This window comes from Dyadobacter sp. OTU695, from assembly GCF_038440355.1.
Lineage (GTDB): Bacteria > Bacteroidota > Bacteroidia > Cytophagales > Spirosomataceae > Dyadobacter.
The window spans coordinates 1-230,686 of sequence record NZ_JASATN010000010.1 but is presented as its reverse complement, the minus strand read 5'-3'; the positions used below and the strand labels follow the sequence as shown (position 1 = coordinate 230,686).

198 protein-coding genes and 1 pseudogene (1 of these 199 cut by a window edge) are annotated in these 230,686 nt (G+C 49.5%); 109 read left to right on the top strand and 90 right to left on the bottom strand.

Annotation, left to right across the window (positions count from 1 at the left end; genetic code table 11):
- The 13 genes from AAHB90_RS19530 to AAHB90_RS19470 form a co-directional block, all read left to right on the top strand.
- Positions 1 to 150, top strand: partial view of a YraN family protein gene (locus AAHB90_RS19530; protein WP_342086879.1) — the 3' end only. 210 nt of this gene lie to the left of the window's left edge; the window shows 150 of its 360 coding nt (coding positions 211-360); the start codon falls outside the window, past its left edge; its stop codon occupies positions 148 to 150.
- A gap of 79 nt (positions 151 to 229) precedes the next feature.
- Positions 230 to 1,114, top strand: a complete 885-nt coding sequence (locus AAHB90_RS19525) for a sugar phosphate isomerase/epimerase family protein (RefSeq protein ID WP_342086878.1) — start codon at positions 230 to 232, stop codon at positions 1,112 to 1,114.
- 144 nt (positions 1,115 to 1,258) lie between these two features.
- The gene (locus tag AAHB90_RS19520; protein ID WP_342086877.1) at positions 1,259 to 4,165 is read left to right on the top strand and encodes a PVC-type heme-binding CxxCH protein; all 2,907 of its coding nucleotides are present in this window, start codon (positions 1,259 to 1,261) and stop codon (positions 4,163 to 4,165) included.
- A gap of 111 nt (positions 4,166 to 4,276) precedes the next feature.
- Positions 4,277 to 4,852, top strand: a complete 576-nt coding sequence (locus tag AAHB90_RS19515) for an RNA polymerase sigma factor (protein WP_342086876.1) — start codon at positions 4,277 to 4,279, stop codon at positions 4,850 to 4,852.
- 181 nt (positions 4,853 to 5,033) lie between these two features.
- Positions 5,034 to 6,086, top strand: a complete 1,053-nt coding sequence (locus AAHB90_RS19510; protein WP_342086875.1) for a FecR family protein — start codon at positions 5,034 to 5,036, stop codon at positions 6,084 to 6,086.
- A gap of 225 nt (positions 6,087 to 6,311) precedes the next feature.
- Positions 6,312 to 9,692, top strand: coding sequence for a TonB-dependent receptor (locus tag AAHB90_RS19505; RefSeq protein ID WP_342086874.1), 3,381 nt, complete (start codon positions 6,312 to 6,314; stop codon positions 9,690 to 9,692).
- Between the two features lie 25 nt (positions 9,693 to 9,717).
- Positions 9,718 to 11,286, top strand: a complete 1,569-nt coding sequence (locus AAHB90_RS19500; RefSeq protein ID WP_342086873.1) for a RagB/SusD family nutrient uptake outer membrane protein — start codon at positions 9,718 to 9,720, stop codon at positions 11,284 to 11,286.
- Positions 11,287 to 11,564: 278 nt separating this feature from the next.
- Positions 11,565 to 14,318 carry a DUF1553 domain-containing protein gene (locus AAHB90_RS19495; RefSeq protein ID WP_342086872.1) on the top strand — a complete coding sequence of 918 codons (2,754 nt, stop codon included), beginning with the start codon at positions 11,565 to 11,567 and terminating at the stop codon, positions 14,316 to 14,318.
- 5 nt (positions 14,319 to 14,323) lie between these two features.
- On the top strand, positions 14,324 to 15,805 hold the full coding sequence (locus AAHB90_RS19490) for a DUF1501 domain-containing protein (protein ID WP_342086871.1): 1,482 nt from the start codon (positions 14,324 to 14,326) through the stop codon (positions 15,803 to 15,805).
- Positions 15,806 to 15,834: 29 nt separating this feature from the next.
- Positions 15,835 to 16,155: an L-rhamnose mutarotase gene (gene rhaM / locus AAHB90_RS19485; protein WP_342086870.1), complete on the top strand. Its 321-nt coding sequence runs from the start codon at positions 15,835 to 15,837 to the stop codon at positions 16,153 to 16,155.
- Positions 16,156 to 16,201: 46 nt separating this feature from the next.
- Entirely contained in the window at positions 16,202 to 17,710 is a 1,509-nt protein-coding gene (locus AAHB90_RS19480; protein ID WP_342086869.1) for a c-type cytochrome domain-containing protein, read from the top strand.
- 216 nt (positions 17,711 to 17,926) lie between these two features.
- Complete coding sequence (locus AAHB90_RS19475) at positions 17,927 to 18,856, top strand: sugar phosphate isomerase/epimerase family protein (RefSeq protein WP_342086868.1); 930 nt, start codon at positions 17,927 to 17,929, stop codon at positions 18,854 to 18,856.
- Between the two features lie 70 nt (positions 18,857 to 18,926).
- The gene (locus tag AAHB90_RS19470) at positions 18,927 to 19,373 is read left to right on the top strand and encodes a barstar family protein (protein WP_342086867.1); all 447 of its coding nucleotides are present in this window, start codon (positions 18,927 to 18,929) and stop codon (positions 19,371 to 19,373) included.
- A 158-nt stretch (positions 19,374 to 19,531) separates the two neighbouring features.
- Here the strand turns inward: AAHB90_RS19470 and pnuC are convergent, their stop codons facing one another.
- Positions 19,532 to 20,140 (bottom strand): nicotinamide riboside transporter PnuC, encoded by a 609-nt coding sequence (pnuC, locus tag AAHB90_RS19465; RefSeq protein WP_342086866.1) that lies wholly within the window; start codon positions 20,138 to 20,140, stop codon positions 19,532 to 19,534.
- A gap of 206 nt (positions 20,141 to 20,346) precedes the next feature.
- On the opposite strand from pnuC, the gene mfd reads away from it, so the two are divergent.
- Positions 20,347 to 23,694 (top strand): transcription-repair coupling factor, encoded by a 3,348-nt coding sequence (gene mfd / locus AAHB90_RS19460; RefSeq protein ID WP_342086865.1) that lies wholly within the window; start codon positions 20,347 to 20,349, stop codon positions 23,692 to 23,694.
- Positions 23,695 to 23,816: 122 nt separating this feature from the next.
- A complete protein-coding gene (locus AAHB90_RS19455) occupies positions 23,817 to 25,079 on the top strand; it encodes an SUMF1/EgtB/PvdO family nonheme iron enzyme (RefSeq protein ID WP_342086864.1) in 1,263 nt (420 codons plus the stop codon).
- Positions 25,080 to 25,137: 58 nt separating this feature from the next.
- Here the strand turns inward: AAHB90_RS19455 and AAHB90_RS19450 are convergent, their stop codons facing one another.
- Positions 25,138 to 25,830: a ComF family protein gene (locus AAHB90_RS19450; protein WP_342086863.1), complete on the bottom strand. Its 693-nt coding sequence runs from the start codon at positions 25,828 to 25,830 to the stop codon at positions 25,138 to 25,140.
- Between the two features lie 74 nt (positions 25,831 to 25,904).
- Here AAHB90_RS19450 and AAHB90_RS19445 point away from each other — a divergent pair, with 74 nt between their 5' ends.
- Positions 25,905 to 27,266: a dihydroorotase gene (locus tag AAHB90_RS19445; protein WP_342086862.1), complete on the top strand. Its 1,362-nt coding sequence runs from the start codon at positions 25,905 to 25,907 to the stop codon at positions 27,264 to 27,266.
- Here AAHB90_RS19445 and AAHB90_RS19440 read toward each other — a convergent pair.
- From AAHB90_RS19440 to AAHB90_RS19430, 3 genes are all read right to left on the bottom strand, one after another.
- Entirely contained in the window at positions 27,249 to 27,674 is a 426-nt protein-coding gene (locus AAHB90_RS19440) for a (deoxy)nucleoside triphosphate pyrophosphohydrolase (RefSeq protein WP_342086861.1), read from the bottom strand. The two genes, AAHB90_RS19445 and AAHB90_RS19440, sit on opposite strands and share 18 nt — an antisense overlap.
- An 88-nt stretch (positions 27,675 to 27,762) precedes the next feature.
- The gene (ruvB, locus tag AAHB90_RS19435; RefSeq protein ID WP_342086860.1) at positions 27,763 to 28,788 is read right to left on the bottom strand and encodes a Holliday junction branch migration DNA helicase RuvB; all 1,026 of its coding nucleotides are present in this window, start codon (positions 28,786 to 28,788) and stop codon (positions 27,763 to 27,765) included.
- 101 nt (positions 28,789 to 28,889) lie between these two features.
- Positions 28,890 to 31,706 carry a PKD domain-containing protein gene (locus AAHB90_RS19430; protein WP_342086859.1) on the bottom strand — a complete coding sequence of 939 codons (2,817 nt, stop codon included), beginning with the start codon at positions 31,704 to 31,706 and terminating at the stop codon, positions 28,890 to 28,892.
- 278 nt (positions 31,707 to 31,984) lie between these two features.
- On the opposite strand from AAHB90_RS19430, the gene AAHB90_RS19425 reads away from it, so the two are divergent.
- The 3 genes from AAHB90_RS19425 to AAHB90_RS19415 all read left to right on the top strand — a co-directional run bounded on the left by AAHB90_RS19425 (position 31,985) and on the right by AAHB90_RS19415 (position 35,013).
- Positions 31,985 to 33,016, top strand: a complete 1,032-nt coding sequence (locus tag AAHB90_RS19425) for a PorP/SprF family type IX secretion system membrane protein (protein WP_342086858.1) — start codon at positions 31,985 to 31,987, stop codon at positions 33,014 to 33,016.
- Positions 33,017 to 33,117: 101 nt separating this feature from the next.
- The gene (locus AAHB90_RS19420) at positions 33,118 to 33,906 is read left to right on the top strand and encodes an NIPSNAP family protein (RefSeq protein WP_342086857.1); all 789 of its coding nucleotides are present in this window, start codon (positions 33,118 to 33,120) and stop codon (positions 33,904 to 33,906) included.
- A gap of 96 nt (positions 33,907 to 34,002) precedes the next feature.
- Positions 34,003 to 35,013: an alcohol dehydrogenase catalytic domain-containing protein gene (locus tag AAHB90_RS19415; protein ID WP_342086856.1), complete on the top strand. Its 1,011-nt coding sequence runs from the start codon at positions 34,003 to 34,005 to the stop codon at positions 35,011 to 35,013.
- A 2-nt stretch (positions 35,014 to 35,015) separates the two neighbouring features.
- Here the strand turns inward: AAHB90_RS19415 and murQ are convergent, their stop codons facing one another.
- Positions 35,016 to 35,816, bottom strand: a complete 801-nt coding sequence (gene murQ, locus AAHB90_RS19410; protein ID WP_342086910.1) for an N-acetylmuramic acid 6-phosphate etherase — start codon at positions 35,814 to 35,816, stop codon at positions 35,016 to 35,018.
- A gap of 330 nt (positions 35,817 to 36,146) precedes the next feature.
- Between murQ and ilvD the strand changes: the two genes are divergently transcribed.
- The 17 genes and pseudogenes from ilvD to AAHB90_RS19330 all read left to right on the top strand — a co-directional run bounded on the left by ilvD (position 36,147) and on the right by AAHB90_RS19330 (position 51,941).
- Entirely contained in the window at positions 36,147 to 37,832 is a 1,686-nt protein-coding gene (gene ilvD, locus AAHB90_RS19405) for a dihydroxy-acid dehydratase (protein ID WP_342086855.1), read from the top strand.
- A 273-nt stretch (positions 37,833 to 38,105) separates the two neighbouring features.
- Complete coding sequence (ilvB, locus tag AAHB90_RS19400; protein WP_342086854.1) at positions 38,106 to 39,866, top strand: biosynthetic-type acetolactate synthase large subunit; 1,761 nt, start codon at positions 38,106 to 38,108, stop codon at positions 39,864 to 39,866.
- Between the two features lie 19 nt (positions 39,867 to 39,885).
- On the top strand, positions 39,886 to 40,419 hold the full coding sequence (ilvN, locus tag AAHB90_RS19395) for an acetolactate synthase small subunit (protein ID WP_106595787.1): 534 nt from the start codon (positions 39,886 to 39,888) through the stop codon (positions 40,417 to 40,419).
- Between the two features lie 64 nt (positions 40,420 to 40,483).
- Positions 40,484 to 41,530, top strand: coding sequence for a ketol-acid reductoisomerase (gene ilvC, locus AAHB90_RS19390; RefSeq protein WP_342086852.1), 1,047 nt, complete (start codon positions 40,484 to 40,486; stop codon positions 41,528 to 41,530).
- 99 nt (positions 41,531 to 41,629) lie between these two features.
- On the top strand, positions 41,630 to 42,886 hold the full coding sequence (ilvA, locus tag AAHB90_RS19385) for a threonine ammonia-lyase IlvA (RefSeq protein WP_342086851.1): 1,257 nt from the start codon (positions 41,630 to 41,632) through the stop codon (positions 42,884 to 42,886).
- A 59-nt stretch (positions 42,887 to 42,945) separates the two neighbouring features.
- The gene (locus AAHB90_RS19380; RefSeq protein ID WP_342086850.1) at positions 42,946 to 43,254 is read left to right on the top strand and encodes a nucleotidyltransferase family protein; all 309 of its coding nucleotides are present in this window, start codon (positions 42,946 to 42,948) and stop codon (positions 43,252 to 43,254) included.
- Complete coding sequence (locus tag AAHB90_RS19375) at positions 43,235 to 43,585, top strand: HepT-like ribonuclease domain-containing protein (RefSeq protein ID WP_342086849.1); 351 nt, start codon at positions 43,235 to 43,237, stop codon at positions 43,583 to 43,585. The genes AAHB90_RS19380 and AAHB90_RS19375 overlap by 20 nt, the downstream gene beginning before the upstream one ends.
- A 3-nt stretch (positions 43,586 to 43,588) precedes the next feature.
- A complete protein-coding gene (locus AAHB90_RS19370; RefSeq protein WP_342086848.1) occupies positions 43,589 to 44,437 on the top strand; it encodes an AraC family transcriptional regulator in 849 nt (282 codons plus the stop codon).
- Positions 44,438 to 44,500: 63 nt separating this feature from the next.
- Positions 44,501 to 44,788: a nucleotidyltransferase family protein gene (locus AAHB90_RS19365; RefSeq protein ID WP_342086847.1), complete on the top strand. Its 288-nt coding sequence runs from the start codon at positions 44,501 to 44,503 to the stop codon at positions 44,786 to 44,788.
- Complete coding sequence (locus AAHB90_RS19360; protein ID WP_342086846.1) at positions 44,781 to 44,957, top strand: HepT-like ribonuclease domain-containing protein; 177 nt, start codon at positions 44,781 to 44,783, stop codon at positions 44,955 to 44,957. The genes AAHB90_RS19365 and AAHB90_RS19360 overlap by 8 nt, the downstream gene beginning before the upstream one ends.
- An 11-nt stretch (positions 44,958 to 44,968) precedes the next feature.
- Positions 44,969 to 45,127: pseudogene (locus AAHB90_RS32825) on the top strand (HepT-like ribonuclease domain-containing protein); the annotation flags it as partial.
- 181 nt (positions 45,128 to 45,308) lie between these two features.
- Positions 45,309 to 46,712, top strand: a complete 1,404-nt coding sequence (leuC, locus tag AAHB90_RS19355; protein ID WP_342086845.1) for a 3-isopropylmalate dehydratase large subunit — start codon at positions 45,309 to 45,311, stop codon at positions 46,710 to 46,712.
- Between the two features lie 58 nt (positions 46,713 to 46,770).
- Positions 46,771 to 47,130 (top strand): four helix bundle protein, encoded by a 360-nt coding sequence (locus AAHB90_RS19350; RefSeq protein WP_342086844.1) that lies wholly within the window; start codon positions 46,771 to 46,773, stop codon positions 47,128 to 47,130.
- Positions 47,131 to 47,163: 33 nt separating this feature from the next.
- Positions 47,164 to 47,760: a 3-isopropylmalate dehydratase small subunit gene (gene leuD / locus AAHB90_RS19345; protein ID WP_342086843.1), complete on the top strand. Its 597-nt coding sequence runs from the start codon at positions 47,164 to 47,166 to the stop codon at positions 47,758 to 47,760.
- A 72-nt stretch (positions 47,761 to 47,832) separates the two neighbouring features.
- Positions 47,833 to 49,401 carry an alpha-isopropylmalate synthase regulatory domain-containing protein gene (locus tag AAHB90_RS19340; RefSeq protein ID WP_342086842.1) on the top strand — a complete coding sequence of 523 codons (1,569 nt, stop codon included), beginning with the start codon at positions 47,833 to 47,835 and terminating at the stop codon, positions 49,399 to 49,401.
- Between the two features lie 52 nt (positions 49,402 to 49,453).
- Entirely contained in the window at positions 49,454 to 50,524 is a 1,071-nt protein-coding gene (leuB, locus tag AAHB90_RS19335) for a 3-isopropylmalate dehydrogenase (protein WP_342086841.1), read from the top strand.
- Positions 50,525 to 50,786: 262 nt separating this feature from the next.
- Positions 50,787 to 51,941, top strand: a complete 1,155-nt coding sequence (locus tag AAHB90_RS19330; protein ID WP_106595775.1) for a 2-isopropylmalate synthase — start codon at positions 50,787 to 50,789, stop codon at positions 51,939 to 51,941.
- A 141-nt stretch (positions 51,942 to 52,082) separates the two neighbouring features.
- Here AAHB90_RS19330 and purU read toward each other — a convergent pair whose 3' ends face one another.
- The gene (gene purU / locus AAHB90_RS19325; RefSeq protein ID WP_342086840.1) at positions 52,083 to 52,916 is read right to left on the bottom strand and encodes a formyltetrahydrofolate deformylase; all 834 of its coding nucleotides are present in this window, start codon (positions 52,914 to 52,916) and stop codon (positions 52,083 to 52,085) included.
- Positions 52,917 to 53,061: 145 nt separating this feature from the next.
- Here purU and AAHB90_RS19320 point away from each other — a divergent pair, with 145 nt between their 5' ends.
- On the top strand, positions 53,062 to 53,547 hold the full coding sequence (locus tag AAHB90_RS19320; RefSeq protein ID WP_342086839.1) for a GAF domain-containing protein: 486 nt from the start codon (positions 53,062 to 53,064) through the stop codon (positions 53,545 to 53,547).
- Positions 53,548 to 53,608: 61 nt separating this feature from the next.
- Here the strand turns inward: AAHB90_RS19320 and AAHB90_RS19315 are convergent, their stop codons facing one another.
- Complete coding sequence (locus AAHB90_RS19315) at positions 53,609 to 53,905, bottom strand: muconolactone Delta-isomerase family protein (protein WP_090149248.1); 297 nt, start codon at positions 53,903 to 53,905, stop codon at positions 53,609 to 53,611.
- Positions 53,906 to 54,151: 246 nt separating this feature from the next.
- Between AAHB90_RS19315 and AAHB90_RS19310 the strand changes: the two genes are divergently transcribed.
- From AAHB90_RS19310 to AAHB90_RS19285, 6 genes are all read left to right on the top strand, one after another.
- Entirely contained in the window at positions 54,152 to 54,721 is a 570-nt protein-coding gene (locus AAHB90_RS19310) for an RNA polymerase sigma factor (RefSeq protein WP_342086838.1), read from the top strand.
- Positions 54,690 to 56,177, top strand: coding sequence for an outer membrane beta-barrel protein (locus AAHB90_RS19305; RefSeq protein WP_342086837.1), 1,488 nt, complete (start codon positions 54,690 to 54,692; stop codon positions 56,175 to 56,177). The genes AAHB90_RS19310 and AAHB90_RS19305 overlap by 32 nt, the downstream gene beginning before the upstream one ends.
- A gap of 98 nt (positions 56,178 to 56,275) precedes the next feature.
- Entirely contained in the window at positions 56,276 to 57,508 is a 1,233-nt protein-coding gene (locus tag AAHB90_RS19300) for a serpin family protein (protein ID WP_342086836.1), read from the top strand.
- Positions 57,509 to 57,700: 192 nt separating this feature from the next.
- Complete coding sequence (locus AAHB90_RS19295) at positions 57,701 to 58,990, top strand: LVIVD repeat-containing protein (RefSeq protein ID WP_342086835.1); 1,290 nt, start codon at positions 57,701 to 57,703, stop codon at positions 58,988 to 58,990.
- Position 58,991: 1 nt separating this feature from the next.
- Positions 58,992 to 59,570, top strand: a complete 579-nt coding sequence (locus AAHB90_RS19290) for a hypothetical protein (protein ID WP_342086834.1) — start codon at positions 58,992 to 58,994, stop codon at positions 59,568 to 59,570.
- 12 nt (positions 59,571 to 59,582) lie between these two features.
- Positions 59,583 to 60,056: a hypothetical protein gene (locus AAHB90_RS19285; RefSeq protein WP_342086833.1), complete on the top strand. Its 474-nt coding sequence runs from the start codon at positions 59,583 to 59,585 to the stop codon at positions 60,054 to 60,056.
- 19 nt (positions 60,057 to 60,075) lie between these two features.
- Here AAHB90_RS19285 and AAHB90_RS19280 read toward each other — a convergent pair whose 3' ends face one another.
- Entirely contained in the window at positions 60,076 to 61,197 is a 1,122-nt protein-coding gene (locus AAHB90_RS19280) for a glycosyltransferase family protein (protein ID WP_342086832.1), read from the bottom strand.
- A gap of 2 nt (positions 61,198 to 61,199) precedes the next feature.
- On the bottom strand, positions 61,200 to 62,066 hold the full coding sequence (locus AAHB90_RS19275) for a UDP-2,3-diacylglucosamine diphosphatase (RefSeq protein ID WP_342086831.1): 867 nt from the start codon (positions 62,064 to 62,066) through the stop codon (positions 61,200 to 61,202).
- Positions 62,067 to 62,239: 173 nt separating this feature from the next.
- Here AAHB90_RS19275 and AAHB90_RS19270 point away from each other — a divergent pair, with 173 nt between their 5' ends.
- The 5 genes from AAHB90_RS19270 (at position 62,240) to AAHB90_RS19250 (ending at position 67,879) form a co-directional block, all read left to right on the top strand.
- Complete coding sequence (locus tag AAHB90_RS19270; protein WP_342086830.1) at positions 62,240 to 63,715, top strand: energy transducer TonB; 1,476 nt, start codon at positions 62,240 to 62,242, stop codon at positions 63,713 to 63,715.
- Positions 63,716 to 63,847: 132 nt separating this feature from the next.
- Positions 63,848 to 64,711: an SPFH domain-containing protein gene (locus AAHB90_RS19265; protein WP_342086829.1), complete on the top strand. Its 864-nt coding sequence runs from the start codon at positions 63,848 to 63,850 to the stop codon at positions 64,709 to 64,711.
- A gap of 1 nt (position 64,712) precedes the next feature.
- On the top strand, positions 64,713 to 64,895 hold the full coding sequence (locus AAHB90_RS19260; RefSeq protein ID WP_342086828.1) for an Arc family DNA-binding protein: 183 nt from the start codon (positions 64,713 to 64,715) through the stop codon (positions 64,893 to 64,895).
- Positions 64,896 to 64,952: 57 nt separating this feature from the next.
- Positions 64,953 to 67,133, top strand: a complete 2,181-nt coding sequence (locus tag AAHB90_RS19255) for a S9 family peptidase (protein WP_342086827.1) — start codon at positions 64,953 to 64,955, stop codon at positions 67,131 to 67,133.
- Complete coding sequence (locus tag AAHB90_RS19250; RefSeq protein WP_342086826.1) at positions 67,133 to 67,879, top strand: hypothetical protein; 747 nt, start codon at positions 67,133 to 67,135, stop codon at positions 67,877 to 67,879. Before AAHB90_RS19255 ends, AAHB90_RS19250 begins: the two co-directional genes overlap by 1 nt.
- A 52-nt stretch (positions 67,880 to 67,931) precedes the next feature.
- On the opposite strand, the gene AAHB90_RS19245 is transcribed toward AAHB90_RS19250, so the two are convergent.
- The 3 genes from AAHB90_RS19245 to AAHB90_RS19235 all read right to left on the bottom strand — a co-directional run bounded on the left by AAHB90_RS19245 (position 67,932) and on the right by AAHB90_RS19235 (position 71,393).
- Positions 67,932 to 69,452, bottom strand: a complete 1,521-nt coding sequence (locus AAHB90_RS19245; RefSeq protein WP_342086825.1) for a M28 family peptidase — start codon at positions 69,450 to 69,452, stop codon at positions 67,932 to 67,934.
- Between the two features lie 89 nt (positions 69,453 to 69,541).
- Positions 69,542 to 70,525 carry a porphobilinogen synthase gene (gene hemB, locus AAHB90_RS19240; protein ID WP_342086824.1) on the bottom strand — a complete coding sequence of 328 codons (984 nt, stop codon included), beginning with the start codon at positions 70,523 to 70,525 and terminating at the stop codon, positions 69,542 to 69,544.
- Between the two features lie 181 nt (positions 70,526 to 70,706).
- Positions 70,707 to 71,393, bottom strand: coding sequence for a response regulator transcription factor (locus AAHB90_RS19235; RefSeq protein WP_342086823.1), 687 nt, complete (start codon positions 71,391 to 71,393; stop codon positions 70,707 to 70,709).
- A 173-nt stretch (positions 71,394 to 71,566) separates the two neighbouring features.
- On the opposite strand from AAHB90_RS19235, the gene AAHB90_RS19230 reads away from it, so the two are divergent.
- The 3 genes from AAHB90_RS19230 to AAHB90_RS19220 all read left to right on the top strand — a co-directional run bounded on the left by AAHB90_RS19230 (position 71,567) and on the right by AAHB90_RS19220 (position 74,484).
- Positions 71,567 to 72,586 carry an alpha/beta hydrolase gene (locus AAHB90_RS19230; RefSeq protein WP_342086822.1) on the top strand — a complete coding sequence of 340 codons (1,020 nt, stop codon included), beginning with the start codon at positions 71,567 to 71,569 and terminating at the stop codon, positions 72,584 to 72,586.
- Between the two features lie 111 nt (positions 72,587 to 72,697).
- The gene (locus AAHB90_RS19225) at positions 72,698 to 73,525 is read left to right on the top strand and encodes an enoyl-ACP reductase FabI (protein ID WP_342086821.1); all 828 of its coding nucleotides are present in this window, start codon (positions 72,698 to 72,700) and stop codon (positions 73,523 to 73,525) included.
- A gap of 143 nt (positions 73,526 to 73,668) precedes the next feature.
- Positions 73,669 to 74,484, top strand: coding sequence for a hypothetical protein (locus AAHB90_RS19220; protein ID WP_342086820.1), 816 nt, complete (start codon positions 73,669 to 73,671; stop codon positions 74,482 to 74,484).
- Positions 74,485 to 74,492: 8 nt separating this feature from the next.
- Here AAHB90_RS19220 and AAHB90_RS19215 read toward each other — a convergent pair whose 3' ends face one another.
- Both AAHB90_RS19215 and AAHB90_RS19210 read right to left on the bottom strand, forming a co-directional pair.
- On the bottom strand, positions 74,493 to 75,167 hold the full coding sequence (locus AAHB90_RS19215) for a Uma2 family endonuclease (RefSeq protein WP_342086819.1): 675 nt from the start codon (positions 75,165 to 75,167) through the stop codon (positions 74,493 to 74,495).
- 41 nt (positions 75,168 to 75,208) lie between these two features.
- Positions 75,209 to 76,750, bottom strand: a complete 1,542-nt coding sequence (locus AAHB90_RS19210; protein ID WP_342086818.1) for a YifB family Mg chelatase-like AAA ATPase — start codon at positions 76,748 to 76,750, stop codon at positions 75,209 to 75,211.
- A 133-nt stretch (positions 76,751 to 76,883) separates the two neighbouring features.
- Here AAHB90_RS19210 and AAHB90_RS19205 point away from each other — a divergent pair, with 133 nt between their 5' ends.
- The 3 genes from AAHB90_RS19205 (at position 76,884) to AAHB90_RS19195 (ending at position 81,003) form a co-directional block, all read left to right on the top strand.
- Positions 76,884 to 77,882: an N-acetylmuramoyl-L-alanine amidase family protein gene (locus AAHB90_RS19205; RefSeq protein ID WP_342086817.1), complete on the top strand. Its 999-nt coding sequence runs from the start codon at positions 76,884 to 76,886 to the stop codon at positions 77,880 to 77,882.
- Between the two features lie 131 nt (positions 77,883 to 78,013).
- The gene (locus AAHB90_RS19200) at positions 78,014 to 78,349 is read left to right on the top strand and encodes a PadR family transcriptional regulator (protein ID WP_342086816.1); all 336 of its coding nucleotides are present in this window, start codon (positions 78,014 to 78,016) and stop codon (positions 78,347 to 78,349) included.
- Positions 78,346 to 81,003 (top strand): ABC transporter permease, encoded by a 2,658-nt coding sequence (locus tag AAHB90_RS19195; protein ID WP_342086815.1) that lies wholly within the window; start codon positions 78,346 to 78,348, stop codon positions 81,001 to 81,003. The genes AAHB90_RS19200 and AAHB90_RS19195 overlap by 4 nt, the downstream gene beginning before the upstream one ends.
- Before the next feature lie 3 nt (positions 81,004 to 81,006).
- Here AAHB90_RS19195 and AAHB90_RS19190 read toward each other — a convergent pair whose 3' ends face one another.
- Together AAHB90_RS19190 and AAHB90_RS19185 are read right to left on the bottom strand one after the other, a co-directional pair.
- Positions 81,007 to 81,855: a TIGR01459 family HAD-type hydrolase gene (locus AAHB90_RS19190; RefSeq protein WP_342086814.1), complete on the bottom strand. Its 849-nt coding sequence runs from the start codon at positions 81,853 to 81,855 to the stop codon at positions 81,007 to 81,009.
- Positions 81,856 to 81,893: 38 nt separating this feature from the next.
- The gene (locus tag AAHB90_RS19185; RefSeq protein ID WP_342086813.1) at positions 81,894 to 82,934 is read right to left on the bottom strand and encodes a hypothetical protein; all 1,041 of its coding nucleotides are present in this window, start codon (positions 82,932 to 82,934) and stop codon (positions 81,894 to 81,896) included.
- A 128-nt stretch (positions 82,935 to 83,062) separates the two neighbouring features.
- Here AAHB90_RS19185 and AAHB90_RS19180 point away from each other — a divergent pair, with 128 nt between their 5' ends.
- Positions 83,063 to 84,043, top strand: coding sequence for a 1-acyl-sn-glycerol-3-phosphate acyltransferase (locus AAHB90_RS19180; protein WP_342086812.1), 981 nt, complete (start codon positions 83,063 to 83,065; stop codon positions 84,041 to 84,043).
- A gap of 83 nt (positions 84,044 to 84,126) precedes the next feature.
- Here AAHB90_RS19180 and AAHB90_RS19175 read toward each other — a convergent pair whose 3' ends face one another.
- A complete protein-coding gene (locus AAHB90_RS19175) occupies positions 84,127 to 85,185 on the bottom strand; it encodes a VOC family protein (RefSeq protein ID WP_342086811.1) in 1,059 nt (352 codons plus the stop codon).
- Between the two features lie 281 nt (positions 85,186 to 85,466).
- On the opposite strand from AAHB90_RS19175, the gene aroB reads away from it, so the two are divergent.
- On the top strand, positions 85,467 to 86,501 hold the full coding sequence (aroB, locus tag AAHB90_RS19170; RefSeq protein ID WP_342086810.1) for a 3-dehydroquinate synthase: 1,035 nt from the start codon (positions 85,467 to 85,469) through the stop codon (positions 86,499 to 86,501).
- An 87-nt stretch (positions 86,502 to 86,588) separates the two neighbouring features.
- The gene (locus AAHB90_RS19165; protein ID WP_342086809.1) at positions 86,589 to 87,164 is read left to right on the top strand and encodes a DUF4136 domain-containing protein; all 576 of its coding nucleotides are present in this window, start codon (positions 86,589 to 86,591) and stop codon (positions 87,162 to 87,164) included.
- Positions 87,165 to 87,236: 72 nt separating this feature from the next.
- On the opposite strand, the gene AAHB90_RS19160 is transcribed toward AAHB90_RS19165, so the two are convergent.
- The 4 genes from AAHB90_RS19160 to AAHB90_RS19145 form a co-directional block, all read right to left on the bottom strand.
- Positions 87,237 to 88,121 carry an NAD(P)-dependent oxidoreductase gene (locus tag AAHB90_RS19160; RefSeq protein ID WP_342086808.1) on the bottom strand — a complete coding sequence of 295 codons (885 nt, stop codon included), beginning with the start codon at positions 88,119 to 88,121 and terminating at the stop codon, positions 87,237 to 87,239.
- A 24-nt stretch (positions 88,122 to 88,145) separates the two neighbouring features.
- Positions 88,146 to 89,759 (bottom strand): acyl-CoA carboxylase subunit beta, encoded by a 1,614-nt coding sequence (locus tag AAHB90_RS19155; protein ID WP_342086807.1) that lies wholly within the window; start codon positions 89,757 to 89,759, stop codon positions 88,146 to 88,148.
- A 105-nt stretch (positions 89,760 to 89,864) separates the two neighbouring features.
- Positions 89,865 to 90,830, bottom strand: coding sequence for an MlaD family protein (locus AAHB90_RS19150; RefSeq protein WP_342086806.1), 966 nt, complete (start codon positions 90,828 to 90,830; stop codon positions 89,865 to 89,867).
- A gap of 138 nt (positions 90,831 to 90,968) precedes the next feature.
- Positions 90,969 to 91,766 carry an N-acetylmuramoyl-L-alanine amidase family protein gene (locus tag AAHB90_RS19145; RefSeq protein WP_342086805.1) on the bottom strand — a complete coding sequence of 266 codons (798 nt, stop codon included), beginning with the start codon at positions 91,764 to 91,766 and terminating at the stop codon, positions 90,969 to 90,971.
- A gap of 75 nt (positions 91,767 to 91,841) precedes the next feature.
- On the opposite strand from AAHB90_RS19145, the gene AAHB90_RS19140 reads away from it, so the two are divergent.
- Positions 91,842 to 94,757, top strand: coding sequence for a putative LPS assembly protein LptD (locus tag AAHB90_RS19140; protein WP_342086804.1), 2,916 nt, complete (start codon positions 91,842 to 91,844; stop codon positions 94,755 to 94,757).
- Positions 94,758 to 94,825: 68 nt separating this feature from the next.
- Here AAHB90_RS19140 and AAHB90_RS19135 read toward each other — a convergent pair whose 3' ends face one another.
- Positions 94,826 to 95,224: a DUF1573 domain-containing protein gene (locus AAHB90_RS19135; protein WP_291035973.1), complete on the bottom strand. Its 399-nt coding sequence runs from the start codon at positions 95,222 to 95,224 to the stop codon at positions 94,826 to 94,828.
- A gap of 207 nt (positions 95,225 to 95,431) precedes the next feature.
- Here AAHB90_RS19135 and AAHB90_RS19130 point away from each other — a divergent pair, with 207 nt between their 5' ends.
- From AAHB90_RS19130 to AAHB90_RS19115, 4 genes are read left to right on the top strand one after another with little or no spacing between them, the layout of a single operon-like run.
- Positions 95,432 to 97,846: an alpha-ketoacid dehydrogenase subunit alpha/beta gene (locus tag AAHB90_RS19130; protein ID WP_342086803.1), complete on the top strand. Its 2,415-nt coding sequence runs from the start codon at positions 95,432 to 95,434 to the stop codon at positions 97,844 to 97,846.
- Positions 97,847 to 97,850: 4 nt separating this feature from the next.
- Positions 97,851 to 98,420, top strand: coding sequence for a sugar transferase (locus AAHB90_RS19125; RefSeq protein ID WP_342086802.1), 570 nt, complete (start codon positions 97,851 to 97,853; stop codon positions 98,418 to 98,420).
- Positions 98,414 to 99,004, top strand: coding sequence for an acetyltransferase (locus AAHB90_RS19120; protein ID WP_342086801.1), 591 nt, complete (start codon positions 98,414 to 98,416; stop codon positions 99,002 to 99,004). The genes AAHB90_RS19125 and AAHB90_RS19120 overlap by 7 nt, the downstream gene beginning before the upstream one ends.
- A gap of 12 nt (positions 99,005 to 99,016) precedes the next feature.
- Entirely contained in the window at positions 99,017 to 100,150 is a 1,134-nt protein-coding gene (locus AAHB90_RS19115) for an aminotransferase class I/II-fold pyridoxal phosphate-dependent enzyme (RefSeq protein WP_446717915.1), read from the top strand.
- A 111-nt stretch (positions 100,151 to 100,261) separates the two neighbouring features.
- Here AAHB90_RS19115 and AAHB90_RS19110 read toward each other — a convergent pair whose 3' ends face one another.
- The 4 genes from AAHB90_RS19110 to AAHB90_RS19095 form a co-directional block, all read right to left on the bottom strand.
- On the bottom strand, positions 100,262 to 101,278 hold the full coding sequence (locus tag AAHB90_RS19110) for a hypothetical protein (protein ID WP_342086799.1): 1,017 nt from the start codon (positions 101,276 to 101,278) through the stop codon (positions 100,262 to 100,264).
- An 829-nt stretch (positions 101,279 to 102,107) separates the two neighbouring features.
- Positions 102,108 to 102,965 (bottom strand): FKBP-type peptidyl-prolyl cis-trans isomerase, encoded by an 858-nt coding sequence (locus AAHB90_RS19105; RefSeq protein WP_342086798.1) that lies wholly within the window; start codon positions 102,963 to 102,965, stop codon positions 102,108 to 102,110.
- A 71-nt stretch (positions 102,966 to 103,036) separates the two neighbouring features.
- Positions 103,037 to 103,699: an endonuclease III gene (gene nth / locus AAHB90_RS19100; protein WP_342086797.1), complete on the bottom strand. Its 663-nt coding sequence runs from the start codon at positions 103,697 to 103,699 to the stop codon at positions 103,037 to 103,039.
- Between the two features lie 387 nt (positions 103,700 to 104,086).
- A complete protein-coding gene (locus AAHB90_RS19095; protein ID WP_015813074.1) occupies positions 104,087 to 104,686 on the bottom strand; it encodes an RNA polymerase sigma factor in 600 nt (199 codons plus the stop codon).
- A gap of 383 nt (positions 104,687 to 105,069) precedes the next feature.
- On the opposite strand from AAHB90_RS19095, the gene AAHB90_RS19090 reads away from it, so the two are divergent.
- Positions 105,070 to 105,765: a YjjG family noncanonical pyrimidine nucleotidase gene (locus AAHB90_RS19090; RefSeq protein WP_342086796.1), complete on the top strand. Its 696-nt coding sequence runs from the start codon at positions 105,070 to 105,072 to the stop codon at positions 105,763 to 105,765.
- A gap of 8 nt (positions 105,766 to 105,773) precedes the next feature.
- Here the strand turns inward: AAHB90_RS19090 and AAHB90_RS19085 are convergent, their stop codons facing one another.
- Genes AAHB90_RS19085 through AAHB90_RS19070 form a run of 4 tightly spaced genes read right to left on the bottom strand, consistent with a single transcriptional unit; the run spans position 105,774 to position 108,929 of the window.
- A complete protein-coding gene (locus AAHB90_RS19085; RefSeq protein ID WP_342086795.1) occupies positions 105,774 to 106,667 on the bottom strand; it encodes a trypsin-like peptidase domain-containing protein in 894 nt (297 codons plus the stop codon).
- A 26-nt stretch (positions 106,668 to 106,693) separates the two neighbouring features.
- Positions 106,694 to 107,236 (bottom strand): DUF2911 domain-containing protein, encoded by a 543-nt coding sequence (locus AAHB90_RS19080; RefSeq protein ID WP_342086794.1) that lies wholly within the window; start codon positions 107,234 to 107,236, stop codon positions 106,694 to 106,696.
- A 3-nt stretch (positions 107,237 to 107,239) separates the two neighbouring features.
- Positions 107,240 to 107,953 carry a type IX secretion system protein PorG gene (gene porG / locus AAHB90_RS19075; protein ID WP_342086793.1) on the bottom strand — a complete coding sequence of 238 codons (714 nt, stop codon included), beginning with the start codon at positions 107,951 to 107,953 and terminating at the stop codon, positions 107,240 to 107,242.
- Between the two features lie 13 nt (positions 107,954 to 107,966).
- The gene (locus tag AAHB90_RS19070; RefSeq protein WP_342086792.1) at positions 107,967 to 108,929 is read right to left on the bottom strand and encodes a hypothetical protein; all 963 of its coding nucleotides are present in this window, start codon (positions 108,927 to 108,929) and stop codon (positions 107,967 to 107,969) included.
- A gap of 218 nt (positions 108,930 to 109,147) precedes the next feature.
- Here AAHB90_RS19070 and AAHB90_RS19065 point away from each other — a divergent pair, with 218 nt between their 5' ends.
- The 3 genes from AAHB90_RS19065 to AAHB90_RS19055 are packed head-to-tail and all read left to right on the top strand — an operon-like array spanning position 109,148 to position 111,541.
- A complete protein-coding gene (locus AAHB90_RS19065) occupies positions 109,148 to 109,774 on the top strand; it encodes an ABC transporter ATP-binding protein (protein ID WP_342086791.1) in 627 nt (208 codons plus the stop codon).
- Between the two features lie 10 nt (positions 109,775 to 109,784).
- Positions 109,785 to 111,029 carry an ABC transporter permease gene (locus AAHB90_RS19060; protein WP_342086790.1) on the top strand — a complete coding sequence of 415 codons (1,245 nt, stop codon included), beginning with the start codon at positions 109,785 to 109,787 and terminating at the stop codon, positions 111,027 to 111,029.
- A 59-nt stretch (positions 111,030 to 111,088) separates the two neighbouring features.
- The gene (locus AAHB90_RS19055; protein WP_106595729.1) at positions 111,089 to 111,541 is read left to right on the top strand and encodes a DUF3299 domain-containing protein; all 453 of its coding nucleotides are present in this window, start codon (positions 111,089 to 111,091) and stop codon (positions 111,539 to 111,541) included.
- Here AAHB90_RS19055 and AAHB90_RS19050 read toward each other — a convergent pair whose 3' ends face one another.
- Together AAHB90_RS19050 and AAHB90_RS19045 are read right to left on the bottom strand one after the other, a co-directional pair.
- A complete protein-coding gene (locus AAHB90_RS19050) occupies positions 111,542 to 112,627 on the bottom strand; it encodes a complex I subunit 1/NuoH family protein (protein ID WP_342086789.1) in 1,086 nt (361 codons plus the stop codon).
- Between the two features lie 46 nt (positions 112,628 to 112,673).
- A complete protein-coding gene (locus tag AAHB90_RS19045) occupies positions 112,674 to 113,684 on the bottom strand; it encodes a gliding motility protein GldB-related protein (protein ID WP_342086788.1) in 1,011 nt (336 codons plus the stop codon).
- 16 nt (positions 113,685 to 113,700) lie between these two features.
- Here AAHB90_RS19045 and AAHB90_RS19040 point away from each other — a divergent pair, with 16 nt between their 5' ends.
- On the top strand, positions 113,701 to 114,576 hold the full coding sequence (locus tag AAHB90_RS19040; protein ID WP_342086787.1) for an NAD-dependent dehydratase: 876 nt from the start codon (positions 113,701 to 113,703) through the stop codon (positions 114,574 to 114,576).
- A 147-nt stretch (positions 114,577 to 114,723) separates the two neighbouring features.
- On the opposite strand, the gene AAHB90_RS19035 is transcribed toward AAHB90_RS19040, so the two are convergent.
- From AAHB90_RS19035 to AAHB90_RS19025, 3 genes are all read right to left on the bottom strand, one after another.
- Positions 114,724 to 115,875 carry a TlpA disulfide reductase family protein gene (locus AAHB90_RS19035; protein WP_342086786.1) on the bottom strand — a complete coding sequence of 384 codons (1,152 nt, stop codon included), beginning with the start codon at positions 115,873 to 115,875 and terminating at the stop codon, positions 114,724 to 114,726.
- A 32-nt stretch (positions 115,876 to 115,907) separates the two neighbouring features.
- The gene (gatB, locus tag AAHB90_RS19030) at positions 115,908 to 117,398 is read right to left on the bottom strand and encodes an Asp-tRNA(Asn)/Glu-tRNA(Gln) amidotransferase subunit GatB (protein ID WP_342086785.1); all 1,491 of its coding nucleotides are present in this window, start codon (positions 117,396 to 117,398) and stop codon (positions 115,908 to 115,910) included.
- Between the two features lie 94 nt (positions 117,399 to 117,492).
- Complete coding sequence (locus tag AAHB90_RS19025) at positions 117,493 to 118,038, bottom strand: c-type cytochrome (protein WP_342086784.1); 546 nt, start codon at positions 118,036 to 118,038, stop codon at positions 117,493 to 117,495.
- A gap of 274 nt (positions 118,039 to 118,312) precedes the next feature.
- Between AAHB90_RS19025 and rpmG the strand changes: the two genes are divergently transcribed.
- The 6 genes from rpmG (at position 118,313) to AAHB90_RS18995 (ending at position 122,569) form a co-directional block, all read left to right on the top strand.
- On the top strand, positions 118,313 to 118,495 hold the full coding sequence (gene rpmG, locus AAHB90_RS19020) for a 50S ribosomal protein L33 (RefSeq protein WP_015813060.1): 183 nt from the start codon (positions 118,313 to 118,315) through the stop codon (positions 118,493 to 118,495).
- Between the two features lie 103 nt (positions 118,496 to 118,598).
- The gene (locus tag AAHB90_RS19015; RefSeq protein ID WP_015813059.1) at positions 118,599 to 118,751 is read left to right on the top strand and encodes a DUF4295 domain-containing protein; all 153 of its coding nucleotides are present in this window, start codon (positions 118,599 to 118,601) and stop codon (positions 118,749 to 118,751) included.
- A gap of 156 nt (positions 118,752 to 118,907) precedes the next feature.
- Positions 118,908 to 119,870 carry a signal recognition particle-docking protein FtsY gene (gene ftsY / locus AAHB90_RS19010; RefSeq protein ID WP_342086783.1) on the top strand — a complete coding sequence of 321 codons (963 nt, stop codon included), beginning with the start codon at positions 118,908 to 118,910 and terminating at the stop codon, positions 119,868 to 119,870.
- Positions 119,871 to 119,971: 101 nt separating this feature from the next.
- The gene (locus AAHB90_RS19005; RefSeq protein WP_342086782.1) at positions 119,972 to 120,586 is read left to right on the top strand and encodes a hypothetical protein; all 615 of its coding nucleotides are present in this window, start codon (positions 119,972 to 119,974) and stop codon (positions 120,584 to 120,586) included.
- Between the two features lie 123 nt (positions 120,587 to 120,709).
- Positions 120,710 to 122,020, top strand: coding sequence for a 30S ribosomal protein S12 methylthiotransferase RimO (gene rimO, locus AAHB90_RS19000; protein ID WP_342086781.1), 1,311 nt, complete (start codon positions 120,710 to 120,712; stop codon positions 122,018 to 122,020).
- A 72-nt stretch (positions 122,021 to 122,092) separates the two neighbouring features.
- A complete protein-coding gene (locus AAHB90_RS18995) occupies positions 122,093 to 122,569 on the top strand; it encodes a DUF4293 domain-containing protein (protein ID WP_342086780.1) in 477 nt (158 codons plus the stop codon).
- A gap of 119 nt (positions 122,570 to 122,688) precedes the next feature.
- On the opposite strand, the gene AAHB90_RS18990 is transcribed toward AAHB90_RS18995, so the two are convergent.
- Positions 122,689 to 123,663 (bottom strand): KpsF/GutQ family sugar-phosphate isomerase, encoded by a 975-nt coding sequence (locus tag AAHB90_RS18990; RefSeq protein WP_342086779.1) that lies wholly within the window; start codon positions 123,661 to 123,663, stop codon positions 122,689 to 122,691.
- Between the two features lie 92 nt (positions 123,664 to 123,755).
- On the opposite strand from AAHB90_RS18990, the gene recQ reads away from it, so the two are divergent.
- From recQ to lhgO, 5 genes are all read left to right on the top strand, one after another.
- A complete protein-coding gene (gene recQ, locus AAHB90_RS18985; protein ID WP_342086778.1) occupies positions 123,756 to 125,969 on the top strand; it encodes a DNA helicase RecQ in 2,214 nt (737 codons plus the stop codon).
- A 54-nt stretch (positions 125,970 to 126,023) separates the two neighbouring features.
- A complete protein-coding gene (gene purD, locus AAHB90_RS18980) occupies positions 126,024 to 127,313 on the top strand; it encodes a phosphoribosylamine--glycine ligase (RefSeq protein WP_342086777.1) in 1,290 nt (429 codons plus the stop codon).
- Between the two features lie 117 nt (positions 127,314 to 127,430).
- Positions 127,431 to 128,891, top strand: coding sequence for a PSP1 domain-containing protein (ricT, locus tag AAHB90_RS18975; protein WP_342086776.1), 1,461 nt, complete (start codon positions 127,431 to 127,433; stop codon positions 128,889 to 128,891).
- 68 nt (positions 128,892 to 128,959) lie between these two features.
- Entirely contained in the window at positions 128,960 to 130,153 is a 1,194-nt protein-coding gene (locus tag AAHB90_RS18970; protein ID WP_342086775.1) for an anhydro-N-acetylmuramic acid kinase, read from the top strand.
- Positions 130,154 to 130,176: 23 nt separating this feature from the next.
- Positions 130,177 to 131,376, top strand: coding sequence for an L-2-hydroxyglutarate oxidase (gene lhgO, locus AAHB90_RS18965; RefSeq protein ID WP_342086774.1), 1,200 nt, complete (start codon positions 130,177 to 130,179; stop codon positions 131,374 to 131,376).
- Positions 131,377 to 131,447: 71 nt separating this feature from the next.
- Here lhgO and AAHB90_RS18960 read toward each other — a convergent pair whose 3' ends face one another.
- From AAHB90_RS18960 to AAHB90_RS18935, 6 genes are all read right to left on the bottom strand, one after another.
- Positions 131,448 to 133,097 (bottom strand): amino acid permease, encoded by a 1,650-nt coding sequence (locus AAHB90_RS18960; protein ID WP_342086773.1) that lies wholly within the window; start codon positions 133,095 to 133,097, stop codon positions 131,448 to 131,450.
- A 124-nt stretch (positions 133,098 to 133,221) separates the two neighbouring features.
- Positions 133,222 to 136,206, bottom strand: a complete 2,985-nt coding sequence (gene secDF, locus AAHB90_RS18955) for a protein translocase subunit SecDF (protein WP_342086772.1) — start codon at positions 136,204 to 136,206, stop codon at positions 133,222 to 133,224.
- Between the two features lie 125 nt (positions 136,207 to 136,331).
- Complete coding sequence (locus AAHB90_RS18950; protein WP_342086771.1) at positions 136,332 to 136,724, bottom strand: hypothetical protein; 393 nt, start codon at positions 136,722 to 136,724, stop codon at positions 136,332 to 136,334.
- A gap of 208 nt (positions 136,725 to 136,932) precedes the next feature.
- On the bottom strand, positions 136,933 to 137,832 hold the full coding sequence (locus AAHB90_RS18945) for a hypothetical protein (RefSeq protein ID WP_342086770.1): 900 nt from the start codon (positions 137,830 to 137,832) through the stop codon (positions 136,933 to 136,935).
- Between the two features lie 57 nt (positions 137,833 to 137,889).
- Complete coding sequence (locus AAHB90_RS18940; protein WP_342086769.1) at positions 137,890 to 139,710, bottom strand: type VI secretion system baseplate subunit TssF; 1,821 nt, start codon at positions 139,708 to 139,710, stop codon at positions 137,890 to 137,892.
- A 1-nt stretch (position 139,711) separates the two neighbouring features.
- A complete protein-coding gene (locus AAHB90_RS18935; protein WP_342086768.1) occupies positions 139,712 to 140,140 on the bottom strand; it encodes a GPW/gp25 family protein in 429 nt (142 codons plus the stop codon).
- 79 nt (positions 140,141 to 140,219) lie between these two features.
- On the opposite strand from AAHB90_RS18935, the gene AAHB90_RS18930 reads away from it, so the two are divergent.
- Positions 140,220 to 140,987 carry a TssN family type VI secretion system protein gene (locus AAHB90_RS18930; protein WP_342086767.1) on the top strand — a complete coding sequence of 256 codons (768 nt, stop codon included), beginning with the start codon at positions 140,220 to 140,222 and terminating at the stop codon, positions 140,985 to 140,987.
- Between the two features lie 110 nt (positions 140,988 to 141,097).
- Here AAHB90_RS18930 and tssD (AAHB90_RS18925) read toward each other — a convergent pair whose 3' ends face one another.
- The 27 genes from tssD (AAHB90_RS18925) to AAHB90_RS18795 form a co-directional block, all read right to left on the bottom strand.
- On the bottom strand, positions 141,098 to 141,514 hold the full coding sequence (gene tssD / locus AAHB90_RS18925) for a type VI secretion system tube protein TssD (protein ID WP_342086766.1): 417 nt from the start codon (positions 141,512 to 141,514) through the stop codon (positions 141,098 to 141,100).
- Positions 141,515 to 141,561: 47 nt separating this feature from the next.
- Entirely contained in the window at positions 141,562 to 143,400 is a 1,839-nt protein-coding gene (locus AAHB90_RS18920) for a type VI secretion system Vgr family protein (protein WP_342086765.1), read from the bottom strand.
- Entirely contained in the window at positions 143,401 to 143,901 is a 501-nt protein-coding gene (gene tssD / locus AAHB90_RS18915) for a type VI secretion system tube protein TssD (RefSeq protein ID WP_342086764.1), read from the bottom strand.
- Between the two features lie 3 nt (positions 143,902 to 143,904).
- Positions 143,905 to 144,312: a type VI secretion system tube protein TssD gene (gene tssD / locus AAHB90_RS18910; protein ID WP_342086763.1), complete on the bottom strand. Its 408-nt coding sequence runs from the start codon at positions 144,310 to 144,312 to the stop codon at positions 143,905 to 143,907.
- 97 nt (positions 144,313 to 144,409) lie between these two features.
- Positions 144,410 to 145,777 carry a DUF5458 family protein gene (locus tag AAHB90_RS18905; protein ID WP_342086762.1) on the bottom strand — a complete coding sequence of 456 codons (1,368 nt, stop codon included), beginning with the start codon at positions 145,775 to 145,777 and terminating at the stop codon, positions 144,410 to 144,412.
- Between the two features lie 201 nt (positions 145,778 to 145,978).
- Positions 145,979 to 146,428: a hypothetical protein gene (locus tag AAHB90_RS18900; protein ID WP_342086761.1), complete on the bottom strand. Its 450-nt coding sequence runs from the start codon at positions 146,426 to 146,428 to the stop codon at positions 145,979 to 145,981.
- 32 nt (positions 146,429 to 146,460) lie between these two features.
- On the bottom strand, positions 146,461 to 146,760 hold the full coding sequence (locus tag AAHB90_RS18895; RefSeq protein ID WP_342086760.1) for a PAAR domain-containing protein: 300 nt from the start codon (positions 146,758 to 146,760) through the stop codon (positions 146,461 to 146,463).
- An 88-nt stretch (positions 146,761 to 146,848) separates the two neighbouring features.
- Positions 146,849 to 147,859 (bottom strand): hypothetical protein, encoded by a 1,011-nt coding sequence (locus AAHB90_RS18890; RefSeq protein ID WP_342086759.1) that lies wholly within the window; start codon positions 147,857 to 147,859, stop codon positions 146,849 to 146,851.
- A gap of 15 nt (positions 147,860 to 147,874) precedes the next feature.
- Positions 147,875 to 149,194 carry an OmpA family protein gene (locus AAHB90_RS18885; RefSeq protein ID WP_342086758.1) on the bottom strand — a complete coding sequence of 440 codons (1,320 nt, stop codon included), beginning with the start codon at positions 149,192 to 149,194 and terminating at the stop codon, positions 147,875 to 147,877.
- A complete protein-coding gene (locus tag AAHB90_RS18880) occupies positions 149,191 to 150,312 on the bottom strand; it encodes a hypothetical protein (protein ID WP_342086757.1) in 1,122 nt (373 codons plus the stop codon). Before AAHB90_RS18880 ends, AAHB90_RS18885 begins: the two co-directional genes overlap by 4 nt.
- 61 nt (positions 150,313 to 150,373) lie before the next feature.
- Positions 150,374 to 151,522 carry a hypothetical protein gene (locus tag AAHB90_RS18875; protein WP_342086756.1) on the bottom strand — a complete coding sequence of 383 codons (1,149 nt, stop codon included), beginning with the start codon at positions 151,520 to 151,522 and terminating at the stop codon, positions 150,374 to 150,376.
- A 42-nt stretch (positions 151,523 to 151,564) separates the two neighbouring features.
- Positions 151,565 to 152,404: a hypothetical protein gene (locus AAHB90_RS18870; protein ID WP_342086755.1), complete on the bottom strand. Its 840-nt coding sequence runs from the start codon at positions 152,402 to 152,404 to the stop codon at positions 151,565 to 151,567.
- A gap of 69 nt (positions 152,405 to 152,473) precedes the next feature.
- A complete protein-coding gene (locus AAHB90_RS18865) occupies positions 152,474 to 152,941 on the bottom strand; it encodes a hypothetical protein (protein ID WP_342086754.1) in 468 nt (155 codons plus the stop codon).
- Between the two features lie 33 nt (positions 152,942 to 152,974).
- Positions 152,975 to 155,443: an ATP-dependent Clp protease ATP-binding subunit gene (locus AAHB90_RS18860; protein WP_342086753.1), complete on the bottom strand. Its 2,469-nt coding sequence runs from the start codon at positions 155,441 to 155,443 to the stop codon at positions 152,975 to 152,977.
- 31 nt (positions 155,444 to 155,474) lie between these two features.
- Entirely contained in the window at positions 155,475 to 156,425 is a 951-nt protein-coding gene (locus tag AAHB90_RS18855; RefSeq protein WP_342086752.1) for a hypothetical protein, read from the bottom strand.
- Positions 156,426 to 156,428: 3 nt separating this feature from the next.
- A complete protein-coding gene (locus tag AAHB90_RS18850) occupies positions 156,429 to 157,592 on the bottom strand; it encodes a hypothetical protein (RefSeq protein WP_342086751.1) in 1,164 nt (387 codons plus the stop codon).
- Between the two features lie 21 nt (positions 157,593 to 157,613).
- On the bottom strand, positions 157,614 to 157,796 hold the full coding sequence (locus AAHB90_RS18845) for a response regulator transcription factor (protein ID WP_090149462.1): 183 nt from the start codon (positions 157,794 to 157,796) through the stop codon (positions 157,614 to 157,616).
- A 145-nt stretch (positions 157,797 to 157,941) separates the two neighbouring features.
- Entirely contained in the window at positions 157,942 to 158,592 is a 651-nt protein-coding gene (locus AAHB90_RS18840) for a response regulator transcription factor (protein WP_342086750.1), read from the bottom strand.
- A gap of 235 nt (positions 158,593 to 158,827) precedes the next feature.
- On the bottom strand, positions 158,828 to 159,946 hold the full coding sequence (locus AAHB90_RS18835) for a DmpA family aminopeptidase (protein WP_342086749.1): 1,119 nt from the start codon (positions 159,944 to 159,946) through the stop codon (positions 158,828 to 158,830).
- Positions 159,947 to 160,035: 89 nt separating this feature from the next.
- Entirely contained in the window at positions 160,036 to 160,959 is a 924-nt protein-coding gene (locus tag AAHB90_RS18830) for a DUF4249 domain-containing protein (protein WP_342086748.1), read from the bottom strand.
- Between the two features lie 41 nt (positions 160,960 to 161,000).
- Positions 161,001 to 163,364 carry a TonB-dependent receptor gene (locus AAHB90_RS18825; protein ID WP_342086747.1) on the bottom strand — a complete coding sequence of 788 codons (2,364 nt, stop codon included), beginning with the start codon at positions 163,362 to 163,364 and terminating at the stop codon, positions 161,001 to 161,003.
- Between the two features lie 279 nt (positions 163,365 to 163,643).
- Positions 163,644 to 164,135 (bottom strand): 2-amino-4-hydroxy-6-hydroxymethyldihydropteridine diphosphokinase, encoded by a 492-nt coding sequence (folK, locus tag AAHB90_RS18820; protein WP_342086746.1) that lies wholly within the window; start codon positions 164,133 to 164,135, stop codon positions 163,644 to 163,646.
- 89 nt (positions 164,136 to 164,224) lie between these two features.
- Positions 164,225 to 164,464 carry a 50S ribosomal protein L28 gene (gene rpmB / locus AAHB90_RS18815; protein WP_015813019.1) on the bottom strand — a complete coding sequence of 80 codons (240 nt, stop codon included), beginning with the start codon at positions 164,462 to 164,464 and terminating at the stop codon, positions 164,225 to 164,227.
- Positions 164,465 to 164,557: 93 nt separating this feature from the next.
- Positions 164,558 to 165,244, bottom strand: coding sequence for a response regulator transcription factor (locus AAHB90_RS18810; protein ID WP_342086745.1), 687 nt, complete (start codon positions 165,242 to 165,244; stop codon positions 164,558 to 164,560).
- Positions 165,244 to 166,494: a sensor histidine kinase gene (locus AAHB90_RS18805; RefSeq protein WP_342086744.1), complete on the bottom strand. Its 1,251-nt coding sequence runs from the start codon at positions 166,492 to 166,494 to the stop codon at positions 165,244 to 165,246. Before AAHB90_RS18805 ends, AAHB90_RS18810 begins: the two co-directional genes overlap by 1 nt.
- Positions 166,495 to 166,598: 104 nt before the next feature.
- Positions 166,599 to 167,468: an N-acetylglucosamine kinase gene (locus AAHB90_RS18800; protein ID WP_342086743.1), complete on the bottom strand. Its 870-nt coding sequence runs from the start codon at positions 167,466 to 167,468 to the stop codon at positions 166,599 to 166,601.
- Between the two features lie 20 nt (positions 167,469 to 167,488).
- Positions 167,489 to 167,725 carry a cytochrome b5 domain-containing protein gene (locus AAHB90_RS18795; RefSeq protein WP_309988340.1) on the bottom strand — a complete coding sequence of 79 codons (237 nt, stop codon included), beginning with the start codon at positions 167,723 to 167,725 and terminating at the stop codon, positions 167,489 to 167,491.
- A gap of 174 nt (positions 167,726 to 167,899) precedes the next feature.
- Here AAHB90_RS18795 and AAHB90_RS18790 point away from each other — a divergent pair, with 174 nt between their 5' ends.
- The 3 genes from AAHB90_RS18790 (at position 167,900) to AAHB90_RS18780 (ending at position 170,417) form a co-directional block, all read left to right on the top strand.
- The gene (locus tag AAHB90_RS18790) at positions 167,900 to 168,319 is read left to right on the top strand and encodes a hypothetical protein (protein ID WP_342086742.1); all 420 of its coding nucleotides are present in this window, start codon (positions 167,900 to 167,902) and stop codon (positions 168,317 to 168,319) included.
- A 79-nt stretch (positions 168,320 to 168,398) separates the two neighbouring features.
- Positions 168,399 to 169,421, top strand: coding sequence for a thiamine-phosphate kinase (thiL, locus tag AAHB90_RS18785; RefSeq protein WP_342086741.1), 1,023 nt, complete (start codon positions 168,399 to 168,401; stop codon positions 169,419 to 169,421).
- Positions 169,422 to 169,562: 141 nt separating this feature from the next.
- Entirely contained in the window at positions 169,563 to 170,417 is an 855-nt protein-coding gene (locus AAHB90_RS18780; RefSeq protein ID WP_342086740.1) for a hypothetical protein, read from the top strand.
- A 75-nt stretch (positions 170,418 to 170,492) separates the two neighbouring features.
- Here the strand turns inward: AAHB90_RS18780 and AAHB90_RS18775 are convergent, their stop codons facing one another.
- Positions 170,493 to 171,323, bottom strand: a complete 831-nt coding sequence (locus tag AAHB90_RS18775) for an aminotransferase class IV (RefSeq protein ID WP_342086739.1) — start codon at positions 171,321 to 171,323, stop codon at positions 170,493 to 170,495.
- A gap of 153 nt (positions 171,324 to 171,476) precedes the next feature.
- Here AAHB90_RS18775 and AAHB90_RS18770 point away from each other — a divergent pair, with 153 nt between their 5' ends.
- Both AAHB90_RS18770 and AAHB90_RS18765 read left to right on the top strand, forming a co-directional pair.
- Positions 171,477 to 172,451, top strand: coding sequence for a polyprenyl synthetase family protein (locus AAHB90_RS18770; RefSeq protein ID WP_342086738.1), 975 nt, complete (start codon positions 171,477 to 171,479; stop codon positions 172,449 to 172,451).
- Positions 172,452 to 172,476: 25 nt separating this feature from the next.
- Positions 172,477 to 173,097 carry a rhomboid family intramembrane serine protease gene (locus tag AAHB90_RS18765; protein ID WP_342086737.1) on the top strand — a complete coding sequence of 207 codons (621 nt, stop codon included), beginning with the start codon at positions 172,477 to 172,479 and terminating at the stop codon, positions 173,095 to 173,097.
- Here the strand turns inward: AAHB90_RS18765 and AAHB90_RS18760 are convergent.
- Together AAHB90_RS18760 and secA are read right to left on the bottom strand one after the other, a co-directional pair.
- Complete coding sequence (locus AAHB90_RS18760; protein ID WP_342086736.1) at positions 173,089 to 173,748, bottom strand: phosphatidylserine decarboxylase family protein; 660 nt, start codon at positions 173,746 to 173,748, stop codon at positions 173,089 to 173,091. The genes AAHB90_RS18765 and AAHB90_RS18760 overlap by 9 nt on opposite strands.
- A 292-nt stretch (positions 173,749 to 174,040) precedes the next feature.
- Positions 174,041 to 177,385, bottom strand: a complete 3,345-nt coding sequence (gene secA, locus AAHB90_RS18755; protein WP_342086735.1) for a preprotein translocase subunit SecA — start codon at positions 177,383 to 177,385, stop codon at positions 174,041 to 174,043.
- Between the two features lie 283 nt (positions 177,386 to 177,668).
- Here secA and AAHB90_RS18750 point away from each other — a divergent pair, with 283 nt between their 5' ends.
- The 7 genes from AAHB90_RS18750 to bshC all read left to right on the top strand — a co-directional run bounded on the left by AAHB90_RS18750 (position 177,669) and on the right by bshC (position 188,135).
- Complete coding sequence (locus AAHB90_RS18750) at positions 177,669 to 177,902, top strand: PspC domain-containing protein (protein WP_090384922.1); 234 nt, start codon at positions 177,669 to 177,671, stop codon at positions 177,900 to 177,902.
- Positions 177,903 to 178,056: 154 nt separating this feature from the next.
- On the top strand, positions 178,057 to 179,235 hold the full coding sequence (locus AAHB90_RS18745; protein ID WP_342086734.1) for an acetyl-CoA C-acyltransferase: 1,179 nt from the start codon (positions 178,057 to 178,059) through the stop codon (positions 179,233 to 179,235).
- Between the two features lie 106 nt (positions 179,236 to 179,341).
- Positions 179,342 to 180,349: a glycosyltransferase family 2 protein gene (locus AAHB90_RS18740; RefSeq protein ID WP_342086733.1), complete on the top strand. Its 1,008-nt coding sequence runs from the start codon at positions 179,342 to 179,344 to the stop codon at positions 180,347 to 180,349.
- Positions 180,346 to 181,461 carry a glycosyltransferase gene (locus AAHB90_RS18735; RefSeq protein WP_342086732.1) on the top strand — a complete coding sequence of 372 codons (1,116 nt, stop codon included), beginning with the start codon at positions 180,346 to 180,348 and terminating at the stop codon, positions 181,459 to 181,461. Before AAHB90_RS18740 ends, AAHB90_RS18735 begins: the two co-directional genes overlap by 4 nt.
- A gap of 1 nt (position 181,462) precedes the next feature.
- Positions 181,463 to 184,351, top strand: coding sequence for a putative Ig domain-containing protein (locus AAHB90_RS18730; protein WP_342086731.1), 2,889 nt, complete (start codon positions 181,463 to 181,465; stop codon positions 184,349 to 184,351).
- A gap of 168 nt (positions 184,352 to 184,519) precedes the next feature.
- Positions 184,520 to 186,334: an acyl-CoA dehydrogenase family protein gene (locus tag AAHB90_RS18725; RefSeq protein ID WP_342086730.1), complete on the top strand. Its 1,815-nt coding sequence runs from the start codon at positions 184,520 to 184,522 to the stop codon at positions 186,332 to 186,334.
- 250 nt (positions 186,335 to 186,584) lie between these two features.
- Complete coding sequence (gene bshC, locus AAHB90_RS18720) at positions 186,585 to 188,135, top strand: bacillithiol biosynthesis cysteine-adding enzyme BshC (protein WP_342086729.1); 1,551 nt, start codon at positions 186,585 to 186,587, stop codon at positions 188,133 to 188,135.
- A gap of 9 nt (positions 188,136 to 188,144) precedes the next feature.
- Here bshC and AAHB90_RS18715 read toward each other — a convergent pair whose 3' ends face one another.
- From AAHB90_RS18715 to AAHB90_RS18705, 3 genes are all read right to left on the bottom strand, one after another.
- Positions 188,145 to 189,209, bottom strand: a complete 1,065-nt coding sequence (locus tag AAHB90_RS18715; RefSeq protein ID WP_342086728.1) for a hypothetical protein — start codon at positions 189,207 to 189,209, stop codon at positions 188,145 to 188,147.
- On the bottom strand, positions 189,169 to 189,777 hold the full coding sequence (locus AAHB90_RS18710) for a hypothetical protein (protein ID WP_342086727.1): 609 nt from the start codon (positions 189,775 to 189,777) through the stop codon (positions 189,169 to 189,171). Before AAHB90_RS18710 ends, AAHB90_RS18715 begins: the two co-directional genes overlap by 41 nt.
- Positions 189,778 to 189,991: 214 nt before the next feature.
- A complete protein-coding gene (locus AAHB90_RS18705) occupies positions 189,992 to 190,555 on the bottom strand; it encodes an RNA polymerase sigma factor (protein ID WP_342086726.1) in 564 nt (187 codons plus the stop codon).
- 180 nt (positions 190,556 to 190,735) lie between these two features.
- Here AAHB90_RS18705 and AAHB90_RS18700 point away from each other — a divergent pair, with 180 nt between their 5' ends.
- Positions 190,736 to 191,959 (top strand): 4-hydroxy-3-methylbut-2-enyl diphosphate reductase, encoded by a 1,224-nt coding sequence (locus AAHB90_RS18700; RefSeq protein ID WP_342086725.1) that lies wholly within the window; start codon positions 190,736 to 190,738, stop codon positions 191,957 to 191,959.
- A gap of 141 nt (positions 191,960 to 192,100) precedes the next feature.
- Positions 192,101 to 197,560: an alpha-2-macroglobulin family protein gene (locus AAHB90_RS18695; RefSeq protein ID WP_342086724.1), complete on the top strand. Its 5,460-nt coding sequence runs from the start codon at positions 192,101 to 192,103 to the stop codon at positions 197,558 to 197,560.
- Between the two features lie 2 nt (positions 197,561 to 197,562).
- Here AAHB90_RS18695 and AAHB90_RS18690 read toward each other — a convergent pair whose 3' ends face one another.
- A complete protein-coding gene (locus AAHB90_RS18690; protein ID WP_342086723.1) occupies positions 197,563 to 198,303 on the bottom strand; it encodes an MIP/aquaporin family protein in 741 nt (246 codons plus the stop codon).
- A gap of 154 nt (positions 198,304 to 198,457) precedes the next feature.
- On the opposite strand from AAHB90_RS18690, the gene purB reads away from it, so the two are divergent.
- On the top strand, positions 198,458 to 199,813 hold the full coding sequence (purB, locus tag AAHB90_RS18685) for an adenylosuccinate lyase (protein ID WP_342086722.1): 1,356 nt from the start codon (positions 198,458 to 198,460) through the stop codon (positions 199,811 to 199,813).
- A gap of 6 nt (positions 199,814 to 199,819) precedes the next feature.
- Here the strand turns inward: purB and AAHB90_RS18680 are convergent, their stop codons facing one another.
- The 7 genes from AAHB90_RS18680 to AAHB90_RS18650 form a co-directional block, all read right to left on the bottom strand.
- Positions 199,820 to 200,050, bottom strand: a complete 231-nt coding sequence (locus tag AAHB90_RS18680) for a helix-turn-helix transcriptional regulator (RefSeq protein WP_342086721.1) — start codon at positions 200,048 to 200,050, stop codon at positions 199,820 to 199,822.
- A gap of 144 nt (positions 200,051 to 200,194) precedes the next feature.
- Positions 200,195 to 202,747, bottom strand: coding sequence for an adenosylcobalamin-dependent ribonucleoside-diphosphate reductase (locus AAHB90_RS18675; protein WP_342086720.1), 2,553 nt, complete (start codon positions 202,745 to 202,747; stop codon positions 200,195 to 200,197).
- A 290-nt stretch (positions 202,748 to 203,037) separates the two neighbouring features.
- The gene (locus AAHB90_RS18670; protein ID WP_342086719.1) at positions 203,038 to 204,084 is read right to left on the bottom strand and encodes a hemin-degrading factor; all 1,047 of its coding nucleotides are present in this window, start codon (positions 204,082 to 204,084) and stop codon (positions 203,038 to 203,040) included.
- A 29-nt stretch (positions 204,085 to 204,113) separates the two neighbouring features.
- Positions 204,114 to 204,908, bottom strand: coding sequence for a heme ABC transporter ATP-binding protein (locus tag AAHB90_RS18665; protein ID WP_342086718.1), 795 nt, complete (start codon positions 204,906 to 204,908; stop codon positions 204,114 to 204,116).
- Positions 204,905 to 206,011: a FecCD family ABC transporter permease gene (locus AAHB90_RS18660; protein ID WP_342086717.1), complete on the bottom strand. Its 1,107-nt coding sequence runs from the start codon at positions 206,009 to 206,011 to the stop codon at positions 204,905 to 204,907. The genes AAHB90_RS18665 and AAHB90_RS18660 overlap by 4 nt, the downstream gene beginning before the upstream one ends.
- A gap of 6 nt (positions 206,012 to 206,017) precedes the next feature.
- The gene (locus tag AAHB90_RS18655; protein ID WP_342086716.1) at positions 206,018 to 206,764 is read right to left on the bottom strand and encodes a heme/hemin ABC transporter substrate-binding protein; all 747 of its coding nucleotides are present in this window, start codon (positions 206,762 to 206,764) and stop codon (positions 206,018 to 206,020) included.
- Positions 206,765 to 206,858: 94 nt separating this feature from the next.
- Positions 206,859 to 207,206: a DUF6686 family protein gene (locus AAHB90_RS18650; RefSeq protein ID WP_342086715.1), complete on the bottom strand. Its 348-nt coding sequence runs from the start codon at positions 207,204 to 207,206 to the stop codon at positions 206,859 to 206,861.
- Between the two features lie 223 nt (positions 207,207 to 207,429).
- On the opposite strand from AAHB90_RS18650, the gene dctA reads away from it, so the two are divergent.
- From dctA to AAHB90_RS18615, 7 genes are all read left to right on the top strand, one after another.
- The gene (gene dctA / locus AAHB90_RS18645) at positions 207,430 to 208,701 is read left to right on the top strand and encodes a C4-dicarboxylate transporter DctA (RefSeq protein WP_342086714.1); all 1,272 of its coding nucleotides are present in this window, start codon (positions 207,430 to 207,432) and stop codon (positions 208,699 to 208,701) included.
- A 42-nt stretch (positions 208,702 to 208,743) separates the two neighbouring features.
- Positions 208,744 to 208,911 carry a DUF433 domain-containing protein gene (locus AAHB90_RS18640; RefSeq protein ID WP_342086713.1) on the top strand — a complete coding sequence of 56 codons (168 nt, stop codon included), beginning with the start codon at positions 208,744 to 208,746 and terminating at the stop codon, positions 208,909 to 208,911.
- Between the two features lie 183 nt (positions 208,912 to 209,094).
- The gene (locus AAHB90_RS18635; RefSeq protein WP_342086712.1) at positions 209,095 to 210,828 is read left to right on the top strand and encodes a M3 family oligoendopeptidase; all 1,734 of its coding nucleotides are present in this window, start codon (positions 209,095 to 209,097) and stop codon (positions 210,826 to 210,828) included.
- Between the two features lie 77 nt (positions 210,829 to 210,905).
- Positions 210,906 to 211,160 (top strand): hypothetical protein, encoded by a 255-nt coding sequence (locus tag AAHB90_RS18630; RefSeq protein WP_342086711.1) that lies wholly within the window; start codon positions 210,906 to 210,908, stop codon positions 211,158 to 211,160.
- A 239-nt stretch (positions 211,161 to 211,399) separates the two neighbouring features.
- Complete coding sequence (locus AAHB90_RS18625; protein ID WP_342086710.1) at positions 211,400 to 212,476, top strand: NAD-dependent epimerase/dehydratase family protein; 1,077 nt, start codon at positions 211,400 to 211,402, stop codon at positions 212,474 to 212,476.
- Positions 212,477 to 212,530: 54 nt separating this feature from the next.
- Complete coding sequence (locus tag AAHB90_RS18620) at positions 212,531 to 213,478, top strand: glycosyltransferase (RefSeq protein ID WP_342086709.1); 948 nt, start codon at positions 212,531 to 212,533, stop codon at positions 213,476 to 213,478.
- Between the two features lie 4 nt (positions 213,479 to 213,482).
- Positions 213,483 to 215,108 (top strand): hypothetical protein, encoded by a 1,626-nt coding sequence (locus AAHB90_RS18615; protein ID WP_342086708.1) that lies wholly within the window; start codon positions 213,483 to 213,485, stop codon positions 215,106 to 215,108.
- Here AAHB90_RS18615 and AAHB90_RS18610 read toward each other — a convergent pair.
- The 4 genes from AAHB90_RS18610 to AAHB90_RS18595 form a co-directional block, all read right to left on the bottom strand.
- Positions 215,100 to 215,543: an RrF2 family transcriptional regulator gene (locus AAHB90_RS18610; RefSeq protein ID WP_342086707.1), complete on the bottom strand. Its 444-nt coding sequence runs from the start codon at positions 215,541 to 215,543 to the stop codon at positions 215,100 to 215,102. The two genes, AAHB90_RS18615 and AAHB90_RS18610, sit on opposite strands and share 9 nt — an antisense overlap.
- Positions 215,544 to 215,615: 72 nt before the next feature.
- Positions 215,616 to 218,021, bottom strand: coding sequence for a 3-hydroxyacyl-CoA dehydrogenase/enoyl-CoA hydratase family protein (locus tag AAHB90_RS18605; RefSeq protein WP_342086706.1), 2,406 nt, complete (start codon positions 218,019 to 218,021; stop codon positions 215,616 to 215,618).
- A gap of 36 nt (positions 218,022 to 218,057) precedes the next feature.
- The gene (locus tag AAHB90_RS18600; protein ID WP_342086705.1) at positions 218,058 to 218,525 is read right to left on the bottom strand and encodes a MarR family winged helix-turn-helix transcriptional regulator; all 468 of its coding nucleotides are present in this window, start codon (positions 218,523 to 218,525) and stop codon (positions 218,058 to 218,060) included.
- Positions 218,526 to 218,655: 130 nt separating this feature from the next.
- Positions 218,656 to 219,903, bottom strand: a complete 1,248-nt coding sequence (locus AAHB90_RS18595) for a peroxiredoxin family protein (protein ID WP_342086704.1) — start codon at positions 219,901 to 219,903, stop codon at positions 218,656 to 218,658.
- 140 nt (positions 219,904 to 220,043) lie between these two features.
- On the opposite strand from AAHB90_RS18595, the gene rsmH reads away from it, so the two are divergent.
- From rsmH to mraY, 5 genes are all read left to right on the top strand, one after another.
- Positions 220,044 to 220,961: a 16S rRNA (cytosine(1402)-N(4))-methyltransferase RsmH gene (gene rsmH, locus AAHB90_RS18590; protein WP_342086703.1), complete on the top strand. Its 918-nt coding sequence runs from the start codon at positions 220,044 to 220,046 to the stop codon at positions 220,959 to 220,961.
- Between the two features lie 222 nt (positions 220,962 to 221,183).
- Positions 221,184 to 221,606, top strand: a complete 423-nt coding sequence (locus AAHB90_RS18585; protein ID WP_342086702.1) for an FtsL-like putative cell division protein — start codon at positions 221,184 to 221,186, stop codon at positions 221,604 to 221,606.
- A 21-nt stretch (positions 221,607 to 221,627) separates the two neighbouring features.
- Positions 221,628 to 223,772 (top strand): penicillin-binding protein, encoded by a 2,145-nt coding sequence (locus AAHB90_RS18580; protein WP_342086701.1) that lies wholly within the window; start codon positions 221,628 to 221,630, stop codon positions 223,770 to 223,772.
- Positions 223,773 to 223,778: 6 nt separating this feature from the next.
- Positions 223,779 to 225,254 (top strand): UDP-N-acetylmuramoyl-L-alanyl-D-glutamate--2,6-diaminopimelate ligase, encoded by a 1,476-nt coding sequence (locus tag AAHB90_RS18575; RefSeq protein WP_342086700.1) that lies wholly within the window; start codon positions 223,779 to 223,781, stop codon positions 225,252 to 225,254.
- 71 nt (positions 225,255 to 225,325) lie between these two features.
- A complete protein-coding gene (gene mraY, locus AAHB90_RS18570; protein WP_342086699.1) occupies positions 225,326 to 226,540 on the top strand; it encodes a phospho-N-acetylmuramoyl-pentapeptide-transferase in 1,215 nt (404 codons plus the stop codon).
- 222 nt (positions 226,541 to 226,762) lie between these two features.
- Here the strand turns inward: mraY and AAHB90_RS18565 are convergent, their stop codons facing one another.
- Complete coding sequence (locus tag AAHB90_RS18565; RefSeq protein ID WP_342086698.1) at positions 226,763 to 227,047, bottom strand: hypothetical protein; 285 nt, start codon at positions 227,045 to 227,047, stop codon at positions 226,763 to 226,765.
- A 101-nt stretch (positions 227,048 to 227,148) separates the two neighbouring features.
- Here AAHB90_RS18565 and AAHB90_RS18560 point away from each other — a divergent pair, with 101 nt between their 5' ends.
- The 3 genes from AAHB90_RS18560 to AAHB90_RS18550 are packed head-to-tail and all read left to right on the top strand — an operon-like array spanning position 227,149 to position 229,683.
- Positions 227,149 to 229,086: an SGNH/GDSL hydrolase family protein gene (locus AAHB90_RS18560; protein WP_342086697.1), complete on the top strand. Its 1,938-nt coding sequence runs from the start codon at positions 227,149 to 227,151 to the stop codon at positions 229,084 to 229,086.
- A 37-nt stretch (positions 229,087 to 229,123) separates the two neighbouring features.
- Positions 229,124 to 229,387 (top strand): DUF4160 domain-containing protein, encoded by a 264-nt coding sequence (locus AAHB90_RS18555; RefSeq protein WP_342086696.1) that lies wholly within the window; start codon positions 229,124 to 229,126, stop codon positions 229,385 to 229,387.
- Positions 229,387 to 229,683, top strand: a complete 297-nt coding sequence (locus AAHB90_RS18550; protein ID WP_342086695.1) for a hypothetical protein — start codon at positions 229,387 to 229,389, stop codon at positions 229,681 to 229,683. Before AAHB90_RS18555 ends, AAHB90_RS18550 begins: the two co-directional genes overlap by 1 nt.
- 3 nt (positions 229,684 to 229,686) lie before the next feature.
- Here the strand turns inward: AAHB90_RS18550 and AAHB90_RS18545 are convergent, their stop codons facing one another.
- Positions 229,687 to 230,613 (bottom strand): DUF1338 domain-containing protein, encoded by a 927-nt coding sequence (locus tag AAHB90_RS18545; protein ID WP_342086694.1) that lies wholly within the window; start codon positions 230,611 to 230,613, stop codon positions 229,687 to 229,689.
- Positions 230,614 to 230,686: the final 73 nt, after the last annotated feature.

Below are 230,686 nucleotides of genomic sequence, written 5' to 3'. Positions count from 1 at the left end.
ACCAAAGCGAAACTGGTCATGCGTGCAGCGGAGCAGTACATTTTCGATGCGGATTGGGAAAATGACGTCCGTTTTGACATAGTTTCCATTCTTATCCTCCCTGACGGCTCCAACGATATCCGGCATATCGAAGACGCATTCAGCCGGTAACGTTCCCAGCGGCATAAGTAGAAACCAAATCACGACATATTTTGAAGATATTCTTTAAGTATTTCAAAATCTGACTGTAATGAATGATGGTTTGGTATTGAACCGACGGGAAATGCTGAAAAGCAGCGCGCTGCTGCTGGCCTCGGCGGCATTTGACGAGGATAATGCTCTGAAAACGGGCCGCGCAGTTGCCCCGAAATATCAGATCGGTGCTTGCGACTGGTCCGTAGGCCGGCAGCTAAGCCCCGAAGCGTTCGAAAGGGCAAAACAGATCGGTTTGGACGGCATCCAGGTGAGCTATAATACCGGGAAGGACGAAAAGGGGCTTTCGGTGCCGGAAACCTTGCAGGCGATTCGCGACGCTTCCGCGCGTACAGGCGTGAAGGTTTCGAGTCTGGCAATCGGCGAATTGAACCGCACACCCTACAAATCGCAACCTAAAACCGAAGAATGGGTCTGGAGCAGCGTGGACGCCGCCAAGGCATTGGGCGTGAAAGTGATCCTGCTCGCGTTCTTCTCCGAGGGCGACTTGCGCAACGACGATGCCGGAAAAAAAGCGGTGATCGGGCGGCTCAAAAAAGTAGCGCCGCACGCCGAGAAACAGGGCATTACACTGGGCATCGAATCGTGGCTGAGCGCAGAGGAACATCTGGATATTATCAACGCAGTAGGCTCCAAAGCGGTGAAAGTCTATTACGATTTCCGCAATTCCACCGACGCCGGTCATGATATCTTCAAAGAAATACCCATGCTGGGCAAAGACATGATCTGCGAAATACATATGAAAGAAAACGGCCAGCGCCTGGGCGAAGGCCCGCTCGACTGGCCGCGGGTGGCGAAAGCCGTTAAAGACATCGGTTACGAAGGCTGGATGCAGATCGAAGGAGCGACGCCGCAAGGCGCGGAAATCGTCCCGACATACCAGCATAATCTTAAATATCTTAAAGGGTTATTTGTGACATAGATAATCAGGGATAAGGGAGGAATGGGAGGAAGGAGGAAAGGGATTTTTCTTTTAAAACTTCTCCCCCCTTCCTCCCTCTCCTCCCTCTCCTCCCGTTCCTCCCCTTAATCCCTTTCTCCCTAAATCCCTTTTATCGTTCAAACAATGAACATTACCAACATCTTACCGCTCCGTAAAACCGGTATTTTCACAGCAAGCATTCTGCTGGCTTCTGTTTTCAGCATTGTTTCAATCCAGAAAGGGCAACCCCCCAGACAATCGTCGGTGCCGGTTACTGTTGCCGACGATTCCTCACGATTGTACGTGCCCGACGATCTTGAAGCTACATTGTGGGCCGAGGCGCCGATGTTTTACAATCCTACCAACATGGATATCGACGCCAAAGGCCGGGTTTGGATCACGGAGGCGGTCAATTACAGGGATTTTAATACAAAACCTGCCGAAAGGCTGAGCCACAGGCAAAAGGGCGATCGGGTGATGATCCTTGAAGACAGGGACGGGGATGGTAAAGCTGAATCTTCCAAGGTTTACGTCGAAGATTCGTTACTGACGGCGCCACTCGGCATTGCGGTTATCGGCAACAAAACGATCGTCTCCTGCGCACCTAACCTGCTCGTATACACCGACACGAATGGCGACGACAAGCCCGATAAACGCGAAGTATTCCTGACCGGTTTCGGCGGTTTCGACCACGACCACTCCCTGCATTCGCTCATTGTCGGGCCGGATGGGAAGTATTATTTCAACACCGGTAATGCAGGCCCGCATAATGTCACAGACAAAAGCGGCTGGACCTTGCGCAGCGGAAGCCTTTACACCGGCGGTACGCCTTACAATAAGAAGAATGAAGGAAATCAGAAGTCAGACGATGGCCGGATCTGGGTCGGCGGGCTTGCATTGCGCATTAATCCCGACGGTACAGGCCTGAAAGTGCTAGGCCATAATTTCCGGAATAGCTACGAAGTGTGCCTCGATAGCTACGGCAATATGTGGCAGAACGACAACGACGACCAGGTGATCACCTGCCGTGTTTCATTTTTGCAGGAAAACGGCAATGCAGGGTACTTCTCAGCCGACGGTACCCGCTACTGGCAGGCCGACCGCCGCCCCGGCCAGGATATTTTCACTACACACTGGCACCAGGAAGACCCGGGCGTAATGCCGGCGGGCGACAATTCGGGCGCGGGCTCGCCGACGGGGATTGTGTTTTATGAGGGAGATGAGTTGGGTAAAAACTATCGCGGCACACTGCTAAGCTGCGAGGCGGGTCGTAATGTGGTGTTTGCATACCAGCCGCAGCCGCAGGGAGCAGGCTTTACATTGAACCGCCGCGACCTGATCAGCTCGTTCCCAAAAGTCTCGGAGCGGTACGAATGGTATGAAACCGACCAGGATTACCGCAAATGGTTCCGGCCGTCGGATGTGGCCGTGGGGCCGGATGGGGCCATTTATGTCGCCGACTGGTACGATCCCGTGGTTGGCGGGCATGCGATGAAGGACAAAAAAGGGTATGGACGCATTTACCGCATTACACCCAAGGGCAAGAAACTGACCACGCCGAAACTGGATTTCACCACGACCGCCGGGCTCATTAGTGCATTGCAAAACCCGGCTATCAATGTTCGTGCGCTAGGTTTTGAAGGATTAAAAGCAAAAGGGGACGCGGTTGTGCCGGATGTGAAGAAGCTGCTGAATGCCGAAAACCCCTACCATCAGGCCAGGGCGATATGGTTGTTGGCACAGTTGGGAGAACCGGGGAATGCAGAGGTAGTGAAGTTGCTGGCGTCGCCCAATGCGGTGCACCGGCTGGCAGCATTCCGGGCGTTGAAATCGACGGGTAAGGCAAATGCCTATTTCGAACAAATGTCCAAAGACACCGATCCCTCCGTGCGGCGGGAAGTGGGGATAGCATTGCGGGATGTTCCTTTTGATGCGGCATTTAACAGTATTTCAAACCTTATTAAAAACTACGACGGCAAAGACCCCTGGATGCTGGAAGCTATCGGAACGGCTGCTGACGGAAAAGAGGAAAAGGTGTACGCTTATGTGCGGGAGGCATTCAAAGCCGATCCGCCTAACTGGAAGCCTCAACGGGCTAACCTGGCCTGGCGCTTGCATCCGCTGACGGCTTTGGAAGAACTAAAAACCAGAGCAGGGTCGGCCAAAGTTACGGAACCTGAACGCCGTAAAGCATTGACAGCCATAGGTTTTATTAAAGACAAAAAGGCTGCCGAAGCGATGATCGTGTTGTCGAAATCCACATTGCCGGATGTTGCCTCGCAGGCTTCCTACTGGATCAATTTCCGGAAAAGCAACGACTGGGCCGACCTGATGAACTGGGAAGAGGCCACCGCGCAGGTAATGACGTCCGCCTACAAACGCATGCTCGACCTGAAAAAGACCGTAGCTGATAAAACGCAACCCATGCCGCAGCGCATTGAAACGGCCCGTCAAATGGCGTCGGATATGAATGGGGGCAACATCCTCGTGGATATGCGTGTGCAGGGCCAGTTACCCGACACGATTGCTAAATCCGTCAGCGAAATCATTTTCAAGAATCCCGATCAAAATGTGCGCGTGGTGGCCAGCCAGTTTTTCCCTAGAAACGGTAAGGTTTTGAAAACGGATTTTATTTCAAGAATGAATGCAGACCCGGCGCACGGCGAGAAAATCTTCTCGACCATCTGCGCGGCCTGTCACAAGCATGGCAAAACCGGAGCGGAAATTGGGCCGGACCTGACGACCATTCATAAAAAGTTCGATAAAGCGGCATTGTTGGATGCAATCGTGAACCCATCGGCCAGCATGGTTTTCGGTTATGAAAGCTACACGATCGTCACCAAGAAGGGCGATACCTATTTTGGATTCCTCATGAGCGACGGCGCAAACGTGGTGCTCAAAGACGCTTCCGGTCAGCAGCACACCATCAAAGCCGATCAGATCAAGACGAGGGAGAAAATGCTCTCTTCGTTAATGCCCGAACCTACCGCATTGGGCCTCAATGAACAGGATCTGGCCGATTTGACGGGTTATCTTTTGAATTTCAAGTGAAAGTACAATGCGGCACTTTTTAAGTGAAAATTCATTCTACTGGATAATAAAAACAAATAATATAACTTTGCCATAATCCCGATACCAGATTCCTAACGAAAACAAGCTGTAATGGTGGATAACGACAAGGCCGGCCACCTTCTCCTCGCATTGCAAAATGGGGATGCGGAAGCATTTACGGCGATTTACAAAGCCTATTGGTACGATATGTTCCTCGTTGCGAACCGCAAACTGCGGAACAAGGAAGCAGCCGAGGAAATCGTGCAGGATATCTTCCTGCGGCTCTGGCGTGAACGCGGCACCCTGCGCATCGGGAATTTGAACTACTACCTCTTTGCGGCCGTGCGCTACGAAGTCATCGACCACATCCGCGCCAAAGGACAGGCGCTCGAATACACGGATTATCACGAATCTTTTAACAGTATCCAGGATTTTAATACCGAAAACCAGCTGGCGCTGGATGAGTTGCTCAGGGTGATCGATGAATGCCTGCATATCCTGCCCGAAAAAACGCGCGAAATTTTCCGTTTGCACAAGTTCGACCACTGGCCGGTTGCCCGGATCGCCGCCCGTTTCGACCTCTCCGAAAAAGCCGTCGAATACCACCTCACCAAATCCGTACGCCTAGTCCGGACGCATTTAAGAGAAGTAATGACACTACTGCTCACCGCCGCAGGATTATTTTAGCTTCCTCTCTTCCCTTTCCTCCCTCCTCCTTTTCCTCCCTTTTATCCTTTTCAAAGGACTTTCACCCCTAAATGCCCCATTAATTGCACAATTCAAATATTTTTTAAATCTATTTAGGGGTTGAGGCCATTTCTACGGCTTATAGGTTAGAAGGACCTGATATACCCCCATTACTACATCAATGAACCATAACGAACGGCAGGCCCTGCTCCTGAAATACCAGGAAGGGAAATGCACGAAGGAGGAAATCCTGAAAATCCACCTGTGGTACGAAGGCCTTAATGCCGACGGGCTTGCGGTGCTGAGTGACCAGGAAAAAGGTGAAATGGAAGAAAGAATGCTGGGCAAACTGGCCGCCGAAACTTCCCCGGTAGAGTATGCCGGGCCGGTTGTGGCGCAGAGCTTGTGGCGAAGGTCGGCGGTATATCTTTCCGCAGCGGCAGCTGTGCTGCTGGTCGTCAGTTTTTGGGTGTTTTTCGGCGACCGTCGTGGCAAGCAGGGCGTAATGCAGGAAAAAATGTTTGTGCAAGCGCCCGACGGCCGACTGATCACAGAAGAGAATACAACCAACGCGCCGAAACGACTGACATTGAGCGACCGCAGTACGGTGACGCTCGAACCGGGGGCGAAAATCGTCTTTCCGGCCTCATTTGCAGGTGATAAGCGCACAGTGCAGCTCACGGGTAATGCATTCTTCGAAATCACCCGCAATCCCGATCAACCTTTTCTCGTGTACAGTGGCAAAATCATCACCCGCGTGCTGGGAACGAGTTTCAGAATTAAAAGCAATGCGAAAGATAAAGCGCTGGAAGTGGAGGTGGTGACGGGAAAAGTATCCGTATTTGAAAACCGGGAGGCATTCAGCGAGAGCGATTCGACTGGTAGCCAGGATAATGGCGTGGTGCTCACTCCGAACCAACGCGTTACCTATTTCTCCGAAAGCCGGCATTTGATGACGGGCCTCGTACCTGAGCCCGTGAAGGCATCTACCGCGACTGCGGAGACTAAAATGAATTTTGACGACGAAAAACTGGCAAAAATAGCGGCCACGTTGCAGGAAACTTATGGCATCGAGATCGTCTTCGCAAACGACCGTCTAGCACATTGCAGTTTCACCGGAGACCTTACCGACATGCAGCTTTACGACAAGCTGGCCCTCATTTGCAAATCCAACGGAGCTGATTACGAAGTGAAAGGTACCCGTATTCTGATCAACGGTCACGGTTGTGACTGAGTCTTACCAAACCCTAAACCCTTAACTATGAACTCATAAACTACTTCCCCGACCCCAAAAACAAAGGAACCGATAGTGTACCACCACTACCGGCTCCGAAAATGCCTGCTTACGTGATCCTGGACAGACGGTAAGCGGGCGGATGTCCTGTTTTTCACAAATAGAACCTTCAAAAATATGCAAAAAACCCAACAGTTAAAATGGTGTGCATCACTGTGCATGGTCATGAAAATAACATTTGCCCAAATCCTTTTTGCAGTGGTTTTCACGACGCTTACCCATGCCGCGAGCGAGGGACGGGCGCAGGAGATCATGGAGAGAATGGTGACGATCCATGCACAGAATGCGGAACTGAGAAATGTCCTGCGGGACATTGAAGAGCAGGCCGATGTGAAGTTTGCATACAGCCAGAAAAACATCCGTGCCGAGCGGACGATTGATGTGCATATCAACCGCCAGAAACTTTCGGCCGCATTAAGCTCGCTGCTCGACCCGTTGCACATTACCTACGAACTGACGGCCGGCCGCATCCTGCTCACCGCCGAAACGGGCGCCCTCGCCGAGCCGCAACAACCGGAACCGACCGTGGCGGCCATCGCAGTGGCCGTCGCGCAGATCAGAGGCAAAGTGATTGACGAGAATAATGCGGGCCTGCCAGGTGTGAGTGTGATTATCAAAGGCACGCAGAAAGGTACTACTACCGACCAGGAAGGCGCATTTGCCCTCGATGTGACTGAACAGAATGCAGTGCTCGTATTCAGTTTTGTGGGTTACAAGCCGCAGGAGGTGACTTTGGGTGGTCAAACGAATATTTCGATAACGATGCAGCCGGACAACCAGGCACTTGAAGAAGTGGTGGTGGTCGGTTACGGATCGGTGCGGAAAAGTGACCTGACGGGCTCAGTAGCGAGCATTAAGGGTGACGCGATTCGTGAAATGCCGGTTACCTCGGTCGACCAGGCGATACAATCGCGGGCGCCGGGCGTACAGGTAACGCAAACTTCGGGTGCTCCTGGTGGCGGCATTTCCATCCGTGTGCGCGGTGCCAATTCGATCAACAGCGGCAGCGAGCCACTTTATGTGATCGATGGTTTTCCGATTTACCCCGACAATGGTGCGTTGGGTACGAGCGGCAACCGCCAGCCCACCAATGCGATGGCGACCATTAACCCCAACGAGATCGAATCCATTGAAATACTCAAAGACGCGTCGGCAACCTCTATTTACGGTTCCCGGGGCGCAAACGGCGTGATCCTGATCACTACCAAGCGAGGCAAGGAAGGCCAAAGCCGTGTGGATTATGACGGTTCCTATTCTTTCCAAACCATCGCACGGGAAGTGGATGTGCTCAATGGTGCCGATTATGCCCGTTACATTAATATGCTCGAACGCAGCCAGGGCGGAAATCCGCGCTATACCGACGCGCAGATCGCGCAAATCGGGGCTGGTACCGACTGGTGGGACGTGATTTCCCGCACCGGCGGACTTTCTAATCACCAGCTTTCATTTACAGGCGGCAATAAGGGGATGCGCTATGCCTTCGTAGGTAATTATCTGAATAACAAAGGGATCATTAAGAACACGGATTTCAACCGCTATGGCTTCCGGATGAACCTTGACAACGATTTCCTGAAAGGTAAGGCGACCTTGACCAATAGCTGGTCGTTCAACCGTTCTGGAAGCAGCAATGTGCCTACCGACCGCGGAGGTCCCGGGGGTATCGTGATTACCGCATTAGGCCTCGATCCTACGGGCCCGGTTTATGACCAGAACGGCGGGTACCAGTATGCGAGCTACGACCAGCGCTTTCTCACAAACCCCTTGGCCGAAGCCGTAGAAGGGTACGACCACGATAACACCAACCGGATTTTCGGTACTTCGGCATTGACAGTCAATATTTTAGAGGGATTGAAATTCCGGACCAGTCTTGGGCTGGACATTGTCAATGCGCGTCGCACGACGTTTTACAACAACTATACTTATCTCGGCCGCCAGAACGGCCGCGAGTTGCAGAAAGCCAACCGTAATTCGAACAACATACTGAATGAGAATATTTTAACTTACAATAAAGAGATCGCCAAAGGGCATTATCTGGACGTAACGCTGGGCTATACTTACCAGAAAGAAGTCAATTTTTTCGAATCGAACGCGACGCGGGGGCTGCCTGCCGACGATGTGGACGCCGTGAATATGCAAAATGGTAGTCGGCCGCTGGTGCCGAATTCCGGTCGTATTGAATGGGAACTGATGTCGATGCTGGGGCGTGTCAACTACAATTTTAAAGACCGCTATCTGCTCACCGTAACGCTACGCCGCGATGGTTCCTCCAAATTCGGGCCCAACAACAAATGGGCCACATTCCCATCGGCGGCGATCGGCTGGCGCGTGGTGAACGAGGATTTTTTCAAGAACTCGGGACTGGCCAACGCATTTGACGATTTCAAAATCCGCGCGAGCTATGGGCTTACGGGTAATTCGCAAATTCCGGTGTACCGTTCGGTAGCTGGTTTGGTACCTTACAATTACGTGTTCGGCGGTGTTCCCACGCTCGTATCAGGTTATGCGCCCAACCGGATCCCCAACCAGGATTTGAAATGGGAAAGCACTTCCATGCTCAATGTAGGGATTGATTTTGCATTGCTGAACAACCGCCTCAGCCTGACGATCGATGCATTTAAAAACAAAACTACCGACCTGCTGCTCGACGTCTCGATTCCGCAGAGCACCGGTTTCAGCACGATTATGCTCAACTCCGGCTCGCTGAGCAACAAGGGGCTCGAATTTTCGGCGAACTATAAGTTGATCAGTACCAATACATTGACTTGGGACGTGAGCGGGAATGTGTCTATTTTGAGAAACAAAATCCTTGATCTTGGAAAAAGCACACCATTCTTTTCCAACAGCACCAGCGGTCACCTCGGTGTGCTGGGCAGCTGGGTGCAGGGCGGCAATCCGATCGGCGTTTGGAGCGGGTACAACTACGTTGGTTTGTTCCAATCCGACGAGGAAGGGAAAAGTTATTCGGCAAGAGCGGGTTATCCCAAATATGAAGACGTAAACGGCGACGGAAAATACACGACCGACGATTTCAAGATCATCGGAGACCCGAACCCGAAACTGACCTGGGGATTTAATACAAGCTTGAAATACAAAGGGTTCGATCTCTCATTATTCTTCCGCGGCGTGCATGGTAACAAAGTCCGCAACCTGCAACAATCGGAGATGGGCGATGGCGTGCAGAAAATCAACCAGATCGCCAACATCCTGACCGATTCGTGGACGCCCGAGAATCCGAATGCTTCCCGTCCGGTAATTGATGGCCGCCGCGACTTCATTTCTTTCCGCCGGTCATCATTCTTCATTCAGGACGGCTCATTCGTACGCCTGCAAAATCTCTCGCTAGGGTACACGCTCCCGGTCAAGAGCACCTACATCCGCACTGCACGCGTGTATGTGAGCGGGCAGAACCTCTTCCTGATCACCAAGTACAAAGGTTTCGACCCCGAAGTGAACAACCAGGGCCAGAATAACCTGAACCGGGGCGACGATTACGACGCTTACCCGCGGTCGCGCATGTTTACAGTGGGCGTTAATCTTGGTATTTAATATTCAAATTGAAAATCAGCTTTTTATGAAAAAGTCATTTTTATATAAAATCAGATTAACGGGCCTTTCGGCGTTGCTGTTCGCGGCTGCGGGATGCTCCGATTTGAAGGAGAAGCCGGATTTTATCAATCCTGATACCTTCTACAAAACGGCAGCTGAACTTGTGCTGGGGGTCAATGCGGTGTACGACGACCTGAACTCGCAATACTCCGGCTACTTCTACGATCGTTATGTGTTTGAATGTCTGATAGGTTACCAGGTGGGATGGGAGAAAGGGCCGCTGCAATACAACCTGGGCAATGTGAACCCGGCCGATGAGTACATCGAGGCCTACTGGGGAATTTGCTACCGTTCGATCAACCGGGCAAATGCGATCATCGAAACTGCCGACGCTATGAAAGATCCAACGAATGAGGCTTTGATCAAGCGTGTCAAGGGCGAAGCGCTGTTTTTACGCGCATTCTACTATTACAGCCTGCTAAGCTACTTCGATAATGTGCCGCTTACGACCAAATCGACGCAGAATATCTCCGAATTGCCATCGAATACAGGCGGCAAAGCGGCTGTCATCGGGCAAATTTATTCCGATACCAAAGCGGCCGCCGAATTGCTGCCGGCCAGCTACACCGGAGCGGATATCGGTCGGGCCACGAAGTGGGCTGCGAAGTCAATTTTAATGAAAACGCAGCTTTGGGACGAAAAATGGGCGGAAGCAAAAGCCACAGGAGAGGACATTATCAATAGTAGTGGCATCGCATTGTTCACCGACTTTTCCCACAATTTTGACCTGAGCCACGAAAACCAGGGTGAAAGGATCTTCGAAGCGCAGGTTTCGGCTTCTGCTAACCCGAACGAATTCAATGTGCATTCTATGCACTTCAATCCGGAAGATTTTCCGAGCGAACTGGGCGGGTCCGGATGGAGCTGGATCAGTGCGACGCAGGAATTCCGTGCTAATTATGACCCAAAGGACAAGCGCATTGCAGGAACGTTCATAGAGAGCTATCCTACGGGCCGTTTCGGCAAGATCAATGGCGCTTATCCGATCGTGCATTGGAGCGAAAAGGCGGACTATAACTTATCCCGTTTCGGTGGCGTGGTAAAATCTGATGCGAATCCGAACGATCCCGCGCAGATGATTTTCGGAAAGGCATGGGCTGCAAAGATCGTGGAGCTGGATAAAAGCAATGCGGCGACGGAGAAAAACACGATTTACATCCGTCTGGCCGACATTCTGCTGGGCCACTCCGAGGCTTGCAACGAGAGCGGACAGGGCGACGCGTTCGCGTCGATCAACAAAGTGCGTACCCGCGCAGGGTTGGCGCCGTTGAAAGGTCTCAGCCAATCGGCATTGCGTGATGCGATCATCCACGAGCGCATGCAGGAGTTTGTCTTTGAGCAGGTTATGTATCCCGAGCTGCGCCGGAAGAGCAAGCTGGACGGAGCGCAGGATTACCTTGGAAAGGAGATCAAACATTTTGCAGAGAAGTACAATCTGGACCGAAAGCCGAAAGAACGCGACTATGTATTGCCATTGCCCCAAAAGGAGCTGCTCGGCAATCCTAATGTAAAGCAGAACGCCATTTGGCAGTAACGGAAATGGCCCGTCGCCGACCGGATTAAGTGGGTAATTTTATTTAAATTCAGTCTTTTACCCATGGAGACAACAGGATAAGTCAAATGTGTTGTTTGTTCATTGGGTCGGGTCGCGACGGGTTATTTCGATTATATTTAGTTGCCTTTCATGCTATATATTTGCTTTTCATGGTTTGTATAAACATTTTGTGAGTTTGTACGAACAATTGTTTCGTATTGATAAGGCTCTTGGTATTTTTGTAATTCTTGTAGAAATAATTATTTAAAATTAAACCAATGCATACCAGATTTTTGATCGGTTTAGTGGTGGTGGCGGTGCCGATAATGTACTTTTCGTGGGCTGGGCTACCGTGGCAGAAGAAGGTGGATTACAATGCCGATGTAAAACCGATCCTCAACAAGCATTGCATGGGCTGCCACGGCGGCGTGAAAAAAGCGGGAGACGTGAGCTTCCTGTTCGAACATGAAATGCTCGAACCCGGTAAATCGGGTAAGATACCGGTGGTACGAGGCGACGCCGATGCCAGCGAAATGATCCGGCGCATTCTTTCGGATGACCCTGATGAAAAAATGCCAAAAAACGGTACGCCGCTCAATGACAAGGAAATAGGTATTCTGAAAGACTGGATCAATGACGGTGCGGAATGGGAGACGCATTGGTCTTACAAAAAAGTAGAAAGGCCCGATGTACCTTCCCTGAATAGTTTTTCCAACCTGTTCGGCTTGCTGAATACCGGTGACAAGGCCTGGGCCAAGAATGAAATCGACCATTTTGTTGCCAAAAAGCTAAAAGAAGAAAGCCTGAAAACGTCACCCGAAGCAGATCGCGCAACACTGTTGCGTCGGGTAAGCCTCGACATTACCGGCCTGCCCCCGACTGAAAAAGAGGTTCTGGATTTTGAGAACGACAAATCACCGGATGCCTACGAAAAAGTAGTGGACAGGTTGCTCAAATCACCCGCATATGGTGAAAAATGGACCTCGATGTGGATGGACCTTGCGCGTTATGCCGATACGAAGGGGTACGAAAGCGACGGCGGGCGCACCATGTGGCGCTACCGCGATTATGTGGTCAAATCTTTTAATGAAGACAAACCGTTCGACCGGTTCACGATCGAACAGCTGGCCGGTGACCTATTGCCGGAAAAGGAAAAGGGCTTCCCCGTTGAGCAAAATGTGATAGCCACTGGTTTTCACAGAAATACAATGACGAACAACGAAGGCGGAACCGACGACGAAGAGTTTCGTACAGCAGCGTTGATCGACCGCGTCAATACTACCTGGGAAGTTTGGCAAGGTACCACATTCGGCTGTATACAATGCCATAGCCATCCTTACGATCCTATTCCGCACGACGAATATTACAAATACGCAGCCTTCTTCAATAACTCGCGCGATGAGGACGTGTGGGATGAATGGCCGAAACTCCGGTTCTACAAAGGGGAAGATTCAGCCCGTTTCGAAAGAGTGAAGGAATGGATCCAAAAGTATGATCCGAACCAGCTGGAAGCAAAAACGCAGTTCATGAAGGTGATGGAGCCGAAGATCAATGCGCACAATTTTGTGAAGGGAGATCAATCTACCGTACTGGTAATTTCCTATTATGGTGTGAAACACAAGGGCAATGCACGCATTCCGCAGGTGAACCTCACCGGTGCCGACAATGTGCTGATGAATACTGGTACAAAGGCAGAAAATGCCGTATTGACCCTGCATTTGGATAAACTCGATGGACCGGTGCTTGCGACTGTTAAGGTGCCAACCCGCGATACGGTGATCGTGGCGCCAATAGCCAAAACCAGCGGGAAACACGATATTTATCTGTCATTAAACAGCCCGAAAGCACCCGAAGAATGGGTACGCATTACCTGGGCTGCATTTCAAAAAGCGTTGCCGGGGACCGGTCAGCCGGGCTATGAGCAGGTCGTGGCCGATTACGCGACTGCATTGACGCGCCCGACAGAAAGTATGCCGGTGCTTTGGGAAGGAAAAGGTGATTTTGCCCGTAAAACCAATGTATTCGTCCGCGGTAACTGGATGGTAAAAGGCCCGGAAGTGAAACCCGATGTGCCAAAACTGCTTGCACCATTGCCGAAAGGTGCTTCCCGTGACCGGCTAGGCCTTGCCAAGTGGATTGTGAGCCGGGATAATGCGTTGACCGGCCGGGTGGTCGTGAACCGTTTCTGGGAGCAGCTTTTCGGAAGAGGTATTGTGGAAACAGTGGAAGATTTTGGCTCGCAGGGAGCCGAACCATCCCATCCCGAGCTGCTCGACTGGCTGGCGGTGTCGTTTATGGAAGATTATAAATGGAGTGTTAAAAAACTGCTGAAAACGATCGTTATGTCGGCTACTTACCGGCAGGACTCCCGTTCCGATGAGCAGAGAAAGGAAAAAGATCCGTACAACGTCTGGCTCTCGCGCGGCCCGCGCGTACGCCTGAGTGCCGAACAGGTACGCGATCAGGCACTCGCATGCAGCGGACTCATTTCAAACAAAATGTACGGCCCGAGCGTCATGCCGCCGCAGCCTGACAAGATCTGGCAGTCGCCATACAGCGGGGAAAGCTGGGTGGTGAGTGCGGGCGAGGACAAATACCGCAGGGGAGTTTATACCTATTGGAAAAGAACGGCACCCTATCCTTCCATGACCACTTTCGATGCCCCGAGCCGCGAGTTCTGCCAGTCGAGAAGGATTATTACCAATACGCCATTGCAGGCACTGGTAACCCTCAACGACCCTGTGTACCTTGAAGCGGCCGAAAAACTGGCCTCCAAAATGAAGACGCGGGGTAAGACACCCGAGCAACAACTCAAAGAAGGGTACCGTCTGCTTACGTTCAAAACCATAGAGCCGAAGAGCCTGAATGTGCTCATGAAAGTATATAAGGATGCGCTTAATGAATACCGGCAAAAGCCCTCGGAGGTCGACAGTATTTTGGTATATGGAAAAGAAAAATCCCCGGAACTGGCCGCATTGACGATTTCAGCGAATGTGCTGCTGAATCTCGACAACGTCGTGACAAAAGAATAATCCACATGGAAAAGCTACTCAAAGAATTACAACACGCGGAACTTCATCGCCAGACGCGCCGGCATTTTTTGCAATCTGCCGGTTTCGGGCTGGGCGCATTGGGTCTGGGCTCACTACTCGGCTCCTGCGGCTCATCGAAAGCCGGTGAAGCAGCAGGTGCTTCGGAATCGCTTGCGGGAGGCGGTATTCCGCAGTTTGCTCCGAAAGCCAAGCGGGTGATTTACATACACATGGCCGGTGCACCGTCGCAGCTTGAACTTTTTGATTACAAGCCCGAGCTCGTTAAATACCACGGAAAAGACTGTCCGGCTGAATTTTTGGAAGGCAAGAAATTCGCATTCATCCAGGGCGTACCCAAAATGCTCGGGCCGCAGGGAAAATTTGCACAATATGGCCAATCCGGAGCGTGGCTATCGGACTATCTGCCCTATCTGCAGACCGTCGCCGATGAGATAACCTTCCTGAAAGCCATGCATACAGACCAGTTCAACCACGCGCCTGCGCAGTTGCTCCTGCATACGGGCAGCCCGCGGCTTGGACGCCCGAGCCTGGGCGCATGGGCGGTGTATGGCCTCGGCTCGGAAAACCGCAATTTGCCCGGGTTTATCGTGCTGGCTTCCGGTGGCCGCCAGCCTGATGCAGGGAAAAGTGTTTACGGGAGCGGCTTTCTGCCGTCGGTATACCAGGGCGTGCAATGCCGCACGGGCGGTGATCCGGTTCTGTATGTGACCGACCCGAACGGAATGAACCGGAATATTCGTAAAAAGACGATCGACGCGATCAACGAAATCAACCGGCAGACTTACGAAGAGGTACAGGATCCCGAGATTTTGACGCGGATCAGCCAATATGAAATGGCTTTCCGGATGCAGATGTCGGTACCAGAGGTAATGGACGTTGCCAAAGAGCCGCAATTTATTCTCGATATGTATGGAGTAAAAGCAGGCGAGGGAAGCTTTGGTATGAATTGTCTCCTGGCACGAAAACTCATCGAAAACGACGTACGTTTTGTGCAGCTTTTCGACTGGGGCTGGGATGGGCACGGTACCAATGCCACCGACAATGTCGAGGGCGGGCTTCGTTCCAAATGCCAGATTTCCGACAAACCCATTGCTGCATTGATCAAGGATCTGAAAATGCGGGGGTTACTCGAAGAAACGCTGGTGGTATTCGGGGCGGAATTTGGCCGGACGCCTATGCAGGAGAACCGTAACGGCGTGGTAATGCCCTACATGGGTCGTGACCATCACCTCGAAGCTTACACGATGTGGATGGCCGGTGGCGGTGTGAAACGTGGACACAGCCATGGCGAAACAGACGAACTGGGTTACTACGGCGTGAAAGACCGGGTGCACGTCCACGATTTGCAGGCCACGATCCTGCATTTGATGGGTTTTGATCATGAAAAATTCACCTACCCATTCCAGGGCAGGAATTTCAGGCTGACGGACACTGAGGGCAAAGTCGTAAAACAGGTAATCGCTTAATGCATCTTAGCAGCATTCAATTCAACCTTATGGAGCAGGAAACAGTAAAGGCCTTCCGGATGCAGCTCAAACCCGGATTTGAAGCAGAATACAAAAAGAGGCACGATGAAATCTGGCCCGAACTGAGCCAGTTGCTCAAAGAAGCCGGGATAACCGAATATTATATCTTTCTCGACGAGGCAACGCTCGCCCTTTTTGCATTTCAGAAAGTGGGAAGCGATGACACGACGGCCAGTCTGCCCGCGCTGCCCATCATGAAAAAATGGTGGAACCACATGGCCGACATTATGGAAGTGAACTCTGACAACTCTCCCGTGGCCATCCCGTGCCCTGAGGTTTTCAGGTTGTAATGCATTGATTTTGAATAATCCTAATCCCTAAATATTAATTTTCGGTATGCTCATTCCTCTTCTTCAGGCGTCGCCCTGGGCACTTTTTATCGGGCGTTTCCACCCGGTATTGGTGCATTTACCCATTGGTTTTTTACTGATTGCAGCCATTATTGAAATAGGCCGGAGGACAGGCAAGATTTCGGTGGGTGAATCTACGGTGGTATTTGTGCTGTTCTGGTCGGCTGTGAGCGCCACTTTTGCCTGCATTGCGGGTTATTTGCTGTCATTGGGTGGGGGGTACGACGAAGATTTGCTGGGTGCACATATGTGGAAGGGCATTGGCGTGGCTGTTTTCGCATGGGTAGCCTGGCTCGTCAAATCGGACAGGCTCGCAGGTAAACTATCATTCGGGAAAGCGATTTATTTACCCGCATTCGCGGTTGCTGTTGTATTGACAATGACGGCAGGCCACGACGGCGGCTCGCTTACGCACGGCGACGGATACCTCACACAATATACACCCGAACCTTTCCGCAGTCTGGCCGGAATGGACCCTATTGAAGAAAAAACAAAGGAAACAAAGCCTATTGCCGACGTACAGCAGGCTATCGTTTATAAGGATATTGTCCAGCCGATCCTCGAAGCACGCTGTACACAATGCCACAATGCCAGCAAGAAAAAGGGCGATTTGCGTATGGACGAGCTCGCATTGCTCATGAAAGGCGGCGAAAACGGCCCTGCATTCGTGCCTGGCAAGGGCGCTGAAAGTGATATGATTAAACGCTGCCTGCTCGACGAGAGCGACGATAACCATATGCCCCCCAAAGGCAAGCCGCAGCTGAGTACAGAGCAAATCGCATTGCTTTCGTGGTGGATCGATCAGGGTGCGCCGGCTGATAAAAAGGTGTCGGAACTGACGGTGCCCGATCAGGTGAAACCGGCCCTGGCATCGCTGGGAGGCGGTTCAGCCGCGGGCGGATCGGGCAATGCCAAGCAGAAAGAATCGGCGATTGCGACATTGAAAGTAGCTCCTGCGAAAGAAGCTGATATCCAGGCATTGCGCAAAGCCGGGCTGATCGTCAATACCTTATCTCAGGATCAGAACCTGCTGGAAGTGAGCGCTGTAAATGCCCCTCAGTTTAGTGATAAGGATATCGCATTGCTTTTGCCCGTTGCCGAGCAGGTAACCTGGTTGAAACTGGGCGGTACTAAAATCACCGACAACGGATTAAAAGAAATCGCCAGATTGAAAAACCTTACAAAACTTCACCTCGAACACACAGGCATCACCGACCAGGGTATTGCGCAAATTAAGGCTTTGCCGCATTTGGAGTACCTGAATATTATCGATACTAAAATCGGCGACGTCGGCCTGAAAAGCATCGCCACCCTGAAAGGCCTTCGTTCGATTTACGTCTGGCAATCCGCCGTTACCGACAGTGCCGTAGCACAAACAGCCCGGCAGAATGCAGGCCTACAAATCGTAAACGGTTTCAGCGAAGCCGAAGTAGCTCAATTCCTGAAAGCCGGCGACACTACCGCCGCTACCAAGCCAGTGGCTACGAAGAAGTAGGCAGGAGTGGTCAGGTATGTTCAGGAGTAGTCAAGTATGGTCAAAGGTAGTCAGGAGTGGTCATTGGTAGTCAAGTATTGCCAGGAATAGTCAGTAAATGCACTACCACAACACCTGACCCCATGACAATTCCTGACTAAATATTCACTCATTCCCCGTTCCACAGCGGCTCATTCAATCATTCAGTCATTCAATCATTCAAAATTCAAACTAAAAATGACCCGCCGGGATTTCATCAACACCGCCACCGTCGCCTCTGCTGCGGGTGCATTAACCACCTTCGAGGCCATCGCCGATTCAAGTCAGGCGCCCGCAAAGTTTGCGGACAAGCTTTCATTGAAAGTACTCGGCACTAACTGGGGTTTTCAGGGAACAACCGATCAGTTTTGTGCAGCGGTAAAAAAAGAGGGGTACGACGGCATTGAAATGTGGTGGCAAGGCTCGAAAGACAAGCAGAAGGAGCTTTTTGACGCATTAAAAAAGTATGACCTCGAAGTCGGGTTTCTCTGCGGATCGGGTGAACGGGATTACAAGACGCATTTGAATGCATTCAAATCCCAGATCGACGCGGCAACTACACAATGGCCGGTTAAGCCGCTTTACATCAATTGTCACAGCGGCCGCGACCATTTTACCTACGAGCAAAACAAGGCATTTATAGACCATACCACCGAGGCTTCGGCCAAAAGCGGTATACCCATTTATCATGAAACCCATCGCGGACGCATGCTTTTTGCTGCGCACATAGCACGGAATTTCATCGAGAAAAACCCGGCATTGCGGCTAACGCTGGATATTTCGCATTGGTGCAATGTGCATGAAAGTCTTTTGCAGGACCAGGAAGAAACTGTTCAACTTGCGCTCGCACGGGTAGGGCACATCCACTCGAGGGTAGGACACGAGGAAGGCCCGCAGGTGAACGATCCGCGTGCGCCGGAATGGGAAGCTGCTGTAAAAGCACATTTGGCATGGTGGGACAAAGTGGTGGAATATAAGGTTAAAAGTGGTGAAACACTGACCGTCCTAACGGAATTTGGGCCGCCGAATTATCAGCCTACCGTGCCGTTTACGCATCAGCCGCTGTCGGATCAGTGGGGGATCAATGTGCATATGATGCATTTGTTAAGAAAACGGTATTTGAAATAAAACACTACTGAAAGGCTGGACTTGCACATCCATTTTTCTCTAAATTGCAGTGTTTTAAATCAACGACTCTATGAAAAACACACACTTCCTGCTCGCCCGGGAAGAATCTGATGTCCGTAAAACATTCCTGGGCGCATTCATAGCCCATATTGACGGAGGCAAAGCTACATCTGTCAAAGATTTCCACGAGGCGATCGCCGCAGCGATGCGTTTCCCCGATTATTCCGGCAAAAACCTGGACGCACTCGACGAAATGCTGAACGACCTCGAATGGATCGACGAGAAGAAAGTAGTGATCTACATTGACCGGTCGGCTGAATGGCTTTCCAAAGAAAAATCGGACGACAAGCTGCTGACTATTATCGACATTTTTGACGCCACGGCCGAAGACTGGAAATGGCTCGACGAGGAGGAAGAGGGTGTGGAGAAAAAAGAACTGCAAATCGTTTTCCAGGATTCGCCTCGCATTCGCACCTTGCTTGAAGATCAGGAAATTCCGTTTGATGCGCTCGACTGAAACGTCATTGGGGTATTCGTCAGGAGTAGTCAAGTATTGTCAAGTATAGACATGAATGGAGGAGATTTAAACTGACCTTGCGACAGTAAATTCCTGACTGTCAATGGGTACACTAGACAATTTAGTGACCACAAATGACTATTCCTGACCACAACTGACTACATTTGACGAACAACGTCTCGCCGCCACTGAATGTACCCAATGACTGCCAGAATGAGGAACACACCGTACAGAATCGCGGTGAGATGCAGGTCTTTGTAGAAATACATGACGACGTACGCTGCGTCGGCGACGATCCAGATGATCCAGTTTTCGAGGTATTTGCGGGCCATCATCCATTGACCGATCAGGCTCGCGATGGTGAGCGCGGAATCTGCATAAGTCAGGCTGGCGTTGGTGAACTTACCGAGTAAAAAGCCCCATGAGAGCGTAATTGCCACAAATATCAAACCAAAAGCCGGGTAGAGCTTAATGGGGGTGCGGGTAACGCGCAGGCCATCATGATTTTGTCCACCGAATTTCCACATCCACCAGCCGTAAATGCTTGTCAGGAAATAATAGCCCTGCAAACCCATATCGGCGTACAATCTTACCTGCCAGAAAACGATTCCATACAAAACCGCATTGACGATACCGAAAAACCAGCCGAGTACGTTTTGGCGGGTGTTGAGGTACACGCAGATCGCGCCGGTGATAAAACCGAGGATTTCGAGCACTGTTGTTGGCAGGCCTGCCAGGGAAACGGGTTGATTGAGCCAGTCGGTCATGAGGGAGAATGGTGTGAAAGGTAAAAATAAAATGATATTCCGGATTTTCGCGCTGGGGCATTTCGGGCTATTTTTGCAATTCGAACAGCGTGGCAACAAAATTGGTACGACTGTTGTTATCTTTTTTGGCCGGTCGGGAAACTCCCCGAAACGGCTTTTTGCGTTTACATTTCACTGCGGCCAGGGCCGCACAGCATTCGATATAATTGGAAGTTAAAGACTTATTGACACTATATGGGGGCGACAGCTATCTGGATGTGCTGAGCACGCAGATCGCCTCCAAAGATGCTGAGGCTGCGCACATACAGATCAAGGGATTGGTAGGAAGCCTCGACGCCGTCGTTGCGGCCTCATTGCAGCATAAAAAGAAATCGCCGGCAGTATACATCCTCAGCGATCGCGAGGAAGCAGCCTATTTCCAGAACGACCTGCAAAACCTGCTGGGTTCCACCGAAGTGCTTTTTTATCCGACATCTTATAAAAGGCCGTACCATTACGAGGAAGTGGATAATGCCAATGTGCTGATGCGCGGCGAAATTCTCAACAAACTCAGCGCTGGCCGTAGCTCGGCGGTGCAGATCGTCACTTACCCGGAGGCATTGTTTGAGAAGGTGATCAACAAGCGTTCGCTGAAAGCCAACACATTCTCCGTCAAAGTTGGGGAGAAACTCGATCCGGCATTTCTGACTGAATTTTTGAATAGTTACGGTTTCGAAATCACCGATTTCGTATTCGAGGCGGGGCAGTTTTCGGTGCGTGGGGGTATTCTTGATGTATTTTCGTTCGCCAACGAGCATCCGTTCCGGATCGAGCTTTTCGGCGATGAAGTGGAAAGTATCCGCTCATTCGACCCGGATACACAGCTTTCGATCGAGAGCGCGAAGCAGATCAATATCGTGCCGGATATTCAGCAAAAGCTCTCTCACGAAACTCGGGAATCTTTCCTCAATTTCTTTGCGGATGAGACCGCTATCTGGTTCAAGGATGCGGAACTGACATTGGAAGTGATAGAAAAGTGCTTCGAAAGAGCGGAAAAGGCTCTCGAAGAAGTGACAGGCGGCGGGGTACAGATCGTTTCCAATCCACAAGACCTTTTTGAAACGCGACGCGGGTTCCTGAACCAGGTGAAGAAGTTCAAAACGGTTGAGTTTGGCAAGAAATCGTATTTCAAGACCGAAATGAAGTTGCCTTACTCTTCCAAACCGCAGCCTTCGTTCAATAAGGATTTTAAAAGGCTTTTGGATGATTTGTCTGATAATCAGAACAAAGGCTATGTCAATATCATCGTTGCCGAGCAGCCCAAGCAGCTCGACCGGTTGGAGCGCATTTTTGAAGACCTCGACCCGTTTGTGAAATTTCGACCAATGCACATTTCGCTGCGGGAAGGTTTCGTGGACGACAATATGAAAGTGGCGTGCTACACGGATCACCAGATTTTCGCCCGTTTTCATAAATACAGGTTGAAAGAGAAGTTCAGCAAATCCAAGGCAATGACCTTGAAAGAGCTGAAATCCTTGCAGGTAGGCGACTTTGTGACGCACGTCGATTACGGGATCGGCCGCTTTGCCGGGATGGAGCGCAAAGACGTGAATGGGAAGGAGCAGGAAGCGGTCCGGCTGATTTATCGCGATAATGATTTATTATACGTGAGTGTTCATAACCTGCACAAAATTGCCAAGTATACCGGCAAAGAAGGTACGCCGCCGGCTATGAGCAAGCTGGGCTCGGGAGAATGGGAGGCTAAAAAATCGAAGGTTAAAAAGCAGCTCAAAGACATTGCCCACGAGCTGATTGCATTGTATGCCAAACGTCGCCAGGCGCCTGGCTTCCCGTTCTCGAAAGACAATTACCTGCAAACCGAGCTGGAATCTTCCTTTATATATGAAGACACGCCCGACCAGGCGACGGCTACGGCCAATGTGAAGGATGATATGGAAAAAGGGCATCCAATGGATCGTCTCGTATGCGGTGACGTGGGCTTTGGCAAAACCGAAATCGCGATCCGGGCTGCATTCAAAGCGGTTTGTGATAGCAAGCAGGTGGCTGTGCTGGTTCCGACGACCATTCTGGCCATGCAGCATTTCAAAACATTCAGCGACCGTCTCGCCGATTTCCCGGCCCGGGTGGGTTATATCAACCGTTTCAAATCGGCGAAGGAGATTAAGGAGACTTTAAAGGACGCTGAGGAAGGCAAGATCGACATTCTGATCGGTACGCACCGGATTTTGAATAAAGACGTGAAATTCAAGGACCTGGGGTTGCTGATCGTCGATGAAGAGCAGAAGTTTGGGGTAAAGGCCAAAGACCGTTTGAAGGAAATGCGCGTCAATGTGGACGTGCTCACGCTTACCGCGACGCCGATTCCGCGGACACTGCATTTCTCGCTCATGGGTGCGCGCGACCTATCGGTTATTGCCACCCCGCCGCCTAACCGCCAGCCTGTTACGACGGAAGTGCATACTTTCAGCGAGGAATTCATCCGCGACGCGATCAGTTTCGAAGTGCAGCGGGGCGGACAGGTTTTCTTCGTGCATAACCGTGTGAATGATATAGAATCCATCGCGAATATCATTCTCCGCCTGGTACCCGACGTCCGCATAGGCGTGGCGCACGGACAAATGGATGGCGACAAGCTGGAAAAAGTGATGCTGAATTTTATTGAAGGCGAGTACGACGTCCTGGTATCGACGAACATCATCGAATCGGGGATCGATATTGCCAATGCGAATACCATTATTATTAATTCCGCGCACATGTTCGGACTCTCGGACCTGCACCAGATGCGCGGCCGCGTAGGGCGCTCGAACCGGAAGGCATTCTGCTACCTGCTCACGCCGTCGGTATCGACGTTGGCCAGCGATTCGCGTAAACGTTTACAGACCCTGGAAGAGTTTTCCGATCTGGGCGACGGATTCAAGGTAGCAATGCGCGACCTGGACATCCGCGGTGCCGGTAACCTGCTGGGTGCGGAGCAAAGCGGTTTTGTGAATGACCTGGGCTACGAATTATACCATAAAATGCTCGATGAAGCTGTTCAGGAGCTGAAAAGCAATGAGTTTAAGGATCTTTTCGAAGGGGTATTCAGCCTGCCGAAAAAACTGGTGCCGGACACGCAGATAGAGACCGATTTCGCGACATTGATACCGGACGATTATGTTAAAAATATTTCCGAGAGGCTGTCGTTATATACCCGCCTCGATAATATTGCGACAGAGGACGAGCTCAGTAAATTTGAAAAGGAAATCCTCGACCGTTTCGGACCGGTGCCCCATGAGGTGCAGGATTTGTTGAAAACGGTGCGTTTGCGCTGGGAAGCAGAGGCTTTGCAGTTTGAAAAACTGACTTTAAAAAGCAATACGATGAAAGGCTACTTCGTTACTTCGCAGAATGACGAATTCTTTCAGTCGGCAAAGTTCGGACAGGTGATCGATTACATTAAAAAACACCCGAAGCAAATTTCGCTTAAAGATCAGAAAGGCAAGCTGATACTGATTTGTGAAGATGTCAAAAGTATTGATCAGGCACGCCACGTGCTCATGGAAATGACCCAGTAGCAAACAGGCCTCCGTTACCTGATAATTGATTTTTAAAAATAATATCGATTGATTTCATACATTTGCGGTTTCGCATACTATAAAATACCAAACACTTAAGTCACTTTAAAGCAATGATTTGCATGCAAAAGATGGGTACCCGGTCGATCGCGCTGATTCTGATTGTGTTATTAGCGGCAACTGCGTGTAGTAAAAAGAAGCCAACCAGCTTGAAACCTGGCAAGACCAGTTCGAAAACAGGTTTGGCTTACAACGGAAAAGACGGGTTTGAAGTAAAGCAATACAAAGCTTTGCCAGCCGGTCCCGACCTTGTCTACATCGAAGGTGGCCGTTTTACGATGGGTTCGCTGGAAGAGGATGTAATGACGCGCCGGGACAACCCGAAAAGAACCGTCAGTATCCAGTCATTTTACATGGACCAGACGGAAGTGGCGAACGTTCACTACCTCGAATACCTGAATGCGGTCCAGAAAGATTCTTCGGAAGAGTTTTATGCGAAAGCACTTCCTGATACTAACGTTTGGTATAATGAACTGTCATTCAACGACTCTTATGTAACTATGTACCTGCGCCACCCTGGCTTCCGCCTCTACCCTGTGGTAGGTGTTTCGTGGGTTCAGGCTAACGACTACTGCGCATGGCGTACCGCTGCAGTGAGCCAGGCTAACAACGTTAAAGGCGCCGCTGCGGCAGGTGGTACTAAAAAGAAAAGAGGATTCTCTTTCGGCAAGAAGAAGAAAGCCGAAGGTGAAGCGGTTGCAGCTACCGATGCTCCGGCACCACAGCTCCGCATTGAAAGCGGCTATGTAATGCCTCCATACCGCCTTCCGACAGAAGCGGAGTTTGAATACGCTGCTATGGCGATGATCGGAACACAATATTCTGACGAGAACCAGGCTAATTCAAGAATTTACCCGTGGGATGGTTCTACCATGCGCCAGCCACGTGGCCGTAAGCAGGGAACAATGCTCGCGAACTTCAAACGCGGTCCTGGTGACTACGCGGGTATCGCAGGCAAATCCAATGATGGAGCGATTATTACACAAGAAATTCGCTCTTATCCGGCTAACGACAACGGTCTTTATGATATGGCAGGTAACGTGAGCGAATGGGTTTACGATGTATACCGTCCGCTTTCCAACTCTGATGTAAACGACTTGAACTCGTTCCGTCGCGACGGCTATCAGGATGAGGCTAAAAACTACGATACCAAGAACAACAACTCAATGGTTGATGATAAGCTGAGAGTTTACAAAGGCGGTTCATGGGCTGATGTAGCTTACTGGCTGTCTCCGGGAACACGCCGCTATATGGACCAGGACTCCGCAACCGCTATGGTAGGTTTCCGTTGCGCGATGATCGCCACCGGAACTCACAAAGAGTAAGGTTCTAAATAATATCAATTCAAAAGCCGCTGTTCTTCCGAATGGCGGCTTTTTGATTTTAATGCTGTGCCAATGCGATGGTTAGGATATAGAAGCGCCGGCAGCCGGTTGACAGGAGGGTTCGCGCACATTCTTCGAGTGTAGCACCGGTGGTAAGCACATCATCTATCAGGATCGCGCTCTCGGGGTGGAATCCCTGTTTGACGGCAAATACGCCCTGTACATTCTCCCGTCTTTCCAATTTGCTTTTGCCGGTTTGCGTAGCCGTATATCTGGTCCGTTCCAGCATCGTTCCCGACCACGGAATGCCGGTAGCTTTGGAAAATCCTTCGGCCAGGAGGTCGCTTTGGTTATAACCCCGTTGCTTCCGCTTTTTATGGTGCAGAGGGATGCTCAGGATGATTTCGGCTTCCGGCAAGTGGCCCGATGCTTTTAGTTCTTGACCGAACATCTGTCCGAGCAATATTCCAACTTCCTTATTCCCTTTATATTTCAATGCGTGCAAAAGCTTTTGCACCTTACTTCTTTTTGTAAACAATAAAAATGAATGCGTAGAAAGCACTTCCGGCAGGTTCACAAACTTGAATTGCAGAAGGTCGCTATTCAGGCCGTCGGAGCCCACCCTTGGCAATGTAATGCGGCATAGCGTGCAGATAGTAGCTTCATTGCCTTGAAGTACCCGATCGCAGCTTTCGCAGCAGCGGGGGAACAGCAAGTCGGCAAAATCGCGGAGGAGTTGTTTCAGGTTCATTTTTGTGTGTTTTGATGAGTGAATTTCAACCTGTCTGAATACCTTTGCACGACAACAATCAATCGCCGCCGCCTATGACAACGCTGATCGTAAATGCCCAGGTCGTAAATGAAAACCAGGTTCAGTATTTAGACGTATTAATTGAAAATGGTCACATTAAAAAAATCGAACGGGATTTACAGCATGTGCAAGCGGACAGGGTGATTGATGCAAAGGGCCTTTTCCTGATGCCGGGCGTGATCGACGACCAGGTACATTTCCGCGAGCCGGGGCTTACGCATAAGGCGAATATTTATACGGAATCGAAAGCTGCTGTTGCCGGAGGGGTTACGTCGTTCATGGAAATGCCGAACACCGTTCCCAACACGTTGACGCAGCAGTTGCTGGAAGACAAATACCAGATCGGCGCCAACACTTCTTTTGCCAATTACTCTTTCTTCATGGGCGCCTCGAACGACAACTATGATGAAGTAATGCGTACCGATCCTACAAAGGTGTGCGGCATCAAGATATTCATGGGCTCTTCGACAGGTAACATGCTCGTAGACGCCCCCGAAGTACTTGAAAGGCTCTTTGCCAATGCGCCCTGCATTATCGCCACGCATTGCGAGGACGAACCAACAGTGAAAGCGAGAATGGCCTACTTTAAGGAGAAGTATGGAGATGATGTTCCCTATGACATTCACGCATTGATCCGGAATGAAGAGGCCTGTTTGATTTCTTCCACTTTTGCGAGCTCATTGGCACATAAGCATGGAACGAGGCTGCATATTTTACATATTTCCACCGGCGACGAGGTACACTTGTTTGAAGTAGGAACCCGTAGCAACGGCAAAATTCTGCTCTCGAATGGCCAGCCTAAGCTCGTAACCGCCGAGGCTTGCGTGCATCATTTGTGGTTTGATTCGGAAGATTACCGGAGACTGGGCAACGAAATTAAATGCAATCCGGCTATCAAGGCGCCGCATCACAAGGAGGCAATCCTGCAAGCCGTGTTGGATAATCGCATTGATGTGATCGCCACGGATCATGCTCCGCATACCATCGAGGAAAAAGCGCAGCATTACTGGCAGGCACCATCAGGTTTGCCGCTCGTGCAGCATACTTTGAATGTAATGCTCGAACTGAGCAAGGCAGGAAAAATTTCGATTGACCGTGTTGCCGAAAAAATGAGCCATGCGGTAGCCGATTGCTTCGATATCCGCGACCGGGGATACATTCGTGAAGGTTACTGGGCAGATTTGATTCTCGTGGATTTAAATGCCAGGACGCAGGTGGAGCCTGCAAATATCTATTCCAAATGTGGCTGGTCGCCGTTTAACGGGACGGAGTTTCATTCACGCATTACCCATACATTCGTGTCGGGGCACCTGGTTTATGAGAACGGCAAGTTTGATGAAACGGTGAAGGGAAAGCGATTAACTTTTAGCCGCTAGGTAATCGTAGTAGTTCTGGATTACGTTCAGATCGGCCTCTGTCCAATCGAGGGTAGGAAGGTCTTCGGGGTCCAGCCAGAGGATTTGCTCGTGCTCGGTCAGAACAAAATCAGTTGTATTTACTTTACAAATGAACGGTACCAGCACAATTTCCCGCCAGCCCTGATCTTTGGAAGTTTCGGGAAGTTTGTCGATGATCTGAACGGCCACGTTCAGTTCTTCCATGATTTCACGGAAAAGAGCTTGCTCATCTGTTTCGCCTTTTTCGAGCTTTCCACCGGGAAATTCCCATTGGAGGGGGAAAGATAAAGCGGCGCTACGCTGCCCGGCAAGTACTTTTCCATCATGTTCAATCACTGCACAGGGCACTCTCACTACCAACTTTTCGGAAACCAGTACTTCGATCATAGGAGGCGGTTACGCTAATTCACCGCAAAATTACCATTTCTAGACTTAACTTGTATCCGATTGTTTAAACTTCTTAAAAAGTTAACCCTCAGAACAGTTCCCCGGATCGGTGGCGCGGCAGAATACCGAGGTGTTTGAATGCTTTTTCGGTCACCTCACGGCCGCGGGATGTTCGTTTAATATATCCCTCCTGGATCAGGAATGGCTCGTATACCTCCTCTATGGTATCGGCCTCTTCCCCGCAGGCGGTAGCAATGGTCGATAAGCCTACCGGCCCTCCTTTGAATTTTTGAATAATGGTGCTCAGAATGCGGTTATCCATCTCATCGAGACCGTTTTGATCCACATCCAATGCTTGCAATGCCATTTCGGCAATGGTCATGTTTATGCGGCCGTCACCCTTTACCTGTGCAAAATCGCGGGTTCGGCGCAATAGGTTATTGGCAATACGCGGTGTACCCCGACTGCGCCGCGCAATTTCAAAAGCCGCGTCTTCTTCCAGCGGAGTTCCGAGGATAAAAGCCGAACGCTTCAGAATGGACGACAACAATTGTGCATCATAATATTCCAGCCTCGCATTGATACCGAACCTCGCCCGCAGGGGAGATGTGAGCATGCCCGCTCGCGTGGTAGCGCCTATGAGTGTGAATGGATTAAGGCCTATCTGAATGCTGCGTGCATTAGGCCCACTGTCGAGCATGATGTCGATCTTGTAGTCCTCCATGGCCGAATAGAGGTATTCTTCCACAACCGGATTCAGGCGGTGGATTTCATCGATAAAAAGAACGTCATGCTCCTGCAAGTTGGTAAGCAGGCCAGCAAGATCGCTGGGCTTATCGAGCACGGGGCCCGAAGTGATTTTTATCCCCGAACCGAGTTCATTGGCGATGATATTCGATAATGTGGTTTTCCCCAAACCCGGAGGGCCGTGCAACAACACGTGGTCTAAGGCATCTCCGCGCTGGCGGGCTGCCTGCACGAAGATTTTCAGGTTTTCAAGAATCTTGTCCTGCCCGGTAAAATCCTCAAAAGACAATGGACGCAATGCGCGTTCGATGTCTTTATCAGTGTTTGAAAGGTTTTCTTTATCTCCGGACAGATAATCCTGGCGCATAGTCGGTTGAACAGATAGTGAAAACCAGCCGTCCGGTTCACTGGCGGCTGGTTTGGCATTATTAAACCAAAAATAACTGTTTTAATCTGCAAAAGGAAGGCTTATCGGATCACCATCACCGATCCGCGCTTTACGATCGGGTTGCGTTCGGGATAATAGAGGGCCTCGTAGGAAAGTACATAAGGATAGCTTCCCGGTTGTACTTTTACGCCCTTGTAAGTTCCGTCCCAGCGTGCTTCGATATCGGTGGTGGCGTAAATAACCTCACCCCAGCGATTGTAGATGCGTATTGAGAAATTGGTATAATAAGCCCCGAATATTTCAAGGATCTCATTGTGGCCTTCGCCGTCGGGCGTGAATGCGTCGGGAATAAAGAACCGCGGTTCGCATTTGTCGACGACCTCTGTCGTTTGTTCGGTCACGCAGCCTTCCTTATTGGTAGCACGCACAACGTATTTGCCTTCCTGGTTAACAGTAATCGTCCGTGTGGTATCACCCGAATGCGGCCAGAGGTATTCATAGGGCTCTCGTCCGTTGGCGTCTAGTATGACAGATTGGCCATCAGGAATACAGATGTAATTTTCAGGCGCCAGACCGAGGATCGGTGAGGGTCGTTCGCCCACCTGAATCGTATCGGAGTTGTAGCAATCGTTCCGGTCTTTCACAATTACGTGATATTGGCCAGGTTGGCTCACGGTAATGTCGGGAGTTGTTTCGCCGGTGCTCCATTTAGACTCGATCCAGCGAGGGCTTCCAACGCTCAAAACAATAGAACTGTCGCGGCATAACGTGGTGTCGGGACCGATGGAGAAAGCCGGTGGCTTACGTAAGGTGATCTCAATCGTATCGGCCGCATAGCAATCGCCCTGTGGTCCGTTGAATGCAATGGCGATATACCGGCCGGTTGAAGTTGCGTTGTAAGTCCTGCCACGGCCGACAACCCTTCCTCGGTTAACCCAGGCATAGACCTCCGCATTTACCTTCATATCCAATGGCACGTAGGCGCCACAGGTATCTTTGTCAGGCCCCAGATCGATGTTTGAAGGTGTTTCATAAATGGTAATCTCCTGCACGATCGTCGTGTCCGTACATTTATTGGTTGCGCGCATGGCTACCATGTATTTGCCGGGCTGGGTATAAGTGTAAGTCGCCTGTTGCTGCTTGGAAGGTGCCGTGAATTGTCCGTTTCCAAGGAAATCCCACGAATAAGAGTCCTCGATCGGGTCACACATCGGGCTGGCCTGGAATGTTGTAGGCTCGTTCGTACAGAATCCGTCCGCCTCAAAGCCTGGGCCTTGCGATTCCTGCGTGAAATCCTGAACCATATTTGGAAGGCCCAACTGGCTTTTTTTGCCTCCAAGGTTCGCTCCGTCGCGCTCATAATCGACGCCGGTTAGTGAATTTCCTTCCGGCTCGCCTATGGTTGCCAGATATTCACTCCCCTCGATGGCCATATAAATGCGCCCATCCGGCCCGAACTGCAACGCGCCGTATTTCTGCGTGGCGGAGCTGTCGATGGTAATGGCGGTTTCTATGACCAGACTGTCCGGAAGCGAAAGATCGTATTGTTTTAAGAGCGATTTTGTTCCGTTTTCTCCCTGGAATGAAACGTACATTTTTTCGCCGCTCGGAGAGAATTCGATACCGTAAGCAATGGGCGGCGCAGGACCGAGGTCCATTGTTTTTTTGTAAGTCAGCACGCCCGTCGAGTCATTGAAACTAAACAGTTCGACATAATTTCGGGCCGGACCCGGGATTACCACCGCTAGCTGTCGTTCACCCGTAGTGCTGTCCGGGGAGGAGAATTTCATATAACCCTCCGCTTTGTTGAGGCTATCGTGCGCCATGCCCAGTTCGGGAGCGCTTACCTCTACGAGCCCACCCGTAGTAGCGTGGAAAATGCGGAATTTATTGGTGCCGTAGTCGTGTGAAACGACCCAGTAGGTACTGTCACGATCATTGCGTACCGCGGCAATGCGCTCGGTGGTGGGGGTTTGAAGCGTTGTATTTTGTTCAATAATCTGGCCCAGACCATTATTGCGGCGCATGTCTACGACGCTTACAGTAAGTAGCTTCTGTCCGTTAATATCCGATGTTGTGAATACATTATATAAGTACTCGCAGCCTCTGCAAGTGGGTTGCGGGACTATCAGAACCGATTGCGTGGAATTCGGGCTACCCTTCATGGGCGCGCACGGCCCGAATGTACAGGTCATTTCGTCACCATTTTTGTTCCAGACCTTGATACCGTCGGAGTAGAAGAGCAATTGCCCTTTGGAATTGGCAATGGACGAAGTTCCCTCGGGCGTATTCAGCTTGCCGTCGGTCAATGGACTGGGTGGTGTATTCGAAAAATCAAGGCCTGCATTACCACCAAAGTACCATTTCGATCCTTCCTGGGCCTGCGGTTCCATACAGATCTTGACATTGATCCGGTTCTGGATTTTGCAGCCATTAGGCATTATCACTTCCACAGAATAACATCCGGAGCTGTCTACGCTTAAAGTCTGGGTGGTGTCGCCTTTGGGATACCAGATATATTTGGCACCATCGGGTGCACCGTTAGGGTATGGATCGAGAATGAGGGTGTCCCCTTTACAAATTGTTGTATCTATTTTCCATTCCTGGAATTCAGGGGGAAGTTCGCCGATTTGCACCGTTTGTGGAACCGTTTCAACTGCGCCATTTTTCAGAGTGCGAACGAGCGTCACCGTGTAAGTACCAGGCGACATATAAGAATGCTGGGGATTGCGCCGTGTATCGGTCGCGCCGTCCCCGAAACTCCATTGCCACTTGGTTGCAACGCTGACCGTATCTCTGAACGAAGTTGAATCCGCTTCGCAATCGGGGTTCTGCATGCATTGTCCTTGTACCAGAAAGGGCGTCTGCGCCATGGCACTTGCCCCAAGGAGGAGCATGAGCAGGCAGAGGACATAAAAAAATCGGTGATATCTATTATAAAATCGCCCCATGTTTCGTTACTTGTTCAAACACCCCTAGCCGCCTCATAAAATATTCAGGTTACCCGACATTACTAACGAAAATAAAATGTTAAAATTTTGTGCGGTAATGTCGTAAAAACCACTCTAATTTGAATATTAATACGCAATTTGAGGATAATTTGTGAAATTAATCAGGTAATTTTTTTGAGCCCGGAACGGGGCCGTTTTTCGGTAAGCGGCAAGCCAACACATCTATGACCAAGCGTTTACTTCTTCTCTTTCTACTGACACTGCTTTGCCTGAAAGGTTGGAGCCAGGATCCGCAATTCTCGCAGTTCTACGCGAACCCATTATACCTGAACCCGGCACTGGCTGGGGGGGCGCTGGCTCCCCGCGCAACGATCAATTACCGTAACCAATGGCCTTCGTTGTCGGCCAACTTTGTGACGACTTCGATAGGCGCAGACATGTTCCTGCCCAATTTCAACAGCGGCATCGGGGTACTTGTAACGATGGACAGCCAGGGACTTGGTAACCTCAAATCGACCGAGGCCGCGTTACAATATTCGTATCAGATCCAGTTCAATGAGCTTACGTCGTTGCGTCTCGGAATCCAGGGAGGTGTAGCTTCCCGGAGCCTCGATTATTTCGGGCTAACCTTCGGTGACCAATATAATAATGGCGGGCTGACAGGCCAGCCTTCGGAAGACCCATTCGCGAAAGGCGGCCCTAATGTGTTCTATGCCGATTTTGGCGCAGGTGCGATGCTCTATTCCGATTGGTACTGGGCTGGCGTTTCTGCACATCATTTGAACCGCCCTAATCAGGCATTTTCGGAACTTACCGAGGCCCGGCTCCCCGTGAAAGCCAGCTTGCAGGCCGGTTTGCGGATCCCATTTGCAGGTTATACATTCCTGGGTGACGAAATCGATAAGGAAAAAACGATTTCTCCGGCCATCATGTATAAAAAACAAGGCAAATACGATCAGTTTGATGCCGGAATGTACGTGACCATAGAGCCGCTGGTAATTGGTGCCTGGTATCGTGGTATTCCCTTCAAAAAGTACGAGCAGAATATTAATAACCACGAATCTTTGATATTCCTGGCAGGGTATCGTCAGGATAAGTTCTCAATCGGTTACAGCTACGACCTTACCATTTCTACATTGGGTGCGGGTAGCGGCGGTGCGCATGAAATCTCCCTGTCTTACGTGTTCGCGCCCCTCGATTCGAAACCGAAGCGGCCGAAAACCCGGAAACGGCAGCTTTCATGTCCGAAGTTCTGATACGCTTCGAAAAAAATTAGTGGGAATGGAAGTAGGGTAAAGTTTGCGGGCAAAAGTCTTTTTTAGTGGTTACTTCACTATTTAAAGTCTTTTTGACGATTATGTCCAACTACCGAAACCTTAATTTCCTTTACACGTTATTGCTGCTTGTTGTTGCATTAAGCGCCGTAGCGGCAGCCCCCAAGAGGGAATTTTACGAAATCAAGATCTACCATCTTAAAAATGCCGAGCAGGAGGCACGCGTAGAAGCTTTTCTGAAAGACGCTTATGTCCCCGCCGCTCACCGGGCCGGTATCAAAAATGTGGGTGTTTTCAAGCCTGTCGCGACTGATACCATGGCCGGAAAGCTCATTTACGTACTAACTCCTTTGAAATCCCTCGATCAGCTTCTGAATTTGCCCAAAACTTTGGACAAAGATGCCGCCTATGCTTCTGCCGGAAAGGATTATATCGAGGCGAATTACAAAACACCACCTTACGCGCGCTTCGAGTCGATCCTGTTGCAAGCTTTTACGACCGCGCCCGTACACATGACGCCTAACCTGACCGGTCCAAAGAGCGAAAGGGTCTACGAGCTACGCAGCTACGAAGGCCATACCGAGAAAATTTACCAGAACAAGGTGAAGATGTTCAATGCAGGAGGCGAAGTTCCTTTGTTCGCGCGCCTGGGTTTCAATGCGGTATTCTATGGCGAGGTGATCGTTGGAAGCCACATGCCGAACCTGATGTACATGACCACTTTCGAAAACAAGGCGTCGCGCGATGCACATTGGAAATCATTCACGGAAGATGCGGAATGGAACAAACTGAAAGTAAATCCGGAGTATCAGAATAACGTCTCAAAAAACACCAGCTTCTTCTTGTATCCCACCGAATATTCGGATATATAGCATCCGAAACGGTTCAAGTCATTTGAAATGATGAACCAGGGCCGTTCCGTTTCGGGAAGGCCGGTTCATCATTTTTTTGTTTAAAAAACTAACATTATGAAAGCCGCTATTTTAAAAAACCTTCATGAGCCGCTAGTCATCGAATCAACCCAGAAACCCAATCCGGGTCCGGGAGAAGTGCTTGTAGAAGTGAAAGCCGCCTCGCTCAACCACCGCGATGTGTGGATACAAAAAGGTCTCTACCCCAGGATCACAACACCCATAATCCCGGGCTCGGACGGTGCAGGCACTGTGACAGAAGTGGGCGATGGGGTTGCTAAAAGCTGGATAGGGAAAGAGGTGATCATTAATCCATCTCAAAACTGGGGCGACAATCCTGATTTTTACGGCGAAGACCACAAAATTCTCGGTCTTCCTGACGACGGGACATTTGCAGAATATGTGAAGACCGAAGCTAAATACCTGGCCGAAAAGCCGGCGCATTTGTCATTTGAAGAAGCGGCGGCATTGCCGATGGGTGGGCTGACTGCCTGGCGCTCGCTCGTGACGCGTTGCCGGTTCAAAGAGGGCGATCGCGTGCTCGTGACGGGCGCAGGCGGGGGTGTGGCGCTTTTTGCTGTTCAGTTAGCCATCGCGGCGGGAGCCGAAGTGTGGGTAACTTCCGGCTCCGACCAGAAAATACAGAAAGCCATTGAAATGGGGGCGAAAGGCGGGATCAATTATAAAAATCCGACCTGGTTCCGTGACCTGCTCGTAAAAGCCCGTGGACCTAAAACGGGTTATTTTAATGTCATTATCGATAGTGCCGGCGGTCCGGGTTTTGCAAAACTGATAGATATCGCTGCGCCTGGGGCCCGCATTTGTTTCTATGGAGGCGGAACGGGCAATATCACAGACATCGTCCCGGCGAAAGTGTTTTTTAAACAGCTCAATATCTATGGCAGCACGATGGGTACCGAGCAGGAATTTGCTGATATGGTGAAGTTCGTAGGCGAAAAGAAGATCGTACCGGTAATAGATAAGGTATTCCCGCTGGAAGAAGCCGAACAGGCACTCCGCTACATGGATTCCGGTCAGCAGTTCGGTAAGATCGTCCTTTCGATATAAGGCTATTTCCTTACGGCATCGATCGCCGCACGGACGCTTCCGTGTTCATCGAGTAGCGATTGTGCCTCGTCGGGGGAGATATTCAGCTCATCAATGATCATGTGCAACGCCCTGTTGACCAGTTTTTCGTTGGTGAGCTGCATATCGACCATTTTATTACCCTTCACCTTGCCAAGGCGGATCATGACCGAAGTTGAAATCATATTCAATGCCAGCTTTTGGGCAGTGCCGGATTTCATTCTTGTGCTTCCTGTCAAAAACTCGGGTCCAACCACGATTTCGACTGGGTAGTCACAGGCTTTGGCCACTGCCGAGCCGTCGTTGCATACCACGCAGCCTGTCAGCAAACCTGCATTACGCGCCTCATTCAAACCGCCGATCACATAAGGAGTACGTCCCGAGGCTGCGATGCCTATTAATGTATCGTTCTGATCGGGATTATAAACAGCGAGGTCTTTCCATGCCTGGTTCCAGTCATCCTCCGCATTTTCGACCGCTTTGCGAATAGCCGTGTCACCACCCGCAATAATTCCGACAACCAGATCGAACGGTACACCGAACGTTGGCGGGCACTCCGAAGCATCCACGACGCCCAATCTACCGCTTGTACCCGCGCCGATGTAGAATAGCCGGCCGCCGTTTTTCATCCTCGGAACGATCTGTTCCACCAGCGCTTCGATCTGCGGAATCGATTTCTGCACAGCGTGAGGTACGGTCTGATCCTCGCGGTTAATGGAAGTCAGTATCTCGTGGACACTCATTTTTTCAAGATCATTATAGTTCGAAGACGATTCGGTAGTCATCATTGTGGTTAGTGGTTTTTGGAATTCAAAAATAAATGTTTTCCCATAACGATGTTGCACCGTCAGGAAATTTGGTATTTATCATAGATTAATAACAAAAAAAGCTTTGAATGTTTGGAAAATAAAAAGATTGGCTCCTAATTTGTAACACCAAGTCAAAAACAGCGAAATTTCGCTAGACTTAAATGTTACGCTAAAATGAAATTGACTCTTATCGTCCCGGTCCTAATTATCGTCACGCCCCAGGCGTGAGTGGGATGATAGCACATATCTGGCACCTCACTCACGCAAGCGAGTGGGGTGTTTTTATTTAAATACAATCATTCACCAATGGCGACAGAATTAAACAGATTTTCGAAGACCCTAACCCAGGAAGTAACCAATCCGGCCGCGCAGGCAATGCTTTATGGAATTGGTTTAAAAGAAGAAGACTTTGTTAAACCGCAGATCGGGATTGCCAGTACAGGTTATGAAGGTAACCCGTGTAACATGCACCTGAACGGCTTGTCGGTGTATGTAAAGCAAGGGGTAACTGCGAATGATATGGTCGGTCTGATCTTCAACACGATCGGTGTTTCGGACGGGATGACCAACGGTAACGACGGTATGCGTTACTCGCTGCCGAGCCGTGACATTATCGCGGATTCGATCGAGACGGTAGTCGCTGCGCAATGGTACGATGGCGTGATCGCGGTGGTGGGTTGTGATAAAAACATGCCAGGCGCCATTATGGCAATGGCGCGCCTTGATCGCCCTTCTATTATGGTGTACGGTGGAACGATCCGCTCGGGACATTATAAGGGACAAAAACTCGATATCGTTTCGGCATTCGAAGCATTAGGCAAGAAGTTCGCCAACAATATTTCTGACGAAGATTATAAAGGAGTAATCCAGAATTCGATTCCTGGCCAGGGTGCTTGCGGCGGTATGTACACTGCCAATACCATGGCGTCTTCGATCGAAGCAATGGGATTGAGCCTTCCATTCAGCAGCTCTTACCCGGCTACGCACGAGGGTAAGCAGGAAGAATGCAAGAAGATCGGAGCGGCAATGAAAAAGTTGCTCGAACTGAATATTACCCCGAAAGATATTATTACCAAAAAGTCGCTTGAAAACGCCTTGACAGTGGTAATGGCGCTGGGCGGTTCTACCAACGCGGCATTGCACTACCTCGCCATCGCACGTGCAGCCGACATTCCGTTGACATTGGACGATATTCAGGCGATTTCGGACCGTACGCCATTTATTGCCGATTTGAAGCCTAGCGGTAAGTATTTTATGGAGGACATTCTTGCAATCGGTGGTGTTCCTGCCGTGACCAAATATTTGTATTCCAAAGGACTGATCCACGGAGATTGTATTACTGTAACCGGCAAAACGGTTGCTGAAAACCTCGCAGAAGCTCCTGATTTGAACTTCGAAACCCAGAAAATGGTGTTTCCGATCGAAACGCCAATCAAGCCGAGCGGTCATATTCAGGTGCTTTATGGTAACCTGGCGCCAAACGGAGCGGTAGCGAAAATCACCGGTAAGGAAGGTCTTACGTTCGACGGCGAAGCGAAAGTGTGCGAGCACGAATCGGAGATTATTGAAATGCTTGCGAAAGGCGAAATTAAGGCAGGTCACGTGGTAGTGATCCGTAATGCAGGTCCGAAAGGTGGTCCGGGCATGTCGGAAATGCTGAAACCAACTTCTGCCGTAATGGGCGCAGGGCTGGGCGACAAGATCGCATTGATCACCGACGGTCGTTTCTCGGGCGGTACCCACGGTTTCGTGGTCGGCCACATTACCCCGGAAGCATTCGACGGCGGGCCGATCGCCCTTGTGAAAGACGGCGACCGCATCAGCATCGATGCCAACACCCGCGTACTGACCCTGCACATTTCTGACGAAGAAATGGCATCTCGCAAAGCAGCCTGGGTACAACCTGCGCCACGCTTTACAAAAGGTATGCTTGGAAGATATATCAGAACCGTGAAGTCAGCCAGCGAAGGTTGCGTGACTGACGAAGCGTAAAATTAAAGCATTATGTCGGAAGGGAAATTCAAACTGGATAGAACAGCCTTCCATGCCGGGACGCATTCGGAGACTGAGAAGTATTATGCCGAAAGCCAACCTAAAGCCTGAAAGAAAGGCTAGAAGTTGCGCAGTACCTCAATAGCATAGCTTTTCAGTTTGATTTGCAAAACCCGCCCAGAATGGATAGAAGTGTTTTTTCAATGAGGAAACACGCGGAATAAATGACATTGAAAATCTTGAAAATTCATCCGACTAAACAATACAGAGGTCATGGGATTTAATGAAAATCAAACTGCAACAATTCAGGCTTCGGAACCGGTGGTTTCGGTAGCCAAGCCGGAGTTGATCAACGGGTCGCATGCGGTGATCCAGTCGCTGATCGCGGAAGGGGTGAAAACCATTTTCGGCTATCCGGGCGGCGCGATTATGCCGGTGTATGATGCGATTTATGACTATCAGGATCAGGTCAACCACATTCTCGTGCGCCACGAACAGGGCGCTGCACATGCGGCAGAAGGGTTTGCGCGCATTACGGGTGAAGTCGGCGTTTGTCTGGTAACTTCCGGACCGGGCGCAACTAACCTCGTTACCGGTATCGCCGACGCGATCATCGATTCTACACCGATGGTCTGCATTATCGGTCAGGTTGCCTCGCATTTGCTGGGTACCGACGCATTCCAGGAAACGGATGTGATGGGTATCACCATTCCTATTACTAAATGGAATTACCAGGTTACCAATGCGGACGAGATTCCTGAGATCATCGCCAAAGCATTTTACATAGCGAAATCAGGTCGTCCGGGGCCGGTTTTGATCGATATTACCAAGGATGCGCAGCAAAAACTGATGACGAAGCCTTTTGTACATAAAAAGGTGGAAACGTTGCTAAGCTATCACCCGCGGATGGCGCCGAAAGAGGACCAACTGGCGGCGGCTGCGAAACTGATCAACCAGGCGAAACGTCCGTTCCTTTTTGTGGGCCACGGCGTGCAGATCGCAGGTGCGGAACAGGAGCTGATCCGGTTCGTTGAAAAAACCGATATTCCTGTTGCTTCTACCTTGCTGGGGCTTTCCTCCATGTCGGTTGACCACCCTAATTATGTAGGCTGGCTTGGAATGCACGGAAACTACGGTACCAATGTGCTCACCAACCAATGCGACCTGATTATCGCCGTCGGAATGCGTTTCGACGACCGTGTAACCGGTGATCTGAGCCGTTATGCGAAGCAGGCAAAGATTGTTCACATTGAAATCGATCCGGCTGAGATTGACAAAATCATGAAGGCGGATGCACCGGTGGTTGGCGACGCAAAAATCGCGCTGGAATTGCTGCTTCCATTGGTGAATGAGAACAATCACGAGGCTTGGAAGGCAGAGTTCAAGAAATACGATGTGATCGAAGACCAGAAAATCACCCAGCCGGAACTCGCGCCTACGACTGAAAAAATCAAAATGGCGGAGGTAATCCGCACACTCTCGGATAAAACCAAGGGCGAAGCGGTGATCGTGGCCGACGTAGGTCAGCATCAGATGATGGCTGCGCGTTACTATCAGTTCAAAAAGCCAAGCTCGTTCATTACGTCGGGCGGTTTGGGAACAATGGGTTACGCATTGCCGGCCTCGTTCGGAGCGAAAGTAGGAGCGCCCGACCGTGAAGTGGTGGCCATTATCGGTGATGGATGTTTCCAGATGACGATCCAGGAGCTTGGTACCATCGCTCAAAGCGGTTTGCCGGTGAAGATCATCATCCTGAACAACAACTTCCTTGGAATGGTACGGCAGTGGCAACAGCTTTTCCACCAGAAACGCTATTCGTTCGTGGAGCTGCAAAACCCTGATTTTATCACCATTGCCAAAGGTTTCGGAATTGATGGCCATACCTGCGGAAAGCGCGAGGACCTGCATGCGTCGCTGGACAAAATGCTGGCTTCCGACAAGCCTTACCTGCTGGAAGTGTTGGTGGAAAAAGAGGAAAACGTATTCCCGATGGTGCCAACAGGCGCTTGCGTAGCGGATATTCGTTTGGAATAATATAAAAGAGGAAGATATTATGACATCATACACCATTTGTGTTTTTACTGAAAACACGATAGGCATTCTTAACAAGATCACGACGATTTTCACGCGGAGACGGATCAATATCGACAGTCTGACCGTTTCGGAAACTGAGCGTAAGGGTATTTCCCGCTTTACGATCGTCATTCGTCACGAGTCGCGCGACGCGGTGGAGAAACTGGTTCGCCAGATCCGGAAGATCATCGAAGTGCTCGCTGTTTTCGGGTATCTCAATGAGGATATCGCGTACAACGAGATCGCATTGTTCAAGGTTTCTACGCCGATCGGCGCTAAGCCGCTCGATATCGAGACGATCAACAAGACTTACAAGGCTTGGGTCGTGTACTGGCACCTGACGTACGTGATCATCCAGAAGACCGGTACGGAAGAGGAGATCTTTGAATTTTTCGACTATATCAAACCCCACGAAATCCTTGAATTTGTGAGATCGGGAAGGGTTGCGGTGAGCAAATCGCCTCAGACTCTGGTAGATTATCTGCCGGAAGCCGAATGGGAGTATTACCAATAGTCTATAAAGTTTTAGTAGTATTGCTGTTTAATTCGTAGTAAATCAATAATCCAATCAATAATCAATGGCAAAATTAAATTTCGGCGGGGTCGAAGAAGAAGTAGTAACCCGTGAAGAATTTCCACTTGAAAAAGCACGTGAAGTACTTTCTACTGAAACTATCGCTGTAATTGGTTACGGCGTACAAGGCCCAGGCCAAAGCTTGAACATGCGTGACAATGGATTCAATGTAATCGTTGGTCAGCGTAAAGGTGGTAAGTCTTGGAACAAAGCCGTTGCTGACGGATGGGTACCAGGCGAGACGCTTTTCGACATCGAAGAAGCGCTTTCAAAAGGAACTATCATTTGCTATCTTCTTTCTGACGCTGCTCAGATCGAACTTTGGCCGACTGTTAAGAAACACCTTACTGCCGGAAAATCATTGTATTTCTCACACGGTTTCGGTGTAACTTATAAAGATCAGACTGGCATCGTTCCTCCTGCTGACGTTGATGTATACCTCGTTGCGCCAAAAGGATCGGGAACATCGCTTCGTCGTCTGTTCGTAGAAGGAAAAGGCTTGAACTCTTCTTTCGCGGTATTCCAGGATGCAACTGGCAAAGCACGTGAAAAATGTATCGCAATGGGTATCGGTGTAGGTTCAGGTTACCTGTTCGAAACTGATTTCTACCGTGAAGTAACCTCTGACCTTACCGGTGAGCGAGGAACTTTGATGGGTGCTATCCAGGGTATTTTCGCCGCACAATACGAAGTGTTGCGTTCAAATGGCCACACGCCGTCAGAAGCATTCAACGAAACGGTTGAAGAATTGACCCAGTCGTTGATGCCATTGGTTGCTGAAAATGGTATGGACTGGATGTACGCTAACTGCTCTACTACTGCGCAGCGTGGTGCTTTGGACTGGTGGAAACCTTTCCGCGACGCTACCAAGCCTGTTTTCGAACAACTTTACAACTCTGTAAAAAGCGGCGAGCAAGCTACAATCTCTATCACCCGCAACTCACAACCTGATTACCGCGTGAAACTGGAAGCTGAATTGGCTGAGCTCCGCGAATCAGAAATGTGGCAAGCTGGTACGACTGTACGTGGTCTGCGTCCAGAGCGTAACTAATTTGCATTACTTTCGACTTCCCGGGTTCTCCAAAACCTGGGAAGTCCGATAAAATACCGGGCTTTACGATCCATCGTAAAGCTCTTTTCTTTCATACTCATGAGCACTTCACATTCCGTTCCGACTCTCGATAACATATTCCTCGCCGCCGAACGCTTGCGCGGCGTTATTAACCACACACCAATCTTTTACAATGCACATCTTTCGGAGCAGTACGGAGCCAATATTTACCTTAAAAGGGAAGATTTGCAAACGGTACGCTCTTACAAGATCCGCGGGGCGTACAACAAAATGGCGAGTATGACGCCGGAGGCCCTCGCGGGTGGGATCGTATGTGCGAGCGCGGGCAACCATGCGCAGGGCGTCGCATATGCATGCCGGAAAATGGAGGTAAAAGGGGCGATTTTCATGCCCACTACCACCCCGGCGCAGAAGGTGAAACAAGTGCGGCTGTTTGGTCAGGAATGGATCGAGATACATTTGGTAGGCGACACTTACGACGATGCTTACCACGCTTCGATGGCCTATCGCGACAGTACTAATGCCGTTTTCGTGCATCCATTTGACGATTTGCAGGTCATTGAAGGCCAGGGAACGGTAGGCCTTGAAATTTTCAAAGATGCCGATTTCAAGATCGACTACCTGCTGATGGCCATTGGCGGAGGCGGATTAGCGTCGGGCATTTCAACGGTTTTTAAACAACTTTCCCCCAAAACCCAGCTCATAGGCGTCGAACCGGAAGGCTCGCCCACGATGCACCGCTCGATCCAGGAAGGGCATGTGGTGACGTTGGATAATATTGATAAATTCGTCGACGGAGCAGCTGTGAGACGTGCGGGCGACATCACATTTGATATTTGCAGTAAAAGCCTGAACCAGATCCTGCTCGTGCCGGAAGGAAAAGTATGCTCGTCGATCCTGCAACTTTACAACGAAGAGGCGATCGTAGCCGAACCGGCTGGTGCATTGACGGTGGCTGCATTGGACCTGATCCGCGAGGACATTAAAGGTAAAAACGTGGTCGTGCTCATCAGCGGAGGCAATAATGACATTACACGCACGGAGGAAATTAAGGAACGGTCGCTCCTTTATGAAGGTTTAAAGCACTATTTTATCATCCGGTTCCCGCAACGCTCGGGCGCATTCCGCGAATTTTTGAATGTACTCGGGCCGAACGACGATATCGCGCGTTTTGAATACGTCAAAAAGACCAACCGCGAGCAGGGACCTGCATTGGTAGGCATTGAGTTGAAAAGCCGTGAGGATTTCGCGCCGCTGATCGAGCGAATGGATGCCAACCGGGTGGTTTATGAGTATCTGAACGATCAGCCGGATTTGTTTCAGTTTATGGTGTAGTCGCGCTGTGCTACATTGACGCAAGATTTTTTTAACTTGGTAAAAAAACGCATGCTATCATGGTTAGGACAAAGGAAGACATCTTTCCACTGATTCAAAGCAATGCTTCATCCATCAAGGCATTGGGCGCCGAGCGGATCGGCCTTTTCGGTTCGTTTGCGCGAGGGGAACAAAAGGAAACCAGTGACATAGATCTTGTGGTCGAGTTTCGCCCTGGAATGAAGACATTCGATAACCTCTTCGACATGATGGACTTGTTGGAAGCATTATTTCAGAAGAAGGTAGACTTGCTTACTTGGGAAGGCATGGCAGGCTTTGTTCAAACAGAAGTGAAAAAAGATATTGAATATGTCTCCTTCGTTGATTGAATTTTTAAGGCATATCCAAAAGGAACTCCATTTTTTGGCAGATCGCTCAGTGGGATTGACATTCGAGCAATTTTCTGCTGATGATCTTTTATCTCGTGCATTTATTCGCAGTTTGGAAATTGTCGGTGAAGCTTGCAAAAAGGTCCCCGATGAAATCCGATATAAGTATCCGGAAGTCGAGTGGCGAAGGCTTGCCGGCTTGCGGGATGTGCTCATACACCAATATTTTCAAGTTGATTATCATATCGTCTGGCAGGTAATTGAATACCATGTGCCCGCTGCAAAAGATTGGCTCGATCATATTATTGAAGCTGAGCAGTCAATTTCTTAACCAATGCTCCGCGTACCATCCGATATCAGCTCCCAGGAATTCGAGTCCCTGAAAATTCAGGATATGACCTTCGTGGCCTATCGGAATGAGGTGTATCCTTCCAAATATGATGTCTTTTTCGAGGAACATGCGGTGATAGTCGTGCTCGAAGGCGAAAAGAAATTCACGAGCCCGACACAGGAAGTGCATGTCGAAAAGGGTGATATCCTGTTCATTCAGAGGGGTTTTTACCTGATGTCGGAATCCATTCATGAAGCTTACAAGAGCCTTGTTTTCTTTTTTGATGAGAAACTGCTGAAAGAATTCGTAGGGCTCCATCCCGAACTTTTCGATGCGCAGAACGAATCCGGAACGGTCGAATACCCGATTTTGCTTTTGAAGTCGGATGAAAATTTCGAGAAATTCATCCAATCCGTATTCCCCTACTTCCGCTCGCGGACGGAGTTGAAGAACCATTTTTTGCGACTGAAATTCCAGGAGCTATTGCTGCATTTAATGGAGCTGGATCATTCAAGCCAGCTGCGGGGTATTTTGTACAGTTTATATAAAGGTGAAAAGGTCGATTTGTCGTTTTTGATGAATAGCTATTACCTGAAACCGCTTACGCTAAATGAACTGGCGCGGCTTTCCGGCCGAAGCCTTTCTGCATTCAAGCGCGATTTTCAGGATGAATTCAATACTTCGCCCGCATTGTGGTTGAAAAACAAGCGACTCGATTACGCAGATTTTTTGTTGAGGAACAGTACCAAAAACGTTTCAGAAATCAGCACGGAGATCGGTTACGAGAGTGTCTCGCATTTTATCAAGACTTATAAGGAGAAGTACGGAACGACGCCGAAGCGGCAGGGGTGATCGAGCATCAGCTAAATGCAGGCAATTCGTTATATTTGTTTACAATAAACTGTTAATCAACAAATGGAAGCGAGCAGCGTATTGAACAAGTTGCAGACTGCGAAACGGCAGCTGTTTGAAAAATATCCGCTGAAATCCATGGCGTTATTTGGGTCTTACGCCCGAAATGAGGCAAGGGGAGATAGTGATATCGATATTCTGGTGGAATTTGCAAAACCGGTTGGTTTCGAATTTGTCGATTTGGCAGTCGAATTGGAAGAAGTGCTTCAACAAAAAGTGGATCTCGTCAGCAAGAGGGGAGTTAAACCACAAATGCTTCCATTTATCGAAAAGGACCTCATTTATGTCTGAAAGGCATTCCAGTATCCTGCTGGCCGACATGCTGGACTCCATTGTTGCCATTTTGCAATATACAAATGGCATGGACTACGAAGCATTTCTTGAAGATCGTAAAACAAGGGATGCGGTTATCAGGAATTTACAGGTTCTGGGAGAGGCTGCCAACCGGGTTCCAAAGTAACCCGTGACGTATATCCCGACATCGAATGGATGAGAATAATCAGATCAAGACATATTCTTGTGCATGACTATGCGGGTATTGATTTCGAGATCGTTTGGCGGATAATTACTGCGCATTTGCCTGCTCTAAAATCAGCGTTGGAAAATATCGCCGACAGGCGATCTGAATGAAGATTTCCGACCAAATATACTCCCCAAACCAAAATCACTATTTTTTGAACCTTTACCGTTATACTTATTCCTTTAAATATGCGGTAATTTGTAATGTCGGTTCTCCTTTTGAGAAAAGCATTGATTATCAGCTCTTTCTTGGAAGCCAGAACGACGAGGCGAAATTCTAATTTTAATCAAAATGAGTAATCAAGCGAGTACCCTTTTCGACAAAGTGTGGGATGCCCACGTTGTCCGTAAAATTGAGGACGGTCCGGATGTTTTCTTCATCGACCGCCATTTTATCCACGAAGTAACAAGCCCTGTTGCTTTCCTAGGACTCGAAACCAGAGGGATTGGTGTAATGTATCCCGAGCGTACTTTCGCAACGGCGGACCACAACACACCGACCATCAACCAGCACCTTCCGGTAGCCGATCCGCTTTCTGCCAACCAGCTGAAAGCCCTCGAATCGAATGCGGCGAAATACGGCATTTCGCACTGGGGTTTGGGACATGCCCGCAATGGTATTGTGCACGTGGTTGGACCAGAAAATGGTATTACGCTCCCGGGTATGACCATCGTTTGCGGTGATTCCCACACTTCTACCCACGGTGCATTCGGCGCTATTGCGTTCGGTATCGGTACTTCAGAGGTGGAAATGGTGCTTTCGTCGCAATGCATTATGCAGCCTAAGCCTAAGAAAATGCGTGTAAATGTAAATGGCACGCTGGGCAAAGGTGTAACCCCGAAAGACGTGACGCTGTACGTTATCTCGAAACTGACAACCGCCGGCGCGACCGGTTACTTTGTTGAGTATGCAGGGGATGTGTTCGAAAATATGTCGATGGAAGGCCGTATGACCGTCTGCAATATGAGTATCGAAATGGGTGCACGCGGCGGTATGATCGCGCCCGACGAAACTACTTTTGCCTATATCAATGGCCGCGAACAAGCTCCAAAAGGTGAGAAATGGGACAAAGCCCTGGCTTATTGGAAAACACTGAAAACGGACGAAGGCGCTGTTTTTGACAAAGAATATAACTTCGATGCAGCCGATATCGAGCCGATGATCACTTACGGTACCAACCCGGGAATGGGGCAAGGTATCAGCAAAGCGATCCCAACTTCGGATCAGGTGGAAGGTGGCAAAGCTACTTACGACAAGTCGCTGAATTACATGGGTTTCCATGAGAATGAGAGCATGCTGGGCAAGAAAATCGACTACGTTTTCATCGGTAGTTGTACCAATGGCCGTATCGAGGACTTCCGTGCATTCGCTTCGATCGTGAAAGGTCGTAAAAAGGCTGATAATGTAACAGCGTGGATCGTTCCGGGCTCACACATTGTGGAGGCTCAGATTAAAGAAGAAGGTATCCTGGATATCCTGACGGAAGCTGGTTTCGAGCTTCGTCAGCCTGGCTGCTCTGCTTGTTTGGCGATGAACGACGACAAGATCCCTGCCGGCAAATACGCGGTAAGTACTTCCAACCGTAACTTCGAAGGTCGCCAGGGCCCGGGCGCACGTACCCTGCTCGCGAGCCCGCTCGTAGCCGCCGCAGCCGCAGTGACGGGCGTTGTGACGGATCCGCGGACGTTGCTTTGAAGGGGCGCTTTAGGCAATAAGCAATAAGCTTTAAGCTATTTTGATCACACACTTGTTTATGAGAGATTTCAGGAAGTATGAAGTATGGCGAATAAGCCATGAATTTGTTCTTGATGTTTACGCCATGACGCGCAAGTTTCCGCAGAATGAAACTTATGGCATTACTTCTCAGATAAGAAGGGCCTCAGTATCAATTCCAACGAACATTGCAGAGGGCTGCGGCAGAACAACAGATTCGGAATTCGCAAGGTTTATACACATTTCGCTAGGCTCCGACCACGAAGTTGAATATCTCTTACAGCTCTCAAAGGATTTGAAATACCTTTCAGAAATTGATTATTCATCATTAAATGAAAGAGTTAATCTAATCAAGAGAATGCTGTATCACCTGGAAAAAAGCATTACAAAAAAGGCCTAAAGCTTAAAGCTTACGGCATAAAGCATTAAAACAATGGCTTACGACAAATTCACCATACTGAAAAGCTCGGCAGTTCCTTTGCCGATTGAAAACGTTGATACCGACCAGATTATCCCTGCGCGCTTTTTGAAAGCGACCAAACGGGAAGGTTTTGGCGACAACCTGTTCCGCGACTGGCGGTACAATGGCGATGATACGCCTAAGCAGGATTTTGTATTGAACAATCCGATCTACTCCGGAAAAATCCTCGTAGGAGGCCACAACTTTGGCAGCGGTTCAAGCCGCGAGCACGCTGCGTGGGCGATCTACGATTATGGTTTCCGTTGCGTGGTTTCCAGCTTCTTTGCCGATATTTTTAAAGGTAACTCATTGAATATTGGTATTTTGCCGGTGCAGGTGAGCCCTGAATTTTTGAATAAAATTTTCGAAGCAATCGAGGTGGACCCTAATGCGGAACTGGAAGTGAACCTGCCTGAGCAGACCATCACGATCGTCGCGACCGGCGAAAAAGAATCCTTTGACATCAACGGTTATAAAAAGCATAACCTGATGAATGGCTTCGACGATATCGATTATCTGCAGGCTATGAAAGGAGAGATCAAGGAATTTGAAGCAGAAAGAATTTTTTAATGGCTTTCGGCTATCGGCTATCGGCTATCGAATTTTTTCAGCCGGTAGCCGACGGCCGACAGCCGATAGCCTATGAACAGCCGCTACATTGAAATAATGGATACGACACTCCGTGATGGTGAGCAAACCAGCGGAGTGTCGTTTTCCGCATCGGAAAAACTGACCATTGCCCAGATCCTTTTGCAGGAGGTGAAAGTCGATCGCATTGAAGTAGCCTCGGCACGGGTGTCGGAAGGTGAATTTCAGGCAGTTAAGAAAATCACGGATTGGGCTGGTAAGAATGGTTTTCTGGATAAAATAGAAGTGCTCACGTTTGTCGACGGCGATGCGTCCATCAACTGGATGGTGCAATCCGGCGCGAAAGTGATGAACCTCCTCACAAAAGGGTCGCTGAACCATTTGACCCACCAGCTGAAAAAATCGCCGCAGGAGCATTTCGAAGACATTCGCAATGTGATTGAATCAGCGGAGCAGAAAGGCATTCAATGCAATGTTTACCTGGAAGATTGGAGCAACGGAATGCGCAGTTCGCATGATTACGTATTCCAATCCCTCGATTTTCTGACCACATTGCCGGTTAGGCGCATATTGCTTCCCGATACGCTGGGGATTCTGACGCCTTTCGAATCGTATACCTTTGTGAAGGAGATCGTTGACCGCTATCCCAACCACCATTTCGAATTCCACGCGCATAACGACTACGATCTGAGCGTTGCGAACGTGATCGAGGCGCTTCGTGCGGGTGCGCACGGGCTGCACCTGACTGTGAACGGCATGGGCGAGCGCACAGGTAATGCGCCGCTCGCGAGTACGATCGCGGTGCTGAATGACCTCGTGCCTGAATGCACGACGTCCGTGAATGAGAAGTCGTTGTACTCGATCAGCAAGCTGGTAGAGACGTTTTCCGGAATCCGCATTCCTTCCAATAAGCCTATTGTAGGGGAAAGTGTTTTTACACAAACAGCTGGTATTCATGCAGATGGTGATAAAAAAAATAACCTCTATTTCAGCAAACTGATGCCCGAGCGTTTCGGTCGTCAGCGTTTGTACGCATTGGGAAAAACTTCCGGGAAAGCGAATATCGAGAACAACCTGCGCGACCTGGGGATCACGCTTTCAGATGCAGATCTTAAAAAGGTGACGCAGCGGATCATCGAGCTTGGCGACCGCAAGGAAGCGGTAACGCCGGAGGATCTTCCTTACATTATCTCCGACATTCTCGACAGCGATGCGATCGAAGAGAAGGTTGTGATCACCAATTATGTACTTACGCATTCCAAAAACCTCAAACCGTCTGCCACATTGCAAATCTGTTTTGGCGAAGAGGTTTTTGAGGAAAATGCACAGGGCGACGGGCAGTATGATGCATTTATGAATGCGTTGAAAAAGATTTATGTAAAAAAGGGAATCGAGCTGCCGATGCTGACCGACTATACCGTTCGGATTCCGCCGGGAGGTAAAACGGACGCATTGTGCGAAACGATTATTACCTGGGAAATCAACGGAAAGGATGTGAAAACGCGCGGTCTCGATTCGGACCAGACATTCTCGGCGATCATGGCCACGCAGAAAATGCTGAACCTGATCGGTGTTCCCGAAAACAAGGTTACTCCCGAACCATTAGCTGACGCATTGTCGTAAGGCAATGCCTCAATTTTATTTATAATTTACTGATTATCAATTAAACCACTTGATGAAAAAGCATATCCTTATCGTTCCGGGCGATGGAATCGGACAAGAAGTTACAGAGGTAGGAAAGGCAGTGTTGGTAAAGATCGCCGAGAAATTCGGTCATGAATTCACTTACGACGAGGCATTGATGGGCCACGTTGCTATCGAAGCAACTGGTAACCCGCTTCCTGACGAAACACTTGAGAAGATGCGGAATTCCGATGCGATCCTGTTCGGTGCGGTAGGTCACCCGAAATACGACAACGATCCTACGGCCAAAGTTCGTCCTGAGCAAGGCCTGCTTAAAATGCGCAGGGAGCTGGGTTTGTATGCTAACCTTCGTCCGATCAAATTGTTCGATGAGCTTTTGGGTGCATCTTCTATCCGTCCCGAGATCCTGAAAGGCTCGGATATCCTTTTCTTCCGTGAGCTGACAGGCGATATTTATTTCGGTGAAAAAGGCCGCAAAAACGACAATAATACCGCTTATGATATTGCTGAATACAGCCGCTATGAAGTAGAGCGCATTGGTCGCAAGGCATTTGAAGCTGCCCGCACCCGTGGAAAGCGGCTTTGCTCAGTGGATAAGGCGAATGTTTTGGAAACGAGCCGCCTGTGGCGCGAGGTGATCCAGGCTTTGGCCCCTGAATATCCTGACATTACGGTTGAGCACCAGTTTGTGGATGCTGCCGCGATGATGCTTATCAAAGATCCTAAGCGTTTCGACGTCGTGGTGACCGCCAACCTGTTCGGGGACATCCTTACCGACGAAGCAAGTCAGATCGCCGGATCAATGGGAATGCTCGCTTCGGCGTCTGTCGGCGACAGCACGGGTGTTTACGAACCGATCCACGGCTCGGCGCACGACATTACAGGCAAAGGTGTTGCAAACCCGTTGGCGTCAGTACTTTCGGCTGCACTGCTCCTCGATATTTCATTTGGTTTGAAAGAAGAATCGGAAGCGATTATTTCGGCAGTTGACAAGTTGTTGAAAGATGGTTTCAGGACCCGCGATATTGCCGATGCAAGCACTCCTGCAGACAAGGTTGTGAATACCCAACAGGCTGGTGAAGAGCTTTTGAAAAGAATCTAAAAAATATCAAAGTTTTGCCAAACAATATTTGTTGCAATCAAAACTTATGCTTTCTTTGCAGAAGAAACTCGCGGCTAGCGAAATTTCGCAACTAGAATATGAACCAACAAAATAACCTCATTCTCATTCTCCAACAGCTACCTTGAGACCGGGAAAGGTTATGTTTTGATAAGTTTCAAGCCCTTTCCCTCACACGGAAAGGGTTTTATATTGCCTGAAATATTGTTAAATTCGTGTCCCATAAAAAAATTAATACCCACCAATGAGTAATCGAGTTCAAATCTTCGACACTACTTTACGAGACGGCGAGCAGGTACCGGGCAGCCAATTGACCACAGAGGAAAAGATTGTTGTTGCCACACAACTCGAAAAACTGGGGGTAGATATTATCGAAGCAGGTTTCCCGGTTTCAAGTCCCGGGGACTTTCGCTCTGTGGTAGAAATTTCCAAAGCAGTGCGTGAGCCCATTATTTGTGCGCTTTCCCGCGCGGTGCAAGGCGATATCGATGCTGCTGCGGATGCACTGCAATATGCGAAGCGGGCACGGATCCACACGGGAATCGGATCCTCGGACATTCATATCCAGCATAAATTCAACACTACCCGCGAAAAAATCATTGAAAGAGCAATTGCGGCTACGAAATATGCTAAAACCAAAGTAGAGGATGTGGAGTTCTACTGCGAAGACGCAGGCCGTGCAGACCTGGTTTTCCTTTCACAATTGGTAGAAGCCGTGATCGGCGCCGGAGCAACGGTGGTAAACATTCCGGATACGACTGGCTATTGCCTTCCAGACGAGTACGGAAACAAAATCAAATACATTTTCGAACACGTTTCGAACATTCATAAAGCCACAATTTCCATCCACTGCCACAACGACCTCGGTCTGGCCACTGCGAATTCCATCGCAGGTATTAACCAGGGTGCACGCCAGGTGGAGGTGACGATCAACGGTATCGGCGAGCGCGCGGGTAACACTTCGCTCGAAGAGGTGGTAATGGCATTGAAAGTGCATCAGGAACTGGGCCTGGAAACAGGTATCAATACCCAGCACATTTACCCTACAAGCCAGTTGGTTTCAAAAATGATGCGTATGCCGGTGCAGGCGAACAAGGCGATTGTTGGTCGCAATGCATTTGCGCATTCATCGGGAATCCACCAGGACGGCTTCCTGAAAAACAATCTGAATTACGAGATCATGAACCCGCAGGATGTGGGTGTGGATAAATCCGATATCGTTCTCACTGCCCGCAGCGGACGCCATGCATTGAAGCATCGCCTTGAATTGCTCGGTTTCAGCTTCGAAAAAGCTGCGCTGGACGAACTGTATACACGGTTCCTGGAAGTAGCCGATATTAAGAAAGAAGTAAACGACGGAGATCTCGTTGAACTGGTGCGTACAGCAGAAGCAGTTTAATTAGAATATCCTTAGAATTAGTTAACAGCTTGAATCTGAATTTGATGTTTTAAAGAATTTTTTGTAAGATTACATATTCAATAACATCCATCAGATTGCAAAAAGCCCTCGGTGATTCTGACTAAGGGCTTTTTCTTTGTTTTACAGTATAATGGTGCGGTTGTGGTGAATGAAAACCCGGTCGTTGAAAACCAGTTTCAACGCCTTTGAGAGCACCGCTTTTTCAGTATCTTTTCCCAGAGTTGCCATATCCGAAGCGGTCAGTTTGTGATCGACTTCCTTCACATCCTGCGCGATGATCGGGCCTTCGTCCAGGTCGTTGTTCACAAAATGCGCGGTTGCTCCAATGATCTTTACGCCTCGTTCGTAAGCCTGCCGGTAAGGGTTTGCCCCGATAAATGCTGGTAAGAATGAATGGTGGATGTTCACGATCCGGTTTGGAAAATGTTCGACAAATTGTGGGGTGATTATGCGCATATATTTGGCCAGTACCACATAGTCGGGCCGGTAAATGTCCAGCGTTCTCAATATTGCCTCCTCGTGCTCTTCACGCGTTTTGTTTTCATGGGAAATAAAATGAAAGGGTATCCCAAACTTGCTTACAAGCGGCTGCAACGTATTATAATTGCTCACGACCGCCAGAATCGTCGCATCCAGCTCATTGAATGCATAGCGAATCAGTAATTCGCCGAGACAATGGTGCTCTTTGGTGACCATTAGCACAATATCCTTGTTCTTTTTAGGATTAATGCGAAGGTTCAAGCCCGCCGGTAATTCAGATTGGAGTGCTTTCAATAACTCGGGAATATCGGTATCGCCTTCGAATTCGGTACGCATAAAGAAATACCGTGAAGGACTCACATATTCATCGTTGCTGATAATGTTCTGATTGTGGGCAAAAAGAATGCGGGTAACGTGGTAGATCAAACCCTTGTGGTCGGGGCCGTCCATTAATAAAATATGTCGTTGATTCATGAAGGGGGCTTGCTTGTAGCACTTTTCGAACCTCAAATATAAACATAAGCGGTGGTATCAGGGCTCGGTCAGCGGGCATTTTAATATTTTTGTAACTATTAAAAACGCATTTGTGTTAAGCAAAAACCGAACTGTATTTCAAGCTATGGCAGAGACATTATTTATACCAACAGATACCAGCAGGAGGGAGATTTATAAAGCGCTTTTTCCGCAAATTGAGGCTCTTATCGCAGACGAAAGCGATGTCACAGCCAACCTTGCGAATATAACCGCAGTTTTAAAGGAGGCATTCGGTTTTTTCTGGGTAGGATTTTATTTGGTGAGGGAAGGACAGCTTGTGCTTGGCCCATTCCAGGGGCCTATCGCATGTACGCGCATACCGTTCCACAAGGGTGTGTGCGGCGCGAGCTACACGCGGGCCGAAACGATTATCGTGCCGGATGTAGAGCAATTCCCGGGCCATATCGCATGCAGTTCGGCATCCCGTTCGGAGATTGTGGTACCTGTTTTCCACAGAAATGGAACGGTAGCAATGGTACTTGACGTAGACAGCGACCAGCTCGACGATTTTAGCGAAACGGACCGTATAGAACTGGAAAAAATCACAGCCCTGATTACACGGAAACTCTGAACAATCATAAAAAAGCCTCGCAGACAACTCTGCGAGGCAACACAATGCATTATAAATGGTGTCAGTTCAATGAGAACATGGGCAAGCGAAGCGCTACCACATTATTGAACATAAGCTTGGTTATTTTGGGATCCATATAATCGATCAGCGGAAATTCCGAGACGAGCGACATGACTTCAAATTCGGTTTCTGCTCTTACCACACACCAGAGCCGGGAGTAATCATCGGATAAAGCATAAGACATTAGCCTTCCTTGCTCCATCAGTTCATTTATCTTTTTTCTCTGAGCAGGTATTTTTGCTGTGAAATCTTCCGACATGACAGCCGGCAGCTGGATTTCAACCATATATTGGCTCATGGGCGATAGATTTTAGGTTGTGCTTATTAAATGATATGCGCCGCGGAATAGTTCCTTGGTGTAAAGTACCCAACATTTGGCAATAGTTTTCCGAATTGTTCCAACCATTTTGATAATGAACGTGTCAGACAATTTACGACGGACCTCAGTAAGCGAGCCGGATCATAACGCAACAGTAATCGGCTATCTTATGGGTAGAGGTGCTGAAATTTTTTACAAACCGAACGAAGCACCCCTAACCTTCGGATGACGTTTAACGAACAGGAACTGGTGAAAGGCTGCAAGCAGCGCAACCGAATCGCCCAGAAACAGCTATATGATGTTTTTGGGGGTAAGTTGTTTGCTATCTGTCTGCGCTACACAAAAAACCGCGCCGATGCGGAGGATGTGTTGCAGGATGCCTTCATCAAGATTTACGAGAATATCGATTCATTCAGGAGCGACAGCCCGCTGGAATATTGGCTCAGGTCGGTGGTGGTGAACACGGCACTGAACCATCTGCGGCAACAGAAGTACCTGAAAGAACTGGATGATATAGATATACACCATAATGGTTTGTCCGACAGAGAGTTTACACTTGGAAATTTCCAGATGCAGCAGTTGATGGAAATGATCCGGGAGTTACCGCCCGGCTGTCAGACGATCTTCAATCTTTATGCGATTGAAGGTTACCAGCACAATGAGATCGCCCAGATGTTGGGTATCTCCGAAGGGACGTCCAAGTCACAGTATTCCCGTGCAAGGATGTTGCTTCAACAAAAGTTGAACAAAGAAAAAAGATTTGATGATGGATCCGTCCAACATAAACAATTTTGAAGAACAGTGGAGAAAGGCCTTGAAAGAGGCTTCCGAAGCTCCCCCGCCGTCTGTGTGGGAGGGTATCGAGGCGCGTCTTGACGGGGAGCAGGAAAAAGTTGTACCCCTTTGGTGGCAGTCTCCGAAAATGTGGTTTGCCGCCGCGTCCATCGCAGCATTATTGCTGGTAGGTAGTGGAATTTGGTATTCAGGTGGTAAGGAAGGCAAGGTTGAGGTTGCCGTGACCACAAAACCGCTTCAAAAAGTAGAGACAGAGCCTGCAAAACCCATGCAGGAGCAGACGAAAATAGGACAGGGTCAGGATAAGGAGCAACTCGCCGCAGCTACTGAAAAGAATGAAGCCGCCGGAACAAATAGTAAGCCGGCTCACATCAAGCCTAATGGTGAAATCTCAGGAGCCGGCAGTACCGGTATCGCGGCGCTTGACCAGGTAAATGCACGTAGTAGACGCAATCAGCCGCGTTCGGAGGATAAGTTGCCAGCGACGAGTGCTATTCAAGAACAGCCTGAAATCAACGATCAGGAAAAGATTGCAAGTAAAGAACCGGTTAGTGTTGCGGAAAATAGCCCTATCGCGACCGCATCGGTGCAAAATCAAGCCGTATCAGCGGAAATGCTCGCTTCTTTGCCATATAGTGATCTTGATGTTTACGTCCAGAAACGACATGTTTTTTTCCGGCCCGAGGTCAAAATAGAAGAACCGGTTAAAGCGGCAAAACCCAAGGAGTATTACGCCGGTATAGGGATCATGCCTGCTTCATTTAATCCGAATGTGAAATTGAGAGAGGCTCCGCAAGCTTTCATGGCGCAGTCGGTGAGCCAGAAACGCTCGGTCTCCGGGACCAGCGAGGCGCGTGCTTCCTATGCGGTTCAGACGCAGGGAGGGTTACGCTTGTCAAAACACTGGTCTGTGGAGACGGGAATAAGCTATCTGCGTGGGAATTCGGCTTACGAAGGTGGTGGATACGTTCTGAATGCGTATAACAGCTTGACAGCTAATGTACTGGAAAATGCATTGGCAGGTAACAGTCCTGCTTTTGCGGATAAGGCGTCCGGCTTCAACAACGGTGCGTTGTACATTGACGTGGCCAAAAAGGTTAGCAATAATTATCAATATCTCCAGTTGCCGGTTCAGGCAGGTTTCACATTGAATCCCGATAAGAAATTCAGCTATTCTGTATTAGGCGGGATGATGGCGAACTTCTTTTTGGTTAATGAACTCGAATCGGCTTCCGGTGAGATTATCAGAACGACTGCCAGCGATGAAATATACCGCGGTACGAATTGGGCTGCGACAACAGGATTGCGGTTGAATTACAAGCTTTCTGCAAAATGGGGCGCAAACCTGACAGGCTCTTACCAAAAAGCAGTTTCATCGGGCTTTAAATCCAATGAAAGCCTCGATTCCCGTCCTTATTTGTACGGCGTATCATGGTCGGTTCGCTATTCTTTTTGAGATAATTTTCAAAAGTTTCCAACCATTGCCGGTTGATTTGAATCTATCGATTTGTGGGTTGATTGTGGAGAAGGAAAATGTCCTTGCATCTGTTAGCCATGAAAATTTTAAAGAAGTCAATTATTATTCCAATGCTGGCAGCGGCGACGCTGTTTGGCTGCACAAACGATAATGTAGATCCTGGTAATGAAGTGAATCCGGTGGTTATACCGGCCTCGGTTTCGAACGGGACTACCTCTTTCGCATTTGACTTTATTCATGCGTTACAGAAAACGCAACCTGCTAATGAAAATTTCTTTGTTTCACCGCTTAGCCTGCATATGGCTTTGGGAATGCTTTTGAATGGAGCAGAAAAAGAAACAGCCGCGGAAATTCAAAAAGCATTAAAAATGGATGCAGTCGCATTAGCTGATTTAAATGCGGCATATAAAACATTGATCAACGATTTGCCGGTTGCTGATTCGAAAGTGAGTTTAGGATTAGCGAATTCGGTTTGGTACAGAAATGACTTTTCCGTTGAGAATGATTTTCAATCTGTTTTGAAAAACTCATTTGAATCAGAAGTCACTGGTTTGCCTTTTGACGATGCCGCGAAAGATCGCATAAACAAGTGGGCGAGCGACAAGACGAACGGAAAGATCAGGCAGGTAATCGACCAAATCAAGCCCGACCATGTGATGTTCCTTTTGAACGCGCTGTATTTCAAAGGCGACTGGAAAACCCGGTTTGATTCGAAGAAAACGCAGGATGTCTCATTCAAGCTCGAAAACGGACAGAGTAAGAATGTCAGAATGATGTATGCAGAATCCGATTTCGAAGTGGGGGCGGGAGTTGGCTACAATGCGGTTCGTCTTCCATATGGAAATGGCCAGTTCAACATGACATTGCTTATTCCAAACGGTTCTAACACGATAGATCAAGTCTTCAAAGACATAACAAGCGATGAGTGGAGCCAGCTCAACACAGTTAGAATGGCTAAACGGGGCATCACAGTTGGTCTGCCAAAATTCACACTCGAATACTCAGCTCAATTGAAAGAGACTTTACAGGCGCTGGGTATACAAACTGTGTTCGCAAAAGGTGCCCAGCTCGGTAAGATCAACAAAGCGGAAAGTCTTATGGTCGATTTCGTCAAACAGGATACCTACCTGGGCATTGATGAGAATGGAACTGAGGCGGCAGCTGTAACATCAATTGGTATGGTTGCGACATCAGCCGGGCCAGAGCCTCCGAGATACATTTGCGATCGTCCGTTTGGCTTGGTGATCAGCGAAAATACTTCCAACAGTATTCTTTTCGTGGGAAGGATTAATAATCCGGAATCTAAATAGTAATGCCAGAAAGCATTTAAAAATATTAAAGATAAAAAATGCCGGTTCGCCGGTATTTTCGGGGTGCGTTATCGTCCGAAGGCCTTGCTTTCGGACGATTTTGTTTTGTATTCCAACTAATTACGAAAAATAGTGTCCTGTACTTACCCAAGTACTAACATCATTTTTACTAGCCTCTAAAAACCTAACCGCATGAAACCTAAACTTTTACTGTTATGTGTTGTGGCGTGGCTATGCTGGTCATGCAACGATCAATGTAAGGAAACACGCGTTGTGCGTCGTTTCAGCAACGTTACGCATTCCCTGATGGAGCTCAGGACACAGGTAAAGGCCGAATCGCCCCGTACTTTGGAGCAGCCTGGGAAGATGTATGTGAAGGGTAAATATTTGTATGTGAATGAAATTAAAAAAGGTATTCACATTATCGACAACGGAAATCCTGCCAGTCCGAAATTTGTAACTTTCATCAATATCCCGGGAAATGGTGATATCGCGGTGCGTGATAATATTCTCTATGCCGATAGCTTCTGCGACCTTGTCTCGATCGACATTGCAGATCCTACGGCACCAAAAGAAGTAGGCCGGGTTAAAAATGTATTCAAAACCGGTCTTTTCGATGGAGGAGGGTGGTCGCTCAACGAATCCGTAGGCTCCATTACCGATCAGAACGTTGAATGGGTGACTGAAACGGTAACGGTTAACTGCGAGGAGAATGTCACACCAAACTGGTGGTGGAACGGTTTTCTGGTATTCGCCGACCGCGCTTTTCTAAGCAGCTCTTCCTCGGCTTCCCCACAATCTTCGGGAGCTACCAATGGACAAGCCGGCTCTATGGCTCGTTTCGCACTGGACCGCAATTTCCTTTATGCAGTCAGCCAGACCCAGCTGCACCTCTTTAATATCGCCAAACCGGCTCAGCCCATCGATTTCACTACCATAAATCTCGGCTGGGGCATCGAAACCATTTTTCCATACGGGAACAAGCTCTTCATCGGTTCTTCAACAGGGATGTTTATCTACGACAACACCAATCCCGCAGAGCCAAAACAACTCTCGAATTTCCAGCACGGCCGCGCCTGCGATCCCGTGGTAGTGCACGAGAACATAGCTTATGTGACGTTACGTACGGGTACCGCGTGCGGGGGCGGGCAAAATCAGCTCGACCTCGTAGATGTAAGTAACCCGTCCTCGCCACAGCTTATCAAAAGTTACCAGATGGAGAACCCTCATGGCCTGAGTATCGATTTTCCGACACTTTTCCTTTGTGAAGGCGAACATGGTTTGAAGGTATTCGATGTGACGGACAAGTTTTCGATTGACCGGAATCAGCTGGCACATTTCAAGGATATGCACGCCTATGATGTGATTTCCCTCGGTAAAACTTTGCTCCTGATCGGTGAAGACGGATTTTACCAATATGATTCGTCGAACCCGAAAGATTTGAAAATGCTGAGTAAAATTCCGGTGGGAAAAGCGAACTGATATGAAAACGATCGCATTTCTGTTGCTATTCCTGGCAACTACCGCGTCTTACGCGCAGATGGGTAAGAGCGTGAGGTTTGTCAACCATACCGAATTTGGTGGATTGTTCGGGAGGGTGAAATACCAGAACCCGTATGCCGGAAATTCAGATCAGGTCGATAGTAAAACCAGTCTGACGATTCAGACATTCAACGGGGTCCAGGTTCATCGGAAGCTATCGGCAGGTGTGACGCTCGGGATGGATTGGTACAAGGCGGCATTGCTTAACCCGGTTGCCGGAGGTCTGAGATATGATTTCCTCGGCCGCAAAAACGTGCAATTGTTCGGTACCGTCGACGCCGGTTATGGATTCTCTTGGTTTCACGACGATCCGGAAGGATTTAGTACAAAGGGAGGGCTTATGGTAAACCCGGGGCTGGGAATGAAAGTGGGAAAGCCGGGAGTGGCTGCATTTACCATTACATTAACCTACAAACGGCAAGAAGCACATATTGAAAAGACGCCTCTGTGGGATCAGAAGCAAAGGTTTGAAGACCGGGTCTACAACAGGCTTGCATTGCGGTTAGGAATCAGTTTTTAAAATCTATAAGTCATGAAAAAGATTGCGTATTTGTTTGCCTGGGCGATTTTGTTCATTTTGACGGCGTTTCAATGCGATAACGGCAAGGATTGTTGCGCCATGCCACCATGCTCGGAAATCGGTTCATTGACCGGTACATGGCGCTTGGATCACTTCCAAAATACCACAACGGGCGCAGTGGACACTGATCCTGAAATCAGTGGTAAAAGTGTCGTTTTCAGTTTTTCGGACGATCAAAAGACCGGAACTATCTCGGGGCATACTTTCGTGAACACGATCAGCGGGGCTTATACGCTAGGCGCGAATTGCACTTTTAAAATAACCAGTTTCGGCGGAAGTAAAGTAGGCGAGCCGGAATGGAGCAGGAAAGCATGGTTTCCATCGGATTCTGCAAACGGCCGGGGAACTTATCAAATATGGTCCGACAAATTGATCCTCAAATTCGATAAAAACCCCGAACAGCTTGTTTTCAAGAAGGATAAGTAAGGTATTCGGGCGGAAAATTTCAAATTTCCGACTGTATTTTCCGCCTGATATCGATTGATTTTTCAAATTCCGCAATTTCCCTCACAAATAGCTGGTGCCCGCGGTGGTACCAGTCCCGAAATTTCTCCGATTGGTCAATATGCTTCGGTAAGTAATCAAAAATTATCGAAAGATCGAACGTTTTGGACATTACTCCTGCTCCGGATATCACCCCGTCGATCGCATTGCATTCCTGCTCGAAATGGTTGGGAACCGGCACCATCATCACAGGTTTTCCCAGGTACATCGCTTCGCAAACCGATTCAAAACCGGCTGTTGTCACCAATGCGCGACAGGTAGCGAGCATCCGCAAATATTTTTCGCTGTTGATCTGGTGAAAAGTAAGTGTACTGTCAAAAACGAACTCCTCCAAAGCATCCGGATTGTCCCAAAAGCAATGTAGCTGCACATCCTTGTGTTTCCGGTGCCACTCGACTACCTGCGTGCTAAGGCTGTGATGCGTCATGTAAACGAGTATGAACGAGCCCTTCTGCGGGATAAGGCGGGTAACTTCCTTGCGGAGCAATGGCGGCACCACCGTGATTTTCAATTCGGGAGCGGAAGGCATTTCGCGAAACGACAATGCAAGCCGGTTGGCTGAAAGCCACGATGTCGATTTCGAGTTGAGGTTGATCAGGAATTGGCTAACCCGACTTTTTTCCGGAAAAATAAATTTCGGGTGAAGCAAAAGATATTGATGCGCAATGCAAACCATCGGGATACCCGAGCGGTAGATCATATTATAGAGCCCGCCATAGGTATCGTAGAAACTTACGATCAGGTCGGGGTTGATTTGCCGGACCGTTTCGTGAATGCGGCGTAGGCTTTTGAGGTATTTGGGCAAATGTGCCAAATGTGTGGCGATCGTGCGGCGTACGTTCATGCCGCCGCCTTGTGCTTTGTAAATGATATTTGGCGCGGCGAAATGATGCACCGGCGCAAAGATCTGCTCCTGGAAAAATGAAGGGATATTCCGGCCAGGAGACGTTCCCACCATCGCGCCCACAACCTTATGTCCCGCACTACGCAAGATCTGGCCGAGCGAAATGGCTTGCGTCAAATGCCCCCGGCCCTCTCCCTGAACCAGAAAAAGGATTCTCATGATTATAGATAGCGCTGATTCCGCCCCGTCAGAAAACCGGTGAACGCCACCTGCTTTTCCATGCCGGGGAAGTTTTCAACGACTTTTTTAGTACTCGTTTTTTTTACCGGCTTCTCGACGATAGACTGCTGGTCGTAATAGAGCAGGCTCCAGTTGCCGTCGAAATCCTCTACCAGCGCACTCAGGGTCTCGACCCAGTCGCCGGAATTCATGTATTTGATGCCATCGATCTCGCGGATCGCCGGGTGGTGAATGTGCCCGCAGATCACCCCGTCGCAGTTGCGCGAGCGGGCGAGTTCGGTAAGCTTCTCTTCAAAATCGGTCATGTAATTGACAGCCATTTTCACCGACTGCTTCACACGTTGCGATAAAGAGTAATAGGAGAGACCGCGCCATGCGCGATATTTATTGTAAAATTTATTGACCCATAGCAGGAACGTATAACCGATGTCGCCGAGGTAAGCCAGCCATTTCAAATGGGTGGTAATGGAGTCGAAAACATCGCCGTGGGTTACGTAGAACCGCTGGGTACCGGAAGTCAATATGTAGTCCTTTCGGATCTGAAAATGCTTACCGAGCCGCAGCGGAATGATTTGATCAAGGAAATCGTCGTGGTTACCGCGGATATAAATCACTTTCGTTTTGTTGTCCTCTATCATTTTCAGGACACGCTTGAAAAACAACGTATGCTTCCGCTTCCAGACACCATACTTTTTCAGTTGCCAGGCATCGATAATGTCTCCATTCAGGATAAGCTTTTTGCAAGAATAGCTTTTCAGAAAATTGGTGACTTCTTCTGCCTTCGAGCCGCCGGCGCCGAGGTGAATGTCGGAAATGATGATCGTGCGAAAGTGAGTTGTATCTCCCATGATACAAATTTTCTCATTTTATATTAACTGGATATTACTGACAGGTTATCAGTAGGTTAAGTTTATCTTAAAAACTACTTCTACAAGTCAATTTTGAAATAATTACGGAGTAACTATGAGTTTCTTTAAAAGAAAAACGTCATTTTTACTGTTAGCATAACTCATCAACCCTAATGAAAAAACTGTTTACGCTTCTGTTGTTTTTGAGTGCGCCTGCGCTGGCGCAGCAGGTTTATCTGCCGCACGAAGTAGAGAATAAGGCCGAACCGGCCGGAGGTCTTGTTGCACTCAACCAATTTATCAGTTCCAACCTTCAGGTTCCATTTTCATCATCGGTAAAGGGTGTAAATGGCCGGGTTTATCTCAAGGGCATTGTGCAGCCCGATGGCAGTATAAGCGACATCGAGGTGACCCGCGGGATCGATACTTTGTGCAATGCGGCGGCTGTGAATGTGCTCCGGATGTATCGCGCATGGAAGCCCGCGACGCTGGGAGGGCAAAAGGTGCGGCAGACGGTGTTTTTTCCGGTCGCATTCAAGGCGGAGGCTAAACCTACATATGACGAAACCCGGCATGCTTTCGTAGACTATTTCAATGAGGCATTTGTTCCGATCGATTCCGCCCGTGCTAAATACCGGCGGACGTTGCCGGTTGATGAACGCGGCTTTGTGGCAGGCAACGTTGCTTACGAGGAGTCAAAAGGAAAGAAATGGAAAAAGCTTGGCGAGGCGAAATTTGCCAAAACGCCTATTCGGTACAAATCACGTTTCGTGAACCCGGATGCGGATTCAATAATAGCCTACCGAATTGCAGCGCGCGATTTCAATGAGGCCAGCCATGCTACCGAAGTAATATTCGATGCAGAAGGGCGGATGTTGTCTTACGTGGAATATGGAGTCGACGCAAAGGCATCGCTGATCAAGGATTATGACTTGAATGGAATGGTCCGGCGCCAGCAGCTACTCACCGACTCCCTCATTACCGACGTTTACTGGGATCCGAGCGGGCAAATCAGGGCTCACAGGGAATTTCCTGTAAATAAGATGGGGGTGAAAGAAGAACCCCTTTTGATGAACGCCTGGGGCCCGGATGGTGTGCAGTATGCGAAAGGTGGGGAAGGTTACTGGCAGGCTGTGGGCGAGACGCCCAATGGCAAGTGGCTGTTCGAGCAAGGCAGAGTCGTGAATGGAATTAAAGATGGCAAATGGATCGGAAAGCTGGCGGACAGCACGCAGTTCTACGAGGAGGTTTATGATTTAGGTCAATTTAAAACTGGTGTATCGTGGGTAAATGGTACGAAAAGGGAATATGATAAGCCGCAGGTTCAGCCCGAATTCAAGGGCGGAATGAAAGAGTTTTATAAATTTCTCGCATCCAATATCCGATATCCGCCTAACGCGGCAAAAAACGGCGTTACCGGGCGGGTAATGCTGTCATTCGTGGTTTGTGAAGATGGTTCGATGTGTGATTATAAAGTTGAAAACCGGGTGGGTTACGGAATCGACGAGGAAGCATTACGGGTAGTTAAACTTATGGACGGGAAATGGCAACCGGGCGTGTTGCGCGGCCAGAAGGTTAGGGTCAAGTATAACCTCCCTGTCAACTTCCAGATGGAAACCCGCACACAGGTGAACATAATCAGATACTAACGAACGTTCAACCGCTTATCACATCCCGGAGCCGATCAAAAGCTCCGGGAATTTTTTGTACTAAATACCTTAGAAAGTACCGGGAAGTTTGATAATATTATGATATCAATTTAATATCAAACTAAACCAATTATGATCGAAAAAGAATTACGCTCCATGTCTGGCTATCTGCTATTTGTGATAGGCCTGCTTCTGCTTTTCGGCGGCTTTTTATATGTGGTCACAACCGGCAGCCCGGTTACTGGGATTATCATTGCCCTGGTCGGTTTTATCATTCTGATCGGTCTCACGGTCATCAACCCGAACGAAGCCGTAGTGACCACTTTTTTTGGGGATTACATGGGTACGATGAAGCAAAATGGTTTACGCTGGGTAAACCCGCTGTTCCGGAGAAAGAAAATCAGTCTCCGCGCCCGTAACCTGAACGGACAGAAATTGAAGGTGAACGACAAGCTTGGTAACCCGATCGAAATCGCAGCCGTAGTTGTGTGGCGTGTGGGCGATACGGCCAAATCCTCTTTTGAAGTGGATGATTACGTGAAATATGTCGAAATCCAGTCGGAAGCAGCCGTACGGCATTTGGCGGGTATCTACGCTTACGATTCGATGGAAGACGAAGAGGCGAGTACCCAGGAGGTAACTTTACGGGACGGCAGCGGAAAGATCAATGAAATGCTCGAGGCCGAGCTTACCGAACGTCTGAGCCGGGCGGGGATCGATGTGCTTGAATCCAGGATCAGTCACCTCGCGTATGCGCCTGAGATTGCGGGCGCGATGCTGCAACGCCAGCAGGCGTCGGCCGTGGTGGCGGCCCGTCGCCAGATCGTGAACGGGGCCGTTGGAATGGTGGATATGGCGTTGGCGATGTTATCCGAGAAGGGCATTGTGCATCTTGACGAGGAGCGCAAGGCCGCAATGGTGAGTAATTTGCTGGTGGTTTTGTGCGGTGAGAAAGCGGCGACGCCCATTCTGAACGCCGGTACTTTGTATCCATGATATGGCGGAGAAAAAAGCATTTGTTTTGCGGATCAATCCTGATATGCTACGGGAACTCGAAGCCTGGGCACAGCAGGATTTCCGTAGTTTGAACGGACAGATCGAGTTTTTACTGAGTGAGGCATTGAAAAAACAAAGGCGCTCAAAATCAAAGGGAAACGACGGGGACGGTGTAAAAGACTAATTAAAATGTTAAAATTGCACTGAGTATATAGTTGTCGTACTAATTTTTAAAGCTCACATGAAGCAATTATTCAGGACACTTTCATTAACAATCCTCTCTTTTCAGCTTTTTGCGCAGATTCCCGACACATTTCAGTGGCTACCCGACGGCAGCGGCTATCGCGATGTAAGCGATGGCCAGATCGTGGAGGTGACATTGCCTGCCAACCAGGAAAAAGTGATCGTTTCAAGCGCACAACTTACGCCCCAGGGCGGTGCAGCCCTCCCGATCCGCAGCTATTCGATCAGCAGTGCGGGTGACAAGGTCCTGATTTATACCAACACCAAACGCGTTTGGCGGTATGATACCCGTGGAGAATACTGGGTAGCCGACCTTACGGGCAAAACCTTAAAGCAACTTGGAAAGGGATTACCGGAAGCCTCGCTGATGTTTGCAAAATTTTCGCCCGACGGCAAAAAGGTAGCGTATGTGAGCAAGCATAACGTGTATGTGGAAGACCTCGCGACCAATGCAGTGAAGCAGCTGACTACCGATGGCACGGATCGCGTGATCAACGGGACTTTCGATTGGGCCTACGAAGAAGAATTCGATTGCCGTGACGGTTTCCGTTGGAGCGGCGACAGTAAATCGATCGCTTACTGGCAGCTCGATGCGCGCAAGATCCGTAACTTTTTGATGATCAATACCACGGATTCGATCTACTCATTCAATGTACCGGTGGAGTATCCGAAAGTAGGAGAAACGCCTTCGCCCTATAAGATCGGTGTGGTGGACGTTGCTTCGGCACAGACGAAATGGATGAATATCCCGGGCGATCCGCAGAATACCTACGTGCCGCGTATGGAATGGTCGGGTATGCCGAACGAACTGGTAATCCAGCAGCTCAACCGAAAGCAGAATGAGAGCACTTTGTTCTACATCAATACGACGGATGGCAGTGCCAAGCCATTTTATACTGAAAAAGACGAAGCATGGATCGATATCAAAAGCCGCTGGGAGAGTGATCCGATGGGCTGGGATTGGATCAATGGCGGGAAGGAGTTTTTGTGGGTAAGCGAAAAGGACGGCTGGCGCCATACTTACCGCGTGAGCCGCGACGGTAAAAAGGAAACCCTCATTACTGCGGGAAATTTTGACATGATCAACCCCGTCCGCATCGACGAAAAGAACAACACATATTATTTTATGGCTTCGCCCGACAATGCGACGCAGAGCTATTTGTATAAAACGTCGCTGGACGGCAAAGGAACGCCGGTCCGCATTACCCCGGCCGATCAGGCGGGAACGCATGCCTACGACATTTCCCCGCTCGGGAAATTCGGCCGCCACCAGTTCTCGAACGCCAAAACATCGCCGCTGGTAGAATGGATTTCGTTTCCGAAACACGCCTCCATTGATCCAAACAACTCGATCGCACAGTCAAAAGACAAGATCAATTCGTCAAAAGCAAATATCGAGTTTTTCAAGGTTAAGACTGACGAAGGTGTCGAAATCGACGCGTGGATGGTGAAACCTACCAATTTCGATGCAAGCAAGAAATATCCGATCGTCTTCATGGTGTATGGCGAAGCTGCTGGAAGTACTGTAAGGGACGTTTGGGGAACCGGCAGAAACCGTTTGTATGCAGGCAGCATGGCTGATGACGGGTACATCTATGCTTCCATCGACAACCGCGGAACACCTTCTCCCAAAGGAGCTAAATGGCGCAAGGCGATTTACCGTAATATAGGCCGCATTAATATCAAAGATATGGATGGTGCTGCTATGGCCATGTTCAAGCAATTTGCATTCATCGACACAAGCCGCGTGGCCGTTCACGGATGGAGCGGTGGTGGTTCGTCGACTTTGAATTTGTTATTTCAATATCCACAGCATTTTAAAACCGGTATTGCCGTAGCTGCCGTGGCCAACCAGCTTACTTACGACAATATTTACCAGGAACGCTACATGGGCATTCCGCAGGAGAACCGTGAGGATTTTGTGAAAGGATCGCCGATCACTTACGCTAAAAATCTGCGTGGAAACCTGCTGTATATTCACGGGACCGGCGATGACAATGTGCATTACCAGAATGCTGAAATGCTCGTCAATGAGCTGATCAGGGCCAATAAGGTGTTCCAGTTTATGCCTTACCCGAACCGCTCGCACAGTATTTCAGAGAGAGAAGGTACTTCGCGGCATTTGCAGTCGCTGTTTACCGACTATTTAAAGAAAAATTGCCCTCCGGGAGCGAAGTAATGCTGGGGAAAATATTATGTGCAATCGGCCTGGCGGGATTGATCCCGCTCGGTTGTCTCGCGCAGGTGAGTGAGGGCACGAAGGTGGGAATTAACACAGGTACGGGCCTTAATGCGCCGAGATCCGGCGTTTTCTGGACCTCGCCAACCGAACAACCGGGCGTGATCGGTGATTTTTATATCGATTCACTGTGGCGTGATGGCGATGTGAAACTGATGAAGCCGATCGCGCAAATTGGCGGGCACGAATCAGACACGATCGCGGGTATCAGCATTCGCTACAATGTGCTTCGGGATGAGCTGGAAGTACTGGCCGACAAAGCGAAGAAAGACATTCGTGTGATCCGGGGGAGTCAGATCAAAAGTTTTAAAACCAATAATGGCCCCGGGGATATCGAATATATAAACCTGGCGGCTTATGATCCGAAAGGTGAGTCAAAGGGTTTAGGGGCTGTACTTGCTGCGGGCAGGGTTATGTTCGTGAAAGTGTATAAGCCGAGGATCATCAAACCGAGCTATAATCCCAGCTTTGGTACGGGCGAAAAGAACACGATTATTCGGCTTTCGGCAGCTTATTACCTGATTTCAGATGCCGCAGTGCAAAAGGTTAATCTGAGCAAGAAGAGCATTCTGCCCCTGATGGCAGATAGGAAGCAGGAAGTGGACCACTATTTAAAGGAACACGACCCGGACCTTAAAGACGAAACACAGGTCGCAAGCCTTATCCAATATTACAATTCCAAATAGAAAAAGCCTTCCGAAACTGCTCCGGAAGGCTTTTTTCTTTTATTAAACTCATTTACTTCCCATACAGCTTTTTAGCGGCCGGCTCATATTTGTCGCCTGCGCTCCATTGTGGGGCCGTTTTGCGGTCGGCGATCAACCGTGTCGCGTAGGTGTATGCCTGGCTGAATTTGAGCAGGTAGTTGAAATCGACGGTTTCAGGGTGGTCGGTTACCTGGTGATAGTTTTTCATAATATCCCCGTTGAACTCTTTGAAACCTGGTGTGAAGGTAGGTGCAGGAATGCCTTCCTTGGCAAAACTCACGTTATCCGACCGGTCAAAAAGGCCTTGCTCCGGTGAAGGATCAGCGAAGACACCCAGGCCGAATGCCTTGCACGCCATTTCGATTTCCGCGCGTGCACCGGTGCGATCGAGGCCCATTACCGAAACGATGGTAGTGTCATTATACCCTGCGCCATCGGAATTCATGTTGAAAATGCATTTGTTTAAAGGCATAATCGGGTGTGAAGCATAGTATTTACTGCCTAGCAAGCCTACTTCCTCGCCGGTCAGCGCTACGAGAACGATCGAACGTTTCGGTGGGTTCTTGGCCAATGCTTCCGCCGCTGTAAGCAATGCTGTTGCACCAAATGCATTGTCTCGCGCACCGTTGAAGATGCTGTCTTCAGGCGTGTAGGCCTGCCCGCCTTGCTTGCCTACCCCTACGTGATCGTAATGCGCGGAAAGGAGAACATACTCTTCTTTCAGTTTAGGATCGGTACCCGGAATATAGCCGGCGACATTATAGCTGACAATAGGCTTGGCAACTCTTCCCGAGGTTTTGAAAGTAACTTCTTTCACGGCGCGCAATGCACGCGCGAACCTGGCTTCCTTGCCGTTCACCCAGGCATGCGGGATCGATTTGGTGGCAGAACCCTCGGCTAATGATATTTTCTCACCTGCAAAAAACTTGCTTGCCACATTCCAGGGGATTGGCGCGTTGAAAAGCTCGATCACCGCGATCGCACCCTTATCGGCAGCGATTTTCCGTTTTTCGGCAGAAGTAGCAAAGATTTCGGAAGGCGTCTGCGTCTCCGGCGTTCCACTTTCTACCAATACAATTTTCCCTTTTACGTCCAGCCCTTTATAATCGTCCCAGCTTTTGGCTGCATTTTCCAGGCCGAAACTTGCATATACGATTGGCGCTTTCAAATCCACCGCGTCGCCGGCCATCAATATCCAGTCGGTACCGCTTTTCATGATTTCGGCATCCGCGGCGATCTCGCCAGCGCCATTAGCCCCCATTTTTTCGAAGGGTACGCGCTGGAAATAGCTGGATGTACCGCTTTCGGTGTTACCCGGAACAGGCACGACTCCCATTTTGCGGAACTGCTCGGCAATGTAGCGGGCGGCTACGAAATTGCCCTGCTCGCCGGTGCGCCTGCCCATAAGCTCGTCACCTGCGAGGAAGCGGATATGTGCCTCGGTTTCGGATTTTTTGATTTGAAATTCAGGTAGTGAAGAAGTCTTTTTCTGCGCATCGGCGGGAAGGGTAAAGGACAGACCGAGCGGTATGAGTAGTAATGATAGTTTCATGACTGTTTTGTGAAGATTTTAAACAGAAAATGTGAAGACGTAAGTTAATCAGACATCTTCACATTGTGTGTTGGAGTAACCGGAATTCGCTACCGTTTATTAAGTATCACAGCTGCTTCCTTCGCGAAGTAGGTAAGGATGCACTTGGCGCCCGCACGACGGATGCTCGTAAGTACCTCCATCATCGCACGCTCGCCATCGAGCCAGCCGTTCTGTGCCGCGGCTTTCACCATGGCATATTCGCCGGAAACGTTATAGGCCGCGATCGGAATGTCAAAGTTCTCGTCCAGCAGGCGGATAATATCGAGGTAGGCTAATGCCGGCTTCACCATCAGCATGTCGGCACCTTCTTCAAAATCCAGTTGCGCTTCGAGCAATGCCTCACGCTTGTTGGCGGGGTTCATCTGATAAGTCTTTTTATCTCCGAATTTCGGTGCAGATTCCAGCGCATCGCGGAACGGCCCATAGAATGCGCTGGCATATTTGGCGGAGTAGGACATAATGCTCACGTCGGTGAAGCCGTGGGAGTCGAGATGTCGTCGGATGTGACCTACTCGGCCGTCCATCATATCGCTTGGCCCGAGAATGTCGGCTCCGGCCTTGGCCTGCGCCAGCGACATATTAGCGAGGATTTCGAGGGTGGCATCATTCAATATCCTGCCATTTTCAACAAGCCCGTCGTGGCCGTCGGAGCTGTATGGGTCCATCGCCACGTCGGTCATGATCACGAGTTCCGGAAATTGTTCCTTAATGGCCGTGATGGCTTTCAGGTAAAAGGTTTCTTCGTGATAGCTTTCCGACGCGAAGCGGTCTTTTTTACTTTCAGGATAATTGGGAAAAAGGTCGATGGCCCTGATCCCGAGGTCGGTCACTTCTTTGAGCTCTTCCAGCAGGTTATCCAGCGAATACCGGTAAATGCCGGGCATCGATTTTACCTCGGATTTCTGCCGCGTTCCATCCACGACAAACATGGGAAAAATGAAATCGGATACCTGCAAATTGGTTTCCTGAACCAGGTCACGCACTCCTGCGGATTTTCTATTGCGTCGGGGACGACGGGATAATTCGGTCATGATATTGGGCAGTCGGCGATCGGCTTTCGGCCGTCGGCTTTTTATAGAAGTTTATTGAGATACTTAGAGGAAAACCACGCAAAGAAACGCAGAGTTTCCCGGACAGCGCCTTTTTCGAAGACCTTAAACCCAAATTCCATCCTCCCTTTTCTCCCTCCTCCCATTCCTCTCTCTTCCTTCTTTACCCCACCATCAACTTAAAACCCTCCCCATGCAAATTCATGATCTGGATCGACGGGTCTTCGCGGAGGTATTTGCGGAGCTTGGTAATGTAAACGTCCATGCTGCGTGCATTGAAATAGGAATCGTCGCCCCAGATGGTTTTCAATGCAAAACTACGACTGATGGGTTGGTTGAGGTTTTGGCAAAAAAGGCGGAGCAGCTCCGATTCTTTGCTCGTAAGGCGTGCGGAATGCTCGCCGATGGATAATTGCTGGTGATTGTAATCGAAGGTATATTGGCCAATCCGAAATACTTTGGGGCCCTCTTGCTGGTCGGATTGCCGGGTATAGCGCCTCAAAATTGCCTGAATGCGCATAAGCAATTCTTCCCGGTCGAACGGCTTGGTGACATAATCGTCCGCCCCGACCCGGAAGCCCTGCATCGTATCTTCCTTCATCGACTTCGCCGTTAGAAAAATAATAGGCACATCACGCCCACTCATCCGTACCTCTTTTGCCAGCGAAAAGCCGTCCTTTTTGGGCATCATCACATCGAAAATGCACAAGTCATATTCTTTATCCACAAAATGCTGCCATCCCTTTTGTCCATCAGTAGCAAGGTCGGTAGGGAAGCCTTTATCGGTCAGATATTCCTGAAGAAGCATTCCGAGGTTGGCGTCATCTTCAACGAGTAAGAGATTGGGCATTTGGTAACAGGTAAATCGGTTAGGTGTGCAAGATACAATATCTGACCAAGGGGTGAGTAGGCCTATGAATAACAGAATTCAGGAAAAATTGCTGAATGGTTACATCCTGTGTAAATTAACCCGATAAAACTAGCGATCTTTCGTATCTATGAAACCTTCTTAATTCATAAAAAATGTTAAAATTCATCCTATGGGTCGCTGCGATCCTCGTGATCCTCGGTGTGGTTTACATTGCCGGCCCGAAAGTGCCGGGAGCACGCCTCACACCGGTTTTGCCTACTGTTACCAGTGACCTTGTGAAGCTGGAAGAAGAGATAAACCGTTCGGAAAAAGCTACGCCTCTCCTGAAACCGGACAATGAAGCACGCATTGTGTGGGCTAACGACAGTTTGAAGCAAAAAACAACTTACAGCATCGTGTACATCCATGGTTTCGGTGCGAGCTGGGCGGAGGGTGATCCGGTCCACAAAGACCTTGCGAAAAGGTACGGAGCCAACCTTTACCTCGCACGTATGTACGATGCCGGTATCGCCGATACCAATGCGTTCGACGACCTCACACCCGCGAATTTCCTGGCCGGAGCAAAAAGGGCACTGGCGATCGGGAAGGTTTTGGGGGATAGCGTCATTGTGATCGGGACTTCCGCGGGGGGCTTGCTTTCTGTTTACCTGGCCGCGACTCATCCGGAAATTAAAGGATTGGTGCTCTATTCACCTTGTATAGCTATTGCAAATCCTGCAATGAAGCTTGTGACGGGCCCGTGGGGTCAGCAGATTTTACATAAAGCGATGGGTACCCACAATATGGGCAAAGATTCCATTCCGGCGCAGGCGCAGTTCTGGTTACAGGGATATCATACCAATGGGTTGATGACTTTGCAGCAGATGATTGACGCTATTGCCCGGCCGGAGGTTTTTGCAGAGGTGAAAATGCCCGTTTTTGTGGGGTATTATTATAAAAATGAAGAGGAGCAGGATAAGGTGGTGTCGGTGAAGGCTATCCGCAAAATGTTCGAAGGGCTGGGAACGCCTGCGGGCCTGAAAGAGGAAAAGGCATTTCCGGAGACTGGCGACCACGTGATCGCTTCCCGGTTGCGATCGAAAGACGTAAAGAGCGTGTACGAGGCCACAGATCGGTTTTTTCAGGAAAAGCTGCATCTGAAACCAGTAGAAATGCCTGTTGCTCAGCCTTGAACGAGTATCCAAAAGGCGTCGCAGAGTGGCATATTGTGGTTTAAGCCGTTAAAAATGCTTTACTTTGCCGCCTTGAACGGACATCCGAATTAATTAACAATAAAAGGAAACATGGCTTACGGTTTATTAAAAGGAAAGAGAGGAATCATATCAGGTGCATTGGACGAGAACTCCATTGCCTGGAAAGTAGCGCTGAAAGCAAAGGAAGAAGGTGCGACATTTGTACTGACCAACGCGCCTATCGCGATGCGCATGGGTGCTATCAACGATCTTGCAAAGCAATGCGATGCCGAGATCATCCCTGCCGATGCTACCTCCCTGGAAGATATCGAGAACCTTTTTACCAAATCGACCGAGATCCTGGGCGGCAAAATCGACTTCGTATTGCACTCGATCGGTATGTCGCTGAACGTGCGCAAGGGCAGATCCTATGGCGACCTGAACTACGAGTGGTTCCAGAAAGGCGTGGATATTTCGGCGCTGTCGTTGCACAAGTTTCTGCAAGTAGCTGAAAAGCTTGACGCGATCAACGATTGGGGATCGGTTGTGGCATTATCCTACATTGCAGCCCAGAGAACGTACTCTTTTTACAACGATATGGCCGAGGCCAAAGCCATGCTCGAAAGCATTGCGCGGAGCTACGGCTACCGCTACGGAAAAGCCAAAAATGTGCGTGTAAACACGATTTCGCAATCGCCTACCAAAACGAAGGCAGGCTCGGGTATCGAAGGTTTCGACGCATTCTATGATTTTGCTGAAAAAATGAGCCCGCTGGGCAATGCTTCGGCAGACGATTGCGCAAACTACGCTATTACATTGTTCTCCGACCTCACCCGCTTTGTGACTATGCAGAACCTGTATCACGACGGCGGCTATTCATCAACCGGTATTTCCGAAGAACTGGTAACGATGATCCAGCAGCAAGCGCAGCAGCAATAACAGTTGGTTAAGCATTTAAGAAAACCCTTCAAGGCACGCGTTTTGAAGGGTTTTCTTTTTGTATTAAAATAAATGCGTATACACACCGTTTCGCGTTGTGTAATATTTGTGAACCAATTAGTTTAGCCAAATAATTTCCATTTATGAATCATCAGACCCATCACCCCTTTTTCAGCAAACTCGGGGCGCAGGTAAGCAGCCTGTTGCTCGCAGCCATGTTCCTTACATTATTCTCATGCGGAGGCGAAAAAGAAGCCACGAAGGAAGCGGCACCCGACGCACCTGTTTATACGCTCGTGTTCCTGGATAAAACCCAAAGCGTGCATGTCGACAAGCGTTATGTCAATGACAAATACCGCCAGGCGCTGACGGACATTATAGAGCAGAACATGAAGAACAAGGGCGATAAGCTGGAAGTCTATTTCATTCACGAAAACACCTCCAAAGCCCGCGCTTTGTCATTAACCGTTCGGAGTGAAAAGGATAATCTGGAAGGAGCGAATGCTACGGACCGTGAAGGCATTGAAACAGCCTTTCAACTCGCATTGCAGAAGGAGAAAAGCATATATCTACGTCAATTGCTTGCGAAGCTTAACCAGCAGAATACCGGCGCATCCAACCTCTCAACCGATATTTGGGCGAGCTTGCCTGTGATCGCTAAGGCGGGCGAAAGTGGTTCCGAGGTAAAAGTGTACTATTTCAGCGATATGGTAGAAAGCGTAAAAGGTGCCGACCGCCGCGATTTCCATATCAATCCGCCAAAAAGCGACGCGGAAGCAGAAACGGATGCCAAAGAAGATACCAAAAAGCTGCAACGTTACGCCATTGGCTCACCGCAGGTGACGATCGTGTCGCCATTCGAGCCCACTGCTTCGAGCAAGGAGAATAACCCGCACGTGACGCATTACTGGCAGACGTTGTTTCAGGAACTGGGCGGGGTAAGTGTAGAGGAACTTTGAGTAGGATATTATAGATTTTGAATGGCTTTCAGATTCTCGGCGTAGTCAAAAATGGCGCGAATGGGAATCTGGAAGCCGTCGATTGCAAAGCTTTTTACGTCAATGCTTGGAGCTTTAAGAATCAACTTATACTCTTCACCGACGAGGTGATACTGTTCGAGCGTTTCGTTCTCCGGATCAATGATCCAGTATTCTTCGATTCCGTGTGCCTGATAATCATCAAACTTTACACCGCGGTCGCGGGCTTCTGTCGATGTTGACAGTATTTCCACAACCAGATCAGGCGCCGGGAAAAGAGTTTGATCAGCTGAAAGCATCACGGCCTTCTCTTTACGAAAAAAGCAAATGTCTGGTTCGTAATCGTTTCTGGTCAATGTTATCATGATCTTTTCTATTCCAACAAAGCCCAGATCGTATTTGCTAACGTAAATGTTCATGAGCTGAGCCAGATTAAGCGAAGCTTGATTGTGCTTCATCTTGACCGGAGAGTGGACCACAATTTTACCATTAATAAATTCTACTTTCTCCTGCTCCGTAATGTCATTATAAAATTTCAACCGACGCTTCCGCTCTTCATCGAGCGCTTTCTGCACGGCGTCCAGCACCAGATATGCATCTGGCACATTCATGATTTCCGAGACAATACGGTTACTCATCTCTTTTGTCAAAAGTTGTGTTTCCAAATTTAATAAAGTTTAAGGTGAAAAGATAGACTAGTGCATGGTCATCCGGCCCAATTCTCCCGATCCAGGCTCCGGTACTGAATCGCCTCGGCTAAATGTTCGATCTTAATATCGTCGCTATCGGCCAGGTCGGCGATGGTGCGGGAGACTTTGAGGATGCGGTCGTAGGCACGCGCGGAGAGGCCGAGGCGCTCCATGGCTGTACGGAGGAGCATTTTGCCGGCTTCGTTGATAACACAGATCTGTTTGACCATTTCAGGCGTCATCATCGCATTGGAGTAGATTTCCTTATGATTTTTGAAACGCTCGGTCTGGCGCTGGCGCGCGTGGATGACCCGCTCACGAATGTCCTTGCTGCTTTCGGACTTCCGGGTTGAAGAGATTTGATCGAAGGATACGGGCGTTACTTCGACGTGCAGGTCGATGCGGTCGAGAAGCGGACCGCTGATTTTGTTGAGGTACTTCTGAACGACACCGGGGCCGCATACGCATTCTTTTTCAGGATGGTTATAATAGCCGCATGGGCAAGGGTTCATGCTGGCGATGAGCATAAAGTTGGCAGGGTACTCAACGGCCATTTTTGCCCGTGAAATACCCACTTTCCGTTCTTCTAATGGTTGCCGCATTACCTCCAGTACCGATCTTTTGAACTCCGGCAGCTCATCCAGAAAGAGTACGCCATTATGCGCCAGAGATATTTCGCCAGGTTGCGGATAACTTCCGCCACCTACCAGCGCAACGTCGCTGATGGAATGGTGGGGCGAACGGAACGGTCGGCGGGAAACTAACGTGGCTTCTTTGCCCAATTTACCTGCTACTGAATGGATTTTAGTCGTTTCCAATGCTTCCGGCAGGCTGAGAGGGGGCAATATGCCCGGAATGCGCTTCGCCAGCATGGTCTTGCCGGCTCCCGGCGGGCCGATCATAATGGCGTTATGTCCGCCTGCCGCACTGATTTCCAGTGCGCGCTTGATATTCTCCTGCCCCTGCACATGCTCAAAATCGGCTTCATAGTCGTTTTGAGAAGAGAAAAAGAGGTCGCGGGTATCTATGACAAGCGGCTCGATATCCACGGTTCCCTTGAAAAAGCCGATGGCATCCGCCAGTGTTCCGACGGCGATCACGTCGAGGTTGTTGACAATGGCGGCTTCGGATGCATTTTCGGCGGGTAGTACGATTCCTTTAAATCCCTGTTTACGGGCTTCGATGGCAATAGGAAGCACGCCCTTAATGGGCCGGAGAATGCCGTCGAGCGAGAGCTCGCCGAGGATGATGTAGTCTTCGGTATTGCGGATGCAAACCAGCTGATCGGAGCATTGCAAGGTACAAATGGCAATGGGCAGGTCGTAGGCTGAACCTTCCTTTCGAATGTCGGCAGGCGCAAGATTGACGACCAGTTTCTGGCGGGGCATTTTGTAGCCGAAATGCTTCAGGGAGGCTTCCACCCGCTGCTGACTTTCCTTGACGGCGCTATCGGCAAGACCGACCATGTAGAATCCCAATCCCTGGCCTACATTGACTTCGATGGTAATGATGGTTGCGTCGACACCGAAAACGGCGCTTCCGTAGGTTTTAGCAAGCATAAGTGTGTGCTTTGAGTAGTAGAAATATTTTAGGCAAAAATAGCAGGAAAAAGGATAAAGCAGGGAAACCGTCGGGAAGGCTTGCGCAACCGCCTGATCATTCCTAATTTATGAATCCAATTTATTGATCCGCATGAACCGTATTCTCCTGACCTTTTTACTGCTTACTGGCATTGCTACGTTGGCCTTTTCGCAAACCAAACGAAAACCTCTGAAAGGAAAGATCATTTGCATTGATCCCGGCCACGGTGGTACCGCTGCCACGGACAGTTACCGAGTGGGCCCAGGGGGTGAACGGGAGGAATGGATCAACCTGCGCGTTGGGCTTTTACTACAAAAAATGCTTGAAAAGAAAGGAGCAAAGGTGGTAATGACGAGGATCGAGGATGTTCAGGTGCCTTTGCCCGATAGGGCGAAGCTTGCCAATGACCGTAAGGCTGATCTTTTTGTGTCGATCCATCACAATGCAACTGCCGATTCGTCGGTTAACTTTCCGATCATCTATTTCCATGGAAATATGTCGGAGAATGTGGCCAGTGTGGATTTCGGCAAAGAGCTCGCCGCCAGATTACTTACGCATTTACATAAACCCGCTACGCCTGTTTCGCTGGTTTCGGATTTTACAATTTTTGCGGATGCCGGGGCATCAGTGCTCAGGAACACTTACGGCATACCGGCGCTTCTGGCAGAAGCATCGTTTTTCACAAATCCTTCCGAAGAGCAGCGGTTGAAACGGCCTGAGCATAACCAGAAAGAGGCAACTGCTTACACCGAAGCCATTATTGCGTTTTTTGCCAAACCTGTTGCCCCGATTGCCGCTAAAAACTCCAAGGTCCCCGTTATCCCGGCATTCAAAGTTTTTCAGGAAGCTGAGCGTATGACGCCGATCGCCAGACGCTGGCGGCAGGATTTTGAAGAGGGAAAAGTGTTCATGACTAAAAAGGATACTGCATTACTGAGGGAATCCTACGAGCTTTTCACACGTTCGGCCCGCTCTTTTCCCGACTCTCCAGTGGCTGGGCAATGCCATCAGAACCGTGCCGTCTTGCTCCGAAAACTCGGCAAGGCCGTCGAGGCGGGCCAGGAAGACCAGCGTTTCAGGGAATATTATGTGCCCGTCCCACCTAAATAGTTGTCCGGTTCTGCGCAATCTATGTCCATTTGCGGACGAAAATTCAAGAAGATAAATATGTAAATAATTGATATATAAGTATCTTTAAGATTGGCATGATTATTTTATCTACAAAAGTGAAATATATAAGTATGAAACGCACATATCTCGGTGAATTTGAGGAATTGGTATTGCTTACCGTGGCCGTACTCAATCAGAAGGCCTATGGTGTAGCGATTGCCGATGAGCTGGAAAGCCAGACGGGTCGTTCCGCCAATATCAGCGCCGTGCATGCGGCATTGCATCGGTTAGAGGAAAAAGGCATGCTTGTGTCGCACCTCGGGGAAGCTACGGCCGAGCGTGGTGGTAGACGCAAGCGCCTCTTCGTAGTGACAGCGCTTGGCGGTGTTACTTTATCTGAAATCAAGGAAATGCGGAACAAGCTCTGGGATGCTATTTTACCAGGCGTTTTAATAACTACCATATGAAAGCGCCCCGTCCTCCCCGCTGGGCCGATGGCCTGCTCAAATTGCTCTGTTCCCCTCATTTGCTGGAAGAGATCCAGGGCGATCTCTATGAGCGTTACGATAACGACCTTACGGCATTTGGCCGGCAGGAAGCCGACCGGCGTTATATCTGGAACGTCATAGGCTTCATTCGCCTCCGGTTTGGTTTCGAGCGGGCAGGATGGTCGAAAGCATTGAAAAATCATACGAAACCAAATACCCGAAACCTCTTTTCCGCTATGTTCACGAGTTACTTCAAAATCGCTTTGCGTAACATTTGGCGCAATCGCACCACCAGCACGGTGGGCATTCTCGGATTGTCTGCCGGCCTGGCAAGCGGGCTGGTGATTTTTCTCCTTGTGGGTTACCTGTTCAGTTTTAACCGGTACCATTCGAAAGCGGACCGTATTTACTGGATCGTTACCGATGTACTGACGGATCAGCCACGGCCAACCGATGTAACACCCAGGCCATTGGGACAAGTTCTCCGGGACGAATACCCTTTCGTGGAAAGTGCCGTGCGGCTCAACAACCTGTTCGGTACCATCGTGGGCATTCCGGATGGGAAGGGACGCATGGCTAAGAAGTTCGAAGAATCGAGGAATATCTGTTTCACGGAGCCTGAGTATTTCAAAGTTTTTGATACGAGATGGGCATCCAATGCTCCTCAAAATGCATTGAGCGAGCCGAATACGGTGGTTTTGTCACGGGAATATGCGGTCAAATATTTTGGTACGGAAAACGCCGTCGGCAAAACCCTCCGATTTGATAACAAAGCCGATCTGACAGTCACAGGGATCATTGAAAACCCGCCGTCCAATACCCAGCTGCGGTACGATGTGCTCGTTTCTTATACAACGTTGCCGGGATTGATGGGCGAGCCGGATATGTTGCAGGCCTGGGGTGCGCCCAATACGATGTGCTGGGTGGCATTGAAGGACGGGGCACACTTGTCGCAGCTTGAAAATAGCTTCGCGGAGATTACGCGCAAGCATTTCAGCGCAAAAGAGGCACGTACCTATCAATTCAGGACAATTGCGCTGAACGAAATGTTCCATATGCCCGGATACGGACCAGCGCCTCGCCCGATATTATACGCGCTGATAGTCGTAGGGTTATTTCTCGTGATTGGTGCCTGTGTGAATTTTATCAACCTTTCGACGGCGCAGGCAATACGGAGGGTGCGCGAGGTGGGGGTTCGCAAGACAATGGGCAGCTCCAAAACGCAGCTGACCGGACAGTTTATGCTGGAAACGGCGCTGTTGTGCGCAGCTGCGTTCGTAATAGCGCTGATATTGGCACAATTGAGCTTTCCTATGCTTAACCGGGCATTGTGGATGCTCCGCGCGGATATTTCAGTACTGCATTTGCTGAAAGGTAACGGCATACTGTGGTTTGGAGGATTGGTTTTGGGCGTCATTTTGCTGGCGGGGTTCTATCCGTCGGTCGTGCTGGCACGTTTTAATCCAGTAACTGCATTGAAAGGAGCAGCGGGGAATCAGAAGGCAGGCCGTTTTTCGGTGAGGAAAAGCCTTGTGGTAGTGCAGTTCTTTATTACCCAGCTTTTTATTATCGGCGTGATTGTCATGTCCGCCCAGGTGAAGCACCTGAAAACCGCCGAAACGGGATTTGATAAGGACCATATCCTGATGGTCAAAATGCCGGGCGATGATCTGGCGCGACAGAGTACCTGGGTCAACGAACTCAGTGCGATGCCGGGGGTAAAGCGGGTCGCATTGGCCGCGGAACCGCCCATGTCGCAAATGAAAACGGACGAGCTGTTCACATTCAACCACAGGGATGAGCAGGAAAAATTTCCGGTCAATGTACGGATTGGCGACAGCCGTTATGTGGAGGTTTTTGGCTTGAAACTACTTGCAGGCCGAAATTTGGGGTCCGACGATACGACCCGTCGGGAAGCATTGGTGAACCAGACTATGCTAAAACAGCTCGGTATTGCCAATCCAAAGGATATCCTCAACAAAAGTATACGGCTTTGGGACCGTGACCGGACGATCGTGGGTGTTGTCGGGAATTTCAGTCTGGACCCGCTGAGCGCCGGCGTGCAGCCCGCCGCGATTGTGAACGAGGCCCCAGCCTACACGATGGCCGCGGTGAAACTGCAACGTGCCGACCTGCATCCAGTGCTGCCGCGCATTGAAAAAGCCTGGAATAAGCTATTCCCCGAAAACGTCTATCAGGCGGGTTTTCTGGACGACAAAATCAACGAATACTATGCTACGGAGCATATCCTGCTGGGGCTGATCCAGGTTTTTTCCGCCATCGCCATCGCAATAGGCTGTCTGGGCCTTTATGGGCTGGTAACGTTCATGGCAGCGTCGCGGTCGAAGGAAATCGGGGTTAGGAAAGTGCTGGGCGCTACGGAAAAGCAGGTGGTTTGGATTTTTGGAAAGGAATTTGGTCGTTTGCTGGCGACGGGGTTTTTACTCGCGGCACCGCTGGGTTGGTTTCTGATGAAAAACTGGCTTCAGAGGTATCCCCGTCAAATCGAACTGGGCTGGTGGGTGTTCGCCGTTACAGCCGGGTCGGTGGTACTGATCACCGCGCTGACAATCTCTTTCCAGTCCCTCCGCGCAGCGCGGAGGAATCCGGTCGTGAGCCTGCGCAGCGAATGAGGGTTATTCCACCACTGCCGACACGCTGATATAAGTGGGGATAATGCCTGTCGCACGGATGCGTACCTCCGCATCTTCCGCCTGCGTGTTGCCGGTGAGGACGAGCGCGGTGTCGAGGCCGAACTTGTTGCCGCCCAGGATGTCGGTATTCAGGGTGTCGCCCACCATCAGAATTTCCGTTTTACTCACATTTGGGTAGTTTTTGATGTGTTGGTATGCAAAAATAAACATCTGCGGATCAGGTTTACCGAAGCGGATAAACTGTCGACCGATGGTATCTTCAATCATTTTGGCCAATGCCCCGATGGCGAATGATACGCGGCTTTTAGATGCCGGGTAGGTCTTGTCAGTATTCGCAACGATCACGGGAATATTACGCTTGCGGAGCAGGTTGAGCGTTTTGGTTAAATCAGTATTCCAATCGAAACCTTCATCGTCCAGAAAAACCAATGCATTGATATCGGAGACATTGGCGAGGTCCAATTCCCGGATTGAGAGCGTTTTGAGGTCGGCGGTTTCGATATAATGGGCAGAGTTTTCGGTTCCGAGGTAGGCAACAGTTCCTTTTCTCACTTTCAATTCCAGGTACTCGCGTGCGAGCATGCCCGAGGAAATGATCCGGTCGGGTGTCACGTCATCAATGCCGAGGTTCACATAACTTTGAGCAAGCTGCTCGGGGCTTCGTGAGGCGTCGTTGGTAACCACATAAAAATCCTTCCCGTGCTCGCGGAGGTAGGCAAATGTGTTTTCGATACCGGGGATCAGCCCGTTATATGTTTTGAGTACGCCAAATGCATCAAAGAAAATGACATCATATTTTGAAATAACAGATTTGAAATTATCGAGTACCATAGGTTGGTGTCTTTGGAGTGAACTGAATTAGGAGGTTGCTAGATTTTAAGGGCTCGGAGGATCTTGTCGGCATCGAAACCGTCTATCGACGGAAAATAAAGCTCATAAGCCTCGCGCTGCAACTTGGTGCAATAGGAGCGGTGGAAAAAGTATTTACCGTATTTGATCACATAATTCAATATAAAAAACCGGTAAGCCTCTTTCATGAAGCGTACTTCATTCTCTGTAAGCGGGTAAACTTTGTGGTATTCCTGCAAAAAAATCATAAAGCGCTCTTCCATCAACGGCCCGATGAGATAGCTGAAAACCGTGCGGTCGCCGACATTGGAGCATACCCGGCTGAAAAAATAGAAATCCATCACCCGCGACGATACCCGGAACCAGTCGTAATCCCAGCGTGAAAACAGCTTCAAATCGTCGGTAACAGAGAAATTTCCGATGTTCCAGTCCACAAAAACAGGCATCAGGTCGAACGAGCTGACGTTGAGGCGCTGGATATTCTTCATGAAAATATCGCATTGCTTTTTGAGGATATTGATATACCCGCGGTGCTCGTACTGGCCGGTATCGGTTTCGAGGATTTCCAGCAGATGCTGAATGTCGGTACGGAGGTTTTTGGATGATTTTGGAATAGACCGGCTCGCGCGGAAACATGCCTGATGGAATTTCGCGGTTTCGGTACCCAGCTTTCGGATATGCTCTTCTTCAAGCCGCCGCGGAAGCCGGTTCATGGCCCGGATCGGGTTATAAAAAACGACCCAGGTATCCACAAAATCCTCCTGGTAACGGTAGGTATAAACCTGGTTATTCTTCACCAGCGACTTCGCAAGCACATTTTCGAAGGGATAAAGCAGGTTATTGGAAAGGGCCTGGATGATCCGGTGGTCCTCCTTAAAATGTTCGTATTTACCGAAATAGGAAAGCTTGGCAACCACCTTGTCGTCGTTGTCGAGCGTGACGCGGAAGACGTGGTTGGTTGAAACTTTGGCACTGATATCTTCTACAAATTTGACCCCGATCGAATTATCAAACCCTGCCCAGGCCTTCCTGATAATTTCGGGATAATCTTTTAAACGCATTCCTGATCTCGCATTAGGCTTTACAGATGGCACCAAAGGTAGCAAACTCGCCGGAGCAGAATACCCTGGCCGTTAGGATTGAATAAAAAAATAATCACATAATTTTGCGAAAACTTACTTTTTAAACTTTGTTTTACTTTTTCTCCCGCTTTCTGGTCCGCCTGGCATTGCCTATTTATCTGAGAAAGCTTTGCGTCGTTAATTTCGATAAATTACCCAAAGGGTCTCCGCTGCTGCTGGCCTCCAACCATCCCGATTCTTTTTTCGATGCGGTGGTGATCGGCTCCGTGCTCGAACAGCCCATCCATACGCTCACCCGTGGGGATGTTTTCCGCAAAAAAGCAGCTGCATTCTGGCTACGTCAAATTAACCTGATCCCGGTTTTCCGTGGATCGGAAGGCAGGCAATATGTTAAAAATCATGATGTTACTGCACAGGAAAGTCACGACGCATTGAAAAAGGGCGATGCCGTGGTGGTATTCTCTGAAGGAATTTGTGTAAACGAATGGCGCTTGCGCCCCCTCGGCAAAGGTACCGCGCGGATGGCCTATAAAATATGGTACGGCGATGATGCACTGCGAAGCATGAAAGTAATCCCTACCGGCCTGAACTATGAAAATTTCCGCGGCCCGGGCAAGCGCGTTTCGCTCAACTTCGGAGAGGCCATTGCCGCCGACGACATTCAAACCAGTCCGCAGGAATATGAAAAATGGCTTCGGGAATTTAACGACATTCTCGACCGCAAAATGAATGCGGAGATCCTCACGATCGCGGACGAAGCACCCAAAGCGGAACGCGAGCGGCAACTGAGCGAATTTTTCGACAAATGCGCGCCCTCAGGGAAAAATAAGAACCCATTACTAGGGGCAATCGGCTGGATCGGCCGCATGATTCACCTGCCGTTATATTCGTTTTTTGAAAATAAGGCCGCAAAACTGACTGCCAGATCGGTTTTTTATGATTCGGTTCTGTTCGGAATGCTGCTGTATCTCTATCCGGTGATCGTTGTGTTGCTTGCGATTATCGCAGCTGTATTTACAGGCTGGCAGGTTGGGCTCGGAGTTTTTGTAGGGTTGCCGTTGCTGGCCTGGGCGGGGAGTAAATATTGAATTAACCATGCAAATTTGCACTTAACTTGCAGATTTACATGGTTAATTCTGACAAATTGTATTTAAAGTAGTTCAGGATTGTACTATTTATCTTTCACCTTCCCCAGCCCCATCGCCTTTAACATCCAATTGGGCAACGGCTTTCTGAGCCCGCGCTTCTGCAAATCCATAAACCAGCCGATCTTTTTCAAAATAGGCACCTTATGCGTTTCTACGAGCTCGATCAATGTGCCGTCCGGGTCTTCGAGGTAGGCGAAACGGCCGGCGGCGTTTTCCATGCCGAACGAGCTCTCACTGTCGACGGTGAATGGGTAACCTTGCGCCTGGAGTTTGGTTTTCAAAGTGTCCATATCCAGTGTGTCGAAACATAAGTGGATGTAGCCGCAATCACCCCAGTAGCGGTTTTCGAATATCTTTTTAGGCGTGCGGTCGAGGGCTTGCACGAGCTCGATCTGCACATCGCCGAGCAGGCGGCTGAATGCGCCGTCGGGTGTGAAGCTTTTGCGCAGGAGCATTCTGCGGAAGCGCTGGCCCGGAATGGAAGTCGGCAAATCCTCGAAAACGTCGGTTTTATCGTACACGATATTAAGCGGTTGCAGCAGGTTCTGGTAAAAAACCACTGCCTTATCGATGTCGGAAACGCCGATCACCACGCCGGCGACGCCGCCTACTGTTTTGCCTTTGGTTTGAAACCAGGTAGCGTCGCTGGTAATCTGGAACGTGTTTCCGTAGGGATCGGTTCCCCAGAAGCCTTCACCTTCGGGCAGTTTCACAAGCGGGCCGGTCGCTTCTTTGGAATGGCTTTTCACCCATTCATGCGCCTTTTTCACATCGGGAGCCTTGAAACGGATAGCATTAATGCCAAGGTCGCCGATTTCGACTTTAAAATTAGCGGGCTGCGATTGGCGGCTTGTGAACGACCATATTTCGAGCCCCCCGCCACCTGCCATATTGATGGCCAGGGCAGCCTGTCGTGAATGGACCTTGCCGCCGGTATAGGGCGTCATGAGCGGGGCTTCCGCTTTTTCGTCGAATACGGGTACATCGAAACCCAGGACCTGCCGGTACCATTTCCAGGTTTCGGGCACGTTCTGGCAACCAATTCCTACCTGTTGAATTCCAGAGATCAGCGGAGCACTCATTTTATTGCGATTGTATGAAGATAAAGGTGGATAATCTTTAAGAAGCGGCAATTTTACGAAATAAAAAGCAAACGAGCCCTGGCACAGGTGTTTGTAGTGGAAATGCGACCTGTGGAAAAATTTCTCAGGATACAAAAAGTAAATGATTATTTGATAAGCATAATAATTGCTATCTTTAAATTGGTTTTCCAAAATTTTATTTCAAAATACTGGAAATCAACGCATCCATTTGGTTGCACTCATCGTATCTGTAGATGAGCCCGTCTCAATGATAGTCTAGAATGAACCAGTCAGTTGTAATTGCACCGATAGGCGAGAGCTTACCGGATTTTTTGAGTTCAAAACAGTATTCAAAAATCGTAGTAATAGCCGATAACAACACCAAAAGGCATTGTTATCCCATTTTAAAGGCGTTTTTACCGAAACATAGTGTTGTAACCGTTCCCAGTGGCGAGGCGCACAAGACATTGGCGACCTGCGAAAAAATCTGGGAGGCCATGACGAAGGAGGAGCTTGACCGGCACGCATTGGTGATCAATGTAGGCGGAGGGGTGATCGGGGACATGGGTGGTTTTTGCGCTGCGGTTTACAAGCGTGGAATAGATTTTATTCAGGTGCCGACGACCTTGCTTTCGCAAGTGGATGCGAGTGTAGGAGGGAAGCTGGGGATTGATTTCCAGGGTTTTAAAAATCATTTGGGCGTTTTCAATATCCCTAAGAGCGTGCTGATCGACCCGGTGTTTTTAAAGACATTGCCGGAGCGTGAAATACGGTCGGGGTTTGGAGAGGTGATCAAGCATTGCCTGATCGCCGACGGGGCTAAATGGGAGGAAATCCGGGCGAAGGATTTTGAACAGCAAAACTGGCCGGACCTGATCGCACATTCCGTCAAGATCAAGCAGCAAGTGGTGGATCAGGACCCGACGGAAAAGGGTTTGCGAAAGATTTTGAATTTTGGGCATACGCTCGGCCACGCGGTGGAGACATACTTTTTGAATAAACCCGCTAATCAGCGGCTTTTCCACGGAGAAGCGATCGCAGTGGGTATGATCATGGAAGCGTACCTGTCGTTCGAGCGGAAAATGATCGACCAGCAGACGCTAACGGACATCGAGGAGTTTCTGTTTGCGACTTATGGAAAGGTGAAGATCAAACCGGAAGATGTGGAGCAGATTATCGCGCTGACGAGGCAGGATAAAAAGAATAAAGGAAAAGAAATCAGGTTTTCATTGCTGAGTGGCGCCGGGCAATGTGCCTTTGATATAGTAGTAACAGCGGCTGAAATGCGCAGATCAATAGCTTATTATTTGGGATAGATTTATAGGTTCGGCATAAGCTATTGGTAGTGAGGAAGTATTGAATACATTCTTGATATATTTTAATTCACAACCTGACAAATTTAAATGCTTATGCTGAGGTCTATTTCTATTTATGTCGCTTTACTGCTCGTAGTCGTGATTGCAGGGTGTTCCAGTGGCCGGAAAGTGTTTGTGGAGCATGATTACAGCTACGAAACCAATTTTAAAGATTACTCTTCATATACGTTTCTGGAATGTGAGAGGGATACCAACAATCTTTGCACCGAAATTTATGAGGCGATCCGTCGCCAGATGCAGGTAAGGGGCTACAAGCTCACTGCCGAAAAGCCGACGCTGCTGGTGAACTATGGTATTTTCTACGATAACCTGCGTTACCAGGGCTATATGCAGCCGGTGATCAAGAACTGGGTGGATACCGAGAATGAGGGCTTCCGCTACGAGCCGATCAAATACGCGCTCGACAAGGGCACGCTGATCGTTTCGCTCATCGACGCGGAAAGTGACCAGGTGGTTTGGAGAGGTTATGCTTCGGGGATATTCAAAGGGACGGAAAGTTCCAATAACCATTACCGGAGCGTAGTAAGGCGCATTTTCGACCAGTATCCGCTATTTGCCAAAGGGTATGACCCGCGGCGGTACAGCGAGCAGGTAGGACGTTAACTACTTTTCATATTTGAATGCCGATTCCGCGCGCTCTTTGTCAGGGACACGCGGAATCGGTATTTTATTTAATCAGGGTTTCAGTCCGGCATCGTCGGACGCTCCCAGTGCCAATGCACCCCAGTCGAGGTTTTCGCGACCTTTGGCCAGACCGGAAATGAACCGGTTTTTGATAATATCGGCAAAAGGCATCGGCGCATTCACATCGGAAGCGGTTTGGAGTATCAGGTTAATGTCTTTCAAACCCAGTGGAAAGCGGAATGCAACGGGCTCGTAGGTGTTGCTGGCGACGAGCTTTCCGTAATTCTGGAAAATCGGTGCGGCAAACAATGTTGATGTGAGCATTTCATAAATGCTTTGTCGTGAAATACCGCTTTTCTCCGCCATGGTGAATGCCTCCCCCATCATTTCGAGGCTGCACGCGATCATGAAGTTACCGGCCAGCTTGATCACGTTCGCTGCGCCCGGATCATCCCCGAAATCAAAAACGCCTCTTACGAAGCTCTGCACGATGGGTTTAATGCGCTCTTTGGCAGCCGCGTTACCTGACAGACAGATGTTCCCTACCTTCGCGCGCACGGCTTCCGGGCGGGCGAATATGGGCGCGGCCACGTAATGCGCGCCATACCACTCGTGTACCTGCGCGAGCTGGCGCGAGGTTTCCGGCGAAATGGTGCTCATCGAAATGTGTACGCCGTCTTTTCCCAGTTTTTCAACGAGTTCCATCGAAAATATTTCCTCCACAGCCGCATCGTCGGCGAGTACCGAAAATACGAGGCCGCCGTTGGTAATGGCATCGATCGGATCTTCCACAACCGTTGCGCCCAGTTTGGTTAATGGCTCGGCCTTGGAGGCAGTCCGGTTCCAGATGACAAGTTCATAACCCGCTTCGAGCAGACTTTCAGCGATAGGAGTTCCAAGGTTCCCGAGTCCGAGAAACGCTATTTTTTCAGACATAATGATAGGTTTAGATAGTGAAAATCAAACTTGAATGACGCCCACATTGAAAGGTTTTTCAATAGGCGCCTGGTCGGCGGCCTTCACGCCTGCCGAAATGATGCGTCGCGTTTCCACGGGATCGATAATGCCATCGACCCAAAGGCGTGCGGCGGCGTAGTAAGGGGATAATTCTTCGTTGTAGCGGTCTGTGATTTGTTTCAACAATTCCTTCTCGGCCTCGGGCGTGATCGTTTCGCCTTTGGCTTTCAAGGTGGCTGTTTGCACTTGCAGCAAGGTCCGGGCTGCCGTAGCGCCGCTCATGACGGCCATTTGGGCAGTAGGCCAGGCGAATATCAGCCGTGGATCGTAGGCTTTGCCGCACATAGCGTAATTGCCGGCACCATAGGAATTGCCGATAATGAATGTAAACTTGGGTACTACCGAATTGGCCACGGCATTCACCATCTTCGCCCCGTCCTTGATAATGCCGCCCTGTTCCGCCCTGCTGCCCACCATAAAGCCGGTAACATCATGGAAAAACACGAGCGGGATCTTTTTCTGGTTGCAATTCATGATAAAACGGGCTGCTTTATCGGCGGCTTCGGCATAGATCACCCCGCCCATCTGCATCTCCCCTTTCCCGGATTTGACCATTTTACGCTGATTGGCAACAATGCCCACGGCCCAGCCGCCCACACGCGCGTAGGCACAGATGAGGGTTTTACCGTAATCGGGTTTGTATTCGTCGAGCTCGGAGTTATCCACAATGCATTCCAGAATGGGCAGCACATCGTAGGGTTTCAGCCGGTCGGTGGGGAGGAGATTGTAGATTTCCTCCGGCTGGCGCAGGGGCTGCTGGGCGGGTTTGTGATCGAAGCCCGCGGATAATGGCTTGCCTATTTTATCGATATGCCTTTTGATGGCGTCGAGGCACGATTTATCGTCGGGAAACTTGTTGTCGGTCACGCCGGAGATTTCGCAATGCATAGCGGCTCCTCCCAGCGATTCCGCGTCGATATCTTCGCCGATGGATGATTTGACCAAATAGGGACCCGCCAGGAAAACAGAACCGGTCCCTTCGACAATGAGCGCCTCGTCGGACATGATCGGTAAATAGGCCCCGCCCGCGACGCACGAGCCCATAATCGCTGAAATCTGCACGATGCCCATGGCTGACATTTGGGCGTTATTCCTGAAAATACGTCCGAAATGTTCCTTATCGGCAAAGACCTCTGCCTGCATCGGCAAATACACGCCGGCGCTGTCGACGAGGTAAATGACGGGCAGCCGGTTTTCCATTGCGATTTCCTGCGCCCGAAGATTTTTCTTGGCCGCAATCGGGAACCAGGCGCCGGCTTTCACCGTGGCGTCGTTCGCGACGATCATGCATTGCTTTCCGGCAACATAGCCAATACCCACTACCACGCCGCCCGACGGGCAGCCGCCTTCATCCTCATACATTCCGTCGCCCACGAATGCGCCTATTTCAAGGAAATCGGAGCCCGTATCGATCAGGTAATCGATCCTTTCCCGGGCGGTAAGTTTGCCTTTCTGGTGCTGTGCTTCGATTTTTTTCTTGCCTCCGCCGAGCTTTACCTGCTCGTATTTCTGGTTCAGGATCTGGATGAGATGTGGTAGGCTTTCCTGGCTGGTCATGATGATGAAGAATGGTGTGAGTAATTGAAATGGGCTTATTTCAAATGTAAAAAGTCGTTCACCGGTAAGCAAACGACTTTCATATTTATTTAAGAATGCGAGGCCCTATTTAATCGTAGTGGCGGTATCCAGCGGCGATTCGGCCGGGCCTTTGTCTTTTTTACCAAATACAGACACATTGATATAACGTTTCGGATGTTCGCGGAAGTTGGTAAGCAGCTTGTTCATGCTTATCATCGTCCGGTTGAGATTATTATACAATGTTTCATCCTTCACCAGTTTTCCGGCCGTTCCTTTGCCGGATTCCACGCTTGCGAGCAATGTGTGCAGCTCCTCAATGGTTTTTCTTGCACTTGTTACCGTCTCACCGAGGCGCAATGCATTCAGGGAATCGGCGAGGCTGCCGGTTTTGGCAAGCAATGGTTTCAATTCCTTTTCAGTTTCAACAAGGGAAGTTGTCAGCTTATTGAGATTTGAGGTCATCGCAAGCAGGTTGGTGCGATTCTCATTCAGCAAGCCTTGCAGGCTGGTGCCCGTCTGGTTATAGTTTTTCAGAACCTGGTTGAGGATCAATCCCGTTTCCTGAAAACCGCCTACGACGAGGTCGAGGTTTTTAATAAGCGAATCGGCGTGAGAAACGAGGGGCAGTGCTTTTTCCTGCAAAACAGCGGAGATGCCCGACTCTTTCTTGGCCATGAGCGTATCACCGTCCTTCATCGGAGCGCCAGTGCCCATGGAGAGGTGAATAACCTTGCCGCCAAGCAAACCACCGTCGGCCAATACCGCGCCTGTTCCCTGGGGAATCACGATGCCTTTTTGCACATCGATGGTCACCAGCAAGTGGTTTTGGCGGTTTTGGAGCAGTTTGATTTCCTGTACACGTCCGACGTTCAAACCATTCAGCAATACGGGATTGGAAGCCGTTAGTCCGTCGATATTGTCGTAAACGATGTAGTACTTATAAGTTCTGGAAAAAACGTCGGAGCCTTTGAGGATGTGAAAGCCGAAATACAACATAATAATGGCGAACAGCGCCATAACCCCGACTTTTGCCTCTTTTGATATTTTCATGGACTAATTGTTTGTCCTGCATGCAGCAGACTAAGCAGTATTAAACTTTCAAATGGCCTTAATTCGAGTGATTTTCAGGTTTAACACCAAAGTATCAAAAATTGTTTTGAGAAATCAAAGCAATATGTGACCGATGAGTTAGCGGTCCATATCTTTTTTGTACGCCATAAATGCCGAGTGAATGCATTTGGCGACTTCCTCTTGTCCGGCTTCGGAGCTCAGGTATTCTTCTTCGTCGGGAGATGAAAGGAAGCCCGTTTCGATAAGCACACTAGGCATTGCACAACGCCACAGGACGAGGAATCCGGCTTGTTTTACACCGCGGCTATCGCGCTCAGAGATGGACTGAAATTTCTTTTCTATCAGATCGGCCAGACGTAAGCTACTGGAAATGAATGCACTTTGGTAATTGGCGAGCATGATGTGCGCCAGGGGCGAATCCGGGTCGAAACCTTTGTATTTTTGCTTGTAATTAGTTTCCTGTAAAATTACCGAGTTCTCGCGTTTGGCTACTTCTAGGTTACCTTCGGTTTTGTGCAAACCCATCACAAAGGTTTCCGTGCCCCTCACACTTCTGGAACGGGGTGTCGCATTGCAATGAATGGAAATGAAAAGATCGGCATTGTTGCGGTTGGCGAAGGCGGAACGCTCGCCCAATTCGATGAAGACGTCGGTTGAGCGTGTAAAGAGCACTTTGACGTCCGGTGTTTCCTCCTTGATCTTCTTGCCTAGCTCAAGGGCGACGGCCAGTGCTACGTCTTTTTCCTTTGTATATTTGCCTCTGGTACCCGGGTCTTTACCGCCGTGGCCGGCGTCGATTACGACCGTATTAACCTTGCTCCCTGACTTCACAGTAACCGGTTCTTGCTGAAAAACAAAGGCGACGCTCGCCAGCAAAAAACTTGTAACAATTACTAATTTAAGAAGTTTTAACATTATTTTTTAGTTGGGGCCTTACGCGAAAGGGGTTTCTCTGCTAATTTTGAAATTCGTTATGCAAAAATACGCTAATTGTTAGAACTGAAAAGAAAGGCGATTATTATATCGTCGGTAGTTGTGGCGTTTCTCCTGTTCAGCACTGTGGCATGTGTGCAGCAACGCTCCAAGGGTTCCGGGAAAAATCAGGGTAAGCTTAAAAGTTCGACTTCTGCAAAGCAATCAGCGGATTCCCTTCTTACAGTGCAAAAGCAAGCAGGTGCGGATACTTCCCGTGCCGGCCAGTCAGGTACGTCCGTTCCAAGAGGCGGTGTAAATGCGGATAGTACGCTCGCTAACAATGCATTAGCGGATTCTACAGTCGCTGATTCCCTCAAAAATCCCGATGACCTCGAGAATACCGTCCAATATACGTCGGAAGATTCTACGATCATGGACGCGGTTTTAAAGCAGGTGCATTTGTATGGAAATGCGGAAGTAACCTATGGGACGATCAATCTGAAAGCCAATTATATCCGTCTCAATTGGGTTACCAACGAGGTTTACGCGATCGGGACTTATGATTCAACGGCCAAGAAAATGGCCGGGGAGCCGATCTTCCAGGATGGGCCGGAAACTTACAATACGAAGGAAATCCGATACAATTTCAAGTCTAAAAAGGCGCTGATCCAGGGTATCGTGACCCAGGAGGGTGATGGTAACATCCGCGGTGAAAAGGTTAAAAAGGATACGGAAGGTAATTTTTATATCCGCCATTCCATGTATACGACCTGTAACCTGACCCACCCGCACTATTACATCAATGCGCCGAAGATCAAGATGGTGAACAAAAAACAGGTGATATCCGGGCCGTTCAACCTGGTGATCAGCGATGTACCATTGCCTATCGCATTGCCTTTCGGTTTTTTTCCGTTTCCTAAAAAGAAAGAGAACGGTACAAGCGGTATCATCATCCCTACTTATGGCGAGGAGCCGAACGGCCGGGGTTTCTACCTGCGTGACGGCGGCTACTATTTTGCGATCAGCGAGTACGTGAATGCGACCGTGCAAGGCCAGATCTACTCCAATGGAAGCTGGGGACTTGGTTTGATGTCGACATATATCAGACGCTACCAATATTCAGGGAACCTGTCTTTGCGCTTCAATAGAAACAAATCCAGCGATGAGCTCGACAAGTTGCTGGGGCGTGGTAATACCAACGATTTCAGCATTCTCTGGTCACACGCTCCGAAACCTCGTGGAAATTCCCAGTTTTCGGCGAACGTAAATGTCAGCAGTAACACTTACAACCAGCAACAGGAATTTAATGTAAACAAATATACGTCCAACGTTGCCAGTTCTTCGGTGCAGTACAACCGTACTTTCGGACAGTATATGCGTGCGGCGGGATCGTTGCGCGTGAACCAAAACTTCGGGCAGATTAACCCGACAACGCAACGACGTGAAAACGGTAAGACCAACGTTTCTACGGATTTTAGCTTTGGCGTAAACCAGATCGCCCCTTTTGCATTGAAAGGTGGTCGCGGACGCTGGTATGAGAGCTTCCGTCTGGGCCTTGATTTTAGCGGTAACTACGCGTTGGCTAATGCATTGACGGCCGTTGATACGTCATATAGCAGTCTTGGCTTTGTGATAACCGATGCCAAGATCGATACCACCCGGCTCAAAAAAACCAAGATTGTGGCATTTAACCTGAGCAATCTGCCGGAAATGCTTAAAGACGCGCAATTTACCGGTCGATACAGCCTGCCCATCTCCCTGCCGAACTTCAAGGTGCTGCGTTTTGTGAATATTACACCCAGCGTGTCGCTGTCGGGGGAAGTGTTCACGAAGCAATACCGTTATACGCAAACCGGCCGCGATTCGATCCGCATCGATACGCTGCGAAAGGTAGGGACAGAATACTCCTACAATTTCGGGGCGGGGATGAACACGCGCTTTTACGGAACATTCTTCTTCGGCGGCAGGCGGCTGGAAGCCATCCGTCATACGGTGATACCTTCGGTGTCGTTTACCTATACGCCGGATTTTACCGGCGAGGCATTCGGTTTTTATGACAGGATACAGGTGACGGACAAGAAAGGCAATGTGCGTGATCTTTCGCTCTCCAAGTTCCGCGGGGTAGGATCGGGCGTGGGTAACGGGCGGGCGTCGAGTGTCATTTCATTCAGTTTGAACAACTCTTTTGAAATGAAGCTAAAAACCAAGAGCGATACGGCCGCCCAGCAGTTCGAGAAGGTGTCGCTGCTTGACAACCTGAGTTTGGGGGGAAGCTACAACCTGCTGGCGGATTCATTGAATTTATCCAACATTACCATCAATGCCAACGCGCGGATCGGCCGGAACCTGAACCTGAACTTTAACATGAACCTCGATCCGTACGCCTACCAGGCCAATCCGAATATCACCGGAAACCAGATGGGCACGAAGATCAACAAATATGCGATTACTCAAGGCCAGGGGCTTGCCAATTTGCAAAACCTCGGGTTTACGCTGGGAACGAGCTTCTCGCCGAAAAACAGTAGTTCCAAAAACAATACTACCACTCCGCAAACCACCAATCCCAACGATCCTGATGCCGAGGCCAAACAGCAGGCCAAGGAGTTTATCGCACAAAACCCCGACTTGTACGTGGATTTCAATATCCCCTGGAGTGTGTCCCTGAACTACAACTTCGGGCTTACTAAACCGGGGTTGTCGAAAGCGCAGATTATCCAGGCCATTCAGGCAACGGGCGACCTCAGCTTGTCCAAAAACCTGAAACTGACCCTCAGTACCGGTTTCGACTTCGTCGCGTTCGAGCCAACCATCACGCAGCTGGGCATTATGCGCGACCTGCATTGCTGGGATATGAGCTTCAACTGGACGCCATTCGCCGGTAGCGCCGCGCGTGCGAGCAATTACAGTTTCACATTGAAAGTGAAGTCGGCGATCCTGCAAGATCTGAAAGTGACCCGCCGCCGGTCATTCTACGACAGATCAGCTTATTAATCAGGATTTTGTATTAACAAAAATGGCCGTCCCACTGGAACGGCCACTGCAATACTTGCGAGAAATGCTTATTTCGAAGATGGTTTGGCAGCTGCCTTTGGAACCACTTCTCCATTCAGATAAAGCGTAATAGACCCGCCTTCGGTATTGCTGAAAACGGTTACAGGCTTGTTGAAAGGACCTGCCGCAGCAGCATTGAAAGTAGCTTTTACCGAACCGGTCTTACCTGGAAGCACAGGATCCTTCGACCACACGGGGGTAGTACATCCGCATGAAACGGTTACATTGGAAAGGATCACGGGATCGGTACCAGTGTTGGTGAATACAAATTCGTGTGTTACAGGAGTGCCTTGTGGTACTTTACCGAATTTGTGTGTTTCTTCTTTAAATTTCAGAACACCTTTCTGTGCAAAACTTACGGTGGTCAGCCCGAGGATTAGAACCAGCGCTGAAAAGAATACTTTCATAGTTGTAACTATACTTTAAGTGGTGAAAAACTTACGGTTAAACAAGATTAACGCTTAAAAAGTTAAATATAATAATCATTAACCAATATTAACAATGGCCTAAAACCAGGCGTTCGGATGCCGGGGTTATTATTTTCCTGCATAATTTTGGCTTGCATTCAAAAAAACGTAATTTAACTTACGGATTAAAACCCGTGATTTTTGCTTATGCTTCAAAATGATAGTTTGACCGGTTCCAGTGTTTTGAGTAAGGAGGATATTATCGATGATTACCGCTTGGCATGCGAAAGTCGTCAGGTAAGTTTGCTGGGGAGGAAGGATACAATGGGTGGTCGTTCTAAATTCGGGATTTTTGGAGATGGTAAAGAAGTAGCACAGATTGCACTTTCCAAAGTTTTTCAACCGGGGGATTTTCGCTCGGGATATTATCGGGATCAGACCATCGAAGCGGCTGTCGGGAATCTTACCTGGCAGCAATTTTTTGCCCAAATGTATGCCCACGCCGATCTCGAACACGAACCTAATACTGGCGGCCGGTCGATGAACGGCCATTTTTCGACACGCTGGGTGGACGAAAATGGTGAATGGTATGATCAGACTAAATTGTACAATTCCGTTTGTGATATTTCTTCTACCGCGGGGCAGATCCCGCGCGCGCTAGGGCTCGGATACGCTTCCAAATTATACCGCGAAAACAACAGCCTGCAAGATATGACGACGTTTTCCCGAGAAGGAAATGAAGTTGTATTTGCCACAATTGGTGATGCTTCCACCTCTCAGGGGATGTTTTGGGAGGCGATGAACGCTGCCGGCGTGTTACAGGTGCCGATGATTGTCTCCGTGTGGGACGATGGCTATGGGATTTCTGTTCCTATCGAATATCAAACCACCAAAGGTAGTATTTCAAAGGCTTTGGCAGGATTGCAGCGCAATGAGGACGGTGACGGCATTGAAATCATGACCGTGCATGGTTGGGATTATCCTGCATTGGTTGAGACTTATCAGCGGGCTGCGAAAATTAGCCGCGAAAAACATGTGCCGGTTCTGGTACACGTTACTGAACTGACTCAGCCTCAGGGACATTCAACGTCGGGCTCGCATGAGCGCTATAAGTCGAAGCAGCGGTTGCTTTGGGAACGTGAGCACGATTGCAATGTGCATTTCCGCGACTGGATCTTGAAAAACGGGTATGCGACCGATGAAGAGCTTGAAGGGATAGAAAGGGAAGCGAAAGAAAAAGCCCTCAATGAGCGTAATGCGGCCTGGCAGGCTTTCCGCAGAGAGCTGGACGCTGAATACCATGAAACGATCCAGCTTTTGCAGGCAGTAGCCGGCGCAAGTGCTTTTTCAACAGAAATAAACAATGTAATCCTCGAATTGCAGAAGACCTATTTGCCGGTTCGCAGAGATATGGTCGGTGCTGTGCGGAAGGTTTTGAGGGTTATCGGAAAAGAAGACAATCCGCAGAAATATACCTTGCAACAGTTTTTGCAGGCCAATTTGAAGGCTAACCAGGAGCGTTTCAATTCGCACCTTTATAGTGAAACACCTTACTCGCCAATGCTCGTAGAGCGTGTCAATCCCGTATATTCGGATAATAGCTCTGTGGTCGACGGCCGCGAGGTGATACGCACCTACTTCGATGCGCTTTTTGAAAAGGATCCGCGTGTGGTCGCATTAGGCGAAGACATTGGCTTTATCGGTGACGTGAACCAGGGTTTCGCCGGCTTACAGGAGAAATACGGCGAGGTTCGTATTACCGACACCGGTATCCGCGAAACGACGATCGTTGGACAAGGAATAGGAATGGCCATGCGCGGTTTACGGCCGATCGTGGAGATCCAGTATTTCGACTATATCTATTATGCACTGGCCACGCTTACCGACGACCTGGCGTCGCTCCGGTATCGAACAGCCGGTGGGCAGCGGGCTCCGCTGATCATCCGTACACGCGGGCATCGCCTGGAAGGCATTTGGCATTCGGGTTCACCCATGGGTACGATGCTCAGTAGCTTGCGCGGCTTGCACGTGATCGTTCCCCGCAATTTCACTCAGGCAGCCGGTTTCTACAATACATTGATCAAAGGCGACGATCCTGCATTGATCGTAGAACCGCTGAATTCCTATCGTCAGAAGGAAATTTTGCCTGATAATGTGGGCGAATACTGCATTCCTTTGGGTCAACCTGAAATTTTAAGGGAAGGAAGTGACCTCACAATTGTTACTTATGGCTCAATGTGTCGTATAGTAATGGAGGCCGCTTCTCAATTGCAGCATTCAGGCATTGAGGTTGAAGTCATCGACGTGCAGACTTTGCTGCCGTTCGATGTGGACAACCGGATAGTGGAGTCCATTAAAAAGACGAACCGGGTTATTTTCGCAGATGAGGATTTACCCGGAAGCGCATCGGGTTTTATGATGCAGCAGGTTTTGGAAAAGCAGCAGGCTTACCGCTGGCTCGATTCGGCGCCGGTAACCATTGCAGCGAAAGATCACCGCCCACCTTACGGGTCGGATGGCGATTATTTCTCAAAACCTAACATGGACGACATTTTCGAAACTGTTTACAACATCATGCGAGAAGCAGCCCCAGATAAATATCCGGAGCTGTTTAACGCATGACACAATGTATCGTTCAAAAGGAAAAAGAATCTTAGACATTTTACTGGCGGCAATGGGGTTGATGACCTCATTGCCGTTTTTTGTTGTGCTGCCTCCTGTTTTGTGGTTGCATTTTAAAGCTAACCCATTCTTCCTGCAAGTCAGGCCCGGAATGAATGGCAGGCTTTTTATGATCCTGAAATTCAGGACAATGCACGTTAATAAGCACACAATCTCCTGGCTTGGTCGATCGCTCAGACGATCATCGGTCGACGAATTGCCACAATTCTGGAATGTGCTGGTGGGTGATATGAGTATCGTCGGGCCACGCCCGTTGTTGCCGGAATACCTGCCCCTTTACAATACGGAACAGCGCTTACGGCACGCGACAAAGCCGGGTATGACGGGCCTGGCGCAGGTCAACGGGAGAAATCAGCTGAGCTGGGAGAAAAAATTTGAATACGACCTACATTATGTCGATAACGTTTCGCTGGCGCTCGATCTTCGGATCATTTTTGCGACGCTAGTTAAAATATTATCGTTCCGCCACACCGCAGGAGAAGCATTACCATTTAAAGGAAACAAGGTATGCTGATATTCGGTGCGGGTGGTCATGCAAAAGTGGTACGCAGCATTCTTTCGGCATGCGGAAAGCAGGTTAACGGAGTATTTGACGACAATTGGCAAACTATAAACTCGCTGGATATGAAGGTTGCCTGTTGCTATGATCCCGAGTTAATGCCCGGCGAAGAACTGATCATCGCGATCGGAAACAATCTTGATCGTCGCAGAGTGGCCGAGAAGATTGTCCACGCATTCGGGGTTGCAATTCACCCCACGGTGATTGTCGATCGTTCGGTACGAATCGGCGAAGGCGTTGTCATTGTCCATCATGCGGTTGTCCAGGCCGAATGCTGCATTGGCGATCATGTAATCATCAATACGGCAGCGACAGTCGATCACGAATGCATTCTTGAAAACTTTACACACATAGGCCCTGGCGCTACGCTATGCGGGGGCGTGCGCGTAGGCGAATGCGCGCTCGTGGGTGCGGGAAGCGTAGTACTGCCAGGCGTAAAGATCGGAAAGGAATGCGTGATCGGTGCCGGATCCGTGGTGGTCCGCGACATTCCGGATTATGCGAAAGTGGCGGGAAATCCTGCCAGGATCATTCATTGACACTAACACACTATGTCGTACAAAATCTACCTCTCGCCTCCGCACATGAGCGGACGTGAAATGAAATACATTCAGGAAGCCTTTGACAGCAACTGGATAGCACCTGCCGGTCCGAATATCGATGCTTTTGAGGAAGAGTTGTGCCGCTATACCGGCAGTAGACATGCATTGGCGGTGTCATCGGGTACGGCGGCGATACATCTGGCATTGCTCGCATTAGGTATTCAGCAGGGCGATATTGTTCTATGTCAGTCGCTGACCTTTGTAGCGACCGTGAATCCGGTTATGTACGTGGGCGCTACGCCGGTTTTCATTGATAGCGAGCCGGTAACGTGGAATATGTGTCCCAATGCGCTGGAAGATGCAATCCTGTATTATTTAAACATTGGGCGAAAGCCAAAGGCGGTGATAGTCGTGCATTTGTACGGAATGCCGGCGATGCTGGATGAGATTTTGTATTTGTGCCGAAAACATGAAATCCCTTTGATTGAGGACGCTGCAGAGGCGCTGGGCTCGGAATATCGCGGCCGGAAAGTAGGGACGTTCGGCGATATTGGAATTTTGTCTTTTAATGGGAATAAGATCATTACCACATCCGGAGGCGGAGCGCTGCTGTCTGCAAACGAAAAGTATATAGAGAGAGCAAGGTTCTTAGCCAAGCAGGCGCGCGAGCCAGCATCTCATTATGAGCACCATGAGGTGGGGTACAACTACCGGATGAGCAATGTGTGCGCCGGCATTGGGCGCGGACAGTTGGAAGTGATAGATGAGAGAGTTGCGCAGCGGCGGGCTAATTTTCATTTTTATTCACAGCACTTGAAAGTGATGCCAGGAGTGAGTTTTCAAATAGAGCAAAGCGAAGTCATTTCTAATAGATGGTTATCAACAATGTTAACTAACAACTCGCCACTTAAACATATCTTCGCAATGAATGCAATCAACACATTAAATAATAAAGGCATTGAATCAAGATCAGTTTGGAAACCTATGCATTTACAATCAATATTTATCGGACAGATGTACTTCGGCGGAAATACATCTCAAATGCTGTTTGAACAGGGAATATGCCTGCCTTCCGGTAGTGATTTATGCAAGCATAACCTAAAATATATTGCTGACAATATTGTTGACCACTCATTACAATAAGATCTGTGACTTATCTGGTGCACTATTAAATGTGATACTTATTCTGAAATTTAATTCAGAGCAAGTATCACATTTTTGAAAATACAGCCGTACTTATGGCGGCTTGATGTTTTAGTTAGTAACTACAAACGTTGTGGTAGAAGTAACACTAGCCCCATTTTTATTGAAATCCATAGCAGTTACTGGAATGTTGAGATTCCGTACATCGCAGGGGTAGCCATCAAAAAGTACACGTGAGAAACTTTGTATTCCACTTTCAGTATAATTTCCTGTGTAAGGGAAATAGGTTCCAAAATTCAATCTGTCGGAAAGTTCGAATGCCCACGTTACACTATACTGCTGTGGTTGCTGTTGTTGATCTGATAAGATACCTCTTTCCCTATAATAATTGCCTTCAATTTCAATTGCCATTTTGCCTATATCCAAACCGGGAAAAATCGGGTTAGGGTTGGGTATCCAGTAATACCGACATCTCAATTTGGATTTTACGTAGTAGGCACCGTCCCAACCAGGCATATCGTAGATTCCATTGCCTTTTTGCTCCTTTTCCCACGGACCCATTTTGGCGCTGTTACGCGGTTTAAAACCTTCCTCAACTGTGGAAAATTTGATATTATTAGCCAAGTAATCTTCTTTTGGAGAGGTTAATAATGTATTTATGGCTGTTTGGTCAGATCCTTTGATACACTTTATTTCTTTTGCTGAAAACTGATAACTCGTGTTATTAATGATAACAACCCCTTTGTCGTTTGTGATTTTTGCATAGTTAGAATTAACACTATTCAGTTCATAAGAATTTGTTTTTTCGTTGAAGAAAATGAGTTTGGGGAGTTTCTTTGACTGTTCTTGTAATGAGACGTTGGGTGAGAGTGCTAGATACGCTGAATATAGAGTTTTAATATGATAGGTTTTTTGCCAATTGGCATATTCCTTATTGCTCATATTTCCTAATCTTTTAGCGGTTGCTTCAAAATCATCTATTGTTTCAAATGCGAACGCACCGTTGATGACCTTTAAAGTATTTTCATTTCGCTCTTGCTGCTCCGGGGAAGTTGTTGTGTTAATTAGCGACGGATTTTCGCACGATAACGCGGATAACGTAAGAATGCTTAAAAATAGTCTTTTCATAGAATTTGCTTGTTTAGAAGTTTTGTATCCAAAAGTATACAATATTTAACCGTGCCACAAGTTATTTCTACAAGTTGCGCATATGTATTCGTTCAGATACGAAATTATGCTACAAATATTGCCCATTGTGTGGTTGAGGTTTAGAGAGAAAAGATTGTGCATTTTTCTGAATTTCAGTAAACTAATAAGGGTATTAGACCGTATTAACAAATGCACAATCTTAGGACCAATTTTTGCAAATGTCTGGCGATTGCCTAATTGGTTTTCTGAGACTAAATGGACGTCTAAGGCAATTTCAAATTCTACCCAAGCAAGCCAAAATGTCGCATATGGAATACTACTTTGCCTTGCTTGGCTGAGTCCTTATCGATAGATTCCGAGAATTGGCTATTGGGAAACTTCGCTCCCGACATTCCAAACTGTTTACGGAGTTGGTTCACAGCACAGCGTATAGCAAGAGTCGGCGTAATCTCTCAGAGAAGGCAGCCCAATTATTGAAGCCGGTCTGCTTAAAATTTTCAGGCCGTGATAGTGACTACGTCATAGACCCAATCCCGGTGCCGATTTGTCAAAAACCTCGAATTGCTCGGCAAAAATGTGCAGCGGACTATGATTAATTTCCCATCAGCTGCTTGGCATGCGAACCACAAAATTTGCTACTTTGGACGGTTCGCCGCTACAATTTAAGATGCACTTGGTAATTTCCTAAAGTGACTTCCCATTGAGCCGGCATGATCACGGCAAGCTCTCAAAATATTTTTGCAGTTAAATAAGTTGGAAAAAAAGACCGCCGCGTGAAATGCGATCTTTTTTTGACGAAAGAAACTTACTATTGAATTTCGACTTCAAATTGGAGCGGAGAGTAAGGAAGTATCGAGTTGTTACCGTTTTTGCCATAGCCCAGCGCAGAAGGAAAAATGATAATCGCTTTTTCTCCCTTTTTCATTTTTCTGATCGCGCGGTCAAAGCCACGGATAGTGTTGGGGCTACCTGTGATAAAGCTACTAGTGTGCTCATCAAACTTGGTGTCGTCTAGCGTTCTGCCGATATATTTAACGTTGACGGACTTGCCTGCGCCGATCGTGTCGCCAGCGACCGTGTTCGCTCTAACAATCACCAGGTTATCGCTGGTTCTCTCCGATACAGTATAGCCCTTTTTAGCAATAAAATCGTCAATTTGCTGAACTTCCGTACGCGTCTTAAGGAATTCGACTTCCAGACGGATCGGGGAATAGCCCGGGATATTAACCCTGTCGACTGCGCCCGAAGCAAGGTAGAATGGAAGGTAGAACGTCGCTGTTTCACCTGTCCGCATCCGGAAAATCCCTATTTCGATACCTCCCCAATACTGATAACCTCCGACCGGGAACGAGAACTCGGTCTTAGTATCGACCGTCGAGGAGATTACCTTGGTTCCATTCAGAAGATAGCCCGTGTATTTGATGGTAGCAGCGTCGCCAATTTGTGCTTTGAGGCCAGCCGGCTTCGGAGTTTTAATGATATAATAAAAGCCGGTAGAGTCTCTCACAGCTTTTGAGCCTAGGCTATCGGCCCGTAAAGCAGCCTGGATAGCAGCTTCGTTTTCAGCGATCTTTTCTTCATCCCTGCTCGACACATCTTTCATACAAGACGACAAGCCGATCACCATTGCCAGTAGTATACACCATACCAGATTAATACGCTTCATTTCTTTTTAAGTAATTAATGGGGACTGTTTTAGTTTCAGGGTAGACGCTGAGGAATGGGAATTGGTTGTAATCACGAGTGAAAAACGTCGATTTTTACATTTTTTTCGAAGTATTTACAAAATGGCGACAGCGGGCATTGGAAGCATTGGGGGTTACGCGCGGTACACACGTAGCGCCCGTGCAGGATCAGCCAATGATGGGCTTTGTGAATTAAATGTTTGGGAATATGGGCCACCAGTTCGCGTTCGACTGCTAGTGGCGTCTTCGCGGTAAGTGGGACCAGGCCAAGTCGGCGGGATACCCTGAAAACGTGCGTGTCGACAGCCATTGCCGGCATACTGAAAATCACCGAAGCGATTACATTAGCGGTTTTGCGCCCAACGCCGGGCATTTTTTGCAATTCCTCAACAGTCGACGGTACTTCCGAGTGGAACTGCTCAACCAGCATGCGTGCCATGCCTACCAGGTGTTTTGCCTTGTTGTTGGGGTAGGAAATGGATCTGATATAGGTAAAAACCTCTTCCGCATTGGAAGCAGCGAGTGACTCGGGATCCGGGAAGCGCTCAAAAAGCTTGGGCGTGACGATGTTCACCCGCTTGTCGGTACATTGCGCCGACAAGATAACGGCCACCAGCAGCTCATACGGGTTGGAGTAATGCAGCTCGGTTTCCGGTTCCGGGAAATTCTGGGTGAAATAATCCAGGAAATGTTTATAACGTTCTTTTTTTAACATAATATAATCATGGTCCTGCGAGGGGTTGAGTATCCGACACAGAAATCTTGGCCGTCCGGCTGTCGGAGAACCGACGGCCTAACTACCGGCTCAAATCTAAAAAGTAATGACAACTTCCAGCCACCGGATCGATAGCTGGAAACAAAAAACCTGCCAAACTCGCCCTAGTAAAGGAGTGCAGCAGGTCTTTTAGAAGAGAATTGTCGCGAATATCTGAAAACTTCTGAAATCACTTTCTCGGAAGGAGTCCGTGTGATCCTGTTCATCTGACTCTGGATTTCCAGAGAGTCGAGATAAAAGTTCATCAAGTTATCGTCAAGTGCGAGTGCCTCAACAATCTGTTCATTTTCATTCTCAGTTGTTTCGGCATATAAATACCTTACAACATCATCGTAGGTAAAGGTTTTTGTCATACTGTGGGGCACGTTGGTTAAATTGCTTACGCAGGTTTATCAACGCGTAACGCATTCTCCCCAATGCCGTATTAATACTCACACCCGTGGCATCCGCAATTTCCTGAAAGCTCATGTCCTCATAGTGGCGCATGATCAGAACCTGCTTCTGCACGTCGGGCAACCGCTGGATCATTTCCCGCAGCTGCTCATGTGTTTCCTGACGAATCTGGATCGACTCAACGGAATCCTCCGAAAAATCCAGCGTGTTGAAAACACTGCTACCATCTTCGAACACTACATTGGGGTAGCGTTTATCGCGTCTGAAATAATCAATGGCGAGGTTGTGTGCGATTCGTATAATCCATGGGAGGAACTTCCCTTCGTCGTTATATCTCCCACCTTTAATCGTGTCAACAGCTTTAATAAATGTATCCTGTAATAGATCTTCGGCTACATATTGGTCCTTGACAATCAAATAAATAGTGGTGTATATTCTCGATTTGTGGCGTTGAACGAGCTTTTCAAAAGCCTTCTCATTGCCCCGGATATACAATGTTACCAACTCACTGTCGCTAACCTGGACTTTCTCCATTTTACTATTCGATTTAGTTAACGTAGAGCAGTTCGTCGATATTGTTTCTCCTTTCTGGTTTGGTGAAAAATTAGATGTGACTTTTCGGCATTTCGAATTATACGAATCAAAGAAATGGATTTGAAAAATAATTTGCAAATGTTTGACTTTCTTTTTGCAGAAAAATTATTTCCCGTTAACAGATGTTAACAAGTTGTGCATGTTTTAGATGCGTTATGTTCGTTGGTGTCTGGGTGTAGACATATTAGAATAAATAATAGTATTTAATGAATAACTTACGATGTGCGTGTCGAGTTAGATCGATTTTAGTGTGCCGACCACTACTTTTTTCGATTACCCACCGTAATTTCACTTTTCTTATAAAAATTGAATTTTTACCAGATATGAAATATAAGCATATCTTCTTCGATTTGGATCATACACTATGGGATTTTGAAAGAAATTCGTCCGAATCTCTGGAAGAGATTTTCCACCATCACAAGCTTACCCGCTACGGGATACCATCATTAGAGGCATTTGTGTACTCTTTCCTTAAAATCAATACTGCATTATGGGACGCATTCGACAGAGGACAGCTGCACCATAGCTATATACGTGAGAACCGTTTTAAAATGGTTTTTGAAGAATTGGGAGCCGAATGCCCACCCGAGCATACGGAAATCGGGGAGCTATACCTTACCTCACTGCCAACCAAAAAGCACTTGCTGGACGGTGCGCTCGATTTGCTGAATTATGTGTCCGCGGCGGGTTATGGAATGCACATTATCACCAACGGATTTAATGAGATACAAGCGAGAAAGATCGCCAGCTCGGAAATCGGCCACTTTTTCGATCACGTCGTGACATTTGAAACCGCCAGCGCCAAAAAGCCTGATCGCCGGATTTTTGAGTTTGCTTTGGAATTGGCGCAAACTTCCGCGGAAGAAAGCCTGATGGTCGGTGACAACTGGGTTGCGGATATTCTGGGCGCAAAACAGGTCGGAATAGATACCGCCTACCTTAATCCGGCCGGGTTGCAGTTCGACGAGACCCCTACCTATGATATTAGAAGATTGGAAGAGCTAATGCTTGTGTTGTGAAGCGGCGGTCAGGAAGGATCGGATTCGTAGTACCGGATGTTCTTTTCCTTTAAAAACTGCTTGATCACGTCCACATGCACGCATTGCCCGACATTCAGGAAAGGGTAGTTGGAAACCTTCTTGCGGTGCCCGTCGATGGTTACCTCGCGGTTGACCTGGTCAAATCCGAGATGCAAATGGCGCGTAGAGCTCTGCATTCCGTAAATAATGCCGTTCTGGTCAAAGAGCGGGCCGCCGCTCTGGCCACGTAGCCCCGGTGTACTCATTTCGATTCCCACCACCTCGCTGTTGTCTCCGATATGCCGGGTAATGATGCCGTCGATCGGGAAACTGGGCGTTTTGATCTTCCCTTCGGTCGTCCATTCGATGTCTCCCGTATGCTTGTTGTACCGGTAATTGGTGAATTCGGGAAATGGATAGCCCAGCCTGCACAGATAGCGGCCTTGCTTCACCAACCGGGAATCTTTCAGGAATTGGGCGTGGGACTGGTATTGCTTCGATTCATAATTGCGGAACTGTACAATCGCCAGATCCTGTGTAGGATGCAGGTGTATTGTGAGCCCTTTGTAGGCCGATACGCAATGGATGAAGTTAAAAAGTATGCGGATCGGACTGTCCGGTGAGATCTTGTACTTTGTTTCCAGCAGGTTTCGCTGTGTGGCAAGGCCTGGATCCTTCTCGAATTTGCGAAGCTCCCCTTTGAATTTCAGGTAGTTTTCGTAAATGCTGTTGGCATAGAGGATTTGCCTGGCCACATGCCTGCACGTAACGGCGAAACCGTCTTCATTTACAAAAAACAATGTAGCCGTACCGGGAACAATGTCGCTCCCTGCGTAATAACGGACGATAAAGTGAACCGGACGGGTAAACTGATCTATTTTTTCAATAGCATCAACAAACATAAAAAACTGGCCGCAGCCACGTCGAACTAAGGGTGGGTAAAGGGAACGAGTGCCTCCGTCTGGTCCCAGCTTAGGACCATGTTGACACCATTGGGGGTTTCTTCAAAATAGATGTGGAAAGTTTCCTGGACCGACGGACGGATCCGGATCGGCACTTCTACATTCATGATATTCTTGCCGTCGTTGTACTCTGTACCCCATTGCCCGGTTTCGGAGTTAAGAATGATTTTCCAGTTGCTTTGTCCCGGCACGGAAAAAAGCGAATAGGTACCGGCCTTCACTGGTTTACCCCCCATGATCACATCTTCTTCCACTTCGATCAGAGTTGCCTCGTTGGCACCGGTGCGCCACACTTTTCCGTACGGCAGCAATGCGTTGTCTTGTTCCCTGCCGAAAATCAACCGGCCTTTTTTACTGGGTTGCCCGTAGGAGATTTTGAGCTTAACTCCATTCTGACTGGTTTCCGCGACTGCCTCGGGACTGAACGATTTGGTATATTTTCTAACTCCCCAAAATCCTGCTAATGCAACTATAATCAAGGCAAAGACAATCAGTAGAATTCTTTTCATAAATCAGGGACAGAAGATTTTGTAGAAGGTATAACTCACAGAAAGACGCACATAAAAATAGGTGTCTTTTACAGAAGGGTCGCCCTGTTGGAGCTTGTCCGTTGATGTTGGATCGCCTCCGAGGTTGTCCATGTAATCTGTAAAAGTTTTACGGGTGCCGTATTCCAGCCCGATGTTCCATGGTCGGCGGATCTGGTATTTGATGCCGACGCCATATGGCAGCACAAGGCCTGAAGTTTTGTACGAGCCCGTCTGGATATTGGGGTTAAATTTGTTAAAGCCCAGGCCGCCAAATACATAAGGGCTCCAATTGACTGCAAACCGGCGTTCCTGGAAATTCAGGAAGTTATATTCCGCGACGGCACTTCCCTCGAATATCGTAGTTCGAAACGACATGTTCCTGGCTTGCTGGAAAGGATCGTCACTATGTTTGTCGTCGGCCCCGATGATTCCTCCCGCAACTTCGGCTCGAAGCGACAAAGCCTGGTTTGGATTAAATCGGAAAAAAAGACTTCCGCCAGGTTTGAAGAACCGGAAACGAAAAGTGGGCGAAATATCCCCCCGGTAGTTAAAACCTCCCACGCCAGCACCAAACTCGATCTTCTGCGCGCGCACTTGTGCGACCGTCAGAAAAAAACAAATACCTGTCAGCAACGTAGCCGACAAGTATTTCAGCCGCGAGGGCCGGTTATTCAAATGTTTGAAAATGTACTTCAATGGGGTTAGTCAATTATTTCAGTGGCGGACATTTGATCTGAGAAGGCAGCATATAGTGAATGCTGATCATACCAAACAGGTAAGCATCCTTTTGAGTAGGGCTATTGCCACGCTCGGTGCCCGGCGCGCCAAATCCCGTGGTAGGCAAAACTTGCAGCGGGTTGGCCCCGTCTGGTAATACACCCGGATAGTTGACATTCAAAAATTTTCCGACGCCTTCCGTCCTGTCTACACCCTTGCGCACCGCAAATTGCTCGGCGGTACGGTTTGCCATATGTGCCGCCAATGGATCATCCGCGAAAAGCGCGGGGTCGGCGTAAGCGCCATGCGCATCGTCGAGATAGTCGGTAAATGTTTTACGGTAGCCCAGTTCCGCCGAAATATCGAATTTGGAATTGATTTTATACCGGACACCAATACCGACTGGAATTGCAAACTGAACCAGCGAATAAGGCTTGGCATAACCTTCATTACCTTGCCCCTCGGTGCCCAATGGCTGCAATTTTACCCAGTCGCCTTTCAATGAATCGAGTGCTTTGGGGTTATGTGCGGTAAGCGCGACGCCAGCGAAGAGGTACCAGCCCAGTTGTGGGCGGCGGTCGTAGCTCCGGTTGTCAGGTGTCAGTTTATAAATACCCTGAACGGAGAATTCTTTAAGGTCATTGCGGAAATGCAGGTTTCGGGCATAAAAAACACTCGCATCATGTTTCGAATCGCGGTTCATAATGTAATCGTCACCGGCGATCCGTGCATAAATGAAACTGGCACGTGCGGCCAGGCGTGGCGTGAAGTGGCGTGTGTAATTTCCGCCAACACTCCAGCGGACCATTTTGAAGGTAGAGGCCAGCGGACGCCGATACGGTGCAAGGTCGCCGTAATAGCTGGAAGTACCGATACCAAAACCTGCCGTAGAATAGGGGACGAAGAAACCTCTGCTCTGTGCTTTTACGTCTTTGCCAGACAGTAATAGCCCCAAGATCAGGGTTAAAGCCAACGCTCCGGATACTCTTCTTAAGTCGAAATTTCTACGCATTTTCAGATCAATTTTTTTGCAAAAATAGAATAGTTGTTGGTTTTCTTCAGGATGCAACACCATTTCAACGATTTTAACAATGTTTTATTTGTGTGGATATGATTTTTTAGAAACGCGGCAAATCTTCCTTATCATTGTGTACTCAAATAGCGCCACAGAAAATGATTTCGAGTAACCAGCTACGGTTTTCTTATTCCGCTCAGAAAAAATTCAGCTTCCCCGATATCCATTGCAACGATAAAGAAACTCTGCTTATCCTCGGTCAGTCGGGCAAGGGCAAAACCACATTACTGCATTTGCTGGCATTGTTGCTGACGCCTGAATCGGGGGACATCGTGATAGCCGGGAAATCAGTCAGAAATCTCACACCGCAGGAAATTACGACCACCCGTGCCCAAAATATCGGCATTATTTATCAGCGCCCGCATTTTGTGAGCTCGCTTTCTGTGATGGATAATATTTTGCTGTCCAACTACCTGGCCGATCGCAAAGAAGACCGTCAGAAAGCCCGCCATCTGGCCGAACAACTGGGTTTCGCGGATCATTTATCTAAAAAAACGAACCAGCTAAGCCAGGGAGAGCAGCAGCGGGTGAGCATTGCGCGGTCATTGATGAATAACCCCAATATTATCCTGGCCGACGAGCCCACGTCTAACCTCGACGACGATAACTGCCAACGGGTGATCGGGCTTTTGAAAAAACAATCTGCACAAATCGGTGCCAGCCTGGTGGTGGTGACACACGATCAGCGCCTTAAAGACGAGTTTTCGAACCAGGTTTTTCTGTAAAATAATCCCAATGAACCTATTCAAGATCAGTATTGCCAATCTCAGGGAGAAAAAGCTCAACAGCTTTTTGAGCGCATTGCTATTGACCCTCGGTATAGGCATGATCTCCCTGCTTTTGCTCCTGAACAAACAGCTTGACGAGCAGTTTAAACGTAATCTGAAAGGCATCGACATGGTAGTAGGCGCCAAAGGGAGCCCTTTGCAGGTGATCCTTTCGAGTATTTACCAGATCGACGCGCCTACCGGCAATATCCCGTTGGCCGAGGTGAATGCGTTACGCAAAAACCCTTTTGTGAAAACGGTGATCCCGCTATCGATGGGCGACAATTACCAGGGATTCCGCATTCTTGGCACAACGCCTAAATACGTCGAGCACTTCAATGCAAAACTGGCCGAGGGGCATTTATATAATGCTTCCATGGAAGTGACGATCGGCAGCAAGGTTGCTCGGAATTCGAAATTGAAAGTCGGCGATCAATTTTCCGGGTCGCATGGACTGGATTCGGAGGGAGAGAAGCATGAGGATAAGAAATACAAGGTCACAGGGATATTCCAGCCAAGCGGGACGGTGATCGACCAACTTATTGTGACGCGGCTTTCGAGCGTATGGGACATTCATGAGCATTCGGATGAAAAAAAAGTACCTATGGCCGCCGAAGTTGCACATAGCGAAAATCAAAAGCACGTAGATCCCGAGCCCGACGAAGAAGGAAAGGACGTGACCAGCGCATTGATCCAGTTTCGTAACCCGATGGGACTAATGACGATCCCGCGTCAGATCAATGAAAATACTTCCATGCAGGCCGCATTACCCAGTATTGAAATCAATCGGTTGTTTTCGCTGTTGGGTGTCGGGATAGAAACATTGCGCACCCTGGCTTTGATTATCATTTCCATAGCAGGTGTCAGTGTTTTTATCTCTCTTTATAACTCATTGAAAGACAGGAAATACGAGATGGCGCTGATGCTTTCCATGGGCGCGACGCGTACGAGGCTGTTTCTGATGCTGCTGATCGAGGGCCTATCGCTGGCGGTTATCGGTTTTTTTGCGGGTATCGTTGCCAGCCGTGTCGGTTTGTGGGTGTTTTCTAAATCGGCAGAACAGGACTTTCACTATTCGCTGGGCAAATTCGCACTGTTACCGGAAGAAATTTACCTGTTTTTCGGTGCGCTCGCGATCGGCGTGGTGGCGGCGGCATTACCCTCGCTGGGTATTTACCGGCTGAATATCTCGCGGACGCTGGCGGAGGAATAATAATGTGTGTAAATTTGTTAAACCGGTACAAATCATTGTAATACAAAATAGGAATACTGATGAAATCTGTCAAAATCAGCATATTGTTCTTCTGCATTGTCTCATTGTTTGCTTTTAAACCGGCAGTGGAACCGGTAAAGCTGACCTGGGAAACCTTGCGGGACGTTACTTTCAAAAAGAAATGGTATGCCGAAGAGTCGATTTACATGCTGCACCCCACATTCGGGCCAAGCGTACAGAAGCTGAAAAACCAACAGGTTTCGATTACCGGTTACATTTTGCCGGTTGATTTGGAAGCGAATTTGTACGTATTGTCGGCATTCCCGTTCAGCGCATGTTTCTTCTGCGGCGGCGCCGGTCCGGAAACGGTAATGACCCTGAATTTTAAGAAAAAGGACGGGAAGAAGTTCAAAACTGATGAGCGCCTCACTTTTACGGGCACATTGAAACTCAATGCCGATGATATTTACCAGATGAACTACATTCTGGATGGCGCGGAAATCGTGAAATGATCAGACGCCGATCAGGCGCCAAACTCCTGAAATAAAGAATAATACGAGTCCCACAGGCGTAAGCACCTTCCAGCCCAGGTACATGAGCTGATCTACACGCAGGCGGGGGAGCGTCCAGCGCGCCCACATTTGAATGAGGATACCGAATAAGGCTTTCGACAGCAGCCAGAAAATACCGGTAACATAGCCAAACCACGTTCCGGGTTCACCACTTGTCCAGTCGGCAAGCTTTACAGGCCCGATATTGGGCAGCGGCGTATTCCAGCTTCCCAGGAAAAGGATAGCGCCCAGCAGCGACACGAGCAGCATCATACCATATTCCGACAGCATGAACAATGCCCAGCGCATTCCGGAATATTCGGTATGGAAACCTGCCACCAGCTCCGATTCGCCTTCGGGAAGGTCAAATGGTGCACGGTTGCATTCGGCGAGCGATGCGATGAAGAAAACGACGTAGGCGATCAATAGAAAAGGATTGCGTACGATATTCCAGGAAAGAAAACCTCCTACGCCCGTCACATCGATTCCCAATTCGCGCATGCCGAAAAGGTAGGTCGTTTCCGGGGCAAAAATGCCTTGCTGATAGCTGATAACCTGCAAATCGAGCGTTTGGGTGAGCATGATCACACATAATATCGAAAGGCCCAGCGGTATTTCGTAGGACACGATCTGTGCCACAGCACGCATGGCGCCATATAATGCAAACTTATTATTGGAACCCCAACCGGCCATCAACAGGCCGATCACATCGACAGATACAATGGTAAGGAGGAAGAAAACGCCCACAGCAGCTCCCGAACCAGCTAGTTCCGGCGCGAGCGGTACGACCGCAAATCCTGCGAAAACTGATATAAAAATGATAAAAGGGGCGATCAGGAACAGTCGCCGGTCGGCAGCTTTTGGAACAATGTCCTCTTTTTGCAATAGCTTGAGTAAGTCCGCAAACAGCTGCAATAATCCCCATTTTCCTACCTCCATGGGTCCCAGACGGTCCTGAATGAAGGCCGAAACCTTTCGTTCCAGGTACACACCGATTACGACAAAACCGGGGACGAGCAGGAGGAAAATGATGAGCGTAAAAGGCATTAAAAGCTATCGGAACAATGGTTTGACGCAAAAGTAAGTAAAAAACTTACTCATCTTCGTCCGTCTGTCCCTTATATCCCGATTCCTGCAAAATTCGACCGGCATTATCGATTTGCATCAATTGGGGAAGCGTGATATCCGGGTTTTCAGTCAGAAACCTGCTCACGATCCGCCAGCCGACCCACCGGCCGATAGCGCCAGGCACTTTGTTTCCGATTTCGGTCGTAAATGGACGGTCGTCGATGAATTTACGCTTTTTTAGTTCGCTTTTTTCATACAATAACTTGCTGGAAATGAAGTATGCCCAGATGTCCGTCTGGCTGTTGTAGGTTTTTCTGAGGTCTTCGTCAGAATAGCCGATAATGAGACTATCGGCTGTTTGTGGCATTATCTGTTTCACAAACTCGTACCCTTTGCCGTAGCCGATCATATCCGAAAGTAATGTCTGGTCGCCGGAGTTCATGATATTAAACTGGTTGGATTCGAAGAACACGATCGACGGCACGATGTACTCTTTCTGATAGCGGCGGAGCTGATAGTCATATACGTTAGGCCGGTAACGCGCAGCCGGACCGCCGAAGTAATCCAGGCCGATGACGATCAGCGAATCGGAAATGTAAAGGTCGTTGCCGGTGAAGCCCGTTACGATAAAATCGACTTCCGGGATTCTGAATTGGGGATAATGGTATTTAATTTGTTTAAATGCATCGGTAAGCGGGTTGAGGATACGCGTTTTGCGGTCGCCTATAATAGAATCCAGCTGCGCCCTGAATGCCTGTAAATCTGCGTTTTGAATGATCGAGAACAAATGCGCGGCCAGTTTGGAGGGCTCTACCGGCGAATCGGTGAAATAGGCTTTCGCGAGGTAGGGGTGGCCATCGAGGAACTTTTGTACATCTTCGGCCGATTTGCAGGAGAACAGCTCCTCGTCGAGATTCCTGGAAACGAGTTCGAACCGGATATTGCTGGTATCGGCTTCTTTGCGCTGGTCGGTTTTACACGAAAATTGGAGGAAAACTACAAACAGAATGCATAATAAGGACCTGAAATAAACCATTTGGCGGAGAGAATATATGTCGGAACAAGTTTCAAAAGTAGAAAAAAAACGCATAAGCATCCTGGGTTGCGGTTGGCTTGGGTTTCCGTTAGCTAAACGGTTACTGGGCAACGGTATTACATCGCAGGTAAAAGGCAGCACGACGTCGGAGCATAAGCTCGATCAATTCGCCGGCGTCGGGATCGATGGTTACCTGCTGCCCTTAAACCCGGAAGCGGGTCTGGATGCGAGCATTTCGGGCTCTTTTTTCGATTCCGACATAATCGTAATATCCGTTCCGCCACGCATGTCGCAGAATGTGCCTGGAAACTACGCAGCGCAAATGCGGATGGTAGCGGAGGCGATCCGGAAGTCTCCGGCCGGCGAAGTCGTATTTGTTAGTTCAACGGGCGTTTACCGGGATTTGAGCCAAACAGCGGTTGAGCGCGATGTACAACTGCCCGAGCATTCGGCCCAGCCCGAAATGGTTGAGGCGGAGAATGCAATAGCCGCGTTACGGCCAGAGAGAATGGTCACTATCCTGAGATTGAGCGGCCTGCTGGGTTATAACCGTATTCCCGGCAAGTATGTAAAAGGTCAGAAGGACATGGCAACCGGAGATATTCCCGTGAACTACATTCACCTCGACGATGCCGTGGGTATCATTCAAGCCATGATCCAGCAAGGCATTCTAAACGAAACCTTCAACATCACTGCGCCATTTCATCCGACACGCAGCGAGGTTTACGTTGATTCCTGCGCGCAGTTCGGATGGGAAGCACCTACGTTCTGCATTCCAGAGCAGCGGCTGCCTTTTAAACTGATTTCGGGCGATAAATTTTCGAAATACTATCGCTACGAATTCAGATATCCCGATCCGCTGCAATTCCACTATCAGCTGGAAGATGTGTAATGAGTTCAGAGTCTATAATGAGTCCAGAGTTTAAAGTCAACGAGTATTTCTATAAACTCATAAACTATCGACTTCTATACCGTCTAAAAGCAAAAAATCCGCAGGATCAACTCTGCGGATTTTATTATTTATAAACCAAAAAGTGTATTACTGAGCCCCTAGCAACTCGGTCAACTTGTTTTCAAGCGCCGCGCCGCGGAGGTTTTTTGCAATGATCTTTCCTTCTTTATCGAGCAGGAACGTAGCAGGTATCGCATTGACGCCGTAAGTCTGCGCTACGCCGGAATTCCATTTCTTCAATTCCGACCCATGTAACCAGCTCAGCTTATCGCGCTCGATGGCTGTTTTCCAGGCTTTTTCATTATCGTCCAGCGACACGCCGAAGATATCGAAACCCTTGTCCTTGAACTTGCCGTACATGCGCACGACATTCGGGTTCTCCATCCGGCAAGGTCCGCACCACGAGGCCCAGAAGTCAATCAGCACATATTTGCCCCGCAATGACGACAATGCGATTTGCTTGCCTTCCGGGCTGTTGAGTGTGAAATCGGGTGCCTGCTCACCCACGGCAAGCCCGGCCATTCTTTTAACGGAACCAATGAAACCTTTCGCAAGCGTAGGCACGGGTTCAACTTTGGAATAATCATCGGCGAGCTTTTTCAGAACGTCCAGGTCGTTTTCGGGCGTCAGGAAATTGTTGGCTGCGAAAAGTGCGATGAGCGATGTGCCCATTTCAGGGATCATCTGGCGCAATGCAGTTATCCTTTCTTTCTCTGCGGCTTGGTAAGCCTGCTGTATCTCCTGGATTTTTTTGGTATCCTTTTTCTCTTCTGCTGCCGCGTATTGCTCGTTCCAGCCGGTCACCTTGGCGGAAAAAGACTGCATCAATTGGTCGACTTTGGCATAATATTCCATGTTTTTGGAACCGGTGACGGACACTTTTCCGCCATTGCCTTTATCGTCGCGTGTTGTGCCGTCGGCTGTGACAACGAATGTTTCGCCACCTTCCACGAGTAGGGGAAACTTCTGCCGGTCGGCGATATTAATGGTAAAAAAGCTGCCACGGTCTTTGTCGACACCTTTCAATGTAAAACTGCCGTCGGCGCCAAGTTGTGCGGAATCGAGTTTAACGGAAGATCCGGCTGCTGTGGATTGCGACAGAATGACTTTTTCGCCTTTGGAACCATTCTTAACCTTTCCGTTCACGGTAAAGCCCTTCGGTTCGATCTGCGCCATGACCTGGAGGCTCAGCAACGCGCCGCCCAAAACCAATGCACTCTGTTTGATAAATTCCTTCATGATCTTCTGTAACTGATTGTCAAATGTGTGATCTATAACTTTTGCGCCAGCAGTTGGTTGACGAGCTTGGGATCGGCGGCTCCGTTCGACTTCTTCATCACTTCGCCAACGAACAATCCCATAAGCCCTTTTTTGCCCTTTTTATAGGCCTCAACTTTGTCGGGCATGGCGCTTATTACCTCATTTATCAACGTTTCGAGCTCGTTTGTATTGCTGTTTTGCAGCCAGTTATTTGACGAAGCGATCTCTGAAGGCTCGCGGTTTGGCTCGGCCAGCATGACCGGGAAAATCTTCTGCGCAGCCACCGAATGGCTCACTGCACCTGACTCATTCAGCTCGATCAGGGCTGCCAGATTTCCGGCGCTGATCGGGAAATGGGCAATGTCGCCGTGATGATCGTTCAAATATGATTTCACGGGCCCCATCAGCCAGTTCGATACGGTTTTGAAATGGGTTGTTTTGGCACAAACGGCTTCGAAATACTCGGCCAGCTCGCGGGTATCCGTCAGTACGGCAGCGTCGTAGGCCGGGATACCGTATTGAGTTACAAATTTCTCGCGCAGCTCATGCGGCAATGCAGGCATGCTCGATTTAATGCTTTCCAGCCATTCGTCCGACACTACTACCGGGCTGAGGTCCGGATCCGGGAAATAGCGGTAATCGTTCATGGTTTCTTTCACCCGCATTCCGTAAGTCTGCCCGCTTTCCACATCGAACATCCGCGTTTCCTGCTGGATTACCTCGCCGTTTTCGAGCATCGCCGCCTGGCGTTTTTCTTCATATGCAATGGCGCGCATCATGTTCCGGATCGAGTTCATGTTTTTGATCTCGACTTTAGTACCATATTCCGCGGCGCCCTTCTTGCGCAGGGATACATTCACGTCTGCGCGCAGGGAGCCTTCTTCCATATTACCATCGCTGATACCCAGGTAGCGGACCAGACGGCGGATTTCGGTCACAAATGCGCCCGTTTCTTCGGCAGAACGTAAATCCGGCTCCGAAACCATTTCTACCAGCGGCGTTCCCGCGCGGTTGTAGTCGAGCATTGTTTCGGTATGGCTGCCGTCGTGCACCGATTTTCCGGCGTCTTCTTCCAAATGGATATGGTGAAAACGGATCGTCTTTTCGGTGAACCTGCCTTCGTGCTTGAAAGATATAGTTACGCCCCCTTGTTCACAGATCGGTTTTTTGTCCTGTGAGATCTGATACCCTTTCGGAAGGTCGGGGTAAAAGTAGTTTTTGCGGTCGAAGATCGTCCTTTTACTGATCGAACATCCGCAGGCAATGCCGAGGCGGATGGCGTATTCGACTGCTTTTTTATTGACTTTGGGCAAAGTTCCCGGCAATGCGATCGTCAGTGGACCGATATTGGTGTTGGGTTCTGTCCCGAAAATGTTGAAATCGCGGGTAAACAGCTTGGATTCCGTCAGAAGCTGACAATGCACTTCCAGGCCGATTACGGTTTCATACGAGGCCAGAAGTTCATCGGTAACGTCAGCGGGGTGAATTGCGGTTTGACTCATATTATATTACTAATGCTTTCGCAAAGATACAAATACGGGCCGTCCATAGCATGAACGACCCGTATTTTATGGATATAGCCGGTTTTGCCCGTGATCAGAGCGAGTTGATCCAGTTGGCGATAACGACGATGTCAGCTTTTGGAACGTGAGCCAGCGGTGCCATTGGAGGATAGCCAGGCCAGTGCTCGGGTTTTGGATTGTGAACGAGTTCTACAATCTGATCCGGAGTGTATTTTTTCTTCGCTACTTCCGAATAAGCAGGTCCGATTACCTTATCGTAAGCCTGGTGGCAGGCGAAACAAGCGTGTTTGTTCAGCAATGCGGAAACGTCGGCCGGAACCGGTTTGCGTTTTGGTGCAGCGGCAGGTGCGTCGGCTGCCGGAGCTGCTGTTGCACTGTCACCTGTTGCAGCCGGGGAGGCTGCCGGAGCGGCCGCTTTTTCAGCTGCAGCTGCCGTAGCTTGCTCAGCCGCTACTTTTCTATCGCTTTGAAGTTTCACCAGGGCCGCTTCTTCGCGTGCTTTGCTTCCTGAACCGTACCATTGGTCATATTTGTCACGGTCTTCTTTGGACGAACAACCGATGAAGAAAGAGACTGCCAGGGCCATCAGGGCCAAAGAAGCGCTTTTTTTGAGTGTCATTGTGTTAATTTTTAAGAATTTTCGCCAGATTAAGGTTGCGATACCAAATCAACCACGAAGAAAGCAAGTTTGCGTTAGATTTCCGTCATGCGCAGGGCAGAAATTCGGACGATCCCTGAAAACACCGGATTCTATCCGCTTGTCCGACAATCGCTTATCCACGGCCGGTATTTATTAAAATCAGGAAAATTTCTTGTTTATTTGTCTGTGACTGTTGCGAGTAAAACAAAATGTCTTTACTTTTGCACTCCTATTTGTAAAACGATGTAAAGCAATGGCTAAGAAAGGCAATAGAGTACAGGTCATACTGGAGTGCACAGAACAAAAAGAAAGCGGTGTTCCAGGCATGTCACGTTACGTGACCACAAAAAATCGGAAAAATACGCCAGGCCGTATGGAATTGAAGAAATTCAACTCTTTCCTGAGACGTTATACACTCCACAAAGAAATTAAGTAAGTTCGTTTTGTTACCCGTTAACTGTCACGTGAAGCTGAACAATAACTGGGTAAGCGCGGAACAGTTAATCATTAACAATATAACTTCTAACTGATATACAGACATGGCAAAGAAAGTAGTTGCTACCCTGAAAAAAGAAGGCGGTAAAGCATTTGCGAAAGTGATCAAGGCCGTAAAATCTCCTAAAACAGGAGCTTATACCTTCAAAGAAGAAATCGTTCCCCTGGACGGTGTACAGGGTGCATTGAAAAACTAAGTCTTCGACGGAGTTCAGACTGTCTTCGACTACGCTCAGACTGACATTGAGCGATACGTTTGTCACCCTGAGCGTAGTCGAAGGGTTGAGTTTTTAAAAAAGTCCCTTTCCGGGACTTTTTTGTTTTATTTTTGAGCCATTAATGTAATCAGCACTATGGGTTTATTTGGCTTTTTTTCAAAAGAGAAAAAAGAAACATTAGATAAGGGACTCGAGAAAACCAAGGATAGCTTCTTTGGCAAGCTCTCGCGTGCGATCGTGGGTAAGACCACAATCGACGAGGACGTTCTGGATGAACTGGAAGATATACTGGTGAGCTCGGATGTGGGCGTGGAAACGACCGTGAAGATCATCAAGCGGATCGAAGAGCGTGTAGCCAAGGATAAATATGCATCGACTGCCGAGCTTGACGGCATTCTGCGCGAGGAAATCGCCGCATTGCTGACAGAGAACAAATCGGTCGATTTTCAGGATAGCTTCGAAACAGAGCATTTGCCGAAACCTTATGTGATTATGGTAGTGGGGGTGAATGGCGTCGGCAAAACGACGACAATCGGTAAGCTTGCCCATCAGTTCCACCAACGCGGTCATAAGGTAGTACTTGGAGCGGCGGATACTTTCCGGGCGGCGGCGGTCGACCAGCTGAAACTCTGGGGCCAGCGCGTGAATGTGCCGGTAATCGACCATGGTATGAACACCGATCCGTCGGCCGTAGCATTCGATGCTTTGAAAAAGGGTGTCGAAACGGGTGCGGATGTGATCATTATCGATACCGCGGGCCGCTTGCATACGAAAGTGAATTTGATGAACGAGCTCTCGAAGATCAAGCGCGTGATGCAAAAAATTATCCCCGACGCGCCGCATGAAGTATTGCTCGTCCTCGACGGCAGCACCGGACAGAACGCCGTCATCCAGGCCCGCGAATTCACGAAAGTGACAGATATTACCGCATTGGCCATCACCAAGCTCGACGGAACGGCGAAAGGCGGCGTCGTAATCGGTATTTCGGATGAATTTAAAATCCCGGTTAAATACATCGGAGTAGGCGAAAAAATGGACGATTTGCAGGTCTTTGATCGCGCGGAATTCGTAGACTCGCTTTTTAAGAAAATAGGATAACAGCCGCTGACAGGGTTAAGTAACCGTTTGGATTACTATCGTTTCAGCGAATATTTAAAAGAGGTATCTTAGAACAAGTTGTTCTCAGGTACCTCTTTTTTATGGAAACACTGATCATTTTTTTAGGCGTATTCTTGCCTGTTGGTTGGGGGATATGGCGGATGGTGCGGCACACCAGGGATACGATAGGCACGAATTCACCGATGAAGGTAAAACGGGTTTATCGAAATGATTGGTGGGGATATTTCGTAACGTTCGATAATGTCATGCTTTGTTTCTTCGGAATCGCGGGCTGCTTTCTGCTCATTGGAGCATTCATATTCCATTTTGTTCCTGAAACGAACGCGTTCATAGGAAGGATATTGGCATTCATATTGGGTGGGTCGATTGTCGGAATGATCCTGAACATGCTTCTGATGGATGCTAATCACTGGAAATACGCGAAGGGTGTAATCATTGAAACGTTCCCGGAAGAGCACGAGCTGGAATTGACTTTCGGTGATTCAAAATTAAGATTGAAAGAAGGCGATATCGAACGAGTGCTGGTCACGAGTAATAATGGCGCTAAAATGCCAGTTACCTATGCGACCTACTACCTCACAAACGGCGACTACTTCATCTTGCCCTACAAAATGCCTGGCGCCTGGGTTGTACAGGAGTATTTCAAGAAAATCCCGACCGAATTCAAGCACAAGCGATTTCCTTTCATTCCATAGTACTTCCTGTCGGTTTTTTTCCGAACTTTGCACCCCATTTCGCCGTTCATTATCAGTCACTTTGATGTGAACCTGGCTCCAAAACATTTAAAGCCGATAGCCGACAGCCGACAGCTCATTACAATGAAAACCAAAGGAATAGTCAAAAATAAAGTCAATATCGTAACGCTGGGTTGCTCCAAAAACCTGGTCGACTCGGAGGTGCTGTACACGCAGCTCAAAGGCAACGGGTTCGCGGTGGATCATGAGTCGAAGAAGGATGATTCGCAGATCGTCGTGATCAATACCTGCGGGTTTATCGACAACGCGAAGGAGGAGTCTATCAACACCATTTTGCGCTATGCCGATGCGAAAGCGGCCGGAATGGTAGATAAAGTGTACGTAACAGGTTGCCTCTCGCACCGGTACAAGGATGAACTGGCGGTTGAAATACCAACGGTAGACGCCTGGTTCGGTACCAACGAGCTTCCCCGGCTGCTCAAAACCCTCAAAGCGGATTACAAGCACGAACTCGTAGGCGAGCGCCTGCTCACCACGCCAGCGCATTATGCCTACCTGAAAATCGCGGAAGGTTGCGACCGTCCGTGCTCGTTCTGCGCGATCCCGCTCATGCGCGGAGGCCACGTTTCAAGGTCGATTGAGGATCTTGTGAAGGAAGCGAAATCGCTCGCCAAACGCGGTACCAAAGAGCTCATTCTCATCGCCCAGGACCTCACCTACTACGGCCTGGATATTTACAAAAAAAGAAATCTTTCCGATCTGCTCCGTAACCTTTCAGATGTGGAAGGCATCGAATGGATCCGCTTGCAATATGCCTATCCGGCGGGCTTCCCGATGGACATTCTCGACGTAATGAACGAGCGCAGCAACATTGCCAGATACCTCGATATGCCGCTGCAATCGGGGTCGACGGAAATGCTCAAACTAATGCGCCGAGGCATTACCCGTGAAAAGACAGAAGCGCTCATCCATTCGATCCGTGACAAAGTGCCTGATATCGCATTGCGCACAACGCTGATCGTCGGCCATCCCGGCGAAACGGAGCCGCTTTTCGATGAAACATACGAGTTCGTTGAAAAAATGCGGTTCGATCGCCTGGGGGCTTTCCAGTATTCCCACGAGGACAATACGCATTCTTTCACAATGCCGGACGATATTGATCCGGAAGTGAAGCAGGAGCGCGCCGATGCCATTATGGAGTTGCAGCAGGGCATTTCAGCCGAATTGAATCAGGAAAAGATCGGCAAGACATTCAAAGTGCTTTTCGATCGCAAGGAAGGCGGCTATTTCATCGGTCGTACCGAGTTCGATTCGCCGGAAGTGGATAATGAAGTACTCGTGCCTGCCAGCCAGTATGTGCGGTTGGGTGATTATGCACAGGTGAAAGTGACGTCGGCCGAAGAATTTGACCTTTACGGCGAGGTGATTTCCTGATGCTATTTCCGGCAAAAGGCGTCTTTGCCTAAATTTGCCGATCATTTGAAAAAGAACAATTTTTAAAAAAGCATGTTACAACGTATTCAAACTATCTTCCTGGCAATGGTCGTCATCGGAATGGGTATTTTTCTCGCCTTCCCGATCTGGTCGAAAGTTGCATTGGCAGGAGGACAAAGCGCCGAACTGACGGCCCTTAAGCTGCATCATCAGATCAACGAAGTGCAATCCAATGTTCAGCCGCTATATTACCTCGTTGGTCTGGCAATCCTGGTAGCGGGTATCGCTGCCTATTCTATCCTGCAGTTCAAAAACCGGGTACTGCAATCGGCACTTTGTGCAGTCAATTCGATATTGCTGACCGTGCTGATGGGGCTCGTGATCTACTTTACCTTCTACAAAACGGCCAAGTTGTTCGACGCGGAACTGCCCGGCAAATATGATATCGGTTTTTACGGATTGGTAGGGGCTATGCTCGCCAATGTTTTTGCGAACCGCTTCATCCGCAAGGACGAACGTGCCGTGCAGCAGTCGAAAAGATTCAGATAATACAATATGTCAGTCTGAGCGAAGTCGAAGACAGTCCGTACGGCACATCGTGCTCACCCTTCGACTTCGCTCAGGATGACATATTGCAAGTCCGCGCTGCCGCGAACGTCTCCTTCCTGCTACACCAACCCCTCCCGCAGCAAATCGTGCAAATGCACAAACCCCAGCGCCTTACCATCTTCCACCACCACCACCTGCGTAATGCTTTTCGATTGCATTACTTCCAGCGCATTCACGGCATATTCATCAGGGGAAACGGTAATCGGTGATGCTGTCATAATATCCCGGGCATGCAGGTCCAGCAGTCCGGCTGCGCCATAGGTTTTCAGCATTCTTCGCAAATCACCATCGGTGATAATGCCCGCCATCAAGCCATTTTCGCTAACTACCGCCGTTGCGCCAAGGCGTTTCGAAGTCATTTCCAGAATTACCTCCTGCAATGTGGCTTGCTCATTTACGGTCGGTAATGCGTTGTGCGGGTAAAGATCGCAGACTTTTAGATAGAGTCGCTTGCCGAGGGAGCCGCCGGGATGGTACCTTGCGAAATCATCGTGCGTGAAGCCGCGTGCTTCGAGCAGGCATATTGCGAGCGCGTCGCCGAGTGCCATCGTTACCGAAGTGCTGGTCGTGGGCGCAAGGTTGAGCGGGTCGGCCTCTGCGGGAGCATATGCATGAAGGGTCAGAATGCAGTTTTTGGCCAGGTAAGAATCCTTGTTGCTCACCATCGCGATCATTTGCACGCCGGTCCGTTTCAACAGCGGCACCAGTACTTTGATCTCAGGCGTATCGCCGCTTTTGGAAATAACGATTACCACGTCGTTGTCCTGGATCATGCCCAGATCGCCGTGGATTGCATCGGCTGCGTGCATAAATAAAGCCGGCGTTCCTGTGGAGTTCAGCGTGGCTACAATCTTCTGTCCTACAATGGCGCTTTTACCCACACCAGAGACAACAACGCGCCCTCCGGAATGTAAAATGGCATATACGCATTTTTCAAATTCATCATCAATCAATTCAATCAGATTACGCAGGGCTTCTGCTTCCTGACGTAATACTTCTTTTGCGGTTGACTGAATATTTTTTATTAATTTCAAATCTGAAACACAGTTTAGAGAGACAAAAAGTCATTATTTATTTCAAAGCGCAAAGATAGGGAAGTTTGGAATAACCATTTTGTGAACAGAGTATGGTACAGCAGGTTGATAAAGTCGTAACAGACACATTGAAAGGGAAGCTTAAAGAAATATTTGGGTACAGCCAATTCCGCGGAGATCAGGAAGTTATCATACAAAATATCCTTCTAGGTAAAAATACGTTTGTGATCATGCCCACGGGCGCGGGGAAGTCTCTCTGCTACCAGCTGCCTGCCCTTGTGAGCGATGGACTGACTATTGTGATCTCCCCGTTGATCGCCTTGATGAAAAACCAGGTCGACCAGCTTACTGCGTTCGGTATCAATGCCCAATTCCTGAATTCCACGCTTACCAAAGCTGAAATGACGCGCGTCAAGACCGACGCGCTTGATGGAAGCCTTAAACTGCTTTACATTGCCCCTGAATCCCTTACCAAGGAAGACAACCTCGATTTTCTGAAAAAAGTACAGATCTCGTTCGTAGCGATCGACGAGGCCCACTGTATTTCGGAGTGGGGCCATGATTTCCGCCCCGAATACCGTCGTATTTACGGGATTATCGAGAATATCGGCAGGCTGCCCATTATTGCGCTCACAGCCACCGCCACGCCGAAAGTACAGCAGGATATTCGGAAAAACCTGCAAATGGAAGAGGCTGAGACGTTTAAGTCTTCATTTAACCGAAAAAACCTCTACTACGAAATCCGTCCGAAGAAGGACGTCAAAAAGCAGCTGATCCGCTATATCCGTAATAACAAAGGCAAGTCGGGCATTGTGTATTGCCTGAGCCGCAAGACGGTGGAAGAGGTAGCAGAGCTTTTGAACGTCAATGACGTACGTGCATTACCGTACCATGCTGGGCTCGATGGCAACACTCGGATGGCTAACCAGGACGCGTTCCTGAACGAAGAGTGCGACGTAATTGTGGCTACAATCGCATTCGGGATGGGGATCGACAAGCCGGATGTGCGTTTTGTAATCCATTACGATGTGCCGAAGTCGCTCGAAGGTTATTATCAGGAAACAGGACGTGCGGGCCGCGACGGGCTGGAAGGTAACTGCCTGATGTTTTACAGCTACGACGACATTCAGAAGCTCGAAAAGTTTAACAAGGACAAAACGGTTACCGAACGCGACAATGCGCGCCATTTGCTGAACGAAATGGTGGCCTATGCAACATTGGGCGTGTGCCGCCGCAGGCAGTTGCTAAGCTATTTCGGGGAGTATCTCGAAAAGGATTGCGGTTTTTGCGACAACTGCAACAAGCCGACAGAGAAACTGAAAGTGCAGGAAGACGTGATCCTGATCCTCAAATCGGTAGCGCTTACCGAGCAACGCTTCGACGCCGACCACATTGCCGATTTACTCACAGCCACCGACAACCAGTACGTAAAAAGCTACGAACACGATCAGCTGGAAGTTTTTGGTAAAGGATTGGAATTGAATGAGTCGCGCGACTACTGGGTGTCGGCAATACGCCAGCTCGTGATCCTGAATTACCTCGAGAAAGACATCGAGAATTACGGAGTTATCAGGTTGGGGGAAAAAGGAGCCAAATACCTGAACGATCCGTACCCGGTCACGCTTCAAAAAGACCACAACTTCGAAGAGGAGGAAGTGAAGTCCGAAGACGACGATAAGGACGCTGTGAACGGAAACGGAAGTGCGCATGCTTACGACGAGGCGCTGCTCGGAATGCTCAAGGCATTGCGAAAAAAGGTGGCGAAGGAGAAAAACCTCCCTCCTTATGTAATCTTCCAGGATCCCTCGATGGAAGAAATGGCCACAACTTACCCTACCACTCAGCAGGAGATGGCGCAGATCAATGGCGTGGGAATGGGGAAGGTACAGAAGTTCGGCCGGCCGTTTATCGAACTCATTTCACGGTATGTGGAGGAGAACGAGATCGAAACGGCGAAAGATGTGGTGATCAAATCCACCGTCAACAAATCCAAGATCAAGATTTTCATTATTCAGCAAGTCGACAGGAAGGTAAGTCTGGACGAGATTGCCGAAGTGAAAGACCTTGCCCTGGCGGATGTGATCGAGGAAGTGGAACACATTTGCTACTCCGGCACGAAGCTCAATCTGGACTATTACATTAACCAGGTGATCGACCGCGAGCGTCAGCAGGATATTTACGATTATTTTATGACCGCCGAGACCGACAACATCGGCGCTGCGCTGAATGAATTCGAAGGCGAGGAAGTCAGTGAAGAAGAATTGCGGCTGATGCGGATCAAGTTTTTGTCGGAACTAGCCAACTAGCACCCCCGGAATACTTGCCGGACAATCAGTATTTTTGAATTTTTAAAACCTGTTATGAACATACTCATCTTGGGATCAGGCGGAAGAGAACACGCTTTTGCCTGGAAAATAGCCCAAAGCCCTCTTTGCGATACCTTGTTTATGGCTCCCGGAAACGCCGGGACTGCGGGCGTAGCAACGAACCTATCCATTTCTTACAACGATTTTGACTCCATTGCCAACGCGGTAATTGAAAATAATATCGAACTCGTGATCGTAGGCCCCGAAGAACCGCTGGTGAACGGGGTGGTCGACTATTTCAATGCGCGGGAAGATCTTTCCAAAGTACGCATTATCGGCCCCGACAAGGCAGGTGCACAGCTCGAAGGCAGCAAAGATTTCTCCAAGCAATTCATGCAGAAATACGGTATCCCAACCGCTGCATCGCGTACATTCACCGCCGAAGAGATGGAAGTAGGTTTGGAATACCTCGAAAACCAGTCGTTACCTATCGTACTGAAAGCCGACGGCCTGGCGGCCGGCAAAGGCGTGATTATTGCCGAGAAGCATTCCGACGCTACACAGGCGCTCCGGGAGATGCTGCTGGATGGTAAATTCGGTAAGGCAGGCAACAAAGTTGTCGTAGAACAATTCCTGAAAGGGATAGAATTATCGGTTTTTGTGCTTACTGATGGAGAGCACTACAAAATTCTGCCCGAAGCGAAAGATTACAAGCGTATCGGCGAGAACGATACGGGCCTCAATACGGGCGGAATGGGCGCGGTGTCCCCGGTCGTGTTTGCGGATGCTAATTTTATCAGAAAGGTAGAGGAGAAGGTCGTTAAACCTACATTGCATGGCCTTCAGAGCGAAGGTATCAAATATGTAGGCTTTATATTTATTGGTTTGATGAATATAAAAGGCGAACCTTACGTGATTGAATACAACGTCCGCATGGGCGATCCCGAAACCGAAGTAGTAATCCCGCGTATCCAGTCTGATTTTGCGATGCTGATGGCCTCGACAGCCAAAGGCACGCTGCAAGACTTTGATTTACAAATCTCACCGCAAGTGGCAGTGACGACGGTAGTGGTATCGGGCGGCTATCCTGAGGATTACGAAAAAGGAAAAGTGATTTCGGGAACAGAAAAAGTGGATGATGTGCATGTGTTCCATGCAGGTACCACTTTTAATGGAAACGCTGAAGTCGTGACAAACGGAGGACGGGTTATGGCATTAACCGGCCTGGCCAATTCCCTCGAAAACGCAGTGCACAAATCACAGCGGGCTGCGCAGGCAGTACAATATGAAGGGAAATATTTCCGGCACGATATTGGCGTGGATTTAATTCGTTATAACGATTGATGAAGCGGAGTAATTATGGGATGTGGATCATGTTCATCCGGGGGCTGCAGTACTAACGGTACCGCCGCAGCCGGGTGTGGAAGTAAAGGAAACTGCGGAACAGGCGGATGCAATAAAATGAATGTTTTCGATTGGCTCAGTCACATGGACGTGCCGTCGGGACAGCGTTTTGATGTAGTCGAAGTCAAGTTCAAAGGAGGCAGGAAGGAATATTTCCGGAATATAAATCAGCTGGAATTCGTCACAGGCGACTACGTGGTTTGTGAAATGGCTTCCGGCCAGCATATTGGAACGGTATCGTTGCAGGGCGAACTCGTGCGTTTACAGATGAAGCGCAAGAATGTCCAGATGAACGACGACCTGCATGTGATCTATCGCATCGCGACGGAGAAGGACCTCGACAAGTACACGCAGGCGATGGCGCGCGAGATGCCTACGCTTTACCGTACGCGTGAGATTATCCGGGATATGAAGCTCAATATGAAGCTTTCGGATGTGGAATACCAGTCGGATAATACCAAAACGACATTCTACTATTCTTCCGAGGAGCGCGTCGATTTTCGGGAGCTCATCAAAATGCTTGCGTCAGAATTTAAGGTACGCATCGAAATGCGGCAGATCAGCCTGCGGCAGGAAGCGAGCCGTTTGGGCGGGTTAGGCTCCTGCGGGCGAGAACTTTGCTGCTCGACCTGGCTCACCGATTTTAAGAATATTTCAACCGCGGCGGCGCGTTATCAGAACCTTTCTTTGAACCCGGCCAAACTTTCCGGCCAATGCGGAAGGCTGAAATGCTGCCTGAACTACGAGCTTGAAACGTACATCGATGCATTGCGGGATATCCCTACGGTGGATGCGCCACTGAAAACCAAAAAGGGCGTTGCTACATTACAGAAGACCGATATTTTCAAGAAGATCATGTGGTTCGGGTTTGATAAGGATACAAACTGGTATCCCGTACCCATAGGAAAGGTCTTGGAAATCATCGAGTTGAATAAAAAGGACATTATCCCCGAATCGCTCGAAATCCTGACACCCGAGCCCGAGAAAGGTGCAGACAGGGCTCCTGGCAAATTGAACAGCGATCTGGAAAACCTGGATAAAAAGTACAGCGACGAGCAGAAGAAAAGGAAAAAGAAAAAGAGCCGGTCAGGCAAAGGCCGCGGAAATGGCGGACCTGAGAATAGCATTGCCGAAAATGCAGGGAATGAGCCCGGAATCGTCAATCCTACCGGAAATGTGCCCTCGAACAAAGGCAACAATCCAAACCAGGGACAGAGAAACAGGGGCGGTAACAACGGCGGAGAGGAACCTCGTAACAAAGGCAACAATCCGAACGAAGGCCAGCGGAACAAGGGCAATAATCCTGGCGGGGAGCCGCGAAATAAAGGTAACAATAATAACCCCGGTGCTGAACCCCGTAATAAGGGTAACAACAACGAGGGGCCCAGGAATAACAACGAAGGGAACAGGAATAACCGTAACAACCGTAACAGGGGACAACAGAAACCTTCCGGTGCTCCTTCGGGAGCCGGACCAAAACCTGAAGGAGCGCCTCCCGAAGGTGAAAACAACGGGTAATACTGTTTCCAACGAATCCAATCGGGCCAGCTCATTCAAAGGCTGGCCCGTTTTTTAGCAATACACTTGTGAAAGAACACGTCGAAAAGCTTTCCGCGCTGAGCCGTAAACCATCGCGCAGGATCATTGGGCTGATGTCGGGCACCTCGCTCGATGGGCTGGATGTGGCGCTTTGCCACGTTGCGGGTAGCGGACCTGAGACGCAGTTGAAGGTGGAGCATTTCAAGACGGTGCCCTATGAGGAAAGTTTCAGGAATGCCGTGCGCGAGATTTTTGCCAGGAGGCAGATCGACTTTCAGCAGCTTTGTTTGCTGAACCCATTCATCGGTCTGCAACACGGGCAGATAATCCTGGAATGCCTTGCCGAGTGGGGAATTAGTGCCTCCGAGGTCGATTTAATCGCAAGTCACGGACAAACTGTTTTCCACGCACCTCAAAAGCAGCATGGAATAGCAGGCTTTCCCAATGCGACCCTGCAAATTGGTGACGGCGATCATATTGCGGTCAAAACGGGAATTATAACCCTCAGCGATTTCAGGCAAAAACACATTGCAGCAGGAGGAGAAGGCGCACCCCTGGCGGTTTACGGTGATTATTTTCTGTTTTCTCAAAAAGGGGAGAACAGGATATTGCTGAACATGGGCGGCATCGCCAATTTTACGTTCCTGCCCGGTAACCTTGATGCGTCGGCCGTTTTCACGACCGATACCGGCCCGGGAAATACATTGATCGACGCATTCACCCGCCAGCATTTCGGAAAGCCGTACGATGAAAATGGCAATATTGCAGCCAGTGGTACGATCGATGACGCATTGCTGAAAGCGCTGAAAAATGCCCCGTTTTTTGAACAGCCATTTCCGAAAACGACGGGTCCAGAAGTGTTCAGCGCCGATTATGTGGTGAATGCCATGCGGCTTTCGGGACGAAATTCGGTCGAACCACAGGATTTGATCGCCACGCTGACCCAATTCAGCGCGGAAACGATCTCAGGAGCTATCCGCAATGCCATGCCGGCAGGAGAAGTATTTGAAGTTTACGCAAGCGGGGGGGGCGCGCATAATCCCACGCTGATGAATGCGATTGGCAGGTTGCTGGGCCAAAATATTCGATTGATCGATGAACTGGGCGTCTCCGGTGATGCCAAGGAAGCGGTATTGTTTGCCGTTTTGGCGAATGAAGCGGTTGCGGGCGAGGCCTTGTACTTCGGTGAAAAGAAAGGTGTACCGGGTGTTTCAATGGGGAAAATCTCCTTCCCCGGTTAAGTAAGGAAAAAGTATTTGAATATATGTACGACATTACTATCATAGGCGGCGGCATCGTGGGCCTGGCGACAGCGCTGAGAATCAAAGAGCAGAAACCCTTGTTAAAAGTGGTTCTGCTTGAAAAGGAAAACGAAGTAGCTAAGCACCAAACCGGCCATAACAGTGGCGTGATCCATTCAGGATTGTATTATAAACCAGGCAGTTTAAAGGCTACAAACTGCATTCGCGGCTACCAGATGCTCATTGACTTCTGCGAGAAGGAAGGTGTTGCCTATGATTTGTGTGGAAAAATAGTAGTAGCGACTACCGAAGAGCAACGTCCATTGCTGCGTAACCTGTTTGACCGTGGAAGTCAGAATGGATTGGTTAACAACCGCATGATTTCCGAGGGTGAAATGAAGGAAATAGAGCCGCATGTAAAAGGGCTTGAAGGCATTTGGGTGCCTTATACCGGCATAATCGATTACAAAACAGTTTGTGAAAAATATGCGGAGAAGTTTCGGTCACTCGGTGGCGAGGTGGTTTTCAGCGAGAAAGTAACAAATGTAAAAAACCGCAATACGTATTCGGAGGTGGTTACGGCTACCGGGAAGGTTTTTGAAACAAAACTGGTCGTGAATTGCGCCGGACTGTATTCCGATAAAGTGGCGCAGCTTACGCAGCCTGAGAATATCAATGTCCGTATCATCCCTTTCCGCGGGGAATATTATAAGATCCGTCCCGAGAAGCATTATCTGGTCAAAAACCTTATTTACCCCGTTCCGGATCCAAACTTTCCGTTCCTGGGCGTGCATTTCACGCGCATGATCGAGGGCGGTATCGAAGCGGGACCGAATGCGGTTTTTGCGTTCAAACGAGAGGGGTACGGCAAGCTGGATATCAATGTGCCGGAGATGCTGGAATCGCTCTCCTGGCCGGGTTTCCAGAAAGTTGCGATAAAATACTGGCGCACCGGTCTGGGCGAATACTACCGCTCATTTTCCAAAGCAGCATTTACGAAAGCATTGCAGGGCCTGATCCCCGAAATCCAGAGCGAAGACCTCATTCCCGGCGGCTCCGGCGTACGCGCACAGGCTTGCGACTACGACGGCGGTTTGCTGGACGATTTCTCCATTATCGAAAACAAAACGGCCATTAACGTATGTAATGCGCCATCTCCCGCGGCTACCTCGTCCCTGTCCATCGGGCAGACGGTTTCGGAAAAGGTGCTGTCACGGTTTTAATAGATATCGTTGATAAACGAAAGGGGCCATTCCGAACGGAATGGCCCCTTTCGTTTATCAACGATATCTGGTTAAGCCTTCTTGGTTTGCGCAACACCGAAGGTTACCAGGTGGATCAGTGCGAAGATCAGGGAGAAATAGTAGATTCCTGTATCTGTACCTTCTGTTTGCAAATGGTGGAAATAGGCGATGACAGCGAGCATTACAGCCAGCACAATACCTACCAAAGCCACAGTTTTGCTGCCTTTCGCAATGGATGCCGGCAACCTGTTCGACAGGAAGCTGTTTTTGATGCCGTAAAACAAATACACATCAAATCCGATGATCATCCACACAAACAGACGAATCCAGGTATCCAACGGCAGGAACGCCATCATAAAGAAACAGGTGAATACACCCAGGATCGGAACGAGCGGTACGAGCGGTGTTTTGAAAGCACGCGGCGCGTCAGGCATTTGCTTGCGCATCACGATGATACCGATACAGACGAGTATAAATGCGAACAATGTACCAATACTCGTCATCTCACCTACCACACGCGCAGGCACGAATGCAGCGAAAAGGCTTACGAATACCAGGAACATGGTGTTGTTTTTAACGGGTGTCTGGTATTTAGGGTGTACCGCCGAGAAAACGCGCGGCAACAAGCCGTCTTTACTCATACTGAAAAATACACGGCTCTGACCTAAAAGCATGACCAGGATCACGGAGGCGTAACCTGCGAGGATCGCAACGATAATCGCGCGGTTCAGCCATGGGTAGTCGGGGTGGATAGCGCCGCTGGCGTCAGGCGTACCCATTGACTCGATCGCCACCGCAACCGGTGCGATACCGTCCTGGCCTTTGAATGAGGTGTATGGCGTTACGCCGGTCATAACGTGGGCAAACAGGATATATAGAATGGTACAGATAACCAGTGACCCGAGGATACCGATCGGCATGTCTTTTCTGGGGTTTTTGGCTTCCTGCGCGGCGGTACTCACGGCGTCGAAACCAATGTAGGCGAAAAAGACGATCGCGGCGGCCCGTATGATCCCGCTGAAACCGTATTCGCCAAATTTACCCGTATTGTCAGGAATGTAAGGTACGTAGTTCGATTCGTTGATGTATTTCCAACCCAGGACAATGAAGATGATCACAACGGCAACTTTCAGGCCCACGATGACACCGTTCACCGTTGCGCTTTCCTGCGTTCCTTTCATCAGCAGCAAACTCATCAGGATAACGATGAAAATAGCGGGGAGGTTGATTATCCCGCCATCCCACGGGCCGACTGTCAGGGCCGTGGGTAAATGCACGTCGAAACCCTCACAGAACTTGACTAAATACCGGCTCCAGCTGATACTTACCGTGGCTGCGCCCACCGCATATTCCAATACAAGGTCCCAGCCAATGATCCAGGCGATAAATTCGCCCATGGTGGCGTAGGAATAGGTGTAAGCACTACCGGCAACGGGAATCATCGATGCAAACTCAGCATAGCAAAGGCCGGCGAATGCACAGCCCAATGCCGCTACGATAAAGGAGATGGTGATAGCAGGGCCAGCCTGGTTCGCGGCTGCTCCCCCCGTGATGGAAAATAGACCTGCACCGATGATAGCCCCAATCCCGAGCGCAATCAGGCTTCCCGGCCCGAGCGTGCGTTTGAGCTGGTTCCCCTCACCGGAGGACTCCTGCATTAGTTTTTCAAGTGGTTTCTTAATCCAGAGTTGACTTGCCATATATTGGGTTCGTTGTTGTAGAAATGATGGTTCTGATAAAGCTAAAAGAAAATTTGCTAACTACGTATAGACGCCAAAGAAAAAGAGGGTAAGTACAAAACTTACCCTCTTTTATTCTTTAAAATTAAGCCTTAACTTTTTTCGTCGCCGCTACCGCCGTAGCATCTGCCGCTACCGCCACCGCCGGTTCATTCTTCTTTGAACGTTGCAGCAGGTCGACCACGATAGGTGCCGCTACAAAAAGGGAAGAATAAGTACCTACGATCACACCGAGCAGCATACAGAAGGTAAATCCGCGGATCACCGCTCCGCCGAAGATCATCAGGACGATCAATACGAGGATTACCGAAATACCGGTTACTGCCGTACGGCTCAAAGTACTGTTCAACGCGTTGTTGATAACGGTCGACAGGTTTTGCCCGCGTGACTTTTCATCGGCCAGGTAATCACGGATACGGTCATAAATTACGACGGTATCGTTCATAGAATAACCAATCATGGTTAGGATCGCACCGATGAATGCCTGGTCGATATCGAGTGACCATGGTAACCAGCCGTTGAACAACGAGAAGATCGCGAGGATAATCACCACGTCGTGTGCAAGGGACATCACGGCACCGTACGAGAATGCTACGCGCTTAAAACGGATGAGGATGTACACGAAGTTAGCTGCCAATGCAAGCAATACCGCGTAAACCGCGCTCCACAAGGTGTCTTTCGCCATGGTAGGACCCACTTTGTTCGAGCTAACGATCTTGGCAGGGTTGTTGGCGATTTTCTTGGTTCCTTCAATAATTTTCAATTCTGCTTTCTGATCGGCTTCCGGAGTCGTGTCTTCAATCAGGTAGGCAGTAGTGATTTTTACCTGATCCTGTCCACCGAAAGTTTTTACCTCCGTAGTAGAGCCAAGCACTTCGTCCATGTTGGTACGGAGCGCATCCGCATCCACATTGTTTTCAAAACGAACCACATAAGAACGCCCGCCTTTGAAGTCGATACCCAGACCGAAACCTTTGAAAATGAACGAACCCACACCGATCGCGATGATGGCCGCGGAAATAACGTAGAAGCGACGACGTTGCGATACGAAGTCGAAGTGGTTATCCTGGAACCAGTTTTTGGTCAGGGTATTCGTGAATGCGAAGGTTTTGCCGTTTTTGAGTTTTTGTTCAAGCAATAAACGGGTAATGAAGATCGCACTGAACAATGAGGTTAAAAGACCCAGTACGAGGGTTGTTGCAAAACCAAGTACCAGACCTGTACCGAATGTGTAGAGGATAATACCTGTCAAAAGCGTCGTTACGTTCGAGTCGATGATCGCCGTGAGAGAGTGCTTGAAACCGTCACGGATCGACTGGGCAAACGGTTTTCCGCCAGCCAATTCGGTTTTAATACTTTCATAAATCAGTACGTTGGCATCCACCGCCATACCGATCGAGAGCACGATACCCGCAATACCCGAAAGCGTCAGTACGGCTCCGAGGGAAGCCATTACCCCCAACAGGAAGAACAAGTTGATCAAAAGCGCAATATCAGCAATCCAGCCAGCCTGGTTGTAATAGGCCACCATGAACACGAGTACGATCAGAAGACCTACTGCCGAAGACCACAAACCGTCGTTGATCGCCTCAGCACCCAGTGAAGAACCTACAACGGCTTCTTCTACAATGTGCGTCGGAGCTGGCAGTTTACCTGCTTTCAGCACGTTCGCCATATCTTTGGTCTCTTCCACTGTGAAGCTACCCGTGATGCTGGAATTACCATTCGGGATTTCACCTTGTACGGTTGGAGCCGTGTAAACCAGGTTATCGATGATGATCGCTACCGGGCGGCCTACGCTGCGTGCAGTAAGCGAACGCCATTTGCGGGCACCTTCTCCATTCATTTGCATCGTTACTTCCGGACGGCCGCGGTCGTCGTAGTCGTGGTTTGCATTCACGATCACGTCGCCTTCCATAGCCGCTTCTCCATTGGTTTTCTTAATGAAATACAACGGCAGGATCAACTGGTTACCACCTGCTTCGGTGCCTTTGCGGTCCCACATAAATACGAGGTCGGCAGGGAAAAGCGAGCGTACTTCGGGGCGGCTCAGGATTTGGCTGGCGCGCGCAGTGTCTTTCAGATATACGCCAAGGCCTTGTGGCATCGGTACGAAAAGGCTGGTTAATGCAGCACTCTGAGCCGCCAATGCAGCGGAGTCAGTCTTAGTAGTATCCGATTTTTGCGCCAATTGGGCAGCCAGGCCACCTTCTGTTGATTTTTTAGTAGTGTCGGTAGAAGCAGTAGCGGCACCAGGTGCAGCGGTTTTCTTGGCCGCTTTTTCAAGCTCAGCCTGCTGGGTCAGGTACCGGCCGAGACCTTCGAGGCCTGCTCCGAGTTCCTGGGTCAGGTATACTTCTGCAAATTCCAGTTTCGCAGCACCGGAAAGCAGGCGGCGAACACGCTCAGGGTTATCCACACCGGGAAGCTCAACCAAAACGCGGTTCTGGCCAGGCAGGCGCTGAATGTTTGGGTTGGTTACACCGAATTTGTCGATACGAGCCTGGGTGATCTGGAACGCGCGATCGATAGAACCGTCGATCTCCGTGTTCAGCATTTTGATCACGTCCGAATCCGACGAGTTGCTGTTGATCTTGCCACGGTTGGCGCTTGTAGCGAACACCGAAGCGAGGCTTGTATTCGGCGCAGCTTCTTTATATGCAGTTACAAAACGGTTGATAAACGTGCTGTTGTTAGCAGATTTATCCTCACCCGCTTTTTTCAACGCATTCTGGAATGCCACGCTGCGTGCGTTGCCGCCAGCCATCCCTTTCAGGATGTCGGCAGGGGCTACTTCCAATACTACGTGCATACCTCCCTGCAAGTCGAGGCCAAGGTTCAGTTCGCGCTCCGTTACTTCTTGCAAAGTGTGGCCGAGGTAAACCTCTTCACGCCACAGGGAGTCGATGTAATGTTGTTTTTTGGTCAAATCCACCTCTCCTTTCGCATCGGTCGCATAGGCTACGGCCTTGCTTTTGAAGTTGCGCGACACAAAAGTGAAGGACAGATTATAGACGCTAATAAGGGCGATGACGATCGTCAACGCGATTATCCCGTTCTTGTTGGTCATTTTGTAATGAAAAATTTAATTGAAATGCTTGAAATACAACTGGAAACAACCCTGCTGGAAAAGTGAAATGGCACAGGCTTTCTGAGAAAATGCGTACTTGCGGACCTGCTCGGCCCGCTCACGCATTACGGAGCGTTGGTGACGATGAATCTGCCGAAAACCCGCTGGAAATGCGAGACCAGGAATACCGGTTCGGTGAATGCGGTCCGGACAACGAGCTTTTTGGCAACGAAATGCCAGACAGGCTGTGGTAAAAAATACAGGTATTGGTAAAAATCGAAGGAAATAGCGGGCGTAATGACCGCATTCAAACTGAGCGCACTTACCTCGGGTTGATCCGACTGGCTGGGCTGGGTATTGGCTTTTTTAGCCAGGTCTTTGGCAATAACCCCCGCTTTGGCACCTTGAAAAGCGCTCCGATCCGTATGATCCGACCATGACCGCGCCCCCGCCACCGTCAATAACATGACGGCTAGCATTAAGCTGATGGCCTGGTTAATCACTCGTACAGTCTTCACTTTCAGATTCGGGATTTCATTGAAACCGCAAATTTGATTCGAAAAAACCAGAATCGCAAGATAAATTTCCGGTGAGACAATGTTACTATTCTGTTAATAACTTGTGTTTTGTGTGTGTTTTAAGCTGAAATGGCACTTTCTGATTACTTTCTATAAGCGAATGATAATCAATTAAATAAAAGATATGGCAGAAATGCGGCCGGGAACGCTAGCCCGCTGCCAGGGTAGCGTAACCTAACGGAACGGAGAAGCCGTCGTCGGAAGCGATGGTCAATGCGGACGTTTCAACGGGCAGTTTTAGTGAAACGGCAAAATCGTATTCTACGGGTATAAACCAGCCCAACAGCCAGTTTACCAGCAGGTCAAAATTTTTGTTGTGCAGGTATTTGGCAAGATCCGCCGGGGTCGGAACTTCTATATCGATATTGATTTGCGGTAAATAGGTGTCCAGTTCGCCCCCAAGCGAGGTATCCGCACCCAGTAAGGCATCGCCCATACCGGCACTGGATTCAAAATGGTATTTCAAACCAAAAACGGTTTGGATGGTAACAGACAGTCGTAATGCAGCCGAGCTGATCTCAGCAGCTTTGTCGAGATTGCCGCGGTTTTGAGCGACCATGGGAAGAAACGGCAGCAATTGCACGAACACGCTTTCGTCGAGCGATGCGGGTGCCTGCCAGAATGCTTTCAGTTCTCCAAGCAAGCCTGAATCCGGGCCAAGCTCCCAGGCACATTGTTCCAGGCGCGCGAGGCTCACCCGGTTGAGGAAAAACTCCTGTTCCAAAGGCAGAAAGAACAGCCTTGATTTCTGCTCCTTCTCGCGTTGCAGGCGGATCTCATCGACTTTCTTTTTGACCGTATTTAAACTGGCCGATGAGGGCAAATGGAAGAGCTGCTCCGGCAAATGGTCGTAAATCCCGCTTCGGTTCGATTCTATCACCCGGCCCTTAAAATTTCCCAATTCCAGTTCGCGTGTGCTTTCGATGTCATGATGGCTGCGCCTTTTGAAGTCGCCAAGCGGCCGGAAAAGGATTTGCCCGGGCGGGATGGCGTCTTCGAGCCAGGCGCTTGCGATGAATTCGGCTTTCAGGTCGGGTCGGGGTTCCATTTGGTTAAATGTCAGAAGTAGTCAGGAGTCAGAATAGTCAGGTGTTGTCGGGAATAGTCAGGAGTTGTTGGGGATTGTGGTTACCTGGATGGGGTACATGCCGGTGGAGAGGCGGGTGACTTTCAGTTGCAGCATTTCGCATTCGCGGGCCCAGTCTTCGCCCGTGCGTATGGCGGCAGGCGTAAGGCCGATCTGCAAACAGCGCACAAAGCCCTGCCCGGGCATTTTTCCTGGCATGAAATGCGGTTTTACCTGCACTTTCCGAAGCCGGTCGCCCAGCTCGGCTGCGCAGAATGCGCGGACATCTTCCAGTGTCACGAGGCGGTTCCGCGTGATGATGTTCTTCCTGAGCTGGTTCACATAATCCGTTTCGTCTGGCCTGGCTTTTCCATCTGCCGACCGCGTAAGCATCGCAATATCCCCCCCGCTTACGCCCGAGGCCGCATACGATTGCAGGCGCGTACCCGCGGGAATGCCATTGGCTTGCTCGGCCAGCGTACTCCAGTATGAAATGAAAAGCACATCGGGGTTCTTGTCACCCCGGATAACCAGGAACGGCTGCGCCGTGGTTTCGCTGGCTTTTTTGACGCCCAGCTTTTGCTCAATGCGCGCCATATTCTGGGCTACTTCGCGGAGAATGGAAGCGAGGAAATCCTCGCCGATCGCGTTGAAGGCGGTCACCTCGTCGCGCAAAAGTTCGAGGAGCTGGTACAGCACCGCACGCGCGTCACGTTTGTCGAACCGGCCGATACCCTGCCTGCGGAGCGTATAGATCCTCGGTGTACCAATGGGCGTAGCGACGCCCGGCGTAGTTTCCTCGTCGGTATACAGGTTTTTTTCGGAGGCAGTGTAAGCCTGATTTTTTTGGTTAATAACACTTTGAATACCCATAAAGGCATCACCGGTGGGTAATGCAATACCATTCAAGCCGGTTTGGAGGCGGTAAGTGATCTTGTTAAGCTGTTTGTTCTGAACCGGGAATGCGTTCAATGCGATATTCATTTGGTCAAATCCTGCCGCCGGAAATATGGCGGGCCATGTTACCCGGATCCATACCAGCGGTTTCTTCAGCGTCTGCAATGTCCGGACGTCGAACATGCCTTCAAATGCCCCGGGGTAAGGTTCGGCTTTCATTTTTCCCTTTTCCCAGGAGTCGTCGCTATGAATGCGCACGAAACTATCCTGATATATAAGGATGGAATCGTCGATCGCTCCGTCCTGCAAGCCATTCAGAACAGGTAACTGCTTGCCATTACCCGACCAGCGGGTTGCCGGCAAAAACTCCCGGTACTGGTATTCCGCAACGTCGCCCGCCCAATCGAAATAGAAGCGGAAGCCATCCCACGACGTAATGCCGGGATCGACTTCCAGTCCGAGCCAGATACTTTGCTCGCCTCCGGGTTGTGGCAACGTTTTGGCAACCAATGTTTTCCCGCCTTTTTCCACAGAAAACAACCCTTGTGGTGTCGCATATTGCACAATAGTCGCATTGACAAGGGGAAAACGTCCGACAGGTGCGAAATGCGCTTCGGTGGTTTCGCCCTTCCGGGCATTTACGCGCTTGCCGGTGAGCTGGTTTTCCGGTTCGATCCAACCCAGCGGTTCCTGCGGGCGCGCCTGTACGATGGCCACGGCTGGCCGCGGGCCGTTATAGGTTTCGGGTGAAAGGATCTCGGCAAGCCGGGTCATGAGACGGAGCTCGGTCTGTTCGATTTCCTGTCCTACCTTTTCAAATTCCACCGAACAAGCCTCCACCAGCAGCTTCACCAGCGGATCAAAGTGATCGGCCTGGGCCTCGTCGATGCCCCAAAGCTCGGCGCAGCGTTTGATCAGCCTGCGCGAGATGTGTTCTTTCGTATAGCTCAGTGTGTCGGGCATGTCATTCCAGGGATAAGGGGGATATGAAAATGCGTTCAAAGAATATGAATGGCTCGTTGGTCCGCCGGATGGTCGCTTTGATCTCAATACCTACCCGCTTACGGACATAGTTGTTCGTCTTGGTCAAAACTTCGAACTCCTCCACTTCCACCCTGATTTTGACATTGCTGAGCCTTGGCTCATAGGAGCCGACGGCCTCTTCGAGCGATTCGCGTATAAGGTCTTTCCATTTAATTTGGGACAAAACCGAAAAGTCATGTTCCCAAAGTGCGCAGCCATAGCGGCTGTCGAAACGGTTTTCATCAAAATGGGTTACCATTAAGAGATACAAATGCTGGTGGATCGCCTCTCTGTCGGGGCATTTAGGATGCGGTAGCCCGGCCACGATGCGGTCCAGCGCGAGCGGCAAAGAATAGTTTTGATCTTCCATCCGGCGTTTAATAAATTGTGGTTGTATTAATGAAAGTCTGGCTTATTTTTGTCTGTTCACCAACTTCCAATCATCCCCGATGAACCTTCCGTTTGTTAAAACTGTCAAGCAGCGTCTTCAACTATTGTATGCAGTCGTTCTGATAGCCGTACTGACATTGGTAGGAGCCTTGGGTTTCTGGGTCATCGATTACCGGGATGCCTACCCGATGGCCATGGGCTGTTACCTGGTATTCGGAATTCTACACGTCTACCTGCTTTCTCAATGGTTTGACGTCCTTTTCGAGAATCGTTCGGCAAGAGCAATCGGTTTTACATTGCTTATTACATTACTGACTGCACTTCTGGTCATCTTTCTTTACCATAAATTGGCCCAGGAACTTTCCAAAGGTTTAGGGATGGCCACTGCGCTGGTTGGTTTTTTATTCCCGGTTTTTGTCGCGAGGGTTTACCAGAATTACCTGGAAATCCCTCTCAGGGACTATAAAAAATGGTATTACCCGATAGGCCAGCCACTTCCCGATATGGACTTGCTTGACCTTTCGCGTGTGCTGGTGATCCAGTTTGAGTTTACCAAAAAGGCCGATGAGGCCGCATTTACGAACTTCCGCGCCAAAGCGCCGCATTCAATGCTTTTCGGCGAACTGTTCTTCATCTTCCTGAACGACTATAACGACCGTAACCCCGCCAGCCAGATTGAATATCTCGCACCCGACGGAACTTCCTACGGATGGCTGTTTTACAAAAAACAACCCTGGTACAAGCGCCGCGTTTACATGGACCCGGACCTTACGTTCCAGGCGAACCACGTTGTCGATAATGAGACGATCGTGGCCGTGCGTGCATAGCGGATCGTCATGTTGAGCGGAGCGGCCGCCGCTGCGGTCGAAACATTCCATACGGTAACATCGTACATATGCTTCGACCGCCCGGCGGTCCCGTACGCTCAGCGTGACATCTACCAGCGGTTGGTATGTGGCGTACCAAACAACTTCACTTCGCGTGCCGACAGCGTGATGCTGGTGGTCATCGGCATAGAGCCGGTTTCGACGAAACTTTCGGCATATTGCACGCAATACACGTCGGTGAGTTCGAGCTCCTTTTGAGTTTGCTCCTCGTCTACATTCTTGAAGGTGATCTTTGCAGTTGCCTTTTTTCCATCAGGGTCTACCATCCATTCCCAGAGGCTCTGGCTATCGCTGGCACTGGAAGAGTCAACTTGTATAAAGACATTTCCACCGTACACTTTGGAAGAAACACGTCCTTTATCGTCGGTGGATTGGGACAGGGAGTAGCTGCATGAGATCACGGCGATGCCGTCGCCCGACGGGCCGCCCTCCCAGGTGAAATAAGCGTCAAAACTTGAAGCTGGCATAGTTGTAAGTATTTAAAAGTGAATGAATTGATTATGGATATATGAACTTAGTTAAGCGTAATGAGCGAGCCCTGGATCACGGTAGTACCGCTGCTTTTCAGTTCGGAGAGCGCATCGCCTTCAAGACTGAGCTGTGCCCCTTTCATTTTCGCGCTCGCGGTACCCTCGGTGTCCAACTCGGTACCCGCCTTAATTTTGGTGTCGGTACCGCTTTCTACTTTGATGCTCTGATCGGCTTTTATAGAGATTTCGCTTGCATGTAAATCGAACTTTCCGCCCGCGCTGACGGTAATGTCCTCCGTCGCCTCGATGGTAATTTCTTTGGCTTTGACTTCGAAAAGCCCGTTTTCGACATGCAGCCGGATCTTGCCGTCGTCTTTGAATGCGAATTCCAGAAAGGTGTCCGTCTTATCCCGGTTGCTGATCTGGATTTTGGCGTCTCCATCCTCGTCCACGAACACGATCATGTTGCCGGAACGCGTCGCTATAACCTTGAGATCATTGTTTTCGGAGGTGTAACTGATATCTCCCTCCGGTTTTGGATAAAGGCAGGTCATGACAAACGGGTTTTCCGCCAGATTACCTTCATAGCCGACCATAACCATCGCCCCCACCTCCGGAACGAAGTTGGCGCCGCGGCCTGTGGCATTGTGAATCGTTCCTACCCGCATCCATATCGACTCCTGGTCCTGCTGGCGGCCTTGACTCCAGAAAAACTTCACACGTACCCGTCCGAGGCTTTCGCTATCGTCGTTGGCGATCACCTCCGCTTGCTCCGTTTCCCCGAGGGGGTTTCGCACGTGAGGGTTATTGGGCGGATGCTGTGCCGACTCCGGTACGGCATGGAATGTATTCTGGTAGCTTCCGGCCGTATTGACCTCGTGCCGGATATGCACGACCCGGTATTTCCCGAAATTTTCTTCATATTCTTCGCCACGCTCGTTCAGTCGCTGACCTTTCACAGCCAGCACAGTGCCGACGCTCATCGTAGGCGCTTCGCCTGAGCCTTTGAAATCGACCATCGAGGTAACTCTTGCCGACCGTTCCATTTTGGTCAGTTCGTCGATCTCGCCCTGGCCGCCCACGATCTCCGGAGATGGAAGGAGGGAGGTTTGTGCAAAAAGGCTGTCCGACTGTTCCAATGCGAACTCGCTGAGGGATGTGAGGCCGTCTACATTCTGTTGGGATGATTGTCCGGTAAATGCCTCGGGAATAGTATAATTATATCCTTCAAAGCTGAATGCCGCCGGTTGCAGTTTTAATGCGACATCAAAATTTTGCAAACCATCCACCAGGAAATCGACTTCCTCCGAGCTATTATTTCCAAGCACCAGCTCCCGCCCATTGTAGTAAAACCACTCGCAACAACGGTCTGCCACGCGGCAGAGGAATTTGTAATTGCTTTCATTGTATTGGGTAAATGGGACCTGCCTGCCGCCATTTTCAGGATTAAGCTGTTTTCGGAGGAGATTTTGCGGATAGGGTTGAAGTACCGTGTTGAAAATATCCTGAACTGTTCCCCGCAGGAATGACCGCCTTTGTACGGAGTCTTCCAGAACGATGGTCGGGCTGTATCCTTTTAGTACAAATGCGCTGCTCATATCGCTCAGGCTTCTGAGGCGGATCTCGGTCACAATGCCTTGAAATACGAAGTCGAAGGAATCGGAGCCGAGGCGCGGGCTGAACGAAAAAGTGATTTTCTTGCCCATTACCGCCCGGTGCGAACGATTGAAAAAGTGCTCGCCCTCGTCTTCCAGCTGATCGAACGGGACCAGCAATTCGAACCAGTGATGCGCGAACAAATCCTGCTCGATCACCAGCCCGAGGTGCCGGGTAATCTCGACGCCACCCTCGATTTCAATACTCGTGTTAACCTGTCGTGCCATTTAGCTGCTTATTTCAACCTGTCCGATTTTGACTTTCTGAGGTAAAATCACAAGCTCGTAAACCAATGCGAGACTGCTATCGCGCAGAAAATAGTCCTTTCCCCGGTGCTGGGGTAAATACCCTTTCGTATCGGGCACATGTGCCAGCTGGTGCCCGCGGATCGTCGACCGTTTCGCCCGGAACGATTCGCGGAAACCGACACAATAAGCTTCTTCAAACTCCATTTTGCGGAGGATCTGCGAGTCGTTGTCGTACTTGAACTCTACCTGCCCACTGAGCTGGCGGTCGTTCTTGAACGCCCAGTCGTAGAGCAGGGCGAAATCGTCGTTCTGCGTCGGGGTGATCGTCATGCGTATCAACCTGGCCTTGGGCGAATCCGTCGGACTTCCACGCTCGTCGGTATTGCGGTTGCAGCCATAGGCGATCTTTCTAACCTTAAATTCCTTCCCGTCGAGGGTAAGGTGTGCTTCTACCCCGATGCTGGCGTCCTGGTCGGCCATATCCTAAAAGTTTTCGAGTTTAGCTTCGTTGATCTCCACGTTACCTGCCGTCACGGTAATGCAGGTGATGAAATTCTGCAAACGGCTGGTAAGCGCCTTATCGAGGTCATCGGTGCCATCGTCAAACATTTCTACAAATTCAATACAAACCGCCTCCTTAAAACTCAGTGTTTTAAAGGAGCCGATCTCGCCGAATTGCTCTACTGTGAGATCGTATTTCTGCGATGGCTTGTTGGCCCACTCAATCAAAAAATCGTCGAGCACCATTTCCAGCTCCATATACAAATGCGCCCACTGGATCGGTGACGTAATGGACATTGCATCATCCACTGTCTGGTGCAGCTCGAATTGCATGAACATAACACTGTACTCATGGTCGCCGTCGATTTTTAGCGTGCTGCTGTAGGGCATCGTTCGGTGTTGAGTTTATGAGTTTATAAGTTTAGGGTCTATGAGTAACAAGAGTATGAATGCTTGACTCATAAACTCTAGACTCATGGACTCACAATCACTGTTGCGCATATTCCGCCGCCCAGGCAGCAGCATCCAGATCGTCTCCTTTTTGTCCCGTCAGGGCTATCATGAAGTTTTTCGCCGGGAAATAGGGCACCATGTGGATGTCGAGGTAGACCTTGTCCTTTTGATTTTTGTCCTGCTCGAACCGCATCACGCTGAACTTCTCGATAAGCTTGCCGGGGCCGGTAACGCTGTCGAGGAACTTGATGATCTGCTTTTTCAGGTCGTTCTTGGTGTTGTAATCAAAGTTTTCGAACGCCCGGCGGTTCAGGAAGTCGATCAGCACTTTGGTGATGTAGTCGAAAACGCGGACTACCGAATAGGTTTGCAGACCGACATTATCGCCGTTGAAAAGCGTTTTGGCCGAGAACGCCATTACCTTGCTGTATTCATTCACCATCGGGATCAGCCCCATTTTTTCCAGATCGGCGATTTCCGATTTTTTAAGCGGGAACCGCACGCCGTCCACCTCGCTGAGCGTACCGTGTTTTTTACCCGCGGCGACCTGCGACATGAGGGTTTTGTACACATTACCGGCCAATGCGGTCGATGGGGGGATGTACAGATCGTCTTCTTCGCCCAGATCATCGTGTTTCGCGCGGCCGACGAGCCAGTTGCAAGTCATCATCACGTTCGACAAATGTGCCGCGCCTCCCGTAAGATTAGCCGATTCGAAAAGCTCCATTACATCCTCCGGTGCATCCAGGTGCATAAAATCGGTTAAGAGCATTACCTTGTTCTTATGTGCCAGTTTCGCCCACTTATCCACCACTTTTCCGGAACCCAGGTAGCCCGGTACATTCAGGATCGAGTAATTTTCCCTCAGGTCCAGCCGGTCGTATTTCGAAGCCAGTTCCTCGCCAACGGCATCGACGAATGTCGTAACGTCCAGGTCTTGCAACTGGTCGGCGGCTGCATTCAGGAATGTGACGTTTTTGACCTTGTCCTGTTCGGTGTTTTTGAAAAACATAGCCACCGAGCGGTAGGACTGTTCGAGCGGCCGTATTTGCTCGATAGCCTTGCCCAGGTTTTCTTTCAGCAGTTCAAATGCAGAGTCCGCCTGTTTCTGGCCCGCTTCGATCATTTCCGGGACACTTTCAGAGCTGCTCAGCAGCTCCGACCATAGTTCGAGGCGCTTTTTCAACTGCTGACGTTCCTTCTTCTTGTCGGCTTCGGTGAGAAATATCTTCTTTCGGGCCTTTTTCTCAGGGTTAATGTTTGCCGCACCCTCAATGATCGTTTCCACGAGGTCGTAGCTGCCATATTTGGCAAGAAGCGGAAGACCGGTTTCGAGCGGAACGGCTACTCGTTCGCGCAGCGCCGGGGTGGCTTCGTCGGATGTTTTTGTGTCGTTTGCCATGTTGAATTTTGAATGACTGAATAATTGAATGGGGAATGAGTGAATTTTGAATGAGTGAATAAGTGAATGTGCGAATTTGGTGTTGCGGAATGGCTTGCGAGTGAATTTTTGACCTAATGACCTCCTGACCCAATGACTTACTGACTAGCAAGGCATTCACTCATTGACTCATCGCACCGGCGACCCGGTCACTCACTATTATCATCCCGCCTCCTCCAACTCGTTGATCAGCGTTTGAAACACACCGAGTAACGCTGCCTTCGCTTCCGGCTTTTCCAATGCGGCTTTCAGTATTTTGTTCACTTTGAGGTGCCTTACTACCTGCTGGTAGGCTTCGTTGCGTGCGTCGAGGTCTTGCAGGAATGCGCTTTGCGCGATAATTCCTTTTTTGCCAAAATCTCCGAGATTTCGGAACCGCAGGTTCTCGTTGATCAGACTGCCGTCGGACGTGATGAATTCTACTTCCGCTTCCGGCTGGTAGTGCGCGAAAACTTCTTCGGTCGTTTTAAGGTCGTAAACCATTTCGGGCCTGGGTGCCGGGTCGCCAGTCAGTTGCGTGGCGAAAAGGGTGCGGTTTTGGGGAATATCAGCAATCCCTTCACTGGACTGGTCAATCTTGCGTTCATTACCGCCTATTCCGTAGTTGAACATAGTTGTATAGGATTAAGTAAATACTATTGATACTAACCGATTAAAACTGTGGGACAACCCACTACGATGCTTCCGCCGTGGGCAGTAGGGTCGCCGAGCCGTGCCGCAGGTTTTCCGCCGATCATGACGGAGGTGGAACCCATGACAATGGAGTCGGGCGGGCCGGTGCATACGCACATATCGCCGGCACAAGCGGCCGGCTGCCCGCCTATGAGCACAGTGGGGGTGCCTGGGGGCAGCACGGGTCCGCCTACATGGGGTACCGGAGGTGTTCCGGGAGTAACCATCGGGCATACGTGCATATCGCCTATTCTTGCTGCTGGCTGGGGCATGGTTTAAGAGCTATCGGCTGTCGGCAATCGGCTTTCGGCCGTGTCGGTCAACCTGGTGAATGTTAGGAGTCCGTACAATGCATTTAAATTACTGCGATAGCTGCTTCGCTCGCTTGAAATCGAAGAGCGAAGTGAGCGATACGCCGAGCCCGACCGCAGCTGCGCCTACCGAGACGTAAATGCCCGGCTTGGCATAACTTGTAAGGCCTTCCGGATTGTCGATCCGTTTTTTGTAATCCTTGTAATCCTTATTGAGCATGCTGTAAGTCACCGCACCGAATGCGAGGGCCGCTACTCCGGCCCCGAGTTTGATGGCTCCCCATTTGCGTGCGTTTGCGGCAGCTGCCTGGTCGGGTTTATTGAGCTCTTTGAAAACCCGCTCACCTTCCTTCGCATCTTCGGGTTTCGCGACGGGCTTGCGGTCGGAGGCCTGGCTTACGACCGGCTCTTTTTTGCGTTGCAGCGAATCATAGGTAGCGGAAGGTTTCGGGGTTACCGGCACCGATTTCGCGATATCTGCGGAATTGAATGCGATGCGGGTCAGGAACACAAACCAGTCGTTCCCCGATTTGTCGGCCCGAAGTTCGGCCACGCGGGCAATGGGCTGGTAGGGAGTATTGTCCTTGTTGCTTTTGCCTTTGAAATGCTGGGTATAAAAGACTTTTACAAATGGGTATTTATCAACTTTTACATCCGACACTACCAGGTTGGTGAATTCGATGGTATTAGTTTCAGATTTGACGTAAAAGAGGTCAAAATTGCTGAGGTACTTTTCGATAGGCGTATCAAGGCCAGGCGCACCGACTTTATGCTTCGGGTCGACATCGTCCTCGACAATCACACCGTCATTAATAAAGATCTGGTCGTTGCTGGGCATGTAGCTGTTCATCATCAGGTAGCGGCGCTCGTAATTGCTGAGGTCTTCGTTGGCGATCGCATTGAGCAGATCGTTGAGGCCTTTTACTTTTTCGCGCGCCAGTACGCGTATTTCGTCCGCGTCCCTTCGTGTGAGCGCCTGCGCACCTGCCGGCAAAGTAGCGCCTATGACGCTCAATATCAGCAAGGCTACCCGCCATTTGAAACTGGTCAAGTTTTTCATTCCCGTTTTCATATTTCAGTTGCTTTTTGAATCTAAATCAATGATCTGCACCTCCACACGCCTATTCAAGCGACGGTTTTCCTCGCTGTCGTTCGGGCGGACGGGAAACCTGCTGCCGACGCCCACCGCTGCAATTGCACCTTCGGGGACGCCTTTGCCGATGAGGTATCTCGAGATCACCCGCACGCGGTATTCCGAAAGCGTGAGGTTAAGGCCCGGGTTACCCACATTGTCGGTATGGCCGGTAATGCGCAGTCCTTTGTTCTTGTTTTCGAGGATATACATCGCCACCGAATCAAGGTAGGTCCGTGATTGTGCCGGCAACTTGTAATCACTTCTGGGGAAGTATAGGGTTTTGTCGGAAGCCGTTATGCCTCTGGCTGCCGGTGTTTCAACCCGGGTAACTACCGGTGCAGGCCGATCGGCGACACGCTCCGCGACACGTAAAGTCTTCACTGTAATGCCTTCTTTGACCGACGCCATGGCCGTTACCAGTTCAGGTTGGCCGGAGGTAGGGGCGATACCAAATTTGTAGCTGCGGCCCGGTACGAGTTCGGCGAAATAATGGCCGTCGTTCACCCGGTTCAGGGCAATGTCGGACTGGCCGTCGCTCCACAGCCTGCATAGCATTCCCTGTTGCGCTTGCAGGATATTCACGGAAAGGATCGTGCGCTGGCGGTTCAGTTTGATGATGTACGTGCGGGGCTCCTGGTCGGTTTTATCGAGGATGAGGTTGCCGTTATAGCTCTGGTAACCGGCAGCTTTAACTTCGATGGCGACAATATCTTTTTCCGTGAAAACTATTTCAGCCCTTGGCCGGTCGGTTGTGAGTGCGAAGCAGTCTTTTTTCTGTTTTTGGGTATAATAAAGACAAATCTCTGCCGGAAGCCGCTGGTCGGACAATGCGTCGCGTGCCTCGATACGCCTTACGATGGAAACCGCTTTCAGCGAATCCTTCAATTCAAAATGTTTCTGCTCCGATTGTGCATACGGCTCGTCGCTGGTTTGTTTGCCCAAGGGCATCATAGCGAGCGTGACGAAGAATGTACCTTCGGTTTTCCCGTCGATATTTACCGGGATATGCTGTGTCTGAAATTGGGGGCATTCGATGGTTAGCTCGACCATATGGCAGGGCATTTCAACATTGAATACGCCGAGGCTGTCTGACTTGCCGAGCCGCTGCTTACCCTGGTCGGTTTTCGCCGAAAGACTTGCTACGAGCGGTGCAGCGCCCGAAATATCGGTGATCTTGCCCGCCAGGTAACCGCATTGCGCATGCAGCGAACCAATGGCCGCCTGAAACAGAAGCAGGATGATGTATAGCCTGGTTTTCATTGTCCCTCGTTGGTTTCGACCCCTATATTTCCCAATAAAACTTCCCAGTTCACCGTGTCTTTGCCGTCGATGGTTTTCTGATACGATTCGAGTTTGACGCGGATATTCTTGCGGGTAATATCTCCGTAAGCTACCTTTCCGTTGGCCGCATAGCCTTCAAAAACCTGTTGGCCGGCGATGATGCCGTAGTAATTTCCGTCGGCCTCCTGTTTCAGTTCGCTCACATATTTGACCTCATTCCAGGTAATGTTGATTTTGGAATAGGGCAGCAGTTTAAGCCGGTTGAGGTATTCTTTGACGGGGTATTTTTTCACGCCTTTCGGTGAGCTGACTGCTACCGTCGCCTGCGGTTCGAAAAGGCTTAGCGCTTGTTGTACAGCCTTGTTTTTCTCTTCCGATTTCAGGGTTTTATCCCCAATGATCCGCAGGTAGGAGGTAAATTCGTCTACCCGTCTAATGCCTTTCGCACTGTACTCCTTGTATTCCGCGTCGGTCAGAACCGGTTTTGTCTGCTCTTTGGGCGGCGGCGGAACGTCCTTTTTGGCAACCGGCTGGGTTTGAGTATTCTCCTGCTCCTTTCTGACAATCTCCCTTTCTTTTTTTTCGATCTCCTTATGGGCCAGGGCCAGCAACGGGGCCACATCCACCACGTCCCGCAGGATTTCATGCCTGCCATCGCGGTAAATAACCGTCGCCACTTCTTCCTTGTTGATGGATGCTGCGTTGCCCTCCATTGTCAGATAGTTGATCACTTCGTCGCTCTCGTAGGAAATATTACCGGTAATCACCGTCAGCGGGACGCTTTTGATGATAATGTCCTGACTTACATTTCGCGGAGGAGCTTTGTAAAATGCTTCGATCTGCGTCTGTGCCTTGTTTGGACTTTCGTTCAATTCCGAGATGACCATAAATTGCCCGCTGGCCCCGAATATGACCAGGAAGCGTTTTCGGTGGTAAATCCGCGGAATGCCGTCCGAAGCGATCCATTCCAGTTTACTGTCCATCGCACGGCTAAGCCTGGCTTGTACCGGATTGCCGTTGTCGAGCCAGATCCGGTCCTGGGCCATTGCCTGGACGGCGAGCAGCGTCATCAAAAATGTAAAGAGTTTCTTCATCATTCCACTGGTTTTCGTAAATGACGGAGCCTGTCGGAATCGCCTTACGGATACATATATACGACTACTGTTTGTCGTAGGTCAGAATGGTCACTTCCATATCTCCTCCACCCGCTGTCCCGGGTATGCGATCTTCGCCGTGCGCATCGATGATCATCTTACCATACCTTCCCTGATTTGTCAGAAACGCAATGACTGTCCCGTTTTCCAGCTGGTTCGCTTTGGCATCGGTGTAACTTCCGTTGATGAAATTCGTTGAGAGGTTAGCCCGCGCCAGGTCGGCGTATTTGACCTGATCGAAATTCAATTTGCCTAACACAGCGAACCGCGCCCCGTTCTTCGGATAAATGCCTGGCTTCTCGTTGTAGGGATACCACGTGCAATCGTCGGAACCCATTTGCGACACCAGTTGGCCTGCATCGAGATCATAAGGATTGGAATAATACATGGTGAATGATTTTTTGGGTGTAAAAACAGAAGGTTCGCCGAGTGTGAACCCTGTGGTGGCATCGCTGTAAATGATACCGCCCAAAGTAATGGCGAACGCCCGGGCATAGTAGGTCGTTCCGGCAGATAATCCGCTTACATTGGCTGTAAAGCTCCCTTTGGTCGCCTTAACGTTCACCGTGGCCCGGCTGTCCTTGGTCGTTGGCTCATCGTTCGCGGACGAATAGCAAACCCCGAACGAGGTGATTTCGGCATTGCCCAACGACAAGATGTTGACGACAACGTCTGCCGACACTTTGGAAGTGGTCGTTATTTTACCAATTGAAAGTTCTGCAAATACATAATCATCTGTTTTAAATGTCGCTACCGGGCCGTATCCCACGCCACCGCCTTCGTTCCGGGCGTAAGTGCGTACGTAATAGGTGGTCAGGACATCGAGGCGGCTTATTTCGCGGACGAATTCAAACGGGGTCGGAGGGTTATCTTCGCCTACTTTGATCACCGTCCCGGCTTCGAGCGTAGGCTCGTTTTGCGTTCCCCAGACGAAGCCGTATTCAAGAATTTTGCCGCTTTTCTTTTCCTGGCGGTCGTTTTTAGGGTCGAGACTCCCGATTTTTCCCCTCACCGTCGCGCCCGATGTCCACACCTGCTCGACACTCACCTCCGATGCCGCCGGCGTGAGCGGGTCTACCGGAGCGAACATATTGCACGATTCGAAAAGAAAGGCAATACCCGTAATGATTAGTAATCTGGTTAGCTTTTGCATGGCTTTAATCGCTGTATCAAGCGGATTTGGTCGTTAAAATTTTCAGGAAGCTGCCGTAGTAGCAGGCCGCCAGTCGTTGTCCCAATATTCGATCAGCTGCGGACTCGCAACTCTTCCGCGGAAGGCAACGGTGGTATCGTAATGCGTTTGAGGGATCAGGTGGTTGCGCAGGCGCCGGATCCACGGCTGTGCGTGACGCGCGGTGAGCAGCCCGCCCATACCCATTTGGTTTTCTCTTTCGGACAATGTCACGCCATAATGGCTGTCGCTGTTGCCGGCCCCGTTAACATGGTCCAGGCCGAGGGTATGTCCGAATTCATGGTTAACAGTAGTTTGCAAAAAAGACACACTGTGCGTTTCTGAGCCTATGCGGGTGCGGCGGTCGTTCCAGTGCGATTCGAGGTCGTGTTGGGTGAATACACCGGTCCGGTCGGCTTCTACTACAAAAGATCGAAATGTATCCTCCTGCGGGTGGATGATCCGGTAGGTCTGGTGCGCCTGCGCTGCGGAGTCGACCAGCTGAATGGATAACCCGCATTGAATGGTGGCCGAATTGCGTGCTGCATTGGTGCGGGGAACATACCAATCCTTGTTCGGATCGAGTATCATTTTATCGCTCCAGTGTCTTTGCACCACAGTCACGAACCTGCGTTTGTAGTCCTCCCACTCGCGGTCTGGCCACCGTTCGAGGTGAAAACGGCCGTAAGTATCGTGCAGAATGCCATTACCTGTTGCGTAAGTTTCACCCATAAAAAATCTTGTCGTAGGCTCCACACGTACCAGATGCACCTTGAATTGCAGGATCATTCCGAATGTAGTATCGTCGATCGGGATAAGGCACGAATCCCACCGTCGCGCAGTTCTGAACAGATGAATGTGCATAATGTTTCAAGTTTTCGGCGTTACCGCTGTGAGCGTTGTGCCGGGATGGATAACTTCTTGTTGGGAGGGTCAGGTGGTTTGTCTCGGCTGTGGCCGGTAATACCACATTTGTCCCGAAACCGTCACGCTTCCGCCGGTCACAGCGCCTGTCTGCAGATAGAGCCGGTTTCGCTGTACATTCCTGCTTCCGCCAACATTGCATTCGAACACATCTACAACGCCCGGACTGATCACCGCCGCTACTATCGACGTATGATGGGGGCGTGTCTCTTCGTTCCAGGAACCATCCGGCCGGTTGAAACGGTAGGTATAGTTACGGAACTGAATAATGTCGCCTACTTCCAGGCTGGTCTTCGTGACGGCGTCACCCCATACATAATTGTCGTTCGGGCCAATGCGTCCCATGATCTCCGTCGATGTTCTGGCCCCAGCGCTTTGTAGGGCCCGTTCGCCCAGGGTCCAGCATTCCCCATTGCCTACCTGGCCTGCCAGGTTGTTTTCGGCGAACTGCGCAACTGCATTTCCAAGTACACTCATTGTTCGATTTGGAAGGTGTTATAAAAATGGGTGCTATTCGAGTATTCCTTCGGCCTGGTGAACATCCCAGACGACCTCCCCATTGTTGTCCGTGCTGAGGTCGATCACCGATCCTTTTCCGGCTTGCCCGGAGATGATCATCCGGCTCACCGGTCTTCGGAGCAGGTTTCTGATGACGCCTTTCAGCGGCCTTACGCCATATCTCGGTGTGAAACCCTGCATCGCGATGCTTTTCCGAGCTTCGGGGGTGAGGTTCAGGCTGATACCCTGTTTGTCGAGCAGGTCAGTAAGGCTGCGCAAATGGATATCAAATATTTTAACCACATTATCCTCTGAAATCGGTGCAAACGGGACGATTTCGGTTAGCCTGGCCAAAAACTCCGGCCGGAAATACTTGGCCATGATCTCCATCAGATCGGACGACTGCGGGATGCCGCCTTTGCTGAATTCCTGAATAATATGTTCCTGCCCGATGTTGGAGGTAAAAAGAATCACTGCATTGGAAAAATCACCTTCTTTCCCCAGCCTGTCGTGCAGCTTGCCCTCGTCGAGGATTTGCAGGAAAAGGTCGAAAACGGAGGGGTGAGCCTTTTCTATTTCGTCAAAAAGAACCACTGAATAGGGTTTCTGACGGATTTTGTTCACCAGTAAACCGCCTTCTTCATACCCAACATAGCCCGGAGGCGCGCCATAGAGCAATGCCGCCGAATGCTCTTCCTTGAATTCCGACATATCGAACCGGATCAGGAATGATTCGTCGTTGAACAGGAAATCCGCGAGCGCCTTGGCGATCTCTGTTTTACCGGTCCCGGTAGGCCCAAGGAGGAAAAACGAACCGATAGGCTGTCCTGCTTTGATCAATCCCGACCGCGATTCGAGAATGGCCTCGCTCAATGCTTTCACCGCCTGATCCTGGCCAACTACTCTTTTCTTGAGCACTTCATCGATCCCCAGCAACTTGTCACGTTCCGAGCTTTGGAGCTTACCCAGCGGTATGCCGGTTTTGTGGGAGATAATGGCGGCTATATCGTTTCTGTCTATTGAATCCGATCGTCGTGTGGCGAGATTCCGCAACGCGGATAGTTTTGTATTTAATTGATTGTGAATGCCTTCGGGTGTCTCGAGATCGGCATCTTCATTTGCGTCGAGCTGGCCGGTAAGCAATGGGCTGAGCCTGTTGGGCAGCTGTCTGGCAAACCATTTTAGCTCGTGGAGCCTTTCTGCCTCGTCGACGGCCATCAGCGTATCGAGGTCGGTTTGCAGGGTTGCCAGCTCATTTTCGGAAACTTCGTCCATGAGCCGCATGGCGGCCATGGTGCGATCGAGCAGGTCGAGGGCGACGTCGGGAAGCCTGCGGTCCTTTACATATCTTTTCGCGAGTTTGACTGCCTCGGCAGCCGTACCCTCGGATACTTTCAGCCCGTGGTGTGCTTCGTAAACCGGCAGCATATGTTCAATCATGCGCGTGGCCGTGGCTTCGTCGGGTTCTTCCACATGTAGTACCTCAAACCTGCGGGAGAATGCTTCGTCTTTTTCGATGTACTTTCTGTACTCTTCCGGGGTAGTAGCGCCGATCAAGGTGAGTTCGCCACGTGCCAGTTCCGGTTTGAGCAACTGAGCGACCCCTGCGCCGATAGAACCTTTCGGATCGAGGAGCATGTGTATTTCGTCGATGAACAAAATAGCTTTATCGAAGCCTTTCAACTCATTTAAAATACCCTTTAACCGCTCTTCGATTTCTCCCTTGTAGGAAGCCCCCGCTACGAGCGCACCGGTATCTAATTCGAGCAAACGGGCGTTTTGTAACAGTTGCGGGACCTTTTTCTCCGCAATGAGCTTGGAAAATCCTTCCACCAATGCCGATTTGCCTACGCCGGGTTCGCCGGTCAGGATCACATTGGGTTTACTACGCCTGCCCAGGATTTCCGCCATCTGACGGATTTCCCGGTCACGGCCAATAATGGGATCTGTCTTGCCTTCGGCGGCCCGCTGCGTTTTATCGGAAGTATATTTTTCCAGGTAACCGGCACCTTTTGCTGCCGGAATTGCCTGTTTTGTACTTTGATTTTCCCCATTTCCGGTAACCGGCGGGGCGTTATGAAGTGCTAATACATCTTTTTGGGTAATTGGAAGGGATTTCAGCTGATCCGATGAAAAACCTACCCCTGGTTTGAGTAAGGCGGCTAATGCACAAAGCGGATCCGTATCGATATTGAACTGCAAGGCAATGAGGTCGGCCAGTTCCAAAGCCGCAGCCGCCTGGTTGTCGGGCTGGGATAGTTCGGGTACCCTTACGGATTTGGCGCACTCTTCCAGACGTACCTCGGCCCAGTCGCGCAGGTACGGGAGGTCTTTGCCTGCCATGACGAGCTCGGAAGCCAGGCCCACATCATTATGCAGCAGGCCCATCAGCAAATGTGCGGGACCAAACCGCTCCTGCCGGTATTCGCGCGCTAGCGACTGTGCGATCGTGATCGCGTATCTGAGTGCTTCGGTTTGCATGGATAAATGGGATGGATAGGGATGCTGCTTCTCAGGGCTGATTTTTTTGTAATGCCAAAAGCCGCTCTGTCGCTTTGGCTTTCATGTCCTTATTAGCGGTCGAAACCTGTAAGCCGTCGAAAATCTGTTTCGCCTGGTCGTAGTATACTTTCCGGTCATTTTTACGCAGGTTACCCTGGGTAAGCAATTGATAATATCCTTCTGCTTCCGAATACCGGAGCCATTCACGATAGGTGACGGCGGTACCGCTTTTGGCTGATAAGCATTCGTCCAGTTGTTTCTGAATAGCTGCAATATCTGCCCCTCCCGATTTGGAACTCCTGCAATTGTCCAGATCGCGTTGCAGTGTAGCTACTTTGGCTTGCAGCTCTTTGTCAGGCCCTCCTCCGCCACCACCACCGCCTCCACCACCACCCCCGCCTGCCACGGCCGCGGTAAGTAGCTGGCGTTCCATGCCTTTGATTTCCAGGTCTTTCATATTGATCTGGTTACGCAGATCGTTCACCATTTGCATGTCTATGCCCTTGCTGTCCAATGTGCGCCGGAGTTCGCCGATGGTCTGGCGGTAGGTAACCAGTGCTTCCGTCAGCTTGGCGATGCCGGTTGATAGTCGCTTGTTCTGTTCATGAGCCGCTGCTGCCGCCAGGATATTAAAATGGCTCATGATGCTGTTGATACGGCTTTCTATATCTACGAGCTGCGTACGGGCTGTGGCTTTGGCCATTTCGTCGGTAGCGCTGCTATACACGCCGTCGAGCTGGATGAGCCTGCGCGAAATCTGACTGAGCGTATCGGTATCGATCAGCATCGGGCCCTGCTCTTCGACGATTTGGCGGTATCTGCGGGTTTCCGAGGCTGCAACGGAGTCGGGAACCCGCATAAGCAGGTACATTGCGGCCAGCGGAAATGTGAGCGACAGTACATACATTCCCACAAACCTTCCGATCGCTGTCTTTCTCTGGGTTTTGTTGAGTGGTTCCATAGGCTAAAGAGGGCTCCAACGGGATTTGGATTTTTCGGGTTGTACGGGCGGCTCGTGAACGGGGCTTTCTATAATGAAAACCTGCTGTCCTTTGCGCTTACCGATAAACTCGAGCTGGCTCAGTTTGAGGAACAGGGCCGTCCACATACTGTAAAAACTGTCGATAATCCGCAAGCAAGGCAATATGTCGTTATGGTTGTAAGGTGCCTGGATCACGGCCAGTAATTGCTTTTCAATGCTTCCCGGCGAGTCGTCCGCCCATTCGGCCAGGTAACCCAGAAGTTCTTCCTTCTCCCGGTCGGTGAGGCATTCCAGCGATACGCGGATGGCTTGGGCTGTTTGGCTCATAGACGTCACCATTTGCACAGGTGGTTCGAAAGGAACCAATCTTTGAAAGCCGATATTGACGATCGTCATGGTGCTCACCAATCTTTCCACCATCATTTGAACACTATCCGAAAGCGTGTTTTTCTGACTTTTGGTCTTGATCTTTTGCAGGATCCTGAACGAATACATTTCTATGTCGTTCAGGTAGCCCGTCCACCGGTTGTACCATTCGCGCAGGTTTTTATGGCTGCGCACCGCGCAACTTGCAGGTATGAAATCGTGCAAAACCCGCAATTCGGAATTACTGTATGCAAGCTTGCCGATCACCAGTCCCGGCCCGCCCCATTGATCGATATTAATCAACTCCGAGGGCACCAGGCTTACACGGTAAAGCGGAAGCGTGTAAGGATGCCGTACAGGGATTTCCGATTCTGATGGCGTGCCGGTGGGTTGCCGCTCAAACATGCCTACGCTGAGTACGATATATATTTCAACATTCTGCGTCATCGGAAGCCGGTATTGTTCCAGGATTCCGGCGAGTGAGGTGTCGAGCTTCAGGTCATCGGTTTCCTCGACGTCAAGCATGCTGCCGTCCGGCGAAATGGCCTGGCAGCGGTTCAGTTTTACCCTGATCTGATTTCCCGCGTCACCCAACACCTGTAATTCCAGCGGATCGCTGCCGTCCTTAGGAAGCAGCAAGCCATAGTTCAGAGGGGTTAACAATGCAGCCCCGGCGCGTCGAACCTGATCGGTGTGGTAGTGATCTGTGTCGATAAAATGCTGCCGCGAGATTTTCATCCCGTCGACCCAGTTGACGGCCATGCGACGAATATCTGCCATACCAATTTGTAATTACGAGTACTACATTTTCATGGCTGCTTTCACCAGCCCTATCACCGAGCGTACACCGAATTTCCTGAACAAACTTCGCCGGTAAGCCTCCACGGTTGAAATGCTCACTTGCAGCCTTTCGGCGATCTCCTTGGAGCTCATTTCATCCATGATCAGATCCAGGATTTCCTTTTCGCGCTTTGTCAGTTCCATAACTAAAATGCTTAGACAAAGTTGTCGCGGTGCAGGCGCTATTTCAATCGGCAGATACCCTGAATTTTCCGGATTTTTACCCTGATTTTACTAATGGTTTTGATCCCCGTTTCTAAGGGTTTCCCACTATAAAAACCAGCAAAAACTACACTACGCCCATGCGGACGGCTATTTTGGTGAGGCCTACCGAGTTTCTGACACCCAGTTTCTGAAAGAGGTTACGGCGGTGGGTTTCGACGGTCTTGTCGCTGATACACAACTCGCTGGCGATCTTATTGGTAGAGTATTCGCTGGCCACGAGCCGGAGGATTTCAACTTCTCTTTTACTTAAAAAATCGCGTGTGGAGGGTGCCGGTTCCTGGATGTATTTATCCATGGAAGTTTCGGCCAGTTTGAGCATTACTTCCTGCCCGTAATACACTTTTCCTTCCGAAACGGCGCGGATTGCGCGTTCCCATTCATCGAGCTCGGCTTCGAAAACAATGTAGCCGCTTACACCCGACCGCACCACTTCGCGGACCGATTCGGCCGACGGACTGGGGGCGAGCAGGAGGAATTTTAATTTGGGGTAGAGTTTTCTGATCTTTAGAATCTGGTCTGCCGTCTTCTCGGCGTGATGTGCGAATACAACTACTATATCAATTTCTTTCAGGTAGGGTAACTGGGTGATTTGTTCAAGATTGTTGCACTTGCCAACCAGCTCGATGTAAGACCTCCTCCTCAGCCATTCTGCAACCGCCTCGCATTCCAATGGGTGCGGATGAACGAGGCACGCGTGTGTAATAGAATGTTCCATACTTTTCGGGGTTGAGTACTAGAATTTGCATGTCAAAATTAATCCTAAGCGACAGGTCCGGCAATACGGTAAAGTACAGGAAAAGCCGGGTAAGATTACCCGGTTTCGTAAGAGGTTGAAAATTAGCCTTTTTTAGTTAAAAATCTAACTAATTGTTTACATCATACCATATATAAGGCATTCCCTTAGGGGTATCCACTGACCATTTACTATATACGTTGGAGTAACTCTACGGTTATTCCTTGATCCGGCCATACTTTCGCATGATTTCCAGCACCTTCTCCTTCGGAAGCTCTTCTACCTTGTGCCCCTGAGTACCTTCGGAAGTCTTCGCCATGAAAAGGGAATTGATAATGGCTTCCTCCGTAGCTTCCATCGCCGCCATGAAGAGCGGCGAGACATAGTCATTGTGCAGGAAGGCCGAACTGAAAACCGGTTCGGCCGTTTCGTGCAGTACTTTGTTGGCAGTCGAGAATGCGATCACATAGTCACCGCTGCCATTTGCGGCAATGCCGCCGGTTTGCGCCATACCGAGCATGACGCGTTTTGCAAGCCGTTTCAAATTCCGGGCGTCCAGAGGTGCGTCCGTGGCGAGTACCATCATGCACGACCCGTCAGAAGACTTGTCGAGCGATTCTTTGAATGCATATTTACCTAATTCCTGGCCTACCGGCACGCCGTTGACCTTTAATACACCACCAAAATTAGTTTGTACCAAAACTCCTACCGTGTAATTGCCCAGCTTCTCCGGCAGTTTCCGCGACGCGGTGCCAATACCGCCTTTCCAACCAAAGCAAACCGTACCCGTTCCCGCGCCTACATTACCTTCGGCCACCGGGCCGTTTTCTGCCTGTGCCAATGCATTCAGGACGTGGTCTTTCCGCACGTGACGTCCCCGGATGTCGTTCAGGAAGCCATCATTCGTTTCTCCGATGACCGGGTTCACCGATCTTACATTCTCATTGCCTTTCTGTCCCAGGGTCCAGTCAATCACCGCGTCGGCTGCCGTGGGTACGCTGAGTGTGTTGGTTAAAACAATGGGAGATTCGATCGTGCCTAGCTCTTCGACCTGTGAGTAGCCCGTCATTTTACCGAAGCCATTGCCGATATACATGGCCGCCTGGACTTTTTGCTGAAAAATGTTGCCGTCGTGCGGAAGGATGGCTGTTGCACCCGTGCGTACGTCTGCGCCTTCCGTGAGCGTTACCTGGCCTACCTTCACACCGGCCACATCGGTGATCGCATTCAATGTACCCGTGGGCAGCACCCCGATTTTGATGCCCAGTTCGCGGGGGCGCTTCTGGGCGGTGAGGGTGAGCGGCAGAATGAGGAGGAATGAAAGGAGACTCTTCATAGGTTAGTTTTTTAAGAGTGAAATATAACAAAAAATCCACTGGGAACCGGAGTCCGCCAGTGGATACATCTGCTGTTGAAGTGTAATTTTTAATCGTTATCGGGACGGGCCTTTTCGGGATCGATCACCGTTTCTTTGCGGCTCACCGCAGATGCACTGAAGAATCCGAGCGCTTTCGGGCTCTTTGGATCGGCATTGACGATATTCGACCGGACATTGGCAATAGGTGTCGCAAATAACCCGCCATTCGCAGCTTGCTCACTCACTTGTTTCAGAAATTCGAATGCCTCGTATGTAATGCTGTGCAGTTCCACACCCACCTGGTCGCCGGCCGAGTACAGCGAGTCGGTGGTGATCGATTCGCGCAATGGGAGGATAAATATTAAGCCATCAGAAGGCGCACCGGCACCAAACGCGGCATCGTATGCAATCGAGATGTTCTCTGCTTTATCTACAACTGCTTTGCCGCGGATCACGGGTTTGATCCAGTAGGTATCACCTGCGCCTTCGGGATCACGGGCATAGAATGAAGCTACAAAGCCTTCGCGAGGACCTTTATCCGGCTCGAACGGCCATTTCTCGTGTCGGTATACCACCGAATCCACTGTCGGCACACGTTTCAGTTCGGATTTAGCCGTGAAAGTATCGGTACCGTTCACAACTTTGAGAGAATAGGTACGGCCCACGTGGCCGAGCGTGTCGGCAGTGGTTTTGCCCCAGGTATACTTCCCGTCGCCGTCTGTGTCTTCGAATTTGTAAACTTTACCCTTGTCATCGGTAACGGTCACTTCCGCGCCCAGCACGGGTTTTGGTGGGGTATTGTTGAAGTAGGCTTGCGACCAGGTCAATGTAATAGCTTGCTCACCGGGCTGATTGTTAAGCCAGCCGTCCACTACGAGCTGTGAAGGGCCGGTAGCAGTATCAAGGTCGATCACATCCTCGCAGCTGGTGAGGGTCATCAATGCGAGCGCGAACAATGCCGGGTATTTGATATATTTTAGTGTTTTCATCATTGCTGTTTTTCAGGCGTTGTAATGATTTCTGTTGGTTGATGTCAGAATTTGAAGTTGTAGGTTACAGAAGGAATGAAGTTCCCGATCACTGAGTAACGTACTGCCTCTGCTTTAAGCGGATTGTCCTCGTTGATACGTGTGTAAACCGAGAACGGATTGCGGCGGTTGTACACGTTGTAGACCGAGAATACCCATTCGCCTTCTCCTGCCTTGAACAGCTTCCTTTTTGCCTTCAAAGTAGCAGCCAGGTCGAGGCGGTGGTAAGCAGGAATGCGGCTGTTGTTGCGTACATCATTGTAGTTGTTTCCAATCGTGAAACCACCGGTATTGTAGCGGTTAGTCGGGAAAGTAGCGGGTGTACCACTCTGAATGGTGAAGTTCGAAGAAAGTGACAACCGTTTGGTTAGTTCATAAATGGCGACCGCAGTAATGTTATGCGGTTTGTCGAAACGGGCAGGGAACCAGTCGTCGTTGTTAACAGATTCAACCTGGCGTTCCGTTCTCGATAACGTGTAGCTTACCCAACCGGTCAGCCTGCCTTTGTTTTTCTTCACATAAAATTCAGCTCCGTAAGCGCGGCCTTTGCCGAACAGCAGGTCGCCGATGAAATACTCATTCAGCAGGAGGTCGGACGCCGGCACGTAATCGATCTGATTGTACATTTTTTTATAATACAACTCTACCGAAGCCTCGTAGGTGTTGTCCTGGAAGTTCTGGAACCAGCCTAATGCGACCTGGTCTGCTTTTTCAGGTTTGATATTGATCCCGCTCAATGTCCACACGTCCAGCGGCGAGCTGGCTGCCGTATTGGAAAGCAAATGCAGGTATTGTGAAGTGCGGTTATAGCTGGCCTTAATGGACGCATTGCTCGTTATGCCAATGTTCAGCGCAGCACGGGGTTCCAGATTGCCGTAGCTTTTGATCACATCGCCTTTTTTATACTCCGTACCGGGGAAAATAGGGTCTTTGCGTACACCTTTGCCGTTATCTGCATATTCGTATTCAGTGGCAGGGCCGAGGCTGCGGAAGTAGGAGTAGCGGACGCCATATTGCAATGAAATGCGGTCGCCGAATTTCAACTCATTACCCACATACAATGCAGATTCGTCGGCGTAGCGCGGTTCGAGGCTGATGTCTTGCATATCGCCTTCCGAAACGAAAGTGGCCTTACCGGGGCGTGTATCATAATAGATGTACTGTCCACCGAATGTGAGCTGGTTGTTGGGCGTTATGTAGAATGTAAAATCAGGCTTGATACTCGAGCTGATGATTTTCGATTTCCAATCGAATTTGTCTTTGGCATCCGGTTTGTTCTGATTTTGGCCCAGGTTATAGTCGTAGTTGCTGTAATACCCGGTCAGGTTCATGAACAGTTTGTTGGAGAAAATGTGGTTCCAGCGCGCTGTGGCCGTTTTGTTACCCCATCCGAAGCCGAAGTCACCTCCTCCGAACACATCCTTTCCGAAATACCCCGACGCATAAAAGGTGTCCTTGTTGCCCAGCTGGTAATTCACTTTTGCCGTCAGATCATAGAAATAGAATTTCGAATCTTTTAAATCCGAGTTCAGGAATGGTTTTGCCAGAATATCGATGTACGAACGACGGCCGGCTACAATGAACGATCCTTTTCCTTTTGCAAAGGGCTGTTCGTAAGTCAGGCGTGAAAATATCGAACCAATACCGCCGTTGATTTCGCGCTTTTTGGCATTGCCTTCCTTCATGCGTACATCGAGGATGGAAGAAATTCTGCCACCGTACTGCGACGGGATACCACCTTTAATCAGTTTCACGTCCTTCACCGCATCCGGATTGAATACCGAAAAGAACCCGAACAAGTGGGATGAGTTATAAACCGGCGCTTCGTCGAGCAATACGAGGTTTTGCGAAACGTCGCCGCCGCGCACGTTGAAGCCCGAGGCCCCTTCACCGACGGTCGTCACGCCGGGGAGCAGCTGAATGCTCCGGATAAGGTCCACCTCACCGAGCAATGCAGGCATTTTGCGAATGGTTTTCATCTCTACCTTGTTGACCGACATTTCAATGCTGCGGACGTTTTCATCCTCTTTCTGCGTCGAAATGGTCACCTCGGAGAGCTGGTTACTTTCGTCAGACATTTCGATGCTCACGGTCTTGTCGCCGTCGAGTACCACTTCACGGGTCACTTTTTGGTAACCGATGTAGGAAAATACCAGGGTGTACTTGCCATCCGGGAGCGTCAGCGAGTAAAAACCATAAGGGTTGGTGACTACGCCCGTTTCGGCCTCACGCACATAGACGGACACACCGATGAGTCCTTCGCCATTGGAGTTGTCTTTGACATAACCGCTCACCGAGTGCCGGTTCTGCGCGAGGGCCGGCAGGCTGATCAAGGCTAATAGAAGGCATTTGAGTATTCTGTTTTTCATGGACTTGATTTGTTTATTATCAAATTGGTTTATGTTGCTGTCAGTGGAGGCAGTCATTCTTACAGACGATCAAATTGAATTTTTCCTTTTCTCCCTGACAACTCAGTGTGGATATACCCCCTTCCAATCGCTGAAAATTATTTCGACAATTTTTTCAAGGGCAGACAAAGCACGTGTTAATCAGCCTAAAAAGACAGCAAAAAATGATGAACTGGTAAAAAACCTGAATAAATGGCTTCATGCAGGAAATGAAGCCACTATAATATCAATAGTACTATTTCAAGGTGTTTTTGACACTGCGGATGTGTCGGGGCAGTCTTCCAGGAGTTTTGAGGAGGTTTTTTGCAAAAGAGGGTGCAGGAAATCGGGCGCTATCTCTGCTAGTGGTGCAAGTACAAAACGCCGGTCCTGAATGCGTGGGTGCGGTAAAGTAAGACGGGCGCTGTCCATGACGGTTTGCCCGAAATACAGTATATCAATGTCGATCACACGGGCGCCCCAACGCTCGTAACGTACGCGTCCGAGGTCGTGTTCGATGTTGAGAATGATCCTGAGCAGATCCTCAGGCGGGAGGGAAGTGGAGATTTCGACAACCTGGTTGAGGAATGCGGGTTGATCGGTAATACCCCAGGGAGCGGTTTCGTAGACTGCCGATTGGCTTACAATGCGTCCGGCCTGTTCTCCAATAGCCTCACGAGCGGCTGCGAGCACCTGCGGGCGGTCGCCGAGGTTGGAGCCTAGTAACAGAAAGACCTGGCCGGTTGCTGACATAACGAAACGCGTTTGGAATATTCAATCCACGAAAAAAAGGACTTCCCGATCGGAGGAAAGTCCTTTTCCAATAAATTCGTAAATTCCTTTTAGAACGTAAGCGTTCCTTTGTCGTATGCTTTTTGTATAGTTGCTTCGATACCGTTCTTGTTGATGGTACGAAGAGCAGAAGCTGCTACTTTCAACGTAACCCATTCTCCTGACGAAGGAAGGAAGAAACGTTTCTTTTGCAAATTCGGGAAGAATTTACGTTTTGTTTTATTATTAGCGTGAGAAACGTTATTTCCGACGCGAGTTCTTTTACCTGATATTTGACAAACCTTAGCCATGACTTACAATTTTTCCAAATGAGGGTGCAAAGATGCGTAATTAATTTTTGTTGAGCAAGTAACGGCAAAACAAATTTTCAAAAAAACAGCTTTTTACCATCTCATCCGGAACCCGACGCCATGTACGTTATCAATGCGGATATCAGGGTCGCCCGAGAGATATTTCCGCAATCTTGAAATGAAAACATCGAGGCTTCTGCCCATAAAATAGTCGTCGTCGCCCCAGATTGCCTTCAAAAGCTCGTCGCGGCGGATCACCTGATCGGTGCGCTCGGCCATGAATTTCAACACTTCGGCCTCGCGGAATGTGAGGCTTTGCGATTTGCCGTCGAGTGTTAATGTCAGTTTCTGAAAATCAAACATGTATTTCCCTATCTGCTTGCTGCCCGGTTTTATGGTCAATATAGAATCGGCTTTACTGCGGCGGAGGAAAACGTCGATTCGCAATTTGAGTTCTTCGATGCTGAAAGGCTTGGTAATGTAGTCGTCCGCACCGAGTTTGAGGCCTTTAATCTTGTCCTCCTGCATCGAGCGCGCGGAGAGAAACAGAATGGGAACCTGGCTGTCGGAACTGCGGATTTTTTCGGCTAATGTGAAGCCATCCATTTTGGGCAGCATAATGTCGAGTACGCAAATGTCGAAATGCTCCTTGCCGAAAAATTCCAGCGCTTCTACTCCATCGGTCGCATGCACGACTTCATAATCGTATTCTTCGAGGTTATCCTTGGTGGCAAATGCAAGATTGGGGTCGTCTTCGACGTACAGGATTCTCTTTTTCATCAAGCGTGTTTCTGCGGAATAGTGATCTTAAATGTACTGCCTTTGCCCAGGGCGCTTTCCAATGCAAGGTGCCAGCGGTGTGCGCGGACGATCTGTTTGACATAGCTCAGCCCGATCCCGAAGCCTTTCACATTGTGCACATCGCCATAGGGAATGCGGAAAAACTGGTTGAAAACCTTCTTCTGGTACTCGGGCGCGATGCCGATGCCCTGGTCGCGGACTGCTATAACGAGGTTATTGCCTTTATTGTATGTTTCGACGACCACATCGGGGACATCGTCGGAGTATTTCAACGCATTATCGACCAGATTGCTGATCATACAACGCAGGTGGAATGGGTCGGCCTCGATCAGGTAGTGTGTAGCATTAGCCTGGAAGCGCACTTTCTCTTCGTAAGGCAATAGTATGGATTCGATCATCTGCCGGGCGTCGAGCCGCTCTTTTTGTAACGCCAGCGCATCGCGTTCCGCTTTCGCCATGGAAAGCACCATTTCTACCTGGCCCTGCAAGCGAAGGATTTCGTCCTGGACGATCTGCACGTAGCGTTTGTGGCGCTGCGGTTGTGCCACAATATTATCGGAATTCAGGACATCGGCGGCAATGCGAATGGTTGAAATCGGCGTTTGCAACTCGTGGGTCATGTTATTGACAAAATCGCGCTGTACCTCGGAGAGCTGTTTTTGCCTTAAAATCACAAACAATGCGTAGGCAAAGAAAGAGACGGCCACCAGTACCAGGGCCGACGACCAGATGGCGCCGCTAATGCTCCCCGCGAAGTAGGTCTCCTGTTCTGGAAAGCGTACGCCGAAGTAGTAAGGATATTTATCGGTTTTAATCCAGTTGGTCGTTTTTGTAGGAATTTTTTCGCTGTTCTTCGTGCTCAGCGACATTCCATAGCGGATCCGGTTCGTGGTGCAGTCGTAAATACCGATCTCGAAATTCGTAATGAGGTTATGTTTTTGAAAGCTATCCTTGATAAAATGTTCCAGTATTTCGGGCTGGGTGGTGGCATTGGTATTCACCAGAAAATATTCCGGCGACAGTTGCTCAACGGGATTCGTGGTTTGCATTACTCCGCAGACATTGGCGAGTTTTCCGGCAACGTCCTGTAATGCGATGTGGGCATTCTGATTGAACTGCCGGTGCCGGAGATCGAGCGCCTGCTTTACCCAGTAAATCTGCGTGATAACCACGCCGATTATAAGTAATGCAGAAAAAACCGTGAGGGATTGAATGGTACGTCTTGACATAACTAACTCGAAATGACCGATAAATATACGGCCATTCGTTCAATTAAACAGTCGTGCCAGCCTTAACATGACCGGCCTTGGGCTGTTTAACATTTCATTAACGTTTAAGCTTTCAAATCGGCCCGGTGGTAGCCGATCAGTCCTTCCAAAGGCGATTTTAGAATTCTTCCGGATCGTAAACCGTTGCTTTCAAGCACCGAACGAAGGATATCCTGGTAATAATAGGCGATCGAGCCCGTGAAATGGACGGGATATTGTGCGGCATTTGAATGTTTCAGAATATATTTCTTCACAAATAACCCGAATGCATTGCCCAGCAGCGTTTGAATGAATTCGTGGGTACGGTTTTCTGCGATGAATCTGGAATAGGAAGCAAAATACCGGTTCGGATAGGGCTTTTTATAGGCATGATCGAGCACGGTCAGGCGGTCCAGGCCCGGATATTGTTTTACAAAACTGTCGTGAAGATCTTCTGGCAACTCGTTTTGAAGGTAATGGACTACCAGTGTTTTACCCAGATAGGAACCGCTCCCCTCGTCGCCCAGCCAGAATCCCAGAGAGCCAATGGAATGCGTAATGCGGTTTCCATCGAAAAAGGCATTGTTCGCGCCTGTACCTAATATGCACGCCAGTCCGGGCTCATGCCCGCACAACCCGCGCGCAGCCCCGAGCATATCGGAAGCCACTTCCACGACATTCGCGGAAGGAAAGCAGTGTTTCAACGCATCGGTAACAGGCATACCCGATTTTTCGTCGGCACAGCCTGCTCCGTAAAAATGGATTTCCAGAATGTCGTCGTCGATAGCTGGTATGACCTGGCTTTGCAGCACCGGGATAATTTCCCCGGCGGTCTGGTAAAATGGGTTAATGCCCGCGGATTGGACAGATTGATAATTGCCCGCTTCGGTATTAACAATGGCCCAGTCTGTTTTGGTGGAGCCGCTATCGGCGATCAGAATGTGTTTGGAAGACATTAAGAAATCGTTCGGTTGGATTATTCGGGTAGTTGCAGCTTGCCGATGATATTGAAGCGCTCGAAAACGCGTTCGGTATGCGGGGCGTCGCCGAGTTCTTTGGTAAGGTCCTGGCCGGCCCAATGCTCGTAATGGTGGCCATTGCGCCAAAGACGTGACGAGCTCACGTCGTAAATCATTCCTTTATATGCACACCATATTTCCTCCCGGTCCTGCCCGTTGCGAAGCGCCAGTTGTGCCCTGGTATATACTTTCATTGTATTGTTTTAGCACGCAATTTAGCGATAAGGGTATTCCGTTGGAAAATTTAAAAATCGATCTGCGATGAATATTTTGATTATAAGACTAAAAAGTAAGAACTTGGCGTTTTGAAAAGACATTTACGAAAACAAAATATGAGAAAAAGTTACGCTCTTCTTTGGTGTTCATTCATGATTTTGGGACTGGTTGCTGCTGGTTGCAAAAAGAAAGTCGCGCCTGTATCTGAAAGAATCGCGAAGGCCTGGACAGCAGAATCTGTAAAACACGGCGCAACGGTGGTGTATACCCGCGGAGGATCGGGCAACATCGAAGCTGCGTATTCAGGTTTTCGCCTGACGCTTACCAACAGCGGTGGTACTAAAACTGTGAGCCTCACCGATGTGGATGCGAAAACATTTACAGGAAACTGGGACTTGGAAGGCGATACGAAGCTGGTACTGACCAACCTGACCCCTGCGCCAACCGGTTCGGGCGGTAAGCTGGAATTCACGATCAACTCGATCGACGATGCAAAAGTGGTACTTACCCGCCTGACGGCAAGTCCTAAAACCGGCGGTACGATTAATGAATACACATTGACCAACCCGTAGCGGGACGTCAATTGAAATACCAGGGCGAAGCCATTTCCACCGCGGGAATGGCTTCGCTTTTTTTATCTAATTTTGCAGGATGGAAACAAGAACTGAAATAAGCAGCCTGGGCGAATTCGGGCTGATCCAAAGGATAAATAAAAGCATTAAGACTTCGCTGCCCGATACCGTAAGAGGGATTGGAGACGATGCGGCGGTAATCGACTCAGGAGAAGAATTCGGTCTGCTGACCACCGATTTGCTCCTGGAAGGAGTCCATTTCGACCTCACATTTTTCCCGCTGAAACACCTTGGCTACAAGGCTGTTTCGGCCAACGTCGCTGACATTGCGGCGATGAACGGCATTCCCCGGCAGGTAACGGTCAGCATTGCATTGAGTAACCGGTTTTCGGTAGAAGCCGTGGACGAACTGTATGAAGGAATCAGGTTGGCTTGCAAGGACTTTAATGTAGATCTGGTGGGCGGCGATACGACGTCGTCACGGTCGGGGCTCATTATTTCCGTAAGTGTTTTTGGCAAGGTAAAAAAAGAAAAGATCGCTTACCGGAACACGGCGAAACCCAACGACCTGCTTTGCGTGACGGGCGACCTTGGAGGTGCTTATATGGGCCTGCAATTGCTCGAAAGGGAGAAACAAGTGTTTCTGGCCAACCCCAATATGCAGCCTGAGCTGGACGGAAAAGATTATGTGATCCAGCGACAATTGCGGCCAGAAGCACGAATGGACGTCGTTTTCGAGCTTGACGAAGCGGGCGTAATCCCGACTTCGATGATCGACCTGTCGGACGGCCTGGCCTCCGACCTCCTGCATATATGTGCGCAATCGGGTGTGGGCGCGGTGATTTTCGAAGAGCGTTTGCCGATCGATGAGCAGACCTACCTGGTAGCGTCGGAACTGAACATCGGTGCGGTCACGGCTGCATTGAATGGCGGCGAAGATTATGAGTTGCTTTTCACGGTCCCACAGTCGGCCTACGAGCTGATCAAGAACAACCCGAAGATTACTTTTATCGGTTATATTACCGATAAAAAAGGCGAAGTAGAGATGCATACCAAAGGTGATACCCGCGTGCCGCTCACGGCACAGGGCTGGAATGCCTGATTTACCTCCCGGCAAAATTCCCCAAAGCATAGCCTTAACCGGTTATGCTTTTTTTGTTTTAACGTATACGCAACCATTGGAAAGATTTGGTCGTAATCGCGACGTATCCAATTCATCTTTAACAAATCATAATTAAATCCGATGAAAATCTTTTCAACTTCCAGAATGCTGGTTGTATTGGGATTGTTAATGGCCGTCAGCTTCTCATGCTCGGACGACGACAACAATGATCCTACACCAACACCTACCAACGATGTTCAATTGAAAGACAATGCGACGCTGGGCAAGATCCTGACGGACAACAAAGGGAGAACGCTTTACTACTTTTCAAAGGATGCATCCGGCGTTTCGACCTGCACGGGTGGCTGTCTCATTAACTGGCCAATCTATTCAGCAGGTGATCTGACGGCGATTAAACTCGACGCTGGTCTGGATAAGGCCGATTTCGGTACAATAACAACGAATGGCACGCAGCAAACCACTTACAAAGGCTGGCCGCTCTACTACTATAAAGATGACGCGGTTGCAGGAGATGTGAAAGGAGAAAATGTAGGGACGGTATGGTTCGTTGCCAAAACCGATTACACCATTATGATTGCCAGCGGGCAGCTCGTGGGTAATGATGGTAAATCGTATAAGTCAGATTACACCGAAGGCACCGGTGCCACCCAGTTCTTCACTGACGGCAACGGCAGAACATTGTACGCGTTTGTCAACGACAAAAACAATAAGAACAATTTTACCAAGCCCGACTTTTCGAACGACGCTGCCTGGCCTATTTACACTGCCGATCTGAAATCGCTGCCCACAGGAGTTGATAAGACCTTGTTCAGCACGATCGATGTGTTTGGGAAAAAACAGCTGACTTACAAAGGCTGGCCACTTTATTATTTTGGTCAGGACGGAGCAACCAGAGGTGCGACCAAGGGCGTAAGCGTTCCTACACCAGGTAAGTGGCCGATCGTCAATTTGCAATCACCGAATGCGCCTAACTAAATAAGTGCTTATTACCATGTGTAGTTGAAAAGTGGCTTTCCCCGGTTCGCCGGACCGTCGGGATCGCCACTTTTTTTATTTTCCCCAGCGGGCGACAAGCTCTTCGAACTGGTGCTGTAAATGCAGGGTGCGCTGGCCGGCCAGGCCGTTTGCGACGGGTTGGTCGCCGATCTGTACTACCGGCATAACCCATTTGGTGGTGCTGGTGGTGAAAACTTCGTCGGCGGTCATCACCTCTTGATAGGAGACCGGCCGTATTTCCACGTCAAAATCCGCTTTTGCCAATTCGATCACGACGCGGCGCGTTACACCGTTGAGGATATTCCGGTCGGAAGTAATGAGTTTGTCGCCTTTAAATGCGAACAGGTTGCTGCGCGTTAGTTCGCTTACCTCGCCGTCTTTATGAAAAAGCAGGTCGGCCGCCTGCTGGCGTTTCAGCTCGTCGGCCATGAGTACCATATGCACATAATTAGTGGTTTTAACCTCCGGCAGATCGCGAACATATTCGTAGGGTAGCACTTTAATACCTTTCAAACGACCAGCTGGGTTATCCTGGGGCAATGCTTCCGTGCGAATAAGCAGGTTTGGCTGCACCACATGTACGCTATCGGGCGCATAACCGCCCGTAAGGACAAACCGAAAAGCCACCTCGGCTTCCCCCGACATCGAATGCAAATCCGCCAGGATCTTTTCCGTCTCACCCTGGGTCACCGGCACGGGCATTTTGAGCAACCTGGCCGAATTTTCGAAGCGTTGCCAGTAATCGTCCCACCGGAAAGGAACGCCATTGTAGGTCCTGAAAAAGTCGAATAATCCATAACCCCGCAGTAACCCGAGATCGTTGGTCTGAAACACCGGCTGGTCGAGCGGCACGATTTCGCCGTTGAAATATTGGTAAAAAGGCATTGAATGGGGATTTTGTTGGTCGGGGTAAAGTTATTGATAAAGGCTTTTCAAATACTGCTTTTGTAAATGTAAATGCCAATTTTTAGGCTTTATCTTTGCGGCTTATATAACCTGCCGGGTTAGTTTTATAGGCCCGGCAACATTACGCTTCGCATGATTGAACCCACATCATTACTTGAAAAGCTTCAAACTGAATTTGACCGGCATTCCTATGGTGACGCTCCCGTGGAATTGTATGAGCCTATAACGTATATCATGTCTCTGGGCGGGAAGCGTTTCCGGCCGTTGCTGACCTTGCTGGCGGCGTCGATTTTTGATACGGATATTGAGAAGGCCGTAAAGCCAGCCATGGCCGTGGAAGTGTTTCACAACTTCACACTCATGCATGACGATATAATGGACCGAGCACCTCTGCGCAGGGGAATGCCCACCGTGCACGAGAAATGGAATGCGAATACGGCCATTCTATCGGGGGATGTAATGCTGATCCGTGCTTATGACCTGCTACTGGATGTTTCGCAGGATAAATTGCGGGCCGTTTTGAATCGCTTTAACCAAACGGCCGCCGAAGTTTGCGAAGGACAGCAGCTCGACATGAATTTCGAGACGCGCTGGGATGTGACGGAGGAGGAATACATTGGCATGATCCGCCTCAAAACGTCGGTATTGCTCGGATTTGCCCTGGAATTAGGCGGTATGATCGCCGGAGCGGACGCGGAAACTACCGAATTGCTGTACTCGGCAGGAGAGAATATGGGTATCGGTTTTCAGCTAAAAGACGACCTGCTGGACGTTTACGGCGATCCTGCAAAGTTTGGTAAGCAGGTAGGCGGCGATATTATTGCCAACAAAAAGACATTCCTGCTGATTGAAGCATTATCGAAAGCGGAAGGAAATTTGAAAACAGATCTTAACCACTGGATAAGTCTTCAGGCATTCGACAATGCAGAGAAAGTGGCCGCGGTAACGGGCATTTACGATGCGCTGGACATTCGGGCCTTTACCGAACATAAAATAAATGAATATTTTTCGCGCGGAATAGCTAGTTTACAGCAACTGCGTACGGATAGTGTTCAGAAAAAAGTGCTTTTGCAATTTGTGGAGCAGCTTGTGGCGCGGGAAAAGTAGTATTATTCAACCAATAACCCATTTTATGTCGATTACCCTCATTTTAGTGATCATAACCTCGGGGATCAGCTATTACGCGTTCAACAATTACAGTTTGATGGACAAGCTCATCCTGAATCCCTACCGCGTGACGCAACGCAATGAGTATTACCGCTTTATCACGTCAGGCTTTGTACATGCGGATTTCGGGCACCTTATTTTCAACATGCTGAGCTTGTGGTTTGTAGGAGAGAGCATCGAGCGGCTGTTCAGCATGCTATTCGGCCCGAGCGGGACGTTTTACTACCTTTTCCTGTATCTGGTAGGTATTATCGTTTCAGACATTCCTACATTTTTGAAACACAGGAAAAATTCGAAGTATAATTCACTCGGCGCTTCCGGCGGAGTTTCGGCGGTACTTTTTGCAGCAATCCTCTATGCGCCGCTCATGCAGATCTGCCTTTATTTCTTCATCTGCATGCCCGGTTTCATATTCGGCTTGCTATTCCTCGGATACTCGTTTTATGAGGCGCGGCGTGGCACGAGCTATGTCAACCACAGCGCCCACATGTACGGGGCCATTTTCGGGATGGTATTTATGGCAGTGGTGTACCCGAGTGCGGTACCACAGTTTTTTGAGCAAATCCTGAGCTGGCGGTTATTTTAAGGTAGCGAGTACAGTTACACTGCCAACAGTTTTGTCTTGAAGATTAACGTTCACTTCGGCGTCCAGGGGAATATAAAGATCGACTCTGGACCCGAATTTGATAAAGCCCATTTCGGTGCTTTGTTCCACTTTATCACCTTCCTTCACATACCAGCGTATACGACGCGCAGCCGCACCCGCGATCTGCCGGAATAATACTTCCACGCCTTCAATCGTACGTATCACAACGGTGGTGCGTTCGTTCTCCGTGCTGGATTTGGGGTGCCAGGCTACGAGGTACAAGCCCGGGTGGTATTTGAGATATTGAATCACCCCGCTGATCGGGTTCCAGTTGACGTGTACATTCAGTGGCGACATGAAGATGCTGATCTGGCGACGTGGTCCTTTGAAATACTCAGTCTCAACAACCTCTTCGATCACCACTACCTTACCATCGCAGGGTGCTACAATCTGACGGTCGCTTTTATGCACAACACGCGCCGGCACGCGGAAGAACTGCACAACCAGCAAGAAAAGGACGATACTGCCGATCAACACAAGGCGTGGGATCCAATAGCCGTCGGGAAGGAGATAGTTGATCCCTAAATTGATAATGATCAGTATAATGGCCGTTACAGCCATAATAGTATATCCCTCTCTATGCAGTTTCATGCAGGCTTGTTTTTGTTAATGATGGTCTCTGAAATGCAAATATCGCATAAATCCTGATTTTCCGGCAACGAAAAAGCCTCGACAGTGACGCCGAGGCTTTTTCAGTAACGCTTCTTGTCAAGAGGTCAGATGTTGTCAGAAATAGTCATTCGTAGTCAGGAGTTGTCATTGGTAGTCAGATATTGTCAGGTCTGGTGGAGAAATATTCTTCTCTCATATTCTACATACCTGACTAAAATTGACAACAAATGACCACACCTGACTAAAAATGACTACTTCCGACTAACGACGGCTAGTCTTCATGCACGTCGACCACCACGCAGTCGCCGTTTTTGACTTCGTGTTCTACTTTCTTGAATTTGACATCCCGAACGATCCGTCCGTCGCGGTACTGAACCGAAACTTTCTGGTTGCGGTCAGCGATTTTGATGGTACGCACGGGCTGTGCTTTGGTAGTGGATTCCTGTGTATGGAAAGTATCAGTTTCCACGTCGTAGTCTTCCTCACGGTTGGTATGAAGCTCGGGCGTTGGCTCCGGCCTGCGAACCTGCTGTGGTACTGCGGTTGGTGGTGCAGCTTCTTCCTGCGGAATATCAGCTTTCATCAGGAAGGAGATCATATCAAAGTTCACTTTGCTCAGAAAGCGTTTGAAGAGCTCGACGGATTCAAATTTGTAGATCAAAAGCGGGTCTTTCTGCTCGAATACAGCATTCTGAACCGATTGTTTCAAATCGTCCATCTCACGCAAATGCTCTTTCCATTCCTGGTCGATGAGCGAAAGTACGATCGCTTTCTCCATTTCGCGGGTGATGTCCTTGCCTTCGCTTTCGATGGCTTTCTGCAAACCGACAACCACCCCTGCCTGACGAATGCCGTCGGTGAACGGGATCATGATCTCGGAAATGACTGCGCCGCGTTCGGCGTGGATCGACCGGAGAACCGGCAACGCTTTGCCTGCAATCGAGTCGTTTTTGTCCTGATATTGTTTCTCGGCCGCTTCGTAGAGTTTTTGTGAGCGGTCGGCGGGTTTCAATGCGGCATATTCATTTTCGCTGAATGGAACTTCCATTCCCAACGTGGTAATGGCTGCAAGTTCAAGCTCCGCGTAGCTTCCGGCAGTGGTAGCGATTTCGTCACACACATCGAACAATGTGTTGGCAATATCCACCGCCAGACGATCTCCGAACAATGCATTGCGACGACGGGTATAAATCGCGTCACGCTGATAGTTCATTACATCGTCATATTCGAGCAGACGCTTCCGCATGCCGAAGTTGTTTTCTTCCACTTTCTTCTGCGCTCTTTCGATCGACTTCGTAATCATGCCGCTCTGGATCACCTCACCTTCTTCGAGGCCCATGCGGTCCATTACCTTAGCCATACGGTCGGAACCAAACAAGCGCATCAGGTTATCTTCCAGAGACACGAAGAATTGCGATGAACCCGGGTCACCCTGACGCCCCGAACGACCACGCAGCTGACGGTCGACGCGACGGCTTTCGTGGCGTTCCGTACCGATGATGGCCAAACCGCCCGCGGATTTGGATTCCGCGGTAAGCTTAATGTCGGTACCACGACCGGCCATGTTGGTAGCGATCGTTACAGTTCCCGGCTTACCGGCTTCGGCTACTACTTCCGCCTCGCGCTGGTGTTGTTTCGCGTTCAAAACCTGGTGCTGGATCTTGCGGAGCGTAAGCATCCGGCTGATGATCTCGGAGTTTTCAACCGATGTAGTACCCACGAGTACCGGTCTTCCGGCTTCCACGAGTTCTACGATCTCGTCGGTCACCGCATTGTATTTCTCGCGAACCGAGCGGTATACTTTATCTTCCTGGTCTTTACGAACGATTCCTCTGTTGGTAGGGATCGAGACAACGTCGAGTTTGTAGATTTCCCAGAATTCACCGGCTTCCGTTTCCGCTGTACCGGTCATACCGGCCAGCTTGTGGTACATTCTGAAGTAGTTTTGCAGGGTAACCGTTGCGTATGTCTGTGTTGCGTCTTCTACGCGTACGCTTTCCTTCGCTTCAATTGCCTGGTGCAAGCCGTCAGAGTAACGGCGGCCTTCCATGATACGACCGGTTTGTTCATCGACGATTTTCACCTTTCCGTCCATGATCACGTATTCCACGTCTTTTTCAAAAAGCGTAAATGCTTTCAAAAGCTGGTTTACCGTGTGAATGCGGGCTGTTTTAACCGAATAATCGCGGATCAATGCTTCTTTGGCGATCACGCGGTCGTGCTCGCTGAGCGAAGTGTCCTTTTCGATCGCGTCGAGGTCGACGGCAATATCGGGAAGTATAAAGAAGTTGGCTTCTTCCGATTCGCCGGTCAGGAAGTCGATCCCTTTTTCGGTCAGTTCAATGCTATTGTGGCGTTCGTCAATGGTGAAATAAAGGGGAGCGTCGGCCTGCGGCATCAGTTTCTGGTTTTCCGCCAGGTAAATCGATTCCGATTCCTGCATAATGGCTTTAACGCCGCCTTCGCTGAGGTATTTGATCAAAGGCTTGTACTTGGGCATACCGCGATGTGCACGGAACAATGCCAGACCTCCTTCTTTTTTATCGCCAGCCTGAATTTTCTTTTTAGCGTCGTTAAGGAAATCCATTGCGAGGCGTTTCTGGGCCTCAACGATCCTGGAAACACGCGGTTTCAGTTCCAAAAACTCCTGCTCATCACCGCGTGGCACAGGGCCGCTGATGATCAAAGGTGTACGGGCGTCGTCGATCAATACGGAGTCGACCTCATCGACCATCGCAAAATGGTGCTTACGCTGAACGAGTTCTTCCGGCGTCCGTGACATATTGTCACGCAGGTAGTCGAAACCGAATTCGTTGTTGGTACCGTAAGTAAGGTCAGCTTTATATGCATTGCGGCGTGCAATAGTGTTCGGCTGGTGGCGGTCGATACAGTCGACGCTCATTCCGTGGAATTCAAAAAGCGGTGCATTCCATTCGGCATCACGTTTCGCGAGGTAGTCGTTCACGGTTACGATGTGAACACCTTCTCCGGCCAATGCATTCAGGAAAGACGGCAGGGTTGCCACGAGGGTTTTACCTTCACCGGTCGCCATTTCGGCGATTTTACCCTGGTGCAGCACGACACCACCGATCAGCTGCACATCATAATGGACCATGTTCCATTTGATTGGCTGGCCGATCACGTCCCAGGTCGTATTCCAGGTCGCTTTGTCACCGCTGATCGTCACATGCGATTTTCTGGTGGAAATTTCGCGGTCAAAATAGTTGGCGGTTACTTCCAGCTTGTCATTCTCTGTAAAACGGCGGGCCGTGTCCTTCACGATCGCGAATGCTTTCGGAAGAATATCCAGCAACACCTTTTCGAGTTCTTTATTTCTTTCCAGCTCCAGGGCGTCGATTTTCTTGAAGATCGCCTCTTTGCTGTCCACATTCGGTTCGTCGGCAGCCTGCTGTCTCAACGCGGCGATTTGCTCGTCGACAGATTTAAGTTGATCTGCAATATGTTGTTTCAGGTTCGCGGACTGTGCCCGGAGCTCATCGTTCGAAAGGGAGGCCAGGAGGGCATATTCGGCATTGATCTTATCAACGTACGGGGTTAATTCCTTTAAATCCCGCTCTGATTTTGTGCCAAATAGCTTGGAAAATATTTTAAACATGATGTGATGTATGTTTTTTAACCGGTTTTATCCTTGAAAAATATTGAGCCTGCAAGAAAACGCGTGTCACATTGTCAGCAAAACTCATCATTCTAAGCCCAAAGGTAATTCATTGCCAATAGTATTACGCAACAACTACCATAATCCTAATGCATATCTAATGTTTTTAATCACCAAAAATAACCCGTGCTACCTTCCTATGACCGCCTGTATAGATTTAGAACCACTACTGGGTAATGCATAGTACCTTTAACACATCGAAAAGATTTAAACAGATATAGCCATGAACCACAATAGATTGTTCCGCAACACCAGCAACAAAATGATCGGCGGCGTAGCCTCAGGATTAGCCGATTACTTCGAAATCGACGTCACAATTATCCGTGTATTATTCGTGCTCGCAGTATTCATCCCGGTGACATTCCCTGTCATTTTGTTCTATATCATACTTTGGATCGTCATGCCTGACAGTGCAAAACGCCCCAAAGAGCTGGAACAAGGGCACATCCCTTCCTGAAATTTAAAATATCCATCAGCAAAGACTTGGTAGTTGCAAACCGCCGGAAAACAAACTCCGGCGGTTTGTTGTTTTACGATTAATACCTATTTTTACCAATGGTATGCAGGCATACTATCGCCTGCTTGAAACTGATTTCAAAAATAGATCAAATATGAACGCATACATTGTTGCGGGCTATCGCACCGCGGTGGGCAAGGCGCCGAGAGGCGGGTTCCGGTTTACACGTCCCGACGACCTCGGTGCTACGGTGATCAAACATTTGCTGGAACAGACCCCGCAACTCGATCCTGTCCGTGTGGATGATGTGATTGTGGGCAACGCGGTGCCGGAAGCGGAGCAAGGCATGCAAATGGGCCGTTATGTGGCATTGCTTTCTTTGCCTAAAAATGTATCGGGTATCACGATCAACCGCTATTGCGGCTCCGGCGTTGAAGCGATTGCCATGGCTTCTGCCAAAATTCATGCCGGGATGGCCGAATGCATTATTGCCGGCGGTACCGAATCGATGTCGCTCGTGCCTACCATGGGCTGGAAGACGGCATTGAACTACGAAATTGCCCACACCAATCCGGATTATTACCTGAGCATGGGCCTTACCGCCGAACAGGTTGCCAAGGATTTCAATATCAGCCGTGAGAAACAGGATGAATTTTCATTCCAATCCCACCAGAAAGCGCTGCGCGCGCAGAAGGAGGGCTGGTTTGCGGACGGTATTGTGCCCGTAACCGTGAAAGAAACCTATTTTGATCAGGCTTCCGGCAAGAAAAAAACGAAAGAAACCGTCATCAGCCAGGACGAAGGCCCGCGTGCAGATACGACTGTCGAGGCATTGAACAAGCTGAAACCTGTTTTTGCGGCGGGCGGCTCGGTGACGGCAGGTAATTCTTCCCAAACCTCAGATGGAGCTGCATTTGTGATCGTGATGTCGGAAAAACTAGTGAACGAACTGGGCCTGAAACCGATCGCGCGCATGATGTCGTACGCGACTGCGGGCGTAGACCCCCGCATTATGGGCATAGGGCCCGTTGCCGCCGTGCCGCTGGCATTAAAACAGGCCGGTTTGCAACTGGGCGATATTCAGCAGGTCGAGTTGAACGAAGCATTTGCCGCACAAGCGCTCGCGGTTATCCAGGAATTAGGGATCGATCCCGAAATCGTAAACCCGAATGGCGGCGCGATCGCATTGGGTCACGCGTTGGGCTCCACAGGGGCGAGGCTTTCCGTGCAGCTTTTTAACGAAATGAAGCGCCGCAACCAGAAATACGGCATGGTAACGGCCTGCGTTGGTGGCGGCCAGGGCGTTGCAGGTATTTATGAGAGGCTTAATTAGGCCGTAGGCTAACAATCGGCCCGATTTTAGCGGTCTCCCCGGAAGTGTTACCCATCTTCCGGGGAGATTTTTTATTTTTGCCCTTTCATCATGTACGCCGGTTTTCATGGATGTATCCATTATTATTATTAATTACAGGACCCCTCAACTCATTATCAATTGCTTAGATTCTATCAAACGATTTACTGCCGGAGTAACCTTCGAAGTAATTGTTGTAGACAATGATCCGGCAAACGGCGGCGGTACACTGGTGAGAGAGGCCCATCCGGAAGTGCGGTGGATTGACATGGAGTTCAATGCGGGTTTTGGTATTGCCAATAACCGCGGTATGGAAATCGCGAAGGGCAGGTACCTGCTGTTGCTCAATGCGGATACCCTTCTGACCGACAATGTGATCGGCAGGTGCTTTGAACGCATGAACCAGCGCACCGATATTATTGCCTGCGGCGCTTTGCAATATTACCCCGACGGTACCCCGATGCCTTTCTACCGGAGCTTTAATGAGTTTCGGAAGACATTTTTCATACTTCCCCCGAGCGGCTTGGTAGATAAGCTCATTAGCAAACTTTATCCTGAACCGGTCTATACCGATCCCGATCAGCACGACTGGCTTGTAGGTGCATTTATGTTTGTAAGAAGAGAAGGTTTTGAGAAAACCGGTGGTTTCAGCAGCGACTTTTTCATGTATGGTGAAGATGTGGAATGGTCGGGCCGATTGGGAAAGCTAGGCAAGCTGTGCTATTTTCAGGATTGTATTTTTATTCACCTTGAAAACAACAACCCATTTCGCCGGACGCATATTTCATGGATTAATCGGTTCAGCACGCAGATGCAGGTTTCTAATTTTCTGTGGGTTAGAAAGCAATATGGCGTTTTTCAATACATCATGCTGATCCTCCACTACATTCTCATGGTGCCCGTGGTTTACGGATGGAAAATGGTCCATAACCTGAGAAAGAATGGAAACCCGTTCTCAGAACTTCGCACACAATATATATATGTAAGGAAGACTCGCGTTCTTTTAAAATATTTCTGGAAAACGCTGTTCCTCCGGAAAGGGCTTTACAAGATCAAGCCCCAGGAGAACATCGACCTCTTAACTGCTTCTGCATGAATCAATCCAAGAAAAGAATTCTTTTTTTTACGCCCTATGCCACACGGACAGGATCAGAGATGATGCTGTTGTACATTTTGAAAAAAATAGACCGCTCGCGGTTTGATGCCGGTATTGTCAGTTTCGCCAACGGCGAGTTGCTTGCCGAATTTCCCCAGGACATTCCCGTCCATATTGCCCCACGCAAGTTCAATACGATTGAGAAAATTTCCTTTCACCTGGGCATTAACCCCACGCTCCGGGCATTAAGAAAGCTCGCTAAAAGTTTCCAGGCGGATTTCTGGTATGTTAATACAACGATGATCCCTGAGACGATCGTGGTCGCCAAAGAATTTGGTATTAAAGTAATTACCCACTTCCATGAAATGCCGCTTACGTACGCGTACCTGAGCGCGCCCGATTTCAAAAGCATCGTGGACTATTCGGAATTGCTGATCGGATGCTCCCAAACAACTTGCGACGCATTGAAAGACGCCGGCGGTAAGAATGTAGGTCTGCTTTACTCCTTCATCGATCCTTCGCTTGTAAAAAAAGACGATAACCGGTCGGCTGAACTCAGAAAGAAGCTTGGAATACCAGCTGATGCATTCGTTTGGATTTTGTCGGGTATGACCTCGGAGCGGAAAGGCTTCGACCTGCTGCCTGATATTGCCGCCGAAGTGAACGACCCGAATGTCCACCTGGTGTGGGTAGGTGCAACGATCGACGATGGATTGGTGTATTATACCGAGCAACGCTGCGCCAACAACACGTCGGCGACAAAAATTCACCTGACTGGCAAACAGAAAGAGGATTATTATGCCTATCTTAATATGGGGAATGGTTTTTTGCTGACTTCACGGCAGGATCCTTTTCCACTGGTGATGATAGAAGCTGCGTTGTTAGGGAAGCCTATTGTTGCATTCCCTTCCGGAGGGGTCTCCGAGTTTGTGAAGGATGGAATGGGTGTTGTTACCGACGATCTGAGCGTCAGGCAAATGGTCTCGGCGATGCGGTCGGTTATGCGTGGCGACACGAAGACCGACAGTGCCCTGAGCATTGAAGTTGCGAGCCGGTTCAATGTGGAAAACGGATATAATGAGTGGATCGAATTAATTGACAAAACCCGTTAGTATGCTCAATTCTACGTGCGCGTTTAAGTTTTTGTCCCGTATTTCATTGTTACTCTGCACGCTGGTGATGGCTGGCCGTGTTTCGGGGCAAAGCCAGCAAAGAACGACCGAAACAGATAGCCAGCGTTACCTTGCGCTGATGCTGCTGAACCTTACCAATCCTGACGATATCGGCCCGGAACCGGACCTGATCCGTACTGCAAAGGACTTTGGGCTTAATGCAGTATACATTACCATCCCCTGGGATAAGGTTTATTTCAGTTCGCCCACGGAAACGCCGCAATGGGCCAAATACGATCAACAGATCAAAATTGCGACCGATCTGGGCATGAAAGTCGCATTACGCATTCACCTCGGCAGGCATAGTACGCGCATTAAGGGTTTCTGGGAAGTTTCCGACAGCCAGTTTAGCCATAGCAATAAGCCGTTGCTGAGTGGTTATCAGGATACCTTTTTTGGTTTTGATAACCAGACCATTCTGGACAAAGGAGTTGCGTTCGTAAAGCAGGTTGTGACCCGCTATAAATATTTACAGACCGATAAAAAACTGCTTTACGTGTCGGTTACTAATACAGGCACACAGGAAGGAGAATATCCCGGCGGGCTGATCGAGAAGGGGAAGGAAGAGACGGCAGTTTACGATTATTCGCCCTCCATGGTAAAAGGGTTCAAGGATTTTGTCAAAAGTAAATATAAAAAGATCGAGCGGATCAATTTTCTCTGGGGGATGACTTTCAAGTCGTTCGATGAGGCTAATCCGCCTGCTACGGCCTGGGAGCCCAATCTTTCTTTCCGTCAACGGTATGGAAAAGACTGGTACATCTACCGCCACATGATGCTCAAGAAGTTTACCGAACAAATGGTCACCGCCGTCAAAAGCATTGACCCGGCTATTAAATATGTCTCGGATTACGGTTCGGTATTTGATTCGCAATCGGCATCACGGGGCACATTGGGCTTTCGCGACCTCAACCAAAAAACGGACGGGATTAAGGTAAACGACAACCTGGCCACGCATGATCACCGGTGGTCGGTGGATATTCTGAAAAGCGACGCGCCTGCGGGCTTTATCACGGCCAATGAGCTCTTTGTGAGTTCATACCTCGATAATAATGCCCATATGAAACAAATCAACGAGAACTTCGAACACGGCGCCAATGTGGTAGCGGTGGTTATCTCGCAAAAAGATCAGATGGCGCGTGCAGAAGGCTTTTTGAGGCAGGGGGCAACCTCCTGGCTGAATAAACCGATGACTCCGATCGTGTATGCCGATTCGGTTTCATACCGTTTGTCGGCAGCCACCGAAAAAGGAGGTGCGCAAGGGGTGATTTATGATGAATGGGCCAAACGAGCCTACGCGGATCCTGCCAAACCGCGGCCCGTCCGCATTCACCTGATCGAAGACATATTGGCGCCGAGCTACTGGGCTGATGCGTCCAATTACATGCCTTATGTGTTCAGGCCGGTGCCCATGCAAATTATCCCGGTAAACAAGGATTTCGAGTACCGGCTTCCTATCGATACTTTCTCGGATGTGGACGGGACGGTCGTGCGCGTGGAAGTAGGCGCATTGCCTGCTTGGCTGCGCTACGAGAACGGCATTCTCCGGGGCCGGCCCGGCACGCTGGGCGATTACCGCATTTCGGTAAAAGGAATAGATGACGAAGGAGGTTCGGCGGAAGCATTTTTCACCATTCGGGTGGATACGCGGGAAAATGCCAACAAGCCACCAACCGTCGATAGTAATTTCTCTAATCAGATGGTGGCGGTGGACAAGCCGTTTAAAATTACGATTCCAAAGACGGCGTTCGTCGACCCGGACGGCGACATTACGAAAGTCGAAGCCAGTGAATTGCCTTCGTGGTTGACGTTTTCCAACGGCGTGCTGAGCGGCACACCGACGAAATTGGGCGATTACCGCATTATTCTCAAAGCTTATGACGATCTCAATGCATTTGTGGAGACTTATTTCACGGTTAAGGTCGTGGAGCCGCAGTTCCTGAACGCACCGCCATTTGCTACCAGTGGGTTACCCGTCAAATATGCGCAGATCAATATGCCTTTCAATTACATTCTGCCCGCCAATATTTTCGGCGACCCCGACGGCTACATTTCATCTATCACCGTGCAAAACCGGCCTTCCTGGCTCAACTTTGCGTTGAACGAATTTTCGGGAACGCCCAAGGAAGAGGGAGAATACCGCCTGATCATCCGCGCATACGACAACGCAGGCGCATACGTGGAGATCCCGTTGGTGCTGTTGGTACAAATCCCCGAGATCCGTTTTGAGCTGGTCCAGGGTGGCAGTAAGGTTGATCAGCGAGTGATCAGGAAGCTATCTGGCGATGACGTGATCCCTTACGATTCGCTGCCTTCGAAGTTGAATATGTATGCCTACGGAAACTTCGAATACGACAAAGTTTCTTTCGATCTGAATGGGCCCTATCGCAGGAAAGCAACTACTTCCGTTTTTCCTTATGCCTTGTATGAGGATGCCTCGGGGTTTGCGCCTTATGTGGGAAGATATACTTTGACTGTGACCGCTTTTAAAGAGGATTCGGCCGTGGTTACGAATTCTATCGAGTTTGGTATTTCAGCGGGTGATAAGTCGGATATTACAAAGAACATGGCAGATTGGGCATTCTACCCCAACCCGGTTGAAAGCATCATCAATATCAAGCTTCCCGAATATCAGCCGGGAGATAACCTGGGTTGGGAAATTGTAACGGTAGCAGGCAAAAGAATCCCGATTGTGGGCTCGCTGGTAAAGATTTCAGACTCCCTGGCCAGTCTGGATCTCGACGCGATTGGCCTTCCGGCGGGCATTTATTTCATCAGGATCGAAAATAACGGCGAGTTTTTAAAGCAATTCAAAGTTTTCAAGAAATAGCGAACCGCATGTGTCCGCGTTAGTTGGTGGCCGCCATTCAAGGGCGGCCATTTTCATTTATTTTTGATAATAGTATGCTTGCATAATAATTTTTATGATCTATATTTGCATTAACTGTAATGGTATGCAAGCATACTCAACATGTTCCCGACTAACCCGCATTCAGATATGTCCGTTGCAGCAGTAAATCAGACCTCCATCAAAGGAGGTGAGTTCCTGATCAAGGAAACCCTGGCCAACCAGATTTTTATCCCGGAAGAATTCAATGAAGAGCAGCGCATGATCGCTGACACGTGCCGCGATTTCCTTTCGAAGGAAGTGTGGCCGCGACTGGATGAAATAGATCATGCCAAAAGCCCGGAACTGATCTCGGGGTTGATGGACAAAGCTGGCGAGCTTGGCTTGCTGGGCACTGCGGTTCCCGAGGAATTTGGCGGTTTTGGCATGAATTTCAATACGTCGATGCTCGTCGCGGAAGCGACGGGAGCGGGTAACTCGTTCTCTGTCGCACTTTCGGCGCATACCGGCATCGGTACATTGCCTATCCTTTATTATGGCAGTGAAGAACAGAAAAGTAAATATCTGCCCAAACTTGCCACTGGCGAATGGAAAGCAGCCTATTGCCTCACCGAGCCTGATTCGGGTTCCGATGCGAATTCTGGCAAAACAAAAGCGAAGCTGAGCGCCGATGGGCGGCATTACGTGGTCAATGGCCAGAAAATGTGGATCACGAACGGTGGTTTTGCCGATGTATTTATTGTTTTTGTCAAAATTGAAGAGAATGGCGAAACCGATAAAAACCTGACGGCATTCATCATCGAAAAATCATTTGGTGGCATTACCATGAACGAACCCGAGCACAAAATGGGCATCAAGGGTTCGGATACGCGCCAGCTTTTTTTCAACGATTGCCTGGTGCCTGTGGAAAACATGCTTTCCGACCGGGGCAACGGGTTTAAAATCGCTGTTAACATTCTGAATGTCGGTCGCATCAAGCTCTCGGCGGCAGCCCTGGGCGGTGCAAAGCGGGTAGCTTCGCAAGCGATACAATACGCCAACGAACGCAAGCAGTTCGGCACGGCGATCGCCAATTTCGGTGCTATCAAGCACAAGCTTGCCGAAATGGCGGTAGGTATGTTCGCGACCGAATCGGCGGCTTACCGTGTAGGGCAAAATATAGATGACCTTATCCAGGCCTTCAAAGAGAAGGGCGTGAACGATGCGGAGGCGAAATTGAAGGCTCTGGAGGAATTTGCGATTGAATGCGCGATCATGAAAGTGCACGGCTCGGAAGTGCTGGACTTTGTGGTGGATGAAGGTGTGCAGGTATATGGAGGAATGGGTTTCTCGGCCGATGCACCGATGGATCGCGCCTATCGCGACAGCCGGATCAACCGGATTTTCGAAGGTACTAACGAAATCAACCGTCTGCTGGTAGTAGATATGTTGCTGAAACGGGCCATGAAAGGGCAGCTTGACCTCATGGGGCCAGCCATGGCAGTAGGCAAGGAAATTTTGTCGATTCCCGATTTCAGCTCCGAAGAGGATGACGCGCTGTTTGCCGCCGAGAAAAAGGTGATTAAAAACCTGAAAAAAGCAGCATTGATGATCGCGGGCGCAGCCGTACAGAAGTTTATGATGAAACTTTCTGACGAACAGGAGATTATCATGAACCTTGCGGATATGGTAATTGAAATTTATGTGGCCGAATCGGTGTTGTTGCGGGTGGAGAAACGGATCGGACTGCTGGGTGACGGAGCAAATGCATTGCATAAGGATATAGCAAGCATTTACCTCAATCGTGCCGTAGAGAGGGTAAACAATGCAGGTCGCGCCGCCATTACCAGCTTTGCCGAAAGCGATGAGCTTCGCGTGATGCTTATGGGGCTTAAAAGGTTTACGAAAATCGAGCCTGTGAACCTGAAAGACGCCCGCCGCCGCATTGCCGATGAGCTGATAGCCAAAAATGACTACGTCTTCTAAGAAGCGATAAATATCTCAGGTGAATAACCTGCTACAACTGAAAACCAAAATGTACACGTTGAAAGCCGTATCTGAGTCAGATGCGGCTTTTTTGTATCTTGGTGAAAGGTTTTCGATTATCGGCCAAAATGCGCAATTTTGGGAAACCAAAATCGTCGTCTTTCTCGTTAGGTGATAGATCCCTTTTTTGAGTCAAATAGCAAAAATAATTACGTTGGATTCTCTACTAGCTACTGAAAAGCCACCTTTCATGACATTGCATTCCGTGGATCTGCGTATCACAGGCCAGTTTCCTGCATTATTACTTGACTACCTGGATCAGAAGCCGTCGCTTGAATCTTTTTACAGCACTTTTCCAACACTGGGGAATGCGGAAAAGGTTATCTTAAATAAAAAGGGATTCGACGCGGACAAGCGTAAAACGCTCGTCGATGTGCTGACGAAGCAGTACCATGGCCTGCCTTACCTGCCCGATTTTTCAGTTTTATTACAAGACAATACGTTTACTGTAACAACAGGCCATCAGCTGAATATCTTCACTGGCCCGTTGTACATTATATACAAGATCGTTACGATCATCAAGCTTGCCGAAGCACTAAAAGCGAAGTACCCCGAATACAATTTCGTCCCCATTTACTGGATGGCTTCGGAAGATCATGATTTTGAGGAAATTGCTTCGTTTCACCTTTTCGGGCAGACGCACAAATGGACGGGTGAGCACAAAGGTGCCGTAGGAAGGCTTAATCCGAAAGAATTATCGGGTATTTTGAAACAATTGCCTGATAAACCGCTGCTGTTCGCAAAGGCATACCTGGAAAACGATACATTGTCGGACGCAGTGCGATGTTATATGCACGAACTTTTCGGACGTTACGGGCTGATCAGCCTGGACGCCGACCACGCCGACCTTAAACGCCATTTCGTACCTGTTATTCGGGAAGAACTCCGAGATTCCATCTCGGAAAAGCTTGTTACAGAAACCACTTCCCGCCTGAATGCGCTCGGTTACCATACGCCCCTGCACGCGCGCGAAATCAACTTCTTTTACCTCGACGACAACCTGCGCGAGCGCATTGTACGTGAGGGCGATGTGTTCAAGGTACTGAATACCGACCTGGAATTCAGTGAGGAGCAACTCCTGGCACTTGCAGAAAGCAATCCCGAGCGCTTCAGCCCGAATGTGATCCTGCGTCCACTGTATGAAGAAGTGATTTTGCCCAATCTTGCGTATATAGGCGGGCCGTCAGAAGTGCCTTACTGGATGCAGCTGAAAGGTGTTTTCGATCATTTTGGAGTACCCTACCCAATGCTCATGCCGCGGAATTTTGCGTTGTACATGAACGGTCACCAGTATAAAAAGGCACAAAAGCTCAAAATCGATTATAAAGACCTATTCCTGGATGAAATTGCACTGCGTAAGACTTTCATCGAACGGAATACCGAGCACGAGCTCAACTTAAATGCTCAGAAAGAGGCATTCAATGCTATTTTTGACCAGATACTCGTCAAGGCAACCGAAGTGGACCAGACGATGCACGGCGCAGTGAAAGCAGAGCAGACCCGACTTTTAAATTCATTAAAACACCTCGAAAAGCGCATTATCCGTGCCGAAGAGCGCAACCATGAATCGGAGATCGAGCAGTTGCTGACCCTTAAAAACAAACTGTTCCCGAACGGAATCGCCCAGGAACGGTATGATAATCTGTTGAATTTCTACATCAACGACCCTCAGTTCATCCAGAAGCTTTACAATGCCTTCGATCCGCTGGATTTCAGGTATAATGTGCTGCTGGAAGAGTAGGAGAGACGCCTAATTTTTCAGTTTTACATCACCAAAGACTGACGTCACGGTAATCTTTGTCCCCCCGCCGGTGCCGATTTTGCCCTGGTAATGCTTCATTTTGTCGGGACGGCCGTCTTTATCGGGCTGCATCGAGAAATTTACATTTTCGGTCGGGTAACTGAACTTCCCATACGTCACGCTTACATTGAACTGGTTGGCCTCTGCCGGCAGCACTATTGAAGAGTATTGCGCCTGGATGTCGACATTCTGCGCCGAATTCGTCAGTTCGTCGATTTTGAAGTTGCCCGAATAATTGAGCTTGATTTTGCCGGTACCGCGGATCGTCCCGATTTTAGCGCCGGAATAATCGATCAATGCATCCAGATTGACGACATCGCCGATACTCAGCTCGCCGAACTTGTTGCTCAGCATCACCTTCTTTGCAAGGTCAACCTTCACGTTGGAGTACTGGCAGTCCAGCTTTCCTCCGTGCATTTTACCGATCCTGGCACTGCCGAACTGCACGTCGATCACATTATCCGGGTTTTCGAGCAATGTAGCCATAAAATTCCCGTGTTTGGAGTCGACCGTGAGCGGTGCATAGAACGAGGGGATGTCGGTATTGCCGAACTTGTTGCGCACCGTAAGGGCATTCTCTTTTGGCATGTAAATCGTGTAATCGATCTGGATAAAGTTCTTGTCGCCCTTGTTCTTATTCCAGCCATTGTTGCCGAATTGGCTGCGATCGATGCGGGTGGTGATACTGATGACGTTTTTCATCCGCTTTTCATCGATATTCACCGAACTGAGGTATTCTGCAGCACGGCTGTCGGAAGGGGCATTGGCGGTTACTACAATTTCGACCTTAATTTCTTCTTTGGCCCACAGATTCACTTTCACAAGGCCAAATTGGTTATCTACTTCAAGCGCATCACTCTTTTTGACGTCGAACACTTTCACAATATTCCTTCGTTTCTCTACCAGTCCGTTCTGTTCTGAATCGTCGGGATCGAGGGTTGCGCTGGCTACCTGCGGAAGTGTGGCGATCACACTAAATAACAGGAGCGTCGCTATTTTCTTTATTGTTGTCATTTTTTACTTTGTTAATGCGTTGCAAAATTTCCAGTTGTTGGTTCAGCAGATCCACCTGTAATTGCAGATTCTGAACCATTGCTTCAAGCAGTGCTTCCTGGTTAGGGGCGTTCGACAAGTTGGAACGGAGGTTTTTATAGCTCGATTCCAGACTTTCCAAATCAGCGGAGAAATCTTTGTACAGCTCCGGATTGTTCCGGGCCAATTTGATGATCTCCTCCCTTTTTTGGTCTATTGCAACATTGTATTGATTGAATTCGCGGGCATATGCGGGTACTTTCAGGGCCACGCGCGGATCACGGGTAATGCCGTATTCGTTATTGAGGTAAACCAGAAACCCGATTCCAAGCGCCAGGAACACCCCTGCGGCAATGCGCCAGTCGAAATAGGGGTTACTCAGTCGCCTGATTTTTTTTTTCGATTTCTCGGGTACTATCGGAATCTCGTTATGTAACTGGCTCTCAATCTGGCTCCATAAAGAATCCTGCGGTAAGAAAGTATCAAATCCATCCCTGTTATCACGCACAAACCGCTCCAATCGATCCTTTTTATCAGAAGAATTTTTCATAGATTAATTAACTTGTCAAGTGTAAATAATAGTCTCAAATCCGTAAGAGTTTAAGTAAGTATCGTAATTCCTGTTTTGCGCAATCTTCAATGTTAGTCAGAGGTTGTCACTTGTTGTCAGGTATTGTCGTTTATTGTTTCTCTCTGCTCCTGGCTACACTTGACTATTCCTGACCACACACTTGACTACTTCTTGACTACACCTGACCGTTTCGTTACCGTACCAGTATCTCGGTCAATTTGCGCTTCGCCCGCATATATTGTGTCCGGGAGGTCGTTTCACTGATCCCGAGCACTTCGCCGATTTCTTCGTGGTCGTAGCCTTCGAACAAATACAGGCTTAGTACCACCCGGTAACCATCCGGCAATTTCTGTACCGCATTACGAACCCTTTCTATTTCGAGCGTCGTGTCGCTCTCATCCAGTCCGAAAGAATCCTCATTCCGGTCGCTCTGCTCTAATGTTTCGTGGAATTCGTCGATTTCCACCCATTTAACCTTCCTGCTCCGCATGTGGTTGATGGCCTTATTGACCACGATTTGCTTCAACCACGCCCCGAAAGTAGACTGCTGCCTGAACTGGTGGAGGTTCGTGAATGCATCCACGAAAGCCTCCTGCAAAGCGTCCTCAGCCTCTCCCAAATGGTTCAGTATCCGCATGCAGATGTTGAACATGGCTTTCGAGTAATGTTTATAAAGCTCGTACTGCGCTTTGCGCTCTCCGAGTTTACAACGCTCTACCAGTTCGACGTGCCGGTCGGGGTAAATTTGTGTTTTCAAGCAGAAGGTTTATATTTTGAACGTTCTGAATCAAAGACAAGCGATTCTTCGGCATGTTGCATTCATTTTAAAAATTTTTTCAAAATGGTGCATACCGAACAAAGGGACATACCGTGTTGTTCTAAGAAAAAGGCGGGATTATCTTTGTGCTGCCTTGATGCAATCTACCGATTTTAGTACATGAAAACGTTCAATATCCCCGATTTTTACCGGAGCCGCATTATCACGCCGATTAAGGAGTTCCGCCGTAAGAACGACAAGCTGAAAAGGGATTATTCGCCCACGGTCCTCGACTTCGGACCGGTCCAATTCCTCATCGCCCGGCATTTCGGTTTTTGCTACGGGGTGGAGAATGCGATCGATATTGCCTATAAGGCCATTGCTGAAAATCCGGGTAAGCGCATCTTCCTTTTAAGTGAAATGATCCACAATCCGGACGTGAACCGTGATCTGGTAGAGCGCGGCGTCCGGTTCATCATGGATACCAAGGGCAATCAGCTCATTGGCTGGGAAGAATTGACAACCGAAGACATTGTGATCGTTCCCGCGTTCGGGACAACCGTTGAAAACCAGCAAAAACTCTCGGAGCTGGGCGTGAATGCGTACGTATACGATACCACCTGCCCGTTTGTGGAAAAAGTCTGGAACCGTGCCGCCCAAATCGGAGAGAAGGACTACACGATTGTCGTGCATGGAAAGCCCAATCACGAGGAAACCCGCGCTACGTTCTCTCATAGCAAGGAAAATGCGCCGACTGTGGTAGTCGAGAATATGAAACAGGCGCAGATCCTGGCGGAATATATGACGGGGGCCAGACCTGGATCGCAGTTTTTTGAGGATTTCAAAAATCAGTATTCCGAAGGCTTCGATCCGGGAAAAGACTTGCAGCGCATTGGTGTTGTGAACCAGACTACTATGCTCGCTTCCGACACACAGGGCATAGCCGATTACCTCAAAAATGTGATGATCCGGCATTATGGCCTGCGTCCCGAGCAGGTCGAAGATCGTTTTGCCAATACACGCGATACATTATGCTATGCGACGAACGATAATCAGGATGCTACCTACGCTTTGCTGACTCACGAGGCGGATCTGGTGATAGTCGCGGGAGGTTACAACAGCTCAAATACCTCGCATTTGGTCGAATTATGCGAGCAGAAGTTCCCCACCTATTTTATTGAATCGGTTAATAAAATTCTTGACCGGCAGCTGATCCGCCATTTCGATCTGCATAAAAAGGAAGAAACGGTCACTGAAAACTACATTCCGGATAAAACTCCCGTACGTATCATGCTCACGTGCGGTGCATCCTGCCCGGACGCAGTGGTGGAAGGGATTCTCGTACGGCTGCTTTCGTTTTTCGAAGAGGCAAAACCGATCGAAGAAGTGATGAAGGTTTTCTGACGGTAGTTTGCCGCTAAATCTGACAGAGGCACCGTTGAATCATTTGAAAGAGGTTATTTAAAGCGAATTAACTTATAAAGTCTAATTTAGGCGGATGGTTTTTGATCCTAAAAATCGTCCGTTTTTTATATCTTCTTTCCTATGAAAAAGACAGCCATCCTGTGTTCTTTTTGCCTCCTTTTTTTTGTCTGGTTTTTTAGCAGCTGCTCTTCTTTCAATGAAATCCGCGTCGCGGGTACCAACTTCACGGAGGAGGTGGGGCAATCGCAGAACCTGGTGTTTACCTTCAACAAGGACCTCGTTTCGACGGCCGAGCTCAATAGCTGGGATTCTACACAATATGTGACTTTCGAGCCTGCGGTTCGTGGGAAATTCAAATGGACTGCACCCAACGAGCTTGTCTTTTCGCCTGTTGCAGGGTTCGGAGCTGCTACGTCCTACAAGGCGCAACTGACGGATCTGGTCTCGGAAAAGACGGATAAGGACAAAAAGTATAATATCTCCAAAGATCCTATCGCGTTCCACACACCTTATTTGCAGCTGGTTGAAACCGAGAGCTGGTGGACACTGTCGCAGGAAACAGGCAGGCAGGAAGCGCGGCTGAGATTGCATTTCAACTATCCGGTCAATTCGCAGAATGTGGCTGAAAAATTGAAAGTATTATCCGAGAACCGCACGTTAGATTACCGCATACTGCCTTCGCAGGAGGAATCATCGGTGACGCTGGCGTTAGCGAATGCGGGCAAGGTGGATAACAATGAGATTCCCGTCAATATCGCAATTGATAAGGGCGTAAAAGTCCAAAATACTTCATACAGCAGCCAGGAGGCACTTTCGAAAACGGTCAGCATTCCTTCTCCCCTGCATTTGGAAGTGGTGGATATTAAAACCGGCTTTGAAAACAATGCGGGTTACGCGAGGATCATCACAACCCAGGAACTCGATAAGGAAAGCATAGCGAAAAGCTTTACGGTAAATCCTGAGGCGACGGTTGAAACAGAACCAACCGAGAATGGCTTTATCCTGCGTGGAAGCTTTAATGAAACTGAAACCTATGTGTTGCAACTGAACCAGTCGCTGAAAGGCATTCTTGGTCAGACTTTGGAGGAGGAAACTTCCCGAGACCTGTTTTTTGGCAAAATGCCCGCTGCAATCTCGTTTGCCAATAAAAAGGGGCTGTATTTGTCGTCCAAAAGTTCGCGAAATATCGGTGTGAACATTGTTAATGTGCCCAAAGTGCAGGTGCGTATTTCGAAGCTGTACGCTAACAATATCCTGCATTATATCCACAACAACCGCTGGAACGACTATGCCTACGTGGGTGACGACTGGCAACCGACCGGCAACTTCAATTATAGCGACGACCGAGAAAGCCAGTTGAGCGATGTGATCGTAAACAAGATGGTAGAGACCCAAAATCTATCCAAAAACAAGGGTGTATCTGCATTGAACATTGCATTGCCCGACGATAATAAACGGCAAGGCGTATACCTCGTAGCGGTGAATTCGGAAGAAGAGGCATACCTCGGCGCCACCAAGCTGGTATCCATTTCCGATATCGGCCTGATAGCGAAGCAGGGCAAGGACGAACTCTGGGTTTTTGCCAATTCCATTAAAACCAATGAGCCGATCAAAGACCTCGAATTGACGCTCGTGAGCTCGAATAACCAGACTGTACACACATTGAAAACAGACGGCGAGGGTATCGCGCACGTCGATAAACTAAGCGAGAAAGCGCCTGGTTTTAAGATCGCGATGATCACGGCCAGTTCGGAAGATGATTTCAATTATCTGCTGCTCGAAGATACGCAGGTACTTACATCGCGGTTCGACGTGGAGGGGGTACGGGATAATGCATCGGGTTATCAGGTATTTATTTATGGGCAACGGGACATTTACCGCCCGGGCGAGACGATGCATTTCAACACGGTGCTTCGTACGCAGGATTGGAAGACAGCCGCGAAAGTGCCATTGAAACTGCGTTTGTTAACCCCGAACGGACGTGAATTCAGAATATGGCGCAAAACCACGAACGAACAAGGTGCCGTAGAATCCGAAATTCCGCTGGATGCCGGCGTGCTGACAGGAACTTATATCCTGGAAGTTTATAATGCCAATGAGGTCCTGCTGGGCTCGCAGGCAGTGAGCGTAGAGGAATTCATGCCCGACCGCATCAAAGTCGATCTCAGCGGCGCAGCCAAAGATTATGTTTCGGGCCAGAAGATTTCGCTCACGGCAACGGCGGTGAATTTGTTTGGTCCTCCCGCCAGCAACCGCACGTACGAAATGGATTTCCAGTTGCAGCGAAAGGGATTTTCTACCAAAGGCTTTCCGGATTACACATTTGATATTCCTGCCGAAACGACTTTTGAGCGCGACAGCCGCCAGGGCACTACCAACGAACAAGGTCAAGCGAATGAACAATTTACGTTACTCTCTGGCTTGCAGGATATCGGCGTGCTGGAAGGTAAGATTTACGTTACCGTTTTCGATGAAAATGGCAGGCCGGTCAACAGGTTACAGCGCTTTGACGTGTACACCCAGCCGGTATTTTACGGTATTCGCCTGCCCGATGCGTACGTGGGTACCAATGCGCCTGTACCCGTTGACATTGTGGGTGTTAGTAAAAATGGCGCGTTGCAGAATGGTGCAACTGCCAGCATCGAGGTAGTGCGATTGGAATATCAGACGGTTGTGGAGAAAAAATATGACCGTTTGCAATACACATCCCGCAAACACGAAAAGCTGGTATACTCCAGCAAACTGACACTTTCGGGTGGAAAAGGTACATTCCGCTATGTACCAACGGTTTCGGGCGAATATGAGGTTCGGGTGCGGCGCCCGGGTGCCGCCCATTATACACTGGCCAATTTCTATGCTTACGGCTACGGTTATACCCAATATTCGTCGTTCGAAGTGAGCAATGAGGGCAGGGTGCTGATGGAAACCGACAAAGACCGGTACAAAACCGGTGAATCGGCAAAGGTGTTGTTCAAAACGCCGTTCGATGGCAGGTTACTCGTAACCGTCGAGCGCAATAATGTCCTCGAACAGCATATTCTTACGACCGAGAAAAAGGCGGCCGAACTGACATTTAAAATTAAGGAAGAGCATTTGCCCAACGTTTTCATAACCGGAACGCTAATCCGGCCGCTCGATTCGTCGGACATGCCTTTGACGGTGGCGCATGGTTTCCAGCCGGTTATAGTCGAGGATCCGGATCGCAAGTTGCCGGTTGCCATTACTGCGGTGGAAAAGTCGAGATCGAAAATGAAGCAGCAGATCCGGATCAAAACCGAACCCAATGCAGAGCTAACACTTGCCGTGGTGGACGAGGGTATTTTGCAGATCAAGAATACAAAAACGCCGGATATTCACGGGCATTTTTACCAGAAACGTGCATTGGAAGTTTCCAGTCATGATTTGTACGCCCAGCTCTTTCCGGAACTGACGATTTCAGGAACGTCCAGCTCTGGCGGCGATGGTTATGACCTGGAAAGACGCATTAACCCGCTGAGCAACGGTCGTACGGAACTGGTATCGTTTTGGAGCGGCCAACTCAAAGCCAATGGCAGTGGCGAAGCAATTTTCGACGTCAATATCCCTCAATTCAGCGGAGATTTGCGCATTATGGCCGTGGCCTACAAGGATAATGCATTCGGCTCGGCAACGAAAAATATGAAAGTGGCCGATCCGATCGTGATCAGTGCCGGTTTGCCGCGCTTCCTGAGCCCGGGTGATGAGCTGGTGTTGCCGGTTAATATTAGTAACACCGAAGCGAAATCGACTACCGCGACGGTTTCTGTGCAGCTTTCCGGCCCGCTGGCCGCTGGTGCTGCGCCAGTTACGCAGAACATCACAATTCCCGCTGGTAAAGAAAGCCGTGCGGTCTTCGCAGTGAAAGCCGCGACCGCCATCGGTATCGGTAAGGTGGTTGTGAAAGTGAATGCATTTAAAGAAACATTTATCAATCAGACTGAAATTACGGTCCGTCCTGCATCGCCGCTGTTGAAAACAAGCGCATCAGGCCTGATTGCCGGCGATAAGCAAGGCCAGATTGACCTGAGATCGTCGTTCATTCCTGCGACCAGTAGCAGCCAGGTTGTTTTGAGCCGCTCGCCGCTCGTGCAAGGAGGTGGAAAGGCATTAGCTGCTTTGCTCGGCTATCCTTATGGCTGTCTGGAACAAACGGTTTCAAAAGCATTCCCGCAGATCTACTTCGCCGACCTTACCAAGGCCATGGCAGCGCCGGTTTACACGGTCAAAAGCGGAGAAAGCGATTTCAGCCCGATGACGAATGTGCAGCAAGCGATCCGCAAAGTAGAATCCCAGCAGCTTTTCAACGGTGGAATGGGCATGTGGCCCGGCGCCACGCAGGAAGATTGGTGGGCGACTGCCTATGCCGTCCATTTCCTCGAAGAAGCACGCAGGGCCGGCTTTGAGGTAAATACGAAGACGCTCAGCCGCGCTGTGGAATATCTGACTGCCCAAAGTGGTACCACTGCTAACCGGGAAGTTGTGACAGCGAGCACCAACAATGGATTAGCTTACGAGGGCCAGCCTGCTGGTACGCAAACGAGAAAGACCGTAGCGCGCCGCGAAGCCATTTATTCCTTGTATGTACTGGCTCTGAATGGCCATCCAAACCGGGCCTCGATGAATTATTACAAACAAAACCCGCACCTGCTCACGCTGGATTCAAAATACCTGCTGGCGGGTGCATTTCAGCTCAGCGGCGATGCACGGAGTTTCAATGCAATGCTGCCGAGGAAGTATGAAACTGAAAACACGGGACAATATTCCGATAACAGCTATTCTTCGCCGCTTCGAAACATGTCGCTTGTCCTGAATACGTTGATTGAATCGGATCCTTCCAATGCGCAGATCCCGGTGTTGGGCCGGCAACTTTCGCAGGCTATTCAATCGGCCGCTTACCTGAATACACAGGAGGCCTCGTTTGCGGTGCTGGCTTTAGGTAAACTGGCTAAGAAGACTTCCAATTCGACGGTGACTGCATCGGTTTCAGTAAATGGAAAGTCGCTCGGCCAGTTTTCGGGTAAGGAACTCAAGATTTCAAAAGGCATTATTAACCAGAAATTGCTCGTGAAAACGCAGGGTAAAGGTGATTTGTACTGGTTCGCTCAGACGGATGGTATGTCTACCACGGGCAGTTATGTGGAAGAAGACCAGGGACTCAGCATTCGTCGCCAGTTCCTCACCCGCAACGGAGCCCCGGCGCAAGCCTTCAAGCAAAATGATTTGATTGTCGTCAAACTGACGTTGTCGAGTACCAACGGACTACCTGTTGAAAACGTGGTAGTTACCGACCTGCTTCCGTCAGGTTTTGAAATTGAAAACCCGCGCATTACCGAGCCGCGGGATATGCCGTGGATCACCAAAGCGGCCGTGCCGGAATTTTATGACATCCGCGACGACCGCATCCATTTCTTCACGACGGCCGATGCCCAGGAAAAAACCTTCTATTATCAGGTAAGGATTGTGTCCAAAGGCACATTCACCGTTGGTCCCGCCGCCGCGGACGCCATGTACCAGGGGGCATACCGCAGCTATTCCGGCGGCGGAAAGATTACAGTTGAATAAGGCTACATTGAAAAGCTGCGCAGAATTAATCCACCGATGATGGCTCCCGCAATGGGGGCCGCAACGGGGATCCAGCCGTAGCCCCAATCGGAACTGCCTTTGTTCGGGATTGGCAATATGGCGTGCGCGATACGGGGGCCAAGGTCGCGAACAGGGTTGATCGCATAGCCGGTAGAGCCTCCAAGCGACAAACCAATGCTCCAAACCAGCATACCGACCAGGTAGGGTGCCACACCGGAAGGTATACCTCCTTTTTCAGGATCCGAAGTGCCTGCGTAGCCGATGGCAACAATGCCGACGATCAGCATAATGGTCGCGATAAATTCGCTTAGAAAATTAGCGCCTGTGCTTCTGATGGCCGGATCGGTTGAAAAACAGGCCAGTTTCGCCCCGCCGTCTTCGGTGGCTTTCCAATGCGGCAGATATTGCAGCCATACCAGCACGGCACCCAAAAATGCGCCGATCAATTGCGCGGGAATGAAGGTTGATATGAGGCTATAATCGTTTTGAAGTACCGCAAAACCTACCGTGACCGCCGGGTTAAGATGCGCCGCAGCGCTTCCAAATGCATTGGCAGTGAACACACCGAACATTACCGCAAACGCCCAGCCTGCCGTGATTACGATCCAGCCGCTGCTCTCGCCCTTCGTTTTTTTCAGTACGACGTTGGAGACTACGCCATTGCCTAACAAAATTAGAACCATAGTTCCGACTAATTCTCCAATAAAAGGTGAAGGCTGCATGTGTTTGTTATAATCAAGGTTAGTGAACGAATATGCGAATAGTTTTATAATTTCTGTTTCCAATCCCAAAAAGAATTTTTCGTTTCTGTTTTACCATTTTAGGACGGTGAATTCTGCTAACTTTGCCTGATAATCAATTTTTGTATTGAAAATCATGTCTTTAAATCAGCTTACGGCGATCTCTCCGGTTGATGGCCGTTATTACAAACAAGTATCTGAACTTTCGGCTTATTTCTCGGAATACGCCCTGATTTATTACCGGGTGTATGTTGAAATCGAATATTTCATCGCACTCTGCGAAATCCCTCTGCCACAGCTATCAGAATTTGACAAGAAAAAATATGCGTCGCTGCGAAAGATCTATGAAGATTTCAGCGAAGCCGATGCATTGCACATAAAGGACATCGAAAAGGTGACCAACCACGATGTGAAGGCTGTCGAATACTTTATCAAGGAGCAATTCGAGAAGCTGGGCATCGAATCTTACCAGGAATTTATCCACTTCGGCCTTACTTCGCAGGATATCAACAACACGGCAATCCCGTTGTCATTGAAAGACGCGATGGAGCGGCAGATCAAGCCATTGTTCCGTCAGGTGCTTTTTGTGTTGAAAAGAATGTCGATCGAGTGGAAGAATGTGCCGATGCTCGCATTCACGCACGGGCAGCCTGCGTCGCCTACACGCGTAGGTAAGGAGTTCCTGGTGTTCGTGGAGCGTCTGGAACGTCAGTTGGAAATGCTGGACAAGATCCCACATTCGGCGAAATTCGGTGGTGCTACCGGTAACTTCAACGCCCACCACGTGGCTTATCCGAAACAGGACTGGATGGCATTCGGCCACCATTTTGTGGAAGGGTTAGGTTTGAAAAGAAGCCGTCATACGACGCAGATCGAGCATTACGATAACCTCGCCGCTACTTTCGACTGCCTGAAACGACTCAATACGATCCTCACCGACCTTAACCGGGATATGTGGACGTACATTTCAATGGGTTATTTCAAACAGAAAATCAAAGCGGGCGAAATAGGCTCCTCGGCGATGCCGCATAAAGTGAACCCGATCGACTTCGAAAACTCCGAAGGTAACCTGGGGTTGGCGTCGGCATTGTTTGAGCACTTTGCCGCCAAATTACCTGTTTCTCGCCTCCAACGCGACCTTACCGACTCCACTGTGCTTCGTAACATCGGCGTTCCTATCGCACATTTGGCCATTGCCTTGAATTCACTTCTGAAAGGCCTGGGTAAAGTTGAATTGAACGGTGAGGTCTTAAAAGCGGAACTGGAAGAAAACTGGGCCGTAGTTTCAGAAGCAATCCAGACGATCCTGCGCCGCGAAAGCTATCCGAAGCCTTACGAGGCATTGAAAGAGCTGACGCGCACCAACGAAAAAATTACCCACGATTCGATTTCACGTTTCATCGAAACCCTGGACGTGTCGGAAAAAATACGGGAAGAACTTCGCGCATTGAGCCCATTCAACTATCTGGGCGTTGTTGAAGACACTTTTTAAGGGAAGTCAAACTCCCAGATCCTCTCTGATCTTCTCCTGCCACTCGCGCGGGAGAAGATCTATCAAACGAACCTCGCAGAGCGTTGCGATCCTGCAATAATGCTCCATTTCTACTTTTGTGGAGCCAGTCTCCCATTTGTGATAACCTACCTGGGAAATGCCGAGTAAATCGGACATTTGCTTCTGCGTAAGCGCATTACGCATGCGATAATCGATCAGCAGTTTTGAAATAATCATATGCTCGGTTTAAAGCGTGAAAGCTTTGAACCGGGGGGAGGTGTTGGCGGTAAGAGGGACGTGAGTGGTATTAATTTTGAATGACTGAATGATCGAATGACCGAATAAACGCCTATTCAATCATTCAGTCATTCAAAATTAGACTTACCCGCATTTCGACGAGCCGCAATCTTTGCAGGTCAGGCAGCCTTCCTGGTAAAGGAGGTTGGTAGAGCCGCAATTCTGGCATTTTTGCTTGGCGGCTTCGGTGCCGTCCGGGATATAACGTTTCAATGCACGGGCTACACCGGCTTTCCAGGTATTGATCGCCTCGTCGAGTTGGAGGCTGCTGATCAGGTCTACCACTTTTTCAATCGGCATTCCGTGGCGTAATGTGCTGGAAATCAGTTTGGCGTAATTCCAATATTCGGGGTTGAATTTATAGGACAACCCTTCGATCGTGGTTTTGTAACCGCGCGTATTTTTGTATTGAAAATCATAACGCGAGCTGCCATCGGTTTCGCGGTTTTTAATGATAAGGCCCTCATTAACCCAGCGAGGGATCAGGATTCCGTCCTCATCATCGGCAAAACCGGTGAAAATCTCATACGGGCGACCGTCGATCAGGCCGATGAATGCAATCCATTTGTCTTTTTTATTCTGAAAACGCACTACGTCGGCCTCGAGCGTTTGCGGGCGCTCGGTCGGGAAGGGCATCGGAATGCCTTCGCTAGGCTCTTCTTTTTTCTCCGTATTGGAAATCAATACGCCGGAACGAGAGCCGTCGCGGTAAACGGTAACACCTTTGCAGCCCGCTTTCCAGGCTTCCATGTAGCATTCACCTACCAACTCCTCGGTCACGTCATTGGGCATGTTGATCGTCACGCTGATCGAGTGATCGACCCATTGCTGGATCGCGCCCTGCATTTTCACCTTTTTGAGGTAATCCACATCGTTGGAAGTGGCTTTGTAATAGGGCGATTTTCTGACAAGTTCATCCAGGTCTTTCTGCGTATAATTTTTGGCGATGTCGAATCCATTTACCTCCATCCATTGCTTGAAACGATGGTGGAAAACCACATATTCTTCCCATGAATCGCCTACTTCGTCCACAAAGTCCACGCGAACGTCCTTATCGTTCGGATTGACTTTTCTTCTCCTCTTATAAACCGGAAGAAAAACCGGCTCGATTCCGGAGGTGGTTTGAGACATAAGACTGGTTGTTCCCGTTGGCGCGATCGTCAGCAATGCGATGTTCCGGCGGCCGTATTCCAGCATTTCGTAGTAGAGTTGTGCATCGGCCTCTTTCAGGCGGAGGATAAACGGGTTGTTTTTCTCTCTTTCCGAATCAAAAATCGCGAATGCGCCTCTCTCTTTGGCCGTATGAACAGATCCGCGGTATGCTTCCAGCGCGACGGTTTTGTGGATTTCCACTGCAAATGCATTTCCTTCGTCGCTTCCGTAACGCAAGCCCAATGCGGCGAGCATATCGCCTTCGGCAGTGATGCCAATGCCCGTCCGCCGGCCTTCTTTGGCTTTTGTCTGGATATTGAGCCAGAGGTTACGCTCCACGCGTTTTACTTCCGCGTCCTCGGGGTCCTGGTCGATTTTTTGCAGGATCGCATCGATCTTTTCCAGTTCGAGGTCGATGATGTCGTCCATCATGCGCTGAGCCGCCGCAATATGTTTTTTGAATAAATCCCAGTTGAATTTCGCCTTGCCGGTAAATGGGTTTTCAACGTATGAAAACAAGTTAATAGCCAGCAAACGACACGAATCGTAAGCACAAAGCGGTATTTCACCGCAAGGATTGGTCGAAATGGTCTCGTAACCCAGGTCGGCGTAGCAATCGGGGACAGATTCGCGGGTAATGGTATCCCAGAACAGGATACCCGGCTCGGCCGATTGCCATGCATTGTGCACAATCTTCTTCCAGAGCGCAGTGGCGTCGATGTCCTTAATATGCGACGGACTATCGCTTTTGATAGGATATTGCTGGCGATAAGAAGTGCCCGCATCGACAGCTTTCATAAATTCATCATCGATCCGTACCGAAACATTCGCGCCGGTAACCTTGCCCTGCTCCATTTTGGCATCGATGAAATCCTCTGAATCGGGGTGTTTGATCGCTACCGAGAGCATTAATGCACCCCTGCGACCGTCCTGCGCCACCTCACGGGTGGAATTGGAGAAGCGCTCCATGAACGGCACAATGCCGGTGGAAGTAAGCGCGGAGTTTTTTACGGGCGAGCCTTTCGGCCGGATATGCGACAGGTCGTGACCTACGCCCCCACGCCGTTTCATCAGCTGCACCTGTTCCTGGTCGATTTTCATAATGCCGCCATAGGAATCCGATGCGCCGTTATTGCCGATCACGAAGCAGTTGGAAAGAGACGCGATCTGATAGGGGTTGCCGATGCCCGTCATCGGGCTGCCTTGCGGAATAATGTATTTAAAATCCCTGATCAGGTCGAATATTTCCGTTTCGCTCATCGGATTCGGATAGCGCTGTTCGATGCGTGCTATTTCCGAGGCAATGCGGCGGTGCATATCGTCCGGAGTCGCTTCATAGATCGCTCCGAAAGAGTCTTTCAAGGCATATTTATTAACCCAAACCCTTGCGGCAAGGTCGTCGCCTTTGAAATACTCCAGTGAGGCCTGAAAGGCTTCGTCGGCAGTATAGGTTCTCTCTGATTGTGAAGATTTTATGGTTTCCATTAGCTGGTGTCTAGACTTTTTTGAAGAAGTTGAGGATATCAAAAATACATATTTTTGATTCTAAATGAAAAATTTATATGTAAAAAGTTTACAAATGTAGAAATATAAAATACTGTTTTTCAGTCAATTGTATTTTATTAATTTTTAAAAAGTTTGCAAATTTTGTTTTTAATGAAAAAGTAAATCTTTAAATTTATTACAAAAAAAACCGGCTCATTCGAGACCGGCAATTTTTAAATTACTATGGCGAAATTTAATCTTAAAGTCGTTTGGTATAAATGCTTTCCGGATCAATAAGGCAGTGAATGCTGTTCGATCAGCGCGGGCCATTCGGCGAGCTCGGGAATGCCGGGCTTGCGTTTCCCGAAGAACTGGTTGAACATGACGCCATCCTTGTCGATGAGCTCGATGCCCGTCACGATACCGTCCTCGGTCGGCTTCCTTACTACCCATGCCTCGTCGATCGCGTCCTCCCGCAAATGCAGGTTGAATTCGGGGTCCATGATATTCAGCCAGGGGCCCATTACAAATATCTTGCTGATAGGGCCGGTATGGATTTGAATGCAGTTTGGGTTGGAAACAAATACCATGATCGGCAACCCGGTCTCCGAAATCGCGTCGAAAAGCAGTTTCATGCTTTCGGGCTTAATGCGGTGTGCATAACCCTCGGGCGCATTGCGCAATGCCTGCTTTCTGGAAAGCTTGTATTTGCGCAGGAGCGTGAAGAAATCGTGGGTATCTTTTAATGCAAGCCATTCTTCCTGGAAAGCCGCTTTGTCGAGGCCTGCCGGTTCTTCCGGTTCGGCTATCTTTTCAATTTTCTTATTCACAAACAGGTTAACATCCTGATCGGCGGCGAGGTATTTGGTAACCAATGCGTCGTAGGCCCCTTTGTCGCTTTTCTCGGTCAGATAGATCTTATGAGCCGCCTCGCCGAAACTGTTGAAGAATTGAAGACTGAACCTGTCGTTTTCTGAAACCGCGAAACCGAATTTCCAGTCGCCCAGGAACAGCCGGAGGTCGATATCCTCGCCGAGTACCAGCCCGACGTGGTTATTGAAAGATATTTTCTCATAAACGCCTTTGCGCTCGTGTACCACGTGGTCGTTACGCGTAAGCGCCATCACGTGCCCAAGCGAGCCGACTTCTTTGATCAGCTCCCTGAAATCGCCGTCGAGGAGCTGCACATTTTCCCCCAGGCCGGTAGCAAGGAGCTCGGCTTCCGACGTGTCGAGCGCTTTGGCGGCGTCGCGGATGCGCGTTTTGGGGTTGGCCAGCTTGTATTCAGCCCAGCGTTCTTTCAATTCAGTTCTTTCGGGTGAAAGGGTTGCCTTCATATCTTGCAGGTATTTTGATAGTTTATAAATCAGGGTATTTCGTAAACAGGGGCTACGTTCGGCACAATTACCGGGTAAGGCATCGTTTCCGGCTGGACAATTTGCACGGGCAATCCGAAAGCTTCCTGGATAGCCCGTTCGGTGAGCACGCTTTCAGGCGCCCCGATGGCATGTATGCATCCGTTTTTGAGCATCAGGACACGGTCGGCATATTGCAATGCCTGGTTCAGATCGTGTATCACGGCGATTACCGCGAAATTTTTACCGGTAAGTTCTTTCGCCAGCTGAAATGTCTCGTACTGGTGCAAAAGATCCATTCCCGTAGTGGGTTCGTCCAGCAGCAGGAGCCCGTTTTCAATTTCCCACACCTGGGCGAGCGCTCTTGCCAGCTGTACGCGCTGTTGCTCGCCGCCGGATAGGGTCGGGTAAAGACGACTTTTCAAATGGGCGATACCGACCTTTTTCAGACACCTATCGACGATCGCAAGGTCCCGCTGCGTGGGGTCGGCGTCGTAAAACGGGTAGCGGCCCATCAGTGCGATTTCCTGCGAGGTAAACGAGAGCGTAATATTGTTTTGCTGCGATAATACCGCCCGTTTTTTGGCCAGTTCTTTCAGTTTGTAGTTGCGGAGGTCGCGGTCATGGAAATGTACCGAGCCGGAAGTGGGGGTCTGTTCCGCAGAAAGTAGTTTGATCAATGTGGATTTGCCGGCTCCATTGGCGCCCACGACAGCCCAGAATTCGCCAGGTTTGACCGAAAAACTTACGTTATCCAGCAGCTTCCTGCCTTTTACCTCAAAACCGGCATTGCGTACCTCCATCATAGCCGTTTCCGTTTTTGTTCCCACAAAATATAAATGAAGAACGGCGTGCCGAGCATGGCCGTAAGGATGCCGATGGGAAGTTCCGACGGCGCTACGATGGTGCGGGAGAGGGTGTCGGCTAATGTAAGTACGATGGCTCCCGAAAGTGCCGATCCGATGATCAGTGTCCGGTGATTTGGCCCGAACAAGGTGCGTATCATGTGTGGTACTACAAGTCCTACAAAGCCGATTGTCCCCGCAACAGCCACAGAAGCGCCTACGCCCATGGTTGCGAGGATAATGACTTTTTGTTTCAACGATTTCATATTCACGCCGAGACTAGCCGCCTGACTTTCGCCGAGCACGAGCAGGTTGAGCGCTTTGGAAAGGTAGGGCATGAAGACAAGCGAAATGGCTACGAATGGCCCCACGGCCATAACCGACGTCCAGCTAGCCCCGCCGAGACTGCCCAGGTTCCAGAATGTAATGCTGCGAAGCTGCGCGTCGTCGGCCAGATAGGTCATCAGGCCCGTCATAGCTCCCACAAATGCATTGATCGCGATCCCGCAGAGCAGTAATGTGGTCACGCCGCCTTCCCCGGTGACTTTGGATAGCTGATACACCAATAATGTGGTGCAGGCTGCCCCGAGGAAGGCGACAAAGGAAATGCTGTACGCACCGGCGAGTTCGTTCAGCATTCCGAAATATTTAACGTTGAGCATAATGACGAAAACGGCGAAAAGCGATGCGCCGGAAGTAACGCCAATGAGCGTAGCGTCGGCAATGGGGTTGCGGAAAAGCCCCTGCAACGATGCGCCCGCAATACCCAGCGCGGCGCCGATGAGCACGGCGAGGCATACCCGCGGCAGCCGGATGATCCAGAAAACGATCGATTTCTGCTCTTCCACCCGGGTTTCGGCAATCCATCCGAGTTTGAATGCGACGATCTGCCAGAGTTCGCTCACGGAAATTGCCAATGCACCGGTGCAGGCGGAGAAAATCACGCAAGCTAACAGAGCCGACCCCAGGATCCACGCCATTTTGCCCGTTGAGGAAGGCAAAATGTGTTTCCGGAAGGTCTCTTCCGTCGTCGTTTCCTGCTCGTTTATCGTTTCTGTAAGCATTGCCTGTTATTTTACCTTTTGGGAGAGTTCAATTGCCGCCTTACCCAGCCGTGGCCCGAAACCGGTGAGAAATTGACCGTCCATAGTGACGATCTTGCGGTTTTTTCCGGCATTGGTGTTCGCCACACCCGGCACTTTGAGCAGTCCGTCCATGCCTTCCAGGCTTTCGAGACCGCTTGAAAATAGCACGAGCACATCCGGATTGGCGGTGATCAGCGACTCGGCCGTAAGTGGTTTGAAATCGGTGAAGCCGCTTACCGCATTTTTGTGGCCGGACAATGCGAACATTTTATCCAGCGAGGTGCCTGTGCCAGAAACCATTAATGTGCCCGTGCCGCGTGCGTAGATGAAGAGTAATTTTTTCGGACTGGCCGGTACGGCGATTTTCGCAAGATCAGCCTGTAAAGCCTTGACCATTTTTTCTGCCTGTATATTGGCGTTGAAATAGGCCCCTACCTCGCGAATAAGCTTGATAGCGCCCTCTCTGGAATATTCGTGCTTGAATGCGACCAGTTTTTTGCCGCTGCTGCCGAGTTGCTTCACAACAGCCGGCGAAAGCATACTTTGGTCGGTATAAACGATCACATCGGGGTTCAATGCAAGGATACCCTCGGCGGCAATGCTGCGGTTATGCCCTATTTTCGGGAGTTTTTCAAGGGAAGCAGGGTAGGTACTGGTCACATCCACGCCCACGATCTGTTTTTCCAGACCAAGCCCGACGAGGATTTCACTCAATGTCCCATTCGCCGACACGATCCGGAGGGTTTTGGCAAATCCAAAATTAGCAGTGGACAGTATTAGTATTACGCCAGTAAAAAATCTCGTAACCGGGTGCATTTCAGTTTTTTTACTTTTTATCCGAAAATATTTTATCCACTTCCAAAACCAGCAGCGCTTCCTGGAACAGGGTCCTGATCTCCTCTAATTCGGTGTCGTTGAAAGAGAGCATGAAGTTCGGAATGGGCGATGGTAACAAATGGGTTTTGCCGTTCGGGAGTGCTTCGCCGAGGTCCTGCATGTGGTATTGATCATACAAAACGGATTGAAAACCCCTCAAACCATCCTCAGTGAACACGAAAAGCACATTGCCATAAGCGAAATTGAAATGCGTACAGCAGTTACACTGCCCGATGTAGCCCTTGGCCGTGTGGCTCAAAATCCGTAGCGAATTGTATGAATGCGAATCGTCCTGCATAGCCTCTTAATGATCGTGGATGTTAATGCTTTCCTGAATTCCACCATTTGTCTGAGGCAAATATATGGTATTAATTTAGACCAAGTATAAATAGATAAGAAAAATTTACTTCTGCCTTCCCGGAATCGTCTGGCAGACTTCTTATTATTGTAAATTGATAGATTGCCCGACCGACAATGGGCAACATCCGCTACGAACTGTTTCATTCCTATCCTGAACGCTGTTGAAAAAGCTTGTAACCAATCTGACCTTCTGGGTCCTGACGGCCATCACCGCCGGTGCGTTGCTCGGCCATTATTTGCCCGAGAAGGCAGTTGAAATGAAATTCCTTGGTGAAGGGTTCATTTCGGTAGTAAAGCTTTTTATCAACCCGATCATCTTCCTGACCATCACGCTGGGAATCGTTGGGATGGGCGATTTGAAGAAAGTGGGTAAGGTGGGGGCCAAAGCATTGCTTTATTTCGAGGTGGTGACCACCCTTGCGCTTGTTGTGGGTATAATCGTCGCCAACATCATCCGTCCCGGCGACGGCGTCGTTACCGATTCCCTTCAAAAAGGGGATATTTCCAAATACGCGGGTAAAGCGCACGATTTCAGCTGGCTGCAATTCTTCCTGGATAATGTGACGCTGCAGGTATTGCTATTTGCGCTTGTATTCGGCTCGGTACTGAGCCGCATTGAAACCAAGCAGCGCGTGGTAGATGGGTTGAATTTTGTGTCAAAATATGTCTTCAAGGCCCTGCATTTGGTCATGATTTTTGCTCCTATCGGCGCATTTGGCGGAATGGCTTTTACCATTGGCAAATATGGTATCGACACGCTGCTGCCGCTCGCCAAGCTGATGGGCACCGTGTATGCGACGATGGCAGTTTTCATTTTCGGGGTTTTAGGGTTGATTTTGCGGACCTACAAGATAAGTCTGTGGCGCTTTTTGAAATATATCCGCGAAGAACTGCTGATCGTGCTCGGTACTTCCTCTTCCGAAGCAGGGTTACCGTCACTAATGGATAAGTTACAGCGAATGGGCTGCTCGAAACCGGTAGTGGGGCTTGTGGTACCCGCGGGATATTCGTTCAATCTCGACGGCACGACCATTTATCTTTCGATGGCGACCATCTTTCTCGCGCAGGTTTTCAATGTGCATTTGAATATGGGCCAGATATTTTCGCTGATCGGCATACTGATGGTCACTTCCAAAGGCGCCGCCGGTGTGACGGGCAGCGGTTTTGTAGTACTGGCTTCGACACTGACGGCCATCAAAGTAATCCCTGTCGAAGGACTGGCACTTCTTCTAGGCGTGGACCGTTTCATGTCCGAAGCCCGCGCGATCACCAATTTCATCGGTAACGGCGTCGCCACGATCTGGCTCGCGAACAACGAAAAGGAATTCGATCGCAGCAAAATGGAATATGCATTCAATAATATTCAGGAGACTGAGAATGTGGTGACGGATAATTTGAGTGATGTGACGCAGCCGGAACAGACGAAATTGTAGGGCAAATCGTATTTTAGTTTTCTCAGCTTGAAAATCGATGCTATGACATACAGGGATTTTATAACGTCTGACCATAAGGTTATGCTCGGCAAACCGGTAATTAAAGGAACCCGGCTTACGGTTGAGCTTATTTTGAGGAAATTGGGAGAAGGTGCTACGCATTCAGATTTAATGAGAATGTATCCTGAATTGAGTGCCGAATCCATATAGGCTGTATTGCAGTACGCCGCGGAAGTGATTGCTAACGAAGAGAATCTGGAAACGGCGCGATGATCCTCGCCGATGAAAATAGACTCATAGTTCCCCAAGATTCGCTCGAAACCATTTTTGTGATCTTCTTGGTGAGCAAGGCGGTCGTTTTTACATTTGAGTTTTTAACAAAGTACCTTTTATATGTCCAATCAGAAAACACTTCATATACCGAGCCGCTCGAAACGGCCTTTTATTGGCGAAGAATTTGATTTAAAGAAATGGGATGATGTTCAGCCTTTCTTCGAAAATTTGAAAAACAGGGAGATTAACTCGCTGGAAGATCTAAAACAATGGTTCTCGGACCGCAGCGAGATCGAATCTTACCTCTCGGAAAATTTTGCGTGGCGTTACATCCGGCAGACATGCGATACGGCCAATACCGGCCTGATCAATGCATTGCAATTCTTTATCACGGAAATCCAGCCGAAACTGGCGGAATACGGCAATGCGCTCGACAAGAAAATCGTGGATAATCCGTTCCTCGGCGAACTGACCGAGCCAGGCTTCGCGATCACCTTGCGCGGCATGAAGAAGGCGATCGAGATTTTCCGTGATGAAAACATCCCGGTCATTACCGAAATGCAGACCGAAGAGCGCAAATACGGTGCCATCGCGGGTGCGATGACCGTTACGCTCGATGGTGAAGAAATGACCTTGCAGCGCGCCGCCGACCGGCTGCAATCGACCGACCGTGCTGTGCGAGAGGAGGCCTGGCGAGCGATCAGCGGACGCCGTTACGAAGATCACGACAAGCTCGACGACCTGCTGAACAAGCTCGTTGCCCTGCGCGATACAGTCGGCCGCAATGCCGGTTTCAGCAACTACCGCGATTATATGTTCGCGGCAATGGGGCGTTTCGACTATACCCCGCAGGATTGTTTCAACTTCCATGGCTCGGTGAAAAAGGCGGTTGTGCCTATTTTGAATGAGATGGCGGCAGAGCGGAAAGCCGCATTGCAGGTGGATGAGCTCCGCCCCTGGGATACGAAGGTTGATCCCAAAGGATTAGCGCCGTTGAAGCCGTTTGAAACCGGTGAAGAACTGCTCGACAAGACGATCCGCGCTTTCTCGCGGCTCGATCCGTTCCTGGGCGATTGCTTGCGTATCATGAAAACGATGAAGCATCTCGACCTGGAATCGCGGAAAGGCAAGGCACCGGGCGGCTATAATTACCCGCTCGACGAGATCGGCGTGCCGTTCATTTTTATGAATGCAACTTCGAACCTGCGCGATATGGTCACGCTCCTGCATGAGGGCGGGCATGCGGTACACTCGCTCGTAACGCGCGACCTGGCGTTGAATTCCTTCAAGCATACGCCTTCGGAAGTGGCGGAACTGGCCTCTATGTCGATGGAACTGATCACGATGGATTTTTGGGATGAGTTTTTTGAGAATGAGGAAGATCTGAAACGCGCCAAGATCACCCATCTGGAATCGATCATCGAAACCCTTCCCTGGGTAGCGACGGTGGATAAGTTCCAGCACTGGATGTACGAAAACCCGCAGCATACGCCGGAGCAGCGTACAGAGGCTTGGGTGCGCATTTATGAGGAGTTTACAGACACGGTGATGGACTGGTCGGGATTGGAAAATTTCAAAAAGTACCTGTGGCAGCGCCAGTTGCACATTTACGAAGTGCCATTCTACTATATTGAATACGGTATCGCACAGCTCGGGGCGATCGGTGTTTGGAAAAATTACCGGCAGGACCCCGCAAAAGGGCTGAAAGGTTACCTGGACGCGCTGAAGCTTGGCTATACCGCTACCATCGGCGAAATTTACCAGGCGGCCAATATTCCGTTCGATTTCTCGGAGCGGCATATCGCTGACCTGATGCAGTTTGTAAGAGATGAACTGGCCGAATTAAAAAAATAATATTTCAGCTGCCCGCAATTTGGTGGTTATGAAATTGGCGGCTATTTTTGCGCACAATACTATGAACGATCAAAGAAATGAAATTCAATAAAATAGTTGCTTTTGTTGCGTGTGTGGTGCTTCTTTCTTCTTGTGAATACCAAAAGTATAACCACAAGGACCAGAAAGATGTGAATGCCGGTAATGAGTGGGTGTACGGCGTAAGTCCTGATTCCCTGCCACGTCAGATGTCATTCAAATACGACGCGAAGCCTGAGCTGGATAGCCGTGTGAACGACATCCGTGCGAAACTTTACGGTGGTAAAATTCCTAGTTCTCTGGTAAAAGAATAGCAACCATTCATTGAGAAAATATACGAGATATCCCCGCGAAATGGGGATATCTTTTTTTTGCGCCATTTTTCCCGTTATTGAACAATTTTAATATCGGGTTGCGCGTATTATCCTTCTGGATTCTGCCCATTGGCTAAGTGAAGTTGTGACGATTGAACATTTTTAATTTACTTTACGTATTCGAGGCAAGGCAAAGCCAAATTTTTAGAAAGAATAAGCGATTAAAAAGTATTCAAAACATGAACATAGCTTTGGTCACCGGCTCTGCCGGACTAATTGGAAGTGAATCGGTTGCTTTTTTGGCTGACAAGTTTGATCTGGTCATCGGAGTCGATAATAACCTTCGTCAATACTTCTTCGGCGCGGACGGAAATACCGAATGGAACCGGAACCGTATCGAGGAGGCGTTTGGCAACTATAAACACTATTCGGCGGACATTCGGGAGGTGAGCCAGCTCGAACCCATTTTCAAGGAGTACGGAACGGACATTAAAATGATCGTTCACGCGGCAGCGCAGCCAAGCCACGACTGGGCAGCACGCGAGCCGTTCACCGACTTCGGCGTGAATGCGGTTGGTACATTGAATATGCTGGAAATGACCCGCTTGCACGCACCCGAGGCAGTGTTTATTTTCACTTCTACCAACAAGGTTTACGGGGATAATCCGAACTATCTGCCACTGGTAGAGCTCGAAACCCGCTGGGAAATCGACGAGAACCACCCGTATTTCGAAAACGGTATTGACGAAAGCCACAGCATCGACCATACTAAACACTCTATTTTCGGAGCTTCCAAAGTTGCTGCCGACATTATGGTGCAGGAATATGGCCGCTATTTCGGGATGAAAACGGCTGTTTTCCGCGGAGGATGCCTTACGGGCCCCAACCACTCCGGCGCGCAGTTGCACGGCTTCCTTGCTTACCTGATGAAATGTGCCATTACGGGAACGCATTACACGATTTTCGGTTACAAAGGCAAACAAGTACGCGATAATATTCACAGCCACGACCTGGTGAATATGTTCTGGCACTATTATCAGAACCCGCGTCCGGGCGAAGTTTACAACGCCGGCGGTGGCCGTTTCGCTAACTGCTCGATGCTCGAAGCGATCGCATTGTGTGAGCAGATCACCGGAAACAAACTTTCTTACTCTTATTCGGAAACCAACCGCATCGGTGACCATATCTGGTATGTAAGCGACCTTTCGAAATTCAAGTCGCATTACCCGGACTGGAACTGGGAGTACGGCCTGACGGAAACGCTCACGCAGATCCACGACGGAATCTCGTCCCGACTTGGCGTAAAAACGGTTTAAATCACATTCAAAGCCTCCGGAATCAACTTCCGGAGGCTTTCGTAACTCTCTCCCATGCCAGAAAATTACGTCATTATTATACCCCAATTCAATGACTGGGAGGCGCTGAATCTGCTGATAGAAAAGATTAACGCGGATTTAGAAACTCCGATCCTTCAAAATACCACGTTGCTCATCGTGGACGACTGCTCTTCCCGGCTGAGAACCGAGCCGTTTGCTGTTTTTGGCGGAAAAGAGCTGAAAGTATTGCGGCTTTACCGCAACCTCGGGCACCAGAAGGCGATTGCGATCGGGCTGTCGTATGCGGCGGAACACATGCAGACCGACAAGGTGATCGTGATGGACGCGGACGGAGAGGATGCGCCGGGTGACATTAATAAGCTGGCAGCAAAGTCGGTCCAGGAACCTGGCAAGATTATCTTCGCGGAGCGCAACAAACGCACCGAAGGCATTTTATTCCGGTCCTTTTATGTGATTTACAAATATGTTTTCAAACTGCTGACGGGCAAGGTGATTACTTTCGGGAATTTCAGCCTTGTGCCTCAGAGCCGTTTGCAAAACCTGGTACGCGTTTCCGAAATCTGGAACAACTACCCCGGAGGCATTATCAAATCGCGGATTCCTTACGATTCTGTGCTCACTAACCGCGCCAAGAGGCTTGCGGGAGAGAGTAAAATGAATTTCGTTTCGCTGGTATTGCATGGTTTGAGTGCTATTTCGGTGATGGTTGATACCACGGCGGTCCGTATCCTGATATTTTCGATATTCATGTCGGGTATCGCTATTGCGTTCATATTCTTCATTCTTTTCCTGAAACTGATCGGCAATGCGACGCCCGGGTGGGCGTCTACGCTAGGGAGCACGCTGATGATCCTCATGCTGCAGTCATTTCTGATTTCGCTATTTCTCGTGTTCATGGTGCTGCAGTACCGCTCGCAGCAGCATTTCATCCCCGCCGTGCATTACCGCGATTTTGTCGAGAAAGTAGAGTCTTTTAGCTAGTCGTATGATCAGTTTTGACAATTCTCCTCCTGTATACTGGCTCATAGGCTACTTATTGGCGGGTTTTGTCATTCTTGCCTCACAATCTAAATCGATATCGACCCGCACTTACCTGTTAACGGGCATCATATTGCTCGTTTTTATGCGTTTGCCGGTGATCGTTTTCAACCGCGAGCTCAATCAGGACGAAAGCCAGATGCTCAGCCATGCGGCGACGCTCTTTCAGGATCCGGTATACTGGCGATCGGTGGACGGGACGACGATCGGTCCGCTTGACAACTATCTCCTTGTCATTCCCAAACTGTTTGGTTTTCAGCTCGATTACAGCTCGGCCCGTTTTATGGGGCTGCTATGTGTCGCGGGTGCGTGGCTTCTGCTTTTTTCTTCGGTCAAAAACTGGTTTGGAATAACCATTGCCCGGCGGGTTTCCATTGTACCGCTGCTTTTTCTGGCATTTACGCAGGAAATCGATTTTGTGCATTATTCGAGCGAGCAGCTTCCGGCCTTGTTGCTGGCGTACTGTCTCTGGCAGCTTTCGCGCCTCGACTCTAAAACCGCGCCCTCGGCGTCGGGCCTCTATTTTCTGGGTTTGGCAGCAGGAGCGGTTCCGTTCGCAAAACTGCAAGCAATACCGCTGGTCGCGGTGCTTGTACTGTCGGCATTTTGGGTTGTCTTCCAGCGGCCTGGCGGGCTAAAAGCCGCCGCGGCATTGATTCTCGGCGGACTCACCATACCGCTGTTTTTTCTTGTATTCACCCTTTCATACGGTGTATTCGATGATTTCATTGATTTTTATCTGCTCGGGAACGCTATTTATGCAGGCGGCGCCGGTTTCCTGGACATTCCTTCGCAGTTCTACAAAATCATTGTACTTTCCACCGACTTTCAATTTTTCAGCCTTGCATTAGCAGTCCCGATGGCGATCGGGTTGATCAGGATCGTAAGACTTTACGTGCCGGGCAAAATGGATTTCCATGTTACGTTTACCGTTCTTTTCCTGATCCTGGCAAGTATTTATGCCGTTACTAAGTCGGGCAACGACTTTATTCATTATCTGAATTTTTGCATTATCCCTTGGACACTACTGGCTGCCTACGGCTTGTCCGCTGTGGAAAGCTGGTCGTTAGCATTTCCGACGGTGATAATGCTCTGGTTTGGATGTTACGACGCGTTGCATTTTGTAAAGGAGCGCCGGTTGAATGCATTCGATTCAGTGGGCAAGACGGAATTGCAGGAAAGTCCGGTAGTGGCGGAAATCCTGAAAAGAACTAAAAAAGGTGACTATATGGTTGTATGGGGCTGGAACTGTTCTTATTATGTAGAAGCGCAACTGGCGCAGGGAACCGCAGAAAACCACTCGGAGCGGTCGATTTTCGAACATCCGATGCGTGACACCTACCGCAAACGTTATATGTCTGATCTAGCCCGGACACAGCCCGCATTTGTGCTGGATGCAGTAGGAAAGAACAGCCATTGGGTACAGGACAAAAAAACTCAGGGCATCGAAAGCTACCCTGAGTTAAATCAATATATCCGTAATCACTACACTTTGCTTGGCGAGTACGACGATGTGCGGTTGTACATTCGCAACGATCGCGTGGCGGTTTCCCGCGCAGCAACCTTACGATAGAATGTCTGTGGGCGCTGCACTTTCAGCCTGCAACAGATCGCTCAGCGTCGTTTTATCCAGTACCGCGAGGTTGGCATCCCGCCATCTTTCCAGCACGGTGCGCAGGCTGCAAGTTTCTTCGTCCTTACAATCATCGCATTTGCCGTAGAAGAACATCGAAACGCAAAGTGCCGGCGCGATAGGGCCGTCGATGATCCGCAGTACTTTAGAGAAGTTCACTTCCCCGGGAGGGACGCGTAACAGGTAGCCACCGCCTTTACCTTTCTGGCTTTGAAGAACGCCGTTGTTCCGGAGATCGAGCAGGATGGCTTCAAGGAATTTTTTCGGAATTTTCTCTTTTTCAGCAATGTAGGAGATTAAAACCGGTCCTTTTCCGTATTGTTCCGCCAGAACTTTGAGGGCCTTCAGGGCATATTTAGCTTTTTTCGAAATCATTGTTGATCAAATGTACTTTTGGGTCAGCAAGCGTAAAGATGAAACATAATTTGGTGAAACAATAATTCCCGATCAGTTTCTGGGTGGTTTTCCACCGTTAAGCAGCCCCTGCATCCTTTCTAGCGTCTTTTTCTCGCCGCATAGCGAAAGAAATGCCTCCCGTTCGAGATCGATCAGGTATTGTTCCGAAACGAGCTGCGGGTAGCTCAAATCACCTCCGTTGATCACATAGGCCAGTTTACCCGCAATTTTAGCATCGTGATCAGTAATGTAATTGGCAAGGCGCATTTGGGTAATGCCTGCCAGGAACAATGCGATACCCGTTTTACCTTGCACCTTAATGTCGTGGCGTGGTTTGGGCTGTGTGTAGCCGTTTTCCGCAAGGTCCACGGCCGCCTGTTTGGCTTCCGCGATCAGTCGCGAACGGTTCAGCACGATCTGGTCTTTTTCCTGCAGGTAATTCATGGCTTTCGCCTCGTGTGCGGAGGTGGATACCTTTGCTTGTGCGATGTTCATGAATGCATTCTGTAAAATATTCAATTCGGGATCACCGGCCTGATACATATCCGAGCAGCGCAATGCCATTTCCTTCGTACCACCACCCGCAGGGATCAATCCCACCCCGAATTCCACTAGTCCGATATAAGTTTCCGCATGGGCAACCACCTTATCCGCATGCAGCGTGAGCTCGCAGCCGCCCCCGAGCGCAAGCGTATGAGGCGCTACCACGACCGGTATCGACGAGTACCGTGCCCGCATCATCGTTTGCTGGAATTGTGAAATCACCAGATTGATCTCGTCGAACTCCTGCTCGATTGCGTACATGAACAACATGGCGAGGTTCGCACCGGCCGAAAATGCTTCTACCGCCTCATTACCAATTACCAGCCCGCGAAAATCCTTTTCCGCAATGCTGATACCTTTCTGAATGCCCTCGATGACCTCCGAACCCATCGTGTTCATTTTGGACTTGAATTCGAGGTTCAGAATGCCGTCGCCGATGTCGTAGAGGTTTGCGCCGGCGTTTTTCCACACAATATTATTGGATAAATTGCTGAGCAATATGAAGCTGTCCTGACCTGGAATTTTTTTGTAAGATTTCGAAGGAATATCATAATACAACCGCTTGCCATGCTCCACTTTATAAAACGACTCATTCCCCGCAGCCAGCATTTCGTATACCCATTCGGCGGGTTTCAGGTTCAGCGATTCCATGATCGCCAGCATATTTTTCACACCGATCGCGTCCCAGGTTTCGAATAAGCCATATTGCCAGCCGAAACCAGCGGTAATCGCCTGATCGATCCGGAATGTTTCGTCGGAGATTTCAGGAATGCGGAATGTGGCGTACCGGAATACGTCCGCGAATGTTTTCCTGTAAAAATCGCCGGCCTTGTCCTTGCCCGCTACCAGTGCGCCGAAACGTTTGTAAATATCGCTAATGGCTTTGGTACCTTCCAGCGTTTCGAATTTCACCTTGCCCGAAGGCACATATTCGAGTGTTTTGAAATCCAGCGCCAGAATGACCGATTTACCTTTCTCGTCTTTGATCTTCTTATAAAAACCCTGGCCCGTTTTATCGCCCAACCACTTGTTATCAAACAGCTTCTGCATGATCTCAGGCAGTACAAATGCATCGCGGGACTCGTCTTTGCCTTCGCCCGAAGCGTACAGGTTATTCGCGACGTGCACGGTAGTATCAAGCCCGACCACGTCCGAAAGCCGGTAAGTGCCCGATTTCGGGCGTCCGGCAACCGGGCCGGTCAGTTTATCTACTTCATCCACCGTTAGGCCCATTTCTTCGGCCACGCGGATGGTTTGTATTAATGCGTAAATACCCAACCGGTTGGCGATAAAGCCCGGCGTGTCCTTGCAGAGGACGGTGGTTTTACCTAAAAACAGTTCGCCGTAATGCATCAGAAAGTCGACTACGCTCTGATCGGTATCGGCAGTTGGAATAATTTCCAGCAGGCGCAGGTAACGCGGCGGGTTGAAAAAGTGTGTTCCCGCGAAGTTCTTGCGGAAATCCTCGCTCCGGCCCTCGGCCATTAAATGAATTGGAATACCCGATGTATTGGAAGTTACCAACGTACCCGCCTTACGAAGCGCATCCACTTTTTCGTAAAGGCTTCTTTTGATGTCCAGTCGTTCCACGACCACCTCTATCACCCAATCGTAATTTTTGATATCCGCCAGGTTATCGTCGAAGTTGCCGAGCTTGATCCGCGAGGCGAATGCCGGGCTGTATAGCGACGCCGGCGTCGCTTTGAGCGTCGCCTGGAACGAATCGTTCACGATCCGGTTGCGGAATGCCGGGTGATCGGTGGTAATGCCTTTCGCCTTTTCGGCGTCGTTAAGGTCTTTAGGCACAATGTCCAGCAGGAGCACCTCGACACCTATATTGGCAAAATGGCACGCAATGCGCGAGCCCATGATGCCTGAACCAAGAACAGCTACTTTACGAATGGAACGATTCATTTTTACTCAGGTTGGTTTTCAGGATTTGATTGATGGTTATTCCAGATCCCCGGCAACTTCGCCGGCTTTCAGCTTCTGGTTTTCTTCCTCCACCAATCGGTTTATATCTTTGATGACGTCGAAAAATACGACCAGTTTGTCGAGCGGTATCTTGTCGCGGATCATGGTATTAAACGAGATCACGCCCTCGCGCGCAAGCTCACGTTTTTCTTTGCCGAGCTCGGTCAGTACAATGCGTACGAAACGTTTGTCGTCTTTACTCACTTCACGGCGGATCAGGCCTTTTTCTTCAAGATTTTTAAGCATCCGCACAAGGCTGCGCGGCTCCATGCCGAGTAACGGCGCTATTTTCGTGGCCGGAGTGCCGTGTTCAATATCGATATTCAGCAGGACATAGCCGACGGCCATCGTCGTGTCAAAACGGGCGGCATAGGCATTGTACATCCTCGAAATAGAATGCCACGCCCATTTAATCTGGAAATCAATTGTTTTTTCCTTACGCATCGTTTCAAAAAGCTATTGGTATCAGAATGCCCTTATCACAAATGTAAGCAATGTGATGAGTATTATGCAAGCATACTAATTTGGGGCCAAAAAAAAGCACACCGCCTCGCAATGTGACGGTGTGCTTCTGCTATTTTTCGCTGATGAGCTTATCCATTAAGGTGTTGAAATCGGCCACGAACTCGTCGTAATAATGGCCTGTTCCCGGACCGTTGAAGCCCGTATGGATCTCCCGGACTTTGCCGTGTTTGTCGATAAAAATAGTGGTTGGATAGGACATGACTTTGTTCAGCATTGGCAAAGCCTTTGCGGTGGAGGCATCCGAGCTGGTACCGGCGAGTACTACGGGATATTCAATGCCGAAACGGCTTACCATCTTGTCTATTTTAGGGTTCGCGATCTCGGGTTTGTCAGTGCGCTCGAACGAAAGCCCGATGATCTCTACTCCGCGCTTCTTATTCTTTTTGTACCACGGAGCGAGGTAATTGGTTTCGTCCATACAGTTGGGGCACCACGAGCCCATGATCTGGATGATGACAGGCTTGCCTGCAAAACGTGGGTCTTTTAATGTCCAGGTTTTGCCTTTGGTATCTTTTAATTCGAAATCCACGCTTTCGAAGCCTGGTTTGAGGAAGGTCATCTTGGTTGCGTCCGGCAGTTTGGCGTTGGCGTCAGGCTTGGCGGTCCAGGTTTTGAATGCTTTTACACCCGACCACTGGTTGCCTTTCAATGATCCATCCGGTTGGAAGCCTGCTTTGAAAAGCATTGCAAAGGAGCCGTCGAAGGTTGACAAATAGAGACTGTCGCCGTTCACGCTGCCGGTCAAAAAGCGGTAATCGCCGGTTGGCGTCAGAAACGAGCCGGTTACGTCGGTACCTTGCTGGGTGAAGTTTCCCACCGCAAACGATTCTTCGCCGGTGGCTGGGTTTTTAAAAGTGGTGGCCCATTTGCCGCTCACATTACGGCTGCTTTTGGCTTCGCCTTTTTTGAAAAACTTATAATTTTCTCCCTGTTCTGCTTCAAAAGGCAATGAGCCGGCCACTGCGCCGTTGGCATAGCGGTAGTAAGTACCTTTCAGCTCGTCGCCAGTGGATTTGGCGATGATTTTGGCGTCGAACATCATCATAGGGATCACGAGCGAGTCGTTCTCGAAATAAGCGCTGTCCATTTTCAGCTTTTCCGTACCGTTGATGATATGAACGGAAAGCGTTTTGCCGTCGGGATTTTGCGCAATATCGAGTATCAGGGGCAGCTGTTGTTTGTCGCGGGTAAGTGTTGCGCGCCAGATGCCCGACTTTACCGGTGTGTCGGAGAATGCCTGGAAACTGTTGATCAGGATAAAAAAAGATAGTATTCCAAACGATAACAGGAGTCTCATATTCAATTTACTGGTGTTTAATGCGATGTGTGGTGTCAAAATTAATTCCCCGCGCGGGCGTGATTCCTACGCTTGAAAATTGCTAAGTTTGTAACTGCCGCTTTGCCGGAAATAGTTCCTCAGTACATTGCTTTTAACAAATGGATTCGCCTAGTACCTACCACGTTCCCGTCATGTTGTCCGAGTGTCTGGAAGGCCTTCAAATACAGCCTGATGGCATTTATGTCGACGTTACTTTCGGTGGCGGCGGGCATTCCAGGGCCATTCTGGACAAATTAACGACTGGCCGGTTGCTGGTTTTCGATCAGGACCCGGATGCGGTTGCCAACGCGCTGGAATTCAAGGACGACGACCGGTTTACATTCATTCCGGCCAATTTCAGGCATCTCAAACGGTATTTGAAACTGAACAAAGCGCCACAGGTGAACGGCATCCTGGCCGATCTGGGCGTTTCATCGCACCAGATCAACACGCCCGAGCGGGGGTTTTCTACCCGTTTTGACGCCGACCTGGACATGCGTATGAACCCCAATATAGAAAAAACGGCGCGTGAAGTGGTCAAAACACGCTCGGCAGCGGAATTGCAACGCATTCTGGGCATGTATGGAGAAGTTACCAATGCCCGTACCGCCGCCGAGGCGATTATAGCGGCCAGATACAATACGCCCATTGAAACCGTTAATGACCTGAAAGGCATTCTCATGCGCTACGCGCCCAAGCACCGCGAAAACAAGTATTTCGCGCAGGTGTTCCAGGCATTGCGGATCGAGGTGAATGATGAGTTGGCCGTTCTCGAAGAGTTCCTCACGCAGGTGCCTGAGGTGCTTGCGCCTGATGGCAGGCTGGTGGTCATGTCGTACCATTCGCTGGAAGACAGGCTGGTGAAGAATTATATTCAAAAAGGTAAGTTTTACGGAGAAGTCGAAAAGGACTTTTATGGGAACGAGATCAAGCCGCTGAAAAGCGTCACACGCAAGCCTATCGAGGCGACGGCGGAAGAGGTGGCGCTGAACCCACGCGCCCGGAGCGCCAAGTTGCGCGTTGCCGAAAAGGGGTAAGGGTACGGCTGTGAAATGGTCAGGTGTAGTCATAAATAGTCATTTGTAGTCAGTTATGGTCATTGATAGTCAACTGTGGTCAGAAGTAGTATTTGCGAGAAATATTTTGCAATAAATGACAATCTCCTGACAGCAAATGACTACTTCCTGACAATACCTGACAACCTCCTGACCATATCTGACAAGACGCACGACGCTCAAATACTTAACGTAACGTTACACATGGCTGAAAATAAAAAGCGCCCGAAACCAATTCCGCCGAAGCCACCCAAACCGCCCCGGCGAAAAAGGGAATATTCATTATTCAACTGGCTGAACAAGTTTTTACCCCTTGATAAGGTTTTCGGCGAGAAATTGCCGGGCCAGGAAGAGCGTTTGCCGGTCAAATATTTTTACTATTTCGGTTGGGTGATCATATTGCTCGTCGCTTACGAGCGGATCGGGTTTCAGTCGGAAGATTATGTGCGGAAAAGCATTAAGCTTAAAAAGGAGGTCGACGACCTGAAAGCGGAATACACTTCCATCCACGCGGAATATGAGCGGGCGGGCAAGCAATCGGTGGTGGTAGAGAAAGTACAGGCCGAAGGATTGGTTGAAAACCTTACCCCGCCCAAGAAAATCATTTTAAAAGAAGACGAAGAATAGCCGTTTTTTTCTCAACGCCTTATGAAAAACGAAGTCGAAAGCGGCCAGAACAATAAAAAAGCGCTGATCAACCGGGCACGGCTGGTTGGCTGGCTGCTGTTTATATTGGCGATCATGGTTTTTGTGAAACTGATACGGGTTCAATACTACGATACCTTCAAAGGGAAAACCTGGGCCGAATATTCGGAAAAGAACGACCTCAAACTGGATACGATCCCCGCGATGCGCGGTAATATCTACGCCAGTGATAACAGCCTTTTAGCAACGTCATTACCCTATTATTATGTAGGTTTTGATACAAAAGTCGCGGACTCGACCTATTTCTATAACCATATCGACGAGCTGGCTTCGCTTCTCGCCAAAAATTTCAAGGAAAACACCGCGGAAGGCTATAAGAGCAAAATCATGCGCTACCGCGTTAGCAAGAGCAAGCGTTACCTGCGCCTGAAAAGCAAGGAAATTACGCATTTGGAGCGGGAGCGGATCAAGGAGTGGCCGTTTTTTGCCAAAAACAGAAAAGGCGGCGGCGGCAAATTCGAAACGATCTACAAACGTTACAAGCCGTTCAGCCCGATGGCCGACCGTACCATCGGCGGGATTGACCCGAAAAGCGGTCGCGGCTACATTGGCCTGGAAGCCAGTTTCGATAAGCAACTGGAAGGAAGGCCGGGTATAGGCTGGGTGGAGAAAGTGGAAGGCGGGCTGAAAATCCCGGTCGGGGATGCATTGAATGTGCAGCCGGCAGCGGGAAGGGACATTTACACGACGCTCGACATGAACTACCAGGAGCGTACGGAGATCGCCCTGCGCCGGAAACTGCTGGAAATGGACGCGGATTTCGGTTCGGTGATTATTATGGAGGTGGCTACCGGCGAAATCAAAGCCATGGCGAACCTTACCAAGCGCGGTCCCGGCAAGTACGAGGAAGTTTTTAACTACGCATTGGCAGGCAGCAACGACCCGGGCTCTACATTCAAGCTCGCGACGATGATGGCTTTGCTGGAAGAAACGCATATGGATCCCGACCAGGTGATGGTCAATACCGGAAACGGGGCGATGAAGTTCCGCAACCATGTGATCCGCGACGCCCACCGCGGCGGGTTCGGTACCATTACCGCCTCGCAGGTTCTGGAAAAATCGTCCAACATTGGTATCGTACAGCTCATGCAGCGGTATTTTGCCAATAAGCCCGACAAGTATCTGCAGTATTTAAAACAGTTCCACCTGAACCAGCCGACGGGCATTCACATGAAGGGCGAAAAGCCCCCGCTGATCCGCGATCGCAAGTCAAAGCAATGGAGCAGCTACTCGATGTATTTCATGGCTCATGGCTATGAAATGCAGATGACGCCTCTGCAAACGCTTGCCTTCTACAATGCCGTGGCCAACAATGGCTACTGGGTGCGGCCGATGATCGTACGAGAGATCCGGAATGCGGAAGAAATCGAAGACAAAATACCGCCCTACGTCGAAGAAAAGCCTATTGCCTCGCCCGAAACGATTCGCAAGGTGAAGAAAATGCTCGAAGGTGTCGTAAATGCCGGTTTGGCAAAACACATTAAAAGCGATTTGTACCAGATTGCCGGGAAGACCGGTACCGCCCGGAAACTGATCAACGGCGTTTATACGGAAGGGAAAAACTATACCTCGTTTGCAGGCTACTTCCCTGCCGACAAGCCTAAATATAGCTGCATCGTGATCATTGATAACCCCAAGAGCACCGGTGCGGATTACACCCGTTATGCAGGAAGTGTAGCCGCCCCCGTTTTCAAAGAGGTTGCCGACCGCATTTATGCCTACGACGTAGCCATTCAAAAACCGGTGAAGGATTCAATTCCCGAAAAATCGCAGGATGTGAAATGGGCCGGAATTACCAGCGATCTGAATGTGATCAGCAAAACTTTGAATATGACACCCGCTCCGGAGGAAAGCGAATATGCGGCGGCGTCACTTTATAAAAAGGGTAAAACCAAATGGAACCCGCGGGAGATAGATTCCCGTGATGTACCGAACCTGCAAGGGATGTCGATGCGGGATGCTTTGTATTTAATGGAAAACAAGGGTTTCAGGGTAACATTCAGAGGCTCGGGCAAAGTGATTGAACAATCGTTGCCACCGGGTACCAATAAATCGGGAAGCAAGACAATCCTGCTTACATTACAATAATCCTTCATGGAAAACGATCCAATTTTGAGCAGCCTGCTCGGCGAAGTTAAAGGAGCCATTATTCATGGTTATGCCGATATCAAGGTCAAGAATATCATTCTGGATTCCAGAAAAGTACTGCTTGGAAGCCTTTTTGTAGCATTGCGCGGCACGCAAGTCGATGGTCATCAATTTATAGAAACTGTCGTCGGACTTGGAGCGACGGCCATTTTGTGTGAAGCGTTGCCCGAAAACGTAAGGGAAGATGTTACCTATGTAGAAGTCGGGGATTCGGCAGCGGCAATGGGCCTGATCGCCGCGGCATTTTACGGGCATCCTTCTAAAAAAGTTAAACTGGTGGGGGTAACCGGTACGAATGGCAAAACTTCGGTTGCCACATTCCTGTTTCAGCTTTTCCGGGCGCTGGGTTATCGTTGTGGTTTGCTATCGACGGTTCAGAACCAGATCGAGGATGAAATAATCCCTTCCACTCACACCACGCCCGATTCCGTAGCATTAAATGCATTACTGGCCCAGATGGCTGCACGTAATTGCAGCCACGTATTTATGGAAGTGAGCTCGCACTCGGTAGCGCAGCACCGCATTACAGGCCTGCATTTCGCGGGGGGGATTTTTACGAACATTACCCACGATCACCTGGATTTCCATAAGACTTTCGATAACTATATTAAAGCCAAGAAGGGCTTCTTTGATGCATTGCCTAAGTCGGCGTTCGCATTGGTGAACATCGACGACCGCCGCGGCAACGTAATGGTGCAGAATACCAAAGCGCGCATCGAGAGCTATTCCTTGCAAACGCTCGCGACCTTTAAAGGTAAAATTATTTCCGATACGCTCGCGGGAATGCATATGGAGATCAACAATCAGGAGGTGTGGTTCCGCGTGATTGGTCGCTTCAATGCTTATAATTTGCTTTCAGTATATGGTGCAGCGGTGCTTTTGGGAGAAAAGGAAGAGGCTGTGCTGACCGAGCTTTCAAACCTTAAAAGCCCTCCAGGCCGCTTCGAGCAATTCCATTCGGCGGATCATATTGTCGGCATTGTGGATTACGCACATACGCCCGACGCGCTCGAAAACGTGCTGGAAACAATCACCCATTTGCGGCAGGGCAATGAGCAGGTAGTAACGGTAGTAGGCTGCGGTGGCAACCGCGACGCTGAAAAGCGTCCTAAAATGGCTGAAATCGCCTGCCGGTATAGCAACCGCGTGATCCTGACGTCGGATAACCCGCGTTTTGAGGAGCCGATGGACATTCTCGATCAGATGCGTAATGGTGTGCCGCCGCTGGATTACAAAAAAACAACCGTGATCGAAGACCGCCACGAAGCCATTCTGAAAGCGGGACTTGAAGCTTCGCCGGGCGATATTATCCTGATCGCCGGCAAAGGACATGAAAATTACCAGGATGTGAAAGGCGTAAAACATCATTTCGACGACAAGGAGGTGCTAATGGAGGTGTTTGCAAAGCGGACAGGCAATTAAAAGTTCCCATGCTTTTGGCGTAGTCTATTAAAAAAACCAATTTTGCAGCCGTCATCCCAACACGCTTTTTCATGCTCTATTATCTCTTCGATTATTTAGACAAACAATTCAACATTCCCGGTGCCGGGGTATTCCAATACATCTCGTTCAGGGCATTGGGGGCGACGGTTTTGTCTCTGTTTATCGCTGCCGCCTACGGAAAGTCTATCATTAATCTGCTCCGGAGAAAGCAGATGGGCGAGTCGATCCGCGATCTTGGGCTGGCCGGGCAAATGGAAAAGGCGGGGACACCTACCATGGGTGGCTTCATCATTCTGGCGTCGTTGCTGATCCCGGTTTTGCTGTTTGCCAAGCTGAGCAATGTTTACATCGTTTTGCTGCTTATCACAGCGCTTTGGACAGGCGGTATCGGGTTTCTGGATGATTATCTCAAAAAATTCAAGAACAACAAGGACGGGTTGGCCGGGCGTTTCAAAATCGTCGGTCAGGTAGGTTTGGGATTGATAGTTGGTATTACGCTGTCTTTCAATGACAATGTCAAAATTCGCGTCTACGACCAGCCGGTGCTCAGTTCGAGCCTGGGCGAAGTGCAGCGCTACCGCGACATTATCCACCCAACGGTGACTACTATTCCATTCATCAAAAACAATGAATTCGATTACAGAACATTGCTTTTTGGCTGGTTACCCGAAGAATATACCTGGGTTATCTACACGATCATCGCGATTTTTATCATCACCGCCATTTCCAACGGCGCTAATATCACCGACGGTATCGACGGCCTTGCAGCGGGCGTTTCGGGCATTATCGCGCTCACGCTTGGTGTGCTGGCCTATTTGTCGGGTAACACTAAGTTTTCACAATACCTGAACATCATGTACATTCCCAACTCGGGTGAGCTGGTAATATTCTGTGCCGCATTCATCGGGGCGTGTGTCGGGTTCTTATGGTATAATGCGTATCCGGCGCAGGTATTTATGGGCGATACGGGGAGTTTAATGCTCGGTGGGGTCATTGCGGTAGTGGCGCTGGCGATCCGTAAAGAGTGGCTGATCCCGGTCATGTGCGGGATTTTCATCGTCGAAAACGCGTCCGTCATTTTACAAGTCAGCTATTTTAAATACACCAAAAGGAAATACGGCGAAGGGCGAAGGATATTCCTCATGTCGCCGCTGCACCATCATTATCAGAAAAAAGGCATCCACGAAGCCAAAATCGTGACCCGTTTCTGGATCGTCGGCATCATCCTCGCGATTCTGACGCTGGCTACATTGAAGCTGCGTTAGAGGGCGAAAGAGGAGGAAAGGGAAGAAGGGGAGGAAGGAGGAAAGGGATTAAGGAAGAGAGCGCGATGTCAGTCTGAGCGCAGTCGAAGACAGGCCCTACAGTACTGACTGTCTTCGACTACGCTCAGACTGAGATCTTCTTGTTCCCACATCAACCAAGAAGCTCCAATTCATGCGAATCGGAGCTTCTTGTGGTTTTTAGTCTGTCGATATTGGGGTAATTTATTCTCGTAGTTCCATTAACATCTCATCAGTAATCTTGTTTTTGTCCTTGAAATCGGCTACCGTTTCGGTGAACTCGTTTTGAAGGTTTTCTACGTTCTGAAGGTTTTTATAAACACCGTCGTAGATCTCGTTCAACGATTTGTCGAGGTTCTGGACGTTGACGTTCATGTTTTCTGTTTCAATTTGACCAATCTTCTTGATCACGGCAGTTTCGCTGTTTTTCAAATCCTCGATCTCGCGCAGGATTTTCTCCATGGTCTTAAACTTTTCGATCTTATCCATAAGTCTTTTTCAAGATTGTTTTCAGGGTTAACATTTAAAATATCATACCAAAGCCAATGTGCCTCCCGGTAAAATGGGGCGGATTATTGCTTTTGAAAACTATGAAAACGAAAAGATTTGCATTCCTTCTGATAGTGGTATTCGCGCTGTCGGGATCCCATATTTCCGCCCAAACCCCCGAAAAAACGACTCAATGGAAGGGTTTTGAAAAAGTGGAATTCACATTTCAGGACCGGAATGCGTGGTATGTCAAACCTAAAAAGGCCATTGAAGGCAACCCCTGGGTGTGGCGCGCGCATTTCCCCACATGGCACACCGATATGGACAGTATCCTGCTCACACGCGGGTTTCACATGGCCTACGTCAACACCAACGACATGTTCGCCCATCCGAAAGCCATGCAGGTTTGGGATGCATTCTACGATTACCTCGTGAAAGAGAAGCAGTTCGCACCCAAAGTAGCGCTGGAGGGCGTGAGCCGTGGCGGTTTGTATGTGTACGGTTGGGCCAAACGGAATCCCGACAAAGTGAGCTGCATTTACGCCGAGGCGCCCGTTGCCGACCCCAAAAGCTGGCCCGGAGGCAAGGGTAAGGGCAAAGGTTCGCCGAAGGATTGGGAGGCATGGAAAAAAATCTTCAATATGACCGAGGAGCAGGCGGCCAATTTCACCGACATTCCATTAAACGACCTGGCTGGCCTTGCGGCATTCAAAGTGCCGATTGTTCATGTCGTAGGTTTAAAAGATGAACACGCGCCGGTGACGGAAAATACCGATCTGCTGGTTAAAAACTACCTCGCATTGGGCGGGCCCGTGAGCGTGTACCCGATGACGCGCGGCGAGCAGACGCTCGAAGGCCACCATTTCCCGATCGAGCATCCTGAGTTTTTTGCCAATTTCATAGAAGAAAACAGCGTGCCGGTTCAGAAACCGCTGCCTCACACGCCTTACATTACTTTTAACAAGGGCCTGGGCAATGCATTTGAAAAATTCAGGACATCCAAAAAAGGTGTTGTGGCATTCCTGGGAGGCTCCATCACGCATAATCCGGGCTGGCGAGACAAAACATCCCAGTATTTGCAGGAGCATTTTCCGGAGACTGAATTTACATTTATCGCAGCCGGTATACCTTCGTTAGGAAGTACCCCGCATTCGATGCGTTTCAGCCGCGATGTGCTCGCGAAAGGTACGCCTGATCTGCTTTTTGTAGAAGCGGCGGTGAACGATAGAGGTAATGGTTTTAGTGAAAAAGCGCAGATCAGGGGTTTGGATGGTATTTTAAGGCAAATGTATGCGGCTAATCCCAAAGCGGACGTCGTTATGATGGCATTTGCCGAGCCTAAGAAAAACGACGATTACGAAGCAGGCAAAGAGCCCATCGAGGTAAGCGTGCATGAGCGTGTGGCCAGACATTATGGGGCTGTTTATATTAATCTGGCCAAAGAAGTCTACGACCGCATCAAAGCCGGCGAATTTACCTGGAAGTATGATTTCAAAGACCTGCACCCGTCGCCCTACGGCCAGGAAGTATACGCGCAGACCATCAAGGAAATGCTGAAAATGGAATCACCCGCGACAGGGGAGGTGAAACTGCCGGCGCCTATGGACCGTTTCACGTACGATAAAGGTAGTTACCATAACCTCGAAGAAGCCAAAAACCTGAAAGGCTTCACGCTAGATCCCGACTGGAAACCCAAAGTAAAATTCCAGACGCGCCCAGGTTTTGTAAATGTGCCCATGCTGGTCGGTGAAGCCGCGAATGCCTCTTTCGACTTCGATTTTAAAGGCCGCGGCGTAGGTATCGCCATCATTTCCGGGCCCGACGCGGGCAAAATCACCTACACGATCGACGGTAAGAAGGCCCAGACGCTCGATACCTACACGCCTTGGAGCAACCAGCTGCATTTGCCCTGGTACCTGATGTTAGCGGATGAACTGTCACCCGGGAAACACAAGCTGCATTTGACGATTTCAAGCGAGAAAAATGAGAAGAGCGAGGGGAATGCCTTGCGGGTTGTGCATTTGCTGGTTAATGAGTAAATAGCGTTTTGTTTCCACACACTTAACCGTATTCGTCATGCCTGAAATTTCAAGGTTTTTCGGAATTATTATCTATATGTATTTCAAAGATCACCTTCCTCCCCATTTTCATGCTGAGTATGGCGGGCAGGAGGCGCAGTTTTCAATTGAAACGGGGAATGTGATCGTCGGGGATTTGCCCCGAAAGCAGATAAGATTGATTCAGGCGTGGGTGGAACTTTACAGGGAAGAATTGGTTTTGAACTACGAAGAGTCCCAGAAGGACAATGGAAGGCTGCGAAAGATCAAGCCGCTACAATAATGAATCCGAGAATTAAAGAAATATTATCCGTAAAGCCATACGTCATCAAAGCACTCTGGACTGATGACCAGATCCGGGTTACAGATTTCGGGAAGTTTCTTGCGGAATATGAAGGTAATCGAGAAAGCCTGTTTGGTAAACTGCTCCAACCTGAGACATTCGCCAGGGCAAAGACAGATGGGAGAACCATTCTTTGGGAAAACATGACCGAAATGGAAGACTATGACGGTAGTTTGATCCCTGCTCCGCTGGATTTTTGCCCCGACGTTCTTTTCGAAAATTCGACACTGGCTTAGCAGCTATCGCCCCGTCTGCGTAGTATAAGTACTCTCAAAAATCTTATCGGCATTCCCAGCTTCGAAACCGTCGCGGCGGTGCTTTCTCTTAATTTCACCGGCCGGGAGACTGGCAAATTCAGGCAGCACTTTCCGTTCCGCGAATTCGACGTAGGAGCCTGAAATGCGCAGTTTTTCGCCATTCGCAAATTCGGCGTCGAGCATTTCTGCCACGGTCGAGCTTTGAAGCAGGCCGCCGTCCGGGCTTACCTTGATTTTTCCGCCTGACGTGTTCAGTTTAATGCCGTGTTTTTCAAGGAAATCGTTAAATGAGGCGACGGTATTATAACCCTCCGGTAGATTGTGGACGCTGATGGTGAAATGGTTGAGGTAATATCGGTTGTAAATTACCCAAGCCGCATACTCGCTTTCTTGAAGCAATGATTGGTAGTCGGCAGTCGTCGGCGTTCGCCATAACGGCTGGTGCAGGAATGCATCTACCGCCTCGCCATTGTCGAGGTCGAGATAGTCGACCGGGTCTGTGGCGATGCCGTCGACGGTCACTTCGTTGGTGTAGCTGTGGATGATGTGCTGGCTTTCTTCGGAAAGATCGCCTACGCGTAGCTCACTCACAAAAATGCGCGGGTCGGTTGCGCGGGGCGGGCTGTACCACCAGGCATCGAGCTTTTTGCCTTCGAAAAAGTAATGGTCGCGCTTTTCGTAGCCGAAATGCAGGAATATTTTCTCAAAAGACTTCACTCCCAACTGCGGCACACCCATCGTCCGGAATGCAATGTGATCGTTTTCGATGTCGCTGGTGCTTTTGACGATTCCGTCGCTCACCATGGCGTCGAGGATAATGCCGACATCCGGCACGCGCTCCTTGTAGCGGCGCATGAGGCCGTTCAGGACAATGTCGAGGATGGCAAGTTTGCTGGCTGACGTTCCCATAATTTTCGGTGTTTGATGATTATGAAGTGAATCTGCAGAAGTTCGAATTAATAAAAAGCTGTCAGCTTTAACT

What these genes read in the sequence shown, in the direction of transcription:
- AAHB90_RS18885 (WP_342086758.1), bottom strand. Translation starts at nt 149,194, where the DNA reads ATGAAAACCAGGCTATACATCATCCTGCTTCTGTTTCAGGCGGCCATT.
- AAHB90_RS19125 (WP_342086802.1), top strand. Translation starts at nt 97,851, where the DNA reads ATGTATCGTTCAAAAGGAAAAAGAATCTTAGACATTTTACTGGCGGCA.
- AAHB90_RS19055 (WP_106595729.1), top strand. Translation starts at nt 111,089, where the DNA reads ATGAAATCTGTCAAAATCAGCATATTGTTCTTCTGCATTGTCTCATTG.
- tssD (WP_342086766.1), bottom strand. Translation starts at nt 141,514, where the DNA reads ATGCCAGCTTCAAGTTTTGACGCTTATTTCACCTGGGAGGGCGGCCCG.
- AAHB90_RS18765 (WP_342086737.1), top strand. Translation starts at nt 172,477, where the DNA reads ATGTCGATTACCCTCATTTTAGTGATCATAACCTCGGGGATCAGCTAT.
- leuC (WP_342086845.1), top strand. Translation starts at nt 45,309, where the DNA reads ATGAGTAATCAAGCGAGTACCCTTTTCGACAAAGTGTGGGATGCCCAC.
- AAHB90_RS19200 (WP_342086816.1), top strand. Translation starts at nt 78,014, where the DNA reads ATGAAACGCACATATCTCGGTGAATTTGAGGAATTGGTATTGCTTACC.
- AAHB90_RS19415 (WP_342086856.1), top strand. Translation starts at nt 34,003, where the DNA reads ATGAAAGCCGCTATTTTAAAAAACCTTCATGAGCCGCTAGTCATCGAA.
- AAHB90_RS19050 (WP_342086789.1), bottom strand. Translation starts at nt 112,627, where the DNA reads ATGCCTTTTACGCTCATCATTTTCCTCCTGCTCGTCCCCGGTTTTGTC.
- AAHB90_RS18630 (WP_342086711.1), top strand. Translation starts at nt 210,906, where the DNA reads ATGAAATTCAATAAAATAGTTGCTTTTGTTGCGTGTGTGGTGCTTCTT.
- folK (WP_342086746.1), bottom strand. Translation starts at nt 164,135, where the DNA reads ATGTCAGCAACCGGCCAGGTCTTTCTGTTACTAGGCTCCAACCTCGGC.
- murQ (WP_342086910.1), bottom strand. Translation starts at nt 35,816, where the DNA reads ATGACTACCGAATCGTCTTCGAACTATAATGATCTTGAAAAAATGAGT.
- AAHB90_RS18585 (WP_342086702.1), top strand. Translation starts at nt 221,184, where the DNA reads ATGGCTGAAAATAAAAAGCGCCCGAAACCAATTCCGCCGAAGCCACCC.
- AAHB90_RS19450 (WP_342086863.1), bottom strand. Translation starts at nt 25,830, where the DNA reads ATGAACCTGAAACAACTCCTCCGCGATTTTGCCGACTTGCTGTTCCCC.
- AAHB90_RS19420 (WP_342086857.1), top strand. Translation starts at nt 33,118, where the DNA reads ATGTCCAACTACCGAAACCTTAATTTCCTTTACACGTTATTGCTGCTT.
- AAHB90_RS19430 (WP_342086859.1), bottom strand. Translation starts at nt 31,706, where the DNA reads ATGCTCCTCCTTGGGGCAAGTGCCATGGCGCAGACGCCCTTTCTGGTA.
- AAHB90_RS18880 (WP_342086757.1), bottom strand. Translation starts at nt 150,312, where the DNA reads ATGATGAAGAAACTCTTTACATTTTTGATGACGCTGCTCGCCGTCCAG.
- AAHB90_RS19150 (WP_342086806.1), bottom strand. Translation starts at nt 90,830, where the DNA reads ATGAAAATATCAAAAGAGGCAAAAGTCGGGGTTATGGCGCTGTTCGCC.
- AAHB90_RS19440 (WP_342086861.1), bottom strand. Translation starts at nt 27,674, where the DNA reads ATGATCGAAGTACTGGTTTCCGAAAAGTTGGTAGTGAGAGTGCCCTGT.
- leuD (WP_342086843.1), top strand. Translation starts at nt 47,164, where the DNA reads ATGGCTTACGACAAATTCACCATACTGAAAAGCTCGGCAGTTCCTTTG.
- AAHB90_RS19130 (WP_342086803.1), top strand. Translation starts at nt 95,432, where the DNA reads ATGCTTCAAAATGATAGTTTGACCGGTTCCAGTGTTTTGAGTAAGGAG.
- lhgO (WP_342086774.1), top strand. Translation starts at nt 130,177, where the DNA reads ATGTACGACATTACTATCATAGGCGGCGGCATCGTGGGCCTGGCGACA.
- AAHB90_RS18595 (WP_342086704.1), bottom strand. Translation starts at nt 219,903, where the DNA reads ATGAGACTCCTGTTATCGTTTGGAATACTATCTTTTTTTATCCTGATC.
- AAHB90_RS19310 (WP_342086838.1), top strand. Translation starts at nt 54,152, where the DNA reads ATGACGTTTAACGAACAGGAACTGGTGAAAGGCTGCAAGCAGCGCAAC.
- AAHB90_RS19295 (WP_342086835.1), top strand. Translation starts at nt 57,701, where the DNA reads ATGAAACCTAAACTTTTACTGTTATGTGTTGTGGCGTGGCTATGCTGG.
- rsmH (WP_342086703.1), top strand. Translation starts at nt 220,044, where the DNA reads ATGGATTCGCCTAGTACCTACCACGTTCCCGTCATGTTGTCCGAGTGT.
- AAHB90_RS19025 (WP_342086784.1), bottom strand. Translation starts at nt 118,038, where the DNA reads ATGACACTCAAAAAAAGCGCTTCTTTGGCCCTGATGGCCCTGGCAGTC.
- AAHB90_RS18825 (WP_342086747.1), bottom strand. Translation starts at nt 163,364, where the DNA reads ATGAAAAACAGAATACTCAAATGCCTTCTATTAGCCTTGATCAGCCTG.
- AAHB90_RS19365 (WP_342086847.1), top strand. Translation starts at nt 44,501, where the DNA reads ATGGAAGCGAGCAGCGTATTGAACAAGTTGCAGACTGCGAAACGGCAG.
- AAHB90_RS18870 (WP_342086755.1), bottom strand. Translation starts at nt 152,404, where the DNA reads ATGCACATTCATCTGTTCAGAACTGCGCGACGGTGGGATTCGTGCCTT.
- AAHB90_RS19040 (WP_342086787.1), top strand. Translation starts at nt 113,701, where the DNA reads ATGTCGGAACAAGTTTCAAAAGTAGAAAAAAAACGCATAAGCATCCTG.
- AAHB90_RS19510 (WP_342086875.1), top strand. Translation starts at nt 5,034, where the DNA reads ATGAACCATAACGAACGGCAGGCCCTGCTCCTGAAATACCAGGAAGGG.
- AAHB90_RS18610 (WP_342086707.1), bottom strand. Translation starts at nt 215,543, where the DNA reads ATGATTTCGAAAAAAGCTAAATATGCCCTGAAGGCCCTCAAAGTTCTG.
- AAHB90_RS18750 (WP_090384922.1), top strand. Translation starts at nt 177,669, where the DNA reads ATGAACCACAATAGATTGTTCCGCAACACCAGCAACAAAATGATCGGC.
- AAHB90_RS18905 (WP_342086762.1), bottom strand. Translation starts at nt 145,777, where the DNA reads ATGGCAAACGACACAAAAACATCCGACGAAGCCACCCCGGCGCTGCGC.
- AAHB90_RS18725 (WP_342086730.1), top strand. Translation starts at nt 184,520, where the DNA reads ATGTCCGTTGCAGCAGTAAATCAGACCTCCATCAAAGGAGGTGAGTTC.
- AAHB90_RS18930 (WP_342086767.1), top strand. Translation starts at nt 140,220, where the DNA reads ATGAACCTTCCGTTTGTTAAAACTGTCAAGCAGCGTCTTCAACTATTG.
- AAHB90_RS19145 (WP_342086805.1), bottom strand. Translation starts at nt 91,766, where the DNA reads ATGTTAAAACTTCTTAAATTAGTAATTGTTACAAGTTTTTTGCTGGCG.
- AAHB90_RS18920 (WP_342086765.1), bottom strand. Translation starts at nt 143,400, where the DNA reads ATGGCACGACAGGTTAACACGAGTATTGAAATCGAGGGTGGCGTCGAG.
- AAHB90_RS19190 (WP_342086814.1), bottom strand. Translation starts at nt 81,855, where the DNA reads ATGGTACTCGATAATTTCAAATCTGTTATTTCAAAATATGATGTCATT.
- ilvB (WP_342086854.1), top strand. Translation starts at nt 38,106, where the DNA reads ATGGGATTTAATGAAAATCAAACTGCAACAATTCAGGCTTCGGAACCG.
- AAHB90_RS19495 (WP_342086872.1), top strand. Translation starts at nt 11,565, where the DNA reads ATGCATACCAGATTTTTGATCGGTTTAGTGGTGGTGGCGGTGCCGATA.
- AAHB90_RS18935 (WP_342086768.1), bottom strand. Translation starts at nt 140,140, where the DNA reads ATGGAAGATCAAAACTATTCTTTGCCGCTCGCGCTGGACCGCATCGTG.
- AAHB90_RS18740 (WP_342086733.1), top strand. Translation starts at nt 179,342, where the DNA reads ATGGATGTATCCATTATTATTATTAATTACAGGACCCCTCAACTCATT.
- AAHB90_RS19275 (WP_342086831.1), bottom strand. Translation starts at nt 62,066, where the DNA reads ATGGGAGATACAACTCACTTTCGCACGATCATCATTTCCGACATTCAC.
- ftsY (WP_342086783.1), top strand. Translation starts at nt 118,908, where the DNA reads ATGGGTTTATTTGGCTTTTTTTCAAAAGAGAAAAAAGAAACATTAGAT.
- AAHB90_RS18960 (WP_342086773.1), bottom strand. Translation starts at nt 133,097, where the DNA reads ATGGCAAGTCAACTCTGGATTAAGAAACCACTTGAAAAACTAATGCAG.
- AAHB90_RS18845 (WP_090149462.1), bottom strand. Translation starts at nt 157,796, where the DNA reads ATGGAACTGACAAAGCGCGAAAAGGAAATCCTGGATCTGATCATGGAT.
- AAHB90_RS19375 (WP_342086849.1), top strand. Translation starts at nt 43,235, where the DNA reads ATGTCTCCTTCGTTGATTGAATTTTTAAGGCATATCCAAAAGGAACTC.
- ilvC (WP_342086852.1), top strand. Translation starts at nt 40,484, where the DNA reads ATGGCAAAATTAAATTTCGGCGGGGTCGAAGAAGAAGTAGTAACCCGT.
- AAHB90_RS19250 (WP_342086826.1), top strand. Translation starts at nt 67,133, where the DNA reads ATGCTGGGGAAAATATTATGTGCAATCGGCCTGGCGGGATTGATCCCG.
- AAHB90_RS18550 (WP_342086695.1), top strand. Translation starts at nt 229,387, where the DNA reads ATGAATCCGAGAATTAAAGAAATATTATCCGTAAAGCCATACGTCATC.
- secDF (WP_342086772.1), bottom strand. Translation starts at nt 136,206, where the DNA reads ATGACCAACAAGAACGGGATAATCGCGTTGACGATCGTCATCGCCCTT.
- AAHB90_RS18775 (WP_342086739.1), bottom strand. Translation starts at nt 171,323, where the DNA reads ATGCCTTTTTACCAATATTTCAACGGCGAAATCGTGCCGCTCGACCAG.
- AAHB90_RS18575 (WP_342086700.1), top strand. Translation starts at nt 223,779, where the DNA reads ATGGAAAACGATCCAATTTTGAGCAGCCTGCTCGGCGAAGTTAAAGGA.
- purU (WP_342086840.1), bottom strand. Translation starts at nt 52,916, where the DNA reads ATGAATCAACGACATATTTTATTAATGGACGGCCCCGACCACAAGGGT.
- AAHB90_RS19455 (WP_342086864.1), top strand. Translation starts at nt 23,817, where the DNA reads ATGCAAAAGATGGGTACCCGGTCGATCGCGCTGATTCTGATTGTGTTA.
- AAHB90_RS19525 (WP_342086878.1), top strand. Translation starts at nt 230, where the DNA reads ATGAATGATGGTTTGGTATTGAACCGACGGGAAATGCTGAAAAGCAGC.
- AAHB90_RS19515 (WP_342086876.1), top strand. Translation starts at nt 4,277, where the DNA reads ATGGTGGATAACGACAAGGCCGGCCACCTTCTCCTCGCATTGCAAAAT.
- AAHB90_RS19425 (WP_342086858.1), top strand. Translation starts at nt 31,985, where the DNA reads ATGACCAAGCGTTTACTTCTTCTCTTTCTACTGACACTGCTTTGCCTG.
- AAHB90_RS18640 (WP_342086713.1), top strand. Translation starts at nt 208,744, where the DNA reads ATGACATACAGGGATTTTATAACGTCTGACCATAAGGTTATGCTCGGC.
- AAHB90_RS19005 (WP_342086782.1), top strand. Translation starts at nt 119,972, where the DNA reads ATGGAAACACTGATCATTTTTTTAGGCGTATTCTTGCCTGTTGGTTGG.
- AAHB90_RS19475 (WP_342086868.1), top strand. Translation starts at nt 17,927, where the DNA reads ATGACCCGCCGGGATTTCATCAACACCGCCACCGTCGCCTCTGCTGCG.
- AAHB90_RS19490 (WP_342086871.1), top strand. Translation starts at nt 14,324, where the DNA reads ATGGAAAAGCTACTCAAAGAATTACAACACGCGGAACTTCATCGCCAG.
- AAHB90_RS19085 (WP_342086795.1), bottom strand. Translation starts at nt 106,667, where the DNA reads ATGTTTGTTGATGCTATTGAAAAAATAGATCAGTTTACCCGTCCGGTT.
- AAHB90_RS19300 (WP_342086836.1), top strand. Translation starts at nt 56,276, where the DNA reads ATGAAAATTTTAAAGAAGTCAATTATTATTCCAATGCTGGCAGCGGCG.
- AAHB90_RS19290 (WP_342086834.1), top strand. Translation starts at nt 58,992, where the DNA reads ATGAAAACGATCGCATTTCTGTTGCTATTCCTGGCAACTACCGCGTCT.
- mraY (WP_342086699.1), top strand. Translation starts at nt 225,326, where the DNA reads ATGCTCTATTATCTCTTCGATTATTTAGACAAACAATTCAACATTCCC.
- AAHB90_RS18995 (WP_342086780.1), top strand. Translation starts at nt 122,093, where the DNA reads ATGTTACAACGTATTCAAACTATCTTCCTGGCAATGGTCGTCATCGGA.
- hemB (WP_342086824.1), bottom strand. Translation starts at nt 70,525, where the DNA reads ATGACCGAATTATCCCGTCGTCCCCGACGCAATAGAAAATCCGCAGGA.
- AAHB90_RS18650 (WP_342086715.1), bottom strand. Translation starts at nt 207,206, where the DNA reads ATGCAGGACGATTCGCATTCATACAATTCGCTACGGATTTTGAGCCAC.
- AAHB90_RS18895 (WP_342086760.1), bottom strand. Translation starts at nt 146,760, where the DNA reads ATGCCCCAGCCAGCAGCAAGAATAGGCGATATGCACGTATGCCCGATG.
- AAHB90_RS19115 (WP_446717915.1), top strand. Translation starts at nt 99,017, where the DNA reads ATGTCGTACAAAATCTACCTCTCGCCTCCGCACATGAGCGGACGTGAA.
- AAHB90_RS19270 (WP_342086830.1), top strand. Translation starts at nt 62,240, where the DNA reads ATGAAAAAACTGTTTACGCTTCTGTTGTTTTTGAGTGCGCCTGCGCTG.
- AAHB90_RS18865 (WP_342086754.1), bottom strand. Translation starts at nt 152,941, where the DNA reads ATGAGTGTACTTGGAAATGCAGTTGCGCAGTTCGCCGAAAACAACCTG.
- AAHB90_RS18940 (WP_342086769.1), bottom strand. Translation starts at nt 139,710, where the DNA reads ATGCCCGACACACTGAGCTATACGAAAGAACACATCTCGCGCAGGCTG.
- AAHB90_RS19155 (WP_342086807.1), bottom strand. Translation starts at nt 89,759, where the DNA reads ATGACCAGCCAGGAAAGCCTACCACATCTCATCCAGATCCTGAACCAG.
- AAHB90_RS18875 (WP_342086756.1), bottom strand. Translation starts at nt 151,522, where the DNA reads ATGCAAAAGCTAACCAGATTACTAATCATTACGGGTATTGCCTTTCTT.
- AAHB90_RS19105 (WP_342086798.1), bottom strand. Translation starts at nt 102,965, where the DNA reads ATGAAGCGTATTAATCTGGTATGGTGTATACTACTGGCAATGGTGATC.
- AAHB90_RS18620 (WP_342086709.1), top strand. Translation starts at nt 212,531, where the DNA reads ATGCCAGAAAATTACGTCATTATTATACCCCAATTCAATGACTGGGAG.
- AAHB90_RS18665 (WP_342086718.1), bottom strand. Translation starts at nt 204,908, where the DNA reads ATGATGGAGGTACGCAATGCCGGTTTTGAGGTAAAAGGCAGGAAGCTG.
- AAHB90_RS19500 (WP_342086873.1), top strand. Translation starts at nt 9,718, where the DNA reads ATGAAAAAGTCATTTTTATATAAAATCAGATTAACGGGCCTTTCGGCG.
- AAHB90_RS19255 (WP_342086827.1), top strand. Translation starts at nt 64,953, where the DNA reads ATGAAGCAATTATTCAGGACACTTTCATTAACAATCCTCTCTTTTCAG.
- AAHB90_RS18690 (WP_342086723.1), bottom strand. Translation starts at nt 198,303, where the DNA reads ATGCAGCCTTCACCTTTTATTGGAGAATTAGTCGGAACTATGGTTCTA.
- AAHB90_RS19175 (WP_342086811.1), bottom strand. Translation starts at nt 85,185, where the DNA reads ATGAGTGCTCCGCTGATCTCTGGAATTCAACAGGTAGGAATTGGTTGC.
- AAHB90_RS18600 (WP_342086705.1), bottom strand. Translation starts at nt 218,525, where the DNA reads ATGCGTAAGGAAAAAACAATTGATTTCCAGATTAAATGGGCGTGGCAT.
- AAHB90_RS18605 (WP_342086706.1), bottom strand. Translation starts at nt 218,021, where the DNA reads ATGAATCGTTCCATTCGTAAAGTAGCTGTTCTTGGTTCAGGCATCATG.
- AAHB90_RS18760 (WP_342086736.1), bottom strand. Translation starts at nt 173,748, where the DNA reads ATGAAACTGCATAGAGAGGGATATACTATTATGGCTGTAACGGCCATT.
- AAHB90_RS18565 (WP_342086698.1), bottom strand. Translation starts at nt 227,047, where the DNA reads ATGGATAAGATCGAAAAGTTTAAGACCATGGAGAAAATCCTGCGCGAG.
- AAHB90_RS18580 (WP_342086701.1), top strand. Translation starts at nt 221,628, where the DNA reads ATGAAAAACGAAGTCGAAAGCGGCCAGAACAATAAAAAAGCGCTGATC.
- AAHB90_RS19370 (WP_342086848.1), top strand. Translation starts at nt 43,589, where the DNA reads ATGCTCCGCGTACCATCCGATATCAGCTCCCAGGAATTCGAGTCCCTG.
- tssD (WP_342086764.1), bottom strand. Translation starts at nt 143,901, where the DNA reads ATGGCCGACCAGGACGCCAGCATCGGGGTAGAAGCACACCTTACCCTC.
- purB (WP_342086722.1), top strand. Translation starts at nt 198,458, where the DNA reads ATGTCTTTAAATCAGCTTACGGCGATCTCTCCGGTTGATGGCCGTTAT.
- AAHB90_RS18735 (WP_342086732.1), top strand. Translation starts at nt 180,346, where the DNA reads ATGAATCAATCCAAGAAAAGAATTCTTTTTTTTACGCCCTATGCCACA.
- rhaM (WP_342086870.1), top strand. Translation starts at nt 15,835, where the DNA reads ATGGAGCAGGAAACAGTAAAGGCCTTCCGGATGCAGCTCAAACCCGGA.
- AAHB90_RS18860 (WP_342086753.1), bottom strand. Translation starts at nt 155,443, where the DNA reads ATGCAAACCGAAGCACTCAGATACGCGATCACGATCGCACAGTCGCTA.
- pnuC (WP_342086866.1), bottom strand. Translation starts at nt 20,140, where the DNA reads ATGACCGACTGGCTCAATCAACCCGTTTCCCTGGCAGGCCTGCCAACA.
- AAHB90_RS18545 (WP_342086694.1), bottom strand. Translation starts at nt 230,613, where the DNA reads ATGGGAACGTCAGCCAGCAAACTTGCCATCCTCGACATTGTCCTGAAC.
- purD (WP_342086777.1), top strand. Translation starts at nt 126,024, where the DNA reads ATGAACATACTCATCTTGGGATCAGGCGGAAGAGAACACGCTTTTGCC.
- recQ (WP_342086778.1), top strand. Translation starts at nt 123,756, where the DNA reads ATGGTACAGCAGGTTGATAAAGTCGTAACAGACACATTGAAAGGGAAG.
- ilvD (WP_342086855.1), top strand. Translation starts at nt 36,147, where the DNA reads ATGGCGACAGAATTAAACAGATTTTCGAAGACCCTAACCCAGGAAGTA.
- AAHB90_RS19095 (WP_015813074.1), bottom strand. Translation starts at nt 104,686, where the DNA reads ATGGAGAAAGTCCAGGTTAGCGACAGTGAGTTGGTAACATTGTATATC.
- rimO (WP_342086781.1), top strand. Translation starts at nt 120,710, where the DNA reads ATGAAAACCAAAGGAATAGTCAAAAATAAAGTCAATATCGTAACGCTG.
- AAHB90_RS19340 (WP_342086842.1), top strand. Translation starts at nt 47,833, where the DNA reads ATGAACAGCCGCTACATTGAAATAATGGATACGACACTCCGTGATGGT.
- AAHB90_RS19305 (WP_342086837.1), top strand. Translation starts at nt 54,690, where the DNA reads ATGATGGATCCGTCCAACATAAACAATTTTGAAGAACAGTGGAGAAAG.
- AAHB90_RS19165 (WP_342086809.1), top strand. Translation starts at nt 86,589, where the DNA reads ATGCTTATGCTGAGGTCTATTTCTATTTATGTCGCTTTACTGCTCGTA.
- AAHB90_RS19235 (WP_342086823.1), bottom strand. Translation starts at nt 71,393, where the DNA reads ATGCCCAATCTCTTACTCGTTGAAGATGACGCCAACCTCGGAATGCTT.
- AAHB90_RS19135 (WP_291035973.1), bottom strand. Translation starts at nt 95,224, where the DNA reads ATGAAAGTATTCTTTTCAGCGCTGGTTCTAATCCTCGGGCTGACCACC.
- rpmG (WP_015813060.1), top strand. Translation starts at nt 118,313, where the DNA reads ATGGCTAAGAAAGGCAATAGAGTACAGGTCATACTGGAGTGCACAGAA.
- AAHB90_RS18560 (WP_342086697.1), top strand. Translation starts at nt 227,149, where the DNA reads ATGAAAACGAAAAGATTTGCATTCCTTCTGATAGTGGTATTCGCGCTG.
- AAHB90_RS19090 (WP_342086796.1), top strand. Translation starts at nt 105,070, where the DNA reads ATGAAATATAAGCATATCTTCTTCGATTTGGATCATACACTATGGGAT.
- tssD (WP_342086763.1), bottom strand. Translation starts at nt 144,312, where the DNA reads ATGCCCTACAGCAGCACGCTAAAAATCGACGGCGACCATGAGTACAGT.
- AAHB90_RS19315 (WP_090149248.1), bottom strand. Translation starts at nt 53,905, where the DNA reads ATGAGCCAATATATGGTTGAAATCCAGCTGCCGGCTGTCATGTCGGAA.
- AAHB90_RS18835 (WP_342086749.1), bottom strand. Translation starts at nt 159,946, where the DNA reads ATGAAGAGTCTCCTTTCATTCCTCCTCATTCTGCCGCTCACCCTCACC.
- AAHB90_RS19470 (WP_342086867.1), top strand. Translation starts at nt 18,927, where the DNA reads ATGAAAAACACACACTTCCTGCTCGCCCGGGAAGAATCTGATGTCCGT.
- AAHB90_RS19015 (WP_015813059.1), top strand. Translation starts at nt 118,599, where the DNA reads ATGGCAAAGAAAGTAGTTGCTACCCTGAAAAAAGAAGGCGGTAAAGCA.
- AAHB90_RS19480 (WP_342086869.1), top strand. Translation starts at nt 16,202, where the DNA reads ATGCTCATTCCTCTTCTTCAGGCGTCGCCCTGGGCACTTTTTATCGGG.
- AAHB90_RS19330 (WP_106595775.1), top strand. Translation starts at nt 50,787, where the DNA reads ATGAGTAATCGAGTTCAAATCTTCGACACTACTTTACGAGACGGCGAG.
- AAHB90_RS18710 (WP_342086727.1), bottom strand. Translation starts at nt 189,777, where the DNA reads ATGAAAAATTCTTCTGATAAAAAGGATCGATTGGAGCGGTTTGTGCGT.
- AAHB90_RS19265 (WP_342086829.1), top strand. Translation starts at nt 63,848, where the DNA reads ATGATCGAAAAAGAATTACGCTCCATGTCTGGCTATCTGCTATTTGTG.
- AAHB90_RS18805 (WP_342086744.1), bottom strand. Translation starts at nt 166,494, where the DNA reads ATGTCAAGACGTACCATTCAATCCCTCACGGTTTTTTCTGCATTACTT.
- AAHB90_RS18850 (WP_342086751.1), bottom strand. Translation starts at nt 157,592, where the DNA reads ATGGCAGATATTCGTCGCATGGCCGTCAACTGGGTCGACGGGATGAAA.
- AAHB90_RS19185 (WP_342086813.1), bottom strand. Translation starts at nt 82,934, where the DNA reads ATGCGTTTAAAAGATTATCCCGAAATTATCAGGAAGGCCTGGGCAGGG.
- bshC (WP_342086729.1), top strand. Translation starts at nt 186,585, where the DNA reads ATGACATTGCATTCCGTGGATCTGCGTATCACAGGCCAGTTTCCTGCA.
- AAHB90_RS18660 (WP_342086717.1), bottom strand. Translation starts at nt 206,011, where the DNA reads ATGCTTACAGAAACGATAAACGAGCAGGAAACGACGACGGAAGAGACC.
- ilvA (WP_342086851.1), top strand. Translation starts at nt 41,630, where the DNA reads ATGAGCACTTCACATTCCGTTCCGACTCTCGATAACATATTCCTCGCC.
- AAHB90_RS19195 (WP_342086815.1), top strand. Translation starts at nt 78,346, where the DNA reads ATGAAAGCGCCCCGTCCTCCCCGCTGGGCCGATGGCCTGCTCAAATTG.
- AAHB90_RS19350 (WP_342086844.1), top strand. Translation starts at nt 46,771, where the DNA reads ATGAGAGATTTCAGGAAGTATGAAGTATGGCGAATAAGCCATGAATTT.
- AAHB90_RS19245 (WP_342086825.1), bottom strand. Translation starts at nt 69,452, where the DNA reads ATGAAACTATCATTACTACTCATACCGCTCGGTCTGTCCTTTACCCTT.
- AAHB90_RS19080 (WP_342086794.1), bottom strand. Translation starts at nt 107,236, where the DNA reads ATGAAAAGAATTCTACTGATTGTCTTTGCCTTGATTATAGTTGCATTA.
- AAHB90_RS18730 (WP_342086731.1), top strand. Translation starts at nt 181,463, where the DNA reads ATGCTCAATTCTACGTGCGCGTTTAAGTTTTTGTCCCGTATTTCATTG.
- rpmB (WP_015813019.1), bottom strand. Translation starts at nt 164,464, where the DNA reads ATGGCTAAGGTTTGTCAAATATCAGGTAAAAGAACTCGCGTCGGAAAT.
- AAHB90_RS18615 (WP_342086708.1), top strand. Translation starts at nt 213,483, where the DNA reads ATGATCAGTTTTGACAATTCTCCTCCTGTATACTGGCTCATAGGCTAC.
- ruvB (WP_342086860.1), bottom strand. Translation starts at nt 28,788, where the DNA reads ATGCGCCAGGATTATCTGTCCGGAGATAAAGAAAACCTTTCAAACACT.
- AAHB90_RS18840 (WP_342086750.1), bottom strand. Translation starts at nt 158,592, where the DNA reads ATGGAACATTCTATTACACACGCGTGCCTCGTTCATCCGCACCCATTG.
- AAHB90_RS19445 (WP_342086862.1), top strand. Translation starts at nt 25,905, where the DNA reads ATGACAACGCTGATCGTAAATGCCCAGGTCGTAAATGAAAACCAGGTT.
- AAHB90_RS18670 (WP_342086719.1), bottom strand. Translation starts at nt 204,084, where the DNA reads ATGAAGGCAACCCTTTCACCCGAAAGAACTGAATTGAAAGAACGCTGG.
- AAHB90_RS18635 (WP_342086712.1), top strand. Translation starts at nt 209,095, where the DNA reads ATGTCCAATCAGAAAACACTTCATATACCGAGCCGCTCGAAACGGCCT.
- AAHB90_RS18675 (WP_342086720.1), bottom strand. Translation starts at nt 202,747, where the DNA reads ATGGAAACCATAAAATCTTCACAATCAGAGAGAACCTATACTGCCGAC.
- AAHB90_RS19520 (WP_342086877.1), top strand. Translation starts at nt 1,259, where the DNA reads ATGAACATTACCAACATCTTACCGCTCCGTAAAACCGGTATTTTCACA.
- ricT (WP_342086776.1), top strand. Translation starts at nt 127,431, where the DNA reads ATGAATGTTTTCGATTGGCTCAGTCACATGGACGTGCCGTCGGGACAG.
- nth (WP_342086797.1), bottom strand. Translation starts at nt 103,699, where the DNA reads ATGTTAAAAAAAGAACGTTATAAACATTTCCTGGATTATTTCACCCAG.
- AAHB90_RS18855 (WP_342086752.1), bottom strand. Translation starts at nt 156,425, where the DNA reads ATGGAACCACTCAACAAAACCCAGAGAAAGACAGCGATCGGAAGGTTT.
- AAHB90_RS19110 (WP_342086799.1), bottom strand. Translation starts at nt 101,278, where the DNA reads ATGAAAAGACTATTTTTAAGCATTCTTACGTTATCCGCGTTATCGTGC.
- AAHB90_RS18715 (WP_342086728.1), bottom strand. Translation starts at nt 189,209, where the DNA reads ATGACAACAATAAAGAAAATAGCGACGCTCCTGTTATTTAGTGTGATC.
- AAHB90_RS18745 (WP_342086734.1), top strand. Translation starts at nt 178,057, where the DNA reads ATGAACGCATACATTGTTGCGGGCTATCGCACCGCGGTGGGCAAGGCG.
- AAHB90_RS18625 (WP_342086710.1), top strand. Translation starts at nt 211,400, where the DNA reads ATGAACATAGCTTTGGTCACCGGCTCTGCCGGACTAATTGGAAGTGAA.
- AAHB90_RS18945 (WP_342086770.1), bottom strand. Translation starts at nt 137,832, where the DNA reads ATGGAACCCCGACCCGACCTGAAAGCCGAATTCATCGCAAGCGCCTGG.
- secA (WP_342086735.1), bottom strand. Translation starts at nt 177,385, where the DNA reads ATGTTTAAAATATTTTCCAAGCTATTTGGCACAAAATCAGAGCGGGAT.
- AAHB90_RS19260 (WP_342086828.1), top strand. Translation starts at nt 64,713, where the DNA reads ATGGCGGAGAAAAAAGCATTTGTTTTGCGGATCAATCCTGATATGCTA.
- AAHB90_RS19120 (WP_342086801.1), top strand. Translation starts at nt 98,414, where the DNA reads ATGCTGATATTCGGTGCGGGTGGTCATGCAAAAGTGGTACGCAGCATT.
- AAHB90_RS18795 (WP_309988340.1), bottom strand. Translation starts at nt 167,725, where the DNA reads ATGAAAGTATATACCAGGGCACAACTGGCGCTTCGCAACGGGCAGGAC.
- AAHB90_RS19285 (WP_342086833.1), top strand. Translation starts at nt 59,583, where the DNA reads ATGAAAAAGATTGCGTATTTGTTTGCCTGGGCGATTTTGTTCATTTTG.
- AAHB90_RS19045 (WP_342086788.1), bottom strand. Translation starts at nt 113,684, where the DNA reads ATGGTTTATTTCAGGTCCTTATTATGCATTCTGTTTGTAGTTTTCCTC.
- AAHB90_RS19060 (WP_342086790.1), top strand. Translation starts at nt 109,785, where the DNA reads ATGAACCTATTCAAGATCAGTATTGCCAATCTCAGGGAGAAAAAGCTC.
- AAHB90_RS19380 (WP_342086850.1), top strand. Translation starts at nt 42,946, where the DNA reads ATGGTTAGGACAAAGGAAGACATCTTTCCACTGATTCAAAGCAATGCT.
- aroB (WP_342086810.1), top strand. Translation starts at nt 85,467, where the DNA reads ATGAACCAGTCAGTTGTAATTGCACCGATAGGCGAGAGCTTACCGGAT.
- AAHB90_RS18555 (WP_342086696.1), top strand. Translation starts at nt 229,124, where the DNA reads ATGCCTGAAATTTCAAGGTTTTTCGGAATTATTATCTATATGTATTTC.
- AAHB90_RS18680 (WP_342086721.1), bottom strand. Translation starts at nt 200,050, where the DNA reads ATGATTATTTCAAAACTGCTGATCGATTATCGCATGCGTAATGCGCTT.
- AAHB90_RS19225 (WP_342086821.1), top strand. Translation starts at nt 72,698, where the DNA reads ATGGCTTACGGTTTATTAAAAGGAAAGAGAGGAATCATATCAGGTGCA.
- AAHB90_RS19065 (WP_342086791.1), top strand. Translation starts at nt 109,148, where the DNA reads ATGATTTCGAGTAACCAGCTACGGTTTTCTTATTCCGCTCAGAAAAAA.
- AAHB90_RS19230 (WP_342086822.1), top strand. Translation starts at nt 71,567, where the DNA reads ATGTTAAAATTCATCCTATGGGTCGCTGCGATCCTCGTGATCCTCGGT.
- AAHB90_RS18695 (WP_342086724.1), top strand. Translation starts at nt 192,101, where the DNA reads ATGAAAAAGACAGCCATCCTGTGTTCTTTTTGCCTCCTTTTTTTTGTC.
- AAHB90_RS18700 (WP_342086725.1), top strand. Translation starts at nt 190,736, where the DNA reads ATGAAAACGTTCAATATCCCCGATTTTTACCGGAGCCGCATTATCACG.
- AAHB90_RS19210 (WP_342086818.1), bottom strand. Translation starts at nt 76,750, where the DNA reads ATGCTTGCTAAAACCTACGGAAGCGCCGTTTTCGGTGTCGACGCAACC.
- AAHB90_RS18900 (WP_342086761.1), bottom strand. Translation starts at nt 146,428, where the DNA reads ATGTTCAACTACGGAATAGGCGGTAATGAACGCAAGATTGACCAGTCC.
- AAHB90_RS19320 (WP_342086839.1), top strand. Translation starts at nt 53,062, where the DNA reads ATGGCAGAGACATTATTTATACCAACAGATACCAGCAGGAGGGAGATT.
- leuB (WP_342086841.1), top strand. Translation starts at nt 49,454, where the DNA reads ATGAAAAAGCATATCCTTATCGTTCCGGGCGATGGAATCGGACAAGAA.
- thiL (WP_342086741.1), top strand. Translation starts at nt 168,399, where the DNA reads ATGGAAACAAGAACTGAAATAAGCAGCCTGGGCGAATTCGGGCTGATC.
- ilvN (WP_106595787.1), top strand. Translation starts at nt 39,886, where the DNA reads ATGACATCATACACCATTTGTGTTTTTACTGAAAACACGATAGGCATT.
- AAHB90_RS18810 (WP_342086745.1), bottom strand. Translation starts at nt 165,244, where the DNA reads ATGAAAAAGAGAATCCTGTACGTCGAAGACGACCCCAATCTTGCATTT.
- AAHB90_RS19035 (WP_342086786.1), bottom strand. Translation starts at nt 115,875, where the DNA reads ATGAAGGAATTTATCAAACAGAGTGCATTGGTTTTGGGCGGCGCGTTG.
- AAHB90_RS18780 (WP_342086740.1), top strand. Translation starts at nt 169,563, where the DNA reads ATGAAAATCTTTTCAACTTCCAGAATGCTGGTTGTATTGGGATTGTTA.
- AAHB90_RS19280 (WP_342086832.1), bottom strand. Translation starts at nt 61,197, where the DNA reads ATGAGAATCCTTTTTCTGGTTCAGGGAGAGGGCCGGGGGCATTTGACG.
- AAHB90_RS19360 (WP_342086846.1), top strand. Translation starts at nt 44,781, where the DNA reads ATGTCTGAAAGGCATTCCAGTATCCTGCTGGCCGACATGCTGGACTCC.
- AAHB90_RS18790 (WP_342086742.1), top strand. Translation starts at nt 167,900, where the DNA reads ATGATTTTGGGACTGGTTGCTGCTGGTTGCAAAAAGAAAGTCGCGCCT.
- AAHB90_RS18770 (WP_342086738.1), top strand. Translation starts at nt 171,477, where the DNA reads ATGATTGAACCCACATCATTACTTGAAAAGCTTCAAACTGAATTTGAC.
- AAHB90_RS19205 (WP_342086817.1), top strand. Translation starts at nt 76,884, where the DNA reads ATGAACCGTATTCTCCTGACCTTTTTACTGCTTACTGGCATTGCTACG.
- AAHB90_RS19505 (WP_342086874.1), top strand. Translation starts at nt 6,312, where the DNA reads ATGAAAATAACATTTGCCCAAATCCTTTTTGCAGTGGTTTTCACGACG.
- AAHB90_RS18890 (WP_342086759.1), bottom strand. Translation starts at nt 147,859, where the DNA reads ATGAAAAACTTGACCAGTTTCAAATGGCGGGTAGCCTTGCTGATATTG.
- AAHB90_RS18800 (WP_342086743.1), bottom strand. Translation starts at nt 167,468, where the DNA reads ATGTCTTCCAAACACATTCTGATCGCCGATAGCGGCTCCACCAAAACA.
- AAHB90_RS19160 (WP_342086808.1), bottom strand. Translation starts at nt 88,121, where the DNA reads ATGTCTGAAAAAATAGCGTTTCTCGGACTCGGGAACCTTGGAACTCCT.
- AAHB90_RS19220 (WP_342086820.1), top strand. Translation starts at nt 73,669, where the DNA reads ATGAATCATCAGACCCATCACCCCTTTTTCAGCAAACTCGGGGCGCAG.
- gatB (WP_342086785.1), bottom strand. Translation starts at nt 117,398, where the DNA reads ATGAGTCAAACCGCAATTCACCCCGCTGACGTTACCGATGAACTTCTG.
- AAHB90_RS18830 (WP_342086748.1), bottom strand. Translation starts at nt 160,959, where the DNA reads ATGATGAAAACACTAAAATATATCAAATACCCGGCATTGTTCGCGCTC.